The sequence below is a fragment of the Pseudarthrobacter raffinosi genome, from assembly GCF_023913735.1.
Lineage (GTDB): Bacteria > Actinomycetota > Actinomycetes > Actinomycetales > Micrococcaceae > Arthrobacter > Arthrobacter raffinosi.
The window spans coordinates 1-230,686 of sequence record NZ_JAMXBH010000001.1 but is presented as its reverse complement, the minus strand read 5'-3'; the positions used below and the strand labels follow the sequence as shown (position 1 = coordinate 230,686).

The 230,686-nt window shown below is 65.4% G+C and carries 199 protein-coding genes, 2 tRNA genes and 10 pseudogenes (1 of these 211 cut by a window edge); 99 read left to right on the top strand and 112 right to left on the bottom strand.

Going from position 1 to position 230,686, the window contains the following annotated elements; all coding sequences use genetic code 11:
* The 3 genes from NG698_RS01045 to NG698_RS01035 form a co-directional block, all read right to left on the bottom strand.
* On the bottom strand, positions 1 to 192 hold the 5' end (the start) of the coding sequence (locus NG698_RS01045) for a ribose-phosphate diphosphokinase (RefSeq protein ID WP_056348072.1). 789 nt of this gene lie to the left of the window's left edge; the window shows 192 of its 981 coding nt (coding positions 1-192); its start codon is at positions 190 to 192; its stop codon lies beyond the left edge, outside the window.
* Positions 192 to 1,673, bottom strand: a complete 1,482-nt coding sequence (glmU, locus tag NG698_RS01040) for a bifunctional UDP-N-acetylglucosamine diphosphorylase/glucosamine-1-phosphate N-acetyltransferase GlmU (protein WP_252607826.1) — start codon at positions 1,671 to 1,673, stop codon at positions 192 to 194. The genes NG698_RS01045 and glmU overlap by 1 nt, the downstream gene beginning before the upstream one ends.
* A gap of 110 nt (positions 1,674 to 1,783) precedes the next feature.
* Positions 1,784 to 1,855, bottom strand: a tRNA-Gln gene (locus NG698_RS01035).
* A 149-nt stretch (positions 1,856 to 2,004) separates the two neighbouring features.
* Between NG698_RS01035 and NG698_RS01030 the strand changes: the two genes are divergently transcribed.
* Positions 2,005 to 2,649 (top strand): TetR/AcrR family transcriptional regulator, encoded by a 645-nt coding sequence (locus NG698_RS01030; protein ID WP_252601047.1) that lies wholly within the window; start codon positions 2,005 to 2,007, stop codon positions 2,647 to 2,649.
* A 593-nt stretch (positions 2,650 to 3,242) separates the two neighbouring features.
* Here the strand turns inward: NG698_RS01030 and NG698_RS01025 are convergent.
* The 5 genes from NG698_RS01025 to NG698_RS01005 form a co-directional block, all read right to left on the bottom strand.
* Positions 3,243 to 5,069: an ABC-F family ATP-binding cassette domain-containing protein gene (locus NG698_RS01025; protein ID WP_058929621.1), complete on the bottom strand. Its 1,827-nt coding sequence runs from the start codon at positions 5,067 to 5,069 to the stop codon at positions 3,243 to 3,245.
* Between the two features lie 39 nt (positions 5,070 to 5,108).
* Positions 5,109 to 6,071 (bottom strand): 4-(cytidine 5'-diphospho)-2-C-methyl-D-erythritol kinase, encoded by a 963-nt coding sequence (locus tag NG698_RS01020; protein WP_252601045.1) that lies wholly within the window; start codon positions 6,069 to 6,071, stop codon positions 5,109 to 5,111.
* Positions 6,068 to 6,940, bottom strand: coding sequence for a 16S rRNA (adenine(1518)-N(6)/adenine(1519)-N(6))-dimethyltransferase RsmA (gene rsmA, locus NG698_RS01015; RefSeq protein WP_252607825.1), 873 nt, complete (start codon positions 6,938 to 6,940; stop codon positions 6,068 to 6,070). The genes NG698_RS01020 and rsmA overlap by 4 nt, the downstream gene beginning before the upstream one ends.
* Before the next feature lie 184 nt (positions 6,941 to 7,124).
* Positions 7,125 to 8,276, bottom strand: coding sequence for a resuscitation-promoting factor (locus NG698_RS01010; RefSeq protein ID WP_252607824.1), 1,152 nt, complete (start codon positions 8,274 to 8,276; stop codon positions 7,125 to 7,127).
* A gap of 283 nt (positions 8,277 to 8,559) precedes the next feature.
* On the bottom strand, positions 8,560 to 9,462 hold the full coding sequence (locus tag NG698_RS01005; RefSeq protein ID WP_252601043.1) for a TatD family hydrolase: 903 nt from the start codon (positions 9,460 to 9,462) through the stop codon (positions 8,560 to 8,562).
* Positions 9,463 to 9,626: 164 nt separating this feature from the next.
* Here NG698_RS01005 and NG698_RS01000 point away from each other — a divergent pair, with 164 nt between their 5' ends.
* From NG698_RS01000 to NG698_RS00990, 3 genes are read left to right on the top strand one after another with little or no spacing between them, the layout of a single operon-like run.
* Positions 9,627 to 10,724: an AAA family ATPase gene (locus tag NG698_RS01000; RefSeq protein WP_252601041.1), complete on the top strand. Its 1,098-nt coding sequence runs from the start codon at positions 9,627 to 9,629 to the stop codon at positions 10,722 to 10,724.
* Positions 10,725 to 10,737: 13 nt separating this feature from the next.
* Entirely contained in the window at positions 10,738 to 12,141 is a 1,404-nt protein-coding gene (locus NG698_RS00995) for a DUF58 domain-containing protein (protein WP_252607823.1), read from the top strand.
* The gene (locus tag NG698_RS00990; protein ID WP_252607822.1) at positions 12,138 to 14,624 is read left to right on the top strand and encodes a transglutaminase TgpA family protein; all 2,487 of its coding nucleotides are present in this window, start codon (positions 12,138 to 12,140) and stop codon (positions 14,622 to 14,624) included. The genes NG698_RS00995 and NG698_RS00990 overlap by 4 nt, the downstream gene beginning before the upstream one ends.
* 82 nt (positions 14,625 to 14,706) lie before the next feature.
* Here the strand turns inward: NG698_RS00990 and NG698_RS00985 are convergent, their stop codons facing one another.
* Together NG698_RS00985 and rsmI are read right to left on the bottom strand one after the other, a co-directional pair.
* Positions 14,707 to 16,206: an NAD-dependent succinate-semialdehyde dehydrogenase gene (locus NG698_RS00985; RefSeq protein ID WP_056348055.1), complete on the bottom strand. Its 1,500-nt coding sequence runs from the start codon at positions 16,204 to 16,206 to the stop codon at positions 14,707 to 14,709.
* 173 nt (positions 16,207 to 16,379) lie between these two features.
* On the bottom strand, positions 16,380 to 17,339 hold the full coding sequence (gene rsmI / locus NG698_RS00980; RefSeq protein ID WP_252607821.1) for a 16S rRNA (cytidine(1402)-2'-O)-methyltransferase: 960 nt from the start codon (positions 17,337 to 17,339) through the stop codon (positions 16,380 to 16,382).
* Positions 17,340 to 17,385: 46 nt separating this feature from the next.
* Here rsmI and NG698_RS00975 point away from each other — a divergent pair, with 46 nt between their 5' ends.
* Together NG698_RS00975 and NG698_RS00970 are read left to right on the top strand one after the other, a co-directional pair.
* A complete protein-coding gene (locus NG698_RS00975; RefSeq protein WP_374209889.1) occupies positions 17,386 to 19,068 on the top strand; it encodes a dolichyl-phosphate-mannose--protein mannosyltransferase in 1,683 nt (560 codons plus the stop codon).
* Between the two features lie 66 nt (positions 19,069 to 19,134).
* Positions 19,135 to 20,552: pseudogene (locus NG698_RS00970) on the top strand (AMP-dependent synthetase/ligase); the annotation flags it as partial.
* A 47-nt stretch (positions 20,553 to 20,599) separates the two neighbouring features.
* Here the strand turns inward: NG698_RS00970 and NG698_RS00965 are convergent.
* Positions 20,600 to 21,697 carry a TIGR01906 family membrane protein gene (locus tag NG698_RS00965; protein WP_252607820.1) on the bottom strand — a complete coding sequence of 366 codons (1,098 nt, stop codon included), beginning with the start codon at positions 21,695 to 21,697 and terminating at the stop codon, positions 20,600 to 20,602.
* Between the two features lie 123 nt (positions 21,698 to 21,820).
* The gene (locus tag NG698_RS00960) at positions 21,821 to 22,813 is read right to left on the bottom strand and encodes a stage II sporulation protein M (RefSeq protein ID WP_252601030.1); all 993 of its coding nucleotides are present in this window, start codon (positions 22,811 to 22,813) and stop codon (positions 21,821 to 21,823) included.
* 68 nt (positions 22,814 to 22,881) lie between these two features.
* On the opposite strand from NG698_RS00960, the gene NG698_RS00955 reads away from it, so the two are divergent.
* Positions 22,882 to 23,682, top strand: a complete 801-nt coding sequence (locus tag NG698_RS00955; protein WP_252607819.1) for an RDD family protein — start codon at positions 22,882 to 22,884, stop codon at positions 23,680 to 23,682.
* A gap of 36 nt (positions 23,683 to 23,718) precedes the next feature.
* Here NG698_RS00955 and NG698_RS00950 read toward each other — a convergent pair whose 3' ends face one another.
* From NG698_RS00950 to NG698_RS00935, 4 genes are all read right to left on the bottom strand, one after another.
* Positions 23,719 to 24,957, bottom strand: a complete 1,239-nt coding sequence (locus NG698_RS00950; RefSeq protein WP_252607818.1) for a L,D-transpeptidase — start codon at positions 24,955 to 24,957, stop codon at positions 23,719 to 23,721.
* Positions 24,958 to 25,020: 63 nt separating this feature from the next.
* Positions 25,021 to 26,499: an adenosylhomocysteinase gene (gene ahcY, locus NG698_RS00945; protein ID WP_248761945.1), complete on the bottom strand. Its 1,479-nt coding sequence runs from the start codon at positions 26,497 to 26,499 to the stop codon at positions 25,021 to 25,023.
* Positions 26,500 to 26,594: 95 nt separating this feature from the next.
* Positions 26,595 to 26,864: a Trm112 family protein gene (locus NG698_RS00940; RefSeq protein ID WP_104061004.1), complete on the bottom strand. Its 270-nt coding sequence runs from the start codon at positions 26,862 to 26,864 to the stop codon at positions 26,595 to 26,597.
* Between the two features lie 78 nt (positions 26,865 to 26,942).
* The gene (locus tag NG698_RS00935; protein ID WP_058929636.1) at positions 26,943 to 27,332 is read right to left on the bottom strand and encodes a DUF3499 domain-containing protein; all 390 of its coding nucleotides are present in this window, start codon (positions 27,330 to 27,332) and stop codon (positions 26,943 to 26,945) included.
* Positions 27,333 to 27,452: 120 nt separating this feature from the next.
* Between NG698_RS00935 and NG698_RS00930 the strand changes: the two genes are divergently transcribed.
* Complete coding sequence (locus tag NG698_RS00930; protein ID WP_058929637.1) at positions 27,453 to 27,968, top strand: metallopeptidase family protein; 516 nt, start codon at positions 27,453 to 27,455, stop codon at positions 27,966 to 27,968.
* 19 nt (positions 27,969 to 27,987) lie between these two features.
* Here the strand turns inward: NG698_RS00930 and NG698_RS00925 are convergent, their stop codons facing one another.
* The 3 genes from NG698_RS00925 to NG698_RS00915 are packed head-to-tail and all read right to left on the bottom strand — an operon-like array spanning position 27,988 to position 33,480.
* Positions 27,988 to 29,580, bottom strand: a complete 1,593-nt coding sequence (locus NG698_RS00925) for a DUF5719 family protein (RefSeq protein ID WP_252601021.1) — start codon at positions 29,578 to 29,580, stop codon at positions 27,988 to 27,990.
* Positions 29,573 to 32,905 (bottom strand): glycosyltransferase family 2 protein, encoded by a 3,333-nt coding sequence (locus NG698_RS00920; RefSeq protein WP_252601020.1) that lies wholly within the window; start codon positions 32,903 to 32,905, stop codon positions 29,573 to 29,575. The genes NG698_RS00925 and NG698_RS00920 overlap by 8 nt, the downstream gene beginning before the upstream one ends.
* Before the next feature lie 29 nt (positions 32,906 to 32,934).
* Positions 32,935 to 33,480, bottom strand: a complete 546-nt coding sequence (locus NG698_RS00915) for a WhiB family transcriptional regulator (RefSeq protein WP_252607817.1) — start codon at positions 33,478 to 33,480, stop codon at positions 32,935 to 32,937.
* A 411-nt stretch (positions 33,481 to 33,891) separates the two neighbouring features.
* On the opposite strand from NG698_RS00915, the gene NG698_RS00910 reads away from it, so the two are divergent.
* Complete coding sequence (locus NG698_RS00910; RefSeq protein ID WP_252607816.1) at positions 33,892 to 34,590, top strand: TIGR03089 family protein; 699 nt, start codon at positions 33,892 to 33,894, stop codon at positions 34,588 to 34,590.
* A gap of 19 nt (positions 34,591 to 34,609) precedes the next feature.
* On the opposite strand, the gene NG698_RS00905 is transcribed toward NG698_RS00910, so the two are convergent.
* Positions 34,610 to 35,194 carry a GtrA family protein gene (locus NG698_RS00905; protein ID WP_252601014.1) on the bottom strand — a complete coding sequence of 195 codons (585 nt, stop codon included), beginning with the start codon at positions 35,192 to 35,194 and terminating at the stop codon, positions 34,610 to 34,612.
* Positions 35,195 to 35,415: 221 nt separating this feature from the next.
* Here NG698_RS00905 and NG698_RS00900 point away from each other — a divergent pair, with 221 nt between their 5' ends.
* From NG698_RS00900 to NG698_RS00880, 5 genes are all read left to right on the top strand, one after another.
* Positions 35,416 to 36,564 (top strand): 5-(carboxyamino)imidazole ribonucleotide synthase, encoded by a 1,149-nt coding sequence (locus NG698_RS00900; protein WP_252607899.1) that lies wholly within the window; start codon positions 35,416 to 35,418, stop codon positions 36,562 to 36,564.
* Positions 36,561 to 37,139 (top strand): 5-(carboxyamino)imidazole ribonucleotide mutase, encoded by a 579-nt coding sequence (gene purE, locus NG698_RS00895; RefSeq protein ID WP_058929643.1) that lies wholly within the window; start codon positions 36,561 to 36,563, stop codon positions 37,137 to 37,139. The genes NG698_RS00900 and purE overlap by 4 nt, the downstream gene beginning before the upstream one ends.
* Positions 37,140 to 37,149: 10 nt before the next feature.
* On the top strand, positions 37,150 to 38,799 hold the full coding sequence (locus tag NG698_RS00890) for an LCP family protein (protein ID WP_252601011.1): 1,650 nt from the start codon (positions 37,150 to 37,152) through the stop codon (positions 38,797 to 38,799).
* An 87-nt stretch (positions 38,800 to 38,886) separates the two neighbouring features.
* Positions 38,887 to 40,137 carry a mannose-6-phosphate isomerase, class I gene (gene manA, locus NG698_RS00885; protein WP_252607815.1) on the top strand — a complete coding sequence of 417 codons (1,251 nt, stop codon included), beginning with the start codon at positions 38,887 to 38,889 and terminating at the stop codon, positions 40,135 to 40,137.
* Positions 40,138 to 40,140: 3 nt separating this feature from the next.
* On the top strand, positions 40,141 to 41,115 hold the full coding sequence (locus NG698_RS00880) for a lipid II:glycine glycyltransferase FemX (RefSeq protein WP_252607814.1): 975 nt from the start codon (positions 40,141 to 40,143) through the stop codon (positions 41,113 to 41,115).
* 152 nt (positions 41,116 to 41,267) lie between these two features.
* Here NG698_RS00880 and NG698_RS00875 read toward each other — a convergent pair whose 3' ends face one another.
* Together NG698_RS00875 and glpX are read right to left on the bottom strand one after the other, a co-directional pair.
* Positions 41,268 to 41,705: a putative endonuclease domain-containing protein gene (locus tag NG698_RS00875; protein WP_252607813.1), complete on the bottom strand. Its 438-nt coding sequence runs from the start codon at positions 41,703 to 41,705 to the stop codon at positions 41,268 to 41,270.
* Positions 41,706 to 42,177: 472 nt separating this feature from the next.
* Positions 42,178 to 43,200, bottom strand: a complete 1,023-nt coding sequence (gene glpX / locus NG698_RS00870) for a class II fructose-bisphosphatase (protein WP_252566698.1) — start codon at positions 43,198 to 43,200, stop codon at positions 42,178 to 42,180.
* 192 nt (positions 43,201 to 43,392) lie between these two features.
* On the opposite strand from glpX, the gene NG698_RS00865 reads away from it, so the two are divergent.
* The 4 genes from NG698_RS00865 to NG698_RS00850 all read left to right on the top strand — a co-directional run bounded on the left by NG698_RS00865 (position 43,393) and on the right by NG698_RS00850 (position 47,110).
* Positions 43,393 to 44,100, top strand: a complete 708-nt coding sequence (locus NG698_RS00865; protein WP_252602355.1) for a DUF4245 domain-containing protein — start codon at positions 43,393 to 43,395, stop codon at positions 44,098 to 44,100.
* A 9-nt stretch (positions 44,101 to 44,109) separates the two neighbouring features.
* Positions 44,110 to 44,724 carry a carbonic anhydrase gene (locus NG698_RS00860; protein ID WP_104060993.1) on the top strand — a complete coding sequence of 205 codons (615 nt, stop codon included), beginning with the start codon at positions 44,110 to 44,112 and terminating at the stop codon, positions 44,722 to 44,724.
* A gap of 76 nt (positions 44,725 to 44,800) precedes the next feature.
* On the top strand, positions 44,801 to 46,222 hold the full coding sequence (locus tag NG698_RS00855; protein ID WP_252602357.1) for a class II fumarate hydratase: 1,422 nt from the start codon (positions 44,801 to 44,803) through the stop codon (positions 46,220 to 46,222).
* Positions 46,223 to 46,450: 228 nt separating this feature from the next.
* Positions 46,451 to 47,110, top strand: coding sequence for a TetR/AcrR family transcriptional regulator (locus NG698_RS00850; protein ID WP_252607812.1), 660 nt, complete (start codon positions 46,451 to 46,453; stop codon positions 47,108 to 47,110).
* A gap of 112 nt (positions 47,111 to 47,222) precedes the next feature.
* Here the strand turns inward: NG698_RS00850 and NG698_RS00845 are convergent, their stop codons facing one another.
* Complete coding sequence (locus NG698_RS00845) at positions 47,223 to 47,780, bottom strand: prepilin peptidase (RefSeq protein ID WP_252602361.1); 558 nt, start codon at positions 47,778 to 47,780, stop codon at positions 47,223 to 47,225.
* A gap of 59 nt (positions 47,781 to 47,839) precedes the next feature.
* Between NG698_RS00845 and NG698_RS00840 the strand changes: the two genes are divergently transcribed.
* Positions 47,840 to 48,634, top strand: coding sequence for a hypothetical protein (locus tag NG698_RS00840; protein WP_252602363.1), 795 nt, complete (start codon positions 47,840 to 47,842; stop codon positions 48,632 to 48,634).
* A gap of 72 nt (positions 48,635 to 48,706) precedes the next feature.
* Positions 48,707 to 49,354 (top strand): GNAT family N-acetyltransferase, encoded by a 648-nt coding sequence (locus tag NG698_RS00835; protein ID WP_252607811.1) that lies wholly within the window; start codon positions 48,707 to 48,709, stop codon positions 49,352 to 49,354.
* Between the two features lie 317 nt (positions 49,355 to 49,671).
* Here the strand turns inward: NG698_RS00835 and phoH2 are convergent, their stop codons facing one another.
* Together phoH2 and NG698_RS00825 are read right to left on the bottom strand one after the other, a co-directional pair.
* Positions 49,672 to 51,102: an RNA 5'-3' helicase PhoH2 gene (gene phoH2 / locus NG698_RS00830; protein ID WP_252602367.1), complete on the bottom strand. Its 1,431-nt coding sequence runs from the start codon at positions 51,100 to 51,102 to the stop codon at positions 49,672 to 49,674.
* 240 nt (positions 51,103 to 51,342) lie between these two features.
* On the bottom strand, positions 51,343 to 52,104 hold the full coding sequence (locus tag NG698_RS00825) for an isoprenyl transferase (RefSeq protein ID WP_252602442.1): 762 nt from the start codon (positions 52,102 to 52,104) through the stop codon (positions 51,343 to 51,345).
* Positions 52,105 to 52,258: 154 nt separating this feature from the next.
* On the opposite strand from NG698_RS00825, the gene trhA reads away from it, so the two are divergent.
* Positions 52,259 to 52,981 (top strand): PAQR family membrane homeostasis protein TrhA, encoded by a 723-nt coding sequence (gene trhA / locus NG698_RS00820; protein ID WP_240484314.1) that lies wholly within the window; start codon positions 52,259 to 52,261, stop codon positions 52,979 to 52,981.
* A 39-nt stretch (positions 52,982 to 53,020) separates the two neighbouring features.
* On the opposite strand, the gene NG698_RS00815 is transcribed toward trhA, so the two are convergent.
* Together NG698_RS00815 and mca are read right to left on the bottom strand one after the other, a co-directional pair.
* The gene (locus tag NG698_RS00815; protein ID WP_252607810.1) at positions 53,021 to 53,380 is read right to left on the bottom strand and encodes a hypothetical protein; all 360 of its coding nucleotides are present in this window, start codon (positions 53,378 to 53,380) and stop codon (positions 53,021 to 53,023) included.
* A 114-nt stretch (positions 53,381 to 53,494) separates the two neighbouring features.
* Positions 53,495 to 54,400 carry a mycothiol conjugate amidase Mca gene (gene mca / locus NG698_RS00810; protein WP_252602371.1) on the bottom strand — a complete coding sequence of 302 codons (906 nt, stop codon included), beginning with the start codon at positions 54,398 to 54,400 and terminating at the stop codon, positions 53,495 to 53,497.
* Positions 54,401 to 54,543: 143 nt separating this feature from the next.
* On the opposite strand from mca, the gene NG698_RS00805 reads away from it, so the two are divergent.
* Both NG698_RS00805 and greA read left to right on the top strand, forming a co-directional pair.
* Positions 54,544 to 55,002, top strand: a complete 459-nt coding sequence (locus NG698_RS00805) for a DUF4307 domain-containing protein (protein ID WP_252602373.1) — start codon at positions 54,544 to 54,546, stop codon at positions 55,000 to 55,002.
* Between the two features lie 152 nt (positions 55,003 to 55,154).
* Positions 55,155 to 55,649, top strand: a complete 495-nt coding sequence (greA, locus tag NG698_RS00800; protein ID WP_056343498.1) for a transcription elongation factor GreA — start codon at positions 55,155 to 55,157, stop codon at positions 55,647 to 55,649.
* A 53-nt stretch (positions 55,650 to 55,702) separates the two neighbouring features.
* Here the strand turns inward: greA and NG698_RS00795 are convergent, their stop codons facing one another.
* Genes NG698_RS00795 through NG698_RS00780 form a run of 4 tightly spaced genes read right to left on the bottom strand, consistent with a single transcriptional unit; the run spans position 55,703 to position 59,930 of the window.
* Entirely contained in the window at positions 55,703 to 56,320 is a 618-nt protein-coding gene (locus NG698_RS00795) for a rhomboid family intramembrane serine protease (protein WP_252607809.1), read from the bottom strand.
* An 8-nt stretch (positions 56,321 to 56,328) separates the two neighbouring features.
* A complete protein-coding gene (ilvA, locus tag NG698_RS00790; protein WP_104060985.1) occupies positions 56,329 to 57,567 on the bottom strand; it encodes a threonine ammonia-lyase in 1,239 nt (412 codons plus the stop codon).
* A 49-nt stretch (positions 57,568 to 57,616) separates the two neighbouring features.
* On the bottom strand, positions 57,617 to 58,930 hold the full coding sequence (locus NG698_RS00785; protein WP_252602378.1) for an AI-2E family transporter: 1,314 nt from the start codon (positions 58,928 to 58,930) through the stop codon (positions 57,617 to 57,619).
* Between the two features lie 40 nt (positions 58,931 to 58,970).
* Positions 58,971 to 59,930, bottom strand: coding sequence for an aldose 1-epimerase family protein (locus tag NG698_RS00780; RefSeq protein WP_252607808.1), 960 nt, complete (start codon positions 59,928 to 59,930; stop codon positions 58,971 to 58,973).
* Between the two features lie 150 nt (positions 59,931 to 60,080).
* Here NG698_RS00780 and galT point away from each other — a divergent pair, with 150 nt between their 5' ends.
* A complete protein-coding gene (galT, locus tag NG698_RS00775) occupies positions 60,081 to 61,253 on the top strand; it encodes a galactose-1-phosphate uridylyltransferase (RefSeq protein ID WP_252607807.1) in 1,173 nt (390 codons plus the stop codon).
* Between the two features lie 68 nt (positions 61,254 to 61,321).
* Positions 61,322 to 62,485 carry a galactokinase gene (gene galK / locus NG698_RS00770; RefSeq protein WP_252607898.1) on the top strand — a complete coding sequence of 388 codons (1,164 nt, stop codon included), beginning with the start codon at positions 61,322 to 61,324 and terminating at the stop codon, positions 62,483 to 62,485.
* A 101-nt stretch (positions 62,486 to 62,586) separates the two neighbouring features.
* Here the strand turns inward: galK and NG698_RS00765 are convergent, their stop codons facing one another.
* Positions 62,587 to 63,486, bottom strand: a complete 900-nt coding sequence (locus NG698_RS00765) for a Bax inhibitor-1/YccA family protein (RefSeq protein ID WP_252607806.1) — start codon at positions 63,484 to 63,486, stop codon at positions 62,587 to 62,589.
* Positions 63,487 to 63,986: 500 nt separating this feature from the next.
* On the opposite strand from NG698_RS00765, the gene NG698_RS00760 reads away from it, so the two are divergent.
* The 4 genes from NG698_RS00760 to NG698_RS00745 are packed head-to-tail and all read left to right on the top strand — an operon-like array spanning position 63,987 to position 68,049.
* Entirely contained in the window at positions 63,987 to 65,270 is a 1,284-nt protein-coding gene (locus tag NG698_RS00760) for a branched-chain amino acid ABC transporter permease (RefSeq protein ID WP_374210052.1), read from the top strand.
* A gap of 9 nt (positions 65,271 to 65,279) precedes the next feature.
* Positions 65,280 to 66,248 (top strand): branched-chain amino acid ABC transporter permease, encoded by a 969-nt coding sequence (locus NG698_RS00755; protein ID WP_056343518.1) that lies wholly within the window; start codon positions 65,280 to 65,282, stop codon positions 66,246 to 66,248.
* Complete coding sequence (locus NG698_RS00750; protein WP_252607805.1) at positions 66,245 to 67,282, top strand: ABC transporter ATP-binding protein; 1,038 nt, start codon at positions 66,245 to 66,247, stop codon at positions 67,280 to 67,282. Before NG698_RS00755 ends, NG698_RS00750 begins: the two co-directional genes overlap by 4 nt.
* On the top strand, positions 67,279 to 68,049 hold the full coding sequence (locus NG698_RS00745) for an ABC transporter ATP-binding protein (protein WP_252607804.1): 771 nt from the start codon (positions 67,279 to 67,281) through the stop codon (positions 68,047 to 68,049). The genes NG698_RS00750 and NG698_RS00745 overlap by 4 nt, the downstream gene beginning before the upstream one ends.
* 179 nt (positions 68,050 to 68,228) lie before the next feature.
* Here the strand turns inward: NG698_RS00745 and NG698_RS00740 are convergent, their stop codons facing one another.
* The 24 genes from NG698_RS00740 to NG698_RS00625 all read right to left on the bottom strand — a co-directional run bounded on the left by NG698_RS00740 (position 68,229) and on the right by NG698_RS00625 (position 93,214).
* Complete coding sequence (locus NG698_RS00740; RefSeq protein WP_252607803.1) at positions 68,229 to 69,575, bottom strand: ABC transporter substrate-binding protein; 1,347 nt, start codon at positions 69,573 to 69,575, stop codon at positions 68,229 to 68,231.
* A gap of 225 nt (positions 69,576 to 69,800) precedes the next feature.
* A tRNA-Leu gene (locus tag NG698_RS00735) sits at positions 69,801 to 69,874 on the bottom strand.
* Between the two features lie 20 nt (positions 69,875 to 69,894).
* A complete protein-coding gene (locus tag NG698_RS00730) occupies positions 69,895 to 70,839 on the bottom strand; it encodes an N-acetyltransferase (RefSeq protein ID WP_252607802.1) in 945 nt (314 codons plus the stop codon).
* A gap of 107 nt (positions 70,840 to 70,946) precedes the next feature.
* Positions 70,947 to 72,446, bottom strand: a complete 1,500-nt coding sequence (locus NG698_RS00725; protein WP_252607801.1) for an NAD(P)/FAD-dependent oxidoreductase — start codon at positions 72,444 to 72,446, stop codon at positions 70,947 to 70,949.
* 38 nt (positions 72,447 to 72,484) lie between these two features.
* Positions 72,485 to 73,861, bottom strand: coding sequence for a S8 family serine peptidase (locus NG698_RS00720; RefSeq protein WP_252602407.1), 1,377 nt, complete (start codon positions 73,859 to 73,861; stop codon positions 72,485 to 72,487).
* 35 nt (positions 73,862 to 73,896) lie between these two features.
* Positions 73,897 to 74,844, bottom strand: a complete 948-nt coding sequence (locus NG698_RS00715) for a Ppx/GppA phosphatase family protein (protein ID WP_252607800.1) — start codon at positions 74,842 to 74,844, stop codon at positions 73,897 to 73,899.
* Positions 74,841 to 75,512, bottom strand: a complete 672-nt coding sequence (locus NG698_RS00710; RefSeq protein WP_252602411.1) for a DUF501 domain-containing protein — start codon at positions 75,510 to 75,512, stop codon at positions 74,841 to 74,843. Before NG698_RS00710 ends, NG698_RS00715 begins: the two co-directional genes overlap by 4 nt.
* A gap of 28 nt (positions 75,513 to 75,540) precedes the next feature.
* Entirely contained in the window at positions 75,541 to 76,206 is a 666-nt protein-coding gene (locus NG698_RS00705) for an FtsB family cell division protein (RefSeq protein ID WP_252607799.1), read from the bottom strand.
* 134 nt (positions 76,207 to 76,340) lie between these two features.
* On the bottom strand, positions 76,341 to 77,621 hold the full coding sequence (gene eno / locus NG698_RS00700) for a phosphopyruvate hydratase (protein ID WP_056343550.1): 1,281 nt from the start codon (positions 77,619 to 77,621) through the stop codon (positions 76,341 to 76,343).
* A gap of 132 nt (positions 77,622 to 77,753) precedes the next feature.
* Positions 77,754 to 78,332, bottom strand: coding sequence for a MazG nucleotide pyrophosphohydrolase domain-containing protein (locus NG698_RS00695; RefSeq protein ID WP_252602444.1), 579 nt, complete (start codon positions 78,330 to 78,332; stop codon positions 77,754 to 77,756).
* A gap of 61 nt (positions 78,333 to 78,393) precedes the next feature.
* Entirely contained in the window at positions 78,394 to 79,545 is a 1,152-nt protein-coding gene (locus NG698_RS00690; RefSeq protein ID WP_252602415.1) for an adenosine deaminase, read from the bottom strand.
* 39 nt (positions 79,546 to 79,584) lie between these two features.
* Complete coding sequence (locus NG698_RS00685) at positions 79,585 to 80,313, bottom strand: DedA family protein (protein WP_252602417.1); 729 nt, start codon at positions 80,311 to 80,313, stop codon at positions 79,585 to 79,587.
* Between the two features lie 105 nt (positions 80,314 to 80,418).
* A complete protein-coding gene (locus NG698_RS00680; protein ID WP_252607798.1) occupies positions 80,419 to 81,048 on the bottom strand; it encodes a DedA family protein in 630 nt (209 codons plus the stop codon).
* Between the two features lie 5 nt (positions 81,049 to 81,053).
* Positions 81,054 to 82,367, bottom strand: coding sequence for a thymidine phosphorylase (locus NG698_RS00675; protein ID WP_252607797.1), 1,314 nt, complete (start codon positions 82,365 to 82,367; stop codon positions 81,054 to 81,056).
* Positions 82,364 to 82,789 (bottom strand): cytidine deaminase, encoded by a 426-nt coding sequence (locus NG698_RS00670; RefSeq protein ID WP_374209955.1) that lies wholly within the window; start codon positions 82,787 to 82,789, stop codon positions 82,364 to 82,366. The genes NG698_RS00675 and NG698_RS00670 overlap by 4 nt, the downstream gene beginning before the upstream one ends.
* Positions 82,786 to 84,111, bottom strand: a complete 1,326-nt coding sequence (locus NG698_RS00665; RefSeq protein ID WP_252607796.1) for an ABC transporter permease — start codon at positions 84,109 to 84,111, stop codon at positions 82,786 to 82,788. Before NG698_RS00665 ends, NG698_RS00670 begins: the two co-directional genes overlap by 4 nt.
* On the bottom strand, positions 84,108 to 85,475 hold the full coding sequence (locus NG698_RS00660; protein ID WP_252607795.1) for an ABC transporter permease: 1,368 nt from the start codon (positions 85,473 to 85,475) through the stop codon (positions 84,108 to 84,110). Before NG698_RS00660 ends, NG698_RS00665 begins: the two co-directional genes overlap by 4 nt.
* Positions 85,468 to 87,105, bottom strand: a complete 1,638-nt coding sequence (locus tag NG698_RS00655) for an ABC transporter ATP-binding protein (protein ID WP_252602434.1) — start codon at positions 87,103 to 87,105, stop codon at positions 85,468 to 85,470. Before NG698_RS00655 ends, NG698_RS00660 begins: the two co-directional genes overlap by 8 nt.
* A 174-nt stretch (positions 87,106 to 87,279) precedes the next feature.
* A complete protein-coding gene (locus NG698_RS00650) occupies positions 87,280 to 88,386 on the bottom strand; it encodes a BMP family lipoprotein (RefSeq protein ID WP_445260430.1) in 1,107 nt (368 codons plus the stop codon).
* A 298-nt stretch (positions 88,387 to 88,684) separates the two neighbouring features.
* On the bottom strand, positions 88,685 to 89,707 hold the full coding sequence (locus NG698_RS00645; RefSeq protein WP_252602438.1) for an NADP-dependent oxidoreductase: 1,023 nt from the start codon (positions 89,705 to 89,707) through the stop codon (positions 88,685 to 88,687).
* Complete coding sequence (locus NG698_RS00640) at positions 89,704 to 90,135, bottom strand: organic hydroperoxide resistance protein (RefSeq protein WP_252602440.1); 432 nt, start codon at positions 90,133 to 90,135, stop codon at positions 89,704 to 89,706. The genes NG698_RS00645 and NG698_RS00640 overlap by 4 nt, the downstream gene beginning before the upstream one ends.
* A gap of 45 nt (positions 90,136 to 90,180) precedes the next feature.
* Complete coding sequence (locus tag NG698_RS00635) at positions 90,181 to 90,615, bottom strand: MarR family winged helix-turn-helix transcriptional regulator (RefSeq protein WP_252602441.1); 435 nt, start codon at positions 90,613 to 90,615, stop codon at positions 90,181 to 90,183.
* A 178-nt stretch (positions 90,616 to 90,793) separates the two neighbouring features.
* Positions 90,794 to 91,993, bottom strand: coding sequence for an amidohydrolase (locus tag NG698_RS00630; protein WP_252603650.1), 1,200 nt, complete (start codon positions 91,991 to 91,993; stop codon positions 90,794 to 90,796).
* Between the two features lie 87 nt (positions 91,994 to 92,080).
* The gene (locus tag NG698_RS00625) at positions 92,081 to 93,214 is read right to left on the bottom strand and encodes a mannose-1-phosphate guanylyltransferase (RefSeq protein ID WP_252603648.1); all 1,134 of its coding nucleotides are present in this window, start codon (positions 93,212 to 93,214) and stop codon (positions 92,081 to 92,083) included.
* Positions 93,215 to 93,471: 257 nt separating this feature from the next.
* On the opposite strand from NG698_RS00625, the gene sdhC reads away from it, so the two are divergent.
* From sdhC to NG698_RS00600, 5 genes are all read left to right on the top strand, one after another.
* Positions 93,472 to 93,852 carry a succinate dehydrogenase, cytochrome b556 subunit gene (gene sdhC / locus NG698_RS00620; RefSeq protein ID WP_082576094.1) on the top strand — a complete coding sequence of 127 codons (381 nt, stop codon included), beginning with the start codon at positions 93,472 to 93,474 and terminating at the stop codon, positions 93,850 to 93,852.
* A 3-nt stretch (positions 93,853 to 93,855) separates the two neighbouring features.
* Positions 93,856 to 94,332 carry a succinate dehydrogenase hydrophobic membrane anchor subunit gene (locus NG698_RS00615; protein WP_252603645.1) on the top strand — a complete coding sequence of 159 codons (477 nt, stop codon included), beginning with the start codon at positions 93,856 to 93,858 and terminating at the stop codon, positions 94,330 to 94,332.
* Between the two features lie 104 nt (positions 94,333 to 94,436).
* Entirely contained in the window at positions 94,437 to 96,236 is a 1,800-nt protein-coding gene (gene sdhA / locus NG698_RS00610) for a succinate dehydrogenase flavoprotein subunit (protein WP_252566498.1), read from the top strand.
* Position 96,237: 1 nt separating this feature from the next.
* The gene (locus NG698_RS00605) at positions 96,238 to 97,020 is read left to right on the top strand and encodes a succinate dehydrogenase iron-sulfur subunit (RefSeq protein WP_058929685.1); all 783 of its coding nucleotides are present in this window, start codon (positions 96,238 to 96,240) and stop codon (positions 97,018 to 97,020) included.
* A gap of 94 nt (positions 97,021 to 97,114) precedes the next feature.
* Positions 97,115 to 97,885, top strand: coding sequence for an alpha/beta hydrolase family protein (locus NG698_RS00600; RefSeq protein WP_252603643.1), 771 nt, complete (start codon positions 97,115 to 97,117; stop codon positions 97,883 to 97,885).
* On the opposite strand, the gene NG698_RS00595 is transcribed toward NG698_RS00600, so the two are convergent.
* The 7 genes from NG698_RS00595 to glyA all read right to left on the bottom strand — a co-directional run bounded on the left by NG698_RS00595 (position 97,842) and on the right by glyA (position 104,452).
* Entirely contained in the window at positions 97,842 to 98,924 is a 1,083-nt protein-coding gene (locus tag NG698_RS00595; RefSeq protein WP_252603640.1) for a YihY/virulence factor BrkB family protein, read from the bottom strand. The two genes, NG698_RS00600 and NG698_RS00595, sit on opposite strands and share 44 nt — an antisense overlap.
* 37 nt (positions 98,925 to 98,961) lie before the next feature.
* Entirely contained in the window at positions 98,962 to 99,558 is a 597-nt protein-coding gene (locus NG698_RS00590; RefSeq protein WP_252607793.1) for a 2'-5' RNA ligase family protein, read from the bottom strand.
* Between the two features lie 4 nt (positions 99,559 to 99,562).
* Complete coding sequence (gene trpS / locus NG698_RS00585) at positions 99,563 to 100,606, bottom strand: tryptophan--tRNA ligase (protein WP_252603635.1); 1,044 nt, start codon at positions 100,604 to 100,606, stop codon at positions 99,563 to 99,565.
* A 19-nt stretch (positions 100,607 to 100,625) separates the two neighbouring features.
* The gene (locus tag NG698_RS00580; protein ID WP_252607792.1) at positions 100,626 to 101,459 is read right to left on the bottom strand and encodes an exodeoxyribonuclease III; all 834 of its coding nucleotides are present in this window, start codon (positions 101,457 to 101,459) and stop codon (positions 100,626 to 100,628) included.
* A 10-nt stretch (positions 101,460 to 101,469) separates the two neighbouring features.
* A complete protein-coding gene (locus tag NG698_RS00575; RefSeq protein ID WP_058929690.1) occupies positions 101,470 to 102,033 on the bottom strand; it encodes a hypothetical protein in 564 nt (187 codons plus the stop codon).
* Positions 102,034 to 102,250: 217 nt separating this feature from the next.
* The gene (locus NG698_RS00570) at positions 102,251 to 103,150 is read right to left on the bottom strand and encodes a bifunctional methylenetetrahydrofolate dehydrogenase/methenyltetrahydrofolate cyclohydrolase (RefSeq protein ID WP_252607791.1); all 900 of its coding nucleotides are present in this window, start codon (positions 103,148 to 103,150) and stop codon (positions 102,251 to 102,253) included.
* A gap of 3 nt (positions 103,151 to 103,153) precedes the next feature.
* The gene (glyA, locus tag NG698_RS00565) at positions 103,154 to 104,452 is read right to left on the bottom strand and encodes a serine hydroxymethyltransferase (protein ID WP_308293008.1); all 1,299 of its coding nucleotides are present in this window, start codon (positions 104,450 to 104,452) and stop codon (positions 103,154 to 103,156) included.
* 257 nt (positions 104,453 to 104,709) lie between these two features.
* Between glyA and purU the strand changes: the two genes are divergently transcribed.
* The 3 genes from purU (at position 104,710) to NG698_RS00550 (ending at position 106,876) form a co-directional block, all read left to right on the top strand.
* Positions 104,710 to 105,570, top strand: coding sequence for a formyltetrahydrofolate deformylase (purU, locus tag NG698_RS00560; protein ID WP_252603627.1), 861 nt, complete (start codon positions 104,710 to 104,712; stop codon positions 105,568 to 105,570).
* A 26-nt stretch (positions 105,571 to 105,596) separates the two neighbouring features.
* Entirely contained in the window at positions 105,597 to 106,274 is a 678-nt protein-coding gene (locus tag NG698_RS00555; protein ID WP_252603624.1) for a class I SAM-dependent methyltransferase, read from the top strand.
* A gap of 83 nt (positions 106,275 to 106,357) precedes the next feature.
* Positions 106,358 to 106,876 (top strand): gamma carbonic anhydrase family protein, encoded by a 519-nt coding sequence (locus NG698_RS00550; RefSeq protein ID WP_252603621.1) that lies wholly within the window; start codon positions 106,358 to 106,360, stop codon positions 106,874 to 106,876.
* Here NG698_RS00550 and NG698_RS00545 read toward each other — a convergent pair.
* Positions 106,873 to 108,567 carry a flavin monoamine oxidase family protein gene (locus tag NG698_RS00545; RefSeq protein ID WP_252603706.1) on the bottom strand — a complete coding sequence of 565 codons (1,695 nt, stop codon included), beginning with the start codon at positions 108,565 to 108,567 and terminating at the stop codon, positions 106,873 to 106,875. The two genes, NG698_RS00550 and NG698_RS00545, sit on opposite strands and share 4 nt — an antisense overlap.
* A complete protein-coding gene (locus tag NG698_RS00540; protein ID WP_252603704.1) occupies positions 108,564 to 110,102 on the bottom strand; it encodes an amino acid permease in 1,539 nt (512 codons plus the stop codon). Before NG698_RS00540 ends, NG698_RS00545 begins: the two co-directional genes overlap by 4 nt.
* A 100-nt stretch (positions 110,103 to 110,202) precedes the next feature.
* Here NG698_RS00540 and alr point away from each other — a divergent pair, with 100 nt between their 5' ends.
* Together alr and NG698_RS00530 are read left to right on the top strand one after the other, a co-directional pair.
* Positions 110,203 to 111,417 (top strand): alanine racemase, encoded by a 1,215-nt coding sequence (alr, locus tag NG698_RS00535; RefSeq protein ID WP_252607790.1) that lies wholly within the window; start codon positions 110,203 to 110,205, stop codon positions 111,415 to 111,417.
* The gene (locus NG698_RS00530; protein WP_252603700.1) at positions 111,407 to 113,056 is read left to right on the top strand and encodes a PucR family transcriptional regulator; all 1,650 of its coding nucleotides are present in this window, start codon (positions 111,407 to 111,409) and stop codon (positions 113,054 to 113,056) included. The genes alr and NG698_RS00530 overlap by 11 nt, the downstream gene beginning before the upstream one ends.
* Here the strand turns inward: NG698_RS00530 and NG698_RS00525 are convergent.
* Positions 113,035 to 113,829 (bottom strand): carbon-nitrogen hydrolase family protein, encoded by a 795-nt coding sequence (locus tag NG698_RS00525; RefSeq protein ID WP_252607789.1) that lies wholly within the window; start codon positions 113,827 to 113,829, stop codon positions 113,035 to 113,037. The two genes, NG698_RS00530 and NG698_RS00525, sit on opposite strands and share 22 nt — an antisense overlap.
* Before the next feature lie 207 nt (positions 113,830 to 114,036).
* Between NG698_RS00525 and NG698_RS00520 the strand changes: the two genes are divergently transcribed.
* The 11 genes from NG698_RS00520 to NG698_RS00470 all read left to right on the top strand — a co-directional run bounded on the left by NG698_RS00520 (position 114,037) and on the right by NG698_RS00470 (position 126,582).
* Positions 114,037 to 115,227 (top strand): ROK family transcriptional regulator, encoded by a 1,191-nt coding sequence (locus NG698_RS00520; protein WP_252607788.1) that lies wholly within the window; start codon positions 114,037 to 114,039, stop codon positions 115,225 to 115,227.
* Positions 115,228 to 115,357: 130 nt separating this feature from the next.
* A complete protein-coding gene (mmsA, locus tag NG698_RS00515; protein WP_252603695.1) occupies positions 115,358 to 116,914 on the top strand; it encodes a multiple monosaccharide ABC transporter ATP-binding protein in 1,557 nt (518 codons plus the stop codon).
* A 45-nt stretch (positions 116,915 to 116,959) separates the two neighbouring features.
* A complete protein-coding gene (mmsB, locus tag NG698_RS00510; RefSeq protein ID WP_252607787.1) occupies positions 116,960 to 118,243 on the top strand; it encodes a multiple monosaccharide ABC transporter permease in 1,284 nt (427 codons plus the stop codon).
* Positions 118,244 to 118,293: 50 nt separating this feature from the next.
* On the top strand, positions 118,294 to 119,388 hold the full coding sequence (locus tag NG698_RS00505; RefSeq protein ID WP_252603689.1) for a substrate-binding domain-containing protein: 1,095 nt from the start codon (positions 118,294 to 118,296) through the stop codon (positions 119,386 to 119,388).
* A gap of 263 nt (positions 119,389 to 119,651) precedes the next feature.
* Positions 119,652 to 120,956, top strand: a complete 1,305-nt coding sequence (locus NG698_RS00500; protein ID WP_252607786.1) for an ABC transporter permease — start codon at positions 119,652 to 119,654, stop codon at positions 120,954 to 120,956.
* Between the two features lie 2 nt (positions 120,957 to 120,958).
* A complete protein-coding gene (locus tag NG698_RS00495) occupies positions 120,959 to 121,648 on the top strand; it encodes an ABC transporter ATP-binding protein (RefSeq protein WP_252601159.1) in 690 nt (229 codons plus the stop codon).
* 34 nt (positions 121,649 to 121,682) lie between these two features.
* Positions 121,683 to 122,753 (top strand): Gfo/Idh/MocA family protein, encoded by a 1,071-nt coding sequence (locus NG698_RS00490; protein WP_252607785.1) that lies wholly within the window; start codon positions 121,683 to 121,685, stop codon positions 122,751 to 122,753.
* Between the two features lie 458 nt (positions 122,754 to 123,211).
* Positions 123,212 to 123,799, top strand: coding sequence for a hypothetical protein (locus tag NG698_RS00485; RefSeq protein ID WP_252607784.1), 588 nt, complete (start codon positions 123,212 to 123,214; stop codon positions 123,797 to 123,799).
* A gap of 123 nt (positions 123,800 to 123,922) precedes the next feature.
* Positions 123,923 to 124,618: an LPXTG cell wall anchor domain-containing protein gene (locus NG698_RS00480; RefSeq protein WP_252607783.1), complete on the top strand. Its 696-nt coding sequence runs from the start codon at positions 123,923 to 123,925 to the stop codon at positions 124,616 to 124,618.
* 267 nt (positions 124,619 to 124,885) lie between these two features.
* Positions 124,886 to 126,100, top strand: a complete 1,215-nt coding sequence (locus NG698_RS00475) for a serine/threonine-protein kinase (protein ID WP_252607896.1) — start codon at positions 124,886 to 124,888, stop codon at positions 126,098 to 126,100.
* Positions 126,097 to 126,582 (top strand): hypothetical protein, encoded by a 486-nt coding sequence (locus tag NG698_RS00470; RefSeq protein WP_252601170.1) that lies wholly within the window; start codon positions 126,097 to 126,099, stop codon positions 126,580 to 126,582. Before NG698_RS00475 ends, NG698_RS00470 begins: the two co-directional genes overlap by 4 nt.
* Positions 126,583 to 126,702: 120 nt before the next feature.
* Here the strand turns inward: NG698_RS00470 and NG698_RS00465 are convergent, their stop codons facing one another.
* Both NG698_RS00465 and NG698_RS00460 read right to left on the bottom strand, forming a co-directional pair.
* A complete protein-coding gene (locus NG698_RS00465; RefSeq protein WP_252607782.1) occupies positions 126,703 to 128,922 on the bottom strand; it encodes an NADP-dependent isocitrate dehydrogenase in 2,220 nt (739 codons plus the stop codon).
* 228 nt (positions 128,923 to 129,150) lie between these two features.
* Positions 129,151 to 129,477, bottom strand: a complete 327-nt coding sequence (locus NG698_RS00460; protein WP_252601175.1) for a hypothetical protein — start codon at positions 129,475 to 129,477, stop codon at positions 129,151 to 129,153.
* A gap of 145 nt (positions 129,478 to 129,622) precedes the next feature.
* On the opposite strand from NG698_RS00460, the gene NG698_RS00455 reads away from it, so the two are divergent.
* A complete protein-coding gene (locus NG698_RS00455) occupies positions 129,623 to 130,585 on the top strand; it encodes a trypsin-like serine peptidase (RefSeq protein ID WP_252601178.1) in 963 nt (320 codons plus the stop codon).
* Positions 130,586 to 130,844: 259 nt separating this feature from the next.
* On the opposite strand, the gene purH is transcribed toward NG698_RS00455, so the two are convergent.
* On the bottom strand, positions 130,845 to 132,539 hold the full coding sequence (purH, locus tag NG698_RS00450; protein WP_252607781.1) for a bifunctional phosphoribosylaminoimidazolecarboxamide formyltransferase/IMP cyclohydrolase: 1,695 nt from the start codon (positions 132,537 to 132,539) through the stop codon (positions 130,845 to 130,847).
* A 142-nt stretch (positions 132,540 to 132,681) separates the two neighbouring features.
* Between purH and NG698_RS00445 the strand changes: the two genes are divergently transcribed.
* Positions 132,682 to 134,034, top strand: coding sequence for an MFS transporter (locus NG698_RS00445; protein ID WP_252607780.1), 1,353 nt, complete (start codon positions 132,682 to 132,684; stop codon positions 134,032 to 134,034).
* A gap of 74 nt (positions 134,035 to 134,108) precedes the next feature.
* Here the strand turns inward: NG698_RS00445 and NG698_RS00440 are convergent, their stop codons facing one another.
* A complete protein-coding gene (locus tag NG698_RS00440; RefSeq protein ID WP_252601185.1) occupies positions 134,109 to 135,050 on the bottom strand; it encodes a DUF559 domain-containing protein in 942 nt (313 codons plus the stop codon).
* Positions 135,051 to 135,202: 152 nt separating this feature from the next.
* Complete coding sequence (gene purN / locus NG698_RS00435) at positions 135,203 to 135,769, bottom strand: phosphoribosylglycinamide formyltransferase (RefSeq protein WP_252607779.1); 567 nt, start codon at positions 135,767 to 135,769, stop codon at positions 135,203 to 135,205.
* A gap of 39 nt (positions 135,770 to 135,808) precedes the next feature.
* On the opposite strand from purN, the gene NG698_RS00430 reads away from it, so the two are divergent.
* Positions 135,809 to 136,237 carry a hypothetical protein gene (locus NG698_RS00430; protein WP_252601190.1) on the top strand — a complete coding sequence of 143 codons (429 nt, stop codon included), beginning with the start codon at positions 135,809 to 135,811 and terminating at the stop codon, positions 136,235 to 136,237.
* A 42-nt stretch (positions 136,238 to 136,279) separates the two neighbouring features.
* On the opposite strand, the gene NG698_RS00425 is transcribed toward NG698_RS00430, so the two are convergent.
* The gene (locus NG698_RS00425) at positions 136,280 to 137,596 is read right to left on the bottom strand and encodes a cell division protein PerM (RefSeq protein WP_252607895.1); all 1,317 of its coding nucleotides are present in this window, start codon (positions 137,594 to 137,596) and stop codon (positions 136,280 to 136,282) included.
* 427 nt (positions 137,597 to 138,023) lie between these two features.
* On the opposite strand from NG698_RS00425, the gene NG698_RS00420 reads away from it, so the two are divergent.
* From NG698_RS00420 to NG698_RS00370, 11 genes and pseudogenes are all read left to right on the top strand, one after another.
* On the top strand, positions 138,024 to 138,482 hold the full coding sequence (locus tag NG698_RS00420; RefSeq protein ID WP_141139800.1) for a DUF4383 domain-containing protein: 459 nt from the start codon (positions 138,024 to 138,026) through the stop codon (positions 138,480 to 138,482).
* A gap of 365 nt (positions 138,483 to 138,847) precedes the next feature.
* A complete protein-coding gene (locus NG698_RS00415; RefSeq protein WP_252607778.1) occupies positions 138,848 to 139,705 on the top strand; it encodes an HNH endonuclease in 858 nt (285 codons plus the stop codon).
* A 206-nt stretch (positions 139,706 to 139,911) separates the two neighbouring features.
* A pseudogene (locus tag NG698_RS00410) lies at positions 139,912 to 140,505 on the top strand (SPFH domain-containing protein); the annotation flags it as partial.
* Positions 140,506 to 141,047: 542 nt separating this feature from the next.
* On the top strand, positions 141,048 to 141,296 hold the full coding sequence (locus NG698_RS00405) for a flotillin domain-containing protein (RefSeq protein WP_252607894.1): 249 nt from the start codon (positions 141,048 to 141,050) through the stop codon (positions 141,294 to 141,296).
* 39 nt (positions 141,297 to 141,335) lie between these two features.
* Positions 141,336 to 141,584, top strand: coding sequence for an NfeD C-terminal domain-containing protein (locus NG698_RS00400; RefSeq protein WP_252601198.1), 249 nt, complete (start codon positions 141,336 to 141,338; stop codon positions 141,582 to 141,584).
* Between the two features lie 88 nt (positions 141,585 to 141,672).
* Positions 141,673 to 142,878 (top strand): glycosyltransferase family 4 protein, encoded by a 1,206-nt coding sequence (locus tag NG698_RS00395; protein WP_252601201.1) that lies wholly within the window; start codon positions 141,673 to 141,675, stop codon positions 142,876 to 142,878.
* The gene (locus NG698_RS00390; protein ID WP_252607777.1) at positions 142,875 to 144,248 is read left to right on the top strand and encodes a UDP-glucose dehydrogenase family protein; all 1,374 of its coding nucleotides are present in this window, start codon (positions 142,875 to 142,877) and stop codon (positions 144,246 to 144,248) included. Before NG698_RS00395 ends, NG698_RS00390 begins: the two co-directional genes overlap by 4 nt.
* A 164-nt stretch (positions 144,249 to 144,412) precedes the next feature.
* A pseudogene (locus NG698_RS00385) lies at positions 144,413 to 144,952 on the top strand (EAL domain-containing protein); the annotation flags it as partial.
* Positions 144,953 to 145,010: 58 nt separating this feature from the next.
* Positions 145,011 to 146,336: an MBL fold metallo-hydrolase gene (locus NG698_RS00380; protein WP_252607776.1), complete on the top strand. Its 1,326-nt coding sequence runs from the start codon at positions 145,011 to 145,013 to the stop codon at positions 146,334 to 146,336.
* A 102-nt stretch (positions 146,337 to 146,438) separates the two neighbouring features.
* Positions 146,439 to 149,963: a response regulator gene (locus tag NG698_RS00375; protein ID WP_252607775.1), complete on the top strand. Its 3,525-nt coding sequence runs from the start codon at positions 146,439 to 146,441 to the stop codon at positions 149,961 to 149,963.
* Entirely contained in the window at positions 149,960 to 150,868 is a 909-nt protein-coding gene (locus NG698_RS00370) for a GGDEF domain-containing protein (RefSeq protein ID WP_252607774.1), read from the top strand. The genes NG698_RS00375 and NG698_RS00370 overlap by 4 nt, the downstream gene beginning before the upstream one ends.
* 30 nt (positions 150,869 to 150,898) lie before the next feature.
* Here the strand turns inward: NG698_RS00370 and NG698_RS00365 are convergent, their stop codons facing one another.
* Complete coding sequence (locus NG698_RS00365; RefSeq protein ID WP_252601215.1) at positions 150,899 to 151,405, bottom strand: hypothetical protein; 507 nt, start codon at positions 151,403 to 151,405, stop codon at positions 150,899 to 150,901.
* A gap of 244 nt (positions 151,406 to 151,649) precedes the next feature.
* On the opposite strand from NG698_RS00365, the pseudogene NG698_RS00360 reads away from it, so the two are divergent.
* Positions 151,650 to 152,178: pseudogene (locus NG698_RS00360) on the top strand (dihydrofolate reductase family protein).
* A 15-nt stretch (positions 152,179 to 152,193) separates the two neighbouring features.
* Here the strand turns inward: NG698_RS00360 and NG698_RS00355 are convergent.
* Positions 152,194 to 155,163: an AfsR/SARP family transcriptional regulator gene (locus tag NG698_RS00355; protein ID WP_252607773.1), complete on the bottom strand. Its 2,970-nt coding sequence runs from the start codon at positions 155,161 to 155,163 to the stop codon at positions 152,194 to 152,196.
* A gap of 254 nt (positions 155,164 to 155,417) precedes the next feature.
* Between NG698_RS00355 and NG698_RS00350 the strand changes: the two genes are divergently transcribed.
* Entirely contained in the window at positions 155,418 to 155,945 is a 528-nt protein-coding gene (locus NG698_RS00350; RefSeq protein WP_252601221.1) for a hypothetical protein, read from the top strand.
* 3 nt (positions 155,946 to 155,948) lie between these two features.
* Here NG698_RS00350 and NG698_RS00345 read toward each other — a convergent pair whose 3' ends face one another.
* Complete coding sequence (locus NG698_RS00345; RefSeq protein ID WP_252607772.1) at positions 155,949 to 157,361, bottom strand: aminotransferase-like domain-containing protein; 1,413 nt, start codon at positions 157,359 to 157,361, stop codon at positions 155,949 to 155,951.
* Between NG698_RS00345 and NG698_RS00340 the strand changes: the two genes are divergently transcribed.
* Positions 157,360 to 158,352: a DMT family transporter gene (locus NG698_RS00340; RefSeq protein WP_252607771.1), complete on the top strand. Its 993-nt coding sequence runs from the start codon at positions 157,360 to 157,362 to the stop codon at positions 158,350 to 158,352. The two genes, NG698_RS00345 and NG698_RS00340, sit on opposite strands and share 2 nt — an antisense overlap.
* Before the next feature lie 4 nt (positions 158,353 to 158,356).
* Entirely contained in the window at positions 158,357 to 158,974 is a 618-nt protein-coding gene (locus NG698_RS00335) for an FMN-binding negative transcriptional regulator (RefSeq protein WP_252607770.1), read from the top strand.
* Between the two features lie 111 nt (positions 158,975 to 159,085).
* Here NG698_RS00335 and NG698_RS00330 read toward each other — a convergent pair whose 3' ends face one another.
* Entirely contained in the window at positions 159,086 to 159,904 is an 819-nt protein-coding gene (locus NG698_RS00330) for an SDR family NAD(P)-dependent oxidoreductase (RefSeq protein ID WP_252607769.1), read from the bottom strand.
* A gap of 140 nt (positions 159,905 to 160,044) precedes the next feature.
* Between NG698_RS00330 and NG698_RS00325 the strand changes: the two genes are divergently transcribed.
* Positions 160,045 to 160,422, top strand: a complete 378-nt coding sequence (locus NG698_RS00325; RefSeq protein WP_252601236.1) for a TfoX/Sxy family protein — start codon at positions 160,045 to 160,047, stop codon at positions 160,420 to 160,422.
* A gap of 94 nt (positions 160,423 to 160,516) precedes the next feature.
* Here the strand turns inward: NG698_RS00325 and NG698_RS00320 are convergent, their stop codons facing one another.
* Both NG698_RS00320 and NG698_RS00315 read right to left on the bottom strand, forming a co-directional pair.
* Positions 160,517 to 161,920: a GntP family permease gene (locus NG698_RS00320; protein ID WP_252601239.1), complete on the bottom strand. Its 1,404-nt coding sequence runs from the start codon at positions 161,918 to 161,920 to the stop codon at positions 160,517 to 160,519.
* Positions 161,921 to 161,967: 47 nt separating this feature from the next.
* Entirely contained in the window at positions 161,968 to 162,528 is a 561-nt protein-coding gene (locus NG698_RS00315; RefSeq protein ID WP_252607768.1) for a gluconokinase, read from the bottom strand.
* Positions 162,529 to 162,719: 191 nt separating this feature from the next.
* Between NG698_RS00315 and NG698_RS00310 the strand changes: the two genes are divergently transcribed.
* Complete coding sequence (locus NG698_RS00310; RefSeq protein WP_252601242.1) at positions 162,720 to 163,454, top strand: FadR/GntR family transcriptional regulator; 735 nt, start codon at positions 162,720 to 162,722, stop codon at positions 163,452 to 163,454.
* Positions 163,455 to 163,548: 94 nt separating this feature from the next.
* Positions 163,549 to 165,303 (top strand): aa3-type cytochrome oxidase subunit I, encoded by a 1,755-nt coding sequence (gene ctaD, locus NG698_RS00305; RefSeq protein WP_374209871.1) that lies wholly within the window; start codon positions 163,549 to 163,551, stop codon positions 165,301 to 165,303.
* 46 nt (positions 165,304 to 165,349) lie between these two features.
* Here the strand turns inward: ctaD and NG698_RS00300 are convergent, their stop codons facing one another.
* The 4 genes and pseudogenes from NG698_RS00300 to NG698_RS00290 form a co-directional block, all read right to left on the bottom strand.
* The gene (locus NG698_RS00300) at positions 165,350 to 165,550 is read right to left on the bottom strand and encodes a hypothetical protein (RefSeq protein ID WP_252607767.1); all 201 of its coding nucleotides are present in this window, start codon (positions 165,548 to 165,550) and stop codon (positions 165,350 to 165,352) included.
* A 53-nt stretch (positions 165,551 to 165,603) separates the two neighbouring features.
* Positions 165,604 to 165,750, bottom strand: a pseudogene (locus tag NG698_RS21900) (IS1096 element passenger TnpR family protein); the annotation flags it as partial.
* A 219-nt stretch (positions 165,751 to 165,969) separates the two neighbouring features.
* Positions 165,970 to 166,659 carry a hypothetical protein gene (locus NG698_RS00295; RefSeq protein WP_252607766.1) on the bottom strand — a complete coding sequence of 230 codons (690 nt, stop codon included), beginning with the start codon at positions 166,657 to 166,659 and terminating at the stop codon, positions 165,970 to 165,972.
* Between the two features lie 194 nt (positions 166,660 to 166,853).
* Positions 166,854 to 167,057, bottom strand: a complete 204-nt coding sequence (locus tag NG698_RS00290; protein WP_024365339.1) for a cold-shock protein — start codon at positions 167,055 to 167,057, stop codon at positions 166,854 to 166,856.
* Between the two features lie 259 nt (positions 167,058 to 167,316).
* On the opposite strand from NG698_RS00290, the gene NG698_RS00285 reads away from it, so the two are divergent.
* From NG698_RS00285 to NG698_RS00255, 7 genes are all read left to right on the top strand, one after another.
* Positions 167,317 to 168,099, top strand: a complete 783-nt coding sequence (locus tag NG698_RS00285; RefSeq protein WP_252607765.1) for an alpha/beta hydrolase — start codon at positions 167,317 to 167,319, stop codon at positions 168,097 to 168,099.
* Positions 168,100 to 168,147: 48 nt separating this feature from the next.
* Entirely contained in the window at positions 168,148 to 168,414 is a 267-nt protein-coding gene (locus NG698_RS00280; protein WP_141139769.1) for a type II toxin-antitoxin system Phd/YefM family antitoxin, read from the top strand.
* Entirely contained in the window at positions 168,411 to 168,803 is a 393-nt protein-coding gene (locus tag NG698_RS00275; RefSeq protein WP_252607764.1) for a type II toxin-antitoxin system VapC family toxin, read from the top strand. The genes NG698_RS00280 and NG698_RS00275 overlap by 4 nt, the downstream gene beginning before the upstream one ends.
* A 159-nt stretch (positions 168,804 to 168,962) precedes the next feature.
* Positions 168,963 to 170,405, top strand: a complete 1,443-nt coding sequence (locus NG698_RS00270; RefSeq protein WP_252607763.1) for a DUF3375 domain-containing protein — start codon at positions 168,963 to 168,965, stop codon at positions 170,403 to 170,405.
* Positions 170,402 to 171,028: a DUF4194 domain-containing protein gene (locus NG698_RS00265; protein WP_252607762.1), complete on the top strand. Its 627-nt coding sequence runs from the start codon at positions 170,402 to 170,404 to the stop codon at positions 171,026 to 171,028. The genes NG698_RS00270 and NG698_RS00265 overlap by 4 nt, the downstream gene beginning before the upstream one ends.
* A complete protein-coding gene (locus NG698_RS00260; RefSeq protein ID WP_252607761.1) occupies positions 171,025 to 174,450 on the top strand; it encodes an ATP-binding protein in 3,426 nt (1,141 codons plus the stop codon). The genes NG698_RS00265 and NG698_RS00260 overlap by 4 nt, the downstream gene beginning before the upstream one ends.
* Entirely contained in the window at positions 174,440 to 175,702 is a 1,263-nt protein-coding gene (locus NG698_RS00255) for a Wadjet anti-phage system protein JetD domain-containing protein (RefSeq protein ID WP_252607760.1), read from the top strand. Before NG698_RS00260 ends, NG698_RS00255 begins: the two co-directional genes overlap by 11 nt.
* On the opposite strand, the gene NG698_RS00250 is transcribed toward NG698_RS00255, so the two are convergent.
* Entirely contained in the window at positions 175,692 to 175,982 is a 291-nt protein-coding gene (locus tag NG698_RS00250) for a hypothetical protein (RefSeq protein WP_252607759.1), read from the bottom strand. The two genes, NG698_RS00255 and NG698_RS00250, sit on opposite strands and share 11 nt — an antisense overlap.
* Positions 175,983 to 176,281: 299 nt before the next feature.
* Between NG698_RS00250 and NG698_RS00245 the strand changes: the two genes are divergently transcribed.
* Both NG698_RS00245 and NG698_RS00240 read left to right on the top strand, forming a co-directional pair.
* Positions 176,282 to 176,539 carry a hypothetical protein gene (locus NG698_RS00245; protein WP_252607758.1) on the top strand — a complete coding sequence of 86 codons (258 nt, stop codon included), beginning with the start codon at positions 176,282 to 176,284 and terminating at the stop codon, positions 176,537 to 176,539.
* A gap of 224 nt (positions 176,540 to 176,763) precedes the next feature.
* A complete protein-coding gene (locus NG698_RS00240; RefSeq protein ID WP_252607757.1) occupies positions 176,764 to 177,216 on the top strand; it encodes a DUF4383 domain-containing protein in 453 nt (150 codons plus the stop codon).
* Between the two features lie 184 nt (positions 177,217 to 177,400).
* Here NG698_RS00240 and NG698_RS00235 read toward each other — a convergent pair whose 3' ends face one another.
* The 4 genes and pseudogenes from NG698_RS00235 to NG698_RS00220 form a co-directional block, all read right to left on the bottom strand.
* Positions 177,401 to 178,084 carry a haloacid dehalogenase type II gene (locus tag NG698_RS00235; protein WP_252601272.1) on the bottom strand — a complete coding sequence of 228 codons (684 nt, stop codon included), beginning with the start codon at positions 178,082 to 178,084 and terminating at the stop codon, positions 177,401 to 177,403.
* A gap of 31 nt (positions 178,085 to 178,115) precedes the next feature.
* Positions 178,116 to 179,555 (bottom strand): mercury(II) reductase, encoded by a 1,440-nt coding sequence (merA, locus tag NG698_RS00230; protein ID WP_252601275.1) that lies wholly within the window; start codon positions 179,553 to 179,555, stop codon positions 178,116 to 178,118.
* Between the two features lie 355 nt (positions 179,556 to 179,910).
* Positions 179,911 to 180,353 (bottom strand): annotated as a pseudogene (locus NG698_RS21895) (PAS domain S-box protein); the annotation flags it as partial.
* Positions 180,354 to 180,862: 509 nt separating this feature from the next.
* Positions 180,863 to 181,705 (bottom strand): esterase/lipase family protein, encoded by an 843-nt coding sequence (locus NG698_RS00220; protein WP_252607755.1) that lies wholly within the window; start codon positions 181,703 to 181,705, stop codon positions 180,863 to 180,865.
* A 524-nt stretch (positions 181,706 to 182,229) separates the two neighbouring features.
* Here NG698_RS00220 and NG698_RS00215 point away from each other — a divergent pair.
* On the top strand, positions 182,230 to 183,018 hold the full coding sequence (locus tag NG698_RS00215; RefSeq protein ID WP_252601363.1) for a GntR family transcriptional regulator: 789 nt from the start codon (positions 182,230 to 182,232) through the stop codon (positions 183,016 to 183,018).
* An 18-nt stretch (positions 183,019 to 183,036) separates the two neighbouring features.
* Here the strand turns inward: NG698_RS00215 and NG698_RS00210 are convergent, their stop codons facing one another.
* The 3 genes from NG698_RS00210 to NG698_RS00200 form a co-directional block, all read right to left on the bottom strand.
* Complete coding sequence (locus NG698_RS00210) at positions 183,037 to 184,305, bottom strand: S8 family serine peptidase (RefSeq protein WP_252601283.1); 1,269 nt, start codon at positions 184,303 to 184,305, stop codon at positions 183,037 to 183,039.
* A 63-nt stretch (positions 184,306 to 184,368) separates the two neighbouring features.
* A complete protein-coding gene (locus tag NG698_RS00205; protein WP_252601286.1) occupies positions 184,369 to 185,373 on the bottom strand; it encodes a nucleoside hydrolase in 1,005 nt (334 codons plus the stop codon).
* Positions 185,374 to 185,402: 29 nt separating this feature from the next.
* Positions 185,403 to 186,821 carry an MFS transporter gene (locus tag NG698_RS00200; protein WP_252607754.1) on the bottom strand — a complete coding sequence of 473 codons (1,419 nt, stop codon included), beginning with the start codon at positions 186,819 to 186,821 and terminating at the stop codon, positions 185,403 to 185,405.
* A 142-nt stretch (positions 186,822 to 186,963) separates the two neighbouring features.
* On the opposite strand from NG698_RS00200, the gene NG698_RS00195 reads away from it, so the two are divergent.
* Both NG698_RS00195 and NG698_RS00190 read left to right on the top strand, forming a co-directional pair.
* Positions 186,964 to 187,830 carry a ribokinase gene (locus NG698_RS00195; protein WP_252601290.1) on the top strand — a complete coding sequence of 289 codons (867 nt, stop codon included), beginning with the start codon at positions 186,964 to 186,966 and terminating at the stop codon, positions 187,828 to 187,830.
* On the top strand, positions 187,827 to 188,327 hold the full coding sequence (locus NG698_RS00190; protein ID WP_252601292.1) for a GNAT family N-acetyltransferase: 501 nt from the start codon (positions 187,827 to 187,829) through the stop codon (positions 188,325 to 188,327). The genes NG698_RS00195 and NG698_RS00190 overlap by 4 nt, the downstream gene beginning before the upstream one ends.
* A gap of 263 nt (positions 188,328 to 188,590) precedes the next feature.
* Here NG698_RS00190 and NG698_RS00185 read toward each other — a convergent pair whose 3' ends face one another.
* Genes NG698_RS00185 through NG698_RS00155 form a run of 7 tightly spaced genes read right to left on the bottom strand, consistent with a single transcriptional unit; the run spans position 188,591 to position 195,667 of the window.
* A complete protein-coding gene (locus tag NG698_RS00185; protein ID WP_252601294.1) occupies positions 188,591 to 189,352 on the bottom strand; it encodes an HpcH/HpaI aldolase family protein in 762 nt (253 codons plus the stop codon).
* Between the two features lie 39 nt (positions 189,353 to 189,391).
* Entirely contained in the window at positions 189,392 to 190,369 is a 978-nt protein-coding gene (locus NG698_RS00180) for an aldo/keto reductase (protein ID WP_252607753.1), read from the bottom strand.
* Entirely contained in the window at positions 190,369 to 191,268 is a 900-nt protein-coding gene (locus NG698_RS00175; RefSeq protein ID WP_252601298.1) for an ATP-binding cassette domain-containing protein, read from the bottom strand. Before NG698_RS00175 ends, NG698_RS00180 begins: the two co-directional genes overlap by 1 nt.
* On the bottom strand, positions 191,265 to 192,188 hold the full coding sequence (locus tag NG698_RS00170; RefSeq protein WP_252607752.1) for an ABC transporter ATP-binding protein: 924 nt from the start codon (positions 192,186 to 192,188) through the stop codon (positions 191,265 to 191,267). The genes NG698_RS00175 and NG698_RS00170 overlap by 4 nt, the downstream gene beginning before the upstream one ends.
* Positions 192,185 to 193,105 (bottom strand): ABC transporter permease, encoded by a 921-nt coding sequence (locus NG698_RS00165; protein WP_252601304.1) that lies wholly within the window; start codon positions 193,103 to 193,105, stop codon positions 192,185 to 192,187. Before NG698_RS00165 ends, NG698_RS00170 begins: the two co-directional genes overlap by 4 nt.
* Positions 193,102 to 194,037, bottom strand: a complete 936-nt coding sequence (locus tag NG698_RS00160; RefSeq protein ID WP_252601307.1) for an ABC transporter permease — start codon at positions 194,035 to 194,037, stop codon at positions 193,102 to 193,104. The genes NG698_RS00165 and NG698_RS00160 overlap by 4 nt, the downstream gene beginning before the upstream one ends.
* Before the next feature lie 4 nt (positions 194,038 to 194,041).
* Positions 194,042 to 195,667, bottom strand: coding sequence for an ABC transporter substrate-binding protein (locus NG698_RS00155; RefSeq protein WP_252601310.1), 1,626 nt, complete (start codon positions 195,665 to 195,667; stop codon positions 194,042 to 194,044).
* Positions 195,668 to 195,858: 191 nt separating this feature from the next.
* On the opposite strand from NG698_RS00155, the gene pdxA reads away from it, so the two are divergent.
* The 5 genes from pdxA (at position 195,859) to NG698_RS00130 (ending at position 202,348) form a co-directional block, all read left to right on the top strand.
* Positions 195,859 to 198,294: a 4-hydroxythreonine-4-phosphate dehydrogenase PdxA gene (pdxA, locus tag NG698_RS00150; RefSeq protein WP_252607751.1), complete on the top strand. Its 2,436-nt coding sequence runs from the start codon at positions 195,859 to 195,861 to the stop codon at positions 198,292 to 198,294.
* A 79-nt stretch (positions 198,295 to 198,373) separates the two neighbouring features.
* Entirely contained in the window at positions 198,374 to 199,153 is a 780-nt protein-coding gene (locus tag NG698_RS00145) for a DeoR/GlpR family DNA-binding transcription regulator (RefSeq protein WP_252601315.1), read from the top strand.
* Positions 199,154 to 199,674: 521 nt separating this feature from the next.
* Positions 199,675 to 200,076 (top strand): hypothetical protein, encoded by a 402-nt coding sequence (locus NG698_RS00140; RefSeq protein ID WP_252607750.1) that lies wholly within the window; start codon positions 199,675 to 199,677, stop codon positions 200,074 to 200,076.
* A gap of 233 nt (positions 200,077 to 200,309) precedes the next feature.
* A complete protein-coding gene (locus NG698_RS00135; protein WP_252607749.1) occupies positions 200,310 to 200,672 on the top strand; it encodes a hypothetical protein in 363 nt (120 codons plus the stop codon).
* A gap of 95 nt (positions 200,673 to 200,767) precedes the next feature.
* Positions 200,768 to 202,348 carry an alkaline phosphatase D family protein gene (locus tag NG698_RS00130; RefSeq protein ID WP_252607748.1) on the top strand — a complete coding sequence of 527 codons (1,581 nt, stop codon included), beginning with the start codon at positions 200,768 to 200,770 and terminating at the stop codon, positions 202,346 to 202,348.
* A gap of 132 nt (positions 202,349 to 202,480) precedes the next feature.
* On the opposite strand, the gene NG698_RS00125 is transcribed toward NG698_RS00130, so the two are convergent.
* From NG698_RS00125 to NG698_RS00100, 6 genes are read right to left on the bottom strand one after another with little or no spacing between them, the layout of a single operon-like run.
* Entirely contained in the window at positions 202,481 to 204,181 is a 1,701-nt protein-coding gene (locus NG698_RS00125; RefSeq protein ID WP_252607747.1) for a dihydroxyacetone kinase family protein, read from the bottom strand.
* A 2-nt stretch (positions 204,182 to 204,183) separates the two neighbouring features.
* Entirely contained in the window at positions 204,184 to 205,107 is a 924-nt protein-coding gene (locus tag NG698_RS00120; RefSeq protein WP_252607746.1) for a dihydrodipicolinate synthase family protein, read from the bottom strand.
* Positions 205,104 to 206,651: a tripartite tricarboxylate transporter permease gene (locus NG698_RS00115; protein WP_252607745.1), complete on the bottom strand. Its 1,548-nt coding sequence runs from the start codon at positions 206,649 to 206,651 to the stop codon at positions 205,104 to 205,106. Before NG698_RS00115 ends, NG698_RS00120 begins: the two co-directional genes overlap by 4 nt.
* Positions 206,648 to 207,139, bottom strand: a complete 492-nt coding sequence (locus NG698_RS00110) for a tripartite tricarboxylate transporter TctB family protein (protein ID WP_252607744.1) — start codon at positions 207,137 to 207,139, stop codon at positions 206,648 to 206,650. The genes NG698_RS00115 and NG698_RS00110 overlap by 4 nt, the downstream gene beginning before the upstream one ends.
* Before the next feature lie 15 nt (positions 207,140 to 207,154).
* Entirely contained in the window at positions 207,155 to 208,141 is a 987-nt protein-coding gene (locus NG698_RS00105; protein ID WP_252607743.1) for a tripartite tricarboxylate transporter substrate binding protein, read from the bottom strand.
* A 47-nt stretch (positions 208,142 to 208,188) separates the two neighbouring features.
* Entirely contained in the window at positions 208,189 to 208,851 is a 663-nt protein-coding gene (locus NG698_RS00100) for a GntR family transcriptional regulator (RefSeq protein WP_252607742.1), read from the bottom strand.
* A gap of 102 nt (positions 208,852 to 208,953) precedes the next feature.
* Here NG698_RS00100 and NG698_RS00095 point away from each other — a divergent pair, with 102 nt between their 5' ends.
* On the top strand, positions 208,954 to 209,883 hold the full coding sequence (locus NG698_RS00095) for a ribokinase (protein WP_252607741.1): 930 nt from the start codon (positions 208,954 to 208,956) through the stop codon (positions 209,881 to 209,883).
* Positions 209,884 to 209,968: 85 nt separating this feature from the next.
* Positions 209,969 to 210,717 (top strand): annotated as a pseudogene (locus tag NG698_RS00090) (alkaline phosphatase D family protein); the annotation flags it as partial.
* Between the two features lie 65 nt (positions 210,718 to 210,782).
* Here the strand turns inward: NG698_RS00090 and NG698_RS00085 are convergent.
* Positions 210,783 to 211,520, bottom strand: coding sequence for a hypothetical protein (locus tag NG698_RS00085; protein WP_252601326.1), 738 nt, complete (start codon positions 211,518 to 211,520; stop codon positions 210,783 to 210,785).
* 149 nt (positions 211,521 to 211,669) lie between these two features.
* Between NG698_RS00085 and NG698_RS00080 the strand changes: the two genes are divergently transcribed.
* From NG698_RS00080 to NG698_RS00070, 4 genes and pseudogenes are all read left to right on the top strand, one after another.
* Entirely contained in the window at positions 211,670 to 212,998 is a 1,329-nt protein-coding gene (locus NG698_RS00080) for a DUF4241 domain-containing protein (RefSeq protein ID WP_252607740.1), read from the top strand.
* Between the two features lie 49 nt (positions 212,999 to 213,047).
* The gene (locus tag NG698_RS00075; RefSeq protein ID WP_252607739.1) at positions 213,048 to 213,989 is read left to right on the top strand and encodes a metallophosphoesterase family protein; all 942 of its coding nucleotides are present in this window, start codon (positions 213,048 to 213,050) and stop codon (positions 213,987 to 213,989) included.
* 307 nt (positions 213,990 to 214,296) lie between these two features.
* Positions 214,297 to 214,437: pseudogene (locus tag NG698_RS21890) on the top strand (PKD domain-containing protein); the annotation flags it as partial.
* Between the two features lie 90 nt (positions 214,438 to 214,527).
* Complete coding sequence (locus tag NG698_RS00070; protein ID WP_252607738.1) at positions 214,528 to 216,492, top strand: beta strand repeat-containing protein; 1,965 nt, start codon at positions 214,528 to 214,530, stop codon at positions 216,490 to 216,492.
* 522 nt (positions 216,493 to 217,014) lie between these two features.
* Here NG698_RS00070 and NG698_RS00065 read toward each other — a convergent pair.
* The 3 genes and pseudogenes from NG698_RS00065 to NG698_RS00055 form a co-directional block, all read right to left on the bottom strand.
* Positions 217,015 to 217,682: pseudogene (locus NG698_RS00065) on the bottom strand (alkaline phosphatase D family protein).
* A gap of 60 nt (positions 217,683 to 217,742) precedes the next feature.
* Positions 217,743 to 217,910, bottom strand: a complete 168-nt coding sequence (locus NG698_RS22070; RefSeq protein WP_509908518.1) for a PhoD-like phosphatase N-terminal domain-containing protein — start codon at positions 217,908 to 217,910, stop codon at positions 217,743 to 217,745.
* A gap of 261 nt (positions 217,911 to 218,171) precedes the next feature.
* Entirely contained in the window at positions 218,172 to 219,818 is a 1,647-nt protein-coding gene (locus tag NG698_RS00055) for a S8 family peptidase (protein ID WP_252607737.1), read from the bottom strand.
* A 352-nt stretch (positions 219,819 to 220,170) separates the two neighbouring features.
* On the opposite strand from NG698_RS00055, the pseudogene NG698_RS00050 reads away from it, so the two are divergent.
* Both NG698_RS00050 and NG698_RS00045 read left to right on the top strand, forming a co-directional pair.
* Positions 220,171 to 220,353, top strand: a pseudogene (locus tag NG698_RS00050) (alkaline phosphatase D family protein); the annotation flags it as partial.
* A 121-nt stretch (positions 220,354 to 220,474) separates the two neighbouring features.
* Complete coding sequence (locus NG698_RS00045; RefSeq protein ID WP_252607736.1) at positions 220,475 to 221,056, top strand: HNH endonuclease; 582 nt, start codon at positions 220,475 to 220,477, stop codon at positions 221,054 to 221,056.
* Positions 221,057 to 221,091: 35 nt separating this feature from the next.
* On the opposite strand, the gene NG698_RS00040 is transcribed toward NG698_RS00045, so the two are convergent.
* The 4 genes from NG698_RS00040 to NG698_RS00025 all read right to left on the bottom strand — a co-directional run bounded on the left by NG698_RS00040 (position 221,092) and on the right by NG698_RS00025 (position 224,901).
* Complete coding sequence (locus tag NG698_RS00040) at positions 221,092 to 221,418, bottom strand: type II toxin-antitoxin system PemK/MazF family toxin (protein WP_252607735.1); 327 nt, start codon at positions 221,416 to 221,418, stop codon at positions 221,092 to 221,094.
* On the bottom strand, positions 221,415 to 221,618 hold the full coding sequence (locus NG698_RS00035; RefSeq protein WP_256470652.1) for an antitoxin MazE family protein: 204 nt from the start codon (positions 221,616 to 221,618) through the stop codon (positions 221,415 to 221,417). The genes NG698_RS00040 and NG698_RS00035 overlap by 4 nt, the downstream gene beginning before the upstream one ends.
* A gap of 406 nt (positions 221,619 to 222,024) precedes the next feature.
* Entirely contained in the window at positions 222,025 to 223,080 is a 1,056-nt protein-coding gene (locus tag NG698_RS00030) for a 2,3-butanediol dehydrogenase (RefSeq protein WP_252607733.1), read from the bottom strand.
* 30 nt (positions 223,081 to 223,110) lie between these two features.
* The gene (locus NG698_RS00025; RefSeq protein WP_252607732.1) at positions 223,111 to 224,901 is read right to left on the bottom strand and encodes an NAD(P)/FAD-dependent oxidoreductase; all 1,791 of its coding nucleotides are present in this window, start codon (positions 224,899 to 224,901) and stop codon (positions 223,111 to 223,113) included.
* Positions 224,902 to 224,990: 89 nt separating this feature from the next.
* Here NG698_RS00025 and NG698_RS00020 point away from each other — a divergent pair, with 89 nt between their 5' ends.
* Entirely contained in the window at positions 224,991 to 226,361 is a 1,371-nt protein-coding gene (locus NG698_RS00020) for a GAF domain-containing protein (protein WP_252607731.1), read from the top strand.
* Between the two features lie 20 nt (positions 226,362 to 226,381).
* On the opposite strand, the gene NG698_RS00015 is transcribed toward NG698_RS00020, so the two are convergent.
* Positions 226,382 to 227,005, bottom strand: coding sequence for a DUF4230 domain-containing protein (locus tag NG698_RS00015; protein WP_252607730.1), 624 nt, complete (start codon positions 227,003 to 227,005; stop codon positions 226,382 to 226,384).
* Positions 227,006 to 227,326: 321 nt separating this feature from the next.
* Here NG698_RS00015 and NG698_RS00010 point away from each other — a divergent pair, with 321 nt between their 5' ends.
* Together NG698_RS00010 and NG698_RS00005 are read left to right on the top strand one after the other, a co-directional pair.
* Complete coding sequence (locus tag NG698_RS00010) at positions 227,327 to 228,637, top strand: hypothetical protein (RefSeq protein WP_252607729.1); 1,311 nt, start codon at positions 227,327 to 227,329, stop codon at positions 228,635 to 228,637.
* A gap of 782 nt (positions 228,638 to 229,419) precedes the next feature.
* Positions 229,420 to 230,529 (top strand): DNA cytosine methyltransferase, encoded by a 1,110-nt coding sequence (locus NG698_RS00005; RefSeq protein WP_252607728.1) that lies wholly within the window; start codon positions 229,420 to 229,422, stop codon positions 230,527 to 230,529.
* Positions 230,530 to 230,686 lie beyond the last annotated feature (157 nt).

Genomic DNA, 230,686 nt, shown 5'->3' with positions numbered 1-230,686 from the left:
GATGACGAACGCGTCGGTTCCCCGGACGCTTTCGCCCGCGCGGACGTAAATCTCCCCGTTGGCGAAGTCGTAGGCATCCACGGGCAGCAGCTCGGTACCCAGCTCCTTGGCGATTTCCCGCGCCAGCTCGGGGTGCGCCCGCCCAGCGGCAAGTACCAGCTTCTTCTCGCCGCGTGCCGTAATTTCGCTCATTATCGCTGGTCCTCTTCTGTCGATGCTGGGGTATGTGAGGAATCTGAGGCGGCGGCCTGAGCCAGTTCCGCCGAGCGTGAGCCGGGGCGGTTGGCCACAACCCAGCCCTCGTCGTTGCGCTGCGCTGCAACGGACACGACGAGCGCCCCTGCCGGGACGTCCTTGCGGATCACCGCGCCGGCGCCGCTGTAGGCACCGTCCCCCACGGTGACCGGTGCAACAAAGACTGTGTTGGAACCTGTGCGGACGCCCGAGCCGATCACCGTGCGGTGCTTCTTCTCGCCGTCGTAATTGGCCGTGATGTTGCCGCAGCCAATGTTGGTGTCCTCGCCGATTTCGGCGTCGCCTGCGTAGCCGAGGTGGGAAAGTTTGGAGCCGCGGCCAATCGTGACGTTCTTGGTTTCGTAGAACGCACCGATCTTGCCGGTGTCGCCGAGCACTGTGCCGGGACGCAGGTAGGTGAAAGGGCCGACGGCGGCGTCCGCACCGATCACGGCGCCGGAACCGTGCGTGCGGGTCACCTTGGCGCCCTCGCCGATGCGGACATCGGTCAGGGTGGAGTCGGGGCCGACGACGGCGTCCCTCGCCACGGTGGTGGCACCGTGCAGCTGCGTGTTGGGCAGGATGCGGACGTCCTCGTCCAGGGTGACAGTGGAATCGATCCAGGTGGTGGCGGGGTCAACTACGGTGACCCCGGCGCGCATCCAGGCTTCAACGGTGCGGCGGTTCAGTTCCGCGCTGAGGGCGGAGAGCTGCACGCGGTCGTTGGCGCCCTCCACCTGCCAGCGGTCCTCGGTGACGACGGCGGCCACCCGACCGCCCGACTGCCGCGCGAGGCCCAGCACGTCGGTGAGGTACTTTTCGCCCTGCGAGTTATCAGTGGTGATGTGGACCAGCGCGTCACGGAGGACGTCGGCGTCGAAGGCGTAGATCCCGGAATTGACCTCGCGGATCAGTCGTTCGATTTCCGTTGCGTCCTTGTGCTCGCGGATGCCGGTCACGGAGCTGTCATCGCCGCGGAGAATGCGTCCGTAGCCCGTGGCGTCGTCCAGCAGCGCGGTGAGCACGGTAACGGCATTGGCTTCGCGCTCATGTGTGGCCACCAGGTCCGCCAACAGGCTGCCGGTCAGGAGCGGAACATCGCCGTAAGTGACCACGACGGTGCCTGCAAGTTTTTCCTGGGCGTCCAGTGCCTGCACGGCCACCTCAACGGCGCGGCCGGTGCCGGGGACGTCGTCCTGGTCCACGATCAGGGCTTCGGGGTCCAGCTGGTTCAGGTGGCGGGCAACCAGATCCCGCTCGTGGCGGACCACGAGGGCCAGACGTCCGGGGTTAATGCTGCGGGCTGCCAGCAGGGCGTGGCCCACCATGGACCGGCCGCCGATTTCGTGCAGGATCTTCGGGGTACGGGATTTCATCCGGGTACCGGCGCCTGCTGCCAGAACAATGACGGCGGCTGGGCCGGTATTCTCGGGGATCACGTACGGGTTCTCCTTGCTTGGTTGCGCGTTGCGCTGGGCGCGGTGCCTGTCCGGCCAAAATTCACGGCGGGGCACCGAGTTCATCCTACTGGACGGTCTTCGCACAGCAGTTCCGCCCATAGGATTCGAACCTATACTCCACGGCTCCAAAGGCCGGGGTGCTGCCATTACACCAGGGCGGACCATGCCACAGGCGCAAAGGCCAAGGCACAAGTATTTATTTTGCCATGGCTTCAGGGCAGCCCGCGACATTGGCAGGAATCACGGCAGCCAGGCCAGTGCACCGCCACCGGTTCCAACTGTTTCAGCAGCGCTAGGGCATGATGGAAATGTGAGCAACAACCCACCCCGGACACGGATGACAGGCGTACAGCGGCGCGGCCAGCTGGTAGACGTCGGCCGTGGCCTTTTTGCCGCTCGCGGGCTCGACGGGACCACCATTGAGGAAATCGCGGCCTGCGCCGGCGTTTCCAAGCCCGTGATCTACGAACATTTCGGCTCCAAGGAGGGCTTGTACACGCAGGTGGTGGACTTCGAGTTCCACATCCTGCTGGACTCGATCACCGCTGCCCTGACCGAAGAGGGCAAACCGCGTGTCCTGGTGGAACGCGCCGCCCTGGCCCTCCTCACCTACATCGAGGACCGGGCGGAGGGCTTCCGGATCCTCATGCGCGACGCACCGCCATCGCAGCCCGAAGGCGCTTTCTCCACTCTGCTGTCCCAGGTCACCGCCCGCGTGGAACACATCCTGTCCGACGAATTCCACCGCCGCGGCTTCAGCGCCCAGGACGGCGCGATGTACGCCCAGATGCTCGTAGGCATGGTGGCCATGACCGGCCAATGGTGGCAGGACAGCCGCCAGCCCGACAAACAAACCGTCGCCGCCCACCTGGTCAACCTCGCCTGGAACGGCCTCACCGGCCTCCAAAAAGACCCCGAGCTCCGCACCGAAGATTCAGCGCGAACGGACACTTAAGCCCCTGCGCGAGCGAAGTGTCCCGGGGTTGCGTGCGCTCGTGGTCACCTACGCGGCGCAGGAGCCCTTCGCCGTCGCTTAGCGCGTTGGTCCCTTCCCAACACTCGCAAGCTCGCGTCGGGGCCCTCGGGACGACGCTTCGAGCCATAGGGGCCCAACGGTCGCTGAGCGACCTTGTGTGCCCGATGGCCCGCGATGCGCGACTACGCGAAGGTCCCCCGCCCCGCTATTGCCGAAAGTTCCGGTCGGCGATCTCCGCCGACCGCAGTTGCCGACGGGTTGCCCGCTGTTCCACGGCACAGTGGTGACTCCCCTCGTGAGCGACCGTCACCAACGCGGAGGGGCTTAAGTGTCCCCTCGCGCCAAGGCGGAGGGGCTTAAGTGTCCCCTCGCGCCAAGGCGGAGGGGCTTAAGTGTCCCCTCGCGCTGGAAGCCGGGCTCACGTTCGCCGGAGGCGGTCCTTCCGCAAGGAGCGCATCGCAGGGCATCGGGACGCGGAGGTCGCCCAGCGACCGGAGCGTCCCCTTTGCCCTGCGTCTAAGCGACGCGGAAGGGCCGGCTCCGGCACCCAACCCAACCCAAGTAGCGCCGGGCTACTCGCCGAGGACTTCCAGGGCTTCCATCCATTCGAGTTCCAGGGCTTCGCGGTCGGTGGCGAGGTCCTTGAGTTTTTTGTTCTGGTCGGCGAGGGCGTCGAAGTCGGATGCTGCGGTGCTCTTGACCATTTGGTCGTGAATCTTCTTTTCCTGCTGCTCCAGTTTGCCCAGCTGGCGCTCGATCCGGTTTTTGGCCTTCCGGGCGTCGCGCTTTTCGGCTTCGGAGGAACCGGAGGCAGCGGGTGCGGAGCTGCCGCTCGGACCGGTGACGGGGTTGCCGCCGCCGGTGATCGTGGAGCCGGCCAGGGCGGATTCGCGGAGTTCCAGATACTGGTCCACGCCGCGCGGCAGGGCGCGGATCTTGCCGTCACCAAGCAGCGCCATCTGGTGGTCCGTCACGCGTTCCAGCAGGTAACGGTCGTGGCTGACCACAACGAGCGTGCCAGGCCAGCCGTCAAGGACGTCTTCGACGGCGGCGAGGGTGTCGGTGTCGAGGTCGTTGGTGGGCTCATCGAGCATCAGCACGTTCGGCTCCCCCACCAGCAGGCGCAGGAGCTGGAGGCGCCGGCGCTCACCACCGGACAGATCCCTGACCGGGGTCCACTGCTTTTCGTTGGTGAAGCCGAGCTGCTCCACGAGCTGGCCCGCCGTGAATTCCTTGCCGCCCACGTTAAAGGACCGCTTTTCGCGCTCGATGACTTCGATCACGCGCAGGTCCGAGACGTCGTCGAGCTCTTTGACCTCCTGGGTCAGCACGGCGGTGACCACCGTCTTGCCGCGCTTGACCTTGCCGGATGACGGCTCAATCTCGCCGTTGAGGAGTTTCAGCAGGGTGGTCTTGCCGGCGCCGTTGACGCCCACGAGGCCAAGCCGCTCACCGGGGGCAAGCCGCAGCGTGATGTTGTCGAAGAGTTTCTGTCCGGGGTCGCCGCCGAGGAAGTCCAGTGAGACGTTCTCAAGGTCCAGGACGTCCTTGCCGAGCCGGGCGGTGGCCATCTTGCTCAGGGCTGTGGAGTCACGCGGCTCGGGGACGTCGGCAATGAGGGCGTTGGCGGCCTCGATGCGGAATTTCGGCTTGGCCGTGCGGGCCGGAGCGCCGCGGCGCAGCCAGGCGAGCTCCTTTTTCACGAGCATCTGACGCTTGCCTTCCATAACATTCGCCGCGCGGTCACGCTCGGCACGGGCCAGCACGTAGGCCGCGTAGCCGCCGTCGAACGGGTCCATGATGCCGTCGTGGATTTCCCAGGTCTTGGTGCAGACTTCGTCCAGGAACCAGCGGTCGTGGGTGACCACCAGGAAGGCGCCCTGGTTGGCCCGCCACCGGGTCTTCAGGTGCCGGGACAGCCAGGCGACTCCTTCGACATCGAGGTGGTTGGTCGGTTCGTCGAGCATGATGACGTCATGGTCCTCGATCAGCAGCTTGGCCAGCGCCACCCGCCGCTTCTGGCCGCCGGAGAGGGCGTGGACGTTCGCATGCCAGTCGACGTCGGACACCAGGCCGCCCATGACTTCGCGGATCTGGGGGTTGCGGGCCCATTCATAGTCGGCCTGGTCGCCGACGATCGCAGCGCCGACTGTGAGGTCGCCGTCGAGCACGTCGCTCTGGTCCAGGTAGCCGATGTTGACTTCGCTGCGCTTGGTCACCCGGCCCGAGTCCGGGGTGGAGCGCATGGCCAGCAGGCGCATCAGCGTGGACTTGCCGTCGCCGTTCCGGCCCACCATGCCGATCCTGTCACCTTCCTCGAGTCCGAGGGTGATGCCGTCCAGGACGGTGCGCGTTGCGTACGAAACCGTAAGGTTTTCGCCGCCAAGAAGGTGTGCCAAGAGGGACTGCTTTCTGCTGCTCAGTAAGGAAGGGGACTCTTAAAGGAGAGTATCGGAGATGATGCGCGCCCCATGCACGGGCCCGTGGACAGGGAATGCCGTCAGCCCATAGTGCCGCAGGTCCTCCGCCAGGTTTTCGGCTGCGGCGGGATTGTGGGTCAACAGCGCCACGGTGGGTCCGGAACCGGATACGATTCCGGCCAGGGCGCCGAGCGCTTCACCTCGTCCCAGCGTATCGCGGAGCGCGGGGGAAAGTTCAATGGAAGCCCGCTGCAGATCGTTCACCAGGACCCGGCTCAGGGCATCGGCGTCCCCGCTCCGCAGCGCCTGCAGGATCTTGGGATCCACGGCCGTGGGCTCGGCAACGTCCAGTCCTTCTGCCTCCCGGAGCCGGTCCAGGGCGCGGAAGACCTCGGGGGTGGGCAGCCCATAGTCCGCCGCCACGAGGACCCAGTCCGTTTGGGCCTTGGCCAGTGCCGGCGAAAGGTCGTCGCCAACGCCAAGCCCGACGGCGGTTCCGCCGAGGAGGGAGAAAGGAACGTCGGCACCCAATTCGGCGGCCAGATGGGCCAACTCATCCCGCGACAGCCCGCTGTTCCAGAGCGCGTCACAGGCCAGCAGGGTGGCTGCGGCATCGGCCGAGCCGCCGCCCATGCCCCCGGCCACGGGGACCCGCTTGGTGATTTCAAGGTGCACGCCGGTCGAATGCTCGGAGACATCGGCCATGATGGCTGCGGCCTTGTAGGCCAGGTTCTTCTCGTCCAGCGGAATATCCACGCCGTCCAGGTCCAGGGTGCTGTCAGGACTGATGCTGACGGTGATCCCCGGCATCTCCGTGCTGGTGGCAGCCACTTCCTCATAGAGGGAAACGGCCAGGTACACGCTGGCAACTGAGTGGTAGCCGTCAGCGCGCAAGGGCCCCACGTCCAGGGAAACATTGACCTTGCCGGGCGCCTTCACACGGACCGTCCGTGCGGGAAACTTCCCGGCGGCTGCCTTCACGACCCGGCCTCGCGGGCTTCGGCAATCCGGGCGAAGGCGTGGATGTCGATGACTTCGCCCCGGGCCGATGGAGCCACTCCTGCGGCGATGAGGCAGCGCTCGGCCTCGGCTGCGCCGCCCGCCCAGCCGGCCAGGGCGGCCCTCAGCGTCTTCCGGCGCTGGGCGAAGGCGGCGTCGATCACGGCGAACACCTGCTCACGGGTGGCGGTTGTTTCAGGCGGTTCCCGCCGGGTGAAGGCCACGAGCCCGGATTGGATCTTCGGCGCAGGCCAGAAGACGTTCATGCCGATCACCCCGGCCTTGCGCATGCTGCTGTACCAGGCCGCCTTGACCGAGGGCACCCCGTAGATTTTTGATCCTGGCCCCGCGGCCAGCCGGTCAGCCACCTCGTCCTGGACCATCACCAGACCGTGCTGCAGGCTGGGGAAATGCTGGAGCAGGTGCAGGACCACCGGCACCGCCACGTTGTAGGGCAGGTTCGCCACAATGGCGGTGGGCTCAACGGGAAGCGATGTGACCTTCATGGCGTCCGCCTGGACCAGGTGGAAAGCGCCCGCCGCGTCCGGCCGCCATGCTTTCACGGTTTCCGGCAGCTTTGCCGCCAGGACCGGATCAATTTCGACGGCGACCACCGTCTGCGCGGCATCCAGCAGGCCCAGCGTGAGGGAACCAAGGCCCGGCCCGACTTCCAGCACCGTCTCGGTTGGCCCGATGTTGGCAACGGAGACGATCCGGCGGATGGTGTTGCCATCGATGACGAAGTTCTGTCCCAGTGTCTTGGTGGGCCGGATACCGATTTCTTCCGCCAGCCGGCGTATGTCGGAAGCACCGAAGAGGGGTGCGGGCGCGGCGGCAGTCGGTTCAGTCACCTAGGCATCCTATCCCGGCCGCGGTGACGGGCCATCCGCTTTCCGCGCGGATCATGCGTGTTTCGCGGTGTATGTTTCCGCTTAACGGCAGCGGCCGGCCCCGGGACAATCCGGGGCCGGCCGCTGTCATCTGCTTGCCTGGCGGCTGTGGTCAGCTGCCGCCAGCGCAGGTGCTCATTGGTGCCTAGCTCGTAGCGGCCCAGCCACAGCCCCACGGCTGCAGGCCACGCTGTGCGTACACGCGGTTGGCGATGTCGATCTGCTGTGCCTTGGTGGCGAGGCTGGCGTTAGGGGCGTAGGCGCCGCCGCCGGAGCCGATCCAGGTCCGGATGTCGAACTGGAGGCCGCCGTAGTAGCCGTTGCCCGAGTTGATGGACCAGTTTCCGGTGGACTCACACTGGGCGATCTTGTCCCACATGGCCTCGTTCATCATGGCCGGGGCCGAGGCGCCGGTGTTCATTCCGGCGGCGGCTGCGGGCTTTGCCTTGGTGCCTACCGTGACCTTTTCTGTCACGGGCTGGACGGAAACAGTTTCGGAGACCAGCGTCCGCGAGGCTTCACGGCCGTCAACCATCACCAGCTTGAAGCTCTTATCCACCTTGCCGGCCACGCCGGCCTGGGTGACCTCTTTCTCGCCCTTGAGAAGCTCAGCGCTCTCAGTGGTCATGCTGTCGAAAGCAACATCTTCAGTAGTGGCCGCGGTCTGGCTGGTATCCACCCGGGAGACCTTAACCACCATGTTGTTGACCACGTGCGCGTTGCCCGGCTGGGAAGTACGGTCGTCGACGCCGAGGGTGATGCCGGCGTCCTCCAGCACCTGGGCGACGGTCCCCGCGGTGGTGGTGGCCGTGGAGGCCTTGCCGTCGGCAACGATACTGACTGTCTTGGGCGTGGAGATGGAGACAAACGATCCGGCCACGGCGAGCTGGGCGTCCTTCGGGACGGAAACGGAGGAGGAGCTGGCCACTCCCAGTTCGGTGACGAGGCCCGCAACATCCGGCGCCGTGGTGTTGATGGTCTTTTCGGAACCGTCCAGGCTGACCTTCACGGCCTTGGCCATGTTGACGTTGATCACGGTGCCGTTCTCCACTTTGGCGTCCGCCGAGGGCGAGACGCGGTCAGCCGGCTTCAGTTCTACGTTGGCGCTTTTTACGACCTGGCCCACGGTGCCGCCGAAGGACTGGACCGAAGTCACTTTTCCGTCGACGTTGAGGGTAACGGTTTTGTTATTTCCGACGAAGGCCACGAGCCCCAACACCAGTGCACACAGCACCACCAGTTGGGTGCCCACCTTGATAAAACTGAACTTACCGTCCGTTGTGAAGAGCTTGACCACGATTGCCCGTAACTTTAGATCCATCCGGGCACGGGGAAAAACGCAGTGAAATAGCCGGCGCATGACCCTGGGGACAAGCTCCGGGCACCGTTGCGCCGCCACACTCCGCGCGGCAGGCAGAGGGCATCAAAGCCCTGTCTGGTCCTGCTGCGCATGAAGTGAAATTATCCGAAGGCCTTCCCCGACCCCGGCTAATAGTTCTCCACTGTAACCGTAGCGTTATAAAGCGGCCAAGAAATTTACATACGAGGTATGTGAACCAAGCAATGTGACGAGGCCCAGGTCAGTCCCACGATCCGTACGCCCGCACGGTATTTTCGCTAATCCGGGTGCAGAGCTCCGCGAGGTCAGTTCCTGTCAATTCGGCCATGGCGCGGACGGTGTACGGCACCACATAACTGGCGTTGGGACGGCCGCGGTGCGGATGCGGAGTCAGGAACGGGGCATCCGTTTCCACCAGCACCAGGTCCGGGTCCGCCACTCCCAGCGCGGCGCGGAGGTTAGCCGCATTCTTAAAGGTCAGCGTGCCGGCAAAGGACATGTTCCAGCCTGCGGCATTGCAGATCCTGGCGAGCGCCTCATCACCCGAGAAGCAATGAAACACAACCCGCTCCGGAGCCCCCTCCTCGCGCAGGACCTGCACGACGTCGTCGTGCGCATCGCGGTCATGGATCTGCAGCGTCAGGTCCAGGCGCTTGGCAATATCGATATGCCGTCGGAACGAATAGCGCTGGTGGGCCAGGCCCTCCCCTTCGGTGCGGAAGAAATCAAGGCCGGTCTCGCCGATAGCCCGGATCCGGGGGTGGGCGGCCAGTTGCTCAATCTCCGCCAGCGCATCTTCCAGCTCGCCGCGCCTGGCATAGTCCGGGGCGTCGTTGGGGTGCAATGCCACTGCCCCAAGCAACCGGCTGTCCAGGTCAACGGCGCGGACCGTGAACCGGGAGGACTCCAGGTCGCAGCCCACCTGGACGGCCCCCTGCACTCCGACCGCCTGGGCCGCATCCAACGCCGCGGCGATGCCCACCGGGCTCTCGCCATCGGGGAAATCCAGGTGCGTATGGTTGTCCATCACGGGGACCGGCAGCGGCTCCGGCGCCGGCGGATAGTCCTGCCGCGCCTGCCGGCCGGCGTCTGCAGGGTCCGCCCCGGCGGCACGGTAAGCGGCGGGAATCAGCGAATTGCACATCCCTCAAGCCTAGCGGCGGCGGATCGCGGCAGAATTCCCGGAACTCTCTGTCAGCAAGGGCAGTTGTGTTAGTAGGCTGGTACGAACAGATGCGAACGCCCACCGCCGGGCGAAGGCAGGCCTGCTGTCCCGTTCCGGGTGATCCCCGGACTGAAAGGTTGCAGATGGACTCCCACCGCCGCACCGCCGTCAACGAGGTAACCCCTGCCAGCCGGAACTTTACCCCCGTGACGGAGCAGGTGGGCCATCTCAACGGTTACAAGGCAGCAGCCATGGACGCGGACTCATTCCACGCGGCCAGCCAGCGGATCCTGGCCTCGATCAACACCGTCATTGACGGAAAGTCGGATGCGGCCAGGCTTGCCCTGACGGTGTTGCTGGCCCAGGGCCATCTGCTCCTGGAGGACGTGCCAGGTGTGGGCAAGACCCTCCTGGCCAAAACCCTCGCCCGGAGCATTGACTGCACGGTCAGCCGCATTCAGTTCACTCCTGATCTGCTGCCTTCGGACGTGACGGGCGTGTCCATCTATAACCAGGCGTCGCGGCTGTTCGAGTTCCGCCCGGGTGCCGTCTTCGCCAACATTGTTATTGGCGATGAAATCAACCGCGCGTCCGCCAAGACCCAATCCGCCCTCCTGGAGTGTATGGAGGAACACCAGGTGACCGTGGACGGGGACTCGTACAAACTCGACGAACCGTTCATGGTGGTGGCCACCCAGAACCCGATCGAGATGGAAGGCACCTATCCACTCCCCGAGGCCCAGCGCGATCGCTTTATGGCGCGGATTTCCATGGGCTATCCGGACAAGGACTCCGAAATCGAAATGCTGGAGACCCATCAGGCAACCTCCCCGTTGACCAAGGTCTCCGCTGTGGTCACCTCGGCGGACGTCGCAGCGATGATCGCCACGGTCCAACAGGTTTACGTCTCCCAGGCCATCAAGGAATACACCGTCTCAGTAGGCCGCGCAACGCGCGAAAGCCCCCTGCTCCGGCTGGGCGCCAGCCCTCGCTCCATGCTCCAGCTGCTCCGGGCCGCGAAGGCCACGGCGGCGCTGGACGGCCGTGATTTTGTGCTGCCAGACGACGTCGTCAGCGTGGCGGAATCCGTGCTGGCCCACCGGATCATCCTGGACCGGAAGGCGGCCGGCGCCGGCGAGACCCCGCACAGCGTCATCCGGGGCATCCTCTCCCGGCTCCCGGTGAACCAGGACCCGGTGAACAACCCGGCCCCGCCGGCCGGACTGCGGCGGAACCACTAGGCAGGGCCGTCATATGGCGCTGCGTGACCGACTGCCCCGGCACCTGTTCAGCCAGCGTGGCTGGGGGCTCCTGGCCGCCGGCGCCGTCTGCCTGTTGTCTGCGCAGATCATGGGGCGGCGGGACCTGCTGAGCCTGAGTGTCCTGCTCATCGTCCTTCCCCTGGTTTCGCTGGCCGGGATCAGGCTCCTCAAGCCCCGGTTCCAGGTTTACCGCGAGTTCAACCCGTCCCCGGTGGAGACCTCCGCCGCCACCACAGTGCGGCTCGCCGTGGCGCGGACCGGTTACGGGGGCGGCCGGGCGATCATGGAGGAACGGCTGCCGCCACGGTTCGGCGAGTCCCCGGCCTTCCATTTCCCCGCCCGCTCGGCCAAGGGCGGGACCAGCAGGTACGAATACCACTTGCGCTCCACCAAACGCGGACAGTACCTGATCGGCCCGGTAACCGCAGAGTTCACGGATCCGTTCGGGCTGTCCCTGCACAGGCGGTCAATTGACGACGGCGACACACTCACCGTGACGCCCGCCGCCGTCGAGCTTCCCGTGACGGGCCTCGCGGGAGCCCGCGGCAACGACGGCATCACAGCAACCCGTACCCGCGCCAACCCCAGCGACGATGACGTCATGACCCGCGAATACCGCCCGGGCGATCCCATGCGCCGGGTGCACTGGGCGGCCACCGCGCACCACGGCGCCCTGATGGTGCGCCAGGAGGAGTCCGTCACGACGCCGGAGGCCACCATCATCCTTGACCAACGGTTCGCGGCATTTTCCGGCGGGCACGGATCCGGTTTCGGGGGCAATGCGGCCGTGGACGGCCACGAGATGATCACCAGCGGTTCGTTCGAGTGGGCCGTGGTGGCCGCGATCTCCATCTGCAGGCACCTGTCGGAGCGGAACTACGCCCTCCGCCTCCTGGGCCCCCGCGGCGAACCCGCGTTCCTCCGCTCCCCGTCCGCACCGGAACCGGAAGCGGAAGAGTTCAGCGGAGTGTCCGGGCTCCAGTCGATCGCCGAAAGCCTCGCCGCCATCCAGCTGTCCGGTCCGCACCACGCTGCCCGGGACCACGGTGGCCAGGATGCCGGACCGGCCGTTTTCGACGATCACCTGATGGACAAACTCTCCGCCCACCGGATGCGGGGGCCCCTTATTGCCGTGCTCGGCAGGATCTCTCCGAGCGAGGCCAGAGCCCTCGCTCCGGCGGCGGGTTATGGCGCGAATGCCTTCGCCATCATCGTTTCCGAGAGGCCCGCGGATTCCGAGGACTCTTTGGAGGCCCTCCGCCGGGGCGGCTGGCGGGCAGTGGCGGTGCCAACCTCGGTTCCGGTCCCGGACGCCTGGGCGCACTTCGACCAGGGTGGTGCTGCGCCGGCCACGGCAGCGGCAGACGTACGCCGCGGAGCGGCGGTGGGACGGTGACACTGGCACCGGAACGCAACGCGTCCCGCGGGCAGGCAGCCACAGGTGCCCCGGGCCAGGTTCCGGCACGGACGCGGGTCGGGGCGTACCACTGGGCCATGGCCGGCGCCGTCGCCCTGTCCGTGGCCGGCGCCGCGATTTCCCTCAACGGTGTCCTGCGGGGTTGGGCCTGGTACTTGCCCCTCTTGACCACGGTGGTGGTGGTCTGCCTGACCATCGCCACGCTCCGCGCGCTGCGGGCCCATCCTCTCGTGGTGGCTGCCGGCGGCTTTGCCTCCCTGATCGCGATTCTCACCCTGACGTTCTTCCGGAGCACGGGCATTGCCGGTTTCATCCCGTCCGGGGCAACCCTGGCTGAAGTGGACAGGTTCGTCCGCCGGGCGAGCGAGACGGTACTTGCGGAAAGTGCCCCGGTGGCCCCGAACGCCGGAATCGTTATGGTCAGCTGCGCAGCCCTGGGCCTGACAGCCATCCTCATCGATGCGCTGGCCGTACCGCTTGGCATGCCGGCAACAACCGGACTGGGCCTGCTGGCCATCCTGGTAGTCCCCGCCACCGTGAAGCCCCAGAGCGTGGGGGTTTGGGGCTTCACTGCCACGGCGGCCGGGTACCTCCTGATCCTCGCGTTCAGCCAGTGGTTTGCACCGGATTCCCGCACTGCGGCCGACAGCGGCCGGAATCCCGGCCAGTTCCGGCGGGCCATGCTGACCGGAACCGTGGCACTGGTGGCAACACTGGCAGTGCCGGCGGCCATCCCCGGGTTCGACCACGGCACGTTTCCGCAGGGCTCCCGGCTGAACCCGTGGGGCGCCGGGACCGGCTTGAACCCCATAATTACCTTGGGAAACAGCCTGCGGGCACCGGCCGGCAGCGGGCGGATCACCTATGCCACCAACGCGGCCGGGCCGCTGTATCTGCGGTCCGTCACAGTTGACAATTTCGACGGCGAATCCTGGGGACCTGATGACCGCGACGCAGAGCGCCGCCCCGTGGCCGGACAGTTTGAGACGGGCCACGAGATCGTCGCCGAGGAGCAGCTCCGCCAGGTGACTGCCGTGGATACGGGCACGTTCACCAGCCCGTACCTGCCGTTGCCGTACGCGCCGGAAACAATCCGCGGGCTCAATGGCGCCTGGACATGGGACCCGGCCACCTTGGCCGTCAAGGGTTCCAACACCAACACGCGGTCACAGCAATACCTTGTGGTGTCCACGGCGCCGAAGCTCACGGCCACCCTCCTTCAACAGTCGTCGCAGGCCGTGCAGGGAATCCCGGCCGACTTCACCAGGGTTCCCGGCAACGTCCCGGACATCGTCCGCAGCACGGCTGACACGGTGACAGCTTCGAGTGACACACCCTTCGCCAAGGCCATGGCCATCCAGAAATACCTTCGCTCAGGGGAGTTCACCTACTCGCTCCAGTCACCTGTCCAGGGCGGCTACGACGGTAACGGGCTCTCGGTGCTGGCCGATTTCCTGACCCAGAAGAGCGGATACTGCATCCATTACTCGTCCGCGATGGCCGTGATGGCCCGGCTGGAAGGTATCCCCAGCCGCATCGCGGTTGGCTACGCGCCGGGCCGAAGCACTGGTTCCACGGTTTCAGTGGCCGGGCAAGGGGCGCTGCCGGAGTATGAGGTGGACGCCCGGGACGCCCACGCGTGGCCCGAGCTCTACTTCCAGGGATTGGGGTGGGTGCCCTTCGAACCCACGCCGTCGCGTGGTGTCATACCCGCGTACGCCACGGAAACCAGCACACCCGGCATCCCCGGTTCGCTGGGTAATAACGAGGACCTCCTTCCCGGCGCAACCGCCCCGACCCCCACACCAAGCGCCACGGCCGTGCCCCTCCCCGGTGCAGGTGGCGGCGCAGGGGACCTCGGGCAGCTGCTCCTGCCATGGCTGCTGGGGACGGCGGCCGCGCTGGGCCTCGTCCTGCTGGCGGCCTCGCCGCGGCTGGTGAGGATGGGGCGGCGTGCCCGGTGGCTCCGCACCGAAGGCCGGGCGCGGGAGGACGTGATTCCGCTGGCGTGGGCCGAAATCCGTGATCTCGGAACCGACTACGGACTGCCACCGGACGCCAGCGAAACAGCCCGGACGTATTCCACACGGCTCCGCCATTCATCGCTGCTCGGCGAACATGGAGGCATGGACGACGCCGCGCACCAAGCCATCCGCAGCCTCACCTCCGACTTTGAACGCCGGCACTACGGCCCGCCTGTCCAGGACACAGCCGGCCGCGGCAGGACAGGGGCCATTGCCCCACGCATCGCGGCGGTGCAGCATTCCCTGCGTGCCAACGCCTCGCTCCCTCGACGCCTCCGTGCCGACTGGCTCCCGCCGTCGGTTCTGGGCCGGTGGGCCTGGCTCCTGGCTGCCCCGTTCAGAGGGCTCAACAGGCTGGCGCGCCGGACGGCAAAAGCCGCCGCACGCTCCTGGTCGAGGGCACGCGGCGGCTTGTTCCGGCCGCGTGGTAGCCAATAGCGGCTCGCCGCGGCGGCTCCCTACTGGCGGTGGAGGAAGCGGCTGACCGGAGGATAATCCTGTCAGCCGGAGGTCAATCCTTTCAGCCGGCGTAGGGGTCCGCGATGCCGATGTACTGGGTGTAGAGGTATTCCTCGATGCCTTCGAGGCCGCCTTCACGTCCCAGCCCGGACTGCTTGACGCCGCCGAACGGTGCGGCGGCATTGGAGATGACACCGGCGTTCAGGCCGAGCATGCCGGTCTCGAGCCGTTCGCCCATCCGGATGCCGCGGTTCAGGTCGCGCGTGAAGACGTACGCCACCAGACCGTATTCGGTGTTGTTGGCCAGGCGGACGGCTTCGTCCTCGGTGCCGAAGGTGATGATCGGGGCGACGGGGCCGAAGATTTCCTCGGACAGGATCCGCGTGCCTTCGGTGACGCCGGTGAGGATGGTGGGCGGGTAGAAGTAGCCCGGGCCCTCGGCCGGGGCGCCGCCCAGGACGGCCTTGGCGCCGGAGGCCACGGCATCGGACACCAGCTCATGAACCTTATCCCGGCTCTTGGCATCGATCAGCGGACCCACTTTCGACTCCGGTTCGGTGCCCCGGGCGGTGGTCATCTCACCCATTTTCGCGGCGAACTTCTGGGCGAATTCGTCGGCGACGGACTCGTGGACGATGAACCGGTTCGCCGCGGTGCAGGCTTCGCCCATGTTCCGCAGCTTCGCCAGCATGGCACCGGCGACGGCGGCGTCCAGGTCCGCGTCCTCGAACACCACAAACGGGGCGTTGCCACCGAGTTCCATGGAGGTCCGCAGGACGGTCTCGGACGCGTCGGCGAGCAGGCGCCGGCCCACCTCGGTGGAGCCCGTGAACGAGAGTTTGCGCAAGCGCTGGTCCTTGATCAGCGGACCGGTGGTGGCGCCTGCCGTGGACGTGGGAATGACGTTCAGGACTCCGGCGGGCAGTCCCGCCTCCTGCATGACGGCGGCGAACAGCTGCGAGGTCAGCGGCGTGAGGTTGGCGGACTTCAGCACCATGGTGCAGCCGGCCGCGACGGCAGGGGCGATCTTGCGCGTGGCCATGGCCAGCGGGAAGTTCCACGGCGTGATCAGCAGGCACGGGCCCACCGGCTTCTTGGTCACCAGCAGGCGGGACTTGCCGTCCGGGGAGACCGAGTAGCGGCCAAACGCGCGGACGGCTTCCTCGGAGAACCAGCGCAGGAACTCGGCGCCATAGGTGACCTCGCCGCGGGCCTCGGCCAGCGGTTTGCCCATTTCCATGGTCATCAGCAGCGCGAAGTCCTCGGCACGCGCCGTAACCATCTCAAAGGCACGGCGCAGGATTTCGCCGCGTTCACGGGCCGGGACCTTCGCCCACGATTCCTGCGCTGCGGCGGCCGCGTCCAAAGCAGCTTTGCCGTCTTCGGCGCCGGCGTCAGCGATGCTGAGGAGCACCTTGCCCGTGGCGGGGTCCTCGACGTCGAATGTCTTGCCTGACGCCGCCGGGCGCCATTCGCCGTTGATCAGCAATCCGGTGGGAACAGAGGCCAGCAGTGCGATTTCGCGCTCCGCGGTAACAGCTGGCTGTGCGGTGACAGTCACGGTGACTCCCTCGTCAGTAAGGTTTGGTTCAGCCTTGGCGCAGGGCCTGGGCGGCCTGCCGTGTTGGCTGATTTACTGTCACACTACTGCCGCGGCCGCCAGAGGGTCTACGCCTGGACGCACTGCTGAAGCGAGATTTCGTTGTGCAGCTGCACAGCTGGCCTTTAGTACGCTCAGCGTGCCGCGAGGACCGCCGAGTACAGCTCCCGCTTGCTGACGCGGACGTCCTCGGCTACGGCGGCCACGGCTTCCTTGAGCCGGATTCCCTGGGCCACCAGCTCGTTGACGGCCGCCACGTGGTCCTCGGGGGTGCCCGGCGCCTGCTCAGGGGCGCCGCCCAGCACCACGGCAATCTCGCCGCGCACCTCGTTGCCTTCGGCCCACAGCAACAGTTCCCCGACCGTCCCGCGGATAACTTCCTCGTAGGTCTTGGTCAGTTCCCGGCAGACGGCGATCCGCCGCTCGGCACCGAAACGCTCGCGCAGGGCCCGCAGCATCGATTCCAGCCGGTGCGGGGCCTCAAAAAACACCATGGTCCGGCGTTCGGCCGAAAGGTCCGCCAACCGCGAGGCCCGTTCGCCGGCTTTCCGGGGCAGGAATCCCTCAAAACAGAAGCGGTCGGTGGGCAGACCGGACAGTGCCAGGGCGGTCAGTACCGCGGACGGGCCAGGGACGGCGGTCACGGTGAGTCCGGCTGCCACAGCGCCTTCCACCAGCCTAAACCCCGGGTCCGAGACCGAAGGCATGCCGGCGTCTGTGACCATGACCAGGGTTTTGCCGGACCGGACGTGCTCCAGCAGTTCCGCGGTCTTGGTGGCCTCGTTGTGCTCGTGGTAGCTGATGACCCGCCCGGCGACGGTGACTCCGAGGCTCTGGACAAGGCGGTGCAGGCGCCTGGTGTCTTCAGCGGCCACGATGTCCGCCGTCCCCAGGAGCTCGATCAGGCGGGCCGACGCGTCTCCCGTATTCCCGATGGGCGTTGCCGCCAGTACAATCCGGCCCGGCCCCGTGGCGACGGGTGCCGCTGCAGCCGGGTCCGCTGCCACGTGAACCTCTGTCTCTGGCTCCTCCCCGGCGGCAATGGAAGGTTCTGCGGGGCGGGAATCGGCGAAGGTGCTGGGGTTAGGGTCCACTCCCCCAGCGTACTGCTGGCCGGCGGCCCAAGCTGCAAAAGGTAGCATGGGGCTCGTGACGCAGACCTCCATGCGGCCTGCCGAGGCCGTCCAGACCATCGCGCCGGCACGAGGCCCGTGGATCGCCCGTCCGGCGGAGGCCTTCTCTGCCACAGCCCTCCGCGAGCGCCTGAACGGCAGCACGCGCAGCTGGCGGGATTACCCGCCGTCGCTGCGTCTCTGGTTCTGGCTGGTGCCCGCCCTGACCTCCGTGATCGGCGGCGTCCTCCGCTTTGTCCGGCTGGACACGCCGCACAGCCTGGTCTTCGATGAAACGTACTACGTCAAGGACGCCTACTCCTACGTGGTCAGCGGCTACGAACGGGGCTGGCCGGACAAGGCCAACGACTCCTTCAACGCAGGCAACCCGGCCATCCTCCTGGACACTCCCGAGTACGTGGTCCATCCGCCCGTGGGCAAGTGGATGATCGCCGGCGGCATGTGGCTCTTCGGAGCCGATAATCCGTTCGGCTGGCGGTTCGCGGCCGCACTGACCGGAACCCTGTCCATCCTGCTGCTCACGCTGATTGCACTGAAACTGTTCCGCTCAGTGCCGCTGGCTGCCGCCGCGGGCCTGCTGCTCGCCGTCGACGGCCACCACCTGGTGATGTCGCGGACATCCCTCCTGGATATCTTCCTGATGTTCTGGCTCCTGGCGGCCTTCGGGGCTTTGCTGCTGGACCGCGATGACGGACGACGGCGGCTGGCCGCACGGCTCGGACGGCTCGCGGCCGCGTCCCGGAACGCTCGGCCCGCAGCCAGCCAACTGCTGGCGGGACCGTGGCTGGGGATCCGCTGGTGGCGTCTCGCCGCGGGCGTGTGCATGGGACTCGCCATAGGCACCAAATGGTCGGGCCTGTTTTTCCTCGCCGGCTTCGGCGTGCTGACGGTCCTGTGGGACCTCAACGCACGGCGCGTCGCGGGAATCCGCGGCTGGGTCAGCGGCGGAATCATCAAGGATGGACTGCCTGCCTTTGCCAGCATGGTTCCGGTTGCGGCGGTGGTCTACACCGCCACCTGGACGGGCTGGTTCCGTTCCGAGGGCGCCTACTTCCGGAGGTGGGCCCAGAGCAACCCCTCAGCGGAGTGGGGCTGGCTGCCGGACTCCCTGCGTTCGCTGGCGCACTACCATCTGGAGGCGTACAAGTTCCACCAGGGACTGGGCTCCGAACACCCGTACGAGGCAAGCGCCTGGAGTTGGCTGGTGATGGGCCGGCCGACGTCGTTCTTCTACCAGAAGCCGGAGCAGGGCGCCCCGGGATGCGACGTGCCCAACTGCGCCTCCGCCATTCTCTCGGTGGGGAACCCGATGATCTGGTGGGGAGCGGCCATCTCGCTGGTGGTCCTGCTGTTCTGGTGGGCCGGGCGCCGGGACTGGCGCGCAGGGGCGATCCTTGCGGGCGTGGGCGCCGGCTACCTGCCGTGGTTCCTGTACCCGGAGCGGACCATGTTTTTCTTTTACGCCGTCTCCTTTGAGCCCTTCCTGGTGCTCGCGCTGGTGTATTGCCTGGGCCTCGTCCTGGGCCGGGACACCGACCCGCTCTGGCGCCGGCGGGCCGGTGTTTACCTGGTGGCACTCTTCGTCGCCGGGGCAGTCCTGTTGTCCGCATTTTTCTACCCGGTGTGGACCGCGGAGACCATCCCCTATCAGGAATGGCGCTACCGGATGTGGATGCCGTCCTGGATCTAAGGCAGGATTGCATGAAACCCTGACCAGCCGCGAACTGCGTTGAGGCAGCGGAACGGAGACGCCCCCGTGCGAGAAGCGAGCACAAACCTCCTGGTGGAGCTGGAGCCCGGCAGCAATGTCACCGATCTCCTGCGCCAGCGGGAAGCCGCCAACCCGGCCCACGCCCTCTACGCGCGCAAAGGCCCCAACGGCTGGACCGACGTTCCGGCGCAAAAATTCCTGCACGATGTCTGTGCCCTCGCCAAAGGACTGATCGCCGGCGGCCTGGAGCCCGGCGACACCGTGGCCGTCATGTCCGCCACCCGCTACGAGTGGGCCTTGGTGGACTTCGCCATCTGGTTTGCCGGCGGCGTGAGCGTCCCCATCGACGAGACCTCAACCCCCGGCCAGGTGGAGTGGATCCTGCACGACGCCGGCGCGCGCCGCGTGTTCGCGCAGGACCGCGGCAAGGTGTCGCTTATTACAGGCATCATGGAGTCTTCCATCCTGCTCAAGGACCGGCTGGTCCCCGTGGTGAGGATGGATGACGACGACGACGCCCCGAACCTCGCCAGCCTCTCGGCTGCCGGAATGGGCGTCACGGACGCCGAGCTGGAACGCCACCGCTCCGCCGCGGGCCTGGACGACGTCGCGTCCCTGGCCTACACGTCCGGCACCACCGGACGGCCCAAGGCTGCGTGATCACCCACGGCAACTTTGCACTCGTGGCCGTCAACGTCGTCGCCTTTCTCCCGGAGATCCTCAAGGGGCAGAATGCGCGCACCCTGATGTTCCTGCCGCTGGCCAATGTGCTCGCCCGCGCCGCCCAGGTGGCGTGCCTCCATGCGGGCGCCACCCTGGGACACGTCAGCCGTCCTGCTGATCTGCGGGCGAATCTGGGCACGTTCAAACCCACGTTCCTCCTGGCGGTGCCCCGGATCTTCGAGAAGGTCCGGGCGGACGCCGCGCACCAGGCTGCCGGGTCCGGGAACGCGGGGATCTTCAGGGCAGCGTCAGCCGCCGCCGTCCGTTTCTCCACGGCACAGGACACCGTCGCCCGCGGCGGGGGCAGCGGACCAGGGCTGGCGTTGCGGGCGCGGCACGCCGTCTTTGACCGCCTGGTGTACCCGAAGCTCCGCCAGCTCCTTGGTGGCCGGGTCCGTTACGCGGTATCGGCGGCCGGCCCCCTGGCACCTGAGGACGCGCACTTCTTCCGGGGCGCCGGGATCCCGGTCCTTGAGGGCTACGGGCTGAGCGAGACAACCGCCCCCTGTACGGCCAACACGCCCGCCCGGACCAGGGTGGGCAGCGTGGGCGTCCCCCTGCCGGGCACCACCATCCGGGTGGCCGAGGACGGCGAAGTGCTGGTCAAGGGGATCGGCGTGTTCAAGGGTTACCACGCCAACGAAGCGGCCACCGCAGAGGCCTTTGTGGACGGGTTCTTCCGTACCGGGGACCTCGGCGAGCTGGACCGGGAGGGCTTCCTGACCATCACCGGCCGCAAGAACCTGCCCGCCAAAATAAACGGCTGAGCACGTGCAGTTGCTTGGGGCTACGCCTCAGCGGCTATCGGCTCATCCTTGGCCAGGCCGCGACGACGGCGGGTGGGCCAAGTGAGGATGAGCGTTACCAGGGACACCAGGAGGACCAGCGCGGCGATGACAATACCGGCATCGATCCAGAACTGGCCCGGGAACAGCCTGATCAGCGTGTCTTCAAGGGCAAACGTCCAGGAACCGCTGGCGAAGAAGATCCGGTGGAATTCGGTGAAGAACTGCTGCCAGCCGAGCACGGCCAATGCGCCGAGGCCCAGAATGATCGCCAGCGCAACAATGGATCCCGCGAAGAGTCCGCGGCGCACACCGCCGGTGCTGCGGCGGCGCAGGTAGGCGATGGCCACGAGGCTGAGGACGATCAGGAGTGCTCCCCCGCCAAACGCGGAAAGGATGACAACTTTTACGTCCGCCATGTGGCCGACTTCGCCGTCCTTGAAAAGGTCCCCGCCACTGCGATTGACCAGATCACCCAGATACCGCGGCCCCGCCCAGTTGCTGAGGTAGTCAACCGCGTAGGAACCGTACGTCATCCGGTCGTCGGTGCTGAACCCGTACCCGTCGCCCGGGAACCCGGGCCTGTTGTACTCGGCCCACAGGAACAGCGGGCTGGTGACCGCACGGACGGCCAGCACGAGCAGGATCACCGGGTAGAAAAGGGCCAGCAGGACTTGCCAGATGCGCGGGGCCACGGGCTTGGCGTTGGCTGCGCTTTCGCGCTCCGCGTTGCGGCGCTCCACTTCCTCCTGCGGCGGACGGACCTGCAGCGCTGACGTGGGCAGCGGCTCGCTGAAGTGGGCACCGTTTCGGGTGGCGCCCTGGGCGGACGGTTCTTTGCGGAGCGACTCTTCTACGGAAGGTACCGCGGCGGGAGGTTCGACGGCGGCCTCCGCGGCTTTGCGGCCGGCGCGGCTTTCGGGCTGGGTGACACCGCCCTGCCCGGCACCGGCGCTACGTGCTGGGGACACGTCGGGAGTGCTGGAGTCGGAGTCTTTCAGCCAGGCAAAAGCCGGCTCTTCCGAGTCCGACGAAGTATCCAGGTCCGGATCCGGCTGCGGCTCCGTGCGTTTGGCAGGGGTCGGCGAATTGTCGTTCACAGCAGCGTCACTTCCGTTGGGTTCCACGCCGCCGGCTCTGATCCGGGCAGCGCCGTGTATCTGATATCGAGCCTACCGCCCGCTCCTCCACAAGGGCGAGGAGCCACCCCGTCGCTCCCGGATTCATGCGGCGATTTCACTGTATCCAGCGTCGCCAGCCACCAAGTCGCCGCGTTCACCGGCGTCATAGGCCCGCCGTCCCCATATCAGGACGTAGCCCCAGTAGGCAGCCAGCACCGCCAGGCCGATGCCGATCTTGGCCCACACCGGAAGCGGGCTGGGCGTGACAAAACCTTCCACTAATCCGGAAACGAACAGCACCAGCACCAACCCCAGGGCCACGGTGATCAGCGACCTGCCTTCGTCCGCCACGGCACGTCCCCGCGTCCGTGGTCCCGGGGACACCATGGCCCAGAAGATCCTCAAGCCCGCCGCGCAGGCAATAAAAACAGCCGTCAGTTCCATCAGGCCATGCGGCAGGATGTAGCTGTAAAAGACATCCTGCCGGCCCACGGCGGCGAAAACTCCGGCGGCGATCCCGACGCCCTGGGCGTTCGTGAACAGGATCATGGGTACCCAGAAGCCGGTGATGCCCAGGGCCACCGCCTGCGCGCTGATCCAGGCATTGTTGGTCCAGACGGCCCCCGCAAACGAGGCCGCAGGATTTTCCGAATAGTAGCCAATGAAGTCTTTCTCGACGTACTGCCGGACCGCAGCCTCGGAGGCAACGGACCGCAGGGCCTCGGGGGACGTCCCGATCCAGAGCGCGTAGGCGCCGGCAACCAGGATAAATGCGGCGCCGCAGGCCACCGTCAGCCACCGCAGGCGGTACAAAGCCGCCGGCAGGGCAGCCACGAAGAACCGGGCCAGGTCCGCCATCACGTTGGACCGTGCGCCTGTGAAACGGGTCCGGGCCTGGGCCAGGGTGGCGGACAAGGAAGCCGACAGGCCGCTCTCCGGGGCAATCGACCGGATGAAGGAAAGGTGGGCCGACGTCGACTGGTAAAGGCGCAGCAGTTCATCGGCCTCTTCGCCGCTGAGGCGCCGCTTATGGGCGAGCTGGTGCAGCCTTGACCACTTGTCCCCGTTGGCGGCGGAGAAGGCATCCATATCCACGGCAACAGCCTAGCCGCCATAGACTGTGAAGGTCCGCAGGATGGCTGACCAGGGATTGGGGTATCCGCTTGAGTTCGATAATCACCGGCGAGGCCGTTGTCCTGGAACTGCGCCCCGCATCCTTCGCCGCCCGTGCCCTTGGCCTGCTGCTGGATGTCCTGTTCAACATCATCCTGCTGGTCCTGATCCTGCTGGGCGTCGCAGCCGCCGGCCAGGACCTTGACGAGGCAGCAATGCGGGCGCTGACGCTGGTGAGCGTGGTCTTCTGCTTCGTGATTGTCCCGGTAGCCGTGGAGACCCTCGCCCGGGGGCTCTCGCTCGGAAAACTGGCGACCGGCCTGCGTGTGGTCAGGGACGACGGCGGCGCCATCCGGTTCCGCCACGCCGTGATCCGGGGGCTGACTGGATTCCTGGAAATCTACCTCACCCTGGGTGGCCTCGCCATCGGCGTCGCCCTCTTCAACAGCCGCTCCAAGCGGCTGGGTGACATCCTTGCCGGCACGTATGCGCTGCGCCGCCGCGTGCCGGCAGAGGTACCGGTCCGCGTCTTTGTTCCCCCACAGCTTCAGGGCTGGGCCACAGCTGCGGACATCGGCCGGATCCCGGATGCGACCGCACGGCAGGCCGCCCAATTCATCCGGCAGGCCGGACGCATGTCACCGCTGTCCGCCGCCGGAATGGCAGCGTCGATCGCCACGGAACTGGCCGGGCATGTGGCCCCTCCGCCGCCCCCGGGAACCAGCCCGGACCAGTACCTGGCGGCCGTCACCGCCGAACGCCGTCACCGTGAACTCGCGCGGCTGCAGCAGGCCCGGCGCCGGAACGCGGCCACGGCGGAGCGGTTGGACCGCCTGCCGTTCGGGCCATAGGCCTGAACCTCGTCCTGGTCCTGGGCCAAACGGTGCTTAGTTGTTGTACTCCGCCCAGGGGATGTTCCAGTCGCCATAGCCGTCGTCGACGGCGGCGTAGTCGCCTTCGGTGTTGATGATCTGAACCACATCGCCGGTGGTCATGTTCTCAAATACCCAGGCGGCGCCGTCGGGAGCGAATCCGATGCAGCCGTGCGATACGTTCGTGTTGCCGATGAAGGGGTAGGCGGACTCCAGCGCCTGGTGGATGAAGGCGCCGCTCAGGGTGAGGCGGATGGCATACTCCACGTCCACTTCGCCGTAGTAGGCCGGATCGCCGGGCTTGAGTCCGATGCTGGCCGCCCGGAAGCGGTCATAGCGGTTCTTTTCCATCAGAACCGCGTAGCCGCGCGCTGACGGGAAGCGCTGATCGCCCATGCTGACCGGGAGGGTTTTCACTACCTGGTCATTAACGCTGAGCGTGAAAGTGTGTGCGGCGGCATCGGCGATAGCCACCCGCTTGTCACCGAAATTCACGGTGACCTTTTTGTTGAAGTTGGCAATCTGGCCGTTGCCGAGGTCCACGCCGAAAAGCTGCATGTCCATGGTGACGGTGGAGTTCGCCGCCCAGAAGGCTTCCGGGCGGTACCGGACCATGGTGTCGCTGAACCAGTGGAAGGCCCCGGCCTGCCCTGCGCTGGAGGTGATTTTGATGGCCATTTCCACGGCATCCCGGTTGACCACCGGTTCGCTGAAGATGACCTGCAGCGGCTGGCCCACGCCAACCTTCATCCCGTCCAGCGGGTAGATGGCAGCATCCGCCTCGTGCGTGCTCGAAACCGTACTGAACGAGTTTGTTGTGTTGGTATCCCGTCCCGCCCCGTCAGTGACCACATACGAGTAGCTGTACTCGGTGTTGAATTTCAGCGGGTCTGTCGCTGTCCAGGTGCTGCCGTCCCCTGCAAAGGTGCCGTGGACTACTTCGCCGGCGGTGCTGGTCAGCGTGACGCTCTCGATCCTGCCGTTGCCCACCTTAAGCGACACCGGCATTGCCGGGTTCACCTGGTTTGCGGCGTTGGCTGGCGTGACGTCCACCTTGACCGGGGCCACCACGGGCGATGCGACGCCCGGCACGGACCGGACTGCCGAGCTGGCTTCGGACTCCAGGCCACCGCGCGCAAAACCCGGCGCGACGGCGGCGAAGACGCCGCCCGTTGCGGCAAGGACACACACGGCTGCCACCAAGAGAATTTTCTTGGCGGTCCCCCGCCGGCGTGGCTTAACAACAGGTTCCATAGTCCGATCTTAATGCTTGGACATAACAGCCCCGGGCGTGGTCTGCACCCGGGGCATCACACGTCAGTAACGATAGTGCTCGGGCTTGTACGGTCCGGCGATGTCCAGGTCCAGGTAGTCGGCCTGTTCCTTGGAGAGTTCCGTAAGCTCCACGTCGAGGGCGTCGAGGTGCAGGCGGGCAACCTTTTCGTCCAGGATCTTAGGCAGGACATAGACCTGGTTGCTGTATTCGCGTTCGCCTTCGGGCTGGTCCCGCTTGGTCCACAGCTCGATCTGGGCGATGGTCTGGTTGGCGAATGAGTTGCTCATCACAAAGGACGGGTGGCCGGTGGCGTTGCCCAGATTCAACAGGCGTCCCTCGGACAGGACGATGATGGAGCGCTCTTCGGCGGTCCCGGCGTCGAGCACCCACTCATGCACCTGCGGCTTGATCTCCACCTTCTTAATGCCGGGGATCCGCGCCAGACCGGCCATGTCGATCTCGTTATCGAAGTGGCCGATGTTGCCCACGATGGCTTTGTCACGCATGCCGGCCATGTGTTCGGCCAGGATGACGTCCTTGTTCCCTGTGGTGGTGATGAAGATGTGGCCTTGGCTCAGCACCGACTCCAGCTTGGCCACCTGGTAGCCGTCCATGGCTGCCTGGAGGGCACAGATGGGGTCGATCTCTGTGACGATGACGCGGGAACCCTGGCCGCGGAATGCCTCTGCGGCTCCCTTGCCGACGTCGCCATAACCGCAGACGACGGCCACCTTGCCGCCCATCAGCACGTCGGTGGCGCGGTTGATGCCGTCAGGCAGCGAATGGCGGATGCCGTACTTGTTGTCGAACTTGCTCTTGGTGACCGAGTCGTTGACGTTGATGGCCGGGAACAGCAGCTTGCCCTGTTCAGCCAGCTGGTAGAGGCGGTGCACGCCGGTGGTGGTTTCCTCGGTGACGCCGCGCAGGCTGGCCCCGATCCGGGTCCACCGCTGCGGGTCTTCCTGCAGCGAGGCGCGCAGCACGTCCAGGAAGATCCTGCCTTCCTCGGACTCGTCTTCGCCTGCCGCCGGTACAGCGCCGGCAGCTTCGAACTCAACGCCCTTGTGGACCAGCATGGTGGCGTCGCCGCCGTCGTCCAGGATCATGTTCGGGCCGAGCTCCGGATCGGTGTCCGCGCCGGGCCAGGCCAGGATCTGCTGTGCAGTCCACCAGTATTCCTCCAGCGTCTCGCCCTTCCAGGCGAACACCGGGACACCCTGCGGGTCCTCGACCGTTCCCGTGCCCACCACGACGGCTGCAGCGGCATCGTCCTGGGTGGAAAAGATGTTGCAGGAGGCCCAGCGGACCTCGGCACCGAGGGCCGTGAGGGTTTCGATCAGGACGGCAGTCTGGACCGTCATGTGAAGGGATCCGGCGATCCGGGCGCCCTTCAGCGGCTGGGTGGGTCCGAACTCCTTGCGGAGTGACATCAGGCCTGGCATCTCGTGCTCGGCCAGGCGGATCTGGTGGCGGCCGGCTTCGGCCAGCGAGATGTCGGCTACCTTGTAGTCAAATGTCATGGGGTTCCTTTGCTTTTGTCCGACGGCGGCGACGGCGTTGAAGCCTCTGCGCGAAAGTCGACCGCTGGTGGTGGTACGTGTTGTCCAGGCGTTGCCTAGGCAGTAGCTGCGGTTTTGTCCGTGGCGGGGCTTGGGTCCGTGGCCGGCCGGACGGCGTGATCGTGCTGGTCCGAGCCGGCAGCCGTGGCGGCCTGGAGAAGTTCCGGCGGCAGCAGCAGCGGGATACCGTCCTCGATCGGGTAGCGCAGCTTCACGCCCGAATCTCCCGCCGCCGTCGACACAAGCTCTTCGCCTTCCTGGACAAGGGGCGATCCGGTCACGGGACAGCGGAGGACGGACAACAGTTCAGGACTGATCTTTGGCATGATTGGTGCTCCCGACAGGGGCGCGTTCGCGCCGTTGGCTGACTGATTAGCAGGTTCCAGCCTACCGCCAGATCCGCCTCAGGAAGGTTCGCGCAGGACGCGCAGATGCCCCCGGCGGACACCTTCGGTGCCGGCCGGGGCCTCCAGCGCTGAATGCGAGCCACGCTGACCCGGCGTGGTCTGCGACTTGGGCGGCTGGGCCGCTGCTTCGCGGACCGCGTTGGCGAGGGCCAGGAGGTCGTCCGGTCCGGGCTGCTGCGGGCTTGTGGGCATCGCCAAGCGAAGCACTTCCCAGCCGCGGGGCACCGTCAGCGACCCGGCGTGCTGCTCGCACAAATCGTAACAATGCGGCTCGGCGTAGGTGGCAAGCGGACCCAGGACGGCGGTGGAGTCGGCATAGACGTACGTCAAAGTTGCCACCGCCGACTGACGGCAGGCTGACCTTGAACATTGACGGATAGCTCCCACGACATCACAGACTACTCCGTATCCCAACTTGTTCGGAGTATTTGCCGAATCGGCGCCGCGCCTTGGCGCGAAAACCGGGGTTATGTCGCGTAATTCTGCGCCCGGGTTTACAGTCAAGGTATGCAGTCATCGAACCATGATTCAGCTTTTACGGTCCGTTTGGCTGACCCGGATGACCGCGCCGCAGAAACGGGTTCGGGTTCGCCCGGCCGAAGCTTTGCGATGCGCCGCCGGAACCGCCACGGTCGCGGCCTGCGCGGGGAGCTGGTGTTGCCAACGCACCCCGGTTACAGGACACGGTCGGACCGCTTTGACGACATGGTGCTGGATTCCGCGCAGCGGCTCCACGACATCTGGGGCAAAACGCTCGACGGCGTCCGGTTTGCCGTCGACGAAATACCCCCGCAGCTGGAGCAACTGGTGGCCGACGCCGCACCGCCTCCCATGGGCGCCTACACTCCCGCCACGGCAGAGGAAGGCCCGGTGATCACCCTGTACCGCCGGGTAGTTGAGCAGGGTTGCGCCAGCCGGGAGGAACTCCAGGACCTGGTGCACGACGTCGTCGTGGAACACACCGCCGAAATGCTCGGCGTAGCGCCGGAAACCCTGGATCCGGTCTACCGCCGCCGGTACTGACGCCGCCGGTACTGTCCTGTCAGTACCCCAGGGAGACCGGCACCTTTTCCTGCCCTGAAGCCGCCGGCGTGAAGGCGACCGTGGAGATGTCGTCCCGGCCGTCCTGCTGCAGGAGCAGCGCGCCGTAGGCAGCGTCACCTGACGCGGAGACAACGTACGCCACCACTACCGACTCGTCCACCTTCTCGGGGACCTTGATGGACGTTGTGGTGCCGCCGGCGACGTCGGCAGTGGCGGCCGCGCGGATCTTGCCGTCCGCGGTGATGGCAGCGTAGGAGACCGTGGCCCGGTTCTCGAGGACGCCGAACACGAGGGTTCGGTCACCGCCATGGGGCACGGGCACCACATGCTGGCTTCCCAGCCGGACACCGGAGGCAGCCCAGGCGACGTCCGAGGCCTTCTCGTTCGTGACGCCCCGGGTGACGCGGGTTGCGGCCACAAATGACACGTCCGAACTGGTGGACACCGTGTAGTGGCCGGCGGGGACGCCAGCCAGGGAAATCTCGGTGACGGACCCGGCTTTTGCCGTGACAACGCCGCCGCCGGGGAGGGCTTTCTGGCCGTCCCGGCCGAAGAGCTTGACCTCCACTACCGCGTCCGACGGTCCCGGAACCGTGATGGCCAGCGCGGGGCCGGCGTCGTTGAAGCCGCTGTTTCCCGTCAATGCGGAGATCGCGCCGGCGTCTTGGATGTCCACTCCGGTCATGACCTGCCGTGCGGCAGGTGCGGCGCCCGGAGCAATGAAGTCGACGCCGCCGGGCGTCAGTCCCCTCAGGACACTCTGCTGGATAGACGCGGCCACCGGACCGCCGGCGCTCCGGACATGGACGGTGAGCTGGGCTTCACCAGGGGCCAGGCCAGCCAGCACGATTGAGCGGGTACCTCCCGGCGCGACCAGCAGCCCCCTGCTGCCCGGGGCCCGGATCTGACCCTTGCTGCCGAAGAGCTCCAGGCTGACGGTGGCAGGTGTGCTTGAGGCGTTGCTGAGGACAAGAAGGGAGGTGCGGCCCACGGTGGTGCTGGCACCGGACAGCCAGAGGTCGTTGGCGGGCGGCTGGCAATTGGCAGCCGCCGAGCCCTGCAAGTCACCGTCGGTGGCGGTGAATCTCATAAGCCCGGCGGCTGAGGGCTTCTGGCCTGCCTGGGCGTCGGCGCTCAGGAAGCTGGCATCATCCACGCTGTGCCCGGCGACGACGCCGGCGGTCAGGTCCTGGGGACCTGTCCCCTGGCCGGGCTGGCTGCCGTCCTTGGCGATCTCGACGGCGGGCGTCCCGTCAAGGGCGGCGAGCCTGCTGCCGGGGAGGACACCGCCGGGGGCGCTCAGGACGGCGCCCGTGACAGCGCTCTTGGCGGTCGCGGATTCGGGGCTGAACTGGGGGTCGGTGCCCGCCTCTGTTCCTTCGAGCAGGCGGGCCGGGCCAGGACATACCCCCGTGCTGGCGCCTGCGGGAACTGCAGCCAGCACGGCCGGGATGCTGCGGCTCCCCGCCGGCTGCGGGGCGACCGAGGAGGCTGCGAGTCCCGCGCCGGCTGTGGCCACAATCGCCACGGCCGAGACCAGGCCTGCCAGCATCTGCTTGCGAGGGGTCCTGCGGGCTGCGTCCTTATGCATTCTGATGTTCCTTACGCAAAGATCCCTCGTCCCTCGAGAGCCCTGTGTTGGGCCGGCGCGCGGGCATGGGAATGGCGAGCATCACAGTGAGTCCTATCACCGTGATCTGTGCGATTCCGGACCAGAGGGCCCACGGGGTGTCGTAGCGGATGGTCAGCTGGCCGGCGGTGGCAGGCAAGGTAAAGGCCTGGGCCGAGCCGGATGTTGTGGCAGTGAGCTTCCGCCCGTCGAACCAGGCGCTCCAGCCCGGGTCAGCCCGTTCGGCGAGCACCACCAGCCGCCCCTCCGGTCCCTCGGCGACGGGGGTGTCGACGTCGTCGTATTTGGAGGGCACCAGTGCCACAGTGGCGCCGGTGCCGTCCACGATCCTGACGCGATGGGCAACGTCGGCGGGCTGCAGTACCGGCTGGTTCAGCGGCGTAATCCGCCAGAGCCAGCCGACATCCGTCTGGCCGACGGCAACGAGCCCCGGAACTGCGTCCATCCTGCTGGCCGTGAGCTGGGCGGCGGTATCTGCCGAGCGCAGCACCACGAATCCGGCACCAAGGCGCTCGAGCTCGGGACGGGGGTCCACGCCTTGGCCGGCCACCAGCGTGGCCACCACGCTGCGGATGGACGCCGTGACGTCGTCGTCCTCCCTGACCGTCTCCTGGCCGGGCGCGCCCAGGATGTTCCGGGCGGCGGCAATCGTTGACAAGCTGTCCAGGGTGGTCCCGGCGCCACGCATCAGGGCCGCGTCAAAGGAGCCGTTCTCCTGGGTGCCGATCAGCAGCGTGCGTGTCTGCTCCGGCCCGGTGCCACGGTCTATGGCGGTGGCGGGAAGCGTCCTGGCGCTGCCTGGCTGCACCAGCCGTGGCGTTCCCAGCGCGGGCCCTGCCGGCACGTCGGCCGGGAGTGCAACGGCTGAGGAACGTAGCAGGTTCTGGGCCGACCACACCGCCATGCCGGCCAGCGGACCGGCCAGCAGCACCACCATGGCAAGGGCCGTCGCGGAGCGAAGGGCCACGTTGCGCCGAATACTGGGCGAGGCTGCCCGGTCCGCGGCATCAAGCAAACGCTCGGCACCAATCAGGGCGGCTCCGAGCAGGGCGAACCCTGCGGCGGAGACGGCTGGTCCGGTGAACGGGGTCACGAGGGTGTCGGCAGTTGCGCCGGTGGCAACGTGCCCCGCGAGCCGGCCACCGGCGAAGATCACCAGAGCCGCCACCCAGAGAACACGTGCTGTCCTGCTGCGCATACCCGGGAGGAACAGGGCGGCAACGGCAAGCAGCAGGACGGGAACGGCCAGCAGAAATGCGAGCACGAGTGCCCATGGGATCGCCTGGCCGCTGAAGAACGGAAGGCCGGACAGGCCACCGTCGGCGGAGAACAGCAGCGGCTGGCCCAGGAACTGCTGCCACAGCGGGGCCGCCTCGAATCCCAGCGGAACACCGGGGTCTGCCAGCAATGCCCGCGGCCGGTCGATAACGGACAGCCCGAAGGGAAGAAAGAGCGCGGCGCTGGGCAAAAGAGCCCACCACACGGTGCGGCCACGACGGCCAAGCATCAGCCCGCAGAGCACAATAACCACAACGGCCGGGACTAGCAGTGAAGGCGCCGACGCGGTCACAACACCCAGCGTCAACCCTGCGGCGGCGGCAGCAGTCCAGGACGGCATGCCGTTGATCCCAGGCCGTGCGGGTGGTTTTTCGGTGAAACGCCCGTCACCCGGGGACGGGACAATGAACCGTCCGTGGCCCACAGCGGACCCGGTGGCACGCAGGAGTGCCAGGACGAGCAGCGGGATCATGATGTGGGCCACCAAGGCACCGGCCCGGCCCTGGTTCAGTGCTATCTGCAAGGCAGGAGCGGCCGCCCAGAAGAGTGCGGCAACGAGGCGGAAGCGGCGCCGGATGGTCAGGCCCCCGGCCGCAAACCATGCGGTCAGGCCGGAAAGCGGGGCGGCGAGCAGCAGGAGCCAGGCCATGGCCGCGTTGGCGTCTCCCCCGCCGAGCAGGCCAAGGATCCACAGCACATAGCCGAAGGGGTCGCCCTTGCCCGGAAGCCCTGCCCCCAGGCTGATCCACCAGCTGGAGGCGTGGTGCCAGATTTCGCCAAGGGTGGAGGACACCGGAATGAGGCCTCCACCGGAAACAGCGTCGGCCCGGAACATCCCGCTGAGCGCTGTGAGGGAAGCTGCGGACGCGATGATGATGGCGGCGATGGCGCCTGTCCCCACCCATCCCCGTTCGGTGGTGGTCAGGGCAGCGAAGTCATCCGATGAGTCCCCCGTGGGCTGGTCCGCCAGGGGGTCATGGACAAGGCCATCGGCCGTGGAGTTGTCGGCGCCCAGGGCTTCCATCAGGGAGCGGCGGTGGTTCCAGACTTCACGCCGTGGCGTCTGCAGCTTCTTGATGACGGACCGCCGGATCCGCCGGCTGTTTGCCGCGGTCCGGCGGGCCTTTGCCACGGCACCGGGCCGGGCCAGGGCAGCGAATGTGGCCACAAGCTGGGAGAAACCGTGCCCGGGATCCTTGACCGCAATGCTGAGCACGAGTTTGAACATGCTGCCAAGCAGCGCACCGACCGCATGGATAGGCACCTTCCACAGCGGGGCGTGCTTGAGGCGCAGATGGACCTGGGCTTTTCGCGCCGCGGAAGCGTTTCCCTGGGCATGCGGCCGGTGGGCCACGTGGAACATCCGTGCAGTGGGAACTACCACCACGCGGTGCCCGGCGAGGCGGTTGCGCCAGCAGAAGTCGACGTCGTCGCCGGTGCCCGGCAGTGCGGGGTCGAAGCCCTTCAGGAGTTCCCAGATATCACGGCGGACCAGCATGCCGGCCGAGTTCACCGCAAACGCGTCGGTGCGGCCGTTGTACTGGCCCTGGTCCAGTTCGTCGGCATCGATCAGGGTAAGCCGCTCGGCCCAGCGGCTGGTGGAGAGTCCGACGTCGATCAGCCGGCGTTCCGAGTGCCAGTCCAGTTGCTTGCAGCCGGCCACGGTCACGGATGGTGCGCGCTCCACCGCACTGAGGAGTTCGGCCAGCGCCTCCGGGGCCGGGGCCGCATCGTCGTGCAGCAGCCAGACCCACTCTGTGGCGGCGCGCTGGGACTGGCCTTCCCAGGGCGTGTGCTTGTTGAGCCCGGCGCGCACGGCGCCGCCCATGCCGCTCTTGCCGGGCGGAAAGGTGCTCACATTGGTTGCGCCGAAGGCCCGTTCCAGGAGGACGGCGGAGTCGTCGCGGGATCCGGTGTCCACTCCGATGAGGGAGTCCGCGGGCCGGGTCTGGTCCGCGAGGGCAGCCAGGGTTCTGGGGAGATAGGCACTGCCGTTGTGGGACACCACAACGGCAGTGACATGTACTTCCTGAAGAATTAGATTGCTCGCTTCCTTAGCCGCCGGCGCTCACGCTCGGAAAGGCCACCCCAAATGCCAAACCGTTCGTCGTTTGCCAACGCGTATTCCAGGCACTGCGACCGCACATTGCATGCACCGCAGACCTTCTTGGCGTCGCGCGTGGATCCGCCCTTCTCCGGGAAGAAGGCTTCCGGATCCGTTTGCGCGCACAATGCATCAGTCTGCCAGCCGAGTTCACCTTCGTCGTCGAAGTCCTGCCTGAACGGCAGTCCGATCCACACCGGCTGGGAACTTGTTCCCTGTGCCGGGGTGCGCAGTTCCATGGGCGGATCCAGGTCGTCATCGTCCTGGTCGTGTCCGCCGTCAAGGAGTGCTTCGTGCGCCGCCAGGAAGGCTGTGGCCTGGTCCTGGAGAGGGTCTTTGGTATTGCGATTGTAACGGTCCGCGGCGTCGGGATCCGCGGGATCGACGAACCAGTCGCTCGGCACCCCCCGTGCGCGGTATTTTGCCGTTGCCAGTCCGGCGACGACGGCATCTTCATGGATACGCTCTGCTTGCCCCACGGCGACCCTCCCCAAATGTTGCAGCCCTTGCCTGAATACTTGGACACTCGGTTGCGTGTCCGTATTTATGCAGTGACTTTCGATATCTAATTACACGCGTGTAACTAGTGGGGAGTCAAGCCGTGGACGGATAATAATCAACTTTCCGGGCCAATCCCGGTCACGCCACGCCCGGGAGTTTTCCGAAGGTCCGGCGCGCGGAGGCCCGGCAGTCCGCATCGGCGGCCAAAAGGTCCCGTTTCCGCTGAATAGCGGCCAAAAAATACAGGCGCAGCCCGAATTAGACAAATAAGATGACAAACTCCTGTGAGTAACATCACAGCCCGGCCGGACCCGACCAGGACCCTTAGGGACTCGGTGCGCGGCATCCCTGCCAAGGACGCCCCACCGGGTCCGTGACAAGATAAAGCCATGAGCATCCCGGCGATAGATCTGATGACCTCCCTGCGTTCCGGCCACGCCACGTCGCCCCGCCTGACCTGGTACGGCCCGGACTCCGAGCGCGTGGAACTCTCCGGTCGTGTGCTGGACAACTGGGTGGCAAAAACCAGCAATCTGCTGCAGGACGAACTTGACGCCGAGCCCGGCATGCGACTGACTCTTGACCTGCCAGCCCACTGGAAGTCAATGATCTGGGCACTGGCCGCCTGGCAGCTGGGCATGGAAACAGTCCTGGGCGGCGGGGAGGCGGAGCTCATGGTCACCGACAGGCCCGGAACCGTTGAGGGGCAGCACGACGCCGTTATCGCCGTCGCGCTGCCAGCCCTGGCGATGCGGTGGCCTGGTGACCTGCCTGCCGGAGTCATCGACTACGCCGCCGAGGTGCGCTCCCATGGTGACGTCTTTATGGCGCACACGGACCCTTCGGCGGCCGGCTGTGCCATTCGGGCTGGCGGAGGCCAGCGGCACATCCACGAAAGCCTGATCACTGGTTTTGCGGCGCCGCATGAGGAAGGCGTCAGGCTTCTGGTCCCGGCCTCTGAAGGGCTGGAGCCGGCGCTGGCGAACTCACTTGGCGCGTGGCACAACGGTGGTTCAGTGGTGCTGGCTCACGCCGATGTGGAGCTGACGGACAAGCTGCTGGCCGCAGAACGCATCCACGGCAAGTAGCTTTCCCGGCACGGCCGGGTTAGGGCCGCTGCCGGCGGCTTTCCGGTGAGTCTGCCTCCGGCTGCTCCCCGTGCTGGGCGACGGCAGCAGCGGCAGCTGCCTTCTCACGATGGTGCCGTTCGATGAGCTCGTGGTCGTGGGAGAACTCCGGCTCCTGATCCAGTTCTTCGTTGAAGACCCAGAACCGGTAAGCGAAGAAGCGGAAGATGGTGCCCAGGACCAGGCCCACGACGCTGCCGGCAATAAATAGCGAGGGCTTGTCGTTCAGGTCCAGGATGTATTTCGCGAACCAGACACAGCCTGAGGCGATCAGCAGTCCCACCAGGTTCATGACGGCGAACAGCGCGGCCTCACGGGCCACATTGGCCTGCTTGCGGTGTCTGAACGTCCAGTAACGGTTGGCAACCCACGAGAAGATGCTTGCCACGATGGTTGCCATCGCTTTGGCCCAGACCTCGCTGCCGTGCATCGGTCCGGTGAACAGCCAGATGAAGATGGCCGAGTCAATGACGAAGGCCACACCGCCCACGGCTCCGAACTTGGCCACTTCACGCCAAAATAGCGAGGCGAGCCCCCGGATACGATCTGCAAGTGCGCTAAACATGACCCTCCATGGCCGTCAGTTCATTGGGCCACACGGCCAGAGGTCTATTTTAGACCCGAAATCGGTGAACCCGCCCCACGCGGAGTGAAGGGTGATCGCGGAAATACCCGAAAAGCGGGCCCTTCGACGTCCCAAAGCCCGGATCCGGTGAGCTTTTCTGTAGGCTGGCATATGTGACTTTTCCAGTAATCGGCGTAGTTGGCGGCGGCCAACTCGCGCGCATGATGGCTCCGGCCGCTACCGCCCTTGGCTTTGAACTCCGTGTCCTGGCTGAGGCTGAGGACGTTTCAGCCGTGTCTGCTGTGTCCACTTCACCGGTGGGTGACTACAAGGACCTCCAGACTCTCCTCGACTTCGCGGCCGGCCTGGATGTCATGACGTTCGACCACGAACACGTCCCCACGGACCACCTCCGCGCGCTTTTGGCCGCCGGCGTGAATGTCCAGCCCGGTCCGGACGCCCTGCTTAATGCCCAGGACAAACTGGTGATGAGGGCTGCCATCGACAGCCTTGGGCTCCCAAACCCCATCTGGGCTGCTGTCGCTGACGTCGCCGCGCTCGTGGACTTCGGCGAAGAAACGGGTTGGCCGGTTGTCCTCAAGATGCCCCGCGGCGGCTACGACGGAAAGGGCGTGCGGATCATCGACTCCGCCGAGGCCGCCGAAGAGGCTGCTCCGTGGTTCGAGGCCATGAGCCCGCTCCTCGCCGAAGCCAAAGTTGAGTTCAGCCGCGAACTGTCCGCGCTGGTGGCGCGGACCCCGGGCGGCGAAGCGAGAGCCTGGCCGGTGGTGCACACTATCCAGGTGGACGGCGTCTGCGACGAAGTCATCGCCCCTGCCCTGGACATCCCCCGCGAGGTCGCCGCGGCTGCGGAAGACGCGGCACTGCGCGTCGCCACGGAACTGGGCGTCACCGGAGTCATGGCGGCGGAACTCTTTGAAACACCGGGCTCCGGCGTCGGCTTCCTGATCAACGAACTCGCGATGCGCCCCCACAACACCGGGCACTGGACCCAGGACGGTTCGGTTACCAGCCAGTTTGAGCAGCACCTGCGGGCGGTCCTGGACCTGCCGCTGGGTGCCACCGACATCCTGGGCCCGGTAGTGGTCATGAAAAACTTCCTGGGCGGCGACAACCAGGATCTGTTTTCCGCCTACCCGGCCGCCCTCGCCAGCGAGCCGGCCGCCAAGGTCCACTGCTACGGAAAATCAGTGCGTCCGGGACGCAAGATTGGCCATGTCAACCTCGTAGGGACCTCCACGGATGATGTGGACTCGGTCCGGCAACGCGCAACCCGGGTGGCGGCCATCATCCGCGACGGCCGGGTTCCCACCGAAGAATCAGCACGGATTTCCGAGGAGAACGCATGACCACCGAAACCACCACCGGCACCGTCCCCCGTCCCATCGTTGGGCTGGTCATGGGCTCAGACTCGGATTGGCCGGTCATGGAGGCCGCCGCGGATGCATTGGCTGAGTTCGGCATCCCCTTTGAAGCCGATGTGGTCTCCGCACACCGGATGCCCACCGAAATGATCCGGTACGGCCAGACCGCCCACGAACGCGGGCTGCGCGTCATCATCGCGGGCGCCGGCGGAGCTGCCCACCTTCCCGGCATGCTGGCAAGTGTGACTCCCTTGCCCGTTATTGGCGTCCCGGTCCCGCTTAAGACCCTGGACGGCATGGATTCCCTCCTCTCCATCGTGCAAATGCCTGCCGGCGTTCCCGTAGCCACCGTGTCCATTGCCGGTGCCCGGAACGCAGGCCTGCTAGCAGTCCGGATCCTCGCGTCGGGCACGGACGAACTGGCAGCCACGCTCCGTGCCGACCTCCTGGACTTCGCCCAGGAACTCAACGACGTCGCCACCCGCAAGGGAGCCAACCTCAGGCAGAAAGTCAGCGAAGTCTTCGCCGACGGCAATGGTGTTCTCCGGGGCAGCCGTTAAGGAACCGGACATGTCCAGAAGCGAACCGCAGCAGCCAGCAACCGGCAAGGTCATGACTGATCCCGTCCGGTATCCGACCAGCGCCTCAGCCCCCGTCCGGACCAAACGGGGCTTTGCCCTGGTCCTGATGACCCTTCTGGTGCCCGGCAGCGCCCAGATTGTGGCCGGCGACCGCAAGCTCGGCCGTATTGCCCTGCGCGTCACCCTGACCGCCTGGGCTTTGCTGGCGGTCACCCTGCTGCTGCTGGCCGTGAACCGGTCGCTCCTGATCAACATCCTCACCAATCAGTTTGCCTCGCTGGTGATCATCCTCGTCCTGGTGGCCCTGGCGCTCGGATGGGCGTTCCTGTTCATCAACACCCTCCGGCTGATCCGCCCCGTGCTGCTGGCACCGGCGGCGCGTCCCGCCGTCGGCATTGCCCTGGTCCTGGCCCTGGTCCTGAGCAGCGGCACCCTTGGGTATGCCGCGTACCTGCTGAACGTGAGCCGCAACGCCATCGGCAGCATCTTCGCGGGGGGACCAGAGATCGATCCCGTCGACGGCCGCTACAACTTCCTGATGATGGGCGGTGACGCCGGCGACGACCGTACAGGCAGGCGCCCGGACAGCCTGTCCGTACTCAGCGTGGACGCAAAGACCGGCCAGACAGCCATCATCTCCGTGCCACGCAACCTGCAGAACGCCCAGTTCAGCGAAGGCTCGCCCATGCGGGAGATCTACCCGGACGGCTACGACTGCGGCGACGCGTGCCTCATCAACGCCATCAACACCGAAGTGACCAACGAGCACGCGGACCTGTATCCGGGTGTAGCGGACCCCGGTGCGCAGGCCACCCTTGAGGCGGTATCGGGAACCCTCGGAATCACGGTCCAGGCCTACGTCCTGGTTGACATGGAGGGCTTCGCCAAGCTGATTGACGCCATGGGCGGGATCCGAATCAAGGCCGGCGGCTGGGTTCCGATGAGCGGCTACTTCGACGAGGTTACCCGCACTCATGGCATGCCCTTGGGCTGGATTCCCGCCGGTGAACAAACACTCGATGGCGACCGCGCACTTTGGTACGGACGCTCGCGCGAATTCGTCGACGACTACGCCCGGATCCAGCGTCAGCAGTGTGTCCAACAGGCCATGCTCAAACAGCTGGATCCGGCCACGCTGGTGTCCAAATTCGAGGACATCGCCAGCGCAGGCACCAAAGTGGTGGATTCCAACATCTCCTCCTCCCAGCTGGGCAGTTTCGTGGATCTCGCCATGAAGGCCAAAGGCCAGGAAGTCAAACGGCTGACCATCGGGCCACCTGATTTTGACGCATCCTTCTCCACCGTGCCCGACTTTGACATCATCCACGAGAAGGTGGACCAGCTCCTGGCCTCCGCGTCGGGGCAGCCCCAGGCTGCCACGCCGGTCGACGGCATCTTGCAGCCCGCCGCGGCCGGCGGACGGCTGCAGGCGTCCTCGCAACTGCCCACGGCTGCGTTCCTGGCAGCCGGGGGAGTCCGCGCGCAGACTGCCCCGCCGTCGTCGGACTTCACGCCGGTGACCACAACGCCCGACGGCGAGCCGATCACCGAGGCGATGCTGAACCAGCTCAAACGCGAAGGCAACGAACAGGCGCTGCGTGAACTCGTGGCCACCAACGGCCAATGCGCGCCGCTCTAGGCCCGCTGGGCCGTCGCCTGGAAAACCCGGCCGCAGCACGTGACTGCAAGACTACGTAGACCTGAAGACCAAGAATGGATACCGGCTGTGTACGAAATTGAAAACGTCCTCCGCGACTACGCCTGGGGATCCACAACCGCTATCGCCGGGCTGCTGGGACGCCCCGAGTCCGGTCGTCCCGAAGCCGAACTCTGGATCGGCGCCCACCCCGGCGCCCCTTCAATGGCCCGCCGGGTGGACGGCTCCGTGGCACCGCTGGACGCCTTGATCGCCGAAGATCCGAACCATTTCCTGGGCAGCGAATCTGTGGCCGAGTTTGGCCCGCGGCTCCCGTTCCTGACCAAGATCCTTGCTGCCGCGCTGCCGTTGTCCCTCCAGGTCCATCCCAGCATCGACCAGGCCAAAGCCGGATTCGCCCGGGAAAATGCTGAAGGCATTGCGCCCGATGCCACGCACCGCAACTACCGCGATGACAACCACAAGCCCGAAATGATCTTCGCGCTGACACCGTTCGAAGCGCTGTGCGGGTTCCGTTCTCCGGCAGCAACCCGGAAGATTCTGCTCCACCTTGCCGCCTGCTTCGACCTGGTGGAAACCGGGATCCCGCCCCTGCTGGTGGAGCTGCTCGAGGTCCTGGACAACCCGGACGAGGGTGCCGGCCTCAGGACTGCCTTCGAGCGGCTGATCAAGGGCGGCGAAGACGTCTCCCGCACGACAGCGATGGTGGCGGCCGCCCTGATCTCCGGCGCTCCGCTGGCACCGTACCAGGCAGAACTGTCCACGGTCATCAGCCTCAACGAGAAGTACCCGGGTGATCCCGGTGTGCTGATTTCGCTGCTGCTGAACAGGATTTCGCTGGCCCCCGGCGAGGCCGTCTACCTCCCCGCGGGCAACGTGCATGCCTACCTGCATGGGTTGGGTGTTGAAGTCATGGCGTCCTCGGACAACGTGCTCCGCGGCGGGCTGACGCCGAAATACATCGATGTGCCCGAGCTGCTGCGGACCATCGAATTCCAGCCGGTGGCAGTCCCCATGCTCACGCCGGAAGTGTCCGGCCTTGGCCAGGAGCTCTACCAGCCGCCCTTCCGGGAGTTCCAGCTTCAGCGGATCGAACTGGCACCCGGCGCGGAGCCGGTGCCGCTGGCCCAGGCGGGTGCCGTCGTCGTTATTGTCGTTGCCGGATCGGTGTATCTCGATTCGCCCAAGGGCGACCTGCAGCTGGCCCACGGGGGGAGCGCTTTCCTTCCCGCCGCGGAAGCACCGGTCAATGTCCACCCGGTGGCCGGTGCCGAGTCCCCTGCCGTTGCCTTCGCCGTGACCACATCCCTGAAGGCCTGAGCCGTGGAATTCTTCCTGCAGACGCCTGCCTGGGCGGATGTCCAGTCGTCGCTTGGCCGCACAGTCCATCAGCAGTCCGGCCCGGGCTGGAGCTTCCTGGCCGTCGAGGAGAAAAACCCGGCCGGAAAGGTCCTCTACGCCCCCTATGGGCCGGTGGCATCCTCCGCGGAGGCGTTCGACGCCGCCCTGGCCGCCCTGGTGGGAACGGCCAGATCGTGCGGCGCTGTGTTTGTCCGGATTGAGCCGGTGTCCGCCGGGCTTGAGATGCCGGCCGCCGCGGAGCTCAGCCTGCGCGGCTTGCAGCCGGCACCCGTGAACCAGCAGCCTGAACTCAGCTGGATCGTGGACCTCGAAGGTGACTTCAAGGATGTCCTCGCCGCGATGAAGCCCGTGAACCGGAACCTCTACCGGAATATCCACAAGAAGGGCGTCACGTTCCGGGCGTCGCAGGACCCGGACGACATCAGGATCCTGCTGAACTTCCTGCACATGACATCTCGGCGGAACGGGTTCAAGCCGCAGAGCGACGCGTACCTGACGCAGGTGGCGGCCTCCCTCATGCCGGCAGGCGCTGCGACGCTGTTCATCGCCGAACTGCACGGCGGTCCCATCGCAGCGGCCTTGGCCTACGATTCCGCGGACACCCGGACTTATGCCCACGCAGCCCTGGATGATACGCACCGCAAGCTCAGCGCGGGCATCCCGCTCCTGGTGACCCTGATGGCAGATGCCAAGGACCGCGGCCTGAAACACGTGGACCTGTGGGGTGTCGCGCCCGCGGACCAGCCCAGCCACAAATGGGCAGGTTTCACCGCGTTCAAGAAGTCCTTCGGCGGCCGCGAGGTGGCGTACCCCGGCACCTGGGACCTCCCGGTTCAAAAGCTCCGGTACAACGCGTACCAGCTGGCCCGCAAGCTGCGCGACAAGCTTCGCGCCCTCCGCTCCCCCTCCGCGCGCCCGGCGCGAACGGACACTTAAGCCCCTCACCCCCGCGCGAACTGGCAGCTAATACACTCAAATCCGCTGTTTGGGGTCATCAACTGCCAGTTCGTTCCCACCCGGTGAGGGCCGACGAACCGCTCAGGACCGCCCGCACTTTTTTGACGACGAAGGGCCGATCCCCTTCCAGATCACTCTTCTGGACACGGATTTCTCGCCAGCCCATCTTCAGTCAGGCCCTGCCGCTTGATATCGCGGCGGTACTGGTCAGGATCACGGTGGTGGGCGCCGTCATATTGCAGTGCGATCCGATACTCCGGGTAGGCAGCATCCGGCCAGACCACAGGGTGACCCAGCCCGTTGCGGAGCACAGCATTCAATGTCGGTTCGGGAAGTCCGGCCTGTACCAGTGCCAGCCGCATCAAGCTTTCGGGTGCCGAGTCCGCCCCCACCCTGATCAGATCCAAGGCTAACCTCGCCGTTTTCACCCCGCGCATTCCCGGATACTGACCCACAATGTGCCTCAGGTCGGCAACAGTTGCCAGCGGCTTCCGTGGCATCGGGAAGTCATCTCCATGGCTGACGACAATGGAGTCACCGGCCGCGACAAGATCGTTGAGGTCCAGCATGGTGGCCAGGTACGAGCCGGTGACGTGAGCCGAACGCCGTCGAACGATATGACCTCGCCGGGTTTGAACGACAACTGGTGACCCACAACGTTCCTGCGGCGCGGCTTGCAGCCGTCTGCAGGACGGGCTATGTGGATCCTCCAGTCCTGCTCCAGCCAAGCCGGGAGGCATACTCCGCAAATTCGCGCGCTGGTGGAGTGCGTCAGGACGCAACTGGGGTCAAGGCGGCCTCAGCTGTCTCCGAGTGAGGCCCAGGACCTCTACATCGGCAACAAGAAATGATCCGTGCGGGAGCTGAGGAGGCATGGGCGTCCGGGTCATGCTCCATTGTGGACCGATTCCGGCCTGCGGTTTGCGTTATCCACAGGCTGAGTTACCTGCTGAAACGCGAACTGGCAGCTGATGACGCCAAATCAGGAATTTGGGGTCATTAGCTGCCAGTTCGCGCAGGGTACGCGGGGTGAAGAACCTGCTAGTTCTTGCGGGCGTAGCCTTCCCACTTGCTGGCCTGGTGCTCACCATCAACGAAGCGGATGGTGCCGGACTTTGAACGCATCACGATGGACTGCGTCAGGACCTTGTCCTTGGAGTAGCGAACGCCCCGGAGGAGGTCGCCGTCGGTGATGCCGGTGGCCGCGAAGTAGCAGTTGTCGCTGGACACGAGATCGTTGGTGGACAGCACGCGGTCCAGGTCGTGGCCAGCGTCGATGGCCTTCTGCTTCTCGTCGTCGCTCGTGGGCCACAGGCGGCCCTGGATGACGCCGCCGAGTGACTTGATGGCGCAGGCAGCAACGATGCCTTCCGGCGTGCCGCCGATACCCATGAGGGCGTCGACGCCGGTGCCGGAGCGGGCTGCGGCGATTGCCCCGGCGACGTCACCGTCCATGATGAACTTGGTGCGCGCACCGGCTTCGCGGATCTCTTCGACCAGGGGGCGATGGCGGTCGCGGTCAAGGATCATGACGTTGAGCTGGTTGACCTTCACGCCCTTTGCCTTGGCGATCAGGTGCAGGTTCTGCTTGACCGGCAGGCGGAGGTCCACCATGTCGGCGGCTTCCGGCCCCGTGACGAGCTTTTCCATGTAGAACACCGCGGACGGATCGAACATGGAGCCGCGCTCAGCCACGGCGAGGACTGCCAGCGCGTTGTTGATGCCGAGGGCGGCCAGGCGGGTGCCGTCGATCGGGTCCACGGCAACGTCGCACTCAGGACCGGTGCCGTCGCCAACGTGTTCGCCGTTGAACAGCATGGGGGCTTCGTCTTTTTCGCCTTCGCCGATGACCACAACGCCGTTGAAGTGGACCGTGTGAAGGAAGGAGCGCATGGCGTCAACGGCCGCGCCGTCCGCCTTGTTCTTGTCGCCGAAACCAACCCAGTGGCCGCCGGCGATGGCCGCGGCCTCGGTGACGCGGACAAGCTCAAGGGCGAGGTTGCGGTCTGGCTCGTCGATGCCCACGGCCAGGGAGGGGGAAATCGTAGAGTACTGCTGGGTCATAGGCGCTGGTGACACGTGAACCTCTTCTTCGAGTGGCGATCATTGGACCCGCGCGGCCGGATTCAGCCGGTGCGGTGATTCCTCTGGTACTGATCATAGTCGTGGCGGCGCCGTCGGGGCGTGGCATGACGCAGTCCTGCAACATGGGCCCGGAGTCCCCCGCCCTCCCCCGACTGTGAGTTGCGCGTAAACATGGGCGACTATAGAGGGGTGAGTGAAAAGCAGGAAAAGACCAGCCCCGGGCCCGACCCCTCCGAATCCGGAGCAAACGGCGACGGCGCAGGCACTGCCGAAACAGCCCCCGTCCGCCCAGTAATCCCGGCCGCCGCGGCGAAGCGCGCCAATGCCTCCGTGATCGGCATGATCGTTGCCCTGGTGGTCAGCATCGCCGCCTTCCTGCCCATCATCCTGATGAACCCCCTCCCCAAGAGCGACGGATTCCGCCCGAACATCGACGTCGGCGCAGTGGCCCGGAACGCCACGGATGTGGCGGGATTCACACCCGTAACACCGGACACCGGCAAGTCGTTCACGTCCAACTACGCCCGATGGGAGTCGGGCAGCGGCAGCGGCGTTCCCACGTGGGAAGTTGGCTACCTGACACCAAACGAGTCCTTCATCAGCCTAGTCCAGACCCGCCAGTCCAACCCCACCTGGCTCGTCCAGCAGACCAAGAGCGCTCCCGTGACGGGAACGCGTGCGGCGGGCGGACAGGACTGGGAGCTGCGTGACACCGGCAAAGGCGAGAAGAGCATGGTGCTGAATTACCGCGGAACCACCGTTGTCCTGACGGGAAGCGCTCAGCTGGACGAATTCGCCGAACTCGCCACCGCCGTCGTACAGTCCATGGACGCCAACCCGGCCGTCACAGTTTCACCGTCAGCCAGCACCGCCCCGTAAAGTAAGCCCGTGGCTACCTACCTGACCCCTGCCCTTGCCTGGCGCCGCATGCGCGAAGGCAACGAACGCTTTGTTGCCGGCGAATCGTCGCACCCGAACCAGGACGCGTCCCGCCGGTCGTCGCTGGTGGAAAACCAGCACCCGTTTGCCGTGATCTTCGGCTGCTCGGACTCCCGGCTCGCCGCGGAGATTATCTTCGACCTCGGCCTGGGGGACGCCTTTGTGGTGCGCACCGCCGGCCAGGTGATTGACGACGCCGTCCTGGGCTCCCTCGAGTACAGCATCAGTGTGCTGGGGGTGCCGCTGATCGTGGTGCTGGGACATGACAGCTGCGGCGCCGTCAGTGCCACCAAGTCCGCAGTGGACACCGGCAACATGCCGGTGGGCTTTATGCGGGACCTGGTGGAACGCATCACGCCTTCTGTCTTGACGTCCATGCGGAACGGCGAGCACGAGATCAACGACATGGTGGTGGAGCACGTGAAGCAGACGTCCAAGCGCCTGGTGGACAGCTCCCGTGTGATTTCGGCCGCAATCGAGGACGGCCGCGCCGCGGTGATCGGCCTCTCGTACAGCCTCGCCGAGGGCCACGCCAACGTGGTTTCCGGGATCGGCGAGGTCTAGGCCCAGCCCGAATCAGTGCCCGTAGCATGCGGTTCACGGTTTTAGTCCGGGCCCCCGATCGCCCTAAGCTAGCCCCATGACTTCCACTGAAGAATTCCGCATTGAACACGACACGATGGGCGAAGTCCGCGTCCCCGTGAACGCCCTGTACCGTGCACAGACGCAGCGTGCAGTTGAAAACTTCCCCATCTCCGGCAAGACCCTGGAACGCGCGCACATCGAGGCGCTGGCCCGGGTCAAGAAGGCTGCCGCGCAGGCCAACGCAGAACTTGGGGTGCTCGACGGCGAGCTGGCCAAGGCGATCGCTGCGGCTGCCGATGAGGTAGCTGCCGGCAAGTACGACGGCGACTTCCCCATCGACGTCTTCCAGACCGGTTCCGGCACGTCCTCGAACATGAACATGAACGAGGTCCTCGCCGAGCTGGCCACGCGTGCCCTCAAAGCCGCCGGGAGTGACAAAGTTGTCCACCCGAACGACCACGTCAACGCCTCACAGTCCTCCAACGACGTCTTCCCCACCTCGGTCCACGTCGCCGCCACCTCGGCCCTGATCAACGACCTCATCCCGGCGTTCGTCTACCTGGCCGAGTCGCTGGAACGCAAGGCCGTGGAGTTCAAGGACGTCGTCAAGTCCGGCCGCACCCACCTCATGGACGCCACCCCGGTGACGCTCGGCCAGGAGTTCGGCGGCTACGCAGCCCAGGTCCGCTACGGCATCGAGCGCATCAACGCCGCACTCCCCCGTGTTGCCGAAGTTCCGCTCGGCGGCACCGCGGTGGGCACCGGCATCAACACCCCTGCCGGCTTCCCGGAACGTGTCATCGAACTGCTCGCCACGGACACCGGCCTGCCGCTGACCGAGGCCCGCGACCACTTCGAGGCCCAGGCCAACCGCGACGGCCTCATCGAAGGCTCAAGCCAGCTGCGCAACATCGCGATCTCCTTCATGAAGATCAACAATGACCTCCGCTGGATGGGCTCCGGCCCCAACACCGGCCTCGGCGAAATCGCCATCCCGGACCTGCAGCCGGGCTCCTCGATCATGCCGGGCAAGGTCAACCCGGTCATCTGCGAGGCATCCATCATGGTCTGCGCCCAGGTCATCGGCAACGACACCGCCATCGCCTGGTCCGGCACCAACGGCGCCTTCGAGCTCAATGTCGGCATCCCCGTGATGGCCGCCAACCTGCTCGAGTCGATCCGCCTGCTGGCCAACACCAGCCGCGTCATGGCGGACAAGATGATCGACGGCATCACCGCCAACGTGGAGCGCGCCCGCTTCCTGGCCGAGGCCTCCCCCTCGATCGTGACTCCGCTGAACAAGTACATCGGCTACGAGAACGCGGCCAAAATCGCCAAGAAGGCAGTGGCCGAGGGCCTCACCATCCGTGAGACCGTCGTCGCCATGGGCTTCCTGGAGCGCGGCGAGGTCACCGAAGAGCAGCTGGACACCGCGCTGGACGTTATGTCCATGACGCGCCCGCCGCACAAGGCATAGGTCCCCACCGCCTCCCTTGCATCGCTCCGCTCAGCCAGGGAACCCTCCCCGCTACCTCCCCAATCTCGCAAGCTCGATAGGGGCCCCTCGGTAGCGTGGGCCCAGACGGCGGTGGCCCCTTTACGAACGACGGCGGCCGGCACCTTCCCCACGGAAGGCGCCGGCCGCCGTCGTGCGTGGCGCTTGCCTTTTTTGCACTCTCAGTGGTTTAGTGCAAAACTTTACTTTGTGGAAAATAGTGCAAACATCGACGGCGGCCTCCGGGAACGCAAGCGCCAGCAGACGCGCCAGGCTGTCACTGCCGCCGCGCGCTCGTTGACCGCGGCCAAAGGGCTCAACGGCTTCACGGTCGAGGAAGTCTGCGAAGAGGCGGGCATCTCCCGCCGGACGTTCTTCAACTACTTCCCCACCAAGGAAGACGCCATCCTCGGCCATCACGACGACGAGCACCCCGGCGAACTCATGGCCGGCTTCCTGGCCGGCGGCGGCGAACCGGGAACCATCTCCGAATCCCTCCTGGCCGACCTCATCCAGCTCACCCAGGACATCTGGGCGGCGAAAGTGGACTCCGAGTCCGCCACCAATGTCCGCCAGCTCATCGCCGCGATCAAAAAAGAGCCGCAGCTGGTGGCAAAGATCGTCGGCATCAGCGCCGAACGCGAGGCCGCATCCCGCCAGCTCATCGCCCAACGTGAAGGCGTCCCCGCCGATCACCCGGTAGTGGTCATGGCCGTCACCGCGATCACCGCCGTAGCCCACCACGCGCACGGAACATACTTCTCGGCGTCGAACACCCGCAGTTTCCCGGAGCTGCTCCTCGAAGACGCCCGGGCCCTCAAGACCCTGTTCGCGCAGAACCTCCCCACCACCTCCAAAGGATCATCATGACCACCACCGTCGGTCCCAAAGCGGCAGCCGGCCCGCTGCTGCTGACCCAGAAACGCATCTGGATCATCTTCTCGGCGCGCCTGCGGACCGGGGCCGCAAGTGTCCTCTCGCGCTAAGCGGGCAGGAGCATGGCGGCAGTGGCGCCGGCGAGCATAAACGGGCCGAACGGGATGGAAGACTTCAAGGTGCCGCGGCGGGCCGCCAGCAGGGCCATGGACCAGAGGCCTCCCAGCAGGAAAGCTGCGAAGGTCCCGGCAAAAACGTGCCCCCAGCCGAGATAGCCAAGGTACATCCCCAGGACGCCGGCCAGCTTCACGTCGCCAAAGCCCATGCCGGGCGGGTAAACCATCCGCAGGACAAAATAGAAGGCCCACAGAACCGCTCCCCCCGCCAGGATGCGCAGCGCCGGGATCCCCAGGAGCTCGGCGGCACCGTCGGGTGACCCCACGAGCGCGGCAGGACCGGCGATCACGTGCACCAAGGCCGCCGCGAGCAACAGGACCCCCGCCACACCGTAGGACGGGAAGACAATCCGGTTGGGCAGCAGATGGTGGCGCACGTCGATAACCGTGAGGCGGACTGCCATAACAAAAAAATAGGCACATGCGGCCAGCACCAGCCAGAACGCCAGCGGGGTGGCATCCCACAGTCCATCGAGTCGTCGGATCACCCCTCGGATGCTACTGGATTCGCGCGCCGCACCGCAGAGCCCACGCGTAAACTGTGGATATGTCGACATGGGACACCAGGCGCCGGCCGGATCCGGAGGGCAGCGCCGACGCTGCGGATCTGAGCACCATGTTCCGGAACCTTTGCCGTTCTTCCCCCTGGAAGTGGCAGTCCCTGCGCTTTGAATACTGGGATGAACCGTTCACCGACGTACCGGACCCGTCCGCTCCCCTGGTCCGCGCCTGGCTGCGCCGGCCCGGGGCGCTGCGCCTGGAAACCGCCGACCGGCTTGTCCTCCACAGCACCACCGGCATCAACGATTCCAAGGACGGGTTGTACGTCAGCGCCACCCGGAAGTCCTGGCTGCTGCCGCCCCACCTGGTGGCGCCCGTTTACGACGACGGCGGCCTGGTCAGGCGCCGGCCGGAGGCAGCATACGGCGAGCCGGGCTTCGGGAACGGCCGCTTCTCGGCTGCCCTTGATCCCGTGGAACTCGCCGGGAGCGCCCCTGTCCCCATCGAGTTCCCGGGCACCAACGCCGTGGACGTCGACGCCGTGCGCCGGGTCGAACACGAGGGCCGGCCGGCGCTGGAGGCAACCGTGACGCCTACCGCGTCCTACCGGCCCGCGGATCCTGCCGCTCCGCTCTGCCTACCCGGCAGCAACCGGGTGCGGATCGACGTGGAAACCGGCGTCTGCGTGGCCAGCCAGTCACTCGAAGCGGCAACCCCGGATTATGGGCATTGGATCCGGATCCTCGCGGTGGACGAATACATGCTGGACGACCTGTTCGTGGCGGAGTCCATGAACCTTACGGACGTCCGCCGTCACATCGCATGGGACATCCGCACCTGAGCGCGGGTCCTGCTCCCGCCATCACCGGCGTTTGACAGACTCCCGTGGCCCGTCCTGGGCTAGGCTTCCCTGATGACCGCGCTGACTTCCATCTGGCCCCTCGTCGGCCTCGAGTTGACCACACCCCGACTGGTGCTGCGTCCCATCGCCGACGCCGACATTCCCGCCGCAGTTGCAGCGGCCGCCAGCGGAGTCCACGAACCCGGCCGGAGCCCCTTCAGCACTCCGTGGACGGAACTGCCGGCGGAGTCCTTAGGGCACAACATGGCGCAGTGGTACTGGCGTTGCCGCGGCCAGGCCACACCCGAGGACTGGACCCTGCTCCTTGGCATCTGGTACCAGGACGAATTCATCGGCTGCCAGGACATCGGTGCCAAGGACTTTGCCACCCTCAAGACCGTCAGCACCGGCTCCTGGCTCAAGCAGTCCCTCCACGGCCAAGGGCTCGGCACGGAGATGCGGGCCGCCGTCGCGCTTTACGCGTTCGACTGGCTCGGCGCCGAAGTGGCCGAATCCGAAGCCGCCGCCTGGAACGCCGCCTCCCTGGGCGTGTCCCGCTCCCTCGGCTACGAACTCAACGGCACCAACAGGCAATCCTGGGGCGGCAAGGCCGTCGAAGTCCAAAAAGTGCGCCTCACGCCCGCAACCTTCAAACGCCCCGACTGGACCCTCCAAGTGAAGGGCCACGAAGCGGCAGCCAAGTTCCTCGGCGTCGGCTGAGGGTGGTTGGGTCCGCCAGGTAGAGGTCCTTCGCCGTCGCTTAGACACGACGCATAGGGGCTCCGCCGGTCGCTAAGCGACCTCTGGGCCCGATGCGCCGCGATGCGCTCCTACGCGAAGAACCCCCACCTGACGTGTGCGCCGGTCACCGCCGTTCAAGGAGGGCCGCGGGCCTTCTCGTAGGAGCGCATCGCCGACCAAAGCGGCGCGAAGGTCGCCCAGCGACCGTAGCAAAGCGGCGGGAGGTGTCTAAGCGACGGAGAAGGGCCGTGGCCCGACGAACGGAACCACGGCCCCTCACCTAACGGAACGCAGGTCTAGATTTCGGCGCCTTCGAGGAGCTCTGTTACCAGGGCTGCGATCGGTGACCTTTCGGAACGGGTCAAGGTGATGTGGCCGAAGAGGGGGTGTCCTTTCAGGGTTTCGACGACGGCGGCGATACCGTCGTGCCGACCGACGCGCAGGTTGTCACGCTGGGCGACGTCGTGGGTGAGGACGATCTTGGAGTTCTGGCCGATGCGGCTCATCACGGTGAGGAGGACGTTCTTCTCGAGCGACTGGGCCTCGTCGACGATCACGAAGGCGTCGTGAAGGGAACGGCCGCGGATGTGGGTCAGCGGCATGACCTCGAGCATGCCTCGGTCCATAACTTCCTCCACGACTTCCTGGCTGACCAGGGCGCCGAGCGTATCAAAGACCGCCTGGGCCCAGGGGTTCATCTTTTCCGACTCGGAGCCGGGCAGGTAGCCAAGTTCCTGTCCACCCACGGCGTAGAGCGGACGGAAGACGATCACCTTGCGGTGCTCGCGGCGTTCCAGCACGGCTTCCAGACCGGCACACAGGGCCAGCGCGGATTTGCCGGTGCCGGCCCGTCCGCCAACCGAAACGATTCCGACGGCGGGGTCCATCAGCATGTCGATTGCGAGCCGCTGTTCCGCCGATCGTCCGTGGAGCCCGAATACGTCCCGGTCCCCCTTGACCAGCCGCACCTGCTTGTCAGCGCCCACCCGGCCCAGGGCTGAGCCCCGGTTGGAGAGGATCACCAGCCCGGTGTTGACCGGCATTTCCGCGGCCGCGGGAATGAAGACCGGCTCGTGGCCGTACAGGGTGGAAATTTCTTCCTCGCTGGCTTCCACCTCCGCGACGCCGGTCCAGCCCGAATCCTTCACGAGCTCGTTGCGGTATTCGTCGGCAGTAAGTCCCATGGCGGAGGCCTTGACCCGCATGGGGAGATCCTTCGACACCACGGTGACGTTCCGGCCTTCATTGGCCAGGTTCTTGGCCACAGCCAGGATGCGGCTGTCGTTGTCTCCGCTGCGGAAACCCAAGGGGAGCACGTCGGCGGAAATGTGGTTCAGCTCCACCAGGAGGGTGCCGCCCTCGTTTCCGATGGGGATGGGTTTGCTCAAGCCACCGTGTTTCACCCGGAGATCATCGAGCAGCCGGAGCGCCTTGCGGGCAAAATAGCCCAGTTCGGGGTCGTGCCGTTTCCCCTCAAGTTCCGTGATGACAACAATCGGAACAATGACTTCGTGCTCGGCGAAGCGCAGCAGCGCCCGTGGATCCGAGAGCAGGACGGAGGTGTCAATGACGAACGTGCTAATGGTGGCGTCCCTTCCGGAGACAGCAAAACCGGCCGCAGATGTTTCGTCTGCTGCACCGGTTTGTGAGGTGGCTCGCGTGGCGCGAGAGGTAGCTTTCTGTCCCTGGTCAAAAACGGCTTCGGGCAGTTGTTCAGAATTAGCCACATCGACTCCAGCCCCGGGCACGCCCGGAATTGTTATTGGTGAGGCGGCTCGGCCTGGAGGCCGGGTCCGGCCTCCCATACAACCGGTGCGAAATTCGCTCCATGTACTGGCCTCCCCGATCAGCCGGCGTATTTGCCTGCTGATGGATATAACGTAAATCCCTGCCCAGTAATTTCCGGTGCCATCCGTCGGCGATTCCTGTTACCGGCTTGTGAATTCCGGATGAACGGACCGGCCGGATCAGGTCCCGAAGCGCCGCTGCCTGCCGGCGTAGTCCCGAAGGGCGCGGAGGAAGTCCACTTTTCGGAAGGCGGGCCACAAGGCCTCGCAAAAGTAGAACTCGCTGTACGCGCTCTGCCACATCAGGAACCCGGACAGCCGCTGCTCCCCGGAGGTTCTGATCACCAGGTCCGGATCCGGCTGGCCGCGAGTGTAGAGGAAACGGGAAATATCGTCCACGGACAGGGTGTCAGCGAGCACCGAAATGTCAGAGCCCTTGGCGACGGCGTCGTGAAGCAGCTCCCGCACGGCGTCAACGATTTCGCGGCGTCCGCCGTAGCCCACCGCAACGTTGACGTGGATCTTTTCGCGTACCGGAGTGCGGGCAGTGAGCTTGTTGAGCCGTTCCGCCAGGTAGTCGGGCAAGAGCTCGGGGGCGCCCATGGCGTTGACCGAGATGTTGGCGTCATCGTCCAGGCGGTCCAGGGTGTTGGCAATGATCCCCATCAGAAGGTCCAGCTCCTCGCTGGACCGGCTCATGTTGTCCGTGGACAGCATGTAGAGCGTGACCACCTTGACCCCAAGCTCCTGGCACCATCCGAGGAATTCATGGATCTTGTCCGCGCCGGCCTGGTGGCCCTGGCTGGTGGGTGCGTTGAACTGTTTGGCCCAGCGGCGGTTGCCATCCACCATCACGCCGATGTGATTGGGAATGCGGCCGCCGGCCAACTCGCTGAGCAGCCGCCTCTCGTAGAAGCCATAAAGGAACCCGCGCAATTCCACGAGGAGACTCACCTGACTTCCGTTGCTGTTCGACGGCATTGCACATCCTAGGCTACCGTCCGGGACCGGGACCGGCGTGACGGGACGTTCCCGGATGACCTGCCATGATTGTTACCCATGAGTAACTTATCCAAAGAGAGGATATTCTGAAGCCATGAACAGCCAGACTCCTGACGGCCCCCGCGCGCCCTCGGCGGACCACGGCCACAGCCCCTTGAACGACGCCGCCGTCCGGCTGGCCGAGCTCCTGATGATCAAGCCCAAGTGGCGCGGCTGGATCCACACCGTCACGGCTCCGCTGGCCCTGGCAGCGGGCCTCGTCCTCGTGGTCCTCGCCCCCACTACGGACCGCAAGATCACCTCGGCCATCTACGCTGCCACCGGCGTCCTGCTTTTTGGCATCAGTGCCATCTACCACCGCGGCAACTGGTCTCCGGGCGTGAAGATTGTCCTCAAGCGTCTGGACCACACCAACATCATGCTGGTCATCGCCGGCAGCTATACTCCCCTGGCCTGGTCGCTGCTGGAACAGCCCAAGGCGGTCCTGCTGCTCTGGGTCATCTGGTCCGGGGCCATTCTGGGCGTGCTGTTCCGGCTGCTGTGGACGGACGCGCCGCGCTGGCTGTACGTGCCCATCTACATCGCCCTGGGCTGCGGGTCGCTGTTCTACCTGCCTGAGTTCTTCGCGGCCAGCGTCCCCGCCGCCGTCCTCATCTGTGTGGGCGGCGTACTGTACATCACCGGCGCCGTGTTCTACGCGCTGAAGAAACCCAACTTCAGCTACGAACACTTTGGCTTCCACGAACTGTTCCATGCCCTGACGGTTCTGGCCTTCGCAGCACATTTCACGGCGATCGCCATCGCAGTCCTCAGCTGAACTGTCGAGGCCGATAGGAACGCGGGGGTCCGGCCCGCTTCAGTCGCGGGGCTGGGGCCGGTCGGCGGCCTGGCCGCGACCGTTGTCTTCGAGGCCTGCCTTGTCGCCGGACGCATCCGTGTCGCCGGCAACACCGAGGCCGTCGTGGCCGTCCGCAGCTTCAATGTCCGCGGCCTCGGCCGCTGCCTGGCGTTCCTCTTCCACCTGCGCCCGGTAGCGGACGCGGCGGATGCGGCGGACCATGTCCACAATCAGCAGCGTGGTGGCCAGCACAAAGAAAGCCGTCATGATAAAGCCCCACAGGCCCGGGGTGATCTGGTCCTCGGAGATGCCCTCACGCAGGCCGGGCGTCGGCAGCGGTGAGGGCGTGGTGGTCAGGGCGAGGAGCAAGTGGTGCACGGTTCAAACCTTCTGTGGAAACTGATGGGCAGCCAGCCGGGGATTCCGGAGGCGGGTCCGCGGGGTCCGGACCAGCCCACTGCTTTTCTACACGGCATAGAATATGCTGCCGCTCTATCTTAGCCCGGCGAAAAGGTCCTTTTCGGGCAATTCCGCGGGGACCCTGGACTCGATCAGGGAGTAGTCTTCCCACGGCCACACGCGGCGCTGCATCTCGGCCGACACGGCAAAGAAGAAGCCCAGCGGATCAACCTGCGTCCGGTGCGCGCGGAGTGCGTCGTCGCGGGCCTCAAAAAAGTCCCCGCAGTCGATCTGCGTGGTGGTGGCATGGGCACCCTGTGGCGGGGTGTGGCCTTCCGCGTCCGTTTCCAGCCACGCGGCCAGCCGCTGGGCGTACGGGGACTGCAGGCCTGCTTCCTCGAGGGCAAAATGCAGTGCGCGGAACCGGTCCGGGCTGAAGGCCCTGTCGTAATAGAGCTTGCTGGGTTCCCAGGCCGCTCCGGCGTCGGGATACCTGCTGGGGTCACCCGCAGCCGCAAATGCCTCCACTGCCACCCGGTGCGCCATGATGTGGTCCGGGTGCGGGTATCCCCCGTTTTCGTCATAGCTGACGATCACCTGCGGCTTGAAGTCCCGGACCAGCCGCACCAGCGGCGCCGCGGCGCGCTCCAGCGGCTGGACGGCGAAGGATCCGGCAGGCAGCGGCGGCAGCGGATCGCCCTCGGGCAGCCCGGAGTCCGTGAATCCCAACCAGCGCTGCTGGATGCCCAATACCTTGGCCGCCTGGTCCATTTCCAGCCGGCGCGCCCCGGCCATGTCCCGCTTGGGATGCGGCTCGGCTTCCACGGCAGGGTTCTGGATGTCTCCGCGGGATCCGTCGGTGCAGGTGGCCACCATGACTTCCACTCCGGCGGCGGCGTACATGGCCATGGTCGCGGCACCCTTGCTTGACTCGTCGTCCGGGTGAGCATGCACGGCTAGCAGCCTCAGCGTTGCCGGGGTATTGGTGGACGCTGTCATCGAGGACGGCTCCTTATTCTTCTGCGGCTGCTGTGACGGCCATTGGACTGAGGACTTGCATGACTGGACGGACGGGACAGCTGTGCTGGGGGTGCTGATCCGGCCCGGACGGCCACGGCCTGGAACCGAACTAAACTGGACTGGTGACTACCCAGGATCAGCCCGCCGCGTCCCCGCCTGCAGACACTAGCCTAGCCAATCGTTATGGCAGTAAAAAGCAGCCCCTCCCGCGTGCGGTCAAACGTGGCATTGCCGTAGCGGCGCTGGCGGCCGGAGTGGGGTTTATGGCCTGGGTCTCCACGTCCTCAGCCGGCTCTGACGTGACGTTCAAGGACATCGGTTTCAGCACCACCGATGCCACGGCGACCGAGGTTGATTTCCAGGTCACCAGGGAACCAGGGACGGCCGTCAAGTGCGCCGTCAAGGCCCTCGACTCCAAGTTCGCCGTGGTGGGCTGGAAAGTAGTGGACATCCCGCCCGGGAAAGCTGACGGAACGGCCGACGGCGGCAGGACAGTTTCGCAGCGCGTGACACTCCGCACGGAGTCCTTGTCAGTTTCCGGCGTGGTGGACGACTGCTGGATTCCGAGTGCCGGGACGTAGCGCCGTGTGATCTATGCCCCATCCCGGGTTGGGTATGTCCAGAGTTTTGACTACAATGGGTCAATACCTTTACCCCGCTGAGCTGGTTGCTGAGTTCCATACGTGGCCACCGTTGCGGGGTCTTTTGCATGTACGACCATTAGGAGAAGTCCGTGTCTACCACCAACAGCGCGCCTGCAGCCTGGCTCACCCAGGAAGCTTTTGACCGCCTGAAGGCAGAGCTGGACCACCTTTCCGGCCCTGGCCGTGCGGAGATCGTCCAGAAGATTGAAGCTGCCCGGCAAGAGGGCGACCTAAAGGAAAACGGCGGCTACCATGCAGCCAAAGAAGAGCAGGGCAAGATCGAAGCCCGGATCCGCCAGCTGACGGCCCTTCTGCGCGATGCCCACGTGGGCGAGTCCCCCGCTGACGACGGCATTGTGGAGCCAGGCATGCTCGTTGTTGCCCGGATCGCAGGCGACGAAGAGACATTCCTGCTGGGGTCCCGCGAAATCGCCGGCGATTCAGACCTGGACGTGTTCAGTGAGAAGTCACCCCTCGGCGCCGCAATCGTCGGCCACAAAGAGGGCGCGAAGCTCAGCTACACGGCTCCGAACGGCAAGGACATCACGGTGGAGATCCTCTCCGCCAAGCCTTACGCAGGCTGACGCTTCACACTGATCGTTTCAGGCCAACCAAGCCTGGCCAACGCCGGTCCCCGTCAGGGGGCCGGCGTTCTTGCGTGCTTGGGGCGCAGCAACAGGGCAGCGACAACTCCGCCTGCCGCGCCGCCGAGGTGCGCCTGCCAGGAGATGTAGCTGCCCATGATGGGCAGCACCCCCAGCAGGATGCCTCCGTAGACCATAAACAGCACCACGGCGAGCAGGATCTGGCGCCAGCTGTGGTTGAAGAAACCCCGCACCAGGAGGAAGGCGAACAATCCGAAAACCAGGCCGGAGGCGCCAACGGTAATGCCGCCGTCGCCAATCAGCCACACTGTCAGTCCGGAACCCAGCCAGCTGAACCCGAGGGCCGTCAGGAACACCCTCACGCCGGAGAGGAACACCAGGAAGCCGAAGACGATCAGGGGCAGGGCATTGGACAGCAGGTGGTTCAGATTGGCGTGCAGCAGCGGGAACGTCAGGATGTCCAGAAGCCCGTCCGCGGACCGGGGCCGGAGCCCGAAAGTCCGGTTCAGGGCATGCAGGGTCAGCATGTTGAACAGTTCGATCACAAAGAGCACGGCCACAAAGCCGCCGGCCACCAACAGTCCGCCCTTCGCCCGCGAGGCTGTGGTTTCCCGGTTCCGCGGCTTTCCGTCCCCCATCGCGTCAAGCATGGCTGCTCCTAATGCACCACAATGGGCTGGAAACCCTCGGCACGAAGGGCGCCGAGGACCTGCTCACAATGTTCGTGGCCCTTGGTTTCGAGGTTCACGGTGATGGAAACGTCGCCCATGCTGATGGAGCCGCCAACACGCGTGTGATCCAGGCCCGTGACGTTCGCATCGTTTTCGGCGATGATGCGGGCGATGGTGGCCAGCGAGCCCGGCCGGTCATCCAGCATCATCCGGACTGTCATGTAGCGCCCGGCGGCGGACAGGCCCCGCTGGATGACTTTAAGCATCAGCATCGGATCGATATTGCCGCCGGACAGGATCACGGCCGTGGTCCCGGGGTTTTCGATTTTGCCGTCCATCAAGGCCGCAACTCCAACCGCCCCGGCGGGTTCCACCACCATCTTGGCCCGCTCCAGCAGGAAGATCAGGGCCCGCGCCAGGGAATCCTCGCTGACCGTGACAACGTCATCCACCAGCTCGCGGATGATGCTGAAGGGCAGCTGTCCGGGCCGCCCCACCGCAATGCCGTCAGCCATGGTGGACACTTTCTTCAGCGGAACCAGTGCGTCGGCGGCGAGTGACGGCGGATAAGCCGCAGCATTTTCGGCCTGGACACCGATGATGCGGATTTCCCGGCCAAGTTCCCTGGCCCGGGCCTTGACGGCGACAGCAACTCCGGCCAGCAGCCCGCCGCCGCCCACACCCATCAGGATGGTGTCCACATTGGGGATCTGCTCGAGAATCTCCAGGCCGATGGTTCCCTGGCCGGACACCACATCAACATTGTCGAAAGGGTGCACAAAGACCATGCCGGACTCATCGGCGTAGCGCTGCGCCTCGGCGAGGGCCTCATCCACGTTGTGGCCGTGGAGGATCACCTCCGCACCGTGGCTGCGCGTGGCCGCCAGTTTCGGGAGGGCTACGCCCAGCGGCATGTAGATGCGGGCCTTGATGCCCAGGCTTTTGGCGGCTACGGCCACGCCCTGTGCGTGGTTTCCGGCTGACGCGGCCACAACACCGCGTTTTTTGTCCTCAGCCGAGAGCTTGGCCATGCGGACATAGGCACCGCGGACCTTGAACGATCCGGCCCGCTGCAGGTTTTCGCACTTGAAGAAGACGTCGCCGCCAACCATCCCGCCCAGGGCCCGTGACGATTCCACCGGGGTCCGCATAATAATCCCCTCGAGCAGCTTCTGCGCCTCCAGGACATCGTCCAGCGTGACGGGAAGGGTTTCAAGGGTGTTCACGGACTTATGCTCCTTGGGTGGATACGGCTCCGGCGCCTTGGCTCATGTTTCAGGCCTGGGCGTCCGGATTGGCTGCTTCTGTGCTGGCTGCGGCGTCCTTGCCGCGCTTGGGCTTGAAGCCCGGCAACCGGACGTCCCTGATGGAGTCATCATGGTCCGGACCTGGCGTCACCGGCCCTCCGGGGGTTGCCAGCACCTGTTCATGTTCCCACGTTCTGGCCGCGATGTAGCGAATTGCGGAGTTTGCTACGGCGAGGATGGGGACTGAGAACAGCGCGCCGGGGATGCCCGCAAGGTACGAACCCGCCGCCACAGAGAGGATGACCGCCACCGGGTGCAGGGCCACGGCCTTGCCCATCACGAGGGGTTGCAGGATGTGGCTCTCCAGCTGCTGGACCAGCAGTACGATAGCCAGCATGATCAGGGCGTTGACCGGCCCGTTGGCCACCAGGGCCAGGAGCACGGCGATGGCCCCGGTCACCAGGGCACCGACTACGGGGATAAAGGAACCGATGAACACAAGCACGCTCAGGGGCAGGGCAAGCGGCACCCCGATGATGGCCGCGCCGGCGCCGATGCCTACCGCGTCAACAAACGCAACAAACATCTGGATCCGTGCGTAGCTGACCATCGAAGCCCAGCCCTTGCGTCCGGCACCGAACGTTGCCGCACGCGCTTTCTTCGGGAGGAGGCGGACCAGGAAGGCCCAGATCCTGTCGCCTTCGAGCAGGAAGAAGATCAGGATGAACAGGGCCAGCACCATTCCCGCGGCGAAGTGGCCTGCGGTGCTGCCGAAGGACAACGCACCGCTGAGGATGCTGCTGCTGTTGTTCTGGAGTGCGGCGGATGCTTCCTTGAGGTACTGGTCGATCTGGTCGGCGGTGAGGTGCAGGGGTCCTTCGGCCAGCCAGTCCTGGACCTGCCTCACGCCCGTCAGCGCCTGGGACCACAGTTCCCCGAATCCTGCGGCCAGCTGGCGACCCACCAGGGCAAGGGCGCCAGCAATCACGCCGATGAACCCCAGCACCGTGATGGCCACCGCGGCGCCGTTCGGAAGGCGCCTGCTCCGCAGCCAGCGCACCACCGGGCTCAGCAGTCCGGCCAGGAGCGCGGCCACCATAACGGGGATAATCAGGAAGCTGATCCGGCTGAGCAGCCAAATCAGGGCGCCGGCCATCAACAGGATGAGACCAAGCCGCCAGGCCCACGAAGCAGCGATCCGGATACCGTAGGGAATGTCCTTCTCAAGCTCCCGGTCCGCCCGCACCCGGGCCGGACGGACGGGTTCCACAGGCCGGACCGTGTCCGGTACCGTGCCTGTGGGCGTTGAATCGGGTGGTGTGGCGTCCTCGGCTGGCGTCATAGCCTAATACTTCCTCAGCACAGGCCCTTATGCGAAACGGCTACCCGGCCCCGCCCAGGACAGCATCAATCCCCCAGGTCATCGTGAACGATTCTCCTGCCGGGAGCCAGCGCAGCCCGTCACCCGAGTTGAAGGCGTTGGCTGGACCGGTCATGGGTTCGATGGCCACCGCCCTGGGCCTGCCGGGCAGCTCACTTGTCACAAAGATGTGGACGTAGCCGCAGGATTCGTCCTGCCACAACGTGACACTGCGGCCGTCAGGTGCGCTGAGCACATGGCGGGCCGCACCGCCGTCGAACGTCAGGTCAGTGAGGGCGACATCGATCTCAAGGTCCCCCACCGTTTGGCCGCTGCGGAAGTCACTGTCCCCGCTGACGGGCTCCGAGCTCCGCGGAATCAGGCGCTGGTCCGCCACCAGTCGGGTGCCGGCGGCGACGGTCAGGGTCAGGTGGTCCACGTCCGCGTCGCCCAGCCGCAGGTAAGGGTGGGCGCCCAGGACGAACGGCGCTGACGTGTTGGAATCGTTGATCAGCGTCTGGCGGACTTCCAGGCCAAGGTCCTCACCGAGAAGGTACTGGACACGGTGCCGCACCAGGAAGGGGTAGCCATGCTGCGGGAAGACCGTCGCCTCGAGGGTCACGGAATATTGCTCTTCATCAACCAAGCTGTAGGCGGAGTTGCGGAGCAGTCCATGGCTGGCGTTGTTCCGTGAAACCTCCGTGATGTCCAGTTGCTGCTTCTTACCGTCCAGGTACCAGAGCCCGTCCTCCACCCTGTTTGCCCAGGGGGCGAGGGTGATCCCGGCGGCGCCGGGGGAAATCTCGGCGTCCCCATAGGTCTCGGTTAGCTGGACACCGGCGCGGCTGTAGAGCCGCAGGCCGGCCGCCAACTCAGTCACAACGGCCAACGCGTCACCCCTGCGGAGTTCGTACTGCCGGCCGGTGGCGTAGGTCTGGAATCCGACGGGAATGCTCGCGTCCGGGGTTGCACTCGAAGTCATGAGCACCACCGTAACAGTGGGCAAGGACAGCCTGCCATCACCGCGAAATGTTCTCTTTTGTGTGAAACTATTCATTTTTGAGCGAAATATGGGATGATCGAGGCAACGGACGCCCGGCACCTCCGGCACCAGCACGCAAAGGACCCCGCCATGACAGGTATCACCACCACCACGCTCGCCGATGGCCGGGAGCTGATTTATTTCGACGACGGCGCCACTGCCCAGCCCCGCACGGCGGCCACCACCACCGATCACCGGCCCTTGCCCGAGCGCGGCGAGCCTGGCGAAGTACGCTTCGATGCCCTCACCGACGAATGGGTGGCCGTCGCGGCGCACCGGCAGTCCCGCACCCACCTCCCGCCTGCCGACCAGTGCCCCATCTGCCCCACCACACTGAACAACCCCTCCGAGATCCCAGCACCCGACTACGACGTTGTGGTGTTTGAAAACCGCTTCCCGTCGCTGGGCCCGGCTGTGGGCCCAGTGCCGTCCACTCCGGCCTGGGGCACCACCGGACCCGCGTACGGACGCTGCGAAGTAGTGGCGTTCACTCCCGAGCACACGGGATCGTTCAGTGGCCTGGGTGAGGCCCGCGCCCGGACTGTAGTTGAGGCGTGGGCGCACCGCACCGAAGTCCTCAGCAAACTGCCGGGGATCAAGCAGGTGTTCCCGTTCGAAAACCGCGGGGCCGACATCGGCGTCACCCTCCACCACCCGCATGGCCAGATCTATGCGTACCCCTACGTCACGCCCCGGGCAGGGGTCATCGGAGCGGCCGCACGCAAGTTCTATGATGGGTCCGACGGGCGGCAGACGCTGACGGGCTCGCTTCTGCGGGCGGAACGCGAGGACGGGAGCCGAATGGTGATGGAGGGCGAGAATTTCAGCGCCTACGTGCCGTTCGCTGCCCGCTGGCCGCTGGAAATCCACCTGGTGCCGCACCGGCAGGTACCCGACCTGGCCGCCTTGAGCGGTGAGGAAAAGGATGAACTGGCCCATGTCTACCTTGACCTGCTCAAACGGCTCGATGCCCTGTATCCGACGCCGACGCCCTACATTTCCGCCTGGCACCAGGCCCCTCTTGACGACCTCCTGCGCCCCGCCAGCTACCTGCACCTCCAGCTGACGTCGCCCCGCCGGACAGCGGACAAGCTCAAGTTCCTGGCCGGCTCCGAAGCCGCCATGGGCGCCTTTATCAATGACACCACCCCGGAAAGCGTGGCGGAGCGGCTCCGTGCCGTGGTGGTTCCGGAGTCCAGCCCCGTCCCTGCAGCAACCGTCCCTGCTGCTCTGGGGGCCCTGCCTGAAGGAGTACACGCGTGAGCGCCTCCCCTGACGCGTCGACTGCCCGGACCCCTCTGACCAACCCGGCGGAACCGGGCACTGAGGACCTGGATACAGCGCAGCCCGGCACGGCGGACCTGGCCGCCCGCTTTGGGCAGGAGTTCGGCAGGCTTCCCGACGGCGTCTGGCAGGCACCGGGACGCGTTAACCTCATCGGCGAGCACACCGACTACAACGAGGGTTTTGTGCTCCCGTTCGCGATCGATCGGACCGCCCGGGTGGCTGTTGCAGTCCGTCCGGACTCCATGGTCAGGCTCCTCTCCACTTATGGTGACCACGGCATGGTCACCGCTGACCTCGGCTCTTTGGACGCGGCTTCCGCCAAGGGCTGGACGAAGTATCCGCTCGGTGTGATGTGGGCGTTGCAGCAGCAGGGCATCACCGTTCCGGGGGTGGACCTGCTGCTGGATTCCAACGTCCCCCTGGGCGCCGGCCTGTCCTCATCGCACGCCATCGAATGCGCGGTCATCTCAGCCCTGAATGATCTGACGGGAGCGGGGCTTGAACCCGAGGAGATGGTCCTCGCCACCCAGCGCGCAGAGAACGACTTTGTCGGCGCCCCCACGGGCATCATGGACCAGTCAGCGTCGTTGCGCGGATCCAAGGGGCACGCAGTCTTCCTGGACTGCCGCGACCAGAGCGTTCAGCTGGTTCCCTTCGAAACAGAACCTGCAGGGCTGGTGATGCTGGTGATCGATACCAACGTCTCCCACTCCCATGCCGACGGCGGGTACGCTTCCCGTCGCGCGTCCTGCGAACTGGGCGCCGAGGTCCTGGGCGTCAAGGCACTGCGTGACGTCCGGATGGAGGACCTGGAAGAAGCCGCCGGCCTCCTGGACGAGGTCACCTACCGGCGCGTGCGCCATATCGTGACCGAAAACACCCGCGTGCTGCAGACCGTGGAGCTGCTGGCCAGTGCGGGCCCCATTTCCATCGGCGCGCTGCTGGACGCCAGTCACATTTCCATGCGGGACGACTTTGAAATCTCCTGCCCGGAGCTGGATCTGGCGGTGGCCACCTCCCGCGCCAACGGCGCAATCGGCGCCCGGATGACCGGCGGTGGCTTCGGCGGGGCCGCCATCGCGCTCACCCCGGTGACGTCGGAGCAGCAGGTGCGGGCCGCCGTCGTGCGTGCCTTCGAAGAAGCCGGCTACAGGGCCCCTGACATCTTCACGGTGACCCCTGCAGAGGGAGCCATGCGCATTTCGTAGCGCTGATACCGCAAAAAGAGGGCCCCGCCTGATGCGAAATGCATCGGTGGGGCCCTCTTCTTGTGAGTGCGAATTACGACGGCGGATGCCGGGTTTTGTTGTCAGTCCTCGCCGCGGAGGATGGCCAGGACGCGGATGATCTCCACGTACAGCCAGACCAGGGTGACCGTCAGGCCGAAGGCCGCGGTCCAGGAGAAGCGCTGCGGCGCACCGCTCTGAACGCCGGCTTCGATGCTGGTGAAGTCCATGACCAGGGAGAACGCGGCCAGGCCAATGGCCAGGATGCCGATGACAACACCAATGATGCCGCTGCGCAGGCCGAACGGTTCCGTCGTCATACCCGTCATCATCATGACTAGGTTGACCACGGAGAACAGGCCGTAACCCACCAGGGCGATCATAAAGAACTTCATGGCCTTGGGAGAGGCGCGCACCTTGCCGCTCTTGAACAGGAGCAGCGTCACGGTGAACACGGACAGCGTGCCGATGACGGCCTGCAGGCCGACTCCCGGGTACATCAGGTCAAGCACGCGGGTGAGGCCGCCGAGGAACAGGCCTTCGAGCCCGGCATAGGCCAGGATCAGGGCCGGCGAAGGCTGCTTCTTGAACGTGTTGACCAGTGCCAGGACGAAGCCGCCCAGCGCACCGACGATCATCAGGATGCTGGCCAGCCCCATGCTGACGAACAGGGTCACCGCGGCACCGGCCAGCAGGACTCCGAGGCAGGCAGCAGTCTTGACGATGACGTCGTCGTACGTCATCCGGCCGGTGTCCGCGGGACCTGCGGCCGGCTGGTTGTACATCTGGCGCAACTGCTCATCGGTCATGTTCTGCTGCTGGCCCCAACCGTTCTGGGAATCCATGACCTGGCCGGGAGCCCGCTGCCCGTAAGGCTGCTGGCCGTACTGGGTCTGTCCGTAGGGCGCCTGCGGGACAGGCGGTGCCTGGGTGGCTCCACGGAAATTCTTTCCGTTGAAGATCGGGTTTCCGCCAAGTGCCATTGCTGGTGTCCTCCAAGTAAGGGGGTGGGTTGCTGAACTTAAGGTTCACGTTACCAACTTCCACGTGCCCGCGCTTCAATAAGTTCCCCATCCATGGCGCCGAAACGCAACCGTGATGCATCCGAGTGGACGGTCGCACGCGCCCCCGGGCCGCGCGTAGGCCAGGCCGCCCCATGAGGAATACTGCTGATCAACAGAAGTTTCTTTGCGAACACTTTGCCAATGCGCCATGGCTGTAACGCAGTTGTTATGCGATCGCTACCCGACGGCCTCCCCCCAGCCTAAAATTTGCCTCTGACGAGCTGTAACATAAACCACACACGGTGACGGATATCACAATCAGGCCCCCAACCTGCAGAAAGCACCACTATCCGTCCCGTGACGTTTGCAGTGGTTGCAATGGCGCATCCCTGGCCACCCCACCCAAGTGGAGGATTTTAATTTTGAGAAGTACACCCAAAGGCTCGCCGCACAGACGGCCGGGCGGATTGCTGAAAGTGATAGGGGCCGTCTTTGCCTCTGTCGTGGCGATACTGCTCGTCGTCGCCCCGGCATCACAAGCCACTTCGCCGTCTCCGACACCATCCCCGTCGATTACGACCTTCCAGAACAACATCAGCGGCTTCCTTCGGGATGACGCGCGCGCCCCCATCGCCGATGTGACCATAACCGCTAGGAGCGGGGACTTCGAAGGGACCGCCACATCCGCGGCCAACGGGTCCTGGAGCATCGGTGTCCCTGTCCAGGGCACCTATGAGATCGAGCTGGACGAATCGACCCTGCCAGAGGGCATCAAGCTCGCAGAAGGCCAGGATAACCCCCGCAGTGTCACGTTTAGCCAGACCTCCAACCTCTCGGTGATTTTCGCCTTCGGTGAGGGCATCGTGGTGCAACAGCAGGACTTCGGCCAGAATCTCCTCAACCGGCTCGTTGCTGGGCTGAGCTTCGGTCTCCTGCTGGCACTGGCCTCCGTGGGACTTTCCCTGATCTTCGGAACCACGGGGCTGACAAACTTCGCCCATGGGGAAATGGTCACCCTGGGCGCTGTACTGGTCTTCGCCTTTAACGCCATAGGCCTCCCCTTCTGGCTTGCCTTGATCCTTTCGCTCCTCGGCGGCGGCCTCTTCGGCTACGTCCAGGACGCCGGACTCTGGAAGCCACTTCGCCGCCGCGGAACGGGCCTGGTGCCCATGATGATCGTCAGCATCGGACTCGCCCTCGCCGTCCGGTACGTCATCCAGTTCTACTTTGGCGGCGCCACGCAGCAACTGCCCTTTGCCCAGAGCGCCGAGATCCAACTGGGTCCGGTATCCATCTCTCCCAACAACCTGTGGTCGCTCATCATCAGTGCAGTGGTGATCGCCCTGATCGGAATCGTCCTCTTGAAAACCCGGCTGGGCAAGGCCACCCGCGCGGTGGCTGACAACCCGGCGTTGGCGGCCGCCTCCGGCATCGACGTCGACTCGGTCATCCGGATCGTCTGGGTCACCGGCGGCATGCTCGCCTCCCTCGGCGGAATCCTGTGGGCCTACTACCGGCCAGGCGTGACCTTCGACATGGGTTCGCAGATCCTGCTGCTCATCTTCGCCGGCGTGACCCTGGGCGGCCTCGGCACCGTCTTCGGCGCCCTCATCGGGTCCATCATCGTCGGCATCTTCGTAGAGCTGACCACCGTTTTCGGCCTCGCTGCCGACCTCAAGTATGTGGGAGCACTGTTCATCATGATTGTTGTCCTCTTGTTCCGGCCCCAGGGCATCCTGGGCCGTCGCGAGCGCGTGGGTTAGGAGACAGCCATGGATTTCGGATTCATTTTCTCCAGCGCTGCCAGCGAACTCTTCAGCCCGACCACCGCGGCCTATGCTCTTGCGGCCCTCGGACTGGCAGTCCACTTCGGCTACTCCGGCCTGCTGAACTTTGGCCAGGCCGGCTTTATGGCGGTGGGCGCCTACGGCTTCGCCATCTCGACGCTCACCTTTGGTGTGCCCTTCTTTGTGGGACTGGTCATCGCCGTGATCTGCTCGGCTATCTTCGCGATGCTCCTGGGCATACCGACCCTGCGGCTGCGCGCGGACTACCTGGCTATCGTCACGATCGCAGCCGCGGAAATCGTCCGCTATATTGTCACGACCAACCAGCTGACCGCCGTGACCGGTTCGGCCAACGGCCTGGCCGCCTTCGAAGGCGGGTTCTACGCCATGAACCCGTTCCCGGCGGGTTCGTACATGGGCATGAACAACCGGGACTTTTTCATCCGCATCGTCGGCTGGGGCCTCGTCATCATCTGCTGCACCCTTGTGTGGCTGCTGATGAGGAGCCCCTGGGGCCGCGTACTCAAGGGCATCCGCGAGGACGAAAACGCGGTCCGGTCCCTCGGCAAGAACGTGTATGCCTACAAAATGCAGGCCCTCATCATCGGTGGCGTGCTCGGCGCCCTGGCGGGCATGATCTTTACGCTCCCCCGCGGCGCAGTCCAGCCGGCCAACTACGGCACCGAGCTGACGTTCTTCCTGTACACCTGCCTGTTGCTCGGCGGCCTCGGCACGGTGCTGGGACCCGTCATCGGCGCGATGATCTTCTGGGTGGTGCTGTCCCTCACACAGGGCATCCTGTACGGCCTGATCGAATCCGGCGCCGTCACCTGGCTGAACACAGTCCAGGCCGGCCAGCTGCGTTACATCCTTGTGGGTGTCGCACTGATGCTGCTGATGATCTTCAGGCCCCAGGGCGTCTTCGGTAACAAGAAGGAGCTGGCGTTCGCATGAGCACGCATAGCGAAGAACCCCGTCCGTCGGAGAAAATTGACTACATGACGGACACGCGTCCGATTGCCGCCGGGGACACTGCTCCCGGCTGCAAGAAGCGCGATCCGATCGTGGTGGCGGCAAACGTCACCCGCAGCTTCGGCGGCATCAACGCCGTCGACGTCGAATACCTGGAGATCCCGCGGCACAAGATCACAGCGCTGATCGGCCCGAACGGTGCAGGTAAGACCACCCTCTTCAACCTGCTGACCGGATTCGATATGCCGAACTCCGGCAAATGGGAGTTCGAAGGCAATAGCCTTGCCGGGGTTTCACCCTACAAAGTGGCACGAATGGGGATGGTGAGGACCTTCCAGCTGACCAAGGTCATGGGCAAGCTCACCGTCATGGAGAACATGCGGCTCGGTGGCTCGGAACAGCCCGGTGAGCGCCTCTCCAAGGCCCTGTTCAAGGGCCTCTGGGGCGGCCGGGAAAAGGAGATCACTGCCCAGGCGAACGTCCTGCTTGAGAAGTTCAAGCTGGACGCCAAGAAGGACGACTACGCTGCCTCGCTTTCCGGAGGCCAGCGGAAACTCCTGGAAATGGCACGTTCGCTGATGGTCAGGCCGAAGCTGGTCATGCTGGACGAGCCCATGGCAGGCGTCAACCCGGCGCTGACCCAGTCCCTCCTGGACCACATCAAGAACCTCAAGGCTGAAGGCATGACCGTGCTTTTCGTGGAGCACGACATGAACATGGTGCGCCATATTGCCGATTGGGTGGTGGTGATGGCGGAAGGAAAGATCGTTGCCGAGGGCCCCCCTGGCGAAGTCATGAAGAATCCGGCAGTCATCGATGCCTATCTGGGAGCCCATCACGACGTGGACCTTGGCGACGCTGAGGGCATCAAGGAACTTGCAGCCGAGCTGGTGGCCGACGACGAATCGATTGTCGGTACTGAGAATGCGGGCATCATCGCCATCGATGTGCTCGAGCAGGAGCTCGAGGAGAATCGTGCGGAAGAACCACGTCGCAGAGAAAAGGACACAGAATGAGCGCCACGAGTGCGGCTCCCGCTGCCGGTAGCGCAGCAACCGACGATTCGGTCGTCAAGGTAACAAACCTCGTTGCCGGCTACCTTCCCGGTGTGAATATCCTCAACGGTTGCAATATCGAGGCTCGCAAGGGCGAACTGATCGGCATTATTGGTCCTAACGGCGCCGGCAAATCGACGCTTCTCAAGGCCATGTTCGGTCTGGTGAAAGTCCATTCGGGCACCGTTGTGGTTCGTGGCCAGGACATCACCGGACTCAAAGCCAACAAGTTGGTGACCAAGGGCGTGGGATTCGTCCCGCAGAACAACAACGTGTTCGCCACGCTGACTATCGAAGAGAACATGCAGATGGGCATGTTCCAGCGCCCCAAAGACTTCGCCGAGCGCTTTGATTTTGTGACCAGCCTGTTCCCCGAGCTCGGCAAGCGCCGGGCCCAGCGGGCCGGGTCGCTCTCCGGCGGCGAACGTCAGATGGTGGCCATGGGACGCGCGCTGATGATGGAGCCCGCCGTCCTGCTCCTTGATGAGCCCTCCGCCGGCCTCTCCCCTGTCAAGCAGGACGAAACCTTCCTGCGGGTGCACGAGATCAACCGGGCAGGGGTTTCGGTGATCATGGTGGAACAGAATGCCCGCCGTTGCCTCCAGATCTGCGACCGCGCCTACGTGCTGGACCAAGGAAGGGACGCCTACACGGGAACCGGGCGGGAACTGATGAAGGACCCCAAGGTGATCCAGCTGTACCTCGGCACCTTGGCGGACGAGGTCTAAGCCATCTCCGTCCAGCCGCCGCCAGGAGCTGCAGAAGGGCCGTCACCGTCCGGTGGCGGCCCTTCTGCAGGCCTGCCGTGGTTCCCCGGTGCCGTCTGGGTGCCTCACCCCCTCGCGCACACAAAAAGAACCCCCGCCCGGTGCAACCCGGGCGGGGGTTCTTTGTGGAGGAAGCGGCTTTACAGCTTGCCGAATTCTTCCTTGGACGGTGCGTACTTGTTATCGTCCTGGTACTCGTAGATGCCGATGTAGGCTTCCGTCGGGTCGCCGGCGTCAGAGAACGTCACCGGACCTGACTGGCCGTCGTAGTCGATGTCCTTGCCGTTGCGGAGCAGCGTGACACAGGAGGCGAAGTCGGTGCACTTCTCACCCGACTCCGAGACCGCCTTGAGCTGCTTGGCAATCTCAACGCCGCTGGTGCTCTTGGCGGCTTCAGTGGCAAGGGCGATCAGGTTCACAGCATCGTAGGATTCACCTGCGTAGCTGTAGTCCTTCAGTGCCGGATCAATGGCGAGCAGTTTCTGCTTGAACGCTTCCTTGGCGAACGTGCCAGGGATGGTTCCCTGGGCGCCCTTCAGGGTCCCGGCCTGGAAGTCCTTGCTGTAGTCGGAGGTGTTGCCGTCCACAAGGAACATCTGGGTGGGCTTGACACCCTTGCCCGTCATCAGCGGCACGATGCTCTTGGCCTGGTCAAAAGTGATCAGGGCGATCGCGTCAGGCTTGGCCGCGATGACCTTGTCCACCTGGCTGCTGAACTGGGAGTCACCCTCGTTGAACAGCTCTTCCGCAACCACTTTGCCACCAGCTGCCTCGAAGGAGGACTTGACGTTGCTGGCAAGGCCGGTTCCGTAGGCGTCGTTGAGTACGATCATGCCCACAGTCTGTGCACCACAGGTGGCCATGTAGTTGCCCAGGACCTTACCCTGCAGCACATCTGAAGGCGCAGTACGCCAGTAGAGGCCCTTGTCATCCCAGGTAGTGAAATCCGGGGAAGTATTGGCGGGCGAGAACTGGATAACACCGGCACCGGTGATCTGGTTGATGACCGTCTTGGAGACACCGGAAGACGCGGCACCAATGACGGCGCTGACGCCCTGGCCGAGGAGCGCACTGGTGGACTGCGTGGCGATGTCTGTCTTAGTGTCGCCGGAGTCACGGTGGATCACTTCCACAGGCTTGCCCAGGACACCCCCGGCATCATTAACTTCCTTGACGCCAAGATTCACACCCGCGATTTCGGGCGGCCCGAGGAAGGCCAGGGAGCCGGTGGTGGGGAGCAGGGAACCCAGCTTGAGCGGCGTTTCCGTGACGGTGGTTGCAGGCGGAACAGCGCCTCCAGCGCCTGCCTTTGCTGTGCTTCCGGGGGCCGCGCCGGGAGCGGGGCAGGAGATCCCAGTTGCTGACGTGGTGGTTTCTGTCGAGCTCGGGGTGGAGGTACCACCACAGGCTGTAACCAGAAAGGCGACGCCGACGCTAAGCGCTGTGAGCTTAGCAAGACGGGGTGCCGCCGGGGAAAGTGAAATCATTGACAATCTCCTGGATCGAAAGGTGCGAACGGCCTTTGACGCGGATGATCAGGTGTTCCTGATTTAACTTCAAGCTAATGCATATCTTCGGCGGATATAAGTGACTGAGGTCACATCCTTATAACAGTCGTTGCATATGCGAAATCAATGAACGGGAGAGGACTGTTGAGATCACGCGGGAGGCGCGGAAGGGCGCATCAGGAGGAACTCCCTAGGGAGAATTTGTACCCCAGGTGGGACTCGAACCCACAACACGCGGATTTTAAGTCCGCTGCCTCTGCCAATTGGGCTACTGGGGCGCCCGGTCAATGGTATCCCGTCATTCGCCCGCAAGCGGTGCGGCGTACCGGAACGTCCCGTGGACCCCGCCGGGCCAGGCCGCCAGCGGGAGCAGCTGGAAGTGGTCGCCCCACGTTTCGTCGGGCGGCAGGACGCCGAAACTTGTAGCCGGCACGAAGCCGAAGCGTGGGTAGTATTCGGTGCTGCCCAGCAACGCAATCCCGCCCTCCCCCGCCGCATTGGCCCGGGCGATGGTGTCATTCATGAGGGCGCTGCCGATCCCATGGCGCTGCAGCCTGGGCGTCACCCCGATGGGCCCGAGCCCCAGCAACCCGTAGTCGCCCACCCAGCCGCGGGTGCTGATCACATGGCCGACTATTTCGTCGTCGAGCACCGCCACCACGCTGAACCCGGGCAGGTAGTCCTCGCACTCGAAGAGTCGGCGGAGCACGTCCACCTCCTCGGGCTCCCCCTCCACCGGCAGGCCCGTGACCGGGGAGACCGCGAACGCCTCGCCCGTCAACGCGAGGATCTTGTCCCTGTCCGCGGCCGTCTCGTTCCTGAGCAGCAGCTCGGGCCGCGGCACGTGCCGGCTGGCCGCTGACAGCTCAGCTAGGGCTTCGACGGCGCGTGGTGCGTCCGCCACCGGCACCAGCAGGTGGTCGTGGTGGAAGCCGGCCAGCACGTTGCAGCTGATCCTGGCGTCGGTCAGGGCCTTCCCGACGGCGGCGGTCAGGCCAACAGCCTCCAGCGCAGAGTGCACTTCCAGGGTGATCCAGGCCGCCACAAAGTCGTAGTGCAGCCCCAGGCTGTCTGCCCTTTCCCGCGGCAGGACGACCGTCAGGCCCTCGGCCTCACGGACGGCAGCTTCGATGCCGGGCTCTAGCGGCCTGCCATGCGGCCACAGGACGTAGACGTACTCCCCCTCCCGCAGTACCGGTTTCAGGGTTGCCAGCAGGGTCTGGAGGTTCTTTTCGCCAGTCATGCTGCCAGTCTAGAAGGGACACCAGGCGGGAAACGCCAAAACGGCGGCTATCCCTCAAGGGGACAGCCGCCGTCGGGCGTTACAAATGCTGGTTCGAGATGCCGGTGTTACTTGGCGTCCGCGGTGACCGACTGCTTGGGGTCCACGCTGGTGGCCTCGGCGGAGCCGGGCTTTGCCGCTCCGGCGGATGCCTCGGGCGCGCTGGCCGCCGGGGCAGGAGCAGCCGCAGCCGGCTTGGGAGCCGGTGTGGCAGCGGCCACGAAGGCACCGCGCGGGTTGTCGAGGTCGATCAGCTGGGTGGTGTCGCGGCCCATAAAGAACGCGAGGATCCAACCCATGATGACGCGGACCTTGCGCTCCATGGTGGGCATGGCCATACCGTGGTAGCCGCGGTGTGCCAGCCACGCGAGCGGGCCCTTGAGGCCGATGCGGCCCAGGATGTTGATGTTGGCAACGCCCTTCCACTCGCCGAAGCCGGCCACAGCACCCAGGTTCTTGTGCTTGTAGTCCTTCAGCGGCTTGTCCCAGCGCGAAGCCCACAGGTTCTTGGCGAGACGCTTGGCCTGGCGAAGTGCGTGCTGGGCGTTCGGGACGCAGGTGCCGTCCGGCAGGCCGCTGCCCGTGAGGTCCGGCACGGCGGCGATGTCGCCGGCGGCCCAGGCGTTGTCAATGATGCCTTCATCACCGGCGATGCGGAGGTCCGGCAGAACGCGGACGCGGCCGCGGGGTTCCAGCGGGAAGTCGGAGGAGCGGATCATCGGGTTGGCCTGCACGCCGGCAGTCCAGACGAGGGTATCGGCTTCGAATTCCTGGGCGAGGGACTTGTCCGGGAGGTTGATGAGCTTCAGGGAGCCCTCAGCGCTGTCCAGGGAGGTGTTCAGCAGAACCTCGATGCCGCGGCTGCGGAGGTGCTCCACAACCCATTCGGCCTGCGGTGCCGTGACCTCCGGCATGATGCGGCCCATGGCTTCAACCAGGACGAAGCGTACTTCTTCCTGGCGGATGCGGGGGTTGTTCTTGACCGCGGCGCGGGCCAGGTCTTCCATTTCGGTGATGCACTCGATGCCGGCGAAGCCGCCACCGACAACCACGAATGTCAGTGCCTTGGCGCGGGCAGCGGGGTCCGCGATGGTGGACGCGGCCTCGAGGCGCTCCAGCACCTTGTTTCGAAGGGCCACAGCCTCTTCGATGGTCTTCAGGCCGATGCCCTTGTCCGCCAGGCCCTTGATGGGGAACGTGCGGGTGATGGCGCCTGCGGCCACCACGATGTCGAAGTAGGGGATCTCGATGTGCTCTCCGCCGTCCGCGGGCGCCACGACGGCGGTGCGGTTGGCGTGGTCGATCGAGGTGACGCTGCCCTGGATGAGTTCAGTCTGCTTCAGGTGCTGGCGGTGCGAGACCACCGCGTGGCGGGCCTCGATGTTGCCGCCGGCCACTTCGGGCAGGAAGGGCTGGTAAGTCATGTAGGGCAGTGGATCCACGAGGGTGACGATGCCACCGGCATTCGCGATCTTCTTCTGCAGTTTGAGTGCTACGTACAGGCCGACGTACCCGCCGCCGACGACGAGTACCCTGGGACGGTCCTGGAGCTCTGGGGTGGTTGCCATGATTTAAGGATACAACAGTTTGTGAAAATCTTCACTAACTACGATTTGCCGCCTGAATCAACGGTTTGGAACGCGCCGGTATCGGGTTCCTCGCGCGCCGCTCCGGGGTTTCGGGCAGCCCTCCGCAGCTGGAGGACTGCTGCCCCGATGATCACCACAAAGAGGATCACTGAACCGATCACGACGGCGGCGCCAACGGCACTGTCACGCTGTGAGGGCGCCTCCGCCGCGGGCACAGTGGGCTCGGGCAGCGTGGGAACGGCACTGGCCACTTCGTCGGTGGGCACCGGTGCCGGCGCACCAAGGTTGCCGCGGCGGTGCACGCGGATCCAGTCCGAGATGGAGCCGAGCGGGTTGGCGGCGGCTTCCGGGACGGAGTCCTTCAGGGCGGCCTCGGCGTTCAGCACGCCAAAGCCGTACAGCGGGTCTTTTCCGGCAGGACCGGCATCCTTGGCCGTGCTGACGATCCGGTTGATGACCTGCTTGGCGCTCATCTCCGGCCACTTGGAACGGATGAGTGCGGCCACACCGGCAACGATCGGGGCAGCTCCGGATGTTCCCGCCCATTCTGCGTAGCCGCCGCCCGGCAGCCCGCCCAGCAGGTTTTCAGCCGGGGCCGCCACACCGATGCTGATCCCCTGGGAGGACGAGTCGACGCTCGCTGTACCCTTGCGGTCCAGGCCGGCGACGGTGAGGACGCCGGGGATGGTGGCGGGAGCCCCGACCTGGAGGTTGCCGCCTATCCGGTTTCCGGCGGCGGCCACGATCACCACATCCTTCTGCTCGGCATAGAGGAAGGCAGCGTCCCAGCTCTGGGGCCACTGCGGCGTGGCGCTGCCCAGCGAAATGTTAATGACTTTGGCCCCGTTGTCCACGGCCCAACGGACCGCTTCCGGGATCTGGTCCTGATCGCTCTTTCCCGCGGGGTTGGCCGATCCCAGCCACGTTGACACGGACAGGATCTCAGCTTCAGGAGCCACGCCAATCATGCCGTCCGGTCCGCCTGCGGCAGCGGGGCCGGGACTGGGCGAAGCGGTGGCGCCGGCGGGCTGGTGGCCGCGGCCGGCCAGGATGGTGGCTACCAGGGTCCCGTGTTCCGGCTTGACCCCCAGGCTTTTCTGCCCGTTGGGGCTGCCGGCCCCGGACGCGTCGAAGCCTCCGGTGACGGCGCCCTTCAGGTCAGGGTGCTGGGCATCCACACCGCTGTCGATCACCGCGATCTTGACTCCGGCGCCCTTGGAAACTTCCCAGGCCTTCGTAATTCCGGCTTCGCCAAGCCAGTACTGCTTGTCCCGTTCAGCGTCGGCCATGGCCGCGGGCGCCAGGGTCAGTCCTGCGGCCACGCTGACGCCTGCAAGGGTCATCGCCAGGAGAGCTGACGCGGCCCGGCGGAACCGTGCTGTTGCTCTGGTCATGTGGGTTCCCATGCTTTGGTTGGCTGAAGGCCTGGTTAGTGGATGCTCAGGGCAATTCCGTCAAGAATATCGTGTTCACTGGCCGTGGCCGTGACGATCCGGCCCGCGGTGAGTTCATTCAGCCGCTCCAGGATGCGCCGCCACACCAGCCCGCCGGCGCCCATTACGTCGACGCGGCCGGGGTGCATGTACGCCAGTTCGGCACGTTCTCGCCTGGTCATGTGGAGGAGGTCAGTAGCGGCTTCGGTGATGGTGCCGATGGACAATTCCGTCCCGTGGATCGCCGCCGGCGAGTACTCCGTAAGCCGCAGGGCATGGGCGGTGATGGTGGTGATCGAGCCGGCCACCCCGACGACGGCTGTGGCGCGTTCCAGCGGAACGTCCAGCCCCGCCCGGGCGATGGCGGCGTCGATGTCGGCTTCCGCGGCGGCGATCTGCTCCGCCGTGGGCGGATCGTCCTGCAGGTGCCGTTCGGTCAGGCGGACGCAGCCGACATCCACGGACTTGGCGGCCGTGACGCCGTCGGAGGTTCCGAGGACGAACTCCGTGCTGCCGCCGCCGAGGTCCACCACCAGCACCTGCTCGCCGTCAAGGATGGGCAGCACGCTGCTGGCCCCGGCGAACGACAGGGCAGCTTCTTCATCGCCCGAGATAACCTCCGGCTCAACGCCCAGCAGTTCCCGGATTCCGTCCACAAAAACCTGGCGGTTGCGCGCGTCCCGGCTGGCCGAGGTTGCCACAAAACGGATGGACTCGGCGCCATACTCACGGATCATGGCTGCGTAATCCCCTGTGGCCGCGAAGGTGCGCTCCAGTGCCTCAGGGGCAAGTTCGCCGGTGGCGTCCACGCCCTGGCCCAGCCGGACAACCCGCATTTCGCGGACAACGTCGGTGAGCTTCGCTGTCCCGGTGCTGCGGTCGATGTCGGCGATGAGCAGGCGGAGCGAGTTCGTGCCGCAGTCGATGGCGGCGACGCGGGTCATGCCCCTGCCCCGTCAGCGCTTGCTGTCTTGCGGACCGGAGCGGGCCGGCCCACGATCTCCGGCAGGCCTTGGGGTCCGTGGCGGCTGAGATCCTTTGACGGGGCCTCCCCTGCGGTGTCCCAGGCGCCGTCGCAGTAGCAGCGGTCCGTTGTCCACCATTCACTGATGCCGGCAATGGCCTCATCCCCCAGCGGGTTCACGCCGGGACCTGCCGCGAGGGAGTGGCCCACCAGGACGTGGAGGCATTTGACCCGGGTGGGCATGCCGCCGGCGGAGATGCCGTCAATCTCCGGGACGGCGCCGATGCCGGAACGCTCGCCGATGGCCGCGCGGGCTCCGAGATAGTCCTCGTGCGCCGCACGGTAGGCGGCCGCGAGGGGCTCATCGGCGCTCAGGCGCTCATTCATGTCGTTCATCAGCCCGGCAGCTTCCAGCCTGGAAACCGCCGACGTGATGACGGGGTGCGTCAGATAAAACGTGGTGGGAAACGGCGTCCCGCTGCTCAGCCGCGGTGCGGTGGCGGCGACGAGGGGGTTGCCACAGACGCAGCGCGCCGGGATTTCCACCACATCGCGCACCGGCCGTCCCAACTGCCTGCTGAGTACTTCAAGATCGTGTGCTGATGGCTGGCGGGACTTCTCCGGCGCAGTCGCCGTGTTTTCTTCCACTGGCGCGGGCCATCCTTCCTCTAGCTGTTCAGTCTGTGGCCGCACGCCTGATGGACTCCCACAGGGAATCCACCCACGGCAGATCGGCGGGGTCTTGTGCTGCTGTGGCGGTCAGGCTACTGCTTGTTCCGGCCGGCAGATCGCCACCGAAGACCCAGTAGCCGGATTCACCCGGCATAACCATGTTAATGCGGTCGCGGGCCTGCTGTTTCACGTAGTTCGGATCCTGCCACCGTGAGATCTGCTGCCGCAGGCCGTCCTGCTCGGCCTGGCGGGCGGCAATATCGGCGCTGAGGGCGGCGAGCTCCGCCCGTTTGTCGAAGAAGATCTTCACGGTGGGTGCCAGCATGATGGTGATGGCAATCATGACCACCGCCAGTGCCAGCATGCGGCCGGAGAACGCCTTGGCGGGCACCGGCTGGCTGTCATCCTGCGTGGTGTCAGGCGTCGGTTTCTTGCCCGCGGCGTTACCGCTGCGGCCGCTCCCCTGCCCTTTGCTTGCCGGGAGCCTGGTGTCCGATGCGGATGTTCCGGCGCTGAACGCCGGGCCGGTTTTGTCCTTGCTCCCGCCCTTTGCGCTGCTGGCTGTACCGCCAAAATCGGCGCGGATGACGCCGGCGTCTTCCGTGGCTGGGTCCGTGGTGGCCTGATGCCTCGAAGCGGCTTTGGGAACTTTGGGACGGCGGGTGGCCATGACACTCCTGAATCGTGCGGCCTGCCTCTGGCCGCAACTCTGCGCTTGATGCCGGCTCAATCAATGCCGGCTAAACAAAAACCGGTGACTATGGTCTTTCAACCATAGCCACCGGTCAGAGGTTTACGCGGCTACTAGCCCTTGAAACGCGGGAAAGCGCTGCGGCCGGCGTAGCGTGCGGCGTCGTCGAGTTCTTCTTCGATGCGCAGGAGCTGGTTGTACTTGGCAACGCGCTCCGAGCGTGCCGGGGCACCGGTTTTGATCTGGCCGGCGTTGGTGGCCACCGAGATGTCGGCGATGGTGGTGTCCTCGGTCTCGCCGGAGCGGTGCGAGGTGATGGTGGTGTAACCGGCGCGCTGGGCCAGGCTGACGGCGTCCAGCGTTTCGGTCAGTGAACCGATCTGGTTGACCTTGACCAGCAGCGAGTTGGCGGTCTTGGTGTCGATGCCGCGCTGCAGGATGGCCGGGTTGGTGACGAAAAGGTCATCGCCGACGAGCTGGACCTTGTCACCAATGCTGTCGGTGAGGGTCTTCCAGCCGTCCCAGTCGTTCTCGTCCAGGGGATCCTCGATGGAAACCAGCGGGTAGTCGGCCACGAGCTCGGCGTAGTAGGCGCTCATCTCGGTGGCGGACAGTGCCTTGCCCTCGAACTGGTAGGCGCCGTCCTTGAAGAACTCGGAGGAGGCGACGTCCAGTGCCAGTGCGATGTCCTTGCCCGGGGTGTAGCCGGCGTTCGTGATGGCTTCCTGGATCAGGTCCAGCGCAGCACGGTTGGACGGCAGGTTAGGCGCGAAGCCGCCTTCGTCACCCAGGCCGGTGGACAGGCCCTTGGCCTGCAGGACGGACTTGAGGTTGTGGTAGACCTCGACGCCCCAGCGGAGGCCCTCGGAGAAGGTCTCGGCGCCGATCGGGACGATCATGAATTCCTGGATGTCCACGTCGGAGTCGGCGTGCGAGCCACCGTTGAGGATGTTCATCAGCGGAACCGGCAGGACGTGCGCGTTGGGGCCGCCCAGGTACTTGTACAGCGGCAGGTCTGCTGAGGCGGCAGCGGCGTTGGCAACGGCCAGCGAAACGCCCAGGATGGCGTTGGCGCCGAGCTTGGCCTTGTTGGGCGTGCCGTCCAGGTCAATCATGGCCTGATCGATGCTGCGCTGGTCGGTGGCGTCGAAGCCGGTCAGTGCCGGAGCGATCTGGTCGATGACAGCGTCAACGGCCTTCTGGACACCCTTGCCGAGGTAACGTCCCTTGTCTCCGTCACGGAGCTCAACAGCCTCGTGCTCACCGGTGGAGGCACCGGAGGGTACTGCCGCGCGGCCGATCTGGCCATCGGAGAGCAGTACTTCAACTTCTACGGTCGGGTTTCCGCGGGAATCGAGGATTTCGCGGGCGTGGATGGCATCGATAAGCGCCATGGATGTGCTCCTTATGGGCGATTTTGGGGGAACGAACAGCTGGAAAAAGCGTTAAATCTGGGACGTCCTCGTCAGGGACCAAGCCTAGTCGAGAGTGGTGCAGGTTACGGAACCCTATCCATCACCCGGACGTCATGATGGCGACGCGAACTGGCGCCGAATGGCGCCCCGGAGGGCCCGTTCGGCGTCGAATCCCTTGGCACGGGCAGAGCCGACGACGGCGAGCAGCAGGTCGCCGAGCTCCTCCTCCGTCGTTGCGGTTTCGACTTCCGGGGTTTCCGCAAGCTCAACCACAGTTCCGGCCCGCTCGGCCCGGTCAAGGAACTTCTGCGCCTTCGCCAGGGCCGGCAGCGCGTCCGGGATCCCTTCAAAGGGCCCCGTTCGCTCCGGACGTTCCGCAGTCTTCACGGCGTCCCACTTCCGGACAATCTCGGCCACCGAGGCAGGGAAGGTGTCCTGCAGCGTGCCGTCAGGCCGGAAGACATGGGGATTGCGGCGGACCATTTTGGCACTCAGCCCGCGGGCGACGTCGTCGAACGTGAACGTGCCGCACTCCTCGGCGAGCCGGGCGTGCAGCACTACCTGAAGCAGCACATCGCCCAGTTCGCCGCGAAGCTCGGCGTCATCCGCGCCGGTCTCGATGGTCTCGGCAACCTCAAAGGCCTCCTCTAGGAGGTACTCCACCAGCGAGGCATGAGTGAGGGCGCCCATCCACGGGCAGTGCTCCCGCAGCTGGGCTACGACAGCGACCAGCCTGTCGATGGGAGCCTGCTCAGCCAAGGTTGTCGTAGGCGTCGTTGATGTACTCCACCAACGCTTCCTTCTCTTCAAGCGGCAGGAAGGAGGCCTCGGCAGCGTTCAGCGTGAGCTCCAGCAGATCGTCGAGGTCGTAGTCGAAGGTTTCCACGAGGAGTTCGAACTCGTCCGTCAGGGTGACGCCGCTCATCAGCCGGTTGTCGGTGTTGATGGTGACGTTGAAGCCCAGCTGGTACAGCATGTCCAGCGGGTGGCTCTCGATGCCCTCGCCGAAACCGGCGATCGCTCCGGTCTGGAGGTTCGATGACGGGCAGATCTCCAGGGCGATGCCGCGGTCGCGGATCCAGCTGGACAGGTCGCCCAAGGTGACCAGGCCGATGCTGTCCTCGTCGCTCACCGTGCTGTCGTCGTCTTCGTCGTCGAACTCCACCATGATGTCCTCGGCGATGCGGACGCCGTGGCCCAAGCGCAGTGCCCGGCCGTCAACGAGGGCGGACTGGATGCTTTCGAGTCCGGCGGCCTCGCCGGCGTGTACCGTCGCGGGGAAGTTGTGCTGGGCGAGGTACGTGAAGGCGTCCTTGAACCGGGACGGGAGGAAGCCGTCTTCAGCCCCGGCGATGTCAAAGCCCACAGCGCCCTTGTTGCGGTGGCGGACAGCCAGTTCCGCGATTTCCTGGCCACGGTCTGCGTGGCGCATGGCGGTGATCAGCTGACCCACCTGGATTTCGCGGCCGCTTTCGGTCACGGCGTCCACGCCGGCTTCGAGGCCATCCTGGACTGCTTCAACAACCTCGTCCAGGGACAGGCCCTTCTGGAGGTGCTGCTCCGGTGCCCAGCGCACTTCGCCGTACACCACGCCGTCGTCCGCGAGGTCCTCCACGAATTCCTTGGCGACGCGGATGAGGCCTTCCTTGGTCTGCATCACGGCGACTGTGTGGTCGAACGTCTCCAGGTAGCGGACCAGCGAGCCGGAGTCCGCGGACTCGCGGAACCACTCGCCCAGGGCCACCGGATCGGTAGAGGGCAACGTGTGGCCAACGGCCTCGGCCAGTTCGATGATGGTGGCTGGACGGAGACCACCGTCCAGGTGGTCGTGGAGCGAAACCTTAGGCAGGCTCTTCAGGTCGAAATCGATGGCAGGGGCAGCGTCAACAATAGGCTCAGTCACCTTCCAACCTTAGGGTCGGGAAGCGGCTTATGCCAGCCGCTACTGTCCGCGCTGCTCAGCCTCAGCCGGGGAGGACGCCAGCAGCGGCGAAGCCGCGGTGTGCGCGGGCAGGGCACCTTCCGGGCCGCCGTCGAGCCATTCATCCACAGTTTCGGCGTCATTGCGGGCCAGGTGCTTGTGCCACCAGCGCAGGAGGTGGTCGATCAGGATGCCCAGCACGATCGCGAACACCACGGCAATGCCTGCGCTGAGCAGCGGGTTGTGGTGGAGCCAGGGGAACGAACTGGCCAGGATCCCGATGCCGATGGAGTACCCCACCCACGTGATGCAGGCGAAGGCATCCAGCAGGAAGAACCGGCGGTGCGCGAAGCCGGTACTGCCGGCCACATAGTTGACCGCCACCCGGCCCCAGGGAATATAGCGCGCCGTGAAGATCAGGACGGCGCCGCGTTTTTCGAGTTCATACCGTGCCCAGCCGAAGGCCTTCTGCACTTTGGGACGCCGCATCCACTTCCAGCGGTTGAGGCCGATCCTGCGGCCGAGCATAAAGGCCATGTTGTCACCGGCGATGGCACCGACCAGAGCTGTCGCGCCCAGGATCCAGAGATTCGGTTCACCGCTGTGCCGGGAAAACGCGGCCAACGCCACAATCAGCGTCTCACTGGGGACCACCATGGCAAAGCCGTCGATGAAGAAGAACACCAGAAGGACCGGGTAAATCCACCATTGGCCCGCTGCATGGAGCACGGCCTCATTAATAAACTCCACGCGGGTCTTGCTCCTAGACGAAATGATGCAGCCGGAAGTGACGTAAGTCGCTCTTCAGTGTCCCATGCCCGGGACCCTGCCCGCTACGCACGGACGCCGCAAACCCTAGGGTTCCGGATCCTTCAGGCGCTCCACCACAGGAACCTTTCCCCGGATGCGGTTAATGATCAGATCCACCACGATTCCAAGGCCCACGGCGCAGACGATTGCGATGGCCGCGCCGAGCAGATGGTTGTTCTCGAACCACTGGCCGAAGAACAACCCGATACCCACCGAGTAGGAGGCCCAGAGCGTGGCGGAAAGGACCGTCAGGCCGACGAAACGCAAGTGGTGATAGTGGGTCACGCCCGCGGTGAGGTTAACGGCAACCCTTCCGATAGGGATGAACCGCGCCACCAGGATGAGCGACGCCGGCCGCTTCCTCAGCTCGTCTCCTGCCCATCGGAAGGCACTTTGCATCCGCGGTCCGCGCATCCAGTGCCAGCGCCGGGTACCCACCCGGCGGCCAATGACATACGCGATGTTGTCGCCTGAGAAGGCGCCCAGGCCCGCGACGGCCATCAGCAGCCAGGGATTGGGGACGTCCGCGGTGGCGGCCACTGCGGCCAGCCCCACCACCACGGATTCACTGGGGATAGGCGGGAAAAACCCGTCGATCAGGCAGCAGGCCAGCACAAGGAGGAGCACCCACGGCTGCCCGGCGGCGGCAAGGATGAATTCATTGATGGCCTGCATTGTCCCTATGCTATTCGGTCGATGATGAGCTGCTGGGCCGGGCGCGACCCTTCCGGGGCAACCGTGACGGCGTGTTCAAGAGATTCCTTGGCGCGTGCGAACTTTTCCGGCGTGTCCGTGAGCAGCGTCATCAGCGGCTCGCCGGCACGGACCGTGGCACCAGGCTTTGCATGCATGCGGATCCCTGCACCGGCCTGGACGGCGTCTTCCTTGCGGGCACGTCCCGCGCCGAGGCGCCACGCCGCAACGCCCACTGCCAAGGCATCGAGCCCTACCAGGACACCGTCGGCCGGGGCGTAGATGACCTCGGATTCCTTGGCGACCGGCAGCTTGGCGCGCGGATCTCCGCCCTGCGCTTCGATCATCCGGTTCCAGACGTCCATGGCCCGGCCGTCCTTCAACGCGGCGCGCGGATCGGCGTCGTGTACGCCAGCGCAGGCCAGCATTTCTTCGGCCAGCCGGACGGTGAGTTCGACGACGTCTTCCGGGCCGCCGCCGGCCAGGACCTCCACGGATTCCTCCACTTCGATCGCGTTGCCTGCGGTGAGGCCGAGCGGGGTGTTCATGTTGGTCAGCAGCGCCACGGTGTTCACTCCCGCGTCCTTGCCGAGGGCCACCATGGTTTCGGCCAGTTCGCGTGCCCGGACCTCGTCCTTCATAAAGGCTCCACTACCCACCTTCACGTCCAGGACCAGGGACCCCGTGCCTTCGGCGATCTTCTTGCTCATGATCGAGGAGGCGATCAGCGGGATCGCCTCGACCGTGCCGGTGACGTCCCGCAGTGCGTAGAGCTTCCTGTCCGCCGGCGCCAGCCCCGCCCCTGCAGCGCAGATCACGGCGCCCACGTCCTGAAGCTGCGCCATCATTTCGTCGTTGCTCAGGGCCGCCCGCCAGCCGGGGATCGATTCCAGCTTGTCCAGGGTGCCGCCGGTGTGGCCCAGCCCGCGGCCGGACAGCTGCGGCACGGCCACGCCGAACACTGCCACCAGCGGTGCCAGCGGCAGCGTGATCTTGTCCCCCACTCCCCCGGTGGAATGCTTGTCGCTGGTAGCCTTCACACCGCCGTCGGGCCGCCGGAGGCCGCCGAAGTCCATCCGTTCGCCCGAGGCGATCATCGCCGCCGTCCAGCGCGAAATTTCGGCGCGGTCCATGCCGTTGAGCAGGATGGCCATGTTCAACGCGGCCATCTGTTCGTCGGCGATGACCCCGCGGGTGTACGCGTCAATGGTCCAGTCGATCTGCTCCGGGCTCAGGGCGCCCCGGTCCCGCTTGGTGCGGATGATGTCGACGGCGTCGAATGCCTCAGTTGCCTGTGTCACCTTGGATCCTCCAGGTTTTGGGGACCAAATGCGTCGGGCAGCACCTGGTCCATGGTTTTGATGCCTTGGGTGGTCATAAGCTCCATGTCAGGCGCGCGGAATTCATAGAGAAGCTGCCGGCAGCGGCCGCACGGCATCAGCACGTTGCCCGCAGCGTCTACGCAGTAGAAGGCGCGCAACAACCCGCCGCCGGTCATGTGCAGGTTTCCCACCAGGGCACATTCAGCACACAGGGAGAGCCCGTAGCTGGCGTTCTCCACGTTGCAGCCGCTGACCAGCCGCCCGTCCTCGGTGAAGGCCGCGGCCCCCACCGGGAACTTCGAATACGGGGTGTAGGCGTTTTTCATGGCGTCCACGGCCGCGGCCTCCAAGGCCTGCCAGTCGATGGGAAGCGAAACCCGATCCTGTTCCACGGCCGTCAACCCTTGACATACGGGATGCCGCTGGCTGCCGGTGGCCGGGACCTGCCCACCAGCCCGGCCACGGCCAGCACCGTCACCAGGTAGGGCAGCATGGCCATGAACTGGCTCGGCACCGGGGTTCCGATGATGGTCACAATGCTCTGCAGGTTGTCTGCAAAGCCGAACAGCAGGGCGGCGAAGAACGCGCCGATCGGGTTCCAGCGTCCGAAGATCAGCGCGGCGAGTGCGATGAAGCCTCGTCCGCCGGAGATCTCCTTCGTGAAGCTGTCGATCGCCACGAGCGTGAAGAACGAGCCACCGATTCCTGCAATGGCACCACCCAGGGTCACGTTCCAGAAGCGCGTGGCGTTGACCTTGATGCCCATCGTGTCGGCTGCCTGCGGGTGTTCACCCACAGCGCGGACCCGAAGGCCCCACTTGGTTTTGAACAGCCCAACCCAGACAACGATGACGGCGACGTACATCAGATAGCCAACCAGCGACTGCTTGAACAGGATGGGGCCGAGGATCGGGATTCCGGAGAGGATGGGAATCTGGACGATGTCCAGGCCGGGCGGTGAGTTGAACTTGGCTTTGTCCGCCTGCATAACAGTGCTGAACAGGAAGCCGGTGACGCCGGAAATCAGGACGTTGAGCACCACGCCGACGATGATTTGGTTGACCAGGTACTTGATGCTGAACACCGCAAGCACCATGGACACCGCCGCGCCGGCCACAGCGGCCGCAAGCAGGCCCACGAAGGGGTTCTGCGTAATGCTGGCCACGATTGCCGCGGTGAAGGCGCCGCCCAGGAGTTGGCCTTCGATGGCGATGTTGACTACCCCGACCCGCTCGCACAGCACGCCGGACAAAGAGCCGAACACCAGCGGGACGGCCAGGGTGACCGAACCGGCGATGAGTCCGGCCAGCGAAATGCTGGGCGTCCGGGCACCGCCCACCACCCAGATGAGGAAGGCTGCCACAAACAGCACCGTAAAAGTGACGGTCAGCCAGGCCGGAGTGGGCCGGGCCTTGGTCTTCAGATAGACGGCATAGGCCGCCAGCCCAAGCATCAGGACCGAGAGGACGATGCCGCCCGGCATTGCAGGAACCTCCAGCGTGGGCAGCTGGAAGAAATCCCCGCCGGTGGAAATTCCGAACCTTGCGGTCTGCGCTGATCCCATCAGGCCGAAGAAAACAAAAGCGACGAGTCCCAGCGCCGAGAGCAGGACGGGGGTTTTCCAGAGCCCAGGTTTGCCGGATGTTGGCTGGGCCTCGTCGGCCTGGGGCGATGTTCCGGGCGTTCCGCGTCCCGGCAGGGGCGATGTTGCTGTTGCGCTCATGCTGCGCCTCCGGTGGTTGCTGCCTGCTGGGATTTGCCGGCCTTGGCCGGCTTCTTGCGGCGGGGGTTCAGCCCGAAGACTGCCCGCACCAGCGGCGGGGCCGCGATAAAGAGGACAATCAGCGACTGGACCACCAGAACGATGTCGATGGGCGTTCCGGTCTGGATCTGCATCTGCACGGCACCGGCGCGGAAGGCGCCGAACAGCAGGCCGGCAGCGAAGGTGCCCCACGGCGTCGAACGTCCCAGCAGCGCCACCGTGATGGCGTCAAACCCGTACGTTGCAGCGACGCCGTCTGTCAGGACCTTTTCCGTGCCCGCCACCTGGGCCACTCCGGACATTCCGGCGAGTGCGCCGGCTATTGCCATGACCAGGATGGTGGATCGCGAGACGTTGATGCCGGCGGTCAGCGAGGCCTTGGGGTTGGCCCCGACTGCCCGGAATTCAAAGCCGACGGTGGAGCGGTTCAGCAGCCACCACACCAGGACGGTGGCCGCGATGGCCAGGACAAAGCCAAGGTGCAGGCGGTACTGCGAGCCGAAAATCTGGGGGTAGATCGCGGTGGGATCCAGGATGGGCGAGATCGGGTTCGACTCCCCCGGGCGCTGGAACGCCGGCGTGTTCAGCAGGTACCGCAGGAAGTAAAGGGCGATGTAGTTGAACATGATGGTCACGATGACTTCGTGGGCACCTGTCCTGGCTTTGAGAAGGCCAACCAGGCCACCCCAGAGAGCGCCGCCCATGATGCCCGCAACCAGCACCAGCAACAGGTGCAGGCCCAGGGGAAGGTGCAGGGCAAAACCAACCCAGGCCGCCAGGATGCCTGCCATGATGATCTGGCCCTGGGCACCAATGTTGAACAGGCCTGCCCGGAACGCGAGGGCAACGCCCAGGCCAGCCGTGATGAGCGGTGTGGCGATGGTGAGAGTCTCCATCATGGGTGCGAACCGGGCGGCCAGGCTGGAACCCCTCGGGTTGAAGACGGACCCCTGGAACAACGCCACATAGGACCGGGTGGCAGCGTCCCAGACCGCGGAAAGGAAATCGGTGGGCCGGGCGAAAATGTACGACGACGTGGCACCGACGCGTTCGTCCGTGGCGGCAATGAGCAGTCCGCCGATCACGAGTGCCAGCAGCACCGCCAGGACTGAGACCATGCCGCTGCCGGTGAAGATCTTCCGGAGCAGCGTGTCCGGCCCGCCGGGCAGCTTTCCGCTTTGGGCACTGGCTGGTAAGGCTGAAGGGCTGATGGTGCCGCCGGCCGTGTCCACGGCCACCCCTGCGGCGGTTTCGTCCGCCGCCGGGGTCGGCTGGTGCGGTTTCGGGTGCTGGTCAGCATGTTTAGGGGGATGCTTTTCAGACATGATCGCCTCCTTCGGGGCTGGAGGCTGCACGGCGTTCTGCGGTAGCGGCATCCTTCGTGTCGGCCGGGGGCGTTTCAGTGGCCGGTGTGTCAGCTTTCACCGGGCCGGCATGGTCTGCGCTGGCCGCGTCTTCCGCGGAGATCCCTGCCATCATCAGGCCCAGGACATCGCGTCCGGTGCCTGCGGGGACGATTCCCACAAGTTTGCCCTTGTAGAGCACGGCGATACGGTCGGCGAGTTCCATGACCTCATCCAGTTCGGTGGAGATGATCATGACCGGTGTGCCCTGGTCACGTTCGGACACGATCCGCTTGTGCAGGAACTCGATGGACCCGACGTCCACGCCGCGGGTGGGCTGGGAGGCGATAAAGAGGCGCAGCGGCCGGGACAGTTCCCGCGCCATGACCACCTTTTGCTGGTTGCCGCCCGAGAGGGTGCCGGCGGCCAGCAGGCCCGAGGGCGTCCGGACATCGAACTCATCGATCCGCGATTTCGCGTTCTCCAGGACCTTTGCCGGGCTCATGCTGATGCCCTTGGCAAACGGTGGCTGATCGTAACGGTCAAGGATCAGGTTTTCGGCGATCGAGAACGTGCCGATCAGGCCATCGACAGACCTATCTTCCGGGACGAAGCCGACACCGGCGTTGAGGACGTCCTTCACGCTGCGGCCCACGAGCTCCACGTTGTCCAGGAGAATGGAGCCCTGCACGCGGTCCTGCAGCCCGAGGATGGCTTCGGTCAGTTCGGTCTGCCCGTTGCCTTGGACGCCCGCAACCGCCAGGATCTCTCCGCGCGCAATGTCGAAACTGATGCCGTCCACGGTGTGCTGACCGTTCGGAGCAATGACTGTGAGGTCCTTGACCTGGAAAGTCTTCTCCTTGGGGCTGGCGGGGGCTTTGTCGAGCGTGAGGCTGACGGCGCGGCCCACCATCATGGAGGCCAGCTCTGCTGTGGAGTCACCAGGACTGGCCGAACCCACAACTTTGCCGCGGCGGATCACGGTGATGGTGTCCGAGACGGCTTTCACTTCACGCAGCTTGTGCGAGATGAAGACAATCGAGGTTCCGCTGGACTTGAGCTGGCGCATGATGTCCAGCAGTTCGTCCGTTTCCTGGGGCGTCAGCACTGCCGTGGGCTCATCCAGGATCAGTACCCTGGCGTCGCGGACCAGTGCCTTGATGATTTCCACACGCTGCTGGACACCCACGGGGAGGTCCTCCACCAGCGCGTCGGGATCGACGTCGAACCCGTAGCGGTCGGAAATCTGCTTGATCTTGCGGCGGGTGTCCTCCAGATTGAGGAAGCCGCCGGCCTTGGTGGTCTCGGCTCCAAGGGCCACGTTCTCCGCGACGGTGAAGACGGGGACCAGCATGAAGTGCTGGTGCACCATGCCGATCCCGGCGGCCATGGCGTCGCCGGGCCCGCGGAACGAAACCGGTTTGTCGTCGATGAGGATCTCGCCCTCGGAGGGCTCGTAGAGCCCATACAGCACATTCATCAGGGTGGACTTGCCGGCCCCGTTCTCGCCCAGCAGACAGTGGATCTGTCCGGGTTCAACCACCACGTCAATGTGGTCGTTGGCGAGCAGGGAGCCGAAGCGTTTGGTGATCCCTCTGAGTTCAAGTTTCAAAACTCTGACCAATCTCGAAGCGTCCGTACAGGAACCGGACGGGATAGGAGGCTGCAGCACCAGCCTAGTGCCTGCAGCCTCGGGTGGGCGGTAGCGCGGAGGCCTGCATTGCAACGCAAAGCGCCACCTCCGGGCAGTCGAAGACCATCCGGGGGCGGCGCTTGGCGAGGATGCCTATACCTTGGGACTTGCTGCTGACTCGACCTTCAGCTTGCCGTCGACGATGTCTTTCTTGAGCTGGTCCAGCTCGGACTTCAGATCGGCAGAGACCTGGGAGTCGAAGCTGTGGAACGGTGCCAGCTGGACGCCGTCGTTCGCCAATGTGCCCACGTAGGGCGTGTTGGTGAACTTGCCTTCCTTGTCTTCCTTCACTACGGTCTCAACGGCCTCGCCCATGAGCTTCATGACCGAGGACAGCATGATGTCCTTGTATTCCGGTGCAGTGAGGAAGCCATCGGAGTCCACCCAGATCATCTTGACGTCCTTGCCTGCCGCCTTCGCTTCGTTCAGGGCTGCGCCGGCGCCCTTGCCCACCGGACCGGCTACGGGCATCACGATGTCCGCGCCCTGGTCCAGGAAGTTCTGGGTGAGCTGCTTGCCAACGTCCTGCTTTTCGAAGTCACCGGTAAAGCTGCCGTCCTGTGAGGCTTTGTCCCAGCCAAGGACTTTGACGCTGGTGCCCTTCTTCTCGTTGTAGTACTTCACGCCGTCGGCATAGCCGTCCATGAAGATGGTGACCGTGGGGATCTTGATGCCGCCAAAGGTGGCCACGGTTCCGGTCTTGGTGGTGCCTGCAGCGAGGTAACCGGCCAGGAACGCAGCCTGGGAGGTGTCGTAGATGATGGGCTTGACGTTGCTGATGGGCGTGTCGTAGCCGAAGTCGATGATGGCGAAGTGGCTCTCCGGGTTTGCCGCGGCCTGGGTCTTCGTGGCGTCACCCAACAGGAAGCCGATGGTCAGGGTGAGGTCGCAGTTAGCGGCAACCATGGCACGGAGGTTTGGCTCATAGTCGTTGTTGGTCTTGGACTCGACCTGGTTGACCTTGATGCCCAGGTCCTTCTCAGCCTTCTTCAGTCCATCGTAGGAGGACTGGTTGAACGACTGGTCATCGAATCCGCCGGAGTCGGAAACGATGCAACCGGTGTAGTCTGTGGCCGTCGCGGTGGGGCTGCCGGCTTCGGGCGGCGCACCGCAACTGGTCAGCAGGAGTGCGGTAGCACCCATGGTGGCCACGCTAGCAACTGAACCGCGCTTGACGTGTGCACGCAGTGATGTCTTCAAGATTCCTCCAGGATGAAGAGAGAGGCGCTACGACGTGAATTCAATGAGTGTCTGTTTCAACCCTGAAATTCTGTTTTCACTGACGGTCCGCAGCACTGCGCCGAAGCGCTCTGATAGAACCAACATTAGTGGCCTGCAGCACATCCGCTACCACATTGGCGCCGGATCCCGAAGATTGTTGAGAATTTGTTACCAACCAGTAGAAGTCGTCTTGGCTGCGCCCCTCCTTTAAGCGCGAACGGACACTTGGGGCCCGCCCGGGAGGGGCCCCAAGTGTCCGTTCGCGCTGGTGGGGAGCTTAGAGGCGCACCAGCATCTTGCCGGTGTTCGCACCATCGAGCAGATCCATGAAGGCCTGGGGCGCATTCTCCAGTCCATCCACCACGGTCTCGTCATACTGGACTGAACCGTCCGCAAGCCAGGCTGACATCTTCCCGAAGAATTCAGCACTGTGCTGGCGCTGTCCGCCGACCAGGAACCCCCGCAGGATGAGCTGCTTGCCAATGGCAAGCGCGAGGTTCCGCGGTGACGGGGTGGGTTCGGTGGAGTTGTACTGGGCTATCGCGCCGCACATGGCAACGCGGCCGCCCACATTCAGGACCGCCAGGGCAGCTTCCAGGTGATCGCCGCCCACGTTGTCGAAATACACGTCAATGCCTGCGGGTCCTGCGGCCTGGACAAGCTGGTCCAGCACCGGCCCGTCGTTATAGTTAAACGCGGCGTCGAAGCCCAGTTCCAGGAGCCGGGCCACCTTCTCCGCGGTTCCCGCGCTGCCGATGACCCTGGAAGCGCCCATCGCCTTGGCGATCTGGCCCACAAGAGAGCCCACGGCACCCGCCGCACCTGACACGAACACCGCATCGCCGGGTTTGAACTCCGCCACTTTGAGCAGGCCGGCGTACGCCGTCAGGCCGGTCATGCCCAGCGCGCCAAGGAACGCCGACGCCGGCGCAAGGTCCGTGCGGGCAACCGAGGTTGAGTCTGCGTCCAGTACGGCGAATTCCCGCCAGCCCAGCTGATGGACGACGGCGTCCCCCACTTTCCGCCCTTCGGCCCTGGACGCGATGACCTCACCAATGGCGCCGCCGTCGAGCGCTGCATCCAGCGCGAACGGCGCCGAGTACGACTTGACGTCGTTCATACGGCCGCGCATGTAAGGGTCCACGGAGATGTAGAGGTTGCGGACCAGGATCTGGCCGTCCTGAAGCTCCGTCAGCGGTGACTCTGCCAGCCGGAAGTTCTCACTGACCGGACGCCCTACCGGACGTGAGGCCAGGCGGATTTCCCGGCTGGATGTTGGAAGTGCCGTTGTCAGGCTCATGCTGCGAACTCCAGGATCTTGATGTCCACCGTCATGTTTCCGCGGGTGGCGTTGGAATATGGGCAAATCTGATGCGCTTGGGCGACCAGGGACTCGGCCGTGGCGAGATCCAGGGCCGGAACAGCGATCTCCAGTTCAGCAGCGAGGCCATAGCCCACGCCGTCTGTCAGCGCGCCAAAGTGGATCTTGGCCGCGACGGCCGAGTCGGTCAGGTCTGCGCGCTCCTTGCGCCCTACGAGGCGGAGCGCGGAGTGGAAGCAGGCCGCGTAACCGGCGGCAAACAGCTGCTCCGGGTTGGTGCCCTGGCCGTCACCGCCCAGCTCCACAGGGCTGGCCAGGCAGACATCCAGCTTGCCGTCGTTGGTGCGTGCGTTGCCGTCCCGGCCTTCGCCGGAAGCGAGGGCCTCGGCAGTGTAGAGAGTCTTCATATGTGGTCCGTCCTGTTGGATGTGGATAACGGAAAATCTTGGCGCTCAGTGCGCGCGGTGAAGAGCTTCGGTGAGCCTTTCCAAGGTGGTGCGAAGCTGTTCCAGCTCCTCGGATGACAACCCGGCGGCGTCCGCAAGGTGCCGTGGAATCCCGCTGGCCTTGCTGCTGAGCGAGCGCCCGGTCGGCGTCAGGTGGACTGCAACACGGCGCTCATCTTCCCCGGACCGGCGGCGCTCCACGAGCCCCATGGCCTCAAGCCGCTTGAGCAGCGGCGACAGCGTGCCGGAGTCAAGGCCCAGTTCCTCGCCGAGCTCCTTGACGCCCTTCGGCTCCGATTCCCAGAGGACCAGCATCACCAGATATTGCGGGTACGTCAGGCCGAGGTCTTCCAAGACGGGGCGGTAGACCGCTGTTGCCGCGCGGGACGCGGAGTACAGCGCAAAACACACCTGGCGGTCGAGGCGGGGGGCTTCAGTCATACCTAAGACGGTAGTCCACAATTCAATTGTGCACAACTTACCGCGCCAAAGGGACGCGTGAACGAGCAGATAACACCCTCAAAACCGGGATTTGAGGGTGTTATCTGCCAGTTCGCGCCGGGGGTGGTGGTTAAGTGTCCGTTCGCGCCAGGGGTTTAGGTAGGTCGGGGGCGCGGGGCTAGAGGTCGCGGATGGTCCGGAGGGCAGCTGCCGTGAGGACCTGGATACCCAGGCCCAGGGCGCGTTCGTCCAGGATGTAGTCACCGCGGTGCAGGTCGTACTCTTCGCCGCCGGGGGTCTTGGTACCCAGGCGCATCATGGCGCCAGGCCGTTCAGCCAGGAACCAGGCGAAGTCCTCGCCGCCCATGGACTGCGGCGTCAGCACTACGGCGCCCTCGCCGATTTCAGCGCGGGCTGCGGCCTCGATCAGAGCCGTCTCGTCCTCGGAGTTCACCACCGGCGGCACTCCCCTGGTGTGCTCCAGGCGTACTTCGACACCGTAGGGCGCGGCCACCTGATGTACCACTTCGTCCAGGAGCTCGCCGGCGTCCTTCCAGGCATCGCGGTCCAGGCAGCGCATGGTCCCGGCCATGAAGCCCGTGCCGGGAATGGCGTTCGGCGCCGATCCGGCGGAGATATGGCCCCACACCACAGAGACACCGCTGCGCACGTCAACGCGGCGGGACAGCACAGCCGGAACATTCACGGCGATCTGTGCCAGGGCGAACACGAGGTCCTCCGTCAGGTGCGGACGGGAGGTATGGCCGCCGCGGCCGCTCAGCTCGATCCTGATGGTGTCCGAGGCGGAAGTGATGGCGCCGATGCGCGTGCCGATGCGTCCGACGTCGATCCTCGGGTCACAGTGCAGCGCAAGGATGCGCGGCACACCGTCCAGGACGCCCTGCTCAATGCAGGACAGAGCGCCGCCGGGCATGGTCTCCTCGGCAGGCTGGAAAATGATCCGGACCGAACCGCCCAGCGGGGACTCCTCGTGCATGCGCTGCAGGACCAGAGCGACGCCGAGCATGGCGGCGGTGTGTACGTCGTGGCCACAGGCATGCGTGACGCCATGGTTCTTCGAGGCAAACGGCAGCCCCGTTTCCTCGATGATGGGCAGGGCGTCAATGTCGCCCCGGAGCGCTGTGGCGATGGGCCCCTCGCCGATGTCGACGGTGAGGCCGGTGCCTTCAAGCCGCCGCGGAGCCAGTCCGGCGGCTTCGAGCCGCTCCAACAGCTTGTCTGTGGTGCGGAATTCCTTGAAGGAAAGCTCGGGGTGCGCGTGCAGATCTCGGCGGAAGTCGATCAGCTCCGGCAGGAGGGGTTCCAACCATGGCCGCACTAATGCGGTGGGCTCGGCTTCAGTAGTGTAATTACGCACTCATTTACTCTAGCGAGCGTCCACGGAATAGCGTCATCACGGCGGGCGCGTTACAGATTGTGCCGCGCCTGGACACTCCCGACCGGGTTACAGAACGTCGGTGTCGCCACTGGCCTTGAGCGCGTCAACGGCTCCCTTGACCCGCTGCGCGTGCTGCTTGGTGGTCACCAGGAGGGCATCGCCCGTGTCAACGATGACCACATCCTTGATGCCGATCAGGGCGATCACGCGCTTCGTGTCCGAAACCACCACACCGCTGGCGTTTTCGGTGAAAACCCGGGCGCCTTCACCGATAACGGTGACGTCATCGACTTCCCGCGCACTGTTGAGCCGGCCCACCGAAGCAAAGTCTCCGACGTCGTCCCATCCGAACGTGCCCGGCACAACGGCCACATCGCCGGCAGCGGCGGCAGGCTCGGCCACCGCATAGTCAATGGCGATTTTGGGCAACGTGGGCCAAACGCGGGCTGTGACGACATCACGTTCGGGAGTGTCCCAGGCTTGGGCGATCTCCTGCAGGCCCTTGAACAGCTCCGGCTGGTTGGCCTCAAGGTGCCTCAGCATCAGGGCAACGGGAGCCACGAACATTCCTGCGTTCCAGACATACTCACCGCTGTCCACATACTGCTGGGCAACTTCCTCGTCCGGCTTCTCTACGAACTCGACAACGGCCTGGGCGCTGGGCGCACCTTCGATGTTGAGTTCCGCGCCGGCGCGGATGTAACCGAAGCCGGTGGACGGGTGGGTCGGCTTGATGCCGATGGTCACGATCTTGCCGGCGGCGGCCGTGTGGATGGCTTCGCGGACGGCCTGCTGGAACAGGTGGTCAGGACTGATGACCTGGTCAGCGGCGAAGGAACCCATGATGGTGTCCGGGTCGCGCTGGTACAGGATGGCGGCAGCCAGGCCGATGGCGGCGCCGGAATCCTTGGGCTCGCTCTCCAGGACCAGGTCCGACTCCTGGACCTCGGGCAACTGCCGGCAGACGGCGGCCCGGTGTGCAGTGCCGGTCACCACGAGGACGCGCCTGCCTGCCAGCGGCTCGAGGCGGTCGTAGGTGGCGCGCAGCAAAGTGCTGCCGGACCCGGTGAGGTCATGGAGGAATTTGGGAGCTGCTGCCCGTGACAGGGGCCAGAGGCGAGTCCCCACTCCGCCTGCCGGAATGACCGCAATAAAGCGGTTCAGGGGTGAATCCGGGCTTGTCACTTTGTCTGTACTCATCACGGCTACTTTAGCTGACGAGCCGTGAACTGCCCCTTTCAGAACCCTCCGCCAACCCCCGCGGGCGCGCCATGATGTGGTGTTCGTCTCATCTGCAGGCAAAACGCAGGCATTGCGGGGTCACCAAGGAGTTCCTAAATTGAATAAGCTGTGAGCGAAGCCTAGATTTAGGCCTGAGCTACGAGTTGCTCTCGCAGCAGGCGTTCCCCCCGCGTGGATCTCATGCCAGCGCCGCTGTGTTGCAGGGAGGTTTATCAGTGCCGACAAAACCAGCTGGCACCTTGTACCGCGGCCGTGAAGGCATGTGGTCCTGGGTAGGACACCGGATTACCGGTGTAGTGATCTTTTTCTTCTTGTTGGTCCATGTGCTGGACACCTCATTGGTGCGTGTGTCCCCGGAGGCCTACACGGCTGTTATCGGTGCCTACAAGAACCCCCTTATGGCCCTGGGTGAAACGGGCCTGGTTGCCGCGATTGTCTTCCACGCCTTTAACGGCCTGCGGATCATCGCCGTCGACTTCTGGAAGAAGGGCGCCAAATACCAGCGCCAGATGCTGTGGACCGTCCTGGCCCTGTGGGTAGTTGTTATGGTCGGCTTCTCCATCCGCCACCTTTCCCTCGCACTTGGAGGTCACTGAGCCATGACTGCAACGATCGACAGCCCACGCAGTGGGAAAAACAGTAGCGGCAAGATCTCCCCCCAGTACCGCCGCACCGGCGCAAGCCGGGGCAACTTCGAAATGTTCGCCTGGCTGTTCATGCGCCTTTCCGGCGTAGTGCTGGTGGTGCTCATCTTCGGGCACCTCTTCGTGAACCTCCTGGTGGGCGAAGGCATCCAAGCCATCGACTTCGGCTTCGTCGCCGGCAAGTGGGCTGACCCGTTCTGGCAGATCTGGGACCTCGCCATGCTGTGGCTGGCCATGCTGCACGGCACCAACGGCGTACGCACCATCATCAACGACTACGCCGAGAAGGATTCCACCCGACTCTGGCTCAAGATCGTCCTCTACGCGGCCACCACCGTGATCATCGTCCTTGGCACCCTGGTGATCTTCACCTTCAACCCGTGCCCCGTGGTTGACGGCGTTCCGCTGCCCGGCGGATTCTGCCCCGCGTAGCCAGATCATCCGCTGCCCGCGGTGAGCCGCAGGCTGTATTTTGCGGTGCAGGCAACGCCCGCCCGTTGTTTTATAGCGAATTTTGAGAGAAAGAGCGCCCAAGTATGCAGGTCCATAAGTACGACGTCGTCATCGTCGGTGCCGGTGGCGCTGGCATGCGCGCCGCGATCGAGTCCGGTCAGCGCGCGCGAACAGCAGTACTGACCAAGCTCTACCCCACCCGCTCGCACACCGGTGCGGCGCAGGGTGGCATGTGTGCGGCCCTTGCCAATGTCGAAGAAGACAACTGGGAATGGCACACCTTTGACACCATTAAGGGCGGTGACTACCTGGTTGACCAGGACGCCGCCGAGGTCATGGCGAAGGAAGCCATCGACGCCGTGCTGGACCTGGAAAAGATGGGCCTGCCGTTCAACCGCACGCCCGAAGGCCGGATCGACCAGCGCCGCTTCGGTGGCCACACCCGCGACCACGGCAAGGCGCCCGTCCGCCGTGCCTGCTACGCAGCTGACCGCACCGGCCACATGATCCTGCAGACGCTGTACCAAAACTGCGTCAAGCACAACGTGGAGTTCTACAACGAGTACTACGTCCTTGACCTCCTGACGGTCGAGGAAGACGCTGTCCGCGAGGACGGCACGCCGTACAAGCAGAAGCGTGTTGCCGGCGTCGTGTCCTATGACCTTGCCTCCGGCGAGCTGCACGTGTTCCAGGCCAAGTCCGTGATCTTCGCCTCGGGCGGCGCCGGCAAGGTCTTCAAGACCACCTCCAACGCCCACACCCTCACCGGTGACGGCATGGGCATCGCCTTCCGCCGCGGCATCCCGCTGGAAGACATGGAGTTCTTCCAGTTCCACCCGACAGGCCTAGCCGGCCTGGGCATCCTGCTGTCCGAAGCCGCACGCGGTGAGGGCGCCATCCTGCGTAACTCCGAGGGTGAGCGCTTTATGGAGCGTTACGCCCCCACCATCAAGGACCTGGCACCGCGTGACATCGTGGCCCGCTCCATGGCCAACGAAGTCCGCGAAGGCCGCGGCTGCGGCCCGAACAAGGACTACGTCCTGCTGGACCTGACCCACCTGGAGCCTGCGCACATCGATGCCAAGCTCCCGGACATCACCGAGTTCGCCCGCACCTACCTGGGCGTGGAACCGTACACGGAACCGGTTCCGGTGTTCCCCACGGCGCACTACGCCATGGGCGGCATCCCCACCAACATCACCACCGAGGTCCTGCAGGACAACGACACCGTCATCCCGGGCCTGTACGCCGCCGGCGAGGTCGCCTGCGTTTCGGTCCACGGCTCCAACCGCCTGGGCACCAACTCACTGCTGGACATCAACGTGTTCGGCAAGCGCGCCGGCATCGCCGCCGCGGAGTACGCCAAGACTGCTGACTTCGTGGACCTCCCAGAGGATCCGGAGGCCTACACCATCGAGCTGCTGGACATTGCCCGCAACGGCACCGGCGACGAGAAGGTGGCGGTGATCCGCAAGGAACTCCAGGACACCATGGACGCCAACATGCAGGTGTTCCGTACGGCTGACACGCTGAACCAGGTCCTGACGGACATCGAGTCCTTCGAGGCCCGCTACAAGAAGATCAGCGTCCAGGACAAGGGCAAGCGCTTCAACCTGGACCTGCTCGAGGCCGTTGAACTGGGCTTCCTGCTGGAACTGGCCAAGGTCATGACCGTGGCCGCCCTGCACCGTGAGGAATCCCGCGGCGGACACTTCCGTGAGGACTTCCCGGAACGCGACGACGAAAAATTCATGAAGCACTCCATGGCGTACAAGGATGACCACGCCCCGGCCGACGGCTCGGCAGAGGCAATCGCCGGCATCCGTCTGGGCACCAAACCGGTTGTCTTTACCCGCTACGAGCCGATGGTGAGGAAGTACTAAGATGACCGCTGAACTTGCTGAGCCAGCCTCCAAGATCGAACTGCCCGCACACATCGGAGGCGGCGGAGAGATCCCCACGTTCGACGTCACCCTGCGCGTCCGCCGTTACAACCCTGAGGTGTCCGAGGACGCCACGTGGGACGACTTCAAGGTGACCATGTACGGCACCGACCGCGTGCTGGACGCCCTGCACAAGGTCAAGTGGGAAATTGACGGCAGCGTATCGTTCCGCCGTTCCTGCGCCCACGGTGTCTGCGGTTCTGATGCCATGCGCATCAACGGCCGCAACCGCCTTGCCTGCAAGACGCTCCTTAAGGATTTGGACACCACCAAGCCCATCACCGTTGAGCCCATCAAGGGCCTGCCGGTGGAGAAGGACCTGATCGTGGACATGGAGCCGTTCTTCCAGTCCTTCCGCGAAGTCATGCCGTTCCTGATCAACAAGGGCCACGAGCCCACCAAGGAACGCCTGCAGTCCGCCGAGGACCGTGAGCGCTTCGACGACACCACCAAGTGCATCCTCTGCGCGGCGTGCACGTCCTCCTGCCCGGTCTTCTGGACCGATGGCCAGTACTTCGGCCCGGCCGCGATCGTCAACGCCCACCGCTTCATCTTCGATTCCCGTGATGATGCCGGCGACATGCGCCTGGAAATCCTGAACGACAAGGAAGGCGTGTGGCGTTGCCGCACCACCTTCAACTGCTCCGAAGCATGCCCCCGCGGCATCCAGGTGACCCAGGCAATCGCCGAAGTCAAGCAGGCAATTCTCTCCCGTAAGATCTAATTCAGGTTCTTGCTTACGACGGCGTCACCCACCTTAGGTGGGATGGGCGCCGTCGTTGTTTAACACGTGACGGCACCAACGAAAGCAGCACGCGATGTCCCGCTCCGAAAAAGTCAGCTTCGAAGGTTCCACCGGCGAGCTCCTGTCCGGCATCATCGACGTCCCGGAGGGGCCGGTGCGGGGCTGGGGCGTCTTCTCACACGGCTTCACCCTGGGCAAAGACAGCCCGGCGGCGTCCCGGATGTGCAAGGCCCTGGCCGACACCGGCATCGGGATGCTCCGCTTCGACAACCTGGGGCTGGGCGAGTCAGCCGGCCATTGGTCGGAGGGCTCCTTCAGCCACAAGGTGGCGGACACCGTGGTGGCCGCCGAGTTCATGCGCAGCCACGGGAGGGCCATCTCGCTGCTGGTGGGACACTCCTTCGGCGGCGCGGCGGTGCTTTCGGCCGCCCGACAGATCCCGGAGCTCGACGCCGTCGCAACAGTTGCGGCCCCGTTCTCACCCAAGCACGTGGCCCACGTCTTTGACGCCGCACTGGACAAGATCCTCAGCGAGGGCAGCGCGGAAGTGGACCTCGGCGGGAAACGCGTGGAGATCCGGAAACACTTTGTGGAGGACCTGGAAAACGCGGACCTCACGGACTGCATCCGGCAGCTGCACAAACCGCTGATGGTCCTCCACTCCCCCACGGACAACACCGTGGGCATCGAGAACGCCAGCACCATCTTCCAGACGGCGCGCCATCCGCGGAACTTCGTCTCACTCGAAGGCAGCGACCACCTGCTGACCGGCAAGGGCCAGGCAGCCCGGGCCGCCAGGATTATTTCTGCCTGGGCCGACCAGTACCTCGACGCCGGGAAGTAACTGCCGGGCTGCCCTGGTGCCCGGCGCCGGGGCCCTTTCCGTCGCTGTGGCCCTCCACGGGTACCTTGCCGGGCTGGACCTGCCGGGAGCCCCACAGTGCTTTCTCCTGGCCTGCGGGTGCGCTCCTGAGGTCCTCTTCACGGATGGTGGACCAGCCGGCGGACACGAGGTAGACCTGGCTGACCAGGTTGAACCAGATCAGCAGGCCGATGATGATGGCAAACGGCGCCAGGATGGGGTTCCGTCCCGCACCGGCCAGCAGTTCAGTGCTGAAGACCTGCAGGACGGTGGTGCCCACCGCGGCAAGGATGGTCCCCTCCAGGAGTGCCCGCCGGGAGAGCTTGAGCCCACCGGCCAGCCGGAACATGATGACGGCCGTGACCCAGTTGAGCGTCAGCGGCACACCGATCTTGATCGCTGTGGTCAGCGGACCTGCCACCGCCGGATCCAGCTGCAGGAAGTCCGTGACCCAGCCAGCCGCCGTGCCGAACACCAGGGACGCTCCGGCGCTGATCACCAGGGCCACTCCCAGGAGCAGGAGGGTGCCGGCGTCGCGCAGTTTAAGGACAATCGGGTTGATTTTCAGGGGCGGCAACTGCACCACACCGCGCAGGCCGTCGCGGAGTCCGGCGATCCAGCCCAGGGACGTGATGACCGTAACCGCGGCAGCAATCACGGCGGTCCAGCCGAGTCCGTCCGGGTTCAGGAGGTCGTTCGGATCAACCAGCCCTTCTCCCCCGCCCACCTTCAGCAGTCCGGGCGCACTCTGGGCCACGCTGCGGATGATGGTGTCCAGCAGGGCAGGCTGGCCCCGCAGCACCAGGCCGGCAACGGAGAAACCCGTGGCCAACAGGCCGGTGATGGAGAAGAACATGTTGAAGCCGATGCCGGCGCTCATCAACGGGCCATGCTGGAGGTTGTAGTGCTGCCACGCGCGCATCGGGCGGAAGGCATTAAGCCTGGCCAGCAGCCACTGGAGCATCGCCAGCGAGCTGGCCACCGGGCCGCCGTCGGACCTTCTGGCTTTGCCCCACTCCATCCGTTTCTGGATGACGGCGAGCTTCAGGCGGGCCTGTTCAGTAGGGAGCGGTGGCTCCGTTTGCGTCGGCGTCCGCGGCGAAGGACCCGCCGTCGTCAGTTTCGGTCCCAAAGTCCAACTCTTCCCGTAGCTGCCAAATGCCGTCGGCATCGTGCTCGTAGAGTCCCATGCTAACCACCGGGAACGTCGCCCGGTAACTTTCAAGCACCGTTTCGGCTTCGTCCAGGCTTTCGGGCGCGACATCGTGGGCGATGGTGACATGCGGGTGGTACGAGAACGGCAACTCGCGTTGCAGCGGGCCGCTCTGGAGTCTTTCGTGGAGCTCCACACAGGAGTCGAACCCGTCCTCGACGTTGATGTAAACCACCGGGGAGACCGGCCGGAACGTTCCGGTCCCGGCAATGGTGACCATAAACGGGACCTGCCGCCGCGCCACGTCGCGGACGTGCGCCTGGGTGGCTGCCCAGTCCTGGGTGGCCGTGGTGGTGACCAGCGTGATGTGCGCGGGCACCACCCCCGCCATGGGGTCCCCGAAGGAGGCGCGCCACCGTTGAAGCTCCTCGGCGATGGCAGGGGGAAAGCCCAGAATGACGCCTACGCTCATTCCTTCACTGACATTGCTGGCGGCCGACATCGAGCTAGCGGACGCCTGCGAGGCTGAGGGACGGCAGGAAGCCCATGCGCTCATAGACCTGGCCAAGGGTCACTGCGGCGATTTCCCTGGCCCGCTCGGCGCCCTGGGCCAGCAGCCGGTCCAGCTCGGCCGGGTCAGCCATCAGTTCGTTGGTGCGGTTCCGCAGCGGCGTGATGAAGTCCACCATGATCTCCGCAAGGTCCACTTTCAGGTGGCCGTACATCTTGCCCTCGTACTCCGTCTCCAGCTCAGCCACGGACTTTCCGGTGAGCGTGGAGTAGATGGTGAGGAGGTTGGAGATCCCGGGCTTGGCTTCGGCATCGAACCGGACTTCGGATCCCGTGTCAGTGACCGCGGACTTGATGCGCTTCGCGGCGAGCTTGGGGTCCTCCAGCAGCTGGATGGAACCGTTGGGCGACTCCCCCGTCTTGGACATCTTGGCGCTGGGGTTCTGCAGGTCATAGATCTTGGCGCTGGCCTTGAGGATGGTGGCCTCCGGCACGGTGAACGTGTGGCCGTAACGGGTGTTGAAGCGCTGGGCCAGGTTCCGGGTGAGCTCCAGGTGCTGCCGCTGGTCCTCGCCCACCGGCACGAGGTCAGTCTGGTACAGCAGGATGTCGGCTGCCATGAGCGTGGGGTAGGCAAACAGGCCAAGAGTTGCGGCGTCCGCGCCCGACTTCTGGGTCTTGTCCTTGAACTGTGTCATCCGGGACGCTTCGCCGAAGCCGGTGATGCAGTTCAGGGCCCAGGCCAGCTGGGCGTGCTCGGGGACGTGGGACTGCACAAAGAAGATGCTTTTGTCCGGGTCGATGCCGGCGGCAATGTACTGCGCGGCAACCACCCGGGTGCGCTTGGCAAGCTCGGCGGGATCGAAGTCCACGGTGATGGCGTGAAGGTCCGGGATGAAGAAGACGGCATCATATTCAGCCTGCATGTCCACCCAGTTGCGGACAGCGCCAATGTAGTTGCCCAGGTGCAGGGAGTCCGCCGTGGGCTTGGCGCCGGAGAGGATGCGTTTCTTGGTCACCGGGGAATTCGGGCTAGTCATGGGAAAAAACCTTCGGGGCTTAGAGCCGGTAGTCCACTACCAGCGGGGCATGGTCAGAGAAGCGGGTGTCCCACGAAGGCGCCCGGTCAACCACTGCCGAGAACGCGGCGGCGGCGAGGTCCGGGGTGGCCATGTGGTAGTCGATGCGCCAGCCGGTGTCGTTGTCGAACGCCTGCCCACGCTGTGACCACCAGGTGTAGGGACCGTCGACGTCGCCCGCCAGGCCACGGTGGACATCCTTCCAGCCGATGTCCTCGCCGAAGAAGCGGTCAAAATAGGCACGTTCGTCAGGCAGGAAGCCGGCCTTCTTGACGTTGCCCTTCCAGTTCCTGATGTCCCGTTCGGTGTGGCCCACGTTGAGGTCCCCCACCACCAGTGCGTGATCGCTGTGCTTGGACAGTTCCGGCAGCCTGGTGGTCATGACATCCAAAAAGCGGTACTTGTCCACCTGCTTCGGGGTACCCACCTCGCCGGAGTGCACGTAGGCGCTGGCAACCGTCAGCTGCGCGGGGTTCCCCTCGGCGTCGGCCACCCTGAAGTCAGCCTCAACCCAGCGTCCGGCGGTGGCGAAGTAGTCATCGCCGATGCCGTTGCGGGTGTCCAGCGGTTCTTCGCGGGAAGCGATGGCTACGCCGGCGCGGCCCTTGGCCTCGGCTTCGGCGTGCAGGATGTGCCAGCCATCACCGAGCAGCTGGCGCACAATCGCGTCAGGGGCCCGGACTTCCTGGAGGCAGACAATGTCCACCTCGCGGGGCTCCAGCCATGCCGCCATACCGTTCTTGTAGGCAGCCCGGAGGCCGTTGACGTTGACTGATGCGATGCGAAGGTGGTCCTTCTTCAATGCCGAGATCACCCGCACTACTCTAGTCGATGATGGTTCCGCTGACCGGGTCGCCGGTGCCGCCGGCAGCGCGGATCATGTCGCGGGCGTTGGTGGCGGTGATCTCGATGGTCTCCAGCGCGCGGCGGATCGTATCCTGGTCCGCTGCCTCGCCCTTGGCACGTTCCTTCTCCACTACCTGGATCTGGACCTGGACGATCTTGAAGGAGTGGTCCAGCTTGAGGTCGCGGACTTCGTCCGCTTCGGTCCGCTCGTACACCACCCGGGTGCCGCCGTGGTCGGCCGAGGACGACGACGGCGCACGGCCGGCTGCGCTGTTGAAGGCGTTCTGGGCTTCCGTCAGCTTCGCGCCGGCTTTTTTGGCCGCCTTCTGGATGCTGAACACCACAAAGGCTGCGAGGGCCAGCCAGAAAGCGGCGATGATGGCGACAACCCAGCCCACGACGTCGTTCTGGTTCGCGGCAAAGATCACGGCAACGATGAACGCGATGACAAAGACCATCATTCCCGGGCCGCTGATCCGCAGCATGGAGAAGCCGCCCTTGGGCCGGCCGGACGGAGATTGAGTGTTACCCAGAGATCGCATGCGTCTATTGTCTCAAACGCAGCAGAGCCCCAGCGCACCTTCCACCCCCGGCGAACACTTGCACGCTCCCAACTAAGTAGCGCTATCTGTCGTTTTGAGCCTCCAAAACGACAGATAGCGCTACTTAGTTGGGCTGGGCACGGTTAACGGCCGATGGCGGCCCGCACCTCAAGTGGAGGTGCTGACCGCCGTCGGGCTTTGCTGTTGAGGAACGAAACTAGGCGGTTCCCGCCTGGCGCTCCGCGGTTTCCACCACATTGGCGAGCAGCATGGCGCGGGTCATCGGCCCCACGCCGCCCGGGTTCGGGGAGATCCACGAGGCGACGTCGGCAGCGGCGGGGTCCACGTCTCCGGTGACCACTGCCTTACCGTTGCCGTCGTCAACACGGCTCACGCCGACGTCGAGCACTATTGCGCCCGGCTTGAGGTCCGCTGCCTTGATCATGTGCGGGACTCCCGCGGCGGCGATCACGACGTCGGCTTGGCGGAGTTCGGCGGCCAGGTCCACGGTCCCGGTGTGCGCCAGGATGACCGTGGCGTTGACGTCCTTGCGGGTCAGCAGCAGCCCGACGGGACGGCCGATGGTCACGCCGCGGCCCACCACGAGGACGCGCTTGCCCTTGAGGCTGATGCCGTGCCGGGTGAGGAGCTCCACGCAGCCTTTGGGGGTGCACGGCAGCGGCGAGTTCATCGGTCCGCTGACGTTGGCCACCAGGCGGCCCAGGTTCATCGGGTGCAGGCCGTCTGCGTCCTTGACCGGATCCATGGCCTCCAGGATGACGTCCTGGTTGATGTGCTTGGGCAAGGGAAGCTGCACGATGTAGCCGGTGCATTCCGGGTTCCCGTTCAGCTCACGGACCACGGCGAGGAGTTCGTCCTGCGTGGTTTCCTCGGGGAGGTCGCGGCGGATGGACGTGATACCCACCTCGGCGCAGTCCTTGTGCTTGCCGCCCACATACCAGGTGCTCCCGGGGTCGGAGCCCACCAAAACGGTCCCCAGTCCGGGGGTGACGCCCTTGGCCTTGAGTGCGGCCACGCGTTCGGTCAGCTCGGCCTTGATGGCAGCGGCGGTGGCTTTGCCGTCAAGAATCTGTGCAGTTCCAGTTTCAGTGGTCATGGATTACCACTGCTCGTGCAGCGGGTACAGCGGGAAATCGGCGGCGAGCTTGTCCACGCGGGACTGCAGTGCCTCGACGTCCGTGGCGGTGCCGGCCTTCAGTGCAGTGGCGATGATCTCTGCCACCTCGGTGAACTCGGCAGCACCGAAGCCGCGGGTGGCCAGGGCCGGGGTGCCGATGCGCAGGCCGGAGGTGACCATCGGCGGGCGGGGGTCGAACGGAACCGCATTGCGGTTCACGGTGATGCCCACGGAGTGCAGGAGGTCCTCGGCCTGCTGGCCGTCGAGCTGGGAGTCGCGCAGGTCCACCAGGACCAGGTGCACGTCGGTGCCGCCGGTGAGGACGGAGACGCCGGCGTCGGCGACGTCGGACTGGTTGAGGCGGTCGGCGATGATCCGGGCGCCTTCCAGGACGCGTTCCTGGCGTTCCTTGAATTCCTCGGTGGCGGCGATCTTGAAGGCCACGGCCTTGGCCGCAATGACGTGCATGAGCGGGCCGCCCTGCTGGCCCGGGAAGACGTTGGAGTTGATCTTCTTGGCCCACTCCTTCTTGGCCAGGATCACGCCGGAGCGGGGGCCGGCGAGGGTCTTGTGCACGGTGGAGGTGACGACGTCGGAGTACGGAACCGGGCTCGGGTGCAGCCCCGCAGCCACCAGTCCGGCGAAGTGTGCCATGTCGGTCCAGAGCAGCGCGCCCACTTCATCGGCGATGGAGCGGAAGGCCGCGAAGTCCAGGTGGCGCGGGTAGGCGGACCAGCCGGCGATGATGACCTGGGGCTTCTCGGCGATGGCCTGCTCGCGCAGCTTGTCCATGTCAACGCGGAAGTTGTCCGGCTCCACCTGGTAGGCAGCCACGTTGTAGAGCTTGCCGGAGAAGTTCAGCTTCATGCCGTGGGTCAGGTGGCCGCCGTGGGCCAAGGACAGGCCCAGGATCTTGTCACCGGGAGCGATCATGGCGGACAGTGCTGCGGCGTTGGCCTGGGCACCGGAGTGCGGCTGGACGTTGGCGTACTCGGCACCGAACAGTGCCTTGACGCGGTCGATGGCCAACTGCTCTGCGATATCCACATATTCGCAGCCGCCGTAGTAACGGCGGCCCGGGTAGCCTTCGGCATACTTGTTGGTCAGGACCGAGCCCTGGGCTTCCATCACAGCGCGCGGGGCAAAGTTTTCGGAGGCGATCATTTCCAGGGTGCCGCGCTGGCGGCCAAGTTCCTGGCTGAGGACTGCTGCGATTTCGGGGTCAAGCTCGGCCAGCGACTGGTTGCTGACGGCGGCTGTTGTGGTGGCGGTAGTAGTCACGAAAAACTCCTGGCTAGGGATACGGGCACTGCTAAGGTCAGGCTACCGGCTGGCGCACATCACCGCCCCTTGATGACAGGGCGTGAAAGCGAACCGCACCCTCAGAGGGTGCAGTTCCGGTAAGACATGACCCTCGGCCCAGGCGTACGATCCGTGGTCTTCGTGATTGCCACTCCCTGGTGGTTAGCCACCCAACGCCAGTTGCGACCCCACCAGACTACCAAACGCGGGCGGGCCGCGCGGGTAGGCTTGTAGTCGTGACTGAAGAGCAGCTGAACCGAGCTTACGTATTGACATTGTCCTGCCCGGACCGCCCCGGAATTGTCCACGCCGTGGCCGGAGCGCTGCTGGTGGCGGGCTGTAATATTTTGGACTCGCAGCAGTATGGCAGCCCCGCAACCGGCAACTTCTTTATGCGGGTGGAAGCGACGACGACGGCCTCCCGGGCCGAGGTCCAGGCCGCCCTTGAGCCGGTGGTCCACTCCTTCGGCATGCAGTGGAGCCTCAACCCCGTGGGCCAGAAGGTGCGCACGCTCCTGATGGCCAGCACGTCCGCGCACTGCCTCAACGACATCCTGTTCCAGCAGCGCTCCGGCACCCTGCCCATCGAGATCCCGGCCATCGTCTCCAACCACCGTGACCTCGCCGGGCTGGCCGAGTTCTACGGCATCCCGTTCCACCACATCCCGGTCACCCCGGACACCAAGGCCCAGTCCGAGGACAAGCTGCGCGCCCTCATGGCCGAGCACGATATCGAACTGACCGTCCTGGCCCGCTACATGCAGATCATTTCGGATGACCTGTGCGCGGAGCTCACCGGCAAGGCCATCAATATCCACCACTCGTTCCTGCCGTCCTTCAAGGGCGCCAAGCCCTACCACCAGGCTCATGCCCGCGGCGTGAAGCTGATCGGCGCCACTGCCCACTACGTCACGGCCGCGCTGGACGAGGGCCCCATCATCGAGCAGGAAGTCATCCGCGTGGACCACGCCCGCACTCCGGAGCAGTTCGTGCAGATGGGCCGGGACGTGGAGGGCCGCACCCTGACGCAGGCCGTCCAATGGCATGCAGAACACCGGGTGCTGCTGGACGGCAACCGGACAGTGGTCTTTAACTAGGCAGTCTCTTATCTAGGTCGTGGTCCATGGACGCAGTTGAGAATGCAGTGGAGGAACCCGGCCGCGAACAGCGCCTCGCCGAGTTCTATAACCGCCGCGCGGCGTCCGGCACGGAACATCCGCTTGCGCCCCAGCGGGTAGAACAGCGTGAGCGGTTCATCTCGCTGCTCAAGGCCGAGGGCCGGCACAACGTCCTGGAGATCGGCTCCGGCATGGGGCTCGACGGCCTGGAGTTCGTCCGGGCCGGCATCCATTACACCGGCGTTGACCTCTCCGAGGAGCACGTCCGCAGGTCCCGGACGAAGGGCCTGGACGTCTCCGTGGCCAGCGCCCGGCAGCTGCCCTTCCCGGACGGGACCTTCCCGGCCCTCTGGACCATGAGCACGCTGCTACACGTCCCTGCCACCGATATCGACGGCGTCCTGCGCGAACTGGTGCGCGTCACGGCACGCGGCGCGCCCATCGCCGTCGGCCTCTGGTCCGGTGAGGATGAAGAGGTCCTGAACCCCGAGGACGACGTAGAACCCCGGTTCTTCAGCCGGCGCAGCGACGCGACGGTGCGGCAGGTCTTTGGCCGGCACGGTGCCATCGAGGACTTTGTCACCTGGCCGGAAGGCAACGGCGAGGAATCCGGCCCGGGCGCCGGGAACTGGACACAGCACTACCAGTTCCTGATCCTCCGCACCCCCGCCTCTCCCAACTGAGTAGCGCTATCTGTCGTTATGAGGGCTCATAACGACAGATAGCGCTACTCAGTTGGGGTGGGCGGATGTCCTAGGCTTGGCCCATGGCTCCTCTTCACACTTTCGCCGGGAACACCCCGGCCGTCCACGAATCCGCCTTCATCGCCCCGACGGCGTCGATCATCGGCAAGGCCACGCTCGCTGAGGATTCAAGCGCCTTCTATGGTGTGTCGGTCCGGGCCGACACAGCGGCCATCAGCGTCGGCGCCGGCAGCAACCTGCAGGACAACGTGGTGCTGCACGCCGATCCGGGCTTCCCCTGCACAGTCGGGGCCGGGGTCAGTGTGGGACATGCCGCCGTCGTCCATGGCTGCACTGTAGAGGACGACTGCCTGATCGGCATGGGCGCCACTGTGCTTAACGGCGCGGTGATCGGCACCGGCTCGCTCGTGGCAGCCGGCGCCGTTGTCCTGGAAGGGACTATTGTGCCGCCCCGCTCGCTGGTTGCCGGCGTCCCGGCGAAGGTACGGCGGGAACTCACCGATGAGGAGTTCGACGGCGTGAAGCAGAACGCCGTGCGCTACGTCGAGCTGGCGCGCGCGCACCGGGAGCTGCACGGCTAGTCGAGGCTGATGGGCCCGATGGCGTCCAGGAGTTCGCCCGGACCGGGGTTGCCCGGCGCCGACGTCCCGCCCAGGTGTTTCACCACACCCCACACCGCGTTCAGGCCGGTGGTTACGGCGCCTTCGGCCCAGCCCGCCGTGAAGGACACATCATCACCGGCAAGGAAGATCCCGCGCTGGGATTCGGGCAGCTTGTCCTGCTTGAAGTGCGTGAAGAGGCGCTGCTGGTAGCGGTAGTGCCCCGGCAGGTTCGCTTTGAAGGCACCCATGAAGTTGGGGTCCGCTTCCCAGGAAACGGTGATCGGCTGGCCCACGATGTGGCTGGCGATGTCCACGCCCGGGTAAATCTGCTCGAGCGAGTGCAGCATCAGCTCAACGCGTTCGTCGGCGTCCAGCGCCAGCCATTTGAGCGCGTCATCGTTCCACGTGTAGGACAGCAGGATCACGGCGGGCTTGTCCGGGCCGTCATCCAGGAGGTAGGTGGCCCTGTTCAACCGGTCCGTGAGGGTCATGGACAGGACCTCACGGCCGGTGTCCCGATCGATGTCCTTCCAGAACGGCCGGTCCACCATCACAAACGTCTTGGATGACTGCATGTAGTGCGAACGCTCGATCGCAGTCCACAGTTCGGCCGGGAACAGTGCCTCCTCGGTGTGGATGCGCGTGGACAGCAGCCAGGACTGGCACGTGGTGACCACGGCGGGGTAGCTGGCTTCGCGGCCCCAGCGCTCCCGGATCCGGAGGTCGCCGTCGGCATCGCGGCTGATCTTGTCCACGGCGCCGCGGGGCGTGCCGGAGTGGAGCGACGCCAGGGATGTTCCGTCCGGCCAGTGGGCCATGCCCGACGGCGCGTGCTGCCACAGTGCCTCGGGCAGCCGTTGGGCTCCCCCGCTGATGAGCCGGTGCTGGTCATCGGCGTCGGTGTAGACCACGCGGAGGATTTCCAGGATGGAGTTGGGGAAGTCGGTGTCCCAGCCGCCTGTGCCGAAGCCCACCTGGCCAAAGGCCTCCCGGTGGGCAAAGCCGGCTTCCTTGAATGACTCGCTCCCGGCGATGAACCCATAGAAGGTCTGCTCGTCCATGAGCGGCAGCAGCTCATTCCAGAGCTCCTTGATCCGGCCCGTGTCCCGGGCCCGGATGGCCTCCTGCATTTCGACGAACCTCGCGCCGTCGTTCACCGCGGCCTTCCAGGCATCGGCCACCTCGCGGAAGAACGGCGGCAGGTCCTGGGCGGTCTCGGCGTAGTACTTCTGGCCGGCCAGTTCGATCACGGTGCTGGACGTGACGGGTGCCAGCGGGTTGGGGAAATCCTGGGTGTCCAGCCCTAGCAGGTCCACGTAGTGGTAGAAAGCCCTGCCCGACACGGGGAACCGCATGCCGCCCAGATCGGCCACCACGCCGGGAGCGGACGGAAAACCGGCCGTCCGCAGGCGGCCGCCGATCTGGTCCGCTTCATAGATGACAGGGCGCAGGCCCAGCTTCATCAGTTCGTAGGCCGTGACGAGGCCCGAAAGGCCCGCCCCTACAACTGCCACCTCGGTGCCGTACAGCTCCGGCGGAACCGCGCCGAGCCCTGCCGGATGGGCGAGGTAGTGGTCGTAGCTGAACGGAAAATCGGGGTTCAGCATGGTGATGGGGCCAGCCTGGGTGCTGGATGGGTCAGAGGCCGGGAGTTCGGTGGCGACGGTCATGAAAGCTCTGCCTTTGTTTGTTCGGGGGTGGACAGCGTTGAAGATTCCGGCCTGCTCAGCTCACGGTATTCCTCGTGGCTCATGGAAGCCACCCTTGAATTGCGCCGGCCATAGCCGAAGTACGCCGCGATACCCACCATCATCCAGATGCCGAAGGTCACCCAGGTGTCGGCGCCCAGGTTGGCCATGAGGTAGGCGCACATGAGCGCTCCGAGGATGGGCGTGAGCGGAAATAGCGGGACCCGGAAGGTCCGCTTGAGTTCAGGCCGCACACGGCGCAGGTAGATGACGGCAACGTTCACCAGCGCGAAGGCGAAGAGGGTGCCTATGCTCGTGGCGTCAGCCAGGGCGCCGAGTGGAACCAGGCCGGCCGTGACTGCCACGAGGAGGCCCACGATCAGGGTGCCGGCAACCGGTGTGCCGGTCCTCGCGGAGACCCGGCCGAAGATTTTTGGAATGAGTCCGTCGCGGGCCATGGAGAGAAGAATGCGGGTTTGTCCGTAAAGGACAGTCAGCACGATGCTGGCGATGGCAAGGACCGCGCCGACGGCGAAGACCAGGGCGATCCACGGCTGTCCGGTGGTTTCCTCAAGGATCTTCACGAGTGCTGCTTCATTACCGTCGAACCAGCCCCAGGGACGGGCGCCGACGGCGGCGACGGCAACCAGGACATAGATGGTGGTGACGATCAGCATGGAGAGCATGATGGCCCGCGGCAAGTCGCGCTTGGGATTGCGGGCTTCCTCACCGGCCGTGGACGCCGCGTCGAAGCCGATGTAGGAGAAGAAGACGCTGGACGCGGCGGCTGAGACACCAGCAGCGCCCATGGGCAGGAGAGGCTCGAAGTTGCCGGCGCTGAAGGCGGTGAAAGCCACGGCGCAGAAGAAGATCAGGATTCCCACCTTGACCACCACGATGGCGGTGTTAATCCAGGCGCTTTCCTTGGCGCCGCGAACCAGCAGGATCATGGCGAGCAGAACGATGACCATCGCCGGGACGTTCACCACTCCGCCGTCTCCGGGTGGCTGGGAGATTGCGTCGGGCAGGAACTGGCCGAAGACCGCCAGGGACTCGTTCACGTACTGGCCGGCCCCAACTGCCACCGCCGCGACCGAGACTGCGTATTCGAGCACGAGGCACCAGCCACAGATCCAGGCCATGCCCTCGCCCAAAGTGGCGTAGCTGTAGGAATAGCTGGAACCTGCCACCGGAACCAGGCCGGCCATTTCGGCGTAGGACACCGCGGACAGCAGGGCGGCGAGTCCAGCGATGGCAAAGGAGATCCAGATGGCCGGCCCGGCCAGCGGAACCGATTCGCCCAGGATCACCAGAATTCCGGTTCCCAGGGTCGCGCCGACGCTGATCATGGTCAACTGGAAAACGCCGAAGCTGCGGATCAGGCGGGTGCCGCCATGGCCTGTTTCGGCTTCATTGACCATCTGTCCGATCGGCTTGCGGCGCAGCAGCTGCGCGGCCAGGCCGGGCCTGCCGGCAGGCGGTGCCGGCCGGCGTTCTGTGTAGGTGGGCACAGTCATCGTTGACGTCCGTTCGTGAGTAGTTGTCGTTTCCCCTCGCCCAGCTTAGGCATGTGAGCCACCTCTCATGAGTGTGCAAAATGACCTATAGTGTTCTGGCATGAGACGTAATGCACAACAGACCAGCACGCCTTCGGCAGTGCTTTCCGGCCGGGTCAGCGTTGATCTGGCCGCGATTTCCGATAATGTCCGCGCCCTCCGGAAACTCACTCCCGCACCGCACTTCATGGCGGTGGTGAAAGGCAACGCCTATGGCCACGGGCTTGTCGAGGTGGCGCAGGCTGCCCTGTCTGCCGGCGCTGACTGGCTCGGAACGGCACAGCTCACGGAGGCTCTTGCGCTACGCCGCGCAGGCATCACGGCGCCGGTGCTGTCCTGGCTGTACCTCGCCACAGCGTCCAGCGAGATCATTCGCGAAGCTGTGGAAAACGACGTCGACATGTCCTTGGGCAGCCCCGCCCAACTCGACGTTGTGGCCGGCATCGCCCGCACGCTCGGAAGGCCGGCCGCGGTCCACCTTGAGCTGGACAGCGGGTTGAGTCGCGGCGGCGCCCGCGCGGAAGACTGGGTTAACCTTGTGGCCGCTGCACGCAACGCCGAGCTCGAGGGGACCCTCACTGTCCGGGGCATCTGGACCCACCTGGCCTGGGCCGACGTACCGGCCCACCCCGGGAACGCCGCAGCGGTGGACGCCTTCGGGGAAGCCGTACGGCAGGCCAGGGAAGGCGGCCTGGAACCGGAGCTGAGGCATGTGTCCAGCTCTGCCAACATCCTGGACCGCCCTGAGTTTGCCTTCGACATGGTGCGGGCCGGGCTGGCCATTTATGGCCTGGCGCCCGCCGACCATCTTGACCCCGCGGATTTCGGGCTGCGCCCGGTCCTGACTGTCACGGCTCCCGTTGTGCTCGTGAAGAAGGTTCCGGCCGGCACCGGCGTGAGCTACGAACACCAGGCCATCACCCACGAGGCAAGGTATCTGGGGCTGATCCCCCTCGGCTATGCGGACGGCATCCCGAAAGGCATCTCAGGGCGCAGCATTGTCCAACTGGGCGGCAGGCGGGTGCCCGTGATCGGCAAGGTGTGCATGGACCAGTTCATGGTGGACCTCGGCCTGGAAGCCTGCGGAGTTTCCGTCGGCGACACGGCCGTGCTGTTCGGCGATCCGGACACCGGTGCGGCGAGCGCGGACGAATGGGGCTCGGCCATCGGCAGCCACGGCGACGAAATCATCAACCGGATAGCGCCGCGGCTGCCCAGGGCCTACGAGTGCCCCGACTACCAGGATCCTGAAGTCAGCGTGCCGCATGTCGCCTGAAGCTGCCGCGGGAGCGGGCACCAGAGCCGTAACGGGAAGAGGGACCGGCGCCGAGCCGATCAGCGCTGTCACGTTGGAGCAGTTCCTGGAAAAGTTGCCGCCGGAGTTAACGATCCTGCACGACGGCGGCAACGGTTCCGGCCTGCTGCGCTGGGTAGAGCCCAGCGAGCTGGAGGACCCCACGCCGTACCTGCTCGACGGTGAGTTCCTCCTCACGGCGGGTCTGCCGTTTGTGGGCGAGGCAGGCAACCAGGTCCGGGTCGACGCGTACGTGCGGCGTCTGGTGGGAGCCGGGGTGGGGGCCCTGGGCTTCGGGCTGGAACCCTACTTCGACGCAGCGCCGGAGGCACTGGTGAAGGCCTGCGTCCGGCATAACCTGACTCTGGTTCAGGTACCAAGCACTGTGCCGTTCGCTGCCATCGGGCTGGAATTTTCGCAGCTGCTCGAATCGGATAACGCCAAAGCCTTCAGGCAGCTGGCGGACATCAACCGGCAGCTGATGCGCGCAGTCCTCTCCGCCCGCCCCGAGCATGAACTCCTGGCCGCACTGGCCCAGCGGGTTCCCGTGTGGGCGGTGCTGGTCGGCGCGGACGGAAGGGTCCGCGCCCGGGCGGGCACCGGCGTCGAACTTCCCGCCCTGCAGCAGATCCTCGACCGGCTGCTCAGCGGCAGCGGCCCCCGGGTGGAAATGGATTCCTTCGACATTCCCGGCTCTGCCCTGGTGTTCGGGCATCCGCTGCGCAGCACGCGGGACGCCACCCTCGGCGCTTTGATCCTCGGGACGGACAGGGCGCTGACCCCGGCGCAGAACAGTGTGGTGTCCTCGGTAGTGGGGCTGCTGGAACTGCTGGTGCGACAACGCACCAGCGGCTCGCTCGCCCCCAGCCAGCTGGCAACGGCGCTGCTGCTGCATCCGGAGAGCCTGGCCGCCGGCTCAACCCGGCAGCTGAACGTCCTCAGGGACCTCCTGGCGCAAAGCGTTTCCGGAACCCGGTCCGGTGCCCTCCGGGTGGTTCAGGGCGTGCGGGCGGACGCGTCGGCGCCCGCGCCGGCCGATGGCCCTGTCAGGGAACTGCTGCAGTGGCGCAGGCTGTTCGACACGAAGATGGTGGAACTGACGGACTACGGGTTTGCCGCCGTCACCCGGCTCAAGGTGGACGACACGCTGCTGCATGAGGTGGAGGAGCTGGGCTGGCGCCTGGTGGTGGGCGATCCGACGGAAATGGCCGGACTTCCTGCCGCGTACCAGCGTGCGGCGTCGCTGCGGCCCCGCGTCCAGGCCAGCGGACAAAGTGTGCGCGTGGATGACGTCACGTGGTCGGTCACGGGGCTCTTGGGCCGCAGCGCCGGCACCATGCTTGCCGCCCGGTTGCTGGAACCGATCCTGGCGCAGGAGCCTGACCGAATCAGCTCCCAACTCAGTGTCCTGAAGTCGTGGCTGGGCGAAAACGGCAACTGGGATGCCACTGCCAAAGTCCTGGGGATGCACCGGAACAGCGTGCGGCGCCAGATCAATGCACTGGCCGAGCTGCTGGCCATGGACCTTGGTTCCGCCCACGTGCGGGCGGAGCTGTGGATTGCCCTGCAGTATGTGGACGGCCTGGAGGACCGGATGGTTCAGATGCCCCAGGACCGGTAGAGCTCCGGGCGGCGTTCCCGGAGATAGGGCATCACGTCACGGGTAATCCGGGCGGCGTCCGGATCCACCTCGGCGAACAGGAGTTCGGGCCCCGGTCCCGCCGTGGCCAGCAGCGAACCATCCGGTCCGGCAATGACACTGCCGCCGAGGAATTCGCAGCCGTCCTCGGTTCCTGAGTGGTTGGCATAGGCGATGGTCAGCTGGCTTTCCAGCGCGCGGGCCCGGAGCAGCACTTGGGGAACCGCCTCGAAGCCGTGCGCCAGAGCGGTCGGCACCAGGAGCAGCTCTGCCCCGCCCAGCGCGGCGGCCCTGACCGATTCCGGAAATTCCACGTCGTAGCAGATCACCATTGAGGTCCGGAATCCGTTGAAATCGACGACGGCGGGAGCGGCTTCGGCGGGGCTGAACGCCGCGCGTTCGTCATCGCCAAAGAGGTGCACTTTTGCGTAGGTGAGAAGCTCAACCCCGGCGCTGTCCACGAGCGTGGAGGTGATGTGCCAGCTGCCCCTTTCCGTGACTGACGGCAGGCTGTAGACCAGTCCGATCCCGTGGCGCCGCGCGATGCCTGCCAGCGTCCCCCTGATGGCGGGAAGCCCGGTGGGGTCCAGCTCCGCGCGGAGCCGCAGCGGCGCGTAGCCCACGGGAAACAGCTCCGGGGTGACCAGGACTGCTGCGCCCTCCCCGGCGGCCGCCCGGGCAGCCGCATCCAGGGCGGCACAGTTTGCATCCACATCGAGTACGCGGGCGTTTGCCTGCATCAGGGCCAGCAGCACCGTTTCCACCTCACATGATCGGGACGGCCACAGGAAGTATGCGTCCGCTTTTTCCAGCCTAGCCACCGGGCCTGAACGGCATCCGGGGCCAATTGCACCGGCCGAAGCCACAGGAGGGACGGATCGTCCTATCTTTTTGTCTCATCCGGCAGACTCCTTGCGTTAACTTCTTGACTGCAACCGTCAATGTAGGGCAGTCTTCTTTTCATGTCCGCCACACCGCGCTCGACGAGGAGCAAGCCAAAAAATCCGGGATCCCAGTCAGCCCTCCGGCAACTGAACCAGCAACGGATCATCGAGACCCTCATGAGCGGCCCGTCCACCCAGGCCGAGCTTGCGCGCCAGACCGGCCTCTCCACCGCCACGGTGTCCAACATCGTCAAAATCATGCAGGACGCGGGCCTGGCGTCAACCGAGCCGATCACCAGTTCCGGCCGCAGGGCACTCAACGTAAGACTAAACAGCAACGGCGCGGTGGCAGTGGGAATCGATTTCGGCCGGCGGCATCTCCGAGTGGTCCTGGCATCCCTGAGCTACCACGTGATCGCCGAGGAATCCGTCCTGCTGTCGCTCGGCCACCAGGCCGAGGAAGGCATCCGGGCAGCCGTCGGACTACTGGACAAACTGCTGCAGCAAAGCGGCGTGGACCGGACCCTGGTGGTGGGCGCCGGCGTCGGAATTCCCGGCCCCATCGACCGCCGGACCGGCACCGTGGCGCAGGGCGCTATCCTCCCCGAATGGGTGGGCATCAACATCCTCCAGCATCTGGAGGAAAAGCTCAATATCCCCGTATTCGTTGACAACGACGCCAATCTTGGCGCTTGGTCCGAGGTCACTTGGGGGCCGCATTCGGGCGTGAGCAACCTGATGTTCCTCAAGATCGGATCGGGCATCGGCGCGGGCCTGATCCTCAACGGCGCGCCGTACTACGGCAACGTCGGCATTACGGGCGAAATCGGCCATGCAACGATCCACGAGCACGGGCTGGTGTGCCGCTGCGGTAACCGTGGCTGTCTGGAGACCATCGCCTCCACTACCACCATGATGGAGCTGCTGGGCCGCGGCGAAGACCCGCCCCTGACGCCGGCGGACATCGTGCGCAAAGCCCTGGCGCGCGACTCCGCCACGCTCAGGGTGGTGGATGATGCAGGCCTGGCAGTGGGACGCGCCCTGGGCAATGTGGCCAATCTGATCAACCCTGAAGTGATCGTGGTGGGCGGTCCCCTCGCGGGGCTGGGCGACCTGCTGCTCGACCCCATTCGGAGGGGGCTTATCCGGCATGCAGTGCCGGTGATCGGCGAGACCACCAAGCTGACGATGTCCTCACTTGGGGACCGCGCGGAGGCCCTGGGGGCTGCCGCGTTGGTGTTCCAGCATGCCGGGATCCGGCGAACGTAGCCGTTTTGTTATCCGGCAATTGCGTTAAAGACTTGACGACAACGGGTGTGATCCAGTTTACTTTTTCATCAGACGCCCCTGCGCTTTGCGGGGCGGACAAAGAAGTCATGCATTGGAGGCGTAAGGGCAAATGACGTCCCAGACCACGCACACTGACCCGGTCATCCTGGAGATGCGTTCCATCACCAAGGAATTTCCCGGCGTCAAGGCATTGTCGGAAGTGAGCCTCCGGGTCAAAGCCGGCGAGATTCACGCTATCTGCGGCGAAAACGGCGCCGGCAAATCCACGCTGATGAAGGTGCTTTCGGGCGTCTACCCGTACGGCAGCTACGACGGCGACATCGTATACCAGACCGAGGTCCAGCAGTTCAAGGACATCCGCGCCAGCGAGCACGCCGGCATTGTGATCATCCACCAGGAGCTGGCCCTGATCCCGGAACTGTCCATCATGGAGAACATCTTCCTGGGCAACGAACCGACCAAACGCGGCGTCATCAACTGGGCGGAGGCCCGGCAGCGGTCCACGGAGCTGCTGGCCCGGGTGGGACTCAGGGAAGACCCGGACACCCCCATCAAGGAGATCGGCGTCGGCAAGCAGCAGCTCGTGGAGATCGCCAAGGCCCTGAACAAGTCAGTCAAGATCCTCATTCTGGACGAGCCGACCGCGGCGCTGAACGAATCCGATTCCCAGCACCTCCTGGACCTGATGCTGGGCCTCAAGGCCAAAGGCATCACCTCGATCATCATTTCCCACAAGCTCAACGAGATCGAGCAGATCGCCGATTCCATCACCATCATCCGGGACGGCAAGTCGATCGAAACGCTCGACGTCAAGGCCGACGGCGTCGACGAGGACCGCATCATCAAGGGCATGGTGGGCCGGGCCCTGGAGTCCCGCTTCCCCGACCACACCCCCAAGATCGGCGAAGTGTTCTTCGAAGTGAAGGACTGGTCCGTTGGCCACCCCGCCATCCAGGACAGGCTGGTCTGCAAGAGCTCAAACTTCTTTGTGCGGCGCGGCGAGATTGTGGGATTCGCCGGGCTGATGGGTGCCGGCCGTACCGAACTGGCCCGCTCCGTCTTCGGCCGCTCCTATGGCCGGTTCATCAACGGCCATGTATATAAGGACGGCAAGGAAGTTGTCCTCAAAAACGTCCGGCAGGCGATTGACGCCGGACTGGGTTATGTGACCGAGGACCGAAAGTCCCTGGGCCTGAACCTGCTCGATGACATCAAGGCCACCACCGTTTCAGCGAACCTCAAGAAGATCAGCCGAAACAGCGTGGTGGACACTGCCAAGGAATTCGAAGTTGCCGAGCAGTACCGCAAGGCGCTGCGTACCAAGACGCCCTCTGTGGAGGAAGGCGTCGCCAAGCTGTCGGGCGGCAACCAGCAGAAGGTGGTTCTGGCGAAGTGGATGTTCACGGACCCGGACCTCCTCATTCTGGATGAACCGACGCGTGGCATCGATGTGGGCGCCAAGTACGAGATCTACGGCATCATCCAGCAACTGGCCAACCAGGGCAAAGGCGTGGTGGTCATCTCATCCGAGCTGCCCGAGCTGCTGGGTCTTTCCGACCGCATCTACACCATCTTCGAGGGCGCCATCACCGGGGTCCTGAATAAGGAGGAAGCGAGCCAGGAAAGCCTGATGAAACTCATGACCTCCGCCCGTAAGGCCGCCTGACCCTCTGGAATCCTCCAGATCCTTCCAGATACAAGGACTGAAACAATGAACGCGCTCAAGAAGCTGTTTGGCGGCAATACCCGCCAATTCGGGATGATCTTCGCCCTGGTCGCACTGATCGTCTTTTTCCAGATCACCACAGAGGGCCGCACTCTCACTCCGGGCAATGTCATCAACCTCTTCAATGGCAACTCGTACATCCTCATCCTCGCCATCGGCATGGTGCTGGTCATCATCGCCGGTCACATCGACCTCTCCGTAGGATCCGTGGCCGCGTTTGTGGGCGTGACAGTGGCCCTGGCCATCCGCGACTGGGGTATCCCCTGGTACGCCGGCGTGCTGCTGGGCCTGCTCCTGGGTGCCCTGATCGGTGCGTGGCAAGGACTTTGGACGGCGTACGTAGGGATCCCCGCCTTCATCGTCACCTTGGCCGGCATGCTCCTGTTCCGTGGCTTCAACCAGTTCGTGGGCAAGTCCAACACCATCCCGGTACCCAATGACTTCCAGTACCTGGGTTCCGGCTACCTTCCTGAGGTTGGGCCCAGCACCGGCTACAACAACCTCACCCTGCTGATCGGCCTCGCTGCAGTCGCCTTTGTGATCTTCAGCGAAATCCGCCGCCGCCGGACCGCGAAGGTGCTGGGCGCCGAAGTGGCAGAGACCTGGGTGGTCGTCCTGAAGCTTGTCCTGGTCTGCGCGGCCATCCTGTACGCCACGTACCTCTTCGCCACCGGCCGTCCGGGCACGTCCTTCCCCATCCCCGGCCTGATCCTCGCCGTCCTGGTCCTGATTTACGGCTTCGTCTCTTCCAAGACCGTGGTGGGTCGCCACATTTACGCCGTGGGCGGCAACCGGCATGCAGCCGAACTCTCCGGCGTCCAGTCCAAGAAGGTCAACTTCCTGGTCATGATGAACATGTCCATCCTGGCTGGCCTCGCGGGCATGATCTTCGTGGGGCGCTCCACCGCTTCGGGCCCGTTCGACGGCGTCGGCTGGGAACTGGATGCCATCGCCGCAGTCTTCATCGGCGGCGCGGCCGTGACGGGCGGCGTGGGCACCGTGATCGGTTCCATCATCGGTGGCCTGGTCATGGCAGTCCTGAACAACGGCTTGCAGCTCCTCGGCGTCGGCGCCGACCTCACCCAAATCATTAAGGGCCTGGTCCTGCTGATCGCAGTGGCGTTCGACGTCTACAACAAGTCTCAGGGCAAGCGGTCCATCATCGGACTGATGATGAACAACTTCAACCGCCCAACCGGCGGGCCCGGCACACCCCTGCAGCCCGACGAAACCACCTCCACCAAGGAAACGATCGCCAGGGAAGCCTGAGCGATGCAGGTTCCGGAACCAATACCCTCAAAGAGAAAGTGGACCAAGAAATGCGAATGATTGGTAAAGCAGGAAAGGCAGCAGCGATAGCTGCAATCGCAGCACTGGCGATGACGGCCTGCGGACGGGCCGAACCCGGCACCACCAGCACCACCGGAGCCGGCGGCTTCGAGCAGAACTCCTCCATCGGCGTCGCGCTTCCCCAGAAGACCAGCGAAAACTGGGTGCTGGCGGAGAAGCTCTTCAACGATGGGCTCTCCGGCGCCGGCTTCAAGCCGGACGTGCAGTTCGCCAACGGCGGCGTCTCCGAGCAGCAGAACCAGATCAGCGCCATGATTACCAAGGGCGCCAAGGTGATCATTGTCGGTGCCATCGACGGTGCCCAGCTGGGTACACAGCTGAAGCAGGCGAAGGACTCCGGCGCGACGATCATTGCTTATGACCGGCTCCTGCTCAACACGGAGAACGTGGACTACTACGTGGCCTACGACAACTTCAAGGTGGGCGTGCTGCAGGGCCAGGCGCTGCTGGACGGCATGAAGGCCAAGAAGCCGACCGGCCCCTACAACGTCGAGCTCTTCGCCGGGTCGCCGGATGATGCCAACGCGAAGGTCTTCTTCGACGGGGCCATGAGCATCCTGAAGCCCAAGATCGACGACGGAACGCTCAAAGTTGTCTCCGGCCAGACCACCTTCGAACAGGCAGTCACCCAGGGCTGGAAGGCAGAGAACGCCCAGCGCCGCGCCGACACCCTGCTGACCGGCTCCTACGGGACCGCTGCCCTGGACGGTGTCCTCTCACCGAACGACACCTTGGCCCGCGCTGTCCTGACTTCTGTCAAGGCCGCCGGTAAGCCGCTGCCCATCATCACCGGCCAGGACTCGGAAGTTGAATCCGTCAAGTCCATCCTTGCCGGCGAGCAGTACTCCACCATCAACAAGGACACCCGCAAGCTCGTTGAGCACGCAATCGTGATGGTCAAGGATCTCCAGGCAGGCAAGACGCCTGAGATCAACGACGACAAGTCCTACAACAACACGGTGAAGACCGTACCCGCTTTCCTGCTGCCGCCGGTCATCGTGACCGCCGCCAACGTGAAGACGGCCTACGTGGACGATCCGGTACTGGGCCCGCTGACCAAGTAACGCGGTCTAAGTAACGCGGTCTAAGTAACGCGGTCCGCCGGTCACCACCGGTTTACATAGAATGCCCCGGCTCCCCCACAGGGAGCCGGGGCATTCCGCATTCCAACGCTCTCTCACTTAATGCACGCTTTTCACTAGCGCTCTCTCACTGCCCGCCGCCTTTCACAGCCCAAACACAGCTTCGGCCGCCTTCCTGCACAGGCCCCGAAGCGAGGGTAGGAGCAGATGCCGGCCTTCCGCCGGCCCCAGATCCTAGGAGTATAGTGAGCGTCCTTGCCCGGAGTGTTGGCAATGCCTTCAGAAACAAGGTCCGAACAGCCGCGGTGGTGGCACTCCTGGCCGTCGCGATCGGACTTGCACTGGCCATGCTGGTGGCCAACCAGGCCGTCGGAGCCAAAGTCCAGGAGCTGAACGCGTCCGTCGGGACCGTCCTGACCGTCAACCCGGCCGGCGGCCAGGGCGGTCCCGCCGGACAGAACGCCACCACGTTGACCACCAGCCTTACCGCAGCCATCGACGCTGGCACCCTCGGTGGACGGAACCAGCCCGCAAACGGCACCACCGGAACCACCACCGCGCAGCCGGTACGCTCCCTCCCGATCACTGCAACCGGAATCGGCGGCGAAGTGGACACCATCGGCAAGAGCCTGACCATCACCGAAGGCACCGGGCTCGGCGACTACACGGCTGAATCCGCCAACGCCCTCCTGGGAACCACTCTGGCCGAGAAGAACAACCTGACCATCGGCTCCACGTTCACCATCAACGAGCAGACGTTCACTGTGGCCGGCCTCTTCGACTCCGGCCCTACGTTCGGCAACAACGCCCTTTACCTGACCCTCCCCACGGCCCAGACCGTGGCGGAACTGCCGGGCGAGCTGTCCTCGATGATTGTCACGGTGGACGGCATGGAAAACCTCGAGGCCGCCAAGGCCGCGCTTGAGTCCGCCCTCGGCACCGACAAAGCCGACGTCACGCAGGGCCAGAACCTGGAGTCGGCGGTCAGCTCGCTCGGCAGCGTCAAGAACATCTCCTTCATCGCCTTCGTAGCTGCCCTGGGCACCGCCGGACTGATCATCCTGCTGATCATGGTCATGCTGGTCCGCGAACGCCGCCGGGAAATCGGTGTTCTGAAGGCGATCGGAGCACCCAACCGCACCATCGGCCTGCAGTTCGTGCTGGAGGCACTGGTCCTCGTGGCCATGGGCAGCGCGGTGGGCGCCGCCGTCGCCTCCTTTGCCAGCGGCGGCATCGCTTCCGCGCTGATCAGCACCAACACCACCACGACGGCGGCCACCACCACCGGTCGCGGGGCCGCCATGGCCGGCGCTGCAGGCGGCGCCGGAATGCCGGGCGGCGGTGCTGGCTTCCCCGGCGGCGCTGGCCTTCCCTCCGGGAACCCCCTTGGTGGCGCTTCCCAGCTGCTGACATCGGTCACCGCCAGCGCCTCCCCCGGCGTCATCGCCGCCGGCATCGCAGCGGTGTTCGGCGTGGCCATCATCGGCGCGCTGGTCCCTGCACTGCTCACGGCACGCATCCGTCCCATCGAAGTCCTGCGAGGAGAATAGCCATGATTGAAGTCAAGAACCTGGTCCGCACTTTCAACTCCGGTGACCGCACCATCAAGCCGGTCAACGACGTCAGTTTTGTTCTGGAGCAGGGCACGCTGGCGTCCATTGTCGGCAAGAGCGGCAGCGGCAAGAGCACACTGTTGTCCCTCCTGGGTGCGTTGGACAAACCGACCAGCGGAGACGTCGTCGTCAACGGCGTGAGCCTGGCCGGGATGCCGGACGGCAAGCTGACCGAGTACCGGCGCCGGGATATCGGGTTCGTTTTCCAGCAGTTCAACCTGATCCCGAATCTTTCGGCGATGGACAACGTCATGCTGCCCATGGAGTTCGCGGGCGTGCGCAGGACCGAGCGTCGGCAGCGGGCAACGGACCTTCTGGAGCAGGTGCAGCTGGACCCGGAGAAGCAGGTGCGCCGCATCAACCGGCTGTCCGGCGGCGAGCAGCAGCGCGTGGCGATTGCCCGGGCGCTGGCCAACGAACCCAAGCTGATCCTCGCTGACGAGCCCACCGGCAACCTGGACGAGCAGACCGGTGACCACATCATCGAACTGCTCAGCTCGCTCAGGCGTGACCACAACACCACCATCCTTGTGGTCACCCACGACAAGGCGTTGGCCAACAAGACGGACCGCCGCTTCAGGCTCCAGCAGGGCAGACTGACGGAAGAACCGGCGCGCGCCTTGGTCTGACGCCCGCACTGGTCTGAATGAGAGGATGGGCACCATGAGCGCGCCCATTGCCACACCGTGGCTGTCCACCCAGTCCGACCCGGATCCCCGGTCTGCCACCGGAAGACGCCTGCGGTGGGGCGTCATAGCCACCGGCGGGATCGCGCGGTCAGTGTCGCAGGACCTGGCACTGCTCCCAGACGCCGAGCTCTATGCCGTCAGTTCCCGCTCACCGGGCACTGCGGAGAGTTTCGCGGCGGACTACGGTTTCGCCAAGGCCTACGGGGACGACGACGGCGTGCCCGGCTACCAGCGGCTGCTCGCCGATGACTCGGTGGACGTTGTCTACGTCGCAACACCGCACGCCCAGCACCACCAGATTGTGCTCGCTGCGCTTAATGCGGGCAAGCACGTCCTGTGCGAAAAGGCGTTCACCATCAACGGCAGGGAAGCGAGCGAACTCGTCGCGCTTGCCCGGGAACGGAAGCTCTTCCTCATGGAGGCAGTGTGGTCCCGCTTCCTCCCGGGCATGCAGCGGGCGTTCGAGATTGCCGCGTCCGGGGAGCTCGGGGACGTGCACTGGGTGACCGCTGACCTGGGTTTTCCCGCACCGTATTCCCCTACGTCCAGGCTGTGGGCCAGGCAGGACGGTGGCGGTGCCCTCCTGGACATCTCGGTCTACCCCCTGCTGTGGGCAGTGGGAACGCTGGGGTTCCCGCAGACCGTCAGTGCCACCGGCTTCATTAATGACGACGGCGTGGACGCCCAGAATGCGCTGACGCTCGGCTACAACCATGGTGCCCAGGCCCAGCTGACGTCCTCGCTCCTGGCGTACGGTCCGCGGACTGCCACCGTGGCCGGCAGCCTGGGCTACCTCCAGAGTGTCGGTTCCATCAACAATCCGCGGGAGTTGGTGATCGGCGTCGGACGGGAGGGCCTGCGCACGGAGGCGTTCGACGTCGTCGGCATCGGCTATACCTACGAACTGCGCGAGGTGACCCGCTGCATCCAACAGGGCCTGACCGAGAGCCCGGTCATGCCGCTGGAGGATTCCATCAAAACCATGCGGCTCTTTGACGGAGTGCGCGGGCAGCTGGGCGTCAGCTACCCGAACGATGCCCACTGATCGTTATGGCCTATGATTTTTTTGTAACAGGCTTGACAATCATCTTTCGGTTATCGATGACTGAGTGACAAATTAGTAAGCTTGCTGGATTTATTTTCAGTTTCCCTAGACTTCCTGCACGCGAGAGTCTTACGCTGATGAAATCGTAGGTCTCAACGATGCTGGGGGTGGTACGCATGGCTAAATTCCGTTCGCCATGGCGTGCGCTCCGGCCGCTTCTCCTCGCAGGTGCAGTGACTGCCACTTGGCTGACACTTTCCGCTTCAGCCGCAACAGCTGACTCCTCGAGAGATTCAGGATCCCTTCTGGGCGGCCTTTCTTCATCGGCCGCGTCCCCGGCTCCTTCTCCCAACGGACTCCTGCAGCCCGTTGTGGGAAGCGTGGCGGGCACAGCGGACCACCTGATAGCCCCATTACCCGTAGTGAACAGCGTGGTTCCGGCTGGCACCGTCACTTCCGTGGCCGTCCCGATTGCCGGAGTGGTCGATACGGCTGCCGATGACCTGATCGAGACCGTCGCTCCGCCACTCGCCGAAGCGGTCCCCGTTCTTGAACCCGCGCTGCAGCCCCTGGTCGATCTGGTGGATGCAACCGTGGCGGCCGTGCCGGTCACGCTGCCCGACCTGATCGTTGACGGGATTGCCGTCGCCGGTGAGGCCTCCACCAGCACGGATGCCGCCGCGGGACCAACTGCAGGTGCTGAGCACAGCGCCGATGATGCGCCGGGCCGCTCCACCAACACTGCAGACCACTTTCGGGCCGCCACTGGCACGTCGTCCGCGCTGGCTAAGACCAGCGCACGAACGCTCCCGGCTGCGCCCGGAATTACGTGGACAGTCGACCCGTCCATGCCTCCGGCTCCAGCCCCGGCAGGACCTGCATCGGGGGCAGGGGGTGGCGCCTCGCCATCCGGCCCCTCAGGCTCTGCTGCCTGGCTGAATGAGTTCGGTTTTGACCTGCCGCTCCCGGGATCCTTCCCGGTCAGCGGATCACCTCAGCATGTCCCTTCGCCGGTGTCATTCGACCCCGGTTCCTCTCCTGACTAGTTGAGCCCCCTGCCCTTCATGGGCAGAACACGGCCTCAAGGCGCTGAACAGCACCCCAAATCAACTCTTCAGGAGACATCACCATGAATTGCAACCTTCGTAGGGGGCTGCTTAGCACCCTCTTTGCCCGGCGGGCTACTAGCCTTCGGCGCCACCGCGGCCAGCGCCGCGGACACAACCAGCGGACCGGACCTCACGGCCTCCGCACTGGTCTCAGCGGCGACGTCCGCAGATTCGACGTCGTTGGGCCTGCTGGGTGGCTCAACGCAGTCGGACACTGCTGACGTCGCCGCTGTGGTCGACGTCAACCTCGGTCTCGGCGGCACCGACGGGAGCGGAACCACCGCCGACGTTGCCGCAGCAGCCGACATAAACCTCGGCCTGGGCACGTCCGGCGTTCTTGACGGCTCGAATGTTGTTATTGATGCATGCGTCATCTTCGGCGGCGGCGATGGCTGTGGAACCCCAGGTACTGAAACCCCCGGTACGGAAATGCCCGGTACGGACACAACGGACCCAGGAACCGGCACGACGGGTGACACGGACACAACGGACCCAGGAACCGGAACCACCGGCACCACCGATCCGGGAACCGGAACGACCGGCACCACGGGAGGTGGCACGACCGGTATCACTGTTGTTCCCGCCGGCACCACCACCGGTTCGGTATCTTCCGCAGCAAACACCATGGGCAACACCTCAGGCCAAGGCGGCACGGCCGCCCTAGCCAAGACGGGCATGGATGCTTCACTGATCCCTCTAGTCGTCATCCTGCTGCTTGCCGGACTGCTGATGCTCAAGCGGCGTCGGAAGGCCTAGCGGCCTCCGCACTCAGCGGACTGCGACGGCTAAGACCGTCAACGCACCGGCTCCGCCGTTCGGGGCCTAGCCAACTGTTCGGATAGGAGGTGGCAACCAGAGAGCTCAACTACCAGCACTTGTCCTTGTGACCGGAGGTCCGGCTGAGAAAGTCCCAATCACTTCTTAGCCGGGCCGCCGGCGTGCCGGCAGACGGCTTAAGGGATGCCCTGCCAGCCGGTATTATTGAGCAGGAATAGTGCCGCAGCGCACCGGGAGGAACTGGTCATGGTGGCGGATTCGCCTAGCTCCATTAAGAATGAAGTGCTCGGCGAACGCTATCGGCTGGCGGACGTAATCGGCCGCGGCGGCATGTCATCCGTCTACCGCGCCCGGGACGAAAACCTCGGCAGGGATGTCGCTCTGAAGCTCTTCGCCCCACAGGCACCGGATGCCAATGAGCTCAGGCGCCAGGAAGCCGAAATCCAACTGCTGGCAACGCTCAACCATCCCAGCCTGGTCACGCTGTTCGATGCAGGCATCGATACCCGTGTCCTGGACGAACCTCGGCCGTTCCTGACCATGGAGCTCGTGGAGGGCCAGGACCTCCGCAGCCGGATCAGGCACAGTGCAGTTCCCTTGGACGAGCTTGCAGTCATCGGGGCAGGCGTAGCTGACGCGCTGGCCTACGTGCACAGCCTGGGCATCATCCACCGCGACATCAAGCCCGGGAACATCTTGCTCGTGAAGATCCGTCCGGGCGAACCTTTACGACCAAAACTCACGGATTTTGGCATCGCCAGGATGGCGGATTCAGCCCGGCTGACCGCCACGGGAACCATGGTGGGGACGGCCGCATATCTCAGTCCGGAGCAGGCCATGGGTTCTCCCCTGTCGCCCGCCACGGATATCTACTCGCTGGGTCTGGTACTGCTGGAATGCGTCAAGCAAACCGTTGAGTTCCCGGGCAGCGCCGTGGAATCCGCAGTGGCCAGGTTGCACCGGGCACCCGAGATCCCCGCTGACCTTCCGGCGGAGTGGGCTGATCTGATCCGTTCAATGACTGCCATCGAACCGCTGGAACGTCCCGTGGCGTCCGATGTTGAATCCGCTCTGCGTCAGGCCCTGGTGTCACCCGTGTCCGCACCGGGCGAGCTCGCGGCGGAGACAACCCGTGTACTCCCGGCCATGCCGTTCAGGCCGCCGTCCATCGCCATCACCGCGGAATCAGATCTGCCTGTAGTCCGGTCCAGCAAGGGCCAGTTGGACATCACCCGCGGTCCTGACGCGCGGGGCTGGGTCCCGGACTTGTCTCGTCTCCGCCACGCCGGAAGGCGGTTCTGGACGGTCACCGCACTGGGCATGCTCGCCGCTGGAGCAGCCGCGGCGGCGCTGACCTTGGGCCTGGCACCTCAGCCAACGCCCGACGTCGTTCCTTACCCCGCCGTCACCGGCACCTTGGGCGACCACCTCAAGGAACTTCAGGAGAGCGTGGAACCATGAGCCCTGCACCGAAGCACCGCGGGCGTTCGGCCACTGCCAAATGCCTGACAGCTGCAGCAGCATTTCTGCTCGCCGGTTCACTGGCAGCGTGCGGTCCGGCTGAGGCCAGCCTTCAACGTGATGCCGCCCGCCAACTCCAGGAACGAGTCCTCGGCGTCACCCAGGCCTCAGCGAATAATGACCCCGCTGGCGGATTGGCAGCTTTGGATAGCCTCGAGGCCGACCTCGCGTCCGCTGCGCGGACCGGGCAGGTTTCCGAGGAACGCCGGCGCAGCATCACGACGGCCGCCACTGCCGTCCGGGCAGACCTGACGGCGGCCAAGGCCGTAGCCGACGCCGCAGCAGCGAAGGCTGCGGAGGACGCGGCCGCAGCGCAAAGGCAGGCGGACGCCGATGCGGCCCAAAAAGCAGCCACCGCGCCGGTAGCTCCCGCGCCCACAGACGACAAGGGAAATAGAGGCAAAGGCAAGGACGACGACTGACGGGCAGACGGACGGCCCGTTGTGTATTAACTCACCCGTGCTTCATCCGCTCCCGTCGGCCATACGAGAAAGGCGGCGTCCCGGTTTCCCGGGGCGCCGCCTCCTAACGTTCGTTTCCGCTTAGTTCAGCGTCGCAATGACCTTGTTCAGCGTGGCGGACGGACGCATCACGGCCGAGGCCTTGGCCTCGTCCGGACGGTAGTAACCGCCGACGTCCACCGCTGAGCCCTGCACCGCGGCCAGCTCGCCCACGATAGTGTCCTCGTTGGCGGAAAGCTCCTTGGCCACAGCCGCGAACGATGCCGCCAGCTCCGCATCCTCGGTCTGCTTGGCCAGTTCCTCAGCCCAGTAGCGGGCGAGGAAGTAGTGGCTGCCACGGTTGTCCAGTTCGCCCGCGCGACGGCTCGGGGACTTGTTTTCCAGCAGGAAAGTTCCCGTCGCCTTGTCCAGGGTGTCTGCCAGGACCTGCGCGCGGGCGTTGTTCGTGGTGGTGGCCAGGTGCTCGAAGCTGACGGCCAGAGCGAGGAATTCGCCCAGGCTGTCCCAGCGCAGGTGGTTTTCGTTAAGCAGCTGCTGGACGTGTTTGGGGGCAGATCCGCCGGCGCCGGTCTCGAAGAGTCCGCCGCCGTTCATCAGCGGAACCACAGAAAGCATCTTGGCACTGGTGCCCAGTTCCAGGATGGGGAACAGGTCCGTGAGGTAGTCGCGGAGCACGTTGCCGGAGACGGAGATGGTGTCCTCGCCCTTGCGGATGCGTTCCAGGGTGAAGGCCGTTGCCTTCTCCGGGGACATGATTTCGATCTGGAGGCCCTCGGTGTCGTGGTCCTTGAGGTACTCGCGCACCTTGGCGATGAGGTTGCGGTCGTGGGCGCGGGTCTCGTCCAGCCAGAAGACGGCGGGCGTCTTGGAAGCGCGGGCGCGGGTGACGGCGAGCTTGACCCAGTCGCGGATGGGGGCGTCCTTGGCCTGGCAGGCGCGCCAGATGTCACCGGGAGCAACTTCGTGTTCGATCAGCACGGCGCCGGAACCGTCAACGATCTGTACCGTGCCGGCTTCCTGGATCTCGAACGTCTTGTCGTGGCTGCCGTATTCCTCGGCGGCCTGGGCCATGAGGCCTACGTTCGGGACTGTGCCCATGGTGGTGGGGTCGAAGGCGCCATGGGCGCGGCAGTCGTCCAAAACAACCTGGTAGATGCCGGCGTAGGAGCTGTCCGGAAGGACCGCCAGAGTGTCGGCTTCCTTGCCGTCCGGGCCCCACATGTGGCCGGAGGAACGGATCATGGCGGGCATGGATGCGTCCACGATGATGTCGGAGGGCACATTGAGGCTGGTGATGCCCTTGTCCGAGTCCACCATGGCCAGTGCCGGGCCGTCGTCGAGGCCCTTCTGGATCAGTGCCTTCACGCCTTCACGGACGTCCTCCGGCAGCTCCTCGAGGCCGCTCAGGATGGCGGCCAGGCCGTTGTTGGGGCTCAGGCCGGCGGCCTTGAGCTGCTTGCCGTAGGTCTCGAACAGTTCGGAGAAGTAGGCCTTCACCACGTGGCCGAAGATGATGGGGTCCGAGACCTTCATCATGGTGGCCTTCAGGTGCGCTGAGAACAGGACGCCCTCTTCCTTGGCGCGGACTACCTGGGCTGCCAGGAACTCGTCCAGTGCTGCGGCGCGCATATCAGTGCCGTCGATGACTTCGCCGGCCAGCACGGGGAAGGCCTTCTTCAGGACCTTGACCGAGCCGTCTTCGCGGACTAGCTGGATGGCGATGGTGCCGTCGGACTCGATGACCACGGACTTCTCGTTCGCGCGGAAGTCGTCAGCCGTCATGTATGCAACGTTGGTCTTCGAATCCGCGGACCAGGCACCCATGGAGTGCGGGTTCTGGCGGGCGTAGTTCTTGACGGACAGCGGTGCACGGCGGTCCGAGTTTCCCTCGCGCAGGACCGGGTTCACAGCGGAGCCCTTGATCTTGTCGTAGCGGGAGCGGACGGCCGTTTCCTCGTCCGAGGAGGGGTTGTCCGGGTAATCCGGCAGGTTGTAGCCCTGGCCCTGAAGCTCGGCGACGGCGGCCTTCAGCTGCGGGATGGAAGCGCTGATGTTGGGCAGTTTGATGATGTTGGCTTCCGGCGTCTTTGCCAGCTCACCCAGTTCAGCAAGGGCGTCGCCGATCTGCTGTTCCGGGGTGAGGTAGTCACCGAACACGGAGATGATGCGGCCTGCGAGCGAAATGTCACGGGTCTCCACCTCCACACCTGCGGTCGAAGCAAATGCTTCGATGATCGGCAAGAACGAATACGTAGCCAGCATCGGCGCTTCGTCGGTGTGGGTATAGATAATCTTGGACATGCGCGGGCGTCTCCCTGGAGGTCGGCTGATTTTTTGGAAATTTTGTTCTATTTCACCACCCCCTAACTTACCTGAGGACACGGCTTTGAACCGTACCGGGGCGGCCGGACGGTCCCGCATTACAGCGGATTGGGGCATGCAATAACGCCCGACGGCGGTGCGCACCCGGGGCGGCCAGCCGCCGTAGCGCTTTACCTCCGGGAGCCACCGGCGCAGGTAAGGATCCGGTCAGCGCCGCTTGTGGGGAATATCACTGGGCCAGAGCTGCACGTATTTGGTGTCCTGACGGCGCAGCTCCTCCGTCGCCGTAAACGAATGGATAGGGTCGACGTCGCGCAATTGCACGGCTGCGGCGTAGGCCTCAATTTCCGGCGAAGCGCCCTGGGCGCTCCCTTCGGCTGCAAAATGCCGGCCATGCACGGCCGACTTCTTGGCGGACTTCCAGAAAGCAATCACGATGGGGCCCCAATTCGCATAGAGTCCGGAGCCCAGATCGGACGTGCCACTGTATAGGAGAAAAATACCCTTCGGCAACGGTTTTGACCAGAGCGGCACACTAGTTCCAGCGAATCCAGGACACGTTTGCGGACCATACTTTTGGCGTCACTACTATTTACAAATTTGTCATGTCTCGATAGGTTACATGGGTCACGCGGCTGGCTCTCCCGGGCACGCCTTCACACGTTTAGACAGGACGATAATGACGCGTACCAGGTCCTTGGCTGCCACCCTCCTGAGCCTTTCGGCGGCTGCCGTCCTGGCGCTGGTTGGCGCCGGAAGTGCCCATGCTGCCTCGTCGTCGAGCGATAAAGCAGCTCCTTCGGTGGCCAGCGCAATCGTAGACAGCACTGGGGCGGCGGACTACTGGACGTCAGACCGCATGCGCGCCGCGATTCCCGGTGATGTCCTGGCCGGCAAGGCGCTGGAACGCGGTAAATCATCCAGTGCGGCCAGTGTGCTGAAGGGACCCAAAACCAAGGTGGCGGGCACCACGGGAAAGCCCTCACTCGCTCAGCCTGCGAACCCGGTAGCCCACATCGGCAAGGTGTTCTTCACCCTTGGCGGCGCGAACTACGTCTGTTCCGGAAACGCCGTTGCGGCGACGAACAAGAGCACCGTGGCCACCGCCGGGCACTGCGTCAGTGATGGCCCCAACTCGCATGCCACTAACTTCGTCTTTGTACCGGCCTACGAGAATGGCGCCAGGCCTTACGGTACCTGGACAGCCAAGGCGCTTTACACCACGGCCCAGTGGGAGGGCTCCGGGGACATCAGCTACGACACCGGCTTTGCGGTCATGAATCAGCTTGGCCGCGCGTTCCTGACCGACGTCGTCGGGGGCTCCGGCGTGGCATTCAATGAAGACCGCGGCCTTCAGTACACCTCCTACGGCTACCCTGCCGCCAAGCCCTTCAGCGGCGAACGGCTCTGGAGCTGCACTGGCACGGCCACCAAAGACACCAACAACCCGCAGTTCAATACCCAGGGCATCCCATGCGACATGAACGGTGGCTCTTCCGGTGGCCCGTGGTTCATCGGCAGCGGCCCCGACGGCTTCCAGAACTCCGTCAACAGTTACGGCTATAGCCAGAAACCCGTGATGTACGGCCCGTACTGGGGCGCGGCCATCCAGGAGACCTATGTCCGTGCCGCACGAGCTTAGGAAATCCTCACCTGACGCGGAATCCGGGAGCAGATCCGTCAGCCACAGCGAATCGGACCAGACCCACGGGGAGATCCTCGAGTACTGGACCAAACCGCGAATGGCCGATGCCAAGCCCCGGGAGCTTCGGCTTCCGGAAGGGGGTCCGCGCCTCATGCAGCGGGGCGCGGACCCGGCACCACGTCCTTCCTAGCTGCCCGTTAAGGCCCGACGGCGCCTGTCCCCTCAGCGGGGACAGGCGCCGTCGACGTTTAGCCGCTTAGTGGAAGAAGTGGCGGGCACCCGTGAAGTACATGGTGATGCCGGCCGCGCTGGCCGCGGCGACCACTTCCTCATCCCGGACGGAACCGCCCGGCTGGACCACGGCGCGGACGCCGGCGTCGATCAGGATCTGCAGGCCGTCAGCGAACGGGAAGAACGCGTCGGAGGCTGCGACGGCGCCGCGGGCACGCTCGGGTGCAACGCTCGCCTCCGTCGTCGACGGACCAGCCGCGCCGCCAGCACCTTCGACGTCGGACTCCACCGAAACGCCCAGCGTGTTGGCACGCTCGACGGCCAGGCGGCAGGAGTCCAGCCGGTTGACCTGGCCCATGCCGATGCCCACGGCTGCGCCGTGATCGGCGATCAGGATGGCATTGGATTTGGCGGCACGGCAGGCAGTCCAGGCGAAGGCGAGGTCCGCGAGCGTCTTTTCGTCAGCGGCTTCGCCGGCGGCGAGGGTCCAGTTGGCGGGGTTGTCGCCGTCGGCGTCCACCTTGTCGCTCATCTGTACGAGGACACCGCCGGAAACCTGGCGCATTTCTGCCGGGTAGCGGTCGTAGCCTTCGGGCAGGGCCAGCAGGCGGATGTTCTTCTTCTTGGCGAGGATCTCCACGGCTTCCGGCTCGAAGTCCGGGGCAATGACAACCTCGGTGAAGATGCCGGCAACGGTCTGCGCCATGGCGGCGGTGACCGGGCGGTTGGCAGCGATGACGCCGCCGAAAGCGGAGACGGGGTCGCAGGCGTGGGCCTTGGCGTGGGCGTCGGCGATCGGGTCTGCAGCATCAGCGGAACCAACGGCGACACCGCACGGGTTGGCGTGCTTGATGATGGCGACGGCGGGCTCGGCGAAGTCGAACGCGGCACGGAGGGCGGCGTCGGCGTCGACAAAGTTGTTGTAGCTCATGGCCTTGCCGTGCAGCTGGTCCGCCTGCGCGATTCCGGCCGGGGCGGCCTTGTCCACGTAGAGCGCGGCCTGCTGGTGCGGGTTTTCGCCGTAGCGGAGAACCTCGGAGCGCTCCAGCGAGAGGCCGGCGTAGGCAGGCCAGTCGATGACGCCGTCGCCGTCTTCATCCAGGAACTGGCTGGCAGTCCAGGTGGCCACGGCGTTGTCATAGGACGCGGTGTGGGCGAACGCCTTGGCGGCCAGCCGCCGTCGGGTCTTCAGGTCAAAGCCGCCCTCAGCGGCGGCGGTGACCACGGAGCCGTAGTACGTGGGGTCCACAACAATGGCGACGGCGGCGTGGTTCTTCGCTGCCGAACGGACCATGGCGGGGCCGCCGATGTCGATCTGTTCAACGACATCGTCCTGCGCGGCGCCGGACTTCACGGTCTCAACGAACGGGTAGAGGTTCACCACCACCAGGTCGAAGGTTTCAATTTCCATGCCGGCGAGGGTTTCCATGTGCGCGGGGACGCGGCGGTCCGCCAGGATGCCGCCGTGGACGCGCGGGTGCAGCGTCTTGACGCGGCCGTCCAGCATTTCCGGAGACCCTGTGACTTCTTCGACTTCCTGCACCGGGATACCGGCCGCGGCGATCTTCTTGGCCGTGGAACCGGTGGAGACGATCTTCACGCCGGCTGCGTGCAGGCCCTTGGCGAGATCCTCCAGACCGGTCTTGTCGTAGACCGAGATCAGCGCCCGGCGGATGGGAACACGGTCGATGGATACACGGTCAGGCTGCGTGACGCTCACAAAAAGTCTCCGTCTGATCTCGCGGAACAGTGCCGCGGTTGGTGGGGATGGGCCCAGTTTATCGTGTTGTGCGGTTTGCCCCGCTTGCCGGCGGCAGTGTGAACGTCAGTGGGCACGGTTAGAGTTTTCACAGGAGGCTGCGATGAATACTTACACCACTGTGCCCAGCGGCGAACAAGTGGTCCAGGAACTGCCCTGGCGTTGGAAAGTCCAGGGCAGGATCTTCGTGATCGGCGGCCTCGGCTTTATGTTCGATGCCTGGGACGTGACGCTTAATGGCATCCTCATCCCGCTGCTCTCGACGCACTGGGCCCTGGCTCCCGGCGAGGTGGCCTGGGTGGGTACGTCCAACCTGATCGGCATGGCCCTGGGCGCGTTTGTGTGGGGAACCATCGCGGACACGATCGGGCGGAAGAAGGCGTTTACGGCCACGCTGCTGATCTTCTCGCTCTTCACGGTCCTGGGCGCCTTCTCCCCCGACTTCATCTGGTTCTGCGCGTTCCGCTTTATGGCCGGCTTCGGTCTGGGCGGCTGCATTCCCGTGGACTACGCGCTGGTGGGTGAGTTCACACCACGCAAGCAGCGCGGGAAGGTCCTCACCGCGATGGACGGCTGGTGGCCGGTGGGCGCGGCCCTTGCCGGTTTTGTGTCCGCCGGCCTCGTGGCGGTGTTCGGCGACTGGCGGCTGACCATGCTGGTGATGGTGCTGCCTGCGCTCCTGGTGTTCTGGGTCCGGCGCAGCGTTCCGGAGTCGCCGCTGTTCCTCATCCGCAAGGGGCGCCGCGAGGAAGCTGCCAAGGGCATCGACGACCTCGTGGCGGCAACCGGCGCCGAACCCCGCGCCTACAGCCTGCCCGACGCGCAGGAAGTTCCGCGGCTCTCCGCCGGCAGCGCGTGGCACCAGCTGCGGCTGGTGTGGCAGTTCAACTGGAAGATCACGGCCACGGCCTGGGCCCTGTTCTTCAGCATCCTGCTGGTCTACTACCTGTCCCTGACGTGGATGCCGCGGATCCTGATCGGCGCTGGTTTCGCCGAGTACAAGGCGTTTGTGACCACGGCGTCCATGGCCGCGGTTGGGCTCTTGGGTGTGGTTGTGGCCGCGCTGCTGGTGGAGCGTGTGGGCCGCAAATGGATCCTGGCCATCACCGGCCCGTTGTCCGCGCTGACCCTGGTGATCGTGGCGATTGTGGTCGACATCCCCACGGCGGCGGTGTTCTGGCTGCTGGTGTTCGGATTTGTGGTGCAGATAGCGATTCCGGTGCTCTACGCCTATGTGTCTGAGCTGTACCCCACCGAGCTCCGCGGCACGGGTTTCGGCTTGGCGTCAACATTTTCGCGGCTGGGGGCTGGTTTTGGGCCCCTGATATTTGCGAACTACTTCTGGCCCGAGCTCGGCCTGGCCACGTCCTTCGCCCTGGCCGGCGGGCTGGTGCTGGTGGCCGTCCTGTGGATGGCGTTCTTCTCCCCCGAAACCAAGCAGCGCCGCCTCGAGTAGCCCCCGGCGTCGCCCCACCCAACTAAGTAGCGCTAACTGTCGTTTTGAGCGCTCAGAACGACAGTTAGCGCTACTTAGTTGGGCGACCAGCCGCGGTTCATCAGCGCTGAGCGGACTTTGGCGACGGCGGCCCGGGCTTCGTTCTCCATGTGCCGTTTCGAGATCCGGACCAGCAACCACCCCGCCCTGGCAAAGTCCTCTTCGCGGGCAATGTCGCGGACGATCTGCGCCGTCTCGGAATGGCCTTCGCCGTCGTACTCCACTGCAACTTTTTGTTCCGGGTAGGCGAGATCCGGTTGACGTACGACGCCGGCGCCCAGTAACACGGGAACGTTCAGTCGCGGTTCTGGCAGCCCGCGGTTCTCCAGGGCCAGCCTAAGTTTGGTTTCCGGGGCAGAGTCGGACCCGATCCGGGCCTGCTCAAGGGCAAGGCGCGCCTTTTGAATGCCGGGCGTTCCTTTGTGCCGGTCGAGCATTTCCGCCAGGTCCGCCGGCGTGGCATAAGGCTCGGATCTGCCCTCGAAATCAGGCCTGGGAATCCTCAGCATGTGATCGGCAACCACAGTTAGCTCGTCAATGCTCATCTTCCGGGCGCAATCCAGCCACGTCCGCGCCCGGGACGTGATCAACAGGCCGTTGAGGGTGACAATTTCGTCGGCAAAGAACTGACCCCTGTGACCTTTCACCCCTGGTCGGCGCATGATGGCTACCGTGTCCGGGCGCGAGATATGAATCAGTGGATCATCGCTCCCCGGCAGGAACCCGGGGAATTGCCACAGCAAGAACGCAGAGGCGTGCGAAGCTGCCGCGAACTCCGTGACCTGGGTGTACGGCCGAATGTTGGGCGCCAGGCCGTACACGGCCACGTCGTCCGCCCTTGGCACCCGGACTCCACGGGTGGGCCGCCCCAGACCTTGGTGACGTAACTGCCGTTCGGTGATCCCGGCGTCGGCCGCTTCTTTCAAGGTGAACGGCAGCACAGCCAGCGGCTCCGGCAGAGAACGGGGGACTTTCATGTGCCCATGTTGGCAGCCCCGCGAAAACGCCGCTGAAGTTATCCACAGGTTCCTGCCCACCTGCCAAACTAAGTAGCGCTATCTGTCGTTTTGGGCGGTCAAAACGACAGATAGCGCTACTTAGTTGGGGGAGGGTTGGGGTTGGGTGGGGATTAGGAAGCGGCGGCGAGGGCTGCCAGGGTGTTGACGAGGAGGCGGCGCTCCACCACCTTGATGCGTTCGTGCAGGGATTCCTCGGTGTCGCCCGGTTCAATCGTGACCGCTTCCTGGGCGATGATGGGCCCGGTGTCCACACCGGCGTCGGCCCAGTGCACCGTGCAGCCGGTGACCTTCACGCCGTAGGCCATGGCATCGCGGACGCCGTGAGCGCCGGGGAAGGCGGGCAGCAGGGCCGGGTGGGTGTTGAGGTACTTGCCGTGGAAGGCAGCGATGAAGTCGGCGCTGACAATGCGCATAAAGCCGGAGGAGACCACCACGTCCGGGGCGTAGGACGCCACGCGGGCGGTCAGCGCGGCATCCCATTCGTCGCGGGTGGGGAAGGAGTTGAAGTTGACCACAAACGTCTCCAGCCCGGCTTCCGAGGATCGTTCGACGCCGTAGGTCCCCTCCCGGTCGGCACCCACCGCCGCGATTTCCACGTCCAGCTCCCCTGCCTTGACGGCGTCGATGACTGACTGGAGATTGGACCCGGTGCCGGAAACGAGGACTACGATGCGCATGGGTCTAGCTTATGGGCACGCTCGCGTAGGCTGGAAAACATGAACAACACCCCGGAACCGGCTGGCCAGCAACGGACCAAACAGCCGCTCAGCGACGCCGCCAAGGACTCGCTCACCAAAACCCGCAACCTGTTCCGGATCTTCATTGTCACCGTGCTGGGCGCCTTCTTCGTCTACCAGCTCGACGTCAGCTACCTCTGGCTCACCGGCATCCTGACCGCCGCGAGCTTTGTGCTGGGTATCCTTCTGCTGGTCCGGTCGGCTCGGCTCAAGGAGTCCAAGCTGGTCCTGTTCGGCACCATCTCGGGGCTGGTGGTCTCCCTGATCATGCTGCTGGTCATCCTGGCCACGGCGCTGTTTTTCCGCCAGGTCCAGGACTTCCAGACTTGCTCACGCGAGGCCCTCACTGACCAGGCGCTCTCCAATTGCCGGGTCCAGTTGGAAAGCTCGCTGCCGGGTCTCCGGTAGCAGCCACGCCAGCAACAGCCACGCCAGCAACAGCCACGAAAGTCAGCGGGCCAGTTCCGCTTCCTCATCCACGTGCTGCTGGCGTTCCAGCCACGGTCCGGCTGCGTAACCGATCACTACGCCGATGCCCACCTCTGCGGCAATCCAGAGTCCCATCCACAAGGGGTCGGGTCCGATGGCCGTGAGGCGGCCCAGCCCGGCGGAGCCGCGGGCCAGCCAGGCCAGGCCCGCGGCCAGCAGCCCGGACACAACGCCCACCAGCGCGCCGAGGGCAAGGGTGGACACCGTGGCCGTGAACCAGCGCGCGTCAATCTTGATGGAGAGCCACTCGTCGAAGTGGTTTTCGCCTTCGCGCAGGAACCACCAGCCGGCCAGGATCCCCGCCAGAACGGGCAGCACCAGCGCCATGAACCCGTAGTCCAGCGGACCCGAAGGGATAGCGGCGAAGACCGGGATGGACGGCAGCGGCCCGGTGGCTGTACCAAGCGGCCCCACCTGCGAGCCCACGCCCAGGGCGAGGCCCGAGCCCGAGACCCAGGCCAGCGCAAAAACCACAAGGTTGGGCAGATACCCAAGCTGCGCGATGGTGAGGGCGGCACCCCCTACCGCGCCGGCGTCGAGCGCTTCATAGACAGCAATCACCAGGTTCCAGTGGATAAAAAGGTCCACGGCCAGGAGCACACCGGCGAGCGCAAACGCCGCTAGAAGGGCCACACAGCCCGCCTTCGCCGCGGAGCCCAGATAGGAGCCGGCCCAGCGGGAATGCTGGCTGGTGCGCGAGATCCAGTCGACGGCGTCGACGCCGATCAGCCGACTCCATGAGCCTGCCTCGCGGCGGGCACCGATCACCATGCCGAGGGCGAACGGGATGAGCGGGATGAGCATTGCCAACCAGATGTTAATGACGACGTCGGCCGTGCGGCACACAAAGCCGGTGGCAGCGCCGAACGCCGAGTAGACCACCCAGGACCCGAGCAGCGCCTGCCACAGCTGGTCCGTATAGGAGGCCCGGGCCAGGCGCCGCCCCGCACGCCAGGCGAGCAAAAACGGGATCAGGGTCAGGCCGAGGGGCACCAGGGTCAGCAGGCCGGAGCCTGGACTGCCGGCCGCACCAGCCTCGCCGGAGACCACGGCGAGCTGCAGCGGCACCCCGTGAATCAGCAGCCAGCCTTGGCCGGCGAGTCGGGCCAGGGCATCAAAGGCGGTGTTCTGGAAGCCCGCGGTGGCCCACACGGCCACAATGGGAACCACCGCCAGGAGCGCGGAGATGATGGCAGCCTGCGCCGTTTCGAGGCCTCCCTGCAGCCACAAGGGCATGGGAAGGCCTCGGTCTCCGGTCTGATCAGCGCGCAGTTTCATCGTGTCCCATGGTGTCACGGCCGGGGCTTCGGACCGGGCTTCGACAGGCTCATTCTCCATGCGAGACGCGCCTCACCAGAGTTCGTAGTCCGCCGCGCTGATCGTGAACCCGTGACCGGTCCGGAGGTGGGCGCAGGCCATCCGGCCCGGCTCCCGCGAGCACACGATGTCGCACTGCCTGTCCTTGTTCACCGACTGCCCCATCACCGGCCGGCGGGGCCCGTGGCAGGCGAAGAACCGGACGACGACGGCGGGACGGCCGCCGCCGGTGATGGCGCCGTCGTCGGGCGTTCAGAATGTCGGGGCGCCTCGTCCGGGTCGCTCATGTCGCTGGGCAGATGTCCCCATCCGGGCCTGATTCGGCGCTTTTTCCGCGGGTCCGCCGTAAGATTGGAATGTCCGCAATCAGTGGTTGGAGGCAGAAAAAATGACTACCGCATCCCCACATGCACACGTTCATTTTGGGCGCGCAGACGTCCAGAATGCGGGCATGGGAGTAGGTATCCTGTTGTTGGTGGTGGGTGCCCTGGGCTTTATCCCCGGCGTCACCACCCAGTACAGCGAATTGATGTTCCTGGGACCTGATTCCCATGCAATGTTCCTTGGGCTGTTCCAGGTGTCCATGCTGCTCAATATTGTGCAGCTGGCCATTGGCGCAACGGGCTGGGCGATGTCCCGGACCGAACACGGCGCACGGAACTTCCTCATCGGAGCAGGCGCGCTGTACATCATCCTCAGCATTTTCGGGCTCAGTGTCGGCGTTGACTCGGCGGCCAACTTCCTGTCGTTCAACATGGCTGACAACTGGACCCACCTGGTGCTGGGCGTAGCGATGGTAGCTGCTGGCTGGCTGTTCTCCAGGAACATGTCCGGCGAGAGGAAATAGCCCGGAAATGACAGGCCGGGATACAGGAGCCGCGAATGAGAAATGATCAATAAGTTCTGAATTTTCGTCCTACTCGCCGGTGCAGTTGCCGCGTTCCGCGAACAGCTGCACCGGCTTCTTTGTGGGCTTCTTAGCGGCCGACGGCGGCGCGTGGCCACGTTCTGATCGCGTGGCAACTTAGTGCCCCGCAATGGGTCCAGCGCGAACGGTCACTTGTTGCCCGCCGTGGCGCGAACCGGCAGGTAATACCCTCAAAACTCGGTTTTGACGGTATTACCTGCAAGTTCGCGCTTGGAAGTCAGGGCCCCCAAGTGTCCGTTCGCGCCAAAGGCGGCACGGGCCATTGAGCCTGCAACAATGACCCCATGAGCGCCATCATCCTGGGCTGGGACCCGGCCGGCTGGAACCGCTGGAACTACGCGGCTGTTACTGAACACGTCGCCGTGACAGGGCTGCACCTGGAGCCTTGGAGCGTGGGCCGGAGCGTTGCCCCCGGCACCGGCGTGTGGCTGCTCCTGCTGGGAGCGCACGGCCCCGGCCTGATCGGCCATGGCGTTGTCCTGTCGGGGCAGCCCGGGCACCCGGATCAAGCGGCCACGTCGTCGGGCCAGCCTGAGTTCACCGCGCAGGTGGCGTTCGATGCGCTCCTGCCGCTGGGCGACCACGTGCCTGCGGCGGTCCTCGACGCAGCGGTGCCCGGCGTCGTCTGGGACAGCGCCGAAACCGGGGGCATGGCGCTGGAGTCCGGCGACGAAGCCGCGGTCCGGGCGCTCTGGGCCACTCACGGACCGGCACAAGGACCCGACCCCACCCAACCTGTGCCCGGCACATACCCCGAGACCGCCGTCGTGCGCGTCGCCGCCAACCGCTACGAGCGTGACCCCGAGGCCCGGCGGGCGTGTATCGCGCACCGCGGCAACAGCTGCGCGGCTTGCGGGTTCTCCTTCGAACTGGCGTACGGGGAGCTCGGCAAGGACTTCATCGACGTCCACCATGTGGTGCCGGCGGCCCAACTCGGCGGCGGCTACCAGCTGGATCCGCTCACGGATCTGGTTCCGCTCTGTGCCAATTGCCATGGCATGGCCCACCACGGAGTCAGCACGCCGCGCACGCAGGCCGAGCTGCGTCAAATCATGGCCACCGCCGGGTACCTCCGCGGAACCACCGTTGCCCCTGAGGAGATTGAGGCCCAGCGCGTTGCCCGCGAGATCCTCGGCAAATAGGAACCTGGCCGGTCGAGATCCAGCCTGTTGAAACCCCCACGCAACAGCCCGTGCCCTGGACTCTTGGGCGGGCGCCAACCAGACTGTCTACAACAGCTGGCCGGCTGGCCGGAATTGGAGACACGCAATACCGGCAGGGACTGAGCAGCTGCCATTATTGGGGCTTTCCTGGGAGGCCTGTTCCGCACGCGCGAAAGGACCTCGTCATGCCGGATCTGTCAGCATTCTTCCCGCTTCTTGCCGCGATTATCGGGGCAATGCTGGTGGTCGGCTTTGTCTGGGGGGCCATCAAACTGATGTGGAAAGTGGCGGAGCCCAATGAGGCCCTGATCATCTCCGGCCTGACCCGCGGAACCCTGGAAACCCGGGCCGGGATGGACTTCAAGATTGTCACCGGAAAGGGCGCCCTGGTATTTCCGGGCCTGCAGACCGTCCGCACGCTTTCCCTGACGCTGAATGAAACGGAGCTTAAGGTTTCCTGCGTGACCTGGCAGGGCATCCAGGTGATTGTGGAAGGCGTGGTAATTTACAAAATCGGTGACGCCCCGCCGTTTATCGCAAATGCGGCCAGGCGTTTCCTGGGCCAGCAGCCCAAAATGGAAAGCCAGGTCTACAACGTCTTTGAGGGCCACCTGCGGTCCATCATCGGAAGCATGACCGTTGAAGAGATCATCCGCGAACGGGACAAGATGGGGTCCCAGGTCCGCAGCGCCAGCGGAGTGGAAATGGAGAAGCTGGGGCTGGTGGTGGATTCGCTGCAGATCAAGGACCTGCAGGACCCCACGGGGTACATCCAGAACATCGCCAAGCCCCACATCGCCCAGGTCAAAATGGAGGCCCGGATCGCGGAGGCCACGCGGAACCGTGAGGCGGCCGAGAAGGAGGCCGAGGCGGCTGCAATGATCGCGGACGCGCAGAGCGTTTCGGCCATCCGGCAGTCGGTGGCGCAGGCGAACGCCGAGCGGGCCAAAGCCGAGGCCGCCCAGGCGGGACCGCTGGCGGATGCGACCGCGCGGCAGCACGTCGTCGTTCAGGAAACGGAAGTGGCCAAGCTTGAGGCGGACCGGGAGGAGCAGAAGCTCCAGACCACGGTCCGGAAGCCCGCCGACGCCAGGGCGTATGCCAAGCGCACAGACGCGGAGGGCCAGAAAGCGGCGGACATCAGCGCCGCCGAAGCGCTGGCCCGCCGCACGGAACTTGAGGCCCAGGCCAACGCCCGCCGGACGGAGCTGCAGGCCCAGGCGAACGCCACTGCCGCGGCGGCCGCGGCCGGAGCCACGAAGGTACCGGCGAGGCCGAAGCCGCTGCCACCAGGGCCCGCGGTGACGCCGCGGCCTCCGCCATCAAGGCCAAGGCGCTGGCCGAGGCAGACGGCATCAAGGCGCGGGCCGAAGCACTCGGGACCAACCAGGACGCCGTCATTTCGCAGCAGCTGGCCGAAAACATGCCGGCCATCATCGCCGCAGCGGCCGAGCCTTTCTCCCACGTGGGCCAGATGACCGTGCTGAACGGCGGCGAGGGCGTCAACAAGATGCTGGGCGGCATCCTGGCTCAGTGGGTGACTACCTTCCTGCCTTGTCCTCGGCACTGAAGAACAGCCGGGAAGGCAAGCGCCCCGCGAAAGGCCCCGATGCATAGAAACGTTGACCGGAGCCTTACCGGCAAGATCGGCCGCGTGACCGGGCGCATTGGGCCCGGAACCCTCGGCGAGGTCATGCTGCCCTACCTGGGCGGCACCAACGCGTTCCACGCCCACCCATTCGACAAGACGAGCATCTTCGCGGTGGGCGACGAAGTGCTGGTCATCTACTTCGAGCCGCCGCAAACGGTCTATGTGGACGAACTCCCGGACGTGCTGCGGCACGGCGAAGGCGGCTGACCCCAAGCGCTGATCTGTTAACCCAACCTTTCCCTCTACTCAACCCAGGTGACCCCGCCCCGACAGGCGACGCGCCCACCGTGGAGGGGTGAGGATCGCAATTGTTGCCGAGTCATTCCTGCCGCTGATGAACGGAGTGACCCACTCCATCCTGAGGGTGCTTGAACACCTGGAGGACCAGGGCCACGACGTCCTGGTCATCGCCCCTTCCACCTATGCTGTCTCCGAGTTCGTGGGACCGGCCGAGGTGGTTCACGGCGCGACGGTGCACCGGGTTCCCGCGGTTCCGCTGGCCGGCTACACCAACGTTCGAGTGGCGATGGGCGGTGTGTACCGGGTCAAGCGAATCCTTGCCGACTACGCACCCGACGTTGTCCACCTCGCATCGCCGTTTATCCTCGGGTGGCGGGCAGTGCAGGCCGCGCATCAGTTGGGGATCCCCACCATAGCCATCTACCAGACCGAGGTTCCCAGCTACGCCGCCCGCTATGGTGTGCCGTTCCTGGAGAACTGGGCATGGAACCGGGTGGAGAACATCCACCTGCTGGCCACCCGCACCCTGGTGCCGTCCACCTTCGCGCTGAACCAGTTGCGCGGCCGCGGGATTCCGCGGGTGGGCATGTGGCGGCGCGGTGTGGATACCGCGCGGTTTTCGCCGGAAAAGCGCGACGCCGGGTGGCGGGCAAGGGTTGCCCCCGGCGGTGAGCGGATCATCGGCTACGTCGGCCGGCTGGCCATCGAAAAACAGGTGGAGGACCTCGCCGCGCTCGCCAACGTCCCGAACACCAAGCTGGTGATTGTGGGCGACGGACCCCAAAAGTCCGCCCTGCAGGAAGCCCTGCCGGACGCGGTGTTCACCGGGTTCCTCGGCGGTGAGGAGCTGGCGAAGGCGGTGGCGTCCTTCGACCTTTTTGTCCATCCCGGCGAGTTCGAGACGTTCTGCCAGACCATCCAGGAGGCCATGGCATCGGGGGTGCCGGTGGTGGCCACGGGCCGCGGCGGGCCTCTGGACCTGGTGGAAAACTCCCGTACGGGCTGGCTGTACCAGCCCGGCGACCTGGCCGGTTTCCGGGCCCGGGTGATGGACCTGATGGGCGACGACGCCAAGCGCCGCGCGTTCGCCAGGACAGCGCACGCCTCGGTACAGCCGCGGACGTGGCCGGTGCTCAGCGCCGAGCTGGTGCGTCAGTACCAATCAGTAATCGCCGGAGAACCGTTGGCTGAAACCGTCGAAACCAAGAGCCGCCGCCCGGTGGTTGAGCCTGCCCAAACCAAAAGTGGAGCGTCCCTGTGAAAATATCGGTGATCGGCTGCGGCTACCTCGGCGCCGTGCACGCCGCCACGCTCGCGTCCATGGGCCACACCGTGGTGGGCATCGACGTGGACGCCACCAAAGTGGACCAGCTGGGCCGTGGCCAGGCCCCCTTCTTCGAACCCGGCCTGGACGAACTGCTCCGCGACGGACGCAGCACCGGCCGCCTCACGTTCTCCACCGACGTCGCCGCTGCCGCCGGCGCCCAGGTCCACTTCCTGTGCGTCGGGACGCCGCAGTCCACGACGTCCGACGGCGCCGACCTCACCTTCCTCGTTTCCGCCACCGAGGCGCTGCTCCCGCACCTGGCGAGGGGCGCCGTCGTCGTCGGTAAATCAACCGTGCCCGTGGGCACGGTGGACATGCTCCAGGGCGTCCTCGCGGGGCGGCCGGACGTGCAGGTGGGGTGGAACCCGGAGTTCCTGCGGCAGGGCACAGCGGTGAAGGACTCGCTGGTCCCGGACCGGCTGGTCTACGGTGTGGCGGGCGGACGCGCCGCGGCCTTCAACCCCAAGACCGGGGCGCCGCGTGCCGTGACGGCCGCGCTGGATGCCGTTTATGAGCCGCTGCTGAACGCCGGGATTCCGCGCCTGGTGTGCAACTTTGCCACGGCTGAACTGATCAAGTCGGCCGCCAACGCGTTCCTGGCCACTAAGGTCAGCTTCATCAACGCCATTTCCGAACTGTGCGACGCGTCCGGCGCGGACGTGGCCGAACTCAGCGAGGCCATGGGCATGGACCCGAGAATCGGCAACCGCTACATGCATGCCGGGCTGGGCTTCGGCGGCGGGTGCCTGCCCAAGGACATCCGCAGCCTTCGCAGCCAGGCCGCCTCTCTGGGCGTGGATCCGGTGAACGACTGGATGGGTGTGGTGGATGCCATCAACGTCCGCCAGCGGACCCGGACTGTGTCGCTTGCCGCGGAACTGTGCGGGGGCGGGCTCGCCGGACGCGCGATCACCATCCTCGGAGCCTCCTTCAAGCCCGAGACCGATGACATCCGCGACTCCCCCGCCCTGGACGTCGCGGCCCGGCTGGCAGCCGCCGGCGCACACGTGACAGTGACCGATCCCAAGGCCGTGAACCACGCCTGGCTGCGGTATCCGCAACTGCGGTTCGAGACCCCGGCAACACGGGCCTTGGAGGGTGCGGAGCTGGTGCTCCTCCTCACTGAGTGGGACGAGTACCTGCGCCTGAGCCCTGCCGCTGCGGGCGCTTTGGTGCGGCGGCGGATGATCCTGGACGCCAGGAACGTGCTCGACGCCGCTGCCTGGCAGGCGGAAGGCTGGGTGGTCCGCGGGCTGGGTAGGCCTGCGGGGGCGGCTCCCATCACATTGCCGACGCGGGCCTGACAGAAGTGCGTAACTCTTAGCCGGATTCGCGCACCGCGCACCAGCAGAAGCGCCAATTCCCGGACCTCCAATTCCGGCGGCCGCGCGAAGGTCACGCATTTTCGCTCCACGATCCGCACGTGCACTTTATGATGTCCGTGGGGGTGGTAACGCATGGGGGGATCCAGGCGCTGTCCATGAACGTCTCGGGGGTCCAGCTGCAGGAACTCGACTTTGCCGAGAAAGTCCTGGACCTTTCGGAATCGTGCGGCGTGGGCATTTACCAGCTGGTTTTCGAGGTAACCGAGAGCGTGTTCTTCGACGCCGACTGCAACGTGATCGAACAGCTCAGCCGGTTGCGGGAGGCCGGTGCCCGGGTGGCGCTGGACGATTTCGGTACGGGCTACTCCTCGCTGGGACGGCTGCAGGAGCTGCCGGTGGACATCGTCAAAATCGACAAGACGTTTGTCTCCATGGTTCGCACCGGCACGGAACGCCTGCCCATCCTGAGCTCCATGATCAATATGGCGCACAGCCTGGGACTGACCGTCACAGCAGAAGGCATCGAAACCGACGAGCAGGCGAATTACCTCATCGCACTCGAATGCGATTCGCTGCAGGGCTACCTGTTCTCGCACCCGGAACCGGCCGACCGCTTCGAGCACGCGCTGAAGAACGCCGGACATGCGCTCTATGCGTTGGCGAGCCGCTCCGGCCCAGGCTAAGCATCTTTGCCAAATGGGAATCCGGGCACGCGTCCGGCAAGGCGAGGACAATGGATCTATGGACGTCGTTGTCATCGAAACCCGCCCGCTCGGGGACCGCAGCTACCTGGTCCACGACGGCGAGGTGGCGCTGGTCATCGATCCGCAGCGGGACACGGACCGGGTGGAGGCTGCGGCGGCGGCAGCCAACGTCCGGATCACGCATGTTGCCGAAACCCACCTGCACAACGACTACCTCAGTGGCGGCCTCATCCTCGCCCGTGCGCACGGTGCCCTGTACCTGGTGAGCGCAAACGACGACGTCGCGTTTGAACGCACGCCAATAGCCGACGGCGGCACGGTCCATGTGGGCCGGCTCACCGTGAAGGCGGTGGCCACGCCCGGCCACACCCACCACCACCTCAGCTACGTTGTCAGCGACGGCGAGGAGCAGGCCGTGTTCTCGGGCGGAAGCTTGCTCTACGGGTCAGTGGGCCGGACTGATTTGGTCAGCGACGAGGACACCGAACAGCTCACCCACGACCAGTACTCCTCGGTCCGCCGCCTGGCCGCCGGGGCCAATCCGGACGCTGCCCTGTACCCCACGCACGGGTTCGGCTCGTTCTGCTCGTCGGGGCCGGCGTCGAGCGCCCGATGGTCCACCATCGCCGAGCAGCAGGAAACCAACCACGCGTTCACCGACGCCGATGAGGACCACTTTGTGCAGGAGCTCATCAACAACCTGACCGCCTACCCGTCCTACTACGCGCACATGGCCCCGGCGAACCGGCAGGGGCCAGGCCCGGCGGACCTCACCTTGCCCGAATCACTGGACGCAACAGAGCTCTCGCGCCGGCTCGCGGACGGCGAATGGGTGGTTGACCTGCGCCACCGGGTGGCGTTCGCCAGCAGCCACCTCCAGGGCTCGGTGAGCTTCGAGTACGGCCGCGGCTCCAGTTTCACCGCCTACCTGGGCTGGGTCCTGCCGTGGAACCAGCAGCTCACCTTGGTCGGTGCAGAGGACGACGTCGAAAAGGCCATCCGGGACCTCTGCCGCATCGGCATCGACTCCCCCGACGCCGCCCTCGGAGCGGAGCCGTCGGCACTCGCGCCTGGCACCGCCGTCGTGCACTATCCGCGTGTGGGCTGGGAAGATCTGCTGCACGGGCGAAGCGCCGGGGACGTGGTGCTCGATGTCCGCCGGACGGAAGAGTACGACGCCGGCCACGTCGCCGGGGCGGTGAACATCCCGCTGCATGAGCTGCTGACGCGGATGGCCGAGATTCCGGCGGGCACGGTGTGGGTGCACTGCGCCACCGGATACCGCTCCGGGGTGGCTGCAAGCCTGTTGCAGCGCGCGGGCCGGCAGGTAGTTCATGTGGACGCGAAGTACGGTCCTTCTTGAGTTGTGAGGGATAGCATAAGGATGCGTCTCCGCCCAGGTCTCGGGCGGGCCCAGGTCTCGGTTTTTTGTGGGTGACGGGCGCACCTATGGGGAAGGATCCGCGTGTCTCAGACCGGTCTTCTGAAGCAACGTCCCGCCATCGGCAAGAGAATGGCCATCTGGGGTTGGCTCATAGTGTTTTCTGCCGTGGTGCTGGGTGTGCTTGGACTGTTTCTTGCTGCCAACAGCGGCACTCCGGCGGCGATGGTGGCGGGCGACTTCGCCATCCTCGTGGCCGCCGCGCTGGCAGGTCGCAGCTGCGCCCGGGCCGCTCGCCGCGGTGGGGTGAACGCGCGCGCATGGACCCTGATGTCGGTGGCCGCCTATGTCTGGGCCGCCGGCCAGGCGGTCTGGACCTACTTCGGGCTCGCCAACAACCACGTGTACCCGTTCCCCTCCCTGGCCGATGCCCTGTTCCTCGCGCATTCGGTGCCGGCCGCCGTCGCGCTTTTCAGCTTTAAGCGCCCAGGTGGCACCACCCGCGTGGGACTGCTCCGGCCAGTGCTGGACGCAGCGGTCATCGCAGGCTCGGTCCTGGCGATCAGCTGGTACGTGACGCTGGGCCCGGCCCTCAGCGCCGAGGGCAACCTCCTGACCCGGCTCACCACCATGGCCTACCCTGTGGTGGACGTGATCATCACGTCGCTGGTGCTGGTCCTGGGGATGCGCCGGCAGCCCGGCGAACGGCTGCCTTGGCTGTGCTTCGGCGGCGGCCTGCTGGTCCTCACTGTCACGGACAGCAGCTACGTGCGGTTGACGTCCGACGGCGTCACGGGAGTCACCGGTTCACCGCTCGCCTTGGGCTGGATTATCGCCTTCCTCCTGATTGCGCTGGCACCGCTGGTCCCCTATGCGGAAAACCCGCGGACGGACCGCAAGGCGTTTGCGCTGGCCCTGGAGCTGCTCCCCTACGCACCCATCCTGGTGGCCGTGATGGTGCTCGCGGCCCCGCACGTCAGCGAAATGAGTACTTTCCTCCTGGTGGTGGCAAGAGTCACCATGGCCCTCATCCTGGTCCGCCAGGTGCTGATCGTCATCGAGAACCTCACCCTGACCACCGGGCTGGAGCAGGAAGTGGCGGCCCGGACGGCTGAGCTGGAGGGTCTGGGCGCGATCGTCAACTCCTCCACGGACGCCATCCTGAGCACCACACCCGACGGGATCATCACCAGCTGGAACCCGGGAGCGCAGCATCAGTACGGCTACACGGCCGCGGAAGCGATCGGCAGTGACGTGGTCCTGCTCCTCCTGCCCCCGGGCAGCACCGACGGCGAGGAAGTCTTCACGCGCCTCCGCGACAGCGGGGAGGCCATGAGTTTCGAAACCGAGCACCTGCGCAAGGACGGCGCCGTCTTTCCCGTTTCGGTGACCATCTCCCCTTTCCGGGACGGCGGGACACTCCGGGGGGTCGCCTCCATAGCCAGGGACATCACCCTGCGCCGGGCCGCCGAACAGGAACTGCAGGCGGCCCGGGAGGCGGCCTTGGAATCCAGCAGGCTCAAGTCCGAGTTCCTGGCCACCATGAGCCACGAAATCCGTACCCCTATGAACGGCGTGGTGGGGCTGACCGCACTGCTGCTGGAGACGCCGCTGGACCAGACGCAGAAGCAGTACGCCCAGGGCGTCAAGGGCGCCGGCGAGGCGCTGCTGTCCCTCATCAACGACATCCTGGACTTCTCCAAACTGGAAGCCGGCAAGGTTGACCTGGATGTCCGCGCCTTCGATCCCCGCGTCCTTGTGGAGGAAGTGGCGGGCTTGCTGACCGAGCCCGCGCAGGCCAAGAATTTGGAGCTGATCGCCTACTGCGAACCGGACGTTCCCGCCCGGCTGCAGGGTGATTCCGGCCGGATCCGCCAGATCCTGCTGAACCTCGCTTCCAACGCCGTGAAGTTCACGGCTGCCGGGGAGGTGTCCATCCGCGTGACGACGGAGACGCCGGACGCGAAGCCCGGGGCCACCGCCATGGTTTGCTTCGAGATCCGCGATACGGGCATCGGGATCGACCCCTTGCACCACGCGCGCCTGTTCGAATCCTTCTCGCAGGCGGACGCTTCGACCACCCGGCGCTACGGCGGCACAGGCCTGGGCCTGGCCATTTGCAGCCGGCTCACTGAGGCCATGGACGGCGAAATCGGGCTGGACAGCGCTCCGGGCGAGGGCAGCACGTTCTGGTTCCGCATCCCCGTGCCTGTGGCCCCGCCGTCCACGAATCCCGTGCCGGCCGCCGGTTTCCTCACCGGGCTGCGCGTCCTGGTGGTGGACGACAACGCCGCCAACCGCCTGGTGCTGGAATCCCAGCTGCGCGACTGGAGGCTGCAGCCGGAGGCCGTGCCGGATGCCCGCGCCGCGCTGGCCCGCGCCCACGAAGCCGCAACGGCCGGAGTGCCCTTCCACCTGGCTGTGCTGGACCTCTGCATGCCTGATACCGATGGCCTGGAGCTGGCCCGCGAACTCAAGGCCGACGCCGCACTGGCGGACATCGAGCTGATCATGCTCACGTCCACCATGCAGGTCAACGCCGCCGAGATCGCCGACGCCGGAGTCCGCGAATGGCTTATGAAACCGGTCCGCAGCTCCGAGTTCTACAACCGCCTGATCCGGCTGATGTCCACGAGTGAACACCATGCCCCGGCGCCCTCTGGGTCCGGGCTTTCCGACGCTGAGCCGTCGGCTGATTCTTCCGGTTCGTCCCCCGAGTCCTCCCCGGAGTCGTCCCTTGAGACATCCGCCGATGCGTCCCCCGATTCGTCCCCTGTGTCCTCCCTTCGGGGCGCATTGCGGGGCCGCATCCGGGTGGTGGAGGACAACGAGGTGAATCAGCTGGTTGCCCGCGCCACGGTGACCAAATTCGGCTACGCGGTAGATGTGGTTGCCGATGGCGCCGAGGCCGTAGCCGCCACCGCCAGCACCCGGTACGCCGCCGTCCTGATGGACTGCCATATGCCGGTAATGGACGGGTTCGAGGCCACGCGCGTCATCCGCCGGCGCGACGGCGGGGCCAGCCACCTTCCCATCATCGCCATGACCGCCGGCGCCCTGGACGGGGACCGGGAACGCTGCCTCGCCGCCGGCATGGACGATTACCTCTCCAAACCGGTGGACGCCGCCGAGCTTGAAGCCGCCCTGGCCCGCTGGGTCCCCGAGCAGGCCACGGAGCGTTCTGCGCCGCCGGAGCCGACGGCTCCTCAGCGGGAGGAGGCTCCCCAGCTGCTGGCCGTCACCGGTGGACGTCCGCCGGCGCTGGATGCGGACCGGCTGGCCATGCTGCGCGACCTCGGCCCCGAGGACGGCCTGGGCCTGCTGCCCGCAACGACGGAGGCGTTCCGGAAGGACGTTCCCGCGCGGCTCGCGGCACTGCGCGAAGCGGTGACCAACGGCGGCGGGCCGGCTCTGGCGCAGGCCGCGCACGCCCTGAAGGGTGCGGCGGCCAACATCGGAGCTACCGCCGTCGCAAGTCTGAGCGGCGAGCTGGAGGACATGGGACGCAGCGGAAAGCTCGACGGCGGCCGGCAGCTGGTCAGCCGGCTGGAAGCTGAGCTGGTGCGTGTGGACTTTGAACTCGATCTGGCGCTGGAGGTGGCACAGTGAAAGTCCTGGTGGCAGATGACGATCCGGGCTCGCTCCTGGTGGCCCGCGCCGCCGTCAAACGCTCCGGGCATGACTGCCTGACGGCGGCCGACGGTGACGAGGCGTGGGCCCTGTACCTGGAACACCAGCCCGATGTGGTGGTCACGGACTGGATGATGCCCGGGATGGACGGGCTGGCGCTGTGCCGGGCCATCCGGGCGCGCGAAGCGGACCTGTACACGTATATCGTGCTGCTGACATCGCAAGGATCCCGGGACGATGTGCTCGCCGGGCTCGAAGCCGGGGCGGACGACTACGTCACCAAGCCGCTGGATCCGTTTGTCCTGCATGCCCGGCTGCTGGTGGCGCTCCGCGTGACCACGCTGCACGCTGATCTGGCCCATTACCGGAAGGTGCTCTCGCAGCAGGCGCGGACCGATCCACTGACCGGCCTCCACAACCGGCTCAAGCTCTCCGAGGACCTCGAGCAGCTGCATGCGCGCAGCCAGCGGTACACGGAGGGGTATTGCGTGGCCATGTGCGACGTGGACAACTTCAAGAGCTACAACGACATCTACGGGCACCAGGCAGGCGATCTCGCGCTGCGTGCCGTGGCGGGGGCGCTGGTGAGTGCGGCGCGGAAGAGCGACGGCGTGTACCGGTACGGCGGCGAGGAGCTCCTGCTGGTCCTGCCGAACCAGTCACAGCTGGGCGCCAAGGCCTTTATGGAACAGGCGCTGGACAGCGTGCGTGAGCTGGAGATTGTCCACTCCGGGGATCCACTGGGGCAGCTGACGCTGAGCGCGGGGATTTCCGCGTTCACGGCCGAGCACCGGGCAGACGCCGACACCCTCCTGGGTGAAGCCGACGCCGCCCTCTACGCCGCGAAGGCGGCCGGCCGGAACCGAGTGGTGCTGGCGCTGTAGCGTTTAGCCTTGGCCTGTATTGGCCGGTGGCTACGCGGCTTTTTTGCGCTGCTTGGTCTGACCCGGCTGCTTCTTCGCGGTCTGCTGCTGAGCAGGCTGCTGCTGCACCGGATGGCGCTTGGCGGGCTGCTGCTGGGTTACCGGGCGGTGCTGTGCGGGCTGTTTCGGGGCGGACTGCCTTGGGGCTTCGGGCTCGGCGGGCTGCACCGGGGCCTCAGCTTCCTCGTCCTGCACCCGTTCATCCTGCGCGGCTTCGTACTGGGCGGTCCCGTCCTGCTCCAGCTCAATCAACGCATACATCCGGTTGCGGCGCCAGCGGCGGACCAGGTCCACACCGGCAAGGATGCCTGCCAGCGGCGTCAGGACAGCCGCGGCATAGACGAACAGCATCCACGTCAGGGTGGCCATGGGAGGTTGGTTGTTGTTCAACAGGGAGAGCCCGCCGAACATGGCGATGATCCAGAAAAGCAATACTGCCGTCAACACCGCGGCCGCGGGGAAGTACTGGTTGCGTACGATTTTCTTCAGGGTTTCCATGCATTTTCCTCCTGCCTGGCCGGGGTGCGGTGAGAGGCCGCATGAACACCAGTATGCGGCTGCAGGCCCGCGGATTCGCGCAACACGCAGGCGGTGGTGACGAACCTAACTGCGGCCCGCTCGAGAGCGGTGATCGAGCCCGTCGAGATCCAGGTTTCGCCCGGCTCAACCACCGGCGGGGGCTTCCGAGCTGCGGGCATTGCCAATACCGTGGATGACACCCGCCCTGATCTTGGAGGTCCTCATGCGCAAAGTTACGTCCGGCCTGTTCCACTCCGTTGACGGCGTGGTCTCGGACCCGTTCCTCTGACAATTCGACAGCTTCGACGACGACCTCGGCAAGGCCCTGACCCGCATGATGGAAAGCGTGGACACCGTGGTGCTTGGCCGGGTGAGCTACCAGGAATGGGCTGGGTACTGGCCCACAGCGTCGGTGGACGAGGACTTCGCCGGCTTCATCAACCCGGTGGAGAAGTTTGTGGCCTCCCGGACGCTGACGGAGCCGCTCGAGTGGCAGAACTCCCACCTTCGTGGCGGGCCTGAAGGAGCGCGACGGCGGCGAGATCGCCGTCACCGGCAGCATTTCCGTGGTGCGCCAATTGCTGTTCGCCGGGCTGCTGGATGAGCTGACCCTGATCACACACCCCGTGGTGGCCGGCAGCGGCCGGAAGCTGTTCCAGGACGGCGGCCCCGTGACGCGGCTCGGCCTCAAGGGCCAGTACCGGACCACGAAGGGCGACGTCGTCAGCACCTACGGACTGCTGGGCGAATAACGGGCAAAGCGGCGGTCACCACGGCGCCGCGCTCAGGGCACTTTCTGCAGATTGGTCAGAAGATGAATAAATGTGCTGGTCGGCAACGAATTCCTGCTGCTTACCCTCCTGCCTAGTGCGGAGCACGTCCTTGACGATCTGGGTGAGGGTCAGAGCCTGCCCGGCCGTCCAGGCCAGGCCGAAACGGATCGCACCGGCCTCGGAGCGCGCCCTGGTGATGATCGATTCGATGCGGTGCTGTTCTGCGGGGTAGAGCGGAATGCCCCGGTCGGTACGGTAGGAGTCGGCGGCCGCCAGCACGCGAATGGCAAGCTCGACGCCATGCCCGGCCACGTAGACGCCGGCCAATGACTCGAGGAAACCCACAAGGTTGCCCTGTGCACCCAACTCGAATCCAGCGTCGACCGCCTCGAGGAGCAGCCGTTCCGCGGCGTCGTAGTCGCCGGCCCGCTCTGCGTTTTCGGCCAGGTTAGTCAAAACTACCCCGAGGGCCCATCGATCGCCGAGCGGTCGTACAAGCCTGACGCTCTCGCGGCTCAGGTCAAGGGCTCGCGCGTGGTCACCGGCGTAGAAGGCTAACCGCTCCAGAACAACGAATGCGGCAGCGCGAGTCCGGGGGCTGGCATGAGGTATGGCCAATGCTTCTGCAGCGAGTCGGTGGGCGGTGATAGTGTCGTTGATCTCCATCGCCTGCACTGCCAGGCACATCGTGGTCCAGGCGGCGCCTTCGTCGTTGCCAGCGCTCTGGAATGCCTCAAGCGCGCGGTGGTGAAGGTCGGCCGCCGCGTCGTTGCGACCGAGGAGCCAACACAGAGTCGCTGCTCCACTGAGTGCAGGGGCTTGGAGCGAAGGTGGAGCGTCGGGTGTGCCCGCGACCAGCTTGAGAGCGATCTCGCATTGCTCGGCCACGTCCTCGGTGAGCTCCCAGTAATGCCAGAGTTGCCCGACCATTCGAAGCGCCAGGTCCGTGGAGCCATCCGGCCCCGTTGCCCACAACAGTGCGGCGCGTAAATCCGGTGTATCAGCATTCAGCAGCCGGAAGGCGTCCACTTGCTCGCGCCCCCACAGCTGTGGGCCGACAGACTCAGCGAGGCCGAGGTAGTACTCGGCATGCCGGCGCCGAACGGCCGACCCATCGTTGAGCACCCGGAGCCGGTCACGGGCAAACTCGCGAATCGAATGCAGCATCGACACGCGGCTTTGTCCCGCGGGATCGGTATAGCGATGCAGCAGGCTATGGCGGGCTAGGGAGATGAGCAAGTCTTCAGGCATCGTTTCCGTGCCCGGAGGCTGACCACAGATGCTATTGACTGCCGCCATAGTCGGATCAGCAGCGAAGACGCCGAGCTGATCGAACAGCCGCCGCTCAGCCTTACGCAACAGTTGGTGGCTCCACTCGATCGTGGCCGTGACGGTCCGCTGGCGGTCCGGAAGGTCGCGGAAGGCTGCCGGCAGCGCGGCAAGGCTGACCTCCAAGTCGTCCAGGAGCTCAGCCTCACTGTGATCCCGCAACTGGGCGGCTGCCAGTTCGATTGCCAGCGGAAGGCCGTCCAGGCGGTGGCACAGACGGGTGAGAACAGCCGCGTTGCCGTGGTTAAGATCGAAATGCGGACGGACTGCCCGGCCACGGGCCAGGAGCAGCTTCACGGCCGGCACCTCCCGTAGCAGTGTCGGCGGGAGGGGCTGGTCAATCGGGGGCAGGGCCAACGGTGCGAGCTCATATTCGTATTCGGCGCGCAGTCCCAGTCTTCGTCGGCTGGTGGTCATAATCCGCAGGTCGGGGGCGGCGGTGAGCATGCCAAGCACCACCGGCCACGCCTCCTCCAGATGTTCGAAATTGTCCAGGACCAACAACAGCCGGCGCGAGTGTAAGAAGCGAGCCGCGACCTTCAGCGGGTCTTCTCCGGCCCGGTCCTGCAAGCCGAGCGCAGCAACTATGGCGGCCGGCACTTGTTGAGTCTGGGTGAGCGGGGCGAGATTGACCCAGCCCACGCCGTCGGCCATTCGCTCACCGAGCTGGGCCGCTGCTGCCAAGGCCAACCTGGTCTTGCCGGTCCCGCCGGCGCCCGTTACGGTAACCAGCCTGCACCCCTCCGCGGCATACATTGAGCACAGCTCTCTTATTTCTGCATCGCGCCCGACCAGCGGGGTGAGTTCGGCCGGGAGGTTGTCCAGCCGTTGCCTGATCCTGCGGTGTCCGTCAGCGGCGGGGGCCGCAAGCAAGGCTTCCTGCCGAAGGACCTGGCCTTCCAGTTCCTGCAGGCGTGCACCGGGATCAATACCCAGTTCCTCGACGAAGATGCTCCGCGCTTTACGGCATGCCGCCAAAGCATCGGCCTGCCGGTCAGAGCGGTACAAGGCGAGCGCAAGTGAGGCCCACAGGCGTTCCCGGTATGGATGCCGGGACACGAGCCGCTGCAGTTCCCCCACCAAAGTGCCGTGTCGGCCCAAAGCGAGCTCGACGTCGATGAGGTCCTGGTGCGCGTCCAGCTGGGCTTCCTCCAGTGCGTCCAGGTCCGGGCGCAGAAGCTCGACGTCGGCAAGGTCCGGGAAGGCGGCCCCTTTGAAGAGCTCTACAGCCTGGCGCAGATATTCGGTGCCTCCGGCCAAATCTCCTGCCTGCACGGCCAGTTCACCGGCGGTGACGTGTTCACGGAACTGCAGGAGGTCGAGCTCGTCCTCGGTGACTGTCAGCAGGTAACCGCCCGGCCGGCTTGCCAGGCGCTGGGAAGCAATCCCCTTGGACCGGTCCGGTTGGAGCAGGCGCCGCAGGTTGGCCACGTACACCTGCAGCTGCGGGCCCGGCTGCGCGGGCGGGCGGCCGTCCCAGACGGCTTCAGTCAGGAAGTCAGTGGAGACCACCGAGTTTGCCCGCAGGGCCAGGCATTCCAGGACGATCCGCAGCTTCCCGCTGCCCACAATGACCGGCGCCCCGTCGGCAACAACTTCCAGAGGGCCCAGGGTCCTGATCCACAGTGCGCCCATCGCCAAGCACCCCTCACCGACCGGCCGCTGGCCCGGACCTGGTCGGCCCGGTACCGCGGAGCTCATCGACCAGCGAGCCCATATGCCCGCCCTGACACGAGATGGCCCCGAGGAGCCACATCAACCCCATCATGCTCCTGCGGCGGGCAGAGGGTCCAGAGTCCTCGGGGAGTCCCGTCCGCGATTAAGGACCGGTTAAGGCCCGGGAGCCACGCTTGATTCACCCACCCGATATACGTTCGAAAGGAAATCCCATGAAAACAAACAGCATTACTCGCGGACTGGCGTTGTCGGCCTTTGCAGCAGCAGCCCTTGTGGCACCCGCGCAGCCGGCCTTGGCCGACGAACCGTTAATCCTCCCGGTCGGAGTCGGATGTGCCGACTTCAACCTCGGGGTGAGTGGGACGGGAGGCAAACTTCACACCAAGGAATTCTTCGACAAGGACGGCAACATCGTTCGAATCCTCACGGCAGGCAAGGGCGTCCTCCTCACCTACACCAACTATGGAACGGACCTAGGGAATCCGGTTGCGGGCAAGTCAGTCACGTTCCGGACCGATGGATCAGTGACGTCAATCAAGGTCAACCCGGACGATACCCTGACCTACACGGCCACGGGTCATCAAGGGCTCGTCATGTTCCCAGGTGACGTGCCAGCCGGACCGTCCACCACTCAGTATGTCGGAAGGATCGTCTTCAACGTCGACCTTGTTACAGGAATATTCACGTTGGTGAGTACCAAGGGATCGGCGGTTGATGTCTGCGCCAAACTGGCCAGCTGAGGCCTAGGCCCCGTTGCGTTCAATCGCCTGGCCAATAATCCGGGCGCCCTCGGGAAAGGCGCCCGGATTTGTCCCCGAGTAGTTAAGCCGGATGAACGGGCCTGCCGGTTCGGCCGGGAACCATTCGTTTCCCCCGGCGATGATCACCCCGGCGGTTTCACAATCGCGGGTCAGCCGTTCGAGGTCGGTCCCGTCGGGCAGCCGCGCCCACAGGTTCAGGCCGCCCTTGGGCACCTGCTCGATATGCGCCTGCGGGGCGTGCTGGCGCAGGCTGGTGACCAGCAGGTCCCGGCGTGATTCGAGCTGGTGGCGGAGGCTGCGAAGGTGCGTCTGCCACCCGGGCTGCGTCACGACGTCGAGCGCTGCCGCCTGGAGCAGCCCGCTGACGTACATCGATTCGGCCGCCCGGTCCGCCAGGATGCGCTCCCGCGCCGGGCCGCGGGCGATGACCGCGGCGACGCGGATCGACGGTGACACGCTCTTGGTCAGCGAGCGCAGGTAGACCACGTGGCCGGAGTCGTCGCGGGAGGCGACGGGCACGGGGTTGGAGGTGATGCCGAAATCGTGCGCCCAGTCGTCCTCCACAAGGAACGCCCCCTTCGCGCGGACCACGTCCAGGACCTGTTCACGCCGTTCGGCAGACCACTGCGCGCCCGTGGGGTTGGCGTAGTTGGGCTGCGCGTAGAACAGCCGCGCCCCGGACTCGTCAAAGGCGCGGGCCAGCTCCGCCGGGTCCGGTCCGTCCGGTCCGCTGGGCACCGGGACAACGCGCACGCCGGCCTGCGCTGCGGCCAGGATGGCGCCCCAATAGGACGGCGATTCCATGAGCAGCGGCTGTCCGCGGCCGGCGAGCGCGCTGAAGATGGAGCTCAGCCCGCTTTGGCTTCCCGGGAGTACGACGACGTCGCTCGGGTTCGGCGGGGTGGTCCCGGCCGGTGTGGAGGCACCGAGTTCGTGCGCGAACCACGACTGCAGTTCGGGCATTCCGGCCGCGGGCGGACGGAACAAGGCAGCGTCACCGCGGGCTGCCCGGGCAATAGCGGCCCGCACCAGCCGCTCGGGCAGGAGTTCGCGGTCCGGATAGCCGGAGTGGAAGGAGATGGCATCGTTGGCCACGTTGCGCATGGTGCTGGACGCCGGGGGCGGGGGCGCCAGCGGGGAACGGAGGGCCGCCGTCTGCCAGCCGTAGTCGGAGGGACGGGCGCTCCGGACGGCGCGCACAAAGGTCCCGACGCCGGGCCGGCTCTCGATCAGTCCCTGTGCCGTGAGCGTCTGCAGCGCCTTCTGCACCGTGACGGGACTGGCCTGGTACTCGGCCACCAACGAGCGCGTGGAGGGCAGCTTCGCACCGGGCGCGGCCGAAGAAATCCATTTCTTCAGGTGCGCCACAATCCGGGAACTGCTATCGTTGTTCATGAGAGACAATAGTAGCGCTACTACACTTATTCGGCCAGTGATACCGCCCGGCCAGCCCACCGGCCTCTGGTGGGGCCTCGCCGGAGTAGCGGCCTTCTCCTTCACGGTTCCTTTCACGAAGGTGGCCGTCGAGTCCCTGTCCCCGCTGTTTATCGGGTCAGGCCGTGCAGTCGTAGCCGCCATTCTCGCCGCCTTCGCACTCGCCCTCACCCGGCAGCGGCTCCCCCGCGGCACGCAGTGGGTCCGCCTCGCCGTGGTGGCCGGCGGCATCGTCGTCGGGTTTCCCCTGCTGACCTCCTTTGCACTCACCGCCACACCGGCCAGCCACGGCGCCGTCGTGATCGCCCTGTTGCCCGCCGCGACGGCAGTAGCTGCAGTTCTTCGGGGGCGCGAGCGTCCACGCCTGGCGTTCTGGCTCATCACCGGCGTGGGAGCGCTGGCGGCCATCGCCTTCGCCTCCATGCAGTCCGGCGGGTTCGGGCAGCTGCACTCGGCGGACCTGCTGCTCCTGGGCGCGGTGGTGGCCGCGGCCATCGGCTACGCGGAGGGCGGCCTGCTGGCCCGCGAGCTGGGCGCCTGGCAGACGGTGTCGTGGGCGCTGGTGCTGGCGTCGCCGCTGATGCTGTTCCTGGTGGCGGTGTCCGTGGCGCAGCAGTCGCCGTCGGGCACACCGGTCCAGTGGCTGGCCTTTGCGTACCTCGGCGTGGTCAGCATGTTCCTCGGCTTCTTCGCCTGGTACAGCGGCCTGGCCATCGGCCCCATGGCGCAGGTCAGCCAGATCCAGCTTGTCCAGCCCGTGCTGAGCATCTGCTGGGCGGGCCTACTGCTCGGCGAGTCGCTGACGTGGAGCACGATCGTCGGCGGCCTGGCTGTCATCCTCTGCGCGGGCGCCGCGGTCCGGGTCCGGCTCAAGCCGGCATCCTCGCAGCCCGCCGTCCCTCACCCTGCCGAGCCTCTCGCCACAAGAACCCTCGAACCTGCAAAGGATTAGCACCATGTACACGCCAGCCCATTTCGAAGCCGGCCCCGACGCCATCCAGGAACTACTCACGAGGCCCGGCGCAGCGAACCTGGTCACCATGACGCCGGGAGGCCTGCTCGCCACGCTGCTGCCGTTTGTTTACGACCCCTCGGTGGGCGAACACGGCGCGCTGCACACGCACGTCGCCAGGAACAACCCCCAGTGGTCCGAACCGGCCATCGGGGAATCCCTCATGATCGTCCAGGGCGCGGACGCCTACATTTCGCCGTCCTGGTATGCGTCCAAGGCCGAGCACGGACGCGTTGTGCCCACGTGGAACTACTCCACGGCACACGTGTACGGCCAGCTCGTGATCCATGACGACCCGGCCTGGATCGCCGGCCAGGTCAGGCGGCTGACCAACATCAACGAAGCAGACTTCGAGCACCCGTGGAGCGTGGATGACGCGCCGGAGCGCTATATCTCGGGCCAGCTGCGCGCCATTGTGGGCATTGAACTGGTCATCACCAGGATTGAGGCGAAGACCAAGCTGAGCCAGAACCGGTCCGCGGCGGATGTGGAAGGCGTCGTGGCCGGGCTCAGCGAACGCGGGGAGACAGAAAGCGCCGCCGACGTCGAGCGGGCACGCTGACCCGGTTCAGGCCCGGTCCAGCCCAACTAGGTAGCGCTAACTGTCGTTTTGAGGCCCCATAACGACAGTTAGCGCTACCTAGTTGGGATCCTGAACCCGGCACGCCAGAACCTAGCGGGCGACGAGCGCCTCGCTGGCCTCCCACAAACCCTGCGCCAGCTCGGCGTCGTACGCCTGTGCGTTGGCCTTGGCCAGGGCGCGCTTGGCGTAGTAGGCGCCGGAGATCCAGTCGGTGCCGGCGGTGCCGTTGCTGAGCCAGAGGAGGGTGTCGGCGCCCTGGTCCGGGGTGAGCATAAAGCGGTTGAGGAGCGTCTTGTAGGCGTGCCGCATGGGGCTGGTGGACTCTGCCGCGAAGTTGGTGCGGACCACGCCCGGGTGGAACGCCGCCGTCGTGATTCCGTGCTCGCCGAAGCGGCGGTGCAGCTCGGAGGTGAAGAGGATGTTGGCGAGTTTGGCGGTGCCGTAGGCGCGGTTGGTGGAGTAGGTGTGCTCCGATTTGAGGTCGAAGAGGTCCATTTTGCCGAAGCCGTTGGCCGCGCTGGCGGTGTTGATGACCTTGGCGTTGCTGGCGGTGAGGACGTCCATCAGCTCGGTGGTGAGCAGGAACGGCGCCAGGTGGTTGATCTGGAAGGTGGACTCGTTGCCGTCCACGGTGAGCTGGTGCTTGCCCATGATGCCGCCGGCGTTATTGGCCAGGACGTCGATCCGCTCGTAGTCGTCCTTCAGCTGCGCGGCGAGCGTGCGGACCTGATCCAGGTCGGCGAAGTCGCTGACGAAATAGTCGGCATTGAGCTCCTTCGCGATGGCCTGCGTCTTCTCCTCGGAACGGCCGACGACGACCACCCGGTCGCCTGCCTGCGTCAGCGTCCGCGCGGCTGCCGCGCCGATGCCGTCGCTGGCGCCGGTGATCACGATGGTGCGTTGGGTCAAGGGGTGTCCTTTGGTTGAGGTGGGAACCTGGGAGGTGAGTGCGGACTCCTGCAAGCCTAGCGGTACGGAAATTCTGTCCCAGTCGACTGAGCGGGCATAAGCTGCACAAAGAATCACACCGCAACCCTGGGAGAAGCACCATGGAGATGGCCAAAGCGTCCGACGAAGCCAAGGAGCGGTTCCGCTCAGTAGTGCCGGACAACCCCGAGGTGGTCGTCAAGCCGATGTTCGGCAACCTGGGCGCCTTCGTCAACGGCAACATGTTCGCCGGACTGTTCGGTTCCACCATCGGGGTGAAGCTCTCCGACGCCGACAGGCAGGTGCTCGAAAGCACGGAGCGGACCGTCCCGTTCGGCCCGGCGGAGCGGCCGATGGGCGGCTACACCGGACTGCCGGAGGTCTGGAACGCCGAGGGCGACGGCGACGACGCGCGGGCAAGCGCCTGGCTGGAGAAGGCCTTCGAGTACGTCGCGCAGCTCCCGCCGAAAGCGCCCAAGGCGGCCAAACCGCGCAAGTAGCGGCGGACCAGGAGTACGACGACGGCGGGGCGCCCAGAATTTCTCTGGACGCCCCGCCGTCGTACTTCAGTCAGCCGTGGCTGGAATCAGAGCGCTAACCCGCCACGCCAGCGAGCAGGAAGAGGACCGCGGCGATGGCGAAGCCCATCACACCGATGAGGGTTTCCATGACGGTCCAGGTCCGCAGGGTGGTCTTGACGTCCATGCCGAAGAAGCGGCCCACCAGCCAGAAGCCGGAGTCGTTGACGTGGGACACCACCACGGAGCCGGCTGCCACGGCGATAACCAGGGCGGCGATCTGCATGCCGGTCAGTCCGGCGGTGGCCACTGCCGGGGCGATGAGGCCCGCGGTGGTGGTCAGGGCCACGGTGGCGGAACCCTGGGCGATGCGCAGGATGGCGGCGATCAGGAAGCCGGCCAGGATCAGCGGGATGCCCAGGTTGCCCAGGACATCGGCCAGTGCGTCGCCAATGCCGGAGGCACGGAGGACACCGCCGAACATGCCGCCGGCGCCGGTGATCAGGATGACGGAGCAGACCGGCCCCAGCGAGGATTCGAGCAGCTTCTCGATGGCGCCAGCGTCCTTGCCGCGGCGGGCGCCCAGGACAAACACGGCCACCAGTACGGCGATCAGCAGGGCCACCGGGGTTTCACCGATGGTGCGCAGGACCTGGAACCACTGCTCGCTCTTGACCGAGTCGGACAGCACGCCGGAGGACGCAAGGGTGTTCAGGCCGGTGTTGATGAAGATCAGGACGAGCGGCAGGAGCAGCAGGCCGATGATGGTGCGGAAGCGCGGCGGGTGGGACTCGGCTTCAGCGCTGGCGTGGCCCAAGATTTCCGGCACCGGGAGGACCAGCTTCTTGCCGGTCCAGAGGCCGAACAGGTAGGCGGTGACGTACCAGGTGGGGATAGCGGTGATGAGGCCGGCGATCAGGACCAGGCCGATGTTGGCATCAAAGAAGGCAGCAGCGGAGACCGGGCCAGGGTGCGGCGGGAGGAAGATGTGCATCACGGAGAACGCACCGGCGGCCGGGAGGCCGTAGCGCAGCACTCCCCCGCCCAGGCGGTGGGCCACGGCGAAGACGACGGGCAGCATGACCACCAGGCCGGCGTCGAAGAAGATGGGGAAGCCGAAGATCAGGGAGGCGAGGCCCAGAGCGAACGGGGCACGCTTTTCGCCGAACACGCCGATCAGGTAGTCGGCCAGCACCTTGGCGCCGCCGCTGGTCTCAACGATGCGGCCGAGCATGGCGCCCAGGCCCACAAGGAGGGCCACGGTGCCCAAGGTTGTGCCGAACCCGTTGATCAGCACAGGAACTACCTGGTTGGCGGGGATTCCGGTGGCGAATGCGGTGGCGAGGCTGATCACGATCAGGGCGACGAGTGCGTGCATCCGCAGCTTGATGATCAGGAACAGCAGCACAACAATCGATGCCGCGGCGATGAGCAGCAGAGGTCCTGCGCCCAGCGTTTGGGTCCATCCTTCGATGACCATGATTCTCCTTTGAAACAGAACTACTTGGGGATTGGGGAAAATTGGGCTCAGCAGGCGCTGAGCTCCGCCTGGGCGGGAAGCGTGAGGCCGGGAAGCTCGAGGCCAGCCAGAACGGCGGTGACGATCTCCTCCGGGGAGTTGGAGATGTCCAGGCGTTGGCTGCCGGCGGCAAGTTCGTTGCCGGTCAGCGGTTCCAGGGTGGCCAGCTGGCTGGGCAGGAGCGTGGGCGGCATAAAGTGGCCTTCGCGGCCCTGCATGCGCTGGCCGATCAGGTCGGCCCCGCCGTCGAGGTGGATGAACAGGACCCGTCCCTGCGCGTCGGAGAGCAGCTCACGGTAGCTCTGCTTAAGGGCGGAGCAGGTGAGCACGGTGCTCTTCCCGGCAGCGGCATGGGCCGTCATCCAGCCCTGGATTTCCCGCAGCCAGGGCCAGCGGTCCCCGTCCTGCAGGGGAATGCCCTGGGTCATCTTGTCGATGTTGGACTGGGGGTGGAACTCGTCCGCTTCGGCACAGGCCCAGCCAAGCTGCTGGGAAAGAGCTGCCGCAATGGTGGACTTGCCGGAACCGGCAACGCCCATCACCACCAGGTGCGTGGCTGGATACCGCATATTTTACCTCCGAAGAAGACGCCGTTGGCTAAATGAAGAAAGCTCATTGCGCATCCCACACGGAACTGCGCCGGGAGATAAGGTATCACCATTTCTAACCATAGATACTATCTTTTGGTGTCACAAGTCATACCTTTGGGAATTTGTCGGTACGATTGGAGGGCGCACAGGCGCAGAGGAAAGCAGGAAAGATGTCGACGGCGACACCACCGGACGCGGATGACGCGCACGACGGCGGGGCCTCCCCCGCCATGCATGAACGCGTTCTCGAGGCGGTTGGCGTCGCCATCGCGGCAGGGAGCCTGCCTCCGGGCAGCCGGCTGACCCTTGAGGGCCTGCAGCGGGAGTACGGCATTTCCCGCACCGTTGCACGGGACACCATGAAGGTCCTGGAGTCCATGAACCTGGTGTATTCGCGCCGGCGGGTGGGCATCGTGGTCCAGGAGCGCAGGCTGTGGAATGTCTTCGATCCCAAGCTGGTGCGCTGGCGCCTGGGCTCTGTCCGGCGCGATATTCAGTACAGCAGCCTCACGGAGCTGCGCATCGCCGTCGAGCCCATTGCAGCCGCAGGTGCTGCCCGCCGGGCGAGCGCCGCGGAACGGGCCAAGCTGGTTGCCCTGGCTGCAGAGCTGCGGCGACTGGGTGAGGCCGGCGAACTCGAGGCGTTCCTGGCCGTCGACATCGAGTTCCACTGCCTGCTGCTCCAAAGCTGCGGCAATGAGATGTTCACCGCGTTGGAAGGCATGGTGGCCGAGGTGCTCACCAGCCGGACCCAGCAGGGCCTGATGCCCTTCAAACCGCGGAACGAAGCCTTACAGGCCCACGAGGATGTTGCTGCAGCGGTGGCCCGTGGAGACGCGGTGGGGGCGGAGACCGCCGTCCACCACATCCTGGACGAGGTCCGGAACGCGATGGGCCTGCACTGACTCTTTCGGGATGCCGCGTTAGTGAGTAGCCTGCAATTAGGGGCTCATGCAAAGGGCCCATAGCTGTCATGCAGAAGTATCTGTGAGGTGGAAGATGGCCATCACTGGACATTCACGAATGGGGACCGGCTCAACCGCTGCTCCTGCGGTAGTACCCCGGCGCAAAGGCGCCATGGTGGTCAGCTGGATCACGTCCACTGACCACAAGGTCATCGGGTACATGTACCTGATCACGTCGTTCGTCTTCTTCTGCCTGGCTGGAGTTATGGCCCTGCTGATCCGGGCCGAGCTCTTCGAACCTGGCATGCAGATCCTGCAGACCAAGGAGCAGTACAACCAGCTGTTCACGATGCACGGCACCATGATGCTGCTGATGTTCGCCACCCCGCTGTTCGCCGGCTTCGGCAATGTCATCATGCCGCTGCAGATCGGCGCCCCCGACGTCGCCTTCCCGCGACTGAACGCCCTGGCCTTCTGGTTCTTCCTCTTCGGCTCCACCATCGCCGTCTCGGGCTTCATCACCCCGCAGGGCGCTGCGGCGTTCGGCTGGTTCGCCTACGCGCCATTGAACAACACCACATTCACTCCCGGCGTCGGCGGTGACTTGTGGGTCTTCGGCCTGGCACTGTCCGGATTCGGCACCATCCTGGGCGCCGTCAACTTCATCACCACCATCATCTGCATGCGCGCCCCCGGCCTGACCATGTGGCGGATGCCCATCTTCACCTGGAACACGCTGGTCACGGCCATCCTGGTGATCATGGCCTTCCCGCCGCTCGCCGCAGCACTGTTTGCCCTGGGGGCGGACCGTAAGTTCGGTGCCCACATCTATGATCCGGAGAACGGCGGCGCGGTTCTGTGGCAGCACCTGTTCTGGTTCTTCGGACACCCCGAGGTGTACATCATTGCGCTGCCGTTCTTCGGCATTGTGTCCGAGATCTTCCCGGTCTTCAGCCGCAAGCCGATCTTCGGCTACAAGGGCCTTGTCTACGCGACCATCGCCATTGCAGCCCTGTCCATGACCGTGTGGGCACACCACATGTACGTGACCGGTTCGGTACTGCTGCCGTTCTTCGCCTTCATGACCATGCTCATCGCCGTACCTACCGGCGTGAAATTCTTCAACTGGATCGGCACCATGTGGGGCGGATCCCTCACCTTCGAAACCCCCATGCTCTGGAGCCTCGGTTTCCTCATCACGTTCCTCTTCGGCGGCCTGACCGGGATCATCCTCTCCTCCCCGCCGCTGGACTTCCACGTCTCCGATTCGTACTTTGTCGTGGCGCACTTCCACTACGTGGTGTTCGGCACCGTGGTGTTCGCGATGTTCGCAGGCTTCTACTTCTGGTGGCCAAAATTCACCGGCAAAATGCTCAACGAGCGCCTCGGAAAGATCCACTTCTGGATGCTGTTCCTGGGATTCCACGGAACCTTCCTGATCCAGCACTGGCTAGGGGTCATGGGCATGCCCCGCCGCTACGCCGACTACCTGGTGGAGGACAACTTCGCCTGGATGAACCAGTTCTCCACCATCTCGTCATACCTTCTCGGCGCCTCGATGATTCCGTTCTTCTGGAACGTCTACATCACGTGGCGCAGCTCAGAGCGCGTTGAGGTGGATGACCCGTGGGGCTTCGGCGCCTCGCTCGAATGGGCCACGTCCTGCCCGCCGCCGCGCCACAACTTCACGTCCCTGCCCCGGATCCGTTCAGAGCGTCCCGCCCTGGACCTCCACCATCCGGAGCTCAGCGTTCGCGCGCACGAAACCACGCACAGCCCGGCCGCGGCCGCCCTGGGTGCTGCGGATATCGGCGAAAAGGACGTACGCAATCCAAACCCGGACGAGTGACCGGGGATTGAGCCTGCCAACCTCCGGTGGTTGAGCCTGTAGAAACCTAAACCAAGCGGCCCACAGCCTGGACCGCCAGCAGGAACTTCACGCCGCCGTCGGTTAGCAGTGCCCTGTCAAGAGGCCCCACTTTGGGCGCCGTCAGGTGCAGGCACTCGAAGTTCCAACGCACCACGCGGTTGATGTCGCTGACCCACTCGTCCGGGATGGGATGGCCGGACCGGGTGACAAACCCGGCGGCCAGCATGGCGCATCCGCGTGTTCCGGATGCTTCGGGTCCGCGACGATCTGCAGCAGTCGCTGGTAACCGCGGGGCCCGCCGAAGGCCTCCACGGGTCCGCGGTTGGCGCCGTCGACGCACAGCAGTTCCCCGGCCGGAAGGTCCGCTGAACCAAACACCTCCACGTGATGCGTCCAGCTATCGCCAAAGTCGTACTCGTATTCCAGCGCGCTTCCCGGCTTTTGGGCATCCAGCAGTTCGGAAAGGACGACGCCGGAGCCGGCTCTGCGTCCAGATCTTCCGTGAGGTCCTGGGGACCCACAATCTCCCGCGGCTTTCCGGCGCGGTCCTTCCAGCGGATGGCGTAGAGGTGGCTGTTTTCCCAGCCGAAGGCGGGAACGGAAAGTTGCATGGAGGCAGTCCTGCAGGGTGCGGCCGGGGATCCGTCATGGTGCAGGCTCAACGGACTCAACTGACTCAACCGCATAGGGTTTGGTGGCCGACCGCCGCAGCGGATGACGCAGGCGCACCTGGTACGGACCGTTCCGGAACGTGGCGCGGGGGTCCAACTGGACAAGCACGAGTGGTTCGTCGCTGGCGGAGTCCAGCCGCACCACCATGCCGTCACGCCGCCCGTCCACCCACAGCGGGGTAGCCGGCTCCACGGCGGTTTCCTTAAAACGTTCCCGATATTCCTGCCCTGCGGCCAGGAAGAGTATCCCATGGGCCAGCCCAATGACTTTCAGCGGGACCACGGCGTCAGGCGGTGGGGGTTCGGGGGTGGGCCGGGCTTGCTGGTGGTATTCCTGCGCAGCTGACGCCCTGGCTGCCTTCGCGTGCCGGTTGCATTCCGCGCACCGGGTTCGCTCCCCCACAGCGGCCAACAGGGTCACTAGCAGTCTTCTGGGGGCGTGGTCCCAGCAGTCGGCCACCACCGGACACCACGCCGTGTGATAGACCGTCCCGTATTTCATCACATAGACCTGGTCATCGCCCAGTACGGGCAGCCCCTCCCGGCGGGCGGCGGGCTCCACCGGATTGAGCTCGCCGAGGCCTCTGGTCTCTGCCTGGGCGGGGCGGCTGCCGTTGACGAACTTGCGGATGAGCGGACTGAGTTGACGTTTTGGTATTGGCACGAAGTGCGGGCCTCTCTGTGCGGCGGGATGGACTCGATCACCCCCCTGCTTGCCCACTGACTATCTTGAAGGGGTTTCTCGGAAGTTGCCAGTCGGGCGCTTTGAAGCACATCCGGGTTAACAAAAGCAGGGCCGGTCTAATGACCGGCCCTGCTTTGAAAATGAAACCCTAAGGCCCCAGAATCTCTAAAGAATTAGAGTGCCTGGATGTTGACGGCCTGGGGACCCTTGGGGCCCTGCTCGGTTTCGAAGGAAACCTTCTGGTTCTCTTCGAGTGAGCGGAAGCCGGAAGAGGCGATCGCGGAGTAGTGAGCGAAAACGTCCTGTGAGGAGTCATCGGGGGAAATGAAGCCGAAGCCCTTTTCAGCGTTAAACCATTTGACGGTACCAGTAGCCATTATTTTTGTCCTTCGTGAAGGTGGAGGAAAAGTCCCGACTTTCGGGTCCTCCGGTGTGGGGTGTTCAAAACCGCTACTTCAGAAAGACGCGGACTTTCGACCGCGCGTACTGCCTGAACTACCAACCGCATAAACACAACAACAGGATCAACACTACAGGAGATTTTCCGAACCATTTACCACCGGCCAACGAGACGGGTGGTTGAGCCTCCAGTATCCGGTGGTTGAGCCTGTCGAAATCCAGGCGTACCGTTCTCCCATGGGACCAATTCGGGCCATCCTTCTACCGGGCGCTGTACTCCCCGCCCAGGCCGCCTTCGGCGGACTCATCGCAGCCCTCGGGCCGGATGTCCAGGCAATCGCCAAGGATCTCGAGCTCTACGCGGACGATGGGCCGCCGGCGGACTGGAGCCTGGACACAGAGATCGACGGCGTGCTGCGCGAAGCCGATACCCGGGGATGGGAGACGTTCCATCTGGCGGGCTATTCAGGTGGCGGCGCGGCGGCGCTGGCGTTCGCTGCCAAGCACCCGGGCAGGCTGCTGAGCCTGGCGCTGCTGGAACCTGCCTGGGCCGGGAACTGGGACTGGAGCCCTGCGTACACGGAGCTCCGGAAGAAGTACGAGCAGTTGGAACCCCTCCTGCCGGAGCAGTTCATGTCCGCCTTCATGAGGCTGGGAGTTAAGCCCGACGTCGTCCTTCCGCCGCCGCCGGATCCCCCGCCGCCGTGGATGGCCAACCGGCCGGCGGGTATCAGGGCGTTCCTGCGGACCTTCAAAAACTATGACCTGGAGAGGGCGCGTTTGGCTGCCTTTCGCCAGCCCGTCTACTTCGCCTTGGGCGGCCTGAGCAATCCCAATGACTACGGCGATATCGCCAGCCGGCTGTCCAGGGTCTTCTTCCCGGACTTCCACCTGGAAGTGTTCCCCAAGCGCCACCATTTCGATCCGCCACACCGGATCGAGCCCGAGCGGCTGGCTGAATTGCTCCGGCGGCACTGGGAGCGGGCGGTGGTTGAGCCTGTCGAAACCCACGGTGGTTGAGCCTTACGCTCAGACGCAGCAGTTGCTACGCTTGCTACGGAGGTAACCATGGCGACCATTCCACACCGGGAACTGCGCAACCAGAGCAGCAAAATCCTGGAGCGCGTTAAGAACGGCGAAACCATCGACGTCACAAACAACGGCGAGATAGCCGCTACATTGATTCCGCCGTCGGCGTCGCCCTTTGAGCGGTTGCTGCTGGCGGGCCAGGTCCGCCCAGCCGCCAAGGGGCCGGTCGATTTCCAGACGCTGCCGCGCGTCCCGTCAGAAGCCGGCACTGCTGAGATCCTGGCTGACCTCCGCGGGGACCGGTGATCATCTACCTGGACACGTCGGCTGTCCTCAAGCTTGTGGTCGAAGAGCCAGAATCATCCGCGGCCGCCCATTACCTCTCAACCGCGGCAGCCCAGGGCCACCAGCTGGTGGCTTCGATGCTCCTCTATACGGAACTTCATTGCGCGGCCCATCGCCGCGGATTTCCCGGCGAGCCCGTCAATACGGTCCTGGGAGCCATTAACCTGGTCGATGTTGCCCGCTCGGACCTTATGTACGCGGCGGCCCTGCCCGGCATGCTGCGAAGCGCCGACGCCATACATCTGGCCGCAGCCATCCGGCTGCAGTCCGACTTAATGGTGGCGTATGACGCCGAGCTCCTGGCCGCCGCCGTCGATGCGGGCATCAACGTCCTGTCCCCCGGTGGTTGAGTGCGCCCGGTGGTTGAGCTTGTCGAAGCCCTGGATCTCGACAGGCTCGATCACCGGGCTTCCGGATCTCGACAGGCTCGATCACCGGGGACGACAAGTTCGATCACTGTCTCCGTCCCCGTGTAGCTTAGGAATAACAGCACCCTGCATGAGGACGCCATGGATTTCTACGCCATCAACGCACTGCGTGAGAACCACGCAGGGTGGTCCCTGCTCCGCGCACAGAACGCCCCGTTGGCCGTCAGCTTCTTCATCAAGGCCTTCACCGGACCCAACCAACGGGACATCGGCCGGCAGGAGCTCATTGACCACCTCGATGATGTCCTGTTCGGCCTCCGTGAAGTCTTCGGCGAGGACAAGTATCCTAGGCCGGCCGGTGAGTACCTGGATGAGTGGGCGGCCCCGGAACGTGCCTGGCTGCGGAAATACTACGTCCCCGGCCAGGACGAGCCGCGCTACGATCTCACCGCCGCCGCCGAGGACGTGGTCCGCTGGGTGGAGAGCCTGAGCGGGCGGGACTTCGTGGCCACCCAGTCCAGGCTGACCAGCATCTTCGCCGTGCTGAAGGCCCTGGTCCAGCAGTCCGAGACCGACCCGGAGGTAAGGCTCGCCGAGCTCCAGCGCCAGCGGGACGGGATCGACGCCGAGATGCAACGGATCAAGGACGGCAACATCCGCGTGATGACTGCGCCGGAAGCCCTGGACCACTTCCAGCAGCTGACCACCCTGGCCAAGGACCTGCTCTCCGATTTCCGTGAGGTGGAGCAGAATTTCCGGAAGTTGGACCGGCAGGTCCGCGAACAGATCGCCACCTGGGACGGCACCCAGGGCGAGTTGCTTGCCTCCATCTTCGCCAACCAGCAGGACATCAGCGGCTCCCTCCAGGGCCGCACATTCCAGGGCTTCTGGGACTACCTGATGTCCCCGCAGCTGCGCACCGAACTGCGGGACCTGCTGCAGCGGGCCACCCAGATCGACGCCCTCGCCAAACTCGACAACTTGCACGCCGTGACCAACCTGCACCAGGACTGGCTACCCGCCGTCGAGCAGACCCAGGCCACTGTCCGGCAGCTCTCGCAGCAGATGCGCCGGCTCCTGGACGACAAGGTGTTCCTGGAAAACAAGCGCATCATGCAGCTGGTCAGGAGCATCGAATCCGGCGCGCTGGGCACCCGGGAGGTGCCGCCGTCGGGCGTCTTTATGGAGATCGCGGCTCAGTCCGTCGAGGTCGCGCTTCCCTTCGAACGGCCGCTGTATGAGCCGAGCCGGCGGATCATGGTGGACGACGTCGTGGTGGCGGCAAATGATGCAGAAGTGGATGCCGGCGCCCTGTTCAGCCAGTTCCATGTGGACACGGAACAGCTGAAGTCCAATATCGACGACGTCCTGGCCGGCGCCGAGCAGGCCACCCTCGGCGAAGTAGCGGCCGCGCACCCTCTGTCGCAGGGACTGGCGGAGATCGTGGCCTACTACCAGCTCGCCACCGAATCGGACTGGGCGTCCATCAACCCGGACGAATCACAGCAGTTGTCCTGGCAGCTCCCGGACGGCAGCATCCGGGAAGCCACCGTCGAACAGATCATCTTCGTGAGGCCGGCATGACCACCACAGACGCAGCCGAAACACACACGCCGGAGGAACTTCCCGGCGTCGTCACCAAGCTCTTCAAAGGCGTGGTCTACGCCGAGACGGACGAGAAGATCTGGCAGTCGCTGCTGGGCCTGTCCTCCCATGTCCGCGACTACGTGGCCGTCCTGGGCCTTGACCTGATCCTGGACGAGTCCGAGGGCTACGCGTTCCTGAAATCCCGCGAGGACCCGGACGGCACGCTGCCGCGGCTGATCCCCCGCCGCCCGCTCACCTTCAACGTCAGCCTCCTCCTGGCGCTGCTCCGCGGCCGGATGCTCGAATTCGACACCAACAGCAGCGAACTGCGCCTGATCATGACCGAGCAGGACATCGCGGACATGGTGGCCGTCTTCCTGCCCGAATCCAGCAACGAGGCTCGGATCCTGGACCAGCTCGGCACGAACATCAAAAAGATCGTGGAGCTGGGCTTCCTGCGGAAACTGCGTGGCCAGACGGGCACTTACGAGGTGGCCCGGATCCTGAAGGCCTATGTGGATGCCCAGTGGCTGGAGGAATTCGACGCGCGGCTGGCCGACTACCGCGCCTCGCTCACCGGAGCCACCGCCACCGGCCCCAAGGAAGAGGACCGCACATGACCACCGACACGGCCACTGCCATTAAGGGCGCCACTGACCAGCAGGAGATGCTGTTCAGCCTCGATGAAAAAGCGGACGACGCCGGCACTCCCCCGGGGTTCCGGCTGCACCGTCTGGAGCTGCTCAACTGGGGCACCTTCCATCAGGAGGTGCGGACGTTCCGGCTGGACGGTTCGAACAGCCTGCTGACCGGCGACATCGGCTCCGGGAAGTCGACAGTGGTGGATGCGATCACCACCCTGCTGCTTCCGGCCAACAGGATCGAGTACAACAAGGCGGCGGGTGCACAGAAGAAGGAACGCACCCTGATGTCGTACGTGAGGGGTTTCCACAAGAGCACCCGGAGCGCCGGCGGCGAATACTCCAAGCCCGTGGCGCTGCGCGGCACCGGCAAGCTCACCGTGGTTCTGGGCGTCTTCCACAACGCCGTCCTGGGCAAGTCAATCACTCTGGCCATCACCCTCTGGGCCACCCAGGAAGCCGGCCAGCCGAACCGCTTCTACTCGCTGGTGGAGGGCGAGCAGTCCATCGCCGGGGACTTCGCCAACTTCGGCCAGGACCCCGCGAAGCTGAAGAAGCAGCTCCGGGCCGCGGGGGCGTCCATCCATGAAACCTTCGAGCCCTACGCGGCGGCGTTCAAGCGGCAGTTCGGCATCAGCGGCAATCAGGCCATGGAGCTGTTCCACCGCACGGTGTCCATGAAGCAGGTGGAGAACATCACCAACTTCGTGCGCACCAACATGCTCGAGGAAGACGACGTCGAAGCCCGGATCGGCAACCTCATCCACCACTTCGACGACCTGAAAAAAGCCCACGACGCCGTCCTCCGCGCCAAGGACCAGATCGCCCTGCTCACCCCCATCACCGAGGGCGCGGCCCAGCACACCGCCCTGAGCCGGGACGATGAATTCGCCCGCCAACAGCGGGACCAGCTGCACCCGTGGTTCACGGACCGGAAGCTGCAGCTGAGCATCGAGCACCAGACGGAACTGCAGAACACCGGCCTCCGGCTGCAGGAGGACAGCGGCAAACTGGCCACCGAAATCACCCAGCTGCGCCTCGACCTGGCCGCCGTGAAGGAAGATATCCGCGGCAACGGCGGCGGCCGGCTGGCCGCCATCGAGGCGGAGGCCGCGCGGCTGGGCGAAGAGTCCCGGTCGCAGCGGGTTCGCTTCGAAAAGTATGCCGAAGCCGCGGCAGAGCTCGGTCTTCAGGCCCCGGCCGACCGCGTCCAGTTCGACGCCAACCGGGCCCGGCTCACCGACGTCGAAAAGGACCTCGCCGCCACAGCCAACGACGTGCAGGACACCCGCACCGAACTAACCATGACACGCACGGTGCTCACCGGCCGCGCCACCGACATCGCCGCGGAGCTGACCAGCCTGCAGGCGCGCCCCAACCTGCTGCCGCGCCCCCAGGTGGAGCTCCGCCGTCGGCTCTGCGACGGGACCGGCATCCAGGAATCTGACCTGCCGTACGCCGGCGAGCTGCTGCGCGTCCGCGACGGCGAAGCGGCCTGGGAAGGCGCCGCCGAACGCACCCTGCGCGGCTTTGCGCTGTCGCTGCTGGTGCCGTCGGAGCACTACGCGGCGGTGAGCGGCTGGGTGGATGGCAACAACCTGCGCGGCCGGCTGGTGTACCTGAAGATCGGCGAATCGTACGCTCCGAAGCCGGCCGAGGCGGGCACGCTGGGGGCGAAGATCGCCATCAAGCAGGGGACGCCGTTCCGCAATTTCCTGCTGGATGAGCTCGGCAGCCGCTTCGACTATTTCTGCTGCGACACCCTGGAGGACTTCCGCCGCCGCTCCAAGGCCCTCACCGCCAACGGCCAGCTCAAGGGCGGCCGCGGCCGGCACGAGAAGGACGACCGGCAGGATCTGTCCGACCGCCGGAACTACGTCCTGGGCTGGGACAACCTGGACAAGATCAGCCGTTTCCGGGCCGAGCAGGACGACGTCCAGGGCCAGCTCAGCGTGGTGGCCGGCCAGCTGTCCCGGGTCAACGATTCCCTGGGCGCCATCGGCCGGCAGAACCAGCAGCTGGGCATCATCGGGGCAGTGTCGGACTTCGCCGAGCTCAGCTGGCAGCTCACCGCACGCCGCATCGAGGAGCTCAAGGCGGAGAAGGCCCAGCTGGAGTCCACCAGCGATGTGCTGCGGCAGCTGACGGCGAAGGAAGCCGAGCTCACCGGAAAGCTGGAACGACTGCAGGTGCGGGCCGATGATGTCCAGCGGCGGATCGGCTCCAACGAGGGCTCAGCCAAGGACATCGTCGAGGCGATCGAGGACTGCCGCGACGTCCTGCTGGAGACCCCGTTGACGGACGACGGCGGCGTGCTGGCCGCCGTCGCAAGGCTCGCCGCCGCGGAACTCGCCGGCAAACCGCTCACCTACAAAAACACCGGCACCATCGAAAGCTCCGTCCGTTCCGGGCTGACCGACACCATCGACGCACTCTCCAAACAGATCGCCCGGGCCGCCGAGAAGACCGTCCGGCTCATGGCCGAGTTCCGGAACAAGTACCCGAACGAGACCACGGAGATCGACGCCGCCCTGGAGTCCGCCAGCGAGTTCGGCAAGCTGCTGGAGCAGCTGGTCAGCAACGATCTCCCGCGCTTCGAGGCCCACTTCAAGGAGTCCCTGAACCAGAACACCATCCACGAGGTGGTGGCGTTCAACGCGTTCCTGGACAGCCGCCGCCAGGACATCGTCAACCGGATCGGCGAAATCAACCTCTCCCTGGCCGGGATCGAGTACAACACCGGCCGGCACATCCAGCTGGAGCACCAGAACAGCACCGACCTCGACGTGCGGCAGTTCGGCCTGGACCTGCGCGCCTGTTCGGAAGGCACCATCGGCGACGATGACCAGTACTCCGAGCAGAAGTACCTGCAGGTGGCGCGCCTGATCGAGCGGTTCCGGGGCCGCGACGGCTACACCACCCTCGACGAGCGCTGGACCGCCAAGGTCACGGACGTCCGGAACTGGTTCACGTTCTCCGCCTCGGAAAAATGGACCGAAACCGGCGAGGAATTTGAACACTTCACCGATTCGGGCGGCAAGTCCGGCGGCCAGAAGGAGAAGCTCGCCTACACCATCCTCGCGGCCGCCCTGGCCTTTCAGTTCGGGCTGGCGTCCGGCAAGAGTGCGGGCAAGAACGCGGGGAGCGGGCGGAGCTTCCGGTTTGTCGTCATCGATGAGGCGTTCGGCCGCGGCTCAGACGAGTCCGCCCGGTACGGGCTGGAGCTGTTCCAGCGGATGAAGCTGCAGCTGCTGATCGTCACGCCCCTGCAGAAGATCCACGTCATCGAGCCTTTTGTGTCCCATGTGGGTTTCGTGGCCAACACCAACGGCGACGATTCGCAGCTGCGGAACATGACCATCCAGGAGTACCGGGACGAGCGGGACCGGCGTGCCGGCTGACGCACGCGGTCTCGGCTGGACCACGCTGGCAGACCTGCGGGCGCAGTCGAGGAAGGCCTGGGGCAGCGGGGCGCTGCTGCGAGAGGTGCTGGAACCCGGCGGACTGTACCCCCGCCGTCGTCCGTTGAAGCGTCCGACGGCGGTGGCTCTCTTACGCGATTATGCGGCGGCCCGCGCGTGGGCGGCTGAGCTGGCTGCCGCCGTCGGGCATTTCAGCCTGGAAACCGCGGAGGTGGGCCGCACCACGGTGGGGGCCAACCAGCTGCCCGCCGCGGCGGTGTTCGCGTCCGTGGAGGACGAGATCGCTTTTACAGGCAGGATGAAGGACGCCGCCCGGTTTGTGGAGCTTGCCGGCGGGTTGTCAGCACTGGATCCTGCGTTCCGCGGGTGGGCGCTGAAGCGGCCGTTGAAGCTTTTGGAGCTCGGGGCTGATGTGCTGACGGCTGCCCGGGTGGCGCTCTGGCTGCGGGACCACCCCGAGCCGGGGTTCTACGTCCGGCAGCTGAGCCTGCCCGGCGTGCACACCAAGTTCATCGAGAACCACCGGGCTGTTGTTGGCGAGCTGGCATCGGAGCTGCGGGCGGACGTTGTTGATGTTTCAGATGCCAAGGAGGACGGGGGCCTGGCTGAGACCCCGGCCGCGCCCGGTTCGTTGCTCGGCTTGACCCCGGCCCGGACGCCGGCGGCGCGCTTTGCTGCGGCGCACGGCTTCCTGCATCCGCCCGAGCTGGTCCGGTTCCGCCTTCTGGATCCCGGCATGCAGCTGCTTGGCCAGGCGCGGGACCTGACCGTCACCGCGGAGGCGTTCAGCACCCTGCAGCTGCCCACCAGCACAGTGATGATCACCGAGAACCTGGTCAACTTCCTGGCCGTCCCGGAGCGCCCGGACGCGCTGGCCGTCTATGGGGGCGGTTATGGGTTCTCATCGCTGCGGGATGCCGGGTGGCTGCGGAACTGCGAGGTCCTCTACTGGGGCGACCTGGACACCCATGGGTTCCGGATCCTCGACCAGCTCCGCGCGGTCCACCCGCACGTGGTGAGCCTGCTGATGGACGAAGCCACGCTGCTGGCCCACCGCGATGCCTGGGGCAGTGAGCCGTCGCCGTCGAAAGCTGTGTTGACCCGGTTGACCGCCGAGGAGTCGGCGCTCTACGACGGGCTCCGCAGCGACGCCTACGGTATTGCGGTCAGGCTGGAGCAGGAGCTGATCCGCTGGAACTGGGCGCTGGAGCGGCTCGATATCAGTCGCTGATACTGCTCACGGTGACTTCGAATTCTTCCACCGCAACGATCTGCGTTTTTTCCGCCTCGCTGTTCTCCTTGCGGATCTTGTTTGCTTCCTGCCGGCTGGCAGTCATCGCTTCCTCGGTATCCCAAAGCGTGATGGAGATGGCCTTGTCTATTTCTTTCCCGCTCAGGTAGTAGATTCCCTTGCAGCCGGGGATCTGACGCACCCTGCTGACGATGTCTTCCGTAGGGGTGTCTGAGACCGTCTCGGGGCCGGTCTTGTACGTGCTGACTCTAGCGAACATCGGTTTTTCCTCCCGTAGTCACTGCGCGGAACCGCTGGCCGGCTCCCCGTTGCGACACAGGGAACCAGTCCGTGCGGCAGGAACCTGGTGTTGCCATCCGTAGCAGATGTCCTCCGGATGGCGGTTCCTTCCATTAGTAAGGACCGGCCAAGGTCCAAAAGCAAGGCCCTGAAACTGGCCAGCTATGACTGCTGGCAGTGCGGCGGGTGACAGGAGTAATCTCTCTTGCTTAGGGACGGGGGTTTAACCCGTTCCCGACCAAGGGGACCGGCCCTCACCCCGGAAGGGTGGAAGCTCAAATGAGAACCAAAGCGCTCGCCGTCGGCGTCATCGTAGCCGCCTCATCAGTCATGTTTGCCCCGAGCGCGCTGGCGTTCGAGCCTTCAGCGGACCCCCAGGATAAATTCAGCTGTCCCGGAGGCAATCCCGTCGCCGGACACCCGGGATTCCCCGGAATCGTGACGGGCGTTGAGAAGTCGTTTGTAAATACCGATGCCACTGCCGCGGCCGCGTGGTCAGCAACGGTCCTGTTCGATGGCCCGCTGGCCGTCTGCTGAGCGGCCCAAGTCCATCCCGGCGACAAAGACCCCCGTCCGGAACTTTCCGGACGGGGGTCCTTTACTGGAGTCCACCGGGTTGAGCCCCGCGAGAGACCTCACATCAAATAGTTCTCCCAACAAGCCATCCACACTGCGATGCGGCCCCGAACAGCAGGTATAACCCGTTGGTTCAGCAGGTCAGCACTACCCGCTGATTCAAAAAATGCACTCAGGAGAACATCATGGCTACACACACCCACACCGGCACAACAGCCCGCACCAACGTCCAGAAGGCATCGATGCTTGTCGGCGCCGTGTTCCTGCTGGTCGGCATCCTAGGCTTCGTCCCGGGCATCACCGGCAACTTCGACCAGCTGCACTTCGCCGGCCACGAATCCGAAGCCATGCTGCTGGGCCTCTTCCAGGTCTCGGTACTCCACAACATCGTCCACCTGCTCTTCGGCGCAGCAGGAATCGCCCTGGCCAAAACCGCCACCGGCGCCAAATCCTTCCTCCTCTACGGCGGCATCATCTACCTGGTCCTGTTCGTCTACGGACTGATCGTCCCCCAGGAATCAGCCGGCAACTTCGTACCCCTGAACGGCTTCGACAACGGCCTGCACCTCCTCCTCGGCGTCGGCATGATTGCACTAGCCCTCATCCTCACCAAGGGCCATACCAAGGCACACGCCTAACCCAAACCCACACGCATGACAATGGCCCCGGCCGCAGCTTCCCGCTGCTGCCGGGGCCCTTGGCGTTTCCGGCATCATGACCTCGAACCCCCACGGTTGAGCCTGCCGAACGGCTGCGGCGGCTGCCGGTCCGCACACACCCTTTCGGGGGTAAGGCGGGCCTGTCTGAGCAATAAATCCCCGCTCAGGCTCCGGATGCGCTCAGTTCTCCGGGGAGTTCTTCCAGGGAAGCGACGGTGTAATCGGGTGCGGTGAAATAGCCAGGGTAGCTTCCGCCGGTCCGGTTGATCCATGCAGTGCCGAGACCGGCCTGGGCTGCGCCGTGGATGTCCCAGGGGTGCACGGCCACGAGCAGCATCTGCTCGGGAGCCACCGCGCAGACCCCGGCGGCGTAGTCGTAAGCGGCCCGGGCAGGCTTCCATCCCCGGGCATCCTCCACGGAAAGCAGCCGTTCAAACTGGTCCCGTATCCCAGCCGGGCCGAAGAGTTTTTCCGCGACCTGGGTGGAGCCGTTGGTCAGGGTCACCAGCCGGTATCCCGCTGTCCGCAGTGCCCGGACGCCTTCCGGAACGTCGGGGTGCAGGCCGAGCCCGGCCATTCCTGCCCTGACATGTTCCACCGCCCGGTCCAGGTCCGTGCCGATGCCCGCATTGGCGAGCAGCCCGCGCAGAGCCTCTGCACCGATCTCGGCGAAGGCGCCGTTGCCGCCGGCGGCAGTGAGGGCGAAACCGTCGCGAAGCAGCGTAGCGAACCAGAGTTTCGCCAACTGGGCAGGGGCGCCGACTTCGGCAAAGCGGTCCCCCATCGGTGACATGTCCGAAAGCGTTTCGTTAACGTCAAAAACAATGACTGACGGGGCGCTGTTCATGAGTTCTCCTTCATCTTCACGGTCTTGTGGTTTACGAGGCGCAGCAGGAGAGCCGCGAGACGTCCGTAGTGTAGGTCTGCGCGGCAATTTTCAGGCCTTCTGCCATGGTCAGGTACGGCGCCCACAGGTGGGCGACGTGGTCCACGCTCAGGCCGCCTTCCAGGATATAGACGCCCGCAGCGGCCAGGTCTCCTGCTTCCTTGGCCACCGCCGTGATTCCCACGATCCTGCCGGTCGCTTTCTCGGCGACAATCTTGATGAAGCCGCGGGTGTCTCGGTTGACCAGGGCGCGCGGGACGTATTCCAGCGGCAGCACCCTGCACTCGCACGCGATCCCGGCCTGGTTGGCCTGCCGGTCGGTCATGCCCACCGCGGCGAGCGCGGGGCTGGTGAAGGCGACCCGCGGAAGATGCCGGTAATCGATTTTCCGTGACCCGGCGGTGAAGGCGTTCTCGACGGCAAGGGCCCCGTGCGCCGCGGCGACGTAGACGAACTCCCGGTGGCCTGTGACGTCCCCGGCAGCCCAGATGCGGGGATGGTTGGTTGCCAGTGTGTCATCAACCAGGATCTCGCCGTTCGCCCCGAGAACGACGCCGACTCCCGGCAGGTTCAGTCCGGCCGTGACAGGGCGCCGGCCGGTGGCCACGAGCAGATGCGTGCCTTTGAACTCCCTGGTGCCCCCCGCAACGGTGGCCGTGACGCTCACCGTACCTCCGGCGTCGCGCGCTACCTTTTCCGGTACGGCACGCCGGACCACCCGGATGCCTTCATCCGCGAAAACCTCCGCCAGGGCCTGTCCGGCTTCGGGTTCCTCAGTGGAGGCCAGCCGGGAGCGGACCAGCATGGTCACCTTCGAGCCGAGCCGGGCGAACAGCTGCGCCTGTTCCAGCGCCACGAATCCTCCGCCGATCACCAGCAGGGACTCGGGGACCTCGGTGAGTTCCATCGCCGTGGTTGAGGTCAGGTATCCCGTTTCTTCGAGGCCGTCCACCGCCGGTGCCCACGGCGAGGATCCGGTGGCCACCACGTAGTGGGCGGCGCGGATCCGTTTCGGCTGCCCGTCGGGAAGGGCGATGTCCAGCAGCGGATCGTCCGCGCTGCCGGTAAACGAGGCATGGCCCTGGTGCAGATCCCAGCCGTAGTCCGCGATCAGGTCCAGATACTTCTCTGCGCGCATCCCCTCCACCAAATCCTGTTTTCCGGCCGCCAGTGCCGGCATGTCCACCGGCATGTCCACGGCGGGCAGGCCCGGGAACCGTCCCGCGTCCAGGGCCGTGTGGCGGGCCTCTGCCGCGGCAAGCAGGGCCTTGGAGGGAACGCAGCCGGTGTTCACGCACGTCCCGCCGACCGTGCCGCGTTCCACCATGGCCACGCGCTTGCCCAGCCCGCTGGCCCGTATCGCGGCAGCAAATGCCGCGCCGCCTGACCCGATCACAGCCAGGTCATACTCTTCTTCGGCAGTTTCAGTCATGGTGGCCTCCAAGGGGCGGGATGAAGCGGGACGCTTCCGCGTCGGTCCTGTCCTGACCCATTCTTGCCCCTTTTCCGATAGGGGAAGGTCAAGCTCCGCTCCCACGGCGAGGTCCGCAGTAAAGACTCGGGGCTCAGCCTTGCCCCGATCAACGAAATCCTGCGGATCCACGACGCCGATGGCGGCCTAGCGCAGCGGATCCGCAGCCTCCAGGTCCGTGAGCCGGGCAGCGAGTTCGGTGAGGTCGGGGATGGTTGGGCAGGCCTGCCAGGCCATCATGCATCGCCTGGCGGGACAGGACCTCTTCGGCTTCACGGCGGCCCGTGATGTCCTCGAGTTGGGCGACCAGGTACAGGGGCGCCCCATGGTCATCGGCGACCACCGCGCTTGTCATCGATGTCCACACAATGTGTCCGTCGGAGTGGAGAACCGCCGGGAATCTGCGTACGAGGTGACTTCGCCGGCCAACATCTGCGCCAACCGGTGCTGCGCCGCGGGCCGGTCTTCGGGCACCGTCAAATCCAGAACGTTACCCGACGCCAGCTCGGAGGGCGCCCGTCCCAGCAGGGTGCAGAACGCGGAATTGGCCCGCAGCACCTTTCCGGGAGCCTCCGGGTCCAGGCCGATCAGCGCGATCCCGATAGGGGCGTGTTCGAAGGACAGCCGGAAGCGTTTCTCGCTCCGCTCAAGCTCCGCTGCCCCCTGCTGGCGTACAGCATTCAGCGCGGCTGCGGCCTCAAGCTCCGTCAGGCGCTGCCGCTCGATCAGATCTTCGAAAATCACCGGCCCGGCCAACATCGACGCGTATGCCCGGCGCAGCGTCCAGTAGTAGAGACCGATTCCTGCCGTCAACACATCCCATAACGCGTCATGCCAGAAGATCTCTTCCCTGGCAGCTATGCCCTCGGCGGCATCCACCCCCATCAGAGGCAGCAGCGGATGTACGGCGTGCAGGCCGTGCCCGATCGCGCAAGTAAAGAAAATCTCCGCAGTAGCGGCCCCAACCGGTTCCGGCGCACCTGCCCGGCCCGGGCCAATGGCACAATGATCGCCCCCGAGATTGCCAGATAAGACATAGCAACCATCGCGTTGGCCGCCAATGAAAGCCACCACCAGTCCATCAAAGATCCCCCTGCACCCTCGACGGAAGCACGTGCTTTCAGGTTCCGCAGTTCTCCTGATACTGGCTGCCGGCCGCTCTCCCGCCAACCCCCGCCCGGGCCCGGCCCCTCGTGAGGTGCCTGTCCTGGGGCGGGGATCGATCGCCGCCGAGTGCAGGAGCGTCAGGCGCGCGCCTGGCCCTCCCGCTAAATGCAGCTGGGCTGGTAGGCAGGATCGCCAGGGCCGGACGCCTGGCCCAGTGCGTGCGCCACGATCTGGTGCACCACGGGGTCGTTGGGCGTCTGGTCATGTTCGAAGAGATCGGTCGGGCACTTGTCCTGGATGGTGATGTTGGTGACCTGCCGTGCCGGCCCGTCAAGGAACTGGCTGTTGTAGGGAATGACCACTTCGTCATAGACCGTGGAGATGACCGTGTAGGAAGGACCGGCAACGGTGTCGCCGATGGAGTTCAGCTTCTGGATGAAGGCCGATCCCGCCTGCTGGTCGGCGCAGGCGGCACAACCCAAGGCGGTGTAGTCCGGGTCCTCGATGAAGCCCGGCGGCGGGACGATCACGCCTTCCGTTCCGTGGTTGGAGGGGGCGATGCCGATGAGCTGGTGGACGTACTTGGCCCCGCCGAGGAAGCCCATGTAGTAGCGGGGCATCATGCCGCCCTGGCTGTGGCCCACCAGGTCCACCTTCTTGGCGCCGGTGGCGGCACGGACCGCGTCCACGAACGGGGAGAGTTCCTGCGCGGACTCGGCCACCGGCGCGGTGGCATACACGCCGTTCGTCTCACCATAGTTGAGGGCAAAAACGCAGAACCCGGCGCTCTTGAGGTACGGCGAGAGGGTGGACCAGTTCTTCTCCATGCTCTCGAACGTTCCCGGTACCAGGATGACCGGATACGGATGCTCGGCGGTTGGCTTGCAGGACCAGTCGTTGGCCCCCGGCGGGGAAATCTCGATCGCCTGGGCGGGAGCCGCAGCCAAGGAAGTGACGAGGACGGCGGCAGCGGCAACGGACAGGGCCCGGGTAACGAATGACATGGAAACCTCTTTGTTCATGTGCCAACAGGGGCGGCCGGTAGCGATGGTTCTGAGTGTTGATCAGGTACCGGCCGAGTTTTTCCATGCTACGCAGCACACCCGTCGTTGCGGAGCCGGGTTGCACAGACGTGCGCCAAAAAAGCCTTACGAAGCGGTGCGCTCTCCGCCGAGGCCAAAACCCTCAAACCCAGCGTTGTTACTGGTGGGTAGCGTATGCGTCGGCGCCGGGACTGAGAAAACCCGTCAGAGCTGCTGCACAAATGTGCACTGCGTGCGGAAAATAGCGCCAGCCGGGGGCTATGACCGGTGAACCCATAAGGGTTATAAATGTGATCCGCAGGGAACTTTGTGGTCACTATCATGATCATTAATCGTCTCAAAGAATTCGCTCCCGGAGGGTTTCAAAAACCCCACCCAGCGCTGGGACATCCTGGGCAAGCAGGTTCAGAGCCACCCGCGCCTTGTCCAACAAGCGCGTCACACCGGTAGGCTGGGAATTCCCAGATTACGAAGCGAGGCATAACGTGCACGAGGACGCCGTCCGGTTCCTGTCCCAGCCGGTGCAGGCCCAGCCCGGCTCACCCCTCCGCGTGGCGGTGTACTCCCGGATCGCCGAAGCCATCCGCAACGACCTCCTCAAGCCCGGCTCCATGATCCCCACGGAAACCGAGCTCGGCGCCGACATGAAAGTCAGCCGCACCGTGGTCCGCGAAGCCCTCATGCTGCTCGAGGAAGACGGGCTCATCCGGGCGAGGCGCGGCGTCGGACGCTTCGTCTCGGACACCCTCCCCCGCATCGGCATCGAACGGATCCGCCCGTTCGAGGAAGTCCTCGGCGGCCCCGGCCAACACCTCGAAATCAAACGCGTCCTCCGGGAGCGGCAGCCCGCCTCGGAATTCGTCGCCCCCGGCGTCGGCGTCGATCCCGGCGACGACTGCTGGCTCTGGGAATCCGTCCTGATCCGCGACGGCGAGGCCATCGCCCACCTGCAGGAAAACATCTCCGCCCTGCCCATGAGCCTGGGCAGCAGTTCCGCCGCCGCCGCGCCGCTGGAAATAGAGGACGACGGCGGCAACACCCTGCTTGCCAGCCTCAACAACCGCTTCGGCCGGATCCTCGGGCCTGGCGAGTGCCAGATCAGCCTCAGCCAGGTGGGACCCAGCCGCGCCAAGCTGCTGGACCTCCGGCCGTCGGACCCTGTGCTGGTCCTCACCCAGTACGTCAGATACGGCAACCGGCCCTTTTACCTGGCCAAATGCCTTATCGCCGCCCGCGCCGGGCACCTGTCCGTGATGCAATCCCTCCAGTCCTGACGGCAACCGCGTTCAGGGCTATGGGCAACCGCCGACTGCTTTGCAGGCGTTCACGCGGCCGTGTGCCCAGAGGGTGCCGGTGCCGGTAATCCGCTCCGCAGTGGATTCGATTTTCTTGCGGACTGCGGCATTTTCGGTCCCGGCGGGCGTGCTCCAGACAAGGGCGGCAACACCGGCGACGATGGGTGAGGCCATCGAGGTGCCGCTGGCGATGTCATAACCATGGGAGCGGCCGTTCTGGGTACCGAGGTAGAAATCGTGGTTCGGGAAGGTGGAGTACACGCTGACCCCGGGCGCTGCCACATCCACCCACTTGCCGTAGGTGGAGAAGGAGGCCTTGGCGTCATCGTTGTCCGTTGCCGCGACGGCTATGACGTTGGGGTAGGCGCCAGGATAGATCTTGGCCTGGGTACCGCCATTGCCTGCTGCGGCGACGATCACCGCGCCCCTGATCCAGGCGTCGTTGACGGCAGCTTCCAGGGCCCGGGAGGAAACGCGCTGTCCCAGGCTCATGTTGATGACCTGGGCACCGTTGTCGAGGGCCCAATCGATGCCATTGACAATGCTGGAGGTGGAACCGGACCCGCTGTCGTTGAGGACCTTGCCGTCCAGGATCCGGCAGCCCGGACACACACCCGTGACGCCCACCGCGTCTTTGGTGGCGGCAATAATACCCGCCACATGGGTACCATGGCCGTAATTGTCTTCACCGGTCGCCGCAGTACTGAAGTTGGCGCGTGCATCAACACCAACCTTTGGTGAAATGTCGGGATTGTCGGTGGTGACGCCGGTATCGAGCACGGCGACCTTGATGCTTTTGGTCCGGTCTTCGGTGGCAATCTCCCACGCGTCGACGGCGTCCACGTCGGCGTCGAGCGTACCGCCGGCCACAGTTGCTCCCAACGTGCTGGTAAATTCCTGGCCAGTGTTGTGCAAAGCGTACTGGCGGGGGAAATAGTCGACGTTGGGCTGATCGGTAGCTACCGTTACCACCTCGTCCGGCTCGGCATACTCAACGTTCGGGTTCCGGCTGAGGGCGTCGATGAGTTGCAGTTCCTTACCGGCCGGAACCTTGATGAGGTGGGCCCCGGTGCTGCCAATCCCCGGGCCGTCGCTGAGCCCATGGCGGCGCAGCACGCCGGCGGCCGCGCCATCGTCGCGGAACTTGACCATGATTTGCCCCGCGACGTGCGACGACTCGGGCGCTGCGTTGCCTGGGCCTGCGAAGGTGATGGCGCCGAGCCCCATCATGAGCGCTGCGAAACCGGCGATAACTGTTTTTTTCATGGGGTTATCGTGCACCAACCCGGACCGGCTGGATAGTGCGGCGCGGCAAATCGCCCTACCTAATCACGCAGGTGACGGAACCGCGGAGGCGAGTGCCGCCGTCATACTTTCAGAGAAGGACAGCAGCGTCTCCACCAGGTGCGGGGCGAAATCTGCTTCTAGCGAGAGCACCACGCGGCAACGCGCGCCCGGCTGCTCCGGGTAGTCCCTATAGGAGCCGCGCATGTCGCAGACGGTCTGCCCGCGGCCCGGCCCGGCAGAGGTGTCGACGGCGGCATGCACCACCGGGGCCAGCGTCGCCTTAATGCCGCCCACCGCGAGCGCCGCCGCCAGCGGATCATGCATGGCGGAGCAGGGCCGGCCGAAGATGCCCTCATAGAACCGGAAGTAGTAGCCCAGCATGTCGCCGAGGGCCTGCGGGACCGGGTGGTCCGCGGCGAGCAGTTCCTGCCGGTGGCTTTCCTCCAGGACGTTGGCCATTGTGACGTCCAGCGGCACCAGGGTCACGTCCCAGCCGGCGGCCAGCACCAGGGCGGCGGCCTCGGGGTCGTTGAAGATGTTGGCTTCCGCCACCGGGCTAATGTTCCCGGGGGCCAGGGCCGCCCCGCCCATGATGGTGATTTCGTCCACGAGCGAGGGCAGCGCGGGGTCCAGGCGCAGCGCCTCGGCGATGTTGGTCAGCGGGCCGATGGCGAGCACCCGCAGCGTTCCCGGATACTCATGGGCGAGCCGGACCAGCATCTCGGCCGCACTCTCGGACTCCAACGTGGCGGACGCCGTCGTAAGGGAAACCCCGCCGATCCCGTTCTCCCCGTGCACCCACGGCGCCCCGCCGCCAAACTGCCCGGCCAGCGGATCGTGGGCGCCGAGCGCCACGGGAATGTGCGCGTGGCCGGCGAGCTGGAGCAGGTCCAGGGTGTTGCGGGCGCCGACGGCGGCACTGACGTTGCCGCTGACGGTCCCGATGCCAACCACGTCGGCGGTGGGGGCGGCCAGCAGGTAGGCCAGGGCGAGGGCGTCGTCGATTCCGGTGTCGCAATCCAGGTAGAACGGAAAGGTGTCGGTCATGGCGGTGGTTCTCTTTCGGTAGAGGGGAGTTAGACCGTCTCGCCCTTGGGGGCGGCGACGAAGAGGCTGACGATGAACGCTGCGGCCGTAATGGCCGCCGAGATCCAGAGGGCGGTGGTGTACCCGGCGGCGGTGGCCTGGGCGGCGAAGGGTGCCACGAGAACGACGCCGAGGCTCGCCCCGATGCCGAAGGAGGCACCGTTGATGCTGGGCAGGGCAGCCGGGGCTTCCTTGGGTGAGAGCAGCACCGAGAGCCCGTTGATGGCGGTGAGGAAGAAGCCGTTGTAGAAGATGCCCAGGGCCGCAACGGCGATCAGCACCGCGATCTGGTTGTCCGAGAACATGGCGGCTGCGATAGCGCACGCCAGGCTCAGTCCGGTGCCGGCGCGGAGGGTTTTGATCCAGCCGCGCCGGTCGGCGAGCCAGCCGGCGAGGGGTGCGGCGAAGACGCCGATCAGGGCGGCCGGGGTGAGGAACAGCAGCGCGGAAACTGATGCGGTCAGCCCGAAGCCGGCACCGGCGTCCTGGCTGAGGAGCACCACGGTGAAGTTGATGATGGCGAAGATGCCGGCGAGGGTCAGGACGGTTGTGGCGATGACCGGCCAGACTTGGCGGGAGCGCAGGTGGTGGACTGCGATGAGAGGGTTGGTGCGCCGTTTCTCGATGCTCCAGAAGGCGGCGAAGGACGCGATGGTGGCGGCGAGCAGTGCCAGGGTGCTGGGCGCTGTCCAGCCGGCGGCGGATCCGCCGGAGACGAAGTAGGTGATGAACACAAGGAACACGGAGAGGGATCCGGCGCCCCACCAGTCCATGGCGCCGCGCACGCCCCGCGGCCGTCCGGCTGGGACGATCTTGATGATGCAGGCGGCGGCGATGGCGGTGAGGACCAGCACGACCACGAAGATGGAGCGGAAGCCGAGGGTCTCGGCCATGAGCCCGCCCACGTAGCCGTCCACGCCCCCCACTCCGCCGTTGATGGCGGCAATGATGCCCACGGAGGTGCCGAAGACCTTCGCCTGTAGATTCTCGCTGAGCACAATGTAGGCGAGCGCGAACACGGCGCTGGAGACGCCCTGCAGGAACCGGCCGGTGACGAGCAGGGGCAGCGTGGGGGCGGCGATGCAGAGGATGGTGCCGGCGCCCATGATGCCGAGGACCAGGAGCAGGGCGGCGCGGCGGCCGATGAAGTCGCTCCAGCGGCCGATCACGGGCCCGGCGATGGCGCCGGCCAGGAAGAACATGGACTGGACAGGCGCGGCACTGTCGGCGCTCTGGCCGAAGCTCGCGGCGATCTGCGGCAGCGCGGGGGTGACCATGCGGGCGTTGAGCTGGAAGGACAGCACGCCCAGCAGCAGGGTGGAGATCAGCAGGGCGGCGCGGCGGCCGGCGAAGGCGGGCTGTTCCGCGCTGACCGGCGGGGAGGCGGCAACCGGGGTTGGGGTGTTCACATCAAACTCCTTTGTTGGAGCTGGATCGTCCGGAATGGCGATTCGAGTTGTTATACAACCATGTATGACCCACAAGTACAACCATGCCGTACACTATTTCCTAAACCGGCCGCTTCCGGCTTCCCCTCGAGAGAGACTTCCCATGAGCAATCGACTTCCTGCCGTCACCGTCGTCGGCAGCATCAACCTGGACCTGATCGCCACCGCCGAGAGACTTCCCACCGCCGGCGAAACCATCGGCGGGGCGGTGCTCTCCGAACAGCCGGGCGGCAAGGGCGCCAACCAGGCCGCAGCAGCAGCCCGCTTGGGCGGGAGCGCCCGCATGGTCGGCGCCGTGGGCAGCGACGCCCAGGGGCAGCGGATGCTGGACGCGCTGGCGAGCGCCGGCGTCGACACCTCTGACGTGGCCGTCCTGCCGGACACGACCGGGACGGCACTGATTGTGGTGGACCGCGACGGCGAGAACCAGATTGTCGTCTGCCCGGGCGCCAACTCCAGCCTCTCCCTGGAGGGTGTGGAGTTCGGCCCCGATGAGACGGTGTTGTGCCAGCTGGAGGTGGGCCTGCCCGTGGTACTGGAGGCCGCCAGGCGGTCCGCCGGGTACTTTGTGCTGAACGCCGCACCAGCGATGGACTTGCCGGCCGAGCTGCTGGAACGCTGCGACCTGGTCATCGTCAACGAGAGCGAGTACGCCCTGATCCCCGCCCTCGCCCAGGCGAAGCTGGTGGCCGTGACGTACGGCAAGGACGGCTCCGCGATGTTCGAACACGGGCGGAAGGTGGCCGAAGCGCCTTCAGCTTCAGTGACGGTGGCGAACACGGTGGGCGCCGGCGACGCGTTCTGTGCTGCCCTGGTCTTGTCCCTGCGACAGGGGCTGGATTACACCCATGCCTTGGCCGTGGCCAACGCTGTGGGAGCGGACGCCGTGGGCCATCCCTCCTCCCAGCCGGATTTGGCACAGCTGGGCCACTATGTTGAGCGGACCGCAGTAACCGACGGCGCGCGGTGAGCGTCGCTTTCAGGCGGGCGGCGCCGTCGGACTTTCCGGAGGTCCGGCGCATCACGCGCGATGCCTACCTGCGGGCAGGGCACTTCTCCGCGGACCATCCGTACATGAGCGTGCTGGAGGATGTGGAGCACCGCGCCGAGCATGCGCAGGTGTGGGTGGCGGAGGCGGCCGGTCGGGTGGTGGCGGCGGTGACGCTGACGTTTGCCGGCCAGCCGTACAGCGAGATCGCCGCCGACGGGGAGCTGGAGTTCCGGATGCTGGCCGTTGATCCTGCGGTTCAGGGCGGCGGGATTGGTCGCGTTGTAGTCCGAAGGGTCATTGAACACGCGCAGTCGCTGCCCGCAATCAGGGCGATCAGCATTACGAGCGCGACGTTTATGGGACGGGCACATGCTCTTTACGAATCCCTGGGTTTCCAGAGGGTTCCGAAGCGCGACTGGTACGTGCCCGGCGAGGACGTCCTTCTCTGGGTATTCCGCCTGGAGCTGCAACGATAGTTGCCCGCCGCTTGAGCCTGCCGATCAGGGCAATTCCCCCCGGCCCCGCCGTCCGACCGGTCAGGAACCCCAGGACCCTCTCTCACTTCCCGCACGTTTTTGGGCAACCCTCTCTCACGTTCTGGGAGGAGCTTGCGTGCGCAAACTGAGAGAGGGTTTGGGGAAAACGCGCAGGAAGTGAGAGAGCGTTGGAAGGGGCAACTGGGATCCGGACAGGCTCGATCACCGGACAGGCCCGATCGCCGCAGTCTCCATCACCCCGGCTACTCCCCGCGGGCCCTGGAAAGGTGGTTCGCGGCCGCGATTTCCAGGTGTGTCAGGTCGGACGCCACGGTGACGAATGTGAAGCCCTCCGCGATCCGCTGGCGCGCGATCTCACCGCTCGCTGTGTGAATGGCTGCGATTACGTCGGCGGCCTGTGCTGCCTCGCGGATGGTCACCAGCGCGGCGTTGAACTCCTCGGCCACGTCGGGATCGTTGGGGAACTTGCCGCCCACGGCCAGGCAGAGATCGGACGGGCCGATGTAGACGCCGTCGATTCCGGGCACGGCGCAGATTTCCTTCACGTTCTCCAGGCCCTCAGGCGTCTCGATCATGGCAAGGCACAGCACGGTGGCGTCGGCCTCGGCGGGCACCGGCCCGATCCGGAGCGCGGACCGCATGGGCCCATAGGAGCGCATGCCGTGGGGCGGGTAGCGTACGGCCCGGACTGCGGCGGCGGCTTCCTCGGCGTTGTTGACCAGCGGCACGATCACTCCGGCAGCTCCGGCGTCCAGCGCCTGCCCGATGAAGGCCGCGTTGTTGGACGGGACCCGGACGATTCCGGCAGCCCCGGCGGCATCAATCGCCATCAGGCCGTGCAGCCAGCCGGAATAACCCATCAGCCCGTGCTGGGCGTCGAGGGCCACGTAGTCATAGCCCAGCCGTGCCACGCGCTCGGTGGAGACCGGTGAGTCCAGGACCACCCAGTATCCGACGACGGGCTCATTGGCTCGGGCTTTTGCGGCAAACGATGCGGCAGTCATGGCAGATTCCTCTTCAGTTAGTAAAGGCGTGCAAGTGGGCTAGCGGTTGTAGTTGGGCATGGGCCCGCGGATTTCCGCGGCCACGGCATCACAGGTGGCCACCACATCTTCCGGCAGCGGGCCCTTCGCGGCCGCGGCGATGTTGGTCTGCAGCTGCTCCAGCTTGGAGCCGCCCAGCAGGATGGAGCCCACGCCGGGCTTGCTGAGCAGCCAGCGGAAGGACAGCTCCGGCAACGGCAGGCCCGTGCCGTCGGCAATGACACCGAGCTGGCGGACCGCCTCGAAGAGCCGGGGGTCCCAGTATCGCTGCTTGTACATCTCGGCCAGCCGGGAGCTGCCGAACCGGCCTTCGGTGGATGATTGCGCAAAGGTGTGTTTGCCGGTGAGGAGCCCGCCGCCGAGCGGGTTGTAGACCATGGTCAGCAGCCCGGTGTGCTGGGCGAATTCCAGGTATTCGTCCTCGATCCGCGTGGCCAGCAGGTTGTACAGCTGCTGCGCCACCACCGGCCGCGGCACCCCGGAGCTGTCGGCTGCCGCGTTCAGCTCGCTGACTTGCCAAGCGGCGAAGTTAGACACGCCCCAGGCGCGGATCTTGCCGTCGCGGATCAGTTGGCCGACGACGGCGAGCGTCTCTTCCAGCGGCGCCTTCCGGTCCGGCTGGTGGAGGTAGAAAAGATCCAGCCGGTCCGTGGCCAGCCTCCGGAGGCTGCCCTCCACGGAGCGCGTGAGGCCCTCCGCCGAGAGGGGCGAGTTGTCGCCGGCGTCCGGGTGCGGCATCCCTGCTTTGGAGGCGAGGACGACGGCGTCGCGGTGCGCGGGCAGGAGCTTCGCCAGAATTTCCTCGCTGGCGCCGCCCGCGTACCCGTTGGCGGTATCCACCACGGTGATGCCCGCCTCGAGCGCGGCCGCCAGCATGCCGGCAGCCACCTCTTCCGATGCGGTGTCCCCGAAGGTCATGGTGCCCAGCGCCAGCTGCGAAATGGCAAGCTCCAGGCCTGCCACGTTGGTTCCCTGCATCAGCTTGCTTCCTCCATCAGTACCGGCTCACCGTGCGGCGCCACCTTGTTCAGTCTTGAGACCAGCTCGCGTGGTTTGCGGCCGGTCATGGTCAGCGGATCCAGCGCCGCAGCCCGCAGCGCGCGGGTGTAGGGGTCCCGGGGTCTGGTGAGGACCTGTTCGGTGGGGCCTTGTTCCACGATTTTGCCCTTGGACATGACCACCACGTGGCTGCTGCTTTCCCGCACCACGCCGAGGTTGTGGCTGATCATCAGGTACGTGAGCCCGCGGTCCCGCTGGATGTCCGCAAGGAGCTCCAGCACCTGCGCCTGCACCGAGACGTCCAGCGCGCTGGTGGCTTCATCACAGACCAGCAGTTCCGGCTTGGAGGCCAGCGCCCGGGCGATCCCAATGCGCTGGCGCTGCCCGCCGGAGAACTCAGCCGGACGGCGCCCCAGGGCAGAGGCCGGCAGACCCACCTGGTCAATCAGTTTGGCCGCTTCCGCCCGGCGTTCCTTGCCGGACCGGACGCCGCGCAGGATCAGGGGTTCGGCCACGATGTCCTCGGCGGTCAGGTGCGGATCCAGCGAACCGTAGGGATCCTGGAACACCATCTGCACCTTGGACCGGAGAGGCCGCAGCTGCCGGGCAGGCATCCTGGCGATGTCCTGGCCGTTGAGCAGGATCTCCCCGGAGGTCGGCGTCAGCAGCCGCACAATCGCCTTCGCGATGGTGGACTTGCCGCAGCCCGACTCCCCCACGATGGCCACGGTACTACCGCGCGGGACGTCGAAACTGACGTCGTCCACCGCGCGGAAGCTGGTGCGGTGCACGGCGTAGTCCACGGTGAGGTTCTTGACGGACAGCACCAGGTCCTGCCCGGCTGATTTCTCCGGCGGGGTGCTCAAGGATGAACTCACGGGTGTGCTCCGTTCAGTGTTACCGGGCTGGTGGTTGCCTGGCTGGACGTTGCCTGGCGGACGGTTGCCTGCTGGTCGGTTGCGTACGGCGACGGTGGGCCTGCTTCGAGCGCGTCATGGTGCGGTTCCCCGTCCCAGTGCCCCAGCTTAGGCACCGCGGCGAGGAGTTTCTTGGTGTACTCCGTCTGCGGGTGCTCAACGATCTGTTCCACTTCGCCGCTTTCCACGAACTTTCCGTCCTTCATCACGTGGATCCGGTCCGAGACCAGCCGCGCCACGCCCAGATCGTGCGTGATCATGAGGATGGCCACGTGGGTCCGTTCCTGCAGCTCCATGAGCAGGTCCAGGATGCCGGCCTGCACGGTGACATCCAGTGCACTGGTGGGCTCGTCGGCCACCAGCAGAACCGGGTCAACGGCGAGCGCCATGGCGATCAGGACACGCTGCAGCATGCCGCCGGACAGCTGGTGCGGGTACTTCTTCAGCTGCACAGCCGGTTCGGGGATGCGGACCTGCTCCAGGAGCTCCACGGAGCGCCTGTTCAGGTCGGCTGTGGAGGCGCCTCCTTTCCGGGGGATCGCCTCGCCCAGTTGCCGGCCGATGGTGTGCACCGGTGACAGCGCGGTCATGGCGTCCTGCGGGATCAGCGCGACGGACCGGCCGCGGAGCTTCGCGAACTTCTTCGGCTCAGTCACCACATCCACGCCGTCCAGCACTGCATGGCCGGAGATAACGGCGAGGTCGTCCGGCAGGAGCCTCAGGAGGCCCATCGCCGTCGTACTTTTGCCGGAACCGGACTCACCGATGATGGTGACGGTCTGTCCGGCATCGATGGAGAAGCTGATGCCGTCCACGGCGCGGATCACGCCGGCGGTGGTCATCAGTTCAACGGCAAGGTCCCTGACCTCCAGCACGCTCATGAGGCGGCTCCCTTCCGGCGCCGTACACGGTCCCGCAGGCCGTCGGCCAGCAGGTTCACACCCACCACCAGGATGGCGATCACGGCACCCGGGAGCGTCACGATCCACCAGGAGGTGGTGATGAAGTCCTGGCCGTCGGAGATGATCCGGCCCCAGGTGGCGAAGGGCCGCTGCGGGCCGGCGCCGAGGAAGCTCAGCGCGCTTTCCATCAGCACGGCAGTGGCCAGGAGCAGCAGGACCACCACAATCACCTGGTTGATGACGTTGGGGATGACGTGCTTGACCAGGGTGGTGATCTGGGGCAGGCCCAGGACCTTGGCCGCCTGGACGTAGGGCTTTTCGCGTTCCACGAGCACCAGCGAGCGGGTCAGGCGGGCGGGTTCTGGCCATTGGGCGATGGCGATCACGAAGGTAATCACCGGGATGGAGGGCCCGAACAGGGCCACCACCAGCAGGAGCATCATCAGCAGCGGCAGCGAGAGCTGCGCCTCGATCAGACGGGACACCACAGCGTCCACCCAGCCGCCAAAGAACCCCGCGAGCGCGCCGAGGACCACACCCACGAGGCCGGAAATCACGACGGCGAGCACACCGATGGTGAGCGACACCTGGCCGCCGTGCAGCACGCGGGAGAGAATGTCCCGGCCCAGCTGGTCGGTGCCGAACAGGTGGCCCGGGCTGAACGGCGGCAGGAAGCGTGAGGTGATGGCCTGGGCGTCCACGTCAGGCAGGGGCAGGACCTGGGCCAGAATGATCGGCAGGACCACCACGGCCGTGAGGAAGGCGCCCAGCACGATCTTCACCTTGGCGGAGCGTTCCCGCCGGGCCGCAGAGGAGCGGCGCAGCAGCCGCTTGGTGACCGCCGTCGGCCGTTTCATGCTCTCGGCGGCCAGCGGGATTTCGTTGACGGTACTCATGCGACGGACACCTTTCCGAGCCGGACCCGGGGGTCAAGCAGCGGGTAACACAGATCGATCAGGAGCTGGACGCCGACGGCGAGCACGGACGTCACCAAGACCGTGGCCTGGATCAGCGGGTAGTCGCGGGTTTCGAGGGCCCGGACCACCAGGGAACCCAGTCCTGGCCAGTTGAACACCACTTCAACCACAACCACGCCGTTGAGCATGCCGGCGAACCGTGTGCCCAGGGTGGTGAGGATGGGGATGGAGGAGTTGCGCATGGCATAGGCCCAGGTGAGCTTCTGCTCGCCCGTGCCGCGGGCCCTCGCAACCGTGAGGTACGGGGCGGCCATGTTGGTGCCCACCTCGCGGCGGACCATCCGGGACACCAGCGCGATCTGGAGAATGGCCACCGTGGTGACCGGCAGGACCACCCCGGACCAGCTGGTGAAGCCGGAGGACGGGAAGATGGGGAACACCACGGCGAACAGGGTCAGCAGCATGATGCCGATCCAGAAGTCCGGCATGGACTGCCCGGCGATGGTGAGCACGTTGACGCCGAGCTCACGCTTGGTGTCGGCGCGTTTGGCCATCCAGACCCCCAGCGGGATGGCCACCACGATGGCCAGCAGGATGGCGAGCACCGCCAGGAAGATGGTGTTGGGCAGCCGGGACATCACCACTTCCAGGGCGGGTGCCTGGAACGAGTAGGACTTGCCGATGTTCCCGGCGCCAAGGTCCTTGAGGAAGATACCGTACTGGGTCAGCAGGGGTTCGTTGAGCCCCATGGAGATCCGGATTTTTTCGAGGTCCCCGGTGGAGGCCAGCGGCCCGGCCAGGGCGTAGGCCGGGTCGCCGGGAGCCATCCGGATCAGGACAAAGACTGTGGACACGGTCAGGAAGATCGTGAGGAGGCTCTGCCCCAACCGTTTGGAGACGTATGTGAGCATGGGGCTAGCCGTTCACCTTGACTGTGGAGAGCTGGTAGGAGTTGATGGGGCGCAGTTTCAGGCCCTCTACGCGGGTGCGGCGGGCCAGCACCGCGTTGGGGATGAACGCCCACATGCAGGGCCACTGGGCCCAGATGTCCTTCTGGACGTCGGTGAGCAGCTTGGTGCTCGTGGCGGTATCCGTCTCGGAGGTGGCCGTGATGATCCTGCTGCTGATCTCCGGGAAAACGAAGCCGTGGTACGTGTCGCGGGTGGCTTCCTTCGCGGCGGTGCCTGCGTACATGCCCTGCAGGTTGGTCAGCGCAAGGCCTGTCTGGTTCCCGTAGCCGTTGCCCAGGATGTCCCAGTCGCCGGCTTTACCCTGGCGCCAGCTGGAGATGTCTCCGCCGGGTTCGAACTGCTGCAGCTCGGCGGTGACGCCGATCGCCTTCATCATTTCGACGAGGGCTTCCATGATGGACACGTCTCCGGCGAACTCCCCGGTTTCCCAGATGACCTTCACGGCCAGGTTGGCCACGCCCAGGTCCGCGAGCATGGACTTCGCTTTGGCGGGATCGTACTTGTACTCACCTGTTTCCACGGCGCCTGCCAACGTCTGCGGGACCACGCCCTTGGCGGAAGTGACCGTGCCGCCCAGGATGCCGTCAACGATGCTCTTGCTGTCGAAGCCGTAGGAGAGCGCCTCACGGACCTTGGGATCTGACATGGGACTGCTGGCGGGCTTGCGGAAGTTGTAGAAAAGCTGGTTGTAACGGGTGCCGGTGACCGATTCGATCTTGATGCCTTCAACGGACTTCAGCTGGGCTACCGAATCCGGGGTGATGGAGTCGATGACGTCCACCTCGCCGGAGCGCAGGGCCACCACACGGCTGGATTCCTCGGACATGAACCGGACGTTGACCTCGGAGATGTTGGGCTTCTCGCCCCAGTAGTTCTCGTTGACCACCAGTTTGTAGGTACCCGTTCCGCGGTCCGCGGAGGCCACCTTGTAGGGGCCGGTGCCTACGCCCTCCTGGAGCTCCTCCGGCTTGTTGGCGGCGGCCGGGGTGATGAGGATGTTGGACATCAGCGTGTTCAACACGGGCAGTGGGGCCTTGGTATCCAGTGTGAAGGTCAGTTCGTCCTTCTTGGTCACAACGGGCCATTCGGGGAACTGGGGTGCCAGGAAGGAGCCGTTGACCTGGCTGTACATCTCCAGCGCTTTGGAAACGTCCTCCACAGCAACCTTGGTGCCATCGGAGTACTTGATGTCGTTGCGCAGCTTAACGGTCCACTGGGTGGGGCTGGTCAGTTCGAAGCTTTCGGCCAGGACGTTGCGGGGCTTAAGGTCGTCGCCGATCTCGGTGAGGGCCTGGCGGACGGCGCGTTGGACGGTCACGGCGGCGTCGAACTGGTTGAGTTTGTTGTCGAGGCTGACCAGTGAGCGGTTCAGGCCAAGAGTGAGCGTGCTGGTGCCGGTAACGCCGGGGCCGGGGGCGGACGGGCCCACGCAGGCGGTGACGGCAGGAGCCAGCACGGCACCCGCGCCGGCCAGAGCGCCCCACCGGAGCAGCGAGCGCCGGGAGAGTGAATGTTGCGCTACTTCGCCGAGGAATGCACTGCCGCCGGCAACGCTGTCGGATCGAGTCATCTTTGACCTCCAGGTAAGGGCCGGCTCCTGCCGGCCAGATGCTGCATCTTGCTGATACAGGCACCAGGGTTGTTACTCCGATCACAATGTCATGATTGCGCAAAGTGCGCAAGTAGGTTAGCGTGTTTTGTGCAAGCAAATCCAAAACGGCTTCACAGTACCCAGTTCCGCGGATGCCAAAGGAGGCAGCGATGAAACGCATTATTGCCATTGCTGACGATCTTTCCGGCGCCGCAGAGACAGCAGCGGCCTTCCTGACGGAACACGCCGGGACCCGTAGTGATGCTGCGCAGAGCGCGCAAACTGTCCCCGGCAAGACAAGGCCCGACGACGGCGCCCCGCTAGTATGCCTGCTCCCGCACCTTCCGGAGGAGCTTGCCACCGCCCTGCGGAACCTCATGCAGGACGCGAACCGCGGGGTCGATAGGCTTTTGGTGCTGGACACGGACAACCGGAGGTTCCCAGCAGATGCCGCCGCCGGGCGGTTGCGCCAAGTCCTGGATTCCTTTCCTGTGGGGAACCACTCTCCCACGGCATTCCTGAAGATCGACTCCCTGCTCCGCGGGCCCGTGGCCTCCCAGCTGGAGGTTCTCAGCGCGGATGGTCCCGTCATCCTGGCGCCGGCACTGCCTCCGCTGGGCCGCAGCACGTTTAACGGAACGGTGCACCACCAGGGCGTGCCCCTGCATAAAACCACGTTGTGGCATGCCGAGCCGTCGGTTCCGCCGGCAACCATCGCCGCTGCCTTGCAGTCTTTGGCAACCACCCTGGTGGAGCTGTCCACTGTCCGCGGCGGCGGCGAGACCTTAGCCGCAGCACTGAAGGACGCCAGTGCCGGCCAGCCATTCCCCGTGGTGGTCTGCGACGCCGAGATGCAGGCCGACCTGGACGCCATCGTCAGCGCCGCCCTCACGATTCCCGGCGTCCGGTTCGCGGGTGCTTCCGCCTTGGGAGCCGCCCTAGGAGCCGCGATGGCGCGGACTGCCGGTATGGCACCCAACGGCAGCGCCGCCGTCGTACATTCCTCCATTGGCGAGCTCACCACCGGCGATTTTCCCCTGCTGGTGGTGGGCTCCGCCTCCGGCCCGGCACGCGAACAGTTGCAGGCCCTGGCCGATAACGGCGTTGCGGTCATCACCCTGTCCCCGGCGGACCTGCTGGCCGGAACCGCTGATCTGGTTCTGCTGGAGGAGGCCCTGGCCGCAGGCCCGACGGCCGTGACCGTGGATGCGGCCACGGTGGATCCGGCGGTGTCGGCCAGGCTTGCCGACGCCCTGGCCCGGACAGTGGCGCCGCTCGCCAAGGACCGGCCGCTGATGCTCACCGGCGGGGAAACGGCCCGCTCTGTGCTGGATGCCCTGGGCGTGCAGCGGCTGAGCGTTCAGGGCGAGATTGAACACGGCGCCGTCCTGTCGCTGGCTCCGGACGGAAACCCTGTGGTCACCCGCCCGGGCAGTTTCGGCGAAACAAACAGCCTCCGCACCATCCTGGCCGTATTGGCCGGCAATCCCACGCCACCACCTCCCCTGACAGGGAATCCCCCCAAAACGCACTCCCCTCTGCCGACGGCGCCCCAGCCGTCTCTGCCCGGAAAAGGACCCTCCATGAACTTTGTTGATCCCGCTGGACTCCCCTATGTAGCCGTGACCATGGGCGACGGCGCCGGCGTTGGACCCGAGGTGGTGGTGGCCGCCGTGCTCGACCCGAAGATCAACGCTGAGTGCAAACCCGTGGTGATCGGTGACGCGCTGCGCCTCCGCCAGGCCGCGGACATCCTGGGCATCGAAGCGGACATCCAGACCATCGTATCCGTGGAGGACGCAGTGTTCACGCCGGGCCGGGTGAACGTGATCGACCTGGCACTGCTGCCGGCGGACCTCCCCTGGGGGCAACTCTCCCCCGTGGCCGGGCACGCCGCCTATGAATACATCCGGGTGGCGAGCGAGCTGGCCATGGCCAGGAAAGTCCAGGCCATCTGCACCGCGCCGCTGAACAAGGAGGCCCTGCACGCCGCCGGGCACGTCTTCCCCGGTCACACCGAACTGCTGGCGCAGCTGACCGGGACCGAGGAAGTGTCCATGATGCTCTCCACGCCCAAGATCAAGGTCATCCACGTAACCACGCACATCGGGCTCATGGACGCTGTGCGGAAGATCAATCCGGCGCTGGTGGAGCGCACCATCCGCCGCGGCCACGAGGCCCTGATCCGTGCCGGCATCCCCAACCCGAAGATCGGCGTCTGCGCCATCAACCCGCACGCCGGCGAGGGCGGACTGTTCGGCCAGGGCGAGGAAGCGGAGAAGATCGAACCGGGAGTGAAGGCCGCCCGCGAATCAGGCATCGACGTCACGGGCCCGCTGCCCGCTGACACCCTGTTCTTCCTGGCCGGCCGGGGCGATTACGACCTGGTGGTGGCCATGTACCACGACCAGGGGCACGGCCCGGTGAAGGTGCTGGGCATCGAGGCCGGCGTGAACATCACCGTGGGCCTGCCTGTCATCCGCACCTCCGTGGACCACGGCACCGCCTTTGACATTGCCGGCAAGGCGATCGCCGATTCGCGCAGCATGGTGGAGGCCCTGCACCAGGCGGCGGAGATGGCCACCCGGCCCGCCGTGGCCGTGTAGGCGCACACGGCAATGCTGCGGGCAGTTGGCCGGGGCCGGAACTAGCATGGTAACCACGCCCACGGGAAGGAGACCGGGAATGCTGTCGGCAAATGCCAGGCGCGAAGAAATTTACCATCTGGCGCTCACCACCGGCCTGGCCTCCGTGGAGGAACTGTCCGCCCGGTTCGAGGTCACGGCCTCCACCATCCGCCGCGACCTGGCGCTCCTGAACGGGCAGGGCCGGCTGGCCCGCACGTACGGCGGCGCCATGGCCCTGGGCGCCCACCCGGAAGCATCGCTCCGGCAGCGCACCGGCGAGGCGTTTGAGCAGAAGCACGCCATTGCCCGCTGGGCGGCATCCGTGATTCGGCCCGGGGAGAACATCCTGCTCGACGCCGGCTCCACCGTGGGTGCCCTGGCCCACGAACTGCGGGGGTTTGATCGGTTGTCCGTGACGACGCCGGGCATCAACACCATGCAGGAACTGGCCGAGTCCGACGGCATCGAAGTGGACTGCCTGGGCGGGCGGCTGCGGAGCCTGAGCCAGAGCTTCGTGGGTCCCCTGGCCGAGGCAGCCCTGGAGCGGATGAGCTTTGACCGTGTGTTCATCGGCGCCGACGCCGTCACCGCCGAGGACGGCATCTGCGAGGCAGACCACGCCCAAACCCGGCTCAAGGAGCTCATGGCCCGGCGCGGCAACAGCGTCTACGTCCTGGCAGACTCCTCCAAGCTCGGCCTGCGGCCCTTCCATGCGTGGGCGCGGCTCGCGCTCCCCTGGACGCTGGTCACGGACGACGGCGCCGACCCGGGTCAGGTGCAGAAGTTCCGTGACGCGAGGGTCACGGTAGAGGTGGCTGAGGTACTGCCCGGCGGTTGAGCCTGTCGAAACAAACGACTCGCCCGTACGGCGGGGATACGCCTCGGTGGAGGGTGATGTCAGAGTCGGAAAATGGCACCGCTCCCTAAACTCATCATGCAGCCGCTCTATCCAGTGACTTCGCTACGCGCACCGGATAACTGACTAGCAATGCATAGACAAAGTACGCTTTTCGCTAGCCTTCGGAAGGGTCCTTCTGTGCCTGGCAACCGGCTCTTGACCGCCACACCGGCCCGGTCCAGCATAGGAAGACACACTGGCGGTCTCCAGAGAGATGGCGGTTGACGATGGCCCGGGGAAATTTCGACGACCGATTCTGGGCAGGGCAATTCCCCAGATGGGCTGGCGCCGCAGCGATGCTCGGCGGCGTGCTGTGCGTCTTGGCCGCATTCCTACACAATCTGGAACCGATCGGCTGCATCGGCTTGGAATGCGAGACAAGAGCCATGCGTACATCAACCGGGTTTGTCCCTTTGGCAGCCTCTGCCGCGTCCCTTCTCATACTGGTTGGCGTTGCCGGTATGACACTCCTTGCACGGCGATCCGGCCAGTACCTCAAGCTTGCGAACGCTGGCCTGATTACGGCCGCAGTTGGGTTCATCCTGCTGTTTACGGGCGCGCTGATCCAGACGGCATTCTTCGCCGGCGACTTCCCAGGGATGCCCTATTTTGTCATCCCCGGGCTGCTGGCTATCATCGCAGGCCTCCTGATGATCGGGGTCTTCATTCTCCTTTCAGGTGTTCTTCCACGATGGCTCGGGATCTTCTTCGTGGTCAGCACTGTCGCTCTGCTGGCAGCCAACGAACAAACACCTGCTGTCCTACTCGCCATACCTTTTGGGCTCGCCATGGTGGCGGCCGGCTACTACATGTGGGCAGGGGCGGCAGCTGTGCAGCCGCCCCTGCCAGAAGCTGCTGGATAGCCGAACAAACTTCATCCAAACGAGTCCCCGATCGGTAGGCGACGACGAAATTCGATGCGCGCTGAGGGATCCCCGGTTCAGCCCCGCGTCGTCGCCCCGCCACAGGAGGGCCACGAGCACGTCAGAGATGGTCACGGACGATGTAGCTGGACGATGTCCGCAACGAGGGTTCGGGGGGCCGTAGCCTCAAAATACTCCTGATCCAATCGAGGGTCCGGACGCTAAAATAGACCATGTTGGTCTTCCCAGCCATCGGACTACTGCTCTGGATTGCCTTCCTTCTTGTCGTGCTGGTCCTGGCCAGCATTCTCTGGGTCCTGTCCAGCCTGGTGCTCTGGATTACCGGCCTGAAGCCCCGGGCCAGTCAGAAGAAAGTTACCAGCGCCAGACGGGACCCACGCCGGGTCCAACGCCCCATCCCGGACCCGGCTCCGACCCGGGCAGCACCCCCGGTTCGAGACCGGGCACTGCGGCCCGCACCCGCCCCGGCCTCGCCCGACATCTGGCCCAAATGGACTCCTGCCCACAGGCGCTACGTCGATGAGGAGTTGGCCCTTTGGCAGGAGCAGTTCGACGCGCTGAACTCCAGGAACTAGAAACTGCTCCAAATCGACAGGTCTTGTCACGCAGTTAACCACGCATTCACGCCGCCCTTACACACTGTTCAACCGGCCGCAATACGGTCGAAGCCATGGACAACATTTCACGCAGATCCCTCCTTTCCGCCGGCCTCGGGGCCGGGCTCGTCGCCGCCTGGCCGGGTGCCGCCGTCGCCGTTTCAACAGCGGACGACGCCGGTCTCCGCACCGATCCGTTCCTGCTGGGTATCGCCTCCGGCGAGCCCTGGTCGGACGGCTTTGTGATCTGGACCCGGCTGGCGCTGGAACCGATCGCCGAGGACGGCCTGGGCGGCATGCCTTCCCGCAACGTCGCGGTGGCGTGGGAAGTGGCTGAAGACGCCGGCATGCGCACCGTAGTAGCCCGCGGCGTCGAGCATGCCCGGATCGAAACCGCGCACTCGGTGCACGTCGAACTCAAGGGCCTCCGCCCGGGTCGCGAGTACTTCTACCGGTTCCGCACGGGCCGGCACGTCAGCGTGGTGGGCCGCACCCTCACCAGCCCGGCGCCGCACGAGACGCCGGCGGCGCTGGCCATGGCGTTTGCCAGCTGCTCGCAGTACGAGCACGGCTACTTCACCGCCTACTCGCGGCTGGCGCAGGACCACCCGGACCTGGTGCTGCACCTGGGTGACTACATGTACGAGTACAAGAAGGACAGCTACGTGATCGGCGGCGGCAACCCGCGCGACCACCAGGGCCCCGAGACTTCCACTCTGCAGGGCTACCGGCAGCGGCACGCGCAGTACAAGTCCGACGCCGACCTGCAGGCCGCGCACGCGGTCGCGCCGTGGCTGGTGGTGTGGGATGACCACGAGGTGGACAACAACTGGGCGGACGAGATCCCGGAGAACAAGGACGCCGGCCAGCTTAACGACACCACCGAGCGTTTCCGTCAGCGCCGGTCCGCCGCGTTCCAGGCGTACTACGAGAACATGCCGCTGCGGGCCTCGTCTGTGCCGGCCGGGTTCGACATGAAGATCTACCGCACCATCCAGTGGGGCCAGCTGGCCAACTTCCACATGATGGACACCCGGCAGTACCGTGACGACCAGCTCGCCGGGGACGGCTGGAAGAAGAACGTCACTGAACGCCTGGCCGAGGACCGCACCATCACCGGCGCCGAGCAGGAGAAGTGGCTGCTGGACGGCTTCAAGAACTCCACCCAGCGCTGGGACATCCTGGGCCAGCAGGTCTTCTTCGCCGAAAAGGACCGCAACAAGGCCCCGGAGATCGACGACGTCTCCATGGACGGGTGGGACGGCTACGCCGCCTCCCGCCGCCGCATCACCCAGGGCTGGGTGGACGCGAACGTCCGCAACGCCGTGGTCCTCACCGGCGACGTGCACCGCAACTGGGCCAACGACATCAAGGTGGACTACAGGGACCCCGCCTCCCCCGTGGTCGGCTCCGAACTGGTCTGCACGTCCATCACCTCCACCGGCAACGGCACCGGCTCCACAGTCGACCCGGTCCAGGCCTGGAACCCGCACCTGAAGTTCTACAACGACAACCGCGGCTACGTGAACACGAAAATCACCAAGGACGCGCTGATTGCCGACTTCCGCGTTCTGGACCACGTCACGACGCCGGGATCCCCCGTCAGCACGAAGGCCTCCTTCGCCATCCAGGACGGAGTCCCGGGACTCCAGTAGGGCATGTCGACTGTTTGCGGTTGAGCCTTTCGGCCCTGCGGTGGGGCTCATCGTCCAGGCCCCACCGCAGTCAAGCTCTCAGCCTGACCGTCAACGAATGTAGGTGACAGCTCCACCGAGGCCCCTAGGTAATTACTGCAAGTTTGATTGTGCTCTAACGAACTCCTCTGTGAATCGCAGTACGGCCACACTTCCAGGGTCGCGGTGTCCCACGCTGCGTTCCCCCTGCCACGCGGCCCGGCCCCGCCGCGATTGAAGCTGCGTGGTTCGGTCCACTGCAGAGCGTGCTGCTTCGACGACCTTTTCACCCGCGATCGGTCCCAGCAGCAGCGCGTTCGTGATCGGCAGCAGCACGTCGACGAGGGTCTTGTCTCCCGGCTCTGCACCCCCGCGTTCCATAATTCGATCGGTGAAGGCCCGGACCACGTTGGCTATCTCGTCTGGAACGAGGTCATCTGCCGTACCGAATTCGTCGAGTGTTCCGAGCAGGCCCGCACCAACGAGGGCCGCAAACGTTGAAGGATTCGCGGACGCAAAGGCCGCAGCGGCAAAACGAACAACGCTCGCTGCGTCGGCGTCTTCAGGCAGGGCCCGTAGGGAACCCACAACGGACTCGCTCCCGGCGGCGACTGTGATGCCCAGGTCACCGTCGCCGAGCACGGCGTCGAGCTCGCGCAACTCGTCCTTGTGGCTGAGCATCGCGGGCAGCGCGGCGAGCAGGACTTCCCGCAGCCGGCTGGGCCTTCCCGTGCGCCGCACCGACGCCATGTTCCCCGGCCTGTCCAGGTCCACCAGCTCCGGGCGTTCCGCCGTTGTTCCCGTTGGCTCAACCGTCCCCTGCCGGAAGAACGGCGAGGATGCGGGGGCGGCGATGAGCCGCTCAAGCTCGTCGTCGAGTTCCATGATGGAGACGGAGGCGCCGGCCATCTCCAGGCTGGTCACGTATTCCCCGATGTAGCGGTGGGCGATCGTAACTCTCCTGTCCCCGAGGACTTCGGCGAGCCGGCGGTAGATGACGTAAAGCTCTTCGAGCGGCGTCGCTCCCAGCCCGTTGACAAGTACCGCCACCCGCCTCCCCGGCGTCAGCTCGAGTTCCTTGTCGAATTCGGCGACGAACCGGTCGGTGATGGCATCGGCACTCTCGATCGGGCCGCGGTGCGTCCCCTGCTCGCCGTGGATTCCGACGCCGATCTCCATGTCGCCGTCGTCCAGGCTGAAAGTAGCCTCTCCCGCCGCCGGAAGGATCGTGGGCGAGAGTCCGACTCCCATCGTCCGGGTGGCGTCCGCGGCTTTCTGTGCCACCCGTGCCACTTCGGCCAGTGGTGCCAGTTCGTCGGCAATGGCACCTGCGGCTTTGTACACCAGGACGAGGCCAGCGACACCCCGCCGTGTGGCTGCCGACTCCGCGGGGGCGGAGAGGATATCGTCGGCGCCCAACACGGTTTCGACCTGGATTCCCTCGGCGCGGCAGAGTTCCGCCGCGAGGTCGAAGTTGTAGACGTCTCCCCCGTAGTTGCCGTACAGGTAGAGCAGCCCGGCACCGCCGGATACCGCGCGGGATGCCGCGTGGATGTGCGCCGCTGACGGTGAGGAAAAGACGTTTCCGACGGCGACGGCTGAACAAAGGCCGCGGCCGACGTATCCGAGGAAGAACGGAAGGTGGCCCGAGCCGCCGCCGGTCACGATCCCCACCCGGCCGACCATCGGCGAGTCCGCGCGGACCAGCGTACGGTTGTCGGTCGTGGCGGGGCGCACTTCCCCTGGATGCGCGGCGAAGATCCCTTGCATGACCTCATCGACGAACGAATGCGGATCGTTGATGATCTTCCGCATGTTCAGACCGCTCCGAGCACGGCGGCCTTGGCGAGATCGCCGGCAGGGGCTTCAGCGATGACTGCTGCGAGTTCCCGGATGCGGGCCGCATCCGGTTCATCCACCGGAGCGACGGCTGACCGGACGGGGCTGGCGCCGAAGCCACGGGCTGCGATGCCGGCTTTGAGGTGCGTCAGGCTTCCGCCGCGCACCGCTGCCACGGCCGCCACCACGTCCGCCTGGCGGAGCTGAACCTCGTCGGCATCTCCGGAAACCAGGGCGTCGCGGAGCGCGACGAACGGTTCCGGGTATGCCGAGGACACTCCGGAGACGATGCCGTGGCCGCCGGCCCCGATGAGGGCTGCGAAGGAGACGTCGTTGCCCGAAAAGACGGTGAATTCTTCCGGCCGTGCCCGCAGGAACCCGGCCACGCTCTCGTCCGTCTCACCGCTGAGCTTTACGCCGGCCACGCCACGGCTGGAGAGCTCCGCAAGCACGGAGTGACGTGACTGGGTCGATGTCCTTGCTTCAAAAAGGTAAGCGAAGACGTCGGCACCGGGGGTTGCCGCCACCAGCTGGGAATAGTAGTCCAGCACCTGGGCCTCGGGGGCAGGCTGGAAATACGGCGTGATGGCAGCCATTTTCGTTGCACCGTGGGCCACGGCGCGTCTGGCCAGTTCCACCGCTTGGCGTGTTCCCGCGGCACCGACGTGGATGTACACCCTGTCTGCCGGGAAGACCTGGAGGGCGATGTCGAGGATTTTGATGCGCTCGTCGTCGGTGAGTGTCGGGAACTCACCGGATGTGCCCGCGGGGAACAGCGCGTCCACGCCCTTTTCGCGGAGCCATTCCAGGTGCCGGCGGATTTCGGCCTCGGCGAGGGCTCCGTCCGCTGAGAAGAGGGTGGGGGTGGCGGTAATGACGAGGGGGGAGGTCGGCGGGGTCATGAGATGGTTGTCTCTTTCTGTTCAAGCGGCTGGTCGGTAGGGTTCGAGCTGGTGGAGGCCGCGCGGCGCACTGCGCGGCGGGCGCGCAGGCGGTCGATGACGGGCGGCAGGGTGACAGCCGCGAGGCTGATCAGGAGGATGGTCACCGCGATCGGGCTGCCGAGAATGTTCTCGGGTCCGCCGATCTCCAGTGCCCGGCGGAGGTTGCCTTCGGCGAGCTTGCCGAGGATGAGTCCCAGGACGACAGGACCGGCGGGGAATCCGTGGCGCCGCATGAAGAGTCCGACGACGCCGAAGATGAGCATCACCACCACATCAATGACGCTGTTGTTGACGGCGAACGTCCCCACCATGCAGAAGACAATGATGACGGTCCACAGGTAATGCGGTTTCAGTTCCAGGAGCTTGGTGACCCCGCGGAGGCGCAGGAGGCTGAGGCCCAGCGTGAGGACGGTGGCAACCGCGAGGATGCCGGCGATGCTCCAGACGAGGTCCGGTTGTGACGTGAACAGGGCCGGTCCGGGCTGGATGCCCCAGACGATCAGGGACCCGAGGACCACTGCCATGACGGAGTCGCCGGGAATTCCGAGTGCCAGTGTTGTGGCAACCGACGGCCCGATGCCCGCGTTTGATGCTGTGTCGCCCGCGGTGAGTCCTTCGATCGATCCTTTCCCGAACTCTTCCGGGTGCTTTGACGCCTTCTTGGCGGCGGCCCAGCTCATGATGCCGGCGATGTCGCCGCCGGCTGCCGGCATTGCACCAACGACGGCGCCGATGCCGGTTCCGATGCCCAGTGGCTTGACCATCCGCTTCATTTCGGAGCGGTTGGGCCACCAGCGGCCAAAGTTGGAGATCGGCGTGTGCTTTTCGGCCCGGTAGGACAGCATCTGGTCCAGGATGTCGGCGATCCCGAACAGGCCGATGATCACGGCAATGAACGGAATCCCGTCGCTGAGTTCCAGGACACCGAATGTGAACCGTTCGGTTCCCGTGATCGGATCGCGCCCGACGGAAGCCAGTGCCAGTCCTACAGCGCCGGCGATAAGGCCCTTGCCGATCTTGCCGCCGGAGACGCCGACCATCATGGTCAGTCCGAAGACGACCAGTGCAAAAGTCTCCGCCGGTCCGAACTCGAGCGCCAGCCGGGAAATCGGTATCGCCGCGACGACCAGGAGGATAAGCCCGAGGAAGGTGCCGATCGCCGAGGCAAACGCGGAAACGGTCAGGGCAACCCCGGCAAGCCCCTTCTTGGCCATCGGATAGCCGTCGAATGTCGTGCAGATCGACGCCGGGGTGCCGGGGGTGTTGATCAGGATCGCCGGCACCCGGTCACCGAAGTTCGCGGCCACGTAGATGGTGAGCAGGACGGCGAGGCCCGGGATCGGATCCATGCTGAGGGTGAAGGCGCTGGCCAGGGCCACTGCCATTGTGGCGGTGAGCCCCGGGAAGGTGCCGACGAGCATGCCGGCGAGCGCGCCGATCAGGATACAGAGGAGGACGGTGGGGTCGGCGATCTGACCCAGGCCTTCGGCGAGCGCGTTCATAGCGGAACTTTCAGCAGCAGGACAAACAGGGCGTACAGCACGAGGGAGACGAGGAACGGGAAGAGAAGCAGCGCCCTCCACCCGCGGCCTCCGATGATGTAGGACAGTCCGGCAACGAGCCCGAACGTGGCAACCCGGAAGTCCAGGAAGTACCAAAGCACTCCGTAGCCGAAGGCGGCGGCGATGACCGCGGCGACGCGGATCATGCCGAGCCTGGTCGGCGTCGTCAGCTCATCCCCGGACTTGCCGTCGGATATCTGGTCTTTGACTGCCACACCGATGGACAGCAGGCAGATGATCGCGCCAAGAATTCCAGGCCACCAACGGGGGCTCAGCCCCGTGGCGATATCCGGCTCTTTGACGTACTGCGTGAGCAGCAGCAACAGGCCTCCGACGGCCAGGGAGGCAAGCGGACCAACCAACTGGTAGGCACGTCCGACATGCCTTTCCGGTGCAGTCCCTGTCCCTGCGGTCTGGTCACTAGACACTGTGGATTTCCTCCGCTACTTGGCGAAGAGGGTGGAAAAGCGCTTGGCCTCGGCGTCATAGAAAGCCTGGAAGGCCTCAGGTGCCTCGTAGACGGGAAGGTTTCCGGATTTCTTAATGACCGAGACGAAGCTTTCGGACTCGGCAGCGGCCTTCACGGCGGCCGCGAGCTCATCGCGGACGTCGTCGGGGAGTCCGGCGGGTGTGCCCACGGCTCCCCAGCCGCCGATCGAGACGTCCGTGCCAAGTTCCTTGGCGGTAGCCACGCCGGGCAGGGCTGCGGATGCCTTGTCGTTGAGGATCGCGAGGACACGTAGGCGGCCGTCGGCAGCGGCAACAGAGGTTTCGGAGACGCCGGCTGCGACGGCATCGACCTGGCCGGCGATCGCCGCGTTCACGGCCGGGGCGCCGCCGTCGAACGGAACCGGCTTGAGCTCCACCCCTGCGGTCTTGTTGAGTGCTTTGGTCGCTGCCTGCCAGATGGAGCCCGCACCGGAGTTGGCCACGGTGATGGTTCCCGGCTTAGCCTTGGCGGCGTCGATCAGGTCCTGCAGGGTTTTGTAGGGGCTGTTGGCGGGGACGGCGATGGTCGCCGGGACGGACACGATCTGGCCGAGCAGGTCATAGCGTGCCGGGTCGATGTCGTAGCCCTGGTAGCCGAGCATGACGGTCTCGACCGGGAGGTATCCGATGGTGTAGCCGTCGGCGGGACGCGCCGAGAGGTACGTCAGGCCCACTGAGCCGGCCCCGCCAACACGGTTTTCCACCACGATCGACTGGCCGAGCTTCTTCTCCATCTCTGCGGCCAGGGTGCGGGCGGACAGGTCGGAAGCGCCGCCGGCCTGGTAGGGCACCACCATGGTGATGGACTTCGAGGGGAAATCACCGCTCTGGGCGGCCTCGCCGCCGCGGTTGGCGCAGCCGGCAAGGGCGACGGCGGCGATGGCGGCAGCTGCCGCGGCGGGCACGATCCGACGGAATCGGGTACGGGTGTTGTGATTCATGGGGCAGAGCTCACTTCCTTGTGAATGAATAAAGCAGGGAAAAACAGTCAGCTTCCGACGTACACCTTGCGGAGCCGAAGCCGGGAGCTGTCCAGGTGGTCGGCAAGCTCCTCAAGTGCGGCCTCGTCCTTTCCGGTGCGGATAAGGTCCGCGAGGACTTCATGGGCATGCAGGGCTGTCTGGAGACGGTCGTGCTCGAGGTTCACCACGAGCAGCAGGTTCTCGATGGTGGGCTGGTACTTCGACCACACGTCGGCGAGCCTGCGGTGGTGCGAGGCAATTCCGAACGAGCTGTGGAACTGCATGTCGGCCAGGGTGAACTCAGCCGGATCTTCGGCGGCGACGGCGGCGCGCATGCGCTCGATCGCGTTCTTCAGGAGCGCATCCAGCTCCGCGCGCCGCTCGACGATGGCCGTTTGCAGGCCAAGGCGTTCCAGCGATGCCCGCAGCGTGAACAGCTCGTCGATGTCGCCTGCAGTCAGTTCGACGACGGCGGCCGAGCGGCCGCGGGATTCAACAAGTCCCTCCTCCGTCAGCGTCCGGATGGCCTCACGGATGGGGCCGCGGCTGACCTGGAACACGTCGGCTAGCTTGGACTCGACGAGCAGGGAACCCGCAGGCAGTTCTTGGGTGATGATCTGCCTGCGAAGGACGTCCACCACCTGGTCGCCCAGGAAGTTTGCTCGCTGTACGAGGAGGGGCTGCGTCATTGGATCCTCATTTGTTTACTGTTTACCGTTTACGGTTTACCGTTAGCAGTAGACTACATGATCTTGCTCACAGGGCAACCCTCAATCCAAAAAAGGACAGCAATGAGCTCACGCGTCGCAGTAATCGGATCCATCAACGCCGACCTGACAGTCGGTGTCGAACGCCATCCGCGCCCTGGCGAAACAGTGCTCGGCAGCGGCGGGGAACTTGCGCCCGGCGGCAAGGGCGGCAACCAGGCTCTCGCTGCAGCGCGCCAGGGAGCGGAAACTGTCATGATCGGCGCCGTGGGCAGCGACCCGCACGCGGACATCGCCACCCGGCTGCTCCGCCAGGAAGGCGTGGACCTCAGCCACGTGAGCGTCGTCCCCGGGCCTACGGGCCTGGCCATCGTTGCCGTCGATCCGGGCGGGGAAAACAACATCATTGTGGTCCCCGGCGCCAATGCCCGCCTCACCCCAGGCCACATCGCGGCTGCAGAGGACACCCTCGCTGCCTGCGCGGTGGCGGTCATCCAGGGGGAGATCCCGGCTGAAACCATCGAGTTCGCCTCCGAGAGCCTTGGCAGGCTGGGCGTCCGGCAGGTCCTCAACCTTGCCCCCGTGCTGGACCTTCCGCCGTCAGTGCTTGGACGGTCCGATCCTTTGGTTGTCAACGAACACGAGGCGGCACAGATCCTCGCCGAAGCCGGAGGCAGGGCTGTCTCCCTCACCACGACGGATGCAGCCTACGGCCAGGAACTCGCGGGAGCGCTCGTCGAAAGCGGGATCAGGTCAGTGGTGGTCACACTGGGATCTGCCGGCGCGGTTTTGGCCACCAGCGAACTCAGCATTCACATTGACGCGCCCAAGGTCGAAGCGGCGGACACCACCGGGGCAGGTGACGCCTTCGTGGGTGCCCTGGCCGCGTGCCTGGCGCGGGGCAGCGACCTGCAGAGTGCCTGCGCACAGGCAGTCCGCGTTGCCGCCTTCTCGGTCCGGGGGCACGGAGCGCAGGACTCCTATCCGGCAGCAAGCGAAGCGCTCCCCCGCTGACCCGGCGTGTTCGAGAGAGAGCAACAGCTGACGACGCCACTCAGTACACGGGGTGCTCAAGGGCCTCCGCCGGTGACGCGAAACTCCGGACCTGGTCCTGCACCTGGGTGACTACATCTATGAGTACAAGGAGGACAGCTACGTGATCGGCGGCGGCAACCCGTGCGGCAGCGGCACGCGCAGTAGAAGTCCGACGTCGACCTGCGGGCAGCACACGCGATCGCGCCGTGGCTGCTGGTGTGGGATGACCACAAGGTGGACAACAACTGGGCAGACGGGATCCCGGAAAACCGGGACGCCAACCAGCTGAACGACACCACCGAGCGTTCCGGCAGAGCGGGACCGCCGCGTTCCAGGCATACTACGAGAACATGCCAGCAGGTATTCTTCGCCGAAAAGGACCGCAACAAGGCCCCGGAGATCGACGACGTCTCCATGGACGGGTGGGACGGCTACGCCTCCCGCCGCCGCATCACCCAGGGCTGGGTGGACGCGAACGTGCGCAACGCAGTGGTCCTCACCGGCGACGTCCACCGCAACTGGGCCAACGACCTCAAGGTCGACTACAAGGATCCGGCCTCCCCCGTAGTGGGCTCGGAACTGGTGTGCACGTCCATCACCTCCACCGGCAACGGCACCGGCTCAACGGTGGATCCCGTGATGGCCTGGAACCCGCACCTGAAGTTCTACAACGACAACCGCGGCTACGTGAACACCCGCACGATGACGGCCGACTTCCGGGTCCTGGACCACGTCACGACGCCGGGCTCCCCCGTCAGCACGAAGGCCTCCTTCGCCATCCAGGACGGAGTCCCGGGACTGGTCGGTGGTTAAGCCCGTCGAAACCCCCGGCCGGGGCGCACACCGGCTGCACGGTCCGCTGTGCGGCTGTTGGAAGGCTAGGGCTGGACAACATTCACGAGTTCTGACCGTCTTCCGGTCTGCAGGTCCTCGGTCAGGACCAGCGCACCGACCTCGGGGCAGTGATATTTGTGCTCCCGGGAATTCTTTTCAAGCGGCGTCCAGTCATAAACCTTGATGCAGCCGGTGTAGGTGCGGGTTTTCGTGGAGACGGTCTCGCCGGTAGCGACGGTGTCCCGCATGTCCTCTGCATGACCAACGTAAAATTCCTGCCTATAGGAATCGCCGATGCGCTGCTCGGCCTTCATCCAGATGCCGGCTTTTGCGCCATCTTTTCCGTGCACAAAGCTGCCGGAATGGTCCAGCAACATCCCGTACCAATAGTTGTTCACGTCCTCGCCGAAGTACCACACGTCACCGTTCTTGTGCTGTGCCAGGTAATCCCGGGTTTCCTCTACGAGCTGCCCGTTCTTGTATTCCTTGTCCAGGTAGATGACCGTCTCAACGCCCTCTATGGTCTTGGTCTCCTGCAGGATTTCGATTTCAATCCTCTCGGTGACGCGTCCTTGCTCGGTCGTTTCGTAAGTCATTTTTTTGCCGACGGGGAGGGCGAAATATTGATTGGTAATTTTGGTGGTGAAATCGGCCGGGTTGATCTGCGGATCGTACTCCGCGGCCCTGCTCCTTTTTGTGTTGTCGAAGACAAAAAGTGCCGCCCCGCCAACAACAAGCAACAGGACGACGAGAGCAAAGAATATTTTGGATCGTTGATTCATGACCTATCCCACTCCTTCTGAGTAGAAATTCCTGTAGGGGGTCAGAGCACCCTTGCTTGCCCATGGCCATAGGAGAAAGGTATTGCAGTCCGTCGTGAACCTGAACCCCTTAGGAATAGGGGGCACCGTGGGGCGGTAGGATGTGCCGCATGACTCAGGACGAGGTACGCGGCAGGATCGAGGCCTTCGCAGCCGATTTCCACACGAGCTGGCAGCGGTCAGGCAAATCGCCGGGCATGTTCGCTTTCGACCCTGGGGTGTTCGAAGCCTGGGCCGCCGAGTTGGCGGACCTGGTCGCGACCCACTGCACCCCGGGAGTCCGCACCGGCCAGGAAGGTGCGTTGTCTTCCAGTCCCGCGCACCACCCGTCCGCCGAGCAGATCACCGACGTCGAGGTCGACGAGGACACGGCGACGGTCCGCTCGGTCATCCAAACGGCGGGGAACACCACCTTCTACTACGAGTACCAGCTGCAGCGAGGCGATGACGGCTGGCGGATTTCCCATCTCTCGACCTTCCTCGACCCGCCCGGCACACCGTTGATCGATCCGGCGCGGGCCGAGGCACTCTTGCAGAGTGCAGCACCCGATGCCGCCCTGCCCGACCTACCAGCCCAGCTGGAGCTCGACATACCGGGATTGTTTACGGCGGGCCGGGTGGTCGCACCGTTCGGCGAACCGACGCCGCTCGAGGTCCTTCACCTCGGCAAGCTCACTTGTGCCTCCGGGGTGCTCACGGTCTTGGACTTGGGTTCGGTTGACGCGCACTTCGTCCCCTTGGCGCGGCGGATCATGCCGGGGACGTACGCCGTCGAAGTCGCCACGGCGGCGGAAATGACGGTCGCAGTACGGCTGCTGCTGTCCGAGGCGCCGGCGGTCAGCTGGCACCCCGCCGAATTCACCGACGGCGCGCACGGGGTAGGGGTCGACGCCGGAAACGTCGCCATCCTCGACGTCGGGTCGCTGGTGGGGTGCCAAGCCCAGCGCGTCGAGGCGATGTTTCAAGAGCACGTTGAACGGCTCATGGAAACACCGGGCACAATGTTCGGCCTCGCCGGCGAGGTAGTGGATGCGGTCATGGTCTCGAGCGGGTACGGTGACGGGACCTACCCGTGCTACTGGGGTTTGGCCGCCGACGGCAGCCTCACCTCGCTCGTTGTCGATTTCCGGGTGCTCGCAGAGAACATCCTCCGCACTAGCCGCGTGCCGTTCCAACCCGGCCCCGTCAGCACTCCGGAACTCGCCGGTCACGAACTGCAGATCACCGCGGATGACGGGTCGTTCGTCGTCAGCAGCAGGGGTGAGGACATCACCGGCCTCCGGGTGCTGGCACCGGACGGCGCGCTCCTTGTGGACGGAGACCATCTGGGCACCTTCGTCACGGGAGGCATCTCCAGCAGGACGTGGAAACCGGACGCACCTCCCCCGCCCGGCTCCGTTCTCGAGGTCACCGAGTACCTCGGGTACCGACACATCTGAGGGTTATCGGATGAAGTCAGTGCTCACTCGTTTCAGATCCTTCCGGAGCGTGGCCGCAACCGCCGCAGCCCTTCTGGCGGTCTCCGCCGCGGGTTGCACCAGCGCTCCGGAGCCGCCTGATGTTCGGATCGCTGCTGTCGGTGACATGAACGGCGTCGAGGCCTATGCGCCTGATAGCCCTTCCGGTCGGAACGGTGCGGCGATCACCCGGCTCGTGCAGAACAACGAGATTGACGCGTTCCTAGGGCTCGGGGACTTCCAGTACGACACCGCGTATTGCGCGGACTACGTGAACTACTGGACGCGGCTGTGGGGTGGCACGAAGGCCAAGTTGTACTGGGTGTCCGCCCCCAACCACGACTGGCAACCCGGCCGCAACGAAGACCTCGACAAGTTCATGAATGGCCAATGCCCGGGGTCTCCGGCGAAGGCTGCGATCAACCAGGAGCGTGGGTTCATCGGGAACGGGGAACCGTACTCGAAGGACTTCGGGAACTGGCACTTCGCGTTCCTGTCGTCGGCGCAATGGCGGTACAACCCCACGCAGGCTCGGGCGTTGACGACGTGGCTGGACAACGACCTCGCTGCTGCTAGGGCGGCGGGTAAGCACCTGGCAGTTGCATACCACGAACCGTACTTCACATCGAACACGACCCAACATGAGCGGGCCGCTGACCACAAGCCATGGATCGACGTGATGTGGAAGCACCGGGTCCGTCTGACCCTGTCAGGGTCACAGCACAACTACGAACGGTCATGTCCGGTGAACAACGCTGACCAGTGCGTCAGTGACGGGATGACAGCGTTCCAGGTTTCCACGGGAGGTGTCGATCTCCGCTCCTTCACTAGCAGTCCGTCGTACATCGTGAAGCGGTTCAGCGACACCCACGGGTTCCTTCGGATGACACTCCGAGACGACGGGTCTTTCGACTGGAACTTCGTTCCAACGTCGGGGTCGGACACAGACGCAGGTACGCGTTCCGCACCGTAGCGACGGCTTCTGCTCTCCACCCTCGCCTCTCTCGCCGCGGAGGTGGGCGGTGCTGTGCGCCGGACCGCCAGATAATCCGGTCTTGGGTCCTGAACCAAGAGCGGGTAGTCCGGGCTGAAAGACGGGTAGCGCCTGCGAGAAAACGAGTACAGGGAAGCCCCTCGCCACGCTGGTTGGCCTCCTGACCCGTGCATACACTGACCAGACGCCTGCCGCGACGCCTGACAAAAATCGAAGGGAACCGGTACTGGCACTTTTACGACCGTGGTGATAGGGCGCCCGTTGCCTCCTTCACGGCCACCCCCACATCCGGCACCGCGCCGCTGGACGTAGCCTTCACCGATACTCCACCGACTCGCCGACGTCGTGGTCCTGGGCCTTCGGCGACGGCGGTACATCGACCGCGCAGAACCCAGCCCACACCTACACCGCCGCCGGAACCTACACCGCAACCCTGACCGCCACCAACGACACCGGCTCAAGTTCGACCACCTCGACCATCACGGTCAGCCCGGCACCGCCCCTCGGTGCGCCCACGTTGGACGCACCCTCCGTCGTCAACCTTGCCAACGTCGCGGCCGTACCCGTCTCCGGCACCGCCGAGCCCGCAGACACCGTGAGTGTCACAGCGTCCGACGGCGCGGGCCATGCCGTGAGCGGAACGGCCACGGCCAACTCGACGGGAGCCTGGTCCCTTCCGACACTCAACCTCTCGAGCCTCAACGACGGCACCGTGACCCTGACCGCCACCGCGACCGATACGGCAGGCAACGTCAGCCCCGCGACGACAGCAACAGTCCCCAAGGACACCGCGCCCACGTTGGACGCACCCTCCGTCGTCAACGTTGCCAACGTCGCGACCGTGACCGTCAGCGGCAGCGCCGAGCCCGGCACGACCGTCACGCTCAACTTCACGGACCCCGACGCCGTTCACACCCTCACCGCAACCGCGACCGCGGACGGAACCGGGAATTGGTCCACGACGGCACTGAACCTGACGAGCCTGAGCGACGGCACCGTGACCCTGACCGCCACCGCGACCGATACGGCGGGCAACGTCAGCCCCGCGACGACGGCAACGGTCCCCAAGGACACCGCGCCCCCCGCCGCGCCCACGTTGGACGCACCCTCCGTCGTCAACCTTGCCAACGTCGCGGCCGTGACGGTCAGCGGCAGCGCCGAGGTCGGCGCGACCGTCTCGCTCAACATCACGGACGCCAATGCCGTTCACACCCTCACCGCAACCGCGACCGCGGACGGAACCGGGAATTGGTCCACGACAGCACTGAACCTGACGAGCCTGAGCGACGGCCAGCTCACATACACCGCAACCGCGACCGATACGGCGGGCAACGTCAGCCCGGCGACGACGGCAACGGTTCCCAAGGACACCGCGCCCCCCGCCGCGCCGACACTGACGGCCCCGACCACAGTCACCACCGCGACCGCCACGACCGTGACGGTCAGCGGCAGCGCCGAGGTCGGCGCGACCGTCTCGCTCAACATCACGGACGCCAATGCCGTTCACACCCTCACCGCAACCGCGACCGCGGACGGAACCGGGTATTGGTCCACGACAGCACTGAACCTGACGAGCCTGAGCGACGGACAGCTCACATACACCGCAACTGCGACCGATACGGCGGGCAACACCGGCGCGTCCGCAGCGCAGACCGGAACAAAGAAGACGACCGCAACGGCACCGCAGTTCACCAGCATGCCGTCCCAGATCACGGGCGACACGTTGACCGCTGTGCCATTCGCGGGGACCTCCGATCCGGGGGCAGCCGTGGCGCTCACGGCCACCGATTCGGGGAATTACAGCCTATCGGCCACGGCAACGGCGAACGGCTCGGGAAACTGGTCCTCGACGATGAACCTGAGCCAACTCAACTCGGGCATGGTCACGTTCTCGGCCCAGGCCACGGACGTCTACGGCAACATCAGCACGGTGACGACGACGACGAGCCGCATCGGCCCGAGGGTCGTGTCCGTCACGCTCCAGAACGGCGGAACCGCCGATAAAGCGGACACCAACGACAAGGTCGTGGTCGTGTTCAACGAGCCGATGAGCCCGAGCTCGTTCTGCAGCACCTGGACGAGCAGCACGGGGCCGTGGACCCACGGTAGCAACAGCGTCAGCGTGCTGGTCAGCCGCAACACCTCTGCCCCCTACGACGCCCTGACCCTCTCGGCGGGCTGCACGCAGAACAACTTCGGCACCGTCAACCTGGGCGCCAGCTACACCACGAGTAGCGGCGGAAACCTCACCTTCAAGGGGACCGGCTCGCGCGGGGCGTCCTCCGTCTCGCTGAGCGCGGACGGCAAGACCCTCACGATCACACTCGGAACCTTGAAGAGCGGAACCCCCGCCACGGGCGTCATCGCCGGCATTCCCTCATACCAGGGGACAGCGACCGGACAATCGGGCATGGCGACGGACACGAGCGGAGTCCCGCTCGGACGCAATCCCTCCGACTCCGGGACGGCGTCGCGCTTCTGATCCTCGAATCGCGCGGTTCGATGGGGCGGATGCAGGGCCGGCCAGCCTGCCCACCCCTGCGCACATGCAGATCACCCTGCGTGCGACGGCGGCGGGGTTACTTCCGGTTCGCCTGGAGCTTCGGAAGCCTCAGCCGCCTTCGGCAGCATGAAATACGACGCCGGTGCTGCCGCCGATGGAAGTCTCACCTCGCTGGTTGTCGATTTCGGGGTCCTTGCCGAGGATATCCTTCGTACCAGCCGCGTGCCGTTCCAACCCTGCGCCGTCAGCACGCGCGAACTCTCAGGCCTCGACCTGCAGGTCACCGCGGATGACGGCTCATTCGTGATCAGCAGCAGGGGTGAGCGCATCACCGGCCTCCGGGTGCTGGCACCGGACGGCGCGCTCCTTGTGGACGGAGACCGCCTTGGCACCTTCGTCACGGGAGGCAGGTCCAGCAAGACCTGGAAACCGGACGCACCTCCCCCGCCCGGCTCTGTACTCGAGGTCACCGAGCACCGCACCCGTTGCGCGCGGCGGGACTCAGGCGTTCTTTTCGACCTGGGCGATCCCAGCCCGTCCTGCCTCGATAATGGGGGTGACCTCGCAGCGGACGTAACCGCGTTGGGCGTTGTGGAATTTCAGGTGCGGGTTCTCGGCCAGCCATTGCCGGCCGGTGGCATCCAAGTCCGCGCCGTTGCCGCCGGAGGTGACGGAGGTGCCCAGGAACTCGGTACCGATCGTCTGGGAGGCCTGGTCGTCGAAGTTGATCTTCAGGTCCGAGGCGGCGCTGCGGTGCGAGTCGCCGGTAAGGATCACGAAGTTCTCCACCCCGCGGTCCCGCACGCCGTCGTAGAGCCGCTGGCGCGCGGCGGTGTAGCCGTTCCAGTTGTCCATGCTGAGGCCGACCTCCGGGCCTGGGGTGGCGTCCACCTGCATGGTGAACACCTGGTTGCGGACTTTTCCATGCCTTCCAGCAGCCAGTTTTCCTGCCCCTGGCCGAGCATGGTCCGGCTCGGCTCCAGCCGCTCGTCACAGCCGATGGCGCGGCCGCCGCCGCAGACCTGGTCGCTGCGGTACTGGCCGGTGTCCACCATGTTGATCTGGGCCAGGTCACCGAAAGCAGCCCGGCGGTACAGCTGCAGGTCCGGCCCGGCTGGCTTCTGTGAGATCCGCAGCGGCGTGACCCAGTTCAGGCAGCGCCGCCGCACCGGCACGCACGACGTCGGCGAAGCCGGGGTCGCGGGCGATCTGCCAGTTCACCTGCACGCTCAGATCCGGCATGCCGCCCCGGCCGTCGAGGGCAGTCGGCTCAGGTGCCAGCTGGTCCAGAGCACCACGCCGTCCGGAAGCGGCTCACCCGAAGCCACGCCCAAAGAGAACGGATTCTCGCCAAAACGCGGGTTGGCCCAGGCCTTGCTGGGGGCTGTGGCAGCCATGCCGGACGGCGGCGGCCAGCGTCCCGCCGCCCAGCAGGGCCAGGAAGCGGCGGCGGTCAGGGGCAAGGGCGGACATGGCATCGAACATGGGGATCCTCCGGTTGCTGGTGAATGCCACCAGTGAACCTTCACCCCCTGTCGGGGACCCCATGAGAACCTGAACCGCCCGCACACAGAAAGTGAACCGGTGCATAACTTCCTGCAGAAACGAGACCTCAGCCGTTCCGTGTCTGACCGTTACAAATCAAACAGAAGGTGAGGTCATACTGTCAGCCGCCGTCGGTGATTCAGCCTCCTGATTGCATATGCAGCAGCCACGCCACCAAGGACCAGTCCGATCGTGATTACCCAGAATGAGTTGTTCGCTGCAGCGGTCACGGTATCCGCCGCAGCGTCATCGAATGTATCCGCTACAGGGGCAATGGTGGCACCGCCACTTGGTAATGGGGCAGGGTTGGAGTTCGCTGCCACTGTTGCCGGTGTTTCCGAAGATGTGGTTTCGGGTCGTTGAGTGGCTTCGTCCACCACCGGCTCAGGTGAGATCACTCCAGGTTCAGCAATTGCCACTGCCTGCGCCGCATTCGCAGCGGCAGGGTTATTTAGGGGCGATGCGGCTGCAGCCTGCTGGGAGGGAGCATCAGCAGGTTCGGGAGCCGGTTGCGCGGGAGCGGGTTGTGCGGGCCCTGGAGCTGGGGCAGTTGCAGCAGGTGCCGGGGCGGCATTGGTCGTAGCAAGGGGAGCGGGAGCTTCATCAGCGGTTACGGGGGGAGCCTCAGCGGTAGACGGGGTAGAAGCTGCTGATCCCTGCAACCCGCAATGCGTACCTACCCCCGCCCATGCATCACCAGGCTGGAGATTGGAGCAGGAGGGAGCAGGTGGATTAGGCGCGGGGATAAATAGCAACCTGTTAGGGGTTGCGCCCTTATTGGCACTGATGACACCCGTCACCGTGTTGTTGGTCATCGACTGGTGAACCTGTGCCGGGGATAACGAAGGGTCACGGGAAAGCAGGATTGCAGCCGCACCGGAAACGTGTGGAGCGGCCATTGAAGTACCGTCCAGAGTGTTGTAGCCGGTAGCAGCGTTGCTCCAAGCAGACCTGATGGATATTCCCGGCGCTTGAATATCAACGCAAGAGCCGTAGTTGGACCATGACGCCTGAGCGTCGTTAATATCCGTAGCTGCAACGGTAATGGCAGACCGAACTCGAGCAGGAGAAGTAGCACAGGCATCAGCGCCGGCGTTGCCTGCTGATGCGACTACCGTCATCCCGTCGTTAACAGCACTTTGAACGGCTTCGTCAAATGAAGAATTAGTGAAACCGCCAATACTGAGGTTTAGTACTGCTGGCTGACCGGCCACGTGGTGCTGAACTGACCAGTCAATCCCTGCCATGATTGTTGACGCCCAGCCGCTTCCATCACACTCAAGCGCCCGGATGGGGATGATGCTGGCTTTCTTGGCAACGCCGTATGTTGTTCCGGCGGCGGTTCCAGCGACGTGCGTCCCATGACCATTACAGTCATTGATTCCATTGCCATCATGAACTCCCCACCAGACTGCAGGAATCCTCCCGGAAAATTCCGTATGGGAAACATGCAGCCCAGTGTCAACAACATAGATGTTCACGCCAGCACCTTCATTGCCGATGCTGTACTGCCCATCTCGCCCTGATCGCTGATCTACCCGGTCAAGCCCCCAAATAGACGTGGCACCAGAGATTGAAACGGGAGTGTCAAGTTCAACTGAGGCCACGTCTTCTGATCTTTTCAGGGACTCCATTTCCTTCGGTGTCGCTACAACTACCGAAGCTTTCATTGCATGGGAAAGAGTCGCCTTAACTTCAATCCCCTGTTGCCGCAGGGACGTGGACTCCGCTTCTGCATTCACATCATTGCCATATTTCACGATGTACCTTTGCTCTCCTGCGGGTGGAGCAGAGGGCGAAGGAGAAGGAACAGTGGCAGATGGCGGATCAGTTGCAAAATCAGCATGAGCAACAGCAGGGGCCAGAGATAGAACCATTGAGGCAAGGAATACGGATGTCGCGGCTTTAAGGAAATACGGCGGTGTGGACATCTGCACTGTTCTTTCGTACGAAGGATGCCTCTTACCGCAGGAGCAGCCATAAGTGATTACCGAGCATTAATAGAAGCTGCACTACCGTGTGCCATACAAATGATAGCGGCGAGGCTCCAGATATTAGACCTCAGCGGACTGATTGTCGAACATTATGGTCCGGCACGAACATTTTGCCTAAGAGCACCTCGCCGAGGACCGCACCATCACCGGCGCCGAGCAGGAGAAGTGGCTGCTGGACGGCTTCAAGAACTCCACCCAGCGCTGGGACATCCTGGGCCCGGAGATCGACGACGTCTCCATGGACGGGTGGGACGGCTACGCCGCCTCCCGCCGCCGCCGCTCAGGCTCCACCGTGGGGGCTGGTCGCAAAGTAAGACCCGTCGAAACCCTCGAAACCCCCATCCAAGTCCGCTCGGCTGGGGGTTTCGCCGTTGTTTGAGCGGTACGCTCCTTGAAGCTGAAGAAGGATGGGGGGAAGCGTCATGGTGGAACTGAAACGCATTTATTGGAGCCGGCAGGCGCTGCGGTTGGCATACTCAGCCGTGCTGGTGTGGTTGAGCATCTCGGTGATCCTGGCGCTCCTGCCAAAGTCGAAAGTGGTGTCAGCGTCAGGGGCTGGTATCTCCGCCGCAACCGAGGTCCTGCGCGGGATGGTGGACAGCGTTCTGGCCGCGGTCGCCCTGCCCGGCGCATTTCTTGTCGTCCTGTTCATCGTTGCCGCCATCATCCACAGCAGAGACGTCCGACGCCGGGACCCGGTAAGACGTTTCACGCGCCAGCAGCGCCGCGAAGGCATGGCACGAGCTGCCAATCTGTGTGAAATGGAGGCAGGATTCCGGCGCCGTTGCTCCCGGCCCGCTGAGCACGGCGAACATTTCTACCCCTGGTCCAAGGGCGGATCCACCAGCCTGCAGAACTTTCTCGCCGCCTGCGCCAGGTGCAACCGGGCAAAGGGCGCCAGGATTCCTTCCCCGGGCCAACAGGAACGGATAGAACGACGACGGCGGGACTACGTTACGCCCAACGGTCCCGTTAGCGTCGGCGAGCGGCAGCCGCTTCGCTGACCGCCCCGCCGTTATTGCCGTTGCTTAGGCTCAGCTCAGCGCCCTAGGCCCAGAAAGACGGCAAGGGACTGTTCGACCGCAGTCATTGTCTTGGCGTCTATTTGCCCTAATCGCTGCCCAAGATTGGCGCGCCGAACGGTGGTCAGCTTGTCCACCATGATCTGGCTTTCGCGCTCCAAACCAGTGAACTGGTCCGGCTCAACAGTCAGCCTCAGTAGTGGCGCGCCTGTCAATTGGGACGTCAGCGGCAGAAGAGTGACCGACTCCGACGCCTCAAACAGGTCATCCTGAATTATCAGCGCTGGCCTGGGCTTTTGTGCATATGTTCCGCCTGAGACTGTCCACAACTCGCCTCGATTCACTCCGGCCAGTCTTCCGAAATCTCTTCGATGAAATCCTGGTCGTCCCCGGCCCTGTCGGAGGCGGCAACAGCCAGCGACTGCCGCCGCGCTTCACGCTTGAACTCTTCTGTACGGGCGTCCGGCACCCACATCTGAATCTGCCGAAGGCCGCGCTCACGCATGGCAATCCTGTGCCGCGCAACTCGATCCCTAACACTCATAATCAATTGTTACATGTAACGGAGGGCATCGCACCGCGTAGTTGTTTGGCGTACACAGCGATCGTCCCCGCCGCGTGTACCGGCCCGGCCCGCTGAAACGCTATCCGCACGAGGCCTTCATGGGGTAACCCCATTCAGGGTAGACAGTGCAGAGAACGGGCCTAACGACAGCGGGGCGGTCCCGGATTCCATAAGGGTTAGTAATGAGCCCATCAGCAGACTTTGTGGTTACTCTGATGACCATTAAATCCCGGGGAACACCTTCCCGGAGGTGACAAGGTATTCGTCGCAGCCAAGTAACACTCAGAGGAAGTTCGCGAAGCCCCTGGCAGATCAGCTGGGGGCTTCGCAGTGCCGCGCTCCGGAACTGTGGCGGTGCAGTTCCTCCGCGTAACCTCAGCCACCCCTACGGGTGCACCAGCACCTTCACCGCCGTCTCCTTGTGGTTGATCAGGGTGTCGAAGCCCTGCTCCACCAGGTCCTCCAGCGCGATCCTGCCGGTGATGAACGGTTTGAGGTCCACCTTGCCCTCCTGCACCAGTTTGATGGCCGCAGCATGGTCCCGGACGTACGCGATGGTCCCGCGCAGGTCGATCTCCTTGAGCACCAGCTTCTGCATGTCCACCGTGGCCGGCGCGCCCCAGATGGACACGTTGACTACAACACCCGCCGGCCGGACGGCGTCGAGCATGGTGTCCAGTACCGCGTTCACGCCCGCGCATTCGAAGGCGACGTCCGCGCCGGTACCGCCGGTGAGTTCCAGCACGCGCGCCGGAACGTCCTCCTGGCTGGGGTCCAGCACATGGTCCGCCACGCCGCTGGAAACCGCCTTCTCTTTGCGGGCCAGCGTCAGCTCGCTGACGATCGTGGTCACGCCCATGCCCTTGAGGACGGCCGCGGTGAGCAGCCCGATCGGGCCCGACCCGCCAACCAGCGCCACGTCGCCCGCCTTCACGCCGCTGCGTGCCACCGCATGGTGCGCCACGGACAGCGGCTCGATCAGGGCCGCCTCATCCAGCGGGATGTCCCCGATGGGATGCACCCACCGGGCGTCCACCACAATCTTCTCGCTCAGGCCTCCCCCGCCGCCGGAGAGCCCGATGAACCCCATCTTGCGGCACAGGTGGTAATTGCCTGCCTGGCAGGAATCGCATTCGTCGCAGACAAAATAAGGTTCGACGACGACGTTGTCCCCCTTCGCGAGGCCCGTCACCCCTTCGCCGACTTCAGACACAGTCCCGGAGAACTCGTGCCCCAGAGTCACCGGAGCCTCCTCCCCCGAGAGCGGGTGGGCATGCCCCGGCGCGGGGACGAAGATGGGGCCTTCGAGGTACTCGTGCAGGTCGGTTCCGCAGATGCCGCACCAGGCGACGTCGATCTTGACGGTCCCGGCGCGGAGCTCCGGCTCCGGCACATCCTCGATCCGGATGTCCTTCCTGCCGTGAAAACGTGCTGCTTTCATGATGGTCCTCCCAATTGAAGCGGATAAGAATCAGCGCGTGTGGTGCGTCGGCTGCAGTTCGTACACCGGCGTTTCCAGTCCCTCCATCCGGGCCTTCAGCTGCAGGGCGAGGTACGAGGAGTAGTGCCGGCTCTGGTGCAGGTTGCCGCCGTGGATCCAGAGGTTGGGCACGTTGGTGGGCTTCCACATGTTGCGCAGCTCCCCTTCCCAGGGGCCCGGGTCCTTTGGTGTGTCCGAGCCGTACCCCCAACATTTTCCTACTCTGTCCGCGATTTCGGGAGAGACCAGGTCCGCCAGCCAGCCGTTCATGGAACCGTAGCCGGTGGCGTACACAATCAGGTCCGCCTCCAGCTCGGTCCCGTCGTTCAGGACCACGGCGCTGCCGGTGATCTTGTAGACCTCCCCGGATTTCAGCTGCACCCGGCCGTCGATGATCAGCTGGGAGGCGCCGACGTCGATGTAGTAGCCGGAGCCGCGCCGCAGGTACTTCACGAACAGCCCGGACCCGTCCACACCGAAGTCCAAGTCGAACCCCGCAGCCTCCAGCTGGGAGTAGAAATCAGCATCCCGGGCAGCCATCTCCCGGTACACCGGCACCTGCGCCCCGGGCAGGATCCGCAGCGGCAACGACGCGAACAGCAGATCGGCCTTCTCCGTGGTCACCCCGGCCGCCAAAGCCTTCTCGGAGTACAGGTCGCCGAGCGCAAGGTCCATCAGCGACTCGCTCCGGGCGATGTGGGTGGAGGACCGCTGCACCATGGTGACGTCGGCGCCGTGCTCCCATAGATCCGCGCAGATATCGTGCGCGGAGTTGTTGGAGCCGATCACCACCGCCTTCTTCCCGGTCCAGTCCCCGCCGCCCGGGTGCTGCGACGAATGGCGCTGCTCCCCCAGGAAGGAGCCCGCGCCGTCGAACGTGGGGATGTTCGGGTAGCCCGAGACGCCCAAGGCGAATACCAGCTGCTTGGGGCGGAGGGTCACAGGTTCGCCGTTGCGGCGGACGTTGACCACCCATTCCTGGGTGCCGTCGTCGAACTCGGCGCCCAGGCACTCGGTGCCGCCCCAGTAGTTCAGCTCCATGATCCGGGTGTAGTGCTCCAGCCAGTCGCCGATCTTGTCCTTGGCGGCGAAGACGGGCCAGTCGTCCGGGAACTTCAGGTAGGGCATGTGGTCGTACCAGACGGGGTCGTGCAGGTGCAGGGACTTGTAGCGGTTCCGCCAGGAGTCGCCCGGCTTCTCATTCTTCTCGATGACGAGGGTGGGGACGTCCAGGCGCCGCAGCCGGGCCGCGAGGCCGATGCCGCCCTGCCCGCCGCCGATGATGACCGTGTAGGGCTGCTCCTCGTAGCCGAGCCGCGCCTCGCGCTCCTCCTTTAGTTCCAGCCAGGAGCGGCGGCCCCTGATGATTTCGTGCGCCACGCTCGTCTCGCGGCGGGTCCCCTTCTTCTCCTCGAAGCCCTTCAGCTCCTGCATGGTGGTGAGCAGCGTCCAGCATTTGCCGTTCCGCAGCCGGAGGTGGCCGTAGCCGCGGGCGGCGGCGGTTTCGAACGTGATCCAGGCTTCCGTGGTGCCGGCGTCGCCGGTGGCGTCCTCGGCCAGCGTCCAGTTGGCGGGCTGAACGTGGTCCAGCGTGGCCTCGAGCATCTGCCGGATGTCCGCCTTGCCTTCGAGCGTCTTCAGGTTCCAGGTGAACGCCACGAAGTCGCGCCAGTAGCTTTCGTCCTCGAAAAGCTCGACGGCGGCGTCCACGTCGCGCCGCTGCAGGGCGGTACCCAGTTCTGTCAGCCAGGCCTGCGCGGCTGCGGTGGGTGTTGCGGTCATTTCCACTCCTTTGTGTGTCATGGTCCGTGTCTCTTGTGGTCCCGGCGGCCCCGTCCCGCCGGAATCCCCTGCGATATGCTGGGACGGGCGTGAGCTGCATCACCATTGCAACGCAGTGGGGGTTTCAACCGCGTTACACGGGCACTGCCGGCAAGGACGCCGCCGGTGAGGAGGACACTGTTTTGGACTACGGCCTGAGGTTTTCGGACCCGGCGAAGTACTCGCGGGCCCTGCGCCGCGCCCACGAACTGGTCATCTCCGGCGTTCCGCGCCCGGAGATCCCCACCGACCTGGCAGATTCGTGGCGGCGCTCCATGGCCCTAGGCATCAGCCCGGACCAGCACAGCCCGCGGCACCTGCACGACGTGGCCGACGTCCTGGAGCTTCGGCGGGAGCACCGGCTGCAGCAGGTCATGCCCGCCCTGAACGACCTGCTGGCCGACGATTCAAGTTCCGGCCGGCACCTGCTGGTGCTCACCGACGCCCGCGGCGAGATCCTCTGGCGCGTGGGCAGCCCGGAAGTGCTGCGGCGCGCGGACCGGCTGGAGTTCTCCGAAGGGGCCGACTGGTCCGAGGCCGGCATCGGCACCAACGCCATCAGCGAGGCACTGGTCACCGGCCGGCCGGTGCAGCTATTTTCCGCCGAGCACCTGGTCCGCACCCACCATGAGTGGGCCTGCACGGCGGCACCCATCACGGACCCGGCCACGGGCAGGCTGCTGGGCGTGCTCGACGTCTCCGGACCGCTGCACACCATCAGCACTGACACCCTGCGGATGGTGCGGTGCGCGGTCCGGGTCGCGGAGGCTCTTTTGGGAACGTCCGACGGCGGGACTTCCGTGAGTGCCAGACCGGTCCGGGGTGCGTCCCGGCAGGCTATCCGCAGGCCTTACGCTGATGTGGAGTCACTGGAGCTCCTCGGCGACAAACCCGCCGCGGTGTTCCGGGACGGCAGCCGGGTGCCGCTTACGCTGCGCCGGGCCGAAATCCTGGCCCTCCTGGATTCACGCACCCAGGGCTGGACTGCCGAGGAGCTGGCCTATGAGCTCTACGGCGACGCTGGCACCACGGCGGCCATCCGCACCGAGATGTTCAGGGTCCGCTCCATGCTGGGCGATGCGGTGGAGTCGAACCCCTACCGGTTTGTTGCTGGCCTGACTGGATGTTCTGATTCCGGACGCGTGCTGCGACTGCTGCACGAGGGGCGGGTGGCTGAAGCACTGGAAGCGTACACGGCTCCCCTGCTCAGCCGGTCCGGTGCACTCGCGGTGCAGCTGCTCCGGGACCAACTGGATCTTGCGATTGGATCCGCCGTTCGGTCCAGCGGCGACGCCGGACTCCTGATCCGTTGGCTGTCCACTGATATGGGAACTGCGGATGGGGAAGCTGTGGAAGTGCTTGGGCGGCTGGTGGGGCATGAGGATGCTCGGTATCTAGCGTTCAGGACCAGAACCCTCTGAATCAACACGGCGTAGCCGGATTAATTGTCGAGGAAAGTGACCTGGATTCCGGCCGACCCGAACATGCTGGTAAGCATGGCTTTGGTGTTGTCGCTGGCCTGCTTCCGGAGATCCGACTCCTCCGCTGCGGTTGCCATCTTGGTTTCGGCAAGTTGGTAGAACTCTGTCTGCTCGGGCGTCTCAAACGCATCGACGACCCGGTCGACAATGCCGCGGTCCTGATCGTAGATATAAGACCGGTCAAAATTGAGGTTGGGTTTGTCGAGTGTCGGCTCCGGCAGCCGCACAGTCATCGATTTGCCGTCTGGGGATAGCGTCAGGTCCTTGTCGGCGAGGCCGGACAAGTCAACGTAGGTGTTAACGGTGCCCGCCGCGACGAACAGCGTCCGCTGTCCGGCGATGATGTCGGGCATCCACGCGACGTCGTCCTTTATGTCCAGCACCAGCTCAAAGTTGCCGACCGCGGCGTGGTACTGACTCAGCTCCTGTACCGATTTCAGAAGAACGGGCTGGCTCCGGTCCGTCTGGCTCACCTGGAACGGGTTGGACCCAGACATGTTCACGACACCGAGCCCGGTCAGTGTCAGCGCCACAAGCCCACCAACCACAACCAGCGCGACACCCATCAAAAGCTTGCCGATCATCGGCCCCTCATCCCCCCGTGAAACGCCCTGGGGCCGTTCCGATTGGTCGCCCGTCCGGCGGGTGCCGGTGGGCTAATGCAGCCTTAGTGTAGCGCCCGTGAAAGGTTTGGCACGCGTGTGAGTCGGGGTGCCATGGTAACGGCGCGGCGTGTAGTTACCCCGTGCTTTTCCGTGGGCAGCTAGTCGTTCATCTGCAGGCCAGTGTGGGACGATAACGAACGGCGGTTACATGTCGGCGCGAGCTTGGGCCTGCACTCTGAGATCGCCTTATGCGTTGCTACCACCGCCTATGGCGGACGTCAGTTCGGGAGGGGACAAGACATGACTACGGACAACAAGGCACTCGTGCCAGTATGGACACTCGCTACGGAGGCCGTGAGCGTGTCGAACCTGCTGGACGATGATGGCATGACGCCCGCCCGACTTGCTGAACTGAGAACAGTCCTAGCTGCACTTGCGGATTCTCCAGTTGTCACGTTGGAAGCACATGCAATGCCGACGAAGAGTCAGCGGGACGGCGGGATACTTCTTCATGCAGCCAGTCCGCTCGCAAAGCAGTTATCGCACCTTGTGACGGAGACCGCGAAGTCGTCGTCTTCGAAGCTGAATGTCGCCGCCACCGGTGACGTCCTCTACCGAATGGTGGTACCCGCGAAGGTTGCCGCGCAGGTCGGGAAAGGACTCGTGAATCCCATGGCTTCGAAGGCAGTCGCTGGAGGCGTTTACAGCGCGCTGCGCGACTCCACCGGCGTCGTGGCTAACGCCACTTTTGTGCCCGTCGCTGGCAAGGCCGCTGCCGCAGGCGCTGCAACCGGTTCGGCCGCAACCGCTGGTTTGGCAGTCGCGAGTGCCGGGGCACTAACAGTGGCTGCGCCACTTGTTCTGATGGCCGTCGCAGTGAGCGTCAGCGCCTACGCCGATCACCAACGCCAGAAAGCGATCGAGCGAATCACCGACCTCTTGGAGCAGTTACACGACGACAACCTCGAGAGCGAACGCAACGAGCTTGATGCCTGTCCTGAAGCGATCGACAAGGCGACGTCGATCCTCCTCGACCAGGGCAGAATAGGCCTATCGCTAGGACTGGATTCCTCATCGCACGCGATCAGCACCGCGATCGCAGCAACCCGTCGGCGGCTCAAAAAGTGGCAAGCTGCACTGGACTCACTGCCCGACGGTCCGGTCGAAGTCGGGGCATTGACGAAATCTTTCCCCGGTATCAACGAGGAAGGCGGCGCATTCCGCGCGCACCTCGAGATTGCACGGCTCGCCATTGCACTCAAACGCCGAGTGCTCGTGCTCCAAGCAGTTGAACACGCTCAACTCGACACGAACAATCCATTCAAGAGCTTCATAGGGTCATTGCGCGACGACGAACGCGGCATAGATGAGTTGGAATCAGGCATTAGCTCAGTTCTATTTCGTATTTCAAATCTCGAGTTGAAGCGCGACGGCGGTTTTCGAATCCCCGCGTTTACGCCGGGTGAGGTCGACCAGCTACTCCAAGCTGCATATCGTCTTCGCGCCTTCGGCGACGGCCGCCACGTGGGAATCCACCAGGCTGACGTCGCCATTGAGATCGAACGAAGCAGCGACGGATCGCTTGTTGTGTTCCCTGCCGTCGCTGCCTAACGGGACTCCGCGGACACAACTGCGGCGGCATCGGCGGTGGGATAGCACACGCGAGCTCGCGGTGCGCCACGGCAGCCGGATCCCAGATGCAACAGCCGATCCTCTGTCAACGTGGCGCGTGATTTCGTCTGCTTCTAGTGGCTCCATAGGAGCGTTCTCACGGTGCTAATCTCACTTGACGAACCCCCGACGATATGGAGCAAAACATGGCTGGAAATCCGGCAAAGCCGCAGCCTTTTTGAAGAGAAAGCGGGGACAAAGTAAAAGCTCGCGGGACCATGCTTTACTCCCTCGCCAAAGACCCTGAGATGCAGGCGAAAGGAATGAACCTGCTTGAGGGCTGGCACACTTCGAAGCAGCGCTTGGTCCGCTGTGGGAACAGGACGAGCCCTACTGCGTTGAGACAACGAGTGAAGAGCTGATGCAGCTCTCCGAACTCTTACCCGCCCATTCAGAGGGCCACCCCATTCACGGGGACAAGAGAACTGCCCTTGCCTCTCGTATTGAATCGCTGCTTGGGGCTGGGGCAACTTGGACGCGGCTCAGAGGAAAGTGGCGAGGGGTGCCACTACATACTTCCTCGCGACGAATGACGCCATTTCTGACGATCTACCTGACGAGTTGGAAGACGATGAGACAGTCATCAGCGCTGCTGAGAGGACCCTGCTCGTTTGACCTCCCGCGCCGCCTCCTACCCAACCGCCACGAGGACAAGTGGCGCGGTTCACCTCAGGTTGAAGTAAGGATCATTTCTCGGCCACGCCAGATATCCTTAGTCCATAATGAATAAAGATCCCGTTAGAAAGTCCGCACCATACGGACGGAAGAAGACCTCCGAATCCATCACCGTGTTGGACCTCTTCTCGGGAGCCGGCGGGCTCACTCAGGGGTTTTATGCCGCCTCTCCTCGTTTCGTCACCGAACGTGCTGTGGAGTTTGAACCGGCAGCTGCTGCATCGTTCGCTGCAACGTTCGGGGACAAGGTATACGCCGGCCCGATACAGGACTGGCTCGTCAACGAGACAGTCCCCGACGTCGACATCGTTATCGGTGGCCCGCCCTGCCAGGGGTTCTCTCAGCTGGGCAAGCAGGACCCCGAGGACATCAGGAATAGCCTCTGGCAGCCATACGCGGCAGCACTGTCGAGGGCCAAACCCAAGTATTTCATCGTCGAAAACGTTCCTGCCTTCAGCAAGTCCCAGCAGCTTCAGGACTTCAGGGATGCAACAGCCGGGGGTGGCCTGATCGAGGAGTACGACTTCCAGTGGCACGTGTTGAACGCAGCAGACTACGGAGCCCCACAAGCCCGAAAACGAGCCATTCTAATTGGCCATCACAAGGACCTGCCCTTCCCAGGATTCCCAATGCCGACTCACATCGGACGGCACCGTACCGTGCGTCAAGCCCTAAAAGGGATAAATACTCGTGTTGCCGAAACGTTGTTGCCCGACCGTTCGACAGAATACGCAGGTCGCAGCTTCGCCGGCACCTTCCGCACGTCAGAACTACACCTTGGACGTGACTATGCCAAGGAATCCCTCGAACGCTTCGGGTGGATTCCTGAGGGTGGAAACAGATTCAACCTCCCTGACAGACTCAAAGCTCCCTGCTGGCGCAAGCACAAGACGGGCTCGGGCGACGTCATGGGTCGGATGCACTGGGACAGGCCTTCGGTCACCGTAAGGACTGAATTCTTCAAACCAGAGAAGGGTCGCTACCTGCATCCCACCGAACATCGGGCCATCACACACCTCGAAGCAGCCAAACTACAAGGCTTTCCGGAGGATCGACTTTGGGTTGGGTCCAAGACAGCGATTGCCAAGCAGATCGGCAATGCGGTTCCTACTGCGCTGGGGAAGGCGATAGCTGCTCAGCTACTCCAGAACATGTAGTGCTCTCCGACGCCGCGGCCGACTCGGAAACGTCGACTTCACCTAAATGTCGCCTTTGGAGGCTCTCCTGACTCTTCCGTGGGTTAATTTCGGCCCGGGAGCATTGGTTTGGGACCGCCGAGGCTGAGCATGGCCAACGCGATGAGTGCGTCTGGGG

What these genes read in the sequence shown, in the direction of transcription:
- NG698_RS01005 (WP_252601043.1), bottom strand. Translation starts at nt 9,462, where the DNA reads ATGTGCAATTCGCTGATTCCCGCCGCTTACCGTGCCGCCGGGGCGGAC.
- NG698_RS01000 (WP_252601041.1), top strand. Translation starts at nt 9,627, where the DNA reads ATGGACTCCCACCGCCGCACCGCCGTCAACGAGGTAACCCCTGCCAGC.
- NG698_RS00995 (WP_252607823.1), top strand. Translation starts at nt 10,738, where the DNA reads ATGGCGCTGCGTGACCGACTGCCCCGGCACCTGTTCAGCCAGCGTGGC.
- NG698_RS00975 (WP_374209889.1), top strand. Translation starts at nt 17,386, where the DNA reads ATGGGGCTCGTGACGCAGACCTCCATGCGGCCTGCCGAGGCCGTCCAG.
- NG698_RS00950 (WP_252607818.1), bottom strand. Translation starts at nt 24,957, where the DNA reads ATGGAACCTGTTGTTAAGCCACGCCGGCGGGGGACCGCCAAGAAAATT.
- ahcY (WP_248761945.1), bottom strand. Translation starts at nt 26,499, where the DNA reads ATGACATTTGACTACAAGGTAGCCGACATCTCGCTGGCCGAAGCCGGC.
- NG698_RS00940 (WP_104061004.1), bottom strand. Translation starts at nt 26,864, where the DNA reads ATGCCAAAGATCAGTCCTGAACTGTTGTCCGTCCTCCGCTGTCCCGTG.
- NG698_RS00930 (WP_058929637.1), top strand. Translation starts at nt 27,453, where the DNA reads ATGCAGTCATCGAACCATGATTCAGCTTTTACGGTCCGTTTGGCTGAC.
- NG698_RS00925 (WP_252601021.1), bottom strand. Translation starts at nt 29,580, where the DNA reads ATGCATAAGGACGCAGCCCGCAGGACCCCTCGCAAGCAGATGCTGGCA.
- NG698_RS00910 (WP_252607816.1), top strand. Translation starts at nt 33,892, where the DNA reads ATGAGCATCCCGGCGATAGATCTGATGACCTCCCTGCGTTCCGGCCAC.
- NG698_RS00905 (WP_252601014.1), bottom strand. Translation starts at nt 35,194, where the DNA reads ATGTTTAGCGCACTTGCAGATCGTATCCGGGGGCTCGCCTCGCTATTT.
- NG698_RS00900 (WP_252607899.1), top strand. Translation starts at nt 35,416, where the DNA reads ATGATGGCTCCGGCCGCTACCGCCCTTGGCTTTGAACTCCGTGTCCTG.
- purE (WP_058929643.1), top strand. Translation starts at nt 36,561, where the DNA reads ATGACCACCGAAACCACCACCGGCACCGTCCCCCGTCCCATCGTTGGG.
- NG698_RS00890 (WP_252601011.1), top strand. Translation starts at nt 37,150, where the DNA reads ATGTCCAGAAGCGAACCGCAGCAGCCAGCAACCGGCAAGGTCATGACT.
- NG698_RS00875 (WP_252607813.1), bottom strand. Translation starts at nt 41,705, where the DNA reads ATGCTGGACCTCAACGATCTTGTCGCGGCCGGTGACTCCATTGTCGTC.
- glpX (WP_252566698.1), bottom strand. Translation starts at nt 43,200, where the DNA reads ATGACCCAGCAGTACTCTACGATTTCCCCCTCCCTGGCCGTGGGCATC.
- NG698_RS00865 (WP_252602355.1), top strand. Translation starts at nt 43,393, where the DNA reads ATGGGCGACTATAGAGGGGTGAGTGAAAAGCAGGAAAAGACCAGCCCC.
- NG698_RS00855 (WP_252602357.1), top strand. Translation starts at nt 44,801, where the DNA reads ATGACTTCCACTGAAGAATTCCGCATTGAACACGACACGATGGGCGAA.
- NG698_RS00840 (WP_252602363.1), top strand. Translation starts at nt 47,840, where the DNA reads ATGTCGACATGGGACACCAGGCGCCGGCCGGATCCGGAGGGCAGCGCC.
- NG698_RS00835 (WP_252607811.1), top strand. Translation starts at nt 48,707, where the DNA reads ATGACCGCGCTGACTTCCATCTGGCCCCTCGTCGGCCTCGAGTTGACC.
- trhA (WP_240484314.1), top strand. Translation starts at nt 52,259, where the DNA reads ATGAACAGCCAGACTCCTGACGGCCCCCGCGCGCCCTCGGCGGACCAC.
- mca (WP_252602371.1), bottom strand. Translation starts at nt 54,400, where the DNA reads ATGACAGCGTCCACCAATACCCCGGCAACGCTGAGGCTGCTAGCCGTG.
- NG698_RS00795 (WP_252607809.1), bottom strand. Translation starts at nt 56,320, where the DNA reads ATGCTTGACGCGATGGGGGACGGAAAGCCGCGGAACCGGGAAACCACA.
- NG698_RS00785 (WP_252602378.1), bottom strand. Translation starts at nt 58,930, where the DNA reads ATGACGCCAGCCGAGGACGCCACACCACCCGATTCAACGCCCACAGGC.
- NG698_RS00780 (WP_252607808.1), bottom strand. Translation starts at nt 59,930, where the DNA reads ATGACTTCGAGTGCAACCCCGGACGCGAGCATTCCCGTCGGATTCCAG.
- galT (WP_252607807.1), top strand. Translation starts at nt 60,081, where the DNA reads ATGACAGGTATCACCACCACCACGCTCGCCGATGGCCGGGAGCTGATT.
- NG698_RS00765 (WP_252607806.1), bottom strand. Translation starts at nt 63,486, where the DNA reads ATGGCACTTGGCGGAAACCCGATCTTCAACGGAAAGAATTTCCGTGGA.
- NG698_RS00755 (WP_056343518.1), top strand. Translation starts at nt 65,280, where the DNA reads ATGGATTTCGGATTCATTTTCTCCAGCGCTGCCAGCGAACTCTTCAGC.
- NG698_RS00750 (WP_252607805.1), top strand. Translation starts at nt 66,245, where the DNA reads ATGAGCACGCATAGCGAAGAACCCCGTCCGTCGGAGAAAATTGACTAC.
- NG698_RS00745 (WP_252607804.1), top strand. Translation starts at nt 67,279, where the DNA reads ATGAGCGCCACGAGTGCGGCTCCCGCTGCCGGTAGCGCAGCAACCGAC.
- NG698_RS00740 (WP_252607803.1), bottom strand. Translation starts at nt 69,575, where the DNA reads ATGATTTCACTTTCCCCGGCGGCACCCCGTCTTGCTAAGCTCACAGCG.
- NG698_RS00730 (WP_252607802.1), bottom strand. Translation starts at nt 70,839, where the DNA reads ATGACTGGCGAAAAGAACCTCCAGACCCTGCTGGCAACCCTGAAACCG.
- NG698_RS00725 (WP_252607801.1), bottom strand. Translation starts at nt 72,446, where the DNA reads ATGGCAACCACCCCAGAGCTCCAGGACCGTCCCAGGGTACTCGTCGTC.
- NG698_RS00720 (WP_252602407.1), bottom strand. Translation starts at nt 73,861, where the DNA reads ATGACCAGAGCAACAGCACGGTTCCGCCGGGCCGCGTCAGCTCTCCTG.
- NG698_RS00715 (WP_252607800.1), bottom strand. Translation starts at nt 74,844, where the DNA reads ATGACCCGCGTCGCCGCCATCGACTGCGGCACGAACTCGCTCCGCCTG.
- NG698_RS00705 (WP_252607799.1), bottom strand. Translation starts at nt 76,206, where the DNA reads ATGGCCACCCGCCGTCCCAAAGTTCCCAAAGCCGCTTCGAGGCATCAG.
- eno (WP_056343550.1), bottom strand. Translation starts at nt 77,621, where the DNA reads ATGGCGCTTATCGATGCCATCCACGCCCGCGAAATCCTCGATTCCCGC.
- NG698_RS00695 (WP_252602444.1), bottom strand. Translation starts at nt 78,332, where the DNA reads ATGGGCGCCCTCACTCATGCCTCGCTGGTGGAGTACCTCCTAGAGGAG.
- NG698_RS00680 (WP_252607798.1), bottom strand. Translation starts at nt 81,048, where the DNA reads ATGCAGGCCATCAATGAATTCATCCTTGCCGCCGCCGGGCAGCCGTGG.
- NG698_RS00665 (WP_252607796.1), bottom strand. Translation starts at nt 84,111, where the DNA reads ATGAGCGCAACAGCAACATCGCCCCTGCCGGGACGCGGAACGCCCGGA.
- NG698_RS00660 (WP_252607795.1), bottom strand. Translation starts at nt 85,475, where the DNA reads ATGTCTGAAAAGCATCCCCCTAAACATGCTGACCAGCACCCGAAACCG.
- NG698_RS00645 (WP_252602438.1), bottom strand. Translation starts at nt 89,707, where the DNA reads ATGAGCCTGACAACGGCACTTCCAACATCCAGCCGGGAAATCCGCCTG.
- NG698_RS00640 (WP_252602440.1), bottom strand. Translation starts at nt 90,135, where the DNA reads ATGAAGACTCTCTACACTGCCGAGGCCCTCGCTTCCGGCGAAGGCCGG.
- NG698_RS00635 (WP_252602441.1), bottom strand. Translation starts at nt 90,615, where the DNA reads ATGACTGAAGCCCCCCGCCTCGACCGCCAGGTGTGTTTTGCGCTGTAC.
- NG698_RS00625 (WP_252603648.1), bottom strand. Translation starts at nt 93,214, where the DNA reads ATGAGTACAGACAAAGTGACAAGCCCGGATTCACCCCTGAACCGCTTT.
- NG698_RS00615 (WP_252603645.1), top strand. Translation starts at nt 93,856, where the DNA reads ATGACTGCAACGATCGACAGCCCACGCAGTGGGAAAAACAGTAGCGGC.
- sdhA (WP_252566498.1), top strand. Translation starts at nt 94,437, where the DNA reads ATGCAGGTCCATAAGTACGACGTCGTCATCGTCGGTGCCGGTGGCGCT.
- NG698_RS00605 (WP_058929685.1), top strand. Translation starts at nt 96,238, where the DNA reads ATGACCGCTGAACTTGCTGAGCCAGCCTCCAAGATCGAACTGCCCGCA.
- NG698_RS00600 (WP_252603643.1), top strand. Translation starts at nt 97,115, where the DNA reads ATGTCCCGCTCCGAAAAAGTCAGCTTCGAAGGTTCCACCGGCGAGCTC.
- NG698_RS00595 (WP_252603640.1), bottom strand. Translation starts at nt 98,924, where the DNA reads ATGGAGTGGGGCAAAGCCAGAAGGTCCGACGGCGGCCCGGTGGCCAGC.
- NG698_RS00590 (WP_252607793.1), bottom strand. Translation starts at nt 99,558, where the DNA reads ATGTCGGCCGCCAGCAATGTCAGTGAAGGAATGAGCGTAGGCGTCATT.
- trpS (WP_252603635.1), bottom strand. Translation starts at nt 100,606, where the DNA reads ATGACTAGCCCGAATTCCCCGGTGACCAAGAAACGCATCCTCTCCGGC.
- NG698_RS00575 (WP_058929690.1), bottom strand. Translation starts at nt 102,033, where the DNA reads ATGCGATCTCTGGGTAACACTCAATCTCCGTCCGGCCGGCCCAAGGGC.
- NG698_RS00570 (WP_252607791.1), bottom strand. Translation starts at nt 103,150, where the DNA reads ATGACCACTGAAACTGGAACTGCACAGATTCTTGACGGCAAAGCCACC.
- NG698_RS00555 (WP_252603624.1), top strand. Translation starts at nt 105,597, where the DNA reads ATGGACGCAGTTGAGAATGCAGTGGAGGAACCCGGCCGCGAACAGCGC.
- NG698_RS00550 (WP_252603621.1), top strand. Translation starts at nt 106,358, where the DNA reads ATGGCTCCTCTTCACACTTTCGCCGGGAACACCCCGGCCGTCCACGAA.
- NG698_RS00545 (WP_252603706.1), bottom strand. Translation starts at nt 108,567, where the DNA reads ATGACCGTCGCCACCGAACTCCCGGCCTCTGACCCATCCAGCACCCAG.
- NG698_RS00540 (WP_252603704.1), bottom strand. Translation starts at nt 110,102, where the DNA reads ATGACTGTGCCCACCTACACAGAACGCCGGCCGGCACCGCCTGCCGGC.
- alr (WP_252607790.1), top strand. Translation starts at nt 110,203, where the DNA reads ATGAGACGTAATGCACAACAGACCAGCACGCCTTCGGCAGTGCTTTCC.
- NG698_RS00530 (WP_252603700.1), top strand. Translation starts at nt 111,407, where the DNA reads ATGTCGCCTGAAGCTGCCGCGGGAGCGGGCACCAGAGCCGTAACGGGA.
- NG698_RS00520 (WP_252607788.1), top strand. Translation starts at nt 114,037, where the DNA reads ATGTCCGCCACACCGCGCTCGACGAGGAGCAAGCCAAAAAATCCGGGA.
- mmsA (WP_252603695.1), top strand. Translation starts at nt 115,358, where the DNA reads ATGACGTCCCAGACCACGCACACTGACCCGGTCATCCTGGAGATGCGT.
- mmsB (WP_252607787.1), top strand. Translation starts at nt 116,960, where the DNA reads ATGAACGCGCTCAAGAAGCTGTTTGGCGGCAATACCCGCCAATTCGGG.
- NG698_RS00505 (WP_252603689.1), top strand. Translation starts at nt 118,294, where the DNA reads ATGCGAATGATTGGTAAAGCAGGAAAGGCAGCAGCGATAGCTGCAATC.
- NG698_RS00495 (WP_252601159.1), top strand. Translation starts at nt 120,959, where the DNA reads ATGATTGAAGTCAAGAACCTGGTCCGCACTTTCAACTCCGGTGACCGC.
- NG698_RS00490 (WP_252607785.1), top strand. Translation starts at nt 121,683, where the DNA reads ATGAGCGCGCCCATTGCCACACCGTGGCTGTCCACCCAGTCCGACCCG.
- NG698_RS00475 (WP_252607896.1), top strand. Translation starts at nt 124,886, where the DNA reads ATGGTGGCGGATTCGCCTAGCTCCATTAAGAATGAAGTGCTCGGCGAA.
- NG698_RS00470 (WP_252601170.1), top strand. Translation starts at nt 126,097, where the DNA reads ATGAGCCCTGCACCGAAGCACCGCGGGCGTTCGGCCACTGCCAAATGC.
- NG698_RS00465 (WP_252607782.1), bottom strand. Translation starts at nt 128,922, where the DNA reads ATGTCCAAGATTATCTATACCCACACCGACGAAGCGCCGATGCTGGCT.
- NG698_RS00455 (WP_252601178.1), top strand. Translation starts at nt 129,623, where the DNA reads ATGACGCGTACCAGGTCCTTGGCTGCCACCCTCCTGAGCCTTTCGGCG.
- NG698_RS00445 (WP_252607780.1), top strand. Translation starts at nt 132,682, where the DNA reads ATGAATACTTACACCACTGTGCCCAGCGGCGAACAAGTGGTCCAGGAA.
- NG698_RS00440 (WP_252601185.1), bottom strand. Translation starts at nt 135,050, where the DNA reads ATGAAAGTCCCCCGTTCTCTGCCGGAGCCGCTGGCTGTGCTGCCGTTC.
- purN (WP_252607779.1), bottom strand. Translation starts at nt 135,769, where the DNA reads ATGCGCATCGTAGTCCTCGTTTCCGGCACCGGGTCCAATCTCCAGTCA.
- NG698_RS00430 (WP_252601190.1), top strand. Translation starts at nt 135,809, where the DNA reads ATGAACAACACCCCGGAACCGGCTGGCCAGCAACGGACCAAACAGCCG.
- NG698_RS00425 (WP_252607895.1), bottom strand. Translation starts at nt 137,596, where the DNA reads ATGAAACTGCGCGCTGATCAGACCGGAGACCGAGGCCTTCCCATGCCC.
- NG698_RS00420 (WP_141139800.1), top strand. Translation starts at nt 138,024, where the DNA reads ATGACTACCGCATCCCCACATGCACACGTTCATTTTGGGCGCGCAGAC.
- NG698_RS00415 (WP_252607778.1), top strand. Translation starts at nt 138,848, where the DNA reads ATGAGCGCCATCATCCTGGGCTGGGACCCGGCCGGCTGGAACCGCTGG.
- NG698_RS00400 (WP_252601198.1), top strand. Translation starts at nt 141,336, where the DNA reads ATGCATAGAAACGTTGACCGGAGCCTTACCGGCAAGATCGGCCGCGTG.
- NG698_RS00380 (WP_252607776.1), top strand. Translation starts at nt 145,011, where the DNA reads ATGGACGTCGTTGTCATCGAAACCCGCCCGCTCGGGGACCGCAGCTAC.
- NG698_RS00365 (WP_252601215.1), bottom strand. Translation starts at nt 151,405, where the DNA reads ATGGAAACCCTGAAGAAAATCGTACGCAACCAGTACTTCCCCGCGGCC.
- NG698_RS00355 (WP_252607773.1), bottom strand. Translation starts at nt 155,163, where the DNA reads ATGGGCGCACTGTGGATCAGGACCCTGGGCCCTCTGGAAGTTGTTGCC.
- NG698_RS00350 (WP_252601221.1), top strand. Translation starts at nt 155,418, where the DNA reads ATGAAAACAAACAGCATTACTCGCGGACTGGCGTTGTCGGCCTTTGCA.
- NG698_RS00340 (WP_252607771.1), top strand. Translation starts at nt 157,360, where the DNA reads ATGAGAGACAATAGTAGCGCTACTACACTTATTCGGCCAGTGATACCG.
- NG698_RS00345 (WP_252607772.1), bottom strand. Translation starts at nt 157,361, where the DNA reads ATGAACAACGATAGCAGTTCCCGGATTGTGGCGCACCTGAAGAAATGG.
- NG698_RS00335 (WP_252607770.1), top strand. Translation starts at nt 158,357, where the DNA reads ATGTACACGCCAGCCCATTTCGAAGCCGGCCCCGACGCCATCCAGGAA.
- NG698_RS00325 (WP_252601236.1), top strand. Translation starts at nt 160,045, where the DNA reads ATGGAGATGGCCAAAGCGTCCGACGAAGCCAAGGAGCGGTTCCGCTCA.
- NG698_RS00320 (WP_252601239.1), bottom strand. Translation starts at nt 161,920, where the DNA reads ATGGTCATCGAAGGATGGACCCAAACGCTGGGCGCAGGACCTCTGCTG.
- NG698_RS00315 (WP_252607768.1), bottom strand. Translation starts at nt 162,528, where the DNA reads ATGCGGTATCCAGCCACGCACCTGGTGGTGATGGGCGTTGCCGGTTCC.
- NG698_RS00310 (WP_252601242.1), top strand. Translation starts at nt 162,720, where the DNA reads ATGTCGACGGCGACACCACCGGACGCGGATGACGCGCACGACGGCGGG.
- ctaD (WP_374209871.1), top strand. Translation starts at nt 163,549, where the DNA reads ATGGCCATCACTGGACATTCACGAATGGGGACCGGCTCAACCGCTGCT.
- NG698_RS00300 (WP_252607767.1), bottom strand. Translation starts at nt 165,550, where the DNA reads ATGCTGGCCGCCGGGTTTGTCACCCGGTCCGGCCATCCCATCCCGGAC.
- NG698_RS00290 (WP_024365339.1), bottom strand. Translation starts at nt 167,057, where the DNA reads ATGGCTACTGGTACCGTCAAATGGTTTAACGCTGAAAAGGGCTTCGGC.
- NG698_RS00285 (WP_252607765.1), top strand. Translation starts at nt 167,317, where the DNA reads ATGGGACCAATTCGGGCCATCCTTCTACCGGGCGCTGTACTCCCCGCC.
- NG698_RS00280 (WP_141139769.1), top strand. Translation starts at nt 168,148, where the DNA reads ATGGCGACCATTCCACACCGGGAACTGCGCAACCAGAGCAGCAAAATC.
- NG698_RS00270 (WP_252607763.1), top strand. Translation starts at nt 168,963, where the DNA reads ATGGATTTCTACGCCATCAACGCACTGCGTGAGAACCACGCAGGGTGG.
- NG698_RS00265 (WP_252607762.1), top strand. Translation starts at nt 170,402, where the DNA reads ATGACCACCACAGACGCAGCCGAAACACACACGCCGGAGGAACTTCCC.
- NG698_RS00260 (WP_252607761.1), top strand. Translation starts at nt 171,025, where the DNA reads ATGACCACCGACACGGCCACTGCCATTAAGGGCGCCACTGACCAGCAG.
- NG698_RS00250 (WP_252607759.1), bottom strand. Translation starts at nt 175,982, where the DNA reads ATGTTCGCTAGAGTCAGCACGTACAAGACCGGCCCCGAGACGGTCTCA.
- NG698_RS00245 (WP_252607758.1), top strand. Translation starts at nt 176,282, where the DNA reads ATGAGAACCAAAGCGCTCGCCGTCGGCGTCATCGTAGCCGCCTCATCA.
- NG698_RS00240 (WP_252607757.1), top strand. Translation starts at nt 176,764, where the DNA reads ATGGCTACACACACCCACACCGGCACAACAGCCCGCACCAACGTCCAG.
- NG698_RS00235 (WP_252601272.1), bottom strand. Translation starts at nt 178,084, where the DNA reads ATGAACAGCGCCCCGTCAGTCATTGTTTTTGACGTTAACGAAACGCTT.
- merA (WP_252601275.1), bottom strand. Translation starts at nt 179,555, where the DNA reads ATGACTGAAACTGCCGAAGAAGAGTATGACCTGGCTGTGATCGGGTCA.
- NG698_RS00220 (WP_252607755.1), bottom strand. Translation starts at nt 181,705, where the DNA reads ATGTCATTCGTTACCCGGGCCCTGTCCGTTGCCGCTGCCGCCGTCCTC.
- NG698_RS00210 (WP_252601283.1), bottom strand. Translation starts at nt 184,305, where the DNA reads ATGAAAAAAACAGTTATCGCCGGTTTCGCAGCGCTCATGATGGGGCTC.
- NG698_RS00205 (WP_252601286.1), bottom strand. Translation starts at nt 185,373, where the DNA reads ATGACCGACACCTTTCCGTTCTACCTGGATTGCGACACCGGAATCGAC.
- NG698_RS00195 (WP_252601290.1), top strand. Translation starts at nt 186,964, where the DNA reads ATGAGCAATCGACTTCCTGCCGTCACCGTCGTCGGCAGCATCAACCTG.
- NG698_RS00185 (WP_252601294.1), bottom strand. Translation starts at nt 189,352, where the DNA reads ATGACTGCCGCATCGTTTGCCGCAAAAGCCCGAGCCAATGAGCCCGTC.
- NG698_RS00180 (WP_252607753.1), bottom strand. Translation starts at nt 190,369, where the DNA reads ATGCAGGGAACCAACGTGGCAGGCCTGGAGCTTGCCATTTCGCAGCTG.
- NG698_RS00170 (WP_252607752.1), bottom strand. Translation starts at nt 192,188, where the DNA reads ATGAGCGTGCTGGAGGTCAGGGACCTTGCCGTTGAACTGATGACCACC.
- NG698_RS00165 (WP_252601304.1), bottom strand. Translation starts at nt 193,105, where the DNA reads ATGAGTACCGTCAACGAAATCCCGCTGGCCGCCGAGAGCATGAAACGG.
- NG698_RS00160 (WP_252601307.1), bottom strand. Translation starts at nt 194,037, where the DNA reads ATGCTCACATACGTCTCCAAACGGTTGGGGCAGAGCCTCCTCACGATC.
- NG698_RS00155 (WP_252601310.1), bottom strand. Translation starts at nt 195,667, where the DNA reads ATGACTCGATCCGACAGCGTTGCCGGCGGCAGTGCATTCCTCGGCGAA.
- pdxA (WP_252607751.1), top strand. Translation starts at nt 195,859, where the DNA reads ATGAAACGCATTATTGCCATTGCTGACGATCTTTCCGGCGCCGCAGAG.
- NG698_RS00145 (WP_252601315.1), top strand. Translation starts at nt 198,374, where the DNA reads ATGCTGTCGGCAAATGCCAGGCGCGAAGAAATTTACCATCTGGCGCTC.
- NG698_RS00140 (WP_252607750.1), top strand. Translation starts at nt 199,675, where the DNA reads ATGACACTCCTTGCACGGCGATCCGGCCAGTACCTCAAGCTTGCGAAC.
- NG698_RS00135 (WP_252607749.1), top strand. Translation starts at nt 200,310, where the DNA reads ATGTTGGTCTTCCCAGCCATCGGACTACTGCTCTGGATTGCCTTCCTT.
- NG698_RS00130 (WP_252607748.1), top strand. Translation starts at nt 200,768, where the DNA reads ATGGACAACATTTCACGCAGATCCCTCCTTTCCGCCGGCCTCGGGGCC.
- NG698_RS00125 (WP_252607747.1), bottom strand. Translation starts at nt 204,181, where the DNA reads ATGCGGAAGATCATCAACGATCCGCATTCGTTCGTCGATGAGGTCATG.
- NG698_RS00120 (WP_252607746.1), bottom strand. Translation starts at nt 205,107, where the DNA reads ATGACCCCGCCGACCTCCCCCCTCGTCATTACCGCCACCCCCACCCTC.
- NG698_RS00115 (WP_252607745.1), bottom strand. Translation starts at nt 206,651, where the DNA reads ATGAACGCGCTCGCCGAAGGCCTGGGTCAGATCGCCGACCCCACCGTC.
- NG698_RS00105 (WP_252607743.1), bottom strand. Translation starts at nt 208,141, where the DNA reads ATGAATCACAACACCCGTACCCGATTCCGTCGGATCGTGCCCGCCGCG.
- NG698_RS00100 (WP_252607742.1), bottom strand. Translation starts at nt 208,851, where the DNA reads ATGACGCAGCCCCTCCTCGTACAGCGAGCAAACTTCCTGGGCGACCAG.
- NG698_RS00095 (WP_252607741.1), top strand. Translation starts at nt 208,954, where the DNA reads ATGAGCTCACGCGTCGCAGTAATCGGATCCATCAACGCCGACCTGACA.
- NG698_RS00085 (WP_252601326.1), bottom strand. Translation starts at nt 211,520, where the DNA reads ATGAATCAACGATCCAAAATATTCTTTGCTCTCGTCGTCCTGTTGCTT.
- NG698_RS00080 (WP_252607740.1), top strand. Translation starts at nt 211,670, where the DNA reads ATGACTCAGGACGAGGTACGCGGCAGGATCGAGGCCTTCGCAGCCGAT.
- NG698_RS22070 (WP_509908518.1), bottom strand. Translation starts at nt 217,910, where the DNA reads ATGGCTGCCACAGCCCCCAGCAAGGCCTGGGCCAACCCGCGTTTTGGC.
- NG698_RS00045 (WP_252607736.1), top strand. Translation starts at nt 220,475, where the DNA reads ATGGTGGAACTGAAACGCATTTATTGGAGCCGGCAGGCGCTGCGGTTG.
- NG698_RS00035 (WP_256470652.1), bottom strand. Translation starts at nt 221,618, where the DNA reads ATGAGTGTTAGGGATCGAGTTGCGCGGCACAGGATTGCCATGCGTGAG.
- NG698_RS00030 (WP_252607733.1), bottom strand. Translation starts at nt 223,080, where the DNA reads ATGAAAGCAGCACGTTTTCACGGCAGGAAGGACATCCGGATCGAGGAT.
- NG698_RS00025 (WP_252607732.1), bottom strand. Translation starts at nt 224,901, where the DNA reads ATGACCGCAACACCCACCGCAGCCGCGCAGGCCTGGCTGACAGAACTG.
- NG698_RS00015 (WP_252607730.1), bottom strand. Translation starts at nt 227,005, where the DNA reads ATGATCGGCAAGCTTTTGATGGGTGTCGCGCTGGTTGTGGTTGGTGGG.
- NG698_RS00010 (WP_252607729.1), top strand. Translation starts at nt 227,327, where the DNA reads ATGACTACGGACAACAAGGCACTCGTGCCAGTATGGACACTCGCTACG.
- NG698_RS00005 (WP_252607728.1), top strand. Translation starts at nt 229,420, where the DNA reads ATGAATAAAGATCCCGTTAGAAAGTCCGCACCATACGGACGGAAGAAG.